The organism is Nesterenkonia sp. NBAIMH1 (assembly GCF_007922635.1).
GTDB lineage: Bacteria > Actinomycetota > Actinomycetes > Actinomycetales > Micrococcaceae > Nesterenkonia > Nesterenkonia pannonica.
This window is the reverse complement of record NZ_CP042335.1, coordinates 1,758,443-1,986,259: the sequence shown is the minus strand read 5'-3', so window position 1 is coordinate 1,986,259 and position 227,817 is coordinate 1,758,443. Positions and strand designations below refer to the sequence as shown.

Annotated in this window: 219 protein-coding genes, 3 tRNA genes, 1 pseudogene and 1 riboswitch (2 of these 224 only partly in view); of the genes and pseudogenes, 51 read left to right on the top strand and 172 right to left on the bottom strand. The window is 66.1% G+C overall.

The window, feature by feature from the left end:
* Window positions 1–35, top strand: partial view of an Rv3235 family protein gene (locus FS388_RS09485; RefSeq protein ID WP_146341196.1) — the 3' portion only. Its footprint begins 502 nt before the window's first position; only the last 35 of its 537 coding nucleotides appear in the window; the start codon falls outside the window, past its left edge; it ends in the stop codon at window positions 33–35.
* A gap of 1 nt (window position 36) precedes the next feature.
* Here the strand turns inward: FS388_RS09485 and secA are convergent, their stop codons facing one another.
* From secA to FS388_RS09465, 4 genes are all read right to left on the bottom strand, one after another.
* Window positions 37–2,646 (bottom strand): preprotein translocase subunit SecA, encoded by a 2,610-nt coding sequence (secA, locus tag FS388_RS09480; protein WP_146341195.1) that lies wholly within the window; start codon window positions 2,644–2,646, stop codon window positions 37–39.
* 82 nt (window positions 2,647–2,728) lie between these two features.
* Window positions 2,729–3,535 (bottom strand): hypothetical protein, encoded by an 807-nt coding sequence (locus tag FS388_RS09475; protein ID WP_146341194.1) that lies wholly within the window; start codon window positions 3,533–3,535, stop codon window positions 2,729–2,731.
* A gap of 162 nt (window positions 3,536–3,697) precedes the next feature.
* Entirely contained in the window at window positions 3,698–4,285 is a 588-nt protein-coding gene (locus FS388_RS09470; protein ID WP_246836365.1) for an OmpA family protein, read from the bottom strand.
* Between the two features lie 5 nt (window positions 4,286–4,290).
* Entirely contained in the window at window positions 4,291–4,770 is a 480-nt protein-coding gene (locus FS388_RS09465) for a hypothetical protein (RefSeq protein ID WP_146341192.1), read from the bottom strand.
* 480 nt (window positions 4,771–5,250) lie between these two features.
* Here FS388_RS09465 and FS388_RS09460 point away from each other — a divergent pair, with 480 nt between their 5' ends.
* Window positions 5,251–5,937 (top strand): PepSY domain-containing protein, encoded by a 687-nt coding sequence (locus tag FS388_RS09460; RefSeq protein ID WP_146341191.1) that lies wholly within the window; start codon window positions 5,251–5,253, stop codon window positions 5,935–5,937.
* Window positions 5,938–5,967: 30 nt separating this feature from the next.
* Here FS388_RS09460 and FS388_RS09455 read toward each other — a convergent pair whose 3' ends face one another.
* The 11 genes from FS388_RS09455 to FS388_RS09405 form a co-directional block, all read right to left on the bottom strand.
* The gene (locus tag FS388_RS09455; RefSeq protein WP_146341190.1) at window positions 5,968–7,194 is read right to left on the bottom strand and encodes a serine/threonine-protein kinase; all 1,227 of its coding nucleotides are present in this window, start codon (window positions 7,192–7,194) and stop codon (window positions 5,968–5,970) included.
* A complete protein-coding gene (locus tag FS388_RS09450; protein WP_146341189.1) occupies window positions 7,187–7,801 on the bottom strand; it encodes an RNA polymerase sigma factor in 615 nt (204 codons plus the stop codon). The genes FS388_RS09455 and FS388_RS09450 overlap by 8 nt, the downstream gene beginning before the upstream one ends.
* A 9-nt stretch (window positions 7,802–7,810) precedes the next feature.
* Window positions 7,811–8,704: a DUF4081 domain-containing GNAT family N-acetyltransferase gene (locus FS388_RS09445; RefSeq protein WP_146341188.1), complete on the bottom strand. Its 894-nt coding sequence runs from the start codon at window positions 8,702–8,704 to the stop codon at window positions 7,811–7,813.
* Window positions 8,679–9,848, bottom strand: a complete 1,170-nt coding sequence (gene ispG / locus FS388_RS09440) for a flavodoxin-dependent (E)-4-hydroxy-3-methylbut-2-enyl-diphosphate synthase (RefSeq protein WP_146341187.1) — start codon at window positions 9,846–9,848, stop codon at window positions 8,679–8,681. The genes FS388_RS09445 and ispG overlap by 26 nt, the downstream gene beginning before the upstream one ends.
* Before the next feature lie 29 nt (window positions 9,849–9,877).
* Complete coding sequence (locus tag FS388_RS09435) at window positions 9,878–11,317, bottom strand: RIP metalloprotease (RefSeq protein WP_371708777.1); 1,440 nt, start codon at window positions 11,315–11,317, stop codon at window positions 9,878–9,880.
* 35 nt (window positions 11,318–11,352) lie between these two features.
* On the bottom strand, window positions 11,353–12,582 hold the full coding sequence (dxr, locus tag FS388_RS09430) for a 1-deoxy-D-xylulose-5-phosphate reductoisomerase (RefSeq protein WP_146341185.1): 1,230 nt from the start codon (window positions 12,580–12,582) through the stop codon (window positions 11,353–11,355).
* A gap of 120 nt (window positions 12,583–12,702) precedes the next feature.
* Complete coding sequence (locus FS388_RS09425; RefSeq protein WP_146341184.1) at window positions 12,703–13,251, bottom strand: endonuclease domain-containing protein; 549 nt, start codon at window positions 13,249–13,251, stop codon at window positions 12,703–12,705.
* Window positions 13,252–13,985: 734 nt separating this feature from the next.
* Window positions 13,986–15,446, bottom strand: a complete 1,461-nt coding sequence (locus FS388_RS09420; protein WP_146341965.1) for a cation acetate symporter — start codon at window positions 15,444–15,446, stop codon at window positions 13,986–13,988.
* Window positions 15,447–15,453: 7 nt separating this feature from the next.
* Window positions 15,454–15,846, bottom strand: coding sequence for a hypothetical protein (locus FS388_RS09415; protein ID WP_146341183.1), 393 nt, complete (start codon window positions 15,844–15,846; stop codon window positions 15,454–15,456).
* Window positions 15,843–16,571 carry a LytTR family DNA-binding domain-containing protein gene (locus FS388_RS09410; protein ID WP_146341182.1) on the bottom strand — a complete coding sequence of 243 codons (729 nt, stop codon included), beginning with the start codon at window positions 16,569–16,571 and terminating at the stop codon, window positions 15,843–15,845. Before FS388_RS09410 ends, FS388_RS09415 begins: the two co-directional genes overlap by 4 nt.
* Complete coding sequence (locus FS388_RS09405) at window positions 16,568–17,383, bottom strand: histidine kinase (RefSeq protein WP_146341181.1); 816 nt, start codon at window positions 17,381–17,383, stop codon at window positions 16,568–16,570. The genes FS388_RS09410 and FS388_RS09405 overlap by 4 nt, the downstream gene beginning before the upstream one ends.
* Before the next feature lie 177 nt (window positions 17,384–17,560).
* Between FS388_RS09405 and FS388_RS09400 the strand changes: the two genes are divergently transcribed.
* Window positions 17,561–19,351, top strand: a complete 1,791-nt coding sequence (locus FS388_RS09400) for an OFA family MFS transporter (protein ID WP_146341180.1) — start codon at window positions 17,561–17,563, stop codon at window positions 19,349–19,351.
* Window positions 19,352–19,383: 32 nt separating this feature from the next.
* Here the strand turns inward: FS388_RS09400 and FS388_RS09395 are convergent, their stop codons facing one another.
* Entirely contained in the window at window positions 19,384–19,869 is a 486-nt protein-coding gene (locus tag FS388_RS09395; RefSeq protein WP_146341179.1) for an Lrp/AsnC family transcriptional regulator, read from the bottom strand.
* Between the two features lie 135 nt (window positions 19,870–20,004).
* Between FS388_RS09395 and ald the strand changes: the two genes are divergently transcribed.
* Window positions 20,005–21,093 carry an alanine dehydrogenase gene (gene ald, locus FS388_RS09390; RefSeq protein ID WP_146341178.1) on the top strand — a complete coding sequence of 363 codons (1,089 nt, stop codon included), beginning with the start codon at window positions 20,005–20,007 and terminating at the stop codon, window positions 21,091–21,093.
* Between the two features lie 18 nt (window positions 21,094–21,111).
* On the opposite strand, the gene FS388_RS09385 is transcribed toward ald, so the two are convergent.
* From FS388_RS09385 to rpsB, 7 genes are all read right to left on the bottom strand, one after another.
* Window positions 21,112–21,582, bottom strand: coding sequence for a GNAT family N-acetyltransferase (locus tag FS388_RS09385; RefSeq protein ID WP_146341177.1), 471 nt, complete (start codon window positions 21,580–21,582; stop codon window positions 21,112–21,114).
* 5 nt (window positions 21,583–21,587) lie between these two features.
* A complete protein-coding gene (locus FS388_RS09380; RefSeq protein WP_146341176.1) occupies window positions 21,588–22,136 on the bottom strand; it encodes a DivIVA domain-containing protein in 549 nt (182 codons plus the stop codon).
* 20 nt (window positions 22,137–22,156) lie between these two features.
* Window positions 22,157–23,029, bottom strand: a complete 873-nt coding sequence (locus FS388_RS09375) for a phosphatidate cytidylyltransferase (protein ID WP_146341175.1) — start codon at window positions 23,027–23,029, stop codon at window positions 22,157–22,159.
* Window positions 23,030–23,043: 14 nt separating this feature from the next.
* The gene (gene frr / locus FS388_RS09370; RefSeq protein ID WP_146341174.1) at window positions 23,044–23,601 is read right to left on the bottom strand and encodes a ribosome recycling factor; all 558 of its coding nucleotides are present in this window, start codon (window positions 23,599–23,601) and stop codon (window positions 23,044–23,046) included.
* A gap of 68 nt (window positions 23,602–23,669) precedes the next feature.
* Entirely contained in the window at window positions 23,670–24,419 is a 750-nt protein-coding gene (gene pyrH, locus FS388_RS09365; protein ID WP_146341173.1) for a UMP kinase, read from the bottom strand.
* 120 nt (window positions 24,420–24,539) lie between these two features.
* Window positions 24,540–25,376, bottom strand: a complete 837-nt coding sequence (gene tsf, locus FS388_RS09360) for a translation elongation factor Ts (RefSeq protein WP_146341172.1) — start codon at window positions 25,374–25,376, stop codon at window positions 24,540–24,542.
* Between the two features lie 31 nt (window positions 25,377–25,407).
* Complete coding sequence (gene rpsB / locus FS388_RS09355; protein ID WP_146341171.1) at window positions 25,408–26,316, bottom strand: 30S ribosomal protein S2; 909 nt, start codon at window positions 26,314–26,316, stop codon at window positions 25,408–25,410.
* 358 nt (window positions 26,317–26,674) lie between these two features.
* Here rpsB and FS388_RS09350 point away from each other — a divergent pair, with 358 nt between their 5' ends.
* Both FS388_RS09350 and FS388_RS09345 read left to right on the top strand, forming a co-directional pair.
* Window positions 26,675–27,205 (top strand): M23 family metallopeptidase, encoded by a 531-nt coding sequence (locus FS388_RS09350; protein ID WP_146341170.1) that lies wholly within the window; start codon window positions 26,675–26,677, stop codon window positions 27,203–27,205.
* A gap of 156 nt (window positions 27,206–27,361) precedes the next feature.
* Window positions 27,362–28,174 (top strand): alpha/beta hydrolase, encoded by an 813-nt coding sequence (locus tag FS388_RS09345; protein ID WP_146341169.1) that lies wholly within the window; start codon window positions 27,362–27,364, stop codon window positions 28,172–28,174.
* Between the two features lie 122 nt (window positions 28,175–28,296).
* Here FS388_RS09345 and FS388_RS09340 read toward each other — a convergent pair whose 3' ends face one another.
* From FS388_RS09340 to FS388_RS09330, 3 genes are all read right to left on the bottom strand, one after another.
* Window positions 28,297–28,602 carry a P-II family nitrogen regulator gene (locus tag FS388_RS09340; RefSeq protein ID WP_146341168.1) on the bottom strand — a complete coding sequence of 102 codons (306 nt, stop codon included), beginning with the start codon at window positions 28,600–28,602 and terminating at the stop codon, window positions 28,297–28,299.
* A gap of 14 nt (window positions 28,603–28,616) precedes the next feature.
* Complete coding sequence (locus tag FS388_RS09335) at window positions 28,617–30,050, bottom strand: DUF1538 domain-containing protein (protein WP_246836173.1); 1,434 nt, start codon at window positions 30,048–30,050, stop codon at window positions 28,617–28,619.
* Window positions 30,051–30,492: 442 nt separating this feature from the next.
* The gene (locus tag FS388_RS09330; RefSeq protein WP_146341167.1) at window positions 30,493–32,379 is read right to left on the bottom strand and encodes an alkyl/aryl-sulfatase; all 1,887 of its coding nucleotides are present in this window, start codon (window positions 32,377–32,379) and stop codon (window positions 30,493–30,495) included.
* A 239-nt stretch (window positions 32,380–32,618) separates the two neighbouring features.
* Here FS388_RS09330 and FS388_RS09325 point away from each other — a divergent pair, with 239 nt between their 5' ends.
* On the top strand, window positions 32,619–33,737 hold the full coding sequence (locus tag FS388_RS09325) for an NAD(P)-dependent alcohol dehydrogenase (RefSeq protein ID WP_146341166.1): 1,119 nt from the start codon (window positions 32,619–32,621) through the stop codon (window positions 33,735–33,737).
* Between the two features lie 11 nt (window positions 33,738–33,748).
* On the opposite strand, the gene FS388_RS09320 is transcribed toward FS388_RS09325, so the two are convergent.
* Window positions 33,749–34,993 carry an MFS transporter gene (locus FS388_RS09320; RefSeq protein ID WP_146341165.1) on the bottom strand — a complete coding sequence of 415 codons (1,245 nt, stop codon included), beginning with the start codon at window positions 34,991–34,993 and terminating at the stop codon, window positions 33,749–33,751.
* 238 nt (window positions 34,994–35,231) lie between these two features.
* On the opposite strand from FS388_RS09320, the gene FS388_RS09315 reads away from it, so the two are divergent.
* The 3 genes from FS388_RS09315 (at window position 35,232) to FS388_RS09305 (ending at window position 38,672) form a co-directional block, all read left to right on the top strand.
* Window positions 35,232–37,289 (top strand): acetoacetate--CoA ligase, encoded by a 2,058-nt coding sequence (locus tag FS388_RS09315; RefSeq protein WP_210410179.1) that lies wholly within the window; start codon window positions 35,232–35,234, stop codon window positions 37,287–37,289.
* A 63-nt stretch (window positions 37,290–37,352) separates the two neighbouring features.
* Window positions 37,353–38,135, top strand: a complete 783-nt coding sequence (locus FS388_RS09310) for an alpha/beta fold hydrolase (RefSeq protein ID WP_146341163.1) — start codon at window positions 37,353–37,355, stop codon at window positions 38,133–38,135.
* A 93-nt stretch (window positions 38,136–38,228) separates the two neighbouring features.
* Complete coding sequence (locus tag FS388_RS09305; RefSeq protein WP_246836172.1) at window positions 38,229–38,672, top strand: DUF3237 domain-containing protein; 444 nt, start codon at window positions 38,229–38,231, stop codon at window positions 38,670–38,672.
* A gap of 18 nt (window positions 38,673–38,690) precedes the next feature.
* Here the strand turns inward: FS388_RS09305 and FS388_RS09300 are convergent, their stop codons facing one another.
* The 17 genes and pseudogenes from FS388_RS09300 to FS388_RS09220 all read right to left on the bottom strand — a co-directional run bounded on the left by FS388_RS09300 (window position 38,691) and on the right by FS388_RS09220 (window position 53,653).
* Window positions 38,691–40,049, bottom strand: a complete 1,359-nt coding sequence (locus tag FS388_RS09300; protein WP_146341161.1) for a TRAP transporter large permease — start codon at window positions 40,047–40,049, stop codon at window positions 38,691–38,693.
* Between the two features lie 46 nt (window positions 40,050–40,095).
* Window positions 40,096–40,674 carry a TRAP transporter small permease gene (locus tag FS388_RS09295; RefSeq protein ID WP_146341160.1) on the bottom strand — a complete coding sequence of 193 codons (579 nt, stop codon included), beginning with the start codon at window positions 40,672–40,674 and terminating at the stop codon, window positions 40,096–40,098.
* A gap of 73 nt (window positions 40,675–40,747) precedes the next feature.
* Window positions 40,748–41,863, bottom strand: a complete 1,116-nt coding sequence (gene dctP / locus FS388_RS09290) for a TRAP transporter substrate-binding protein DctP (RefSeq protein ID WP_146341159.1) — start codon at window positions 41,861–41,863, stop codon at window positions 40,748–40,750.
* A gap of 455 nt (window positions 41,864–42,318) precedes the next feature.
* Window positions 42,319–42,789, bottom strand: a pseudogene (locus FS388_RS09285) (ABC transporter substrate-binding protein); the annotation flags it as partial.
* 88 nt (window positions 42,790–42,877) lie between these two features.
* A complete protein-coding gene (locus tag FS388_RS09280; protein WP_146341157.1) occupies window positions 42,878–44,284 on the bottom strand; it encodes an aminomethyltransferase family protein in 1,407 nt (468 codons plus the stop codon).
* Between the two features lie 49 nt (window positions 44,285–44,333).
* A complete protein-coding gene (locus FS388_RS09275) occupies window positions 44,334–45,179 on the bottom strand; it encodes a bifunctional 5,10-methylenetetrahydrofolate dehydrogenase/5,10-methenyltetrahydrofolate cyclohydrolase (RefSeq protein WP_146341156.1) in 846 nt (281 codons plus the stop codon).
* Between the two features lie 25 nt (window positions 45,180–45,204).
* The gene (gene purU / locus FS388_RS09270) at window positions 45,205–46,083 is read right to left on the bottom strand and encodes a formyltetrahydrofolate deformylase (protein ID WP_146341963.1); all 879 of its coding nucleotides are present in this window, start codon (window positions 46,081–46,083) and stop codon (window positions 45,205–45,207) included.
* Window positions 46,084–46,176: 93 nt separating this feature from the next.
* Window positions 46,177–47,037 carry a methylenetetrahydrofolate reductase gene (locus FS388_RS09265; RefSeq protein WP_210410178.1) on the bottom strand — a complete coding sequence of 287 codons (861 nt, stop codon included), beginning with the start codon at window positions 47,035–47,037 and terminating at the stop codon, window positions 46,177–46,179.
* A 172-nt stretch (window positions 47,038–47,209) separates the two neighbouring features.
* Window positions 47,210–47,869, bottom strand: coding sequence for a response regulator transcription factor (locus FS388_RS09260; RefSeq protein WP_146341155.1), 660 nt, complete (start codon window positions 47,867–47,869; stop codon window positions 47,210–47,212).
* Window positions 47,862–49,148, bottom strand: a complete 1,287-nt coding sequence (locus FS388_RS09255) for a GAF domain-containing sensor histidine kinase (RefSeq protein WP_146341154.1) — start codon at window positions 49,146–49,148, stop codon at window positions 47,862–47,864. The genes FS388_RS09260 and FS388_RS09255 overlap by 8 nt, the downstream gene beginning before the upstream one ends.
* Window positions 49,149–49,165: 17 nt before the next feature.
* The gene (locus FS388_RS09250; protein WP_146341153.1) at window positions 49,166–49,861 is read right to left on the bottom strand and encodes a 4-carboxy-4-hydroxy-2-oxoadipate aldolase/oxaloacetate decarboxylase; all 696 of its coding nucleotides are present in this window, start codon (window positions 49,859–49,861) and stop codon (window positions 49,166–49,168) included.
* On the bottom strand, window positions 49,858–50,583 hold the full coding sequence (locus tag FS388_RS09245; RefSeq protein WP_146341152.1) for a PIG-L deacetylase family protein: 726 nt from the start codon (window positions 50,581–50,583) through the stop codon (window positions 49,858–49,860). The genes FS388_RS09250 and FS388_RS09245 overlap by 4 nt, the downstream gene beginning before the upstream one ends.
* A 36-nt stretch (window positions 50,584–50,619) precedes the next feature.
* A complete protein-coding gene (locus FS388_RS09240) occupies window positions 50,620–51,402 on the bottom strand; it encodes an SDR family NAD(P)-dependent oxidoreductase (protein ID WP_246836170.1) in 783 nt (260 codons plus the stop codon).
* Window positions 51,403–51,405: 3 nt separating this feature from the next.
* Window positions 51,406–51,681 carry a muconolactone Delta-isomerase gene (locus FS388_RS09235; RefSeq protein WP_146341151.1) on the bottom strand — a complete coding sequence of 92 codons (276 nt, stop codon included), beginning with the start codon at window positions 51,679–51,681 and terminating at the stop codon, window positions 51,406–51,408.
* Window positions 51,682–51,693: 12 nt separating this feature from the next.
* Window positions 51,694–52,407, bottom strand: coding sequence for an alpha/beta fold hydrolase (locus FS388_RS09230; protein ID WP_146341150.1), 714 nt, complete (start codon window positions 52,405–52,407; stop codon window positions 51,694–51,696).
* A 45-nt stretch (window positions 52,408–52,452) separates the two neighbouring features.
* Window positions 52,453–53,304 (bottom strand): class III extradiol dioxygenase subunit beta, encoded by an 852-nt coding sequence (locus FS388_RS09225; RefSeq protein ID WP_146341149.1) that lies wholly within the window; start codon window positions 53,302–53,304, stop codon window positions 52,453–52,455.
* Window positions 53,297–53,653 (bottom strand): protocatechuate 3,4-dioxygenase, encoded by a 357-nt coding sequence (locus FS388_RS09220; RefSeq protein ID WP_210410177.1) that lies wholly within the window; start codon window positions 53,651–53,653, stop codon window positions 53,297–53,299. Before FS388_RS09220 ends, FS388_RS09225 begins: the two co-directional genes overlap by 8 nt.
* Before the next feature lie 215 nt (window positions 53,654–53,868).
* Between FS388_RS09220 and FS388_RS09215 the strand changes: the two genes are divergently transcribed.
* Window positions 53,869–55,242 (top strand): MFS transporter, encoded by a 1,374-nt coding sequence (locus FS388_RS09215; protein ID WP_146341147.1) that lies wholly within the window; start codon window positions 53,869–53,871, stop codon window positions 55,240–55,242.
* Between the two features lie 31 nt (window positions 55,243–55,273).
* On the opposite strand, the gene FS388_RS09210 is transcribed toward FS388_RS09215, so the two are convergent.
* From FS388_RS09210 to FS388_RS09170, 9 genes are all read right to left on the bottom strand, one after another.
* Complete coding sequence (locus tag FS388_RS09210) at window positions 55,274–55,813, bottom strand: NUDIX hydrolase (protein ID WP_168198673.1); 540 nt, start codon at window positions 55,811–55,813, stop codon at window positions 55,274–55,276.
* Window positions 55,814–56,021: 208 nt separating this feature from the next.
* A complete protein-coding gene (locus FS388_RS09205; protein WP_168198672.1) occupies window positions 56,022–56,894 on the bottom strand; it encodes a sugar phosphate isomerase/epimerase in 873 nt (290 codons plus the stop codon).
* Between the two features lie 10 nt (window positions 56,895–56,904).
* Entirely contained in the window at window positions 56,905–57,684 is a 780-nt protein-coding gene (locus tag FS388_RS09200) for an SDR family NAD(P)-dependent oxidoreductase (RefSeq protein ID WP_146341144.1), read from the bottom strand.
* A gap of 219 nt (window positions 57,685–57,903) precedes the next feature.
* Complete coding sequence (locus tag FS388_RS09195) at window positions 57,904–58,896, bottom strand: sugar ABC transporter substrate-binding protein (protein WP_146341143.1); 993 nt, start codon at window positions 58,894–58,896, stop codon at window positions 57,904–57,906.
* Window positions 58,897–58,973: 77 nt separating this feature from the next.
* The gene (locus tag FS388_RS09190) at window positions 58,974–59,957 is read right to left on the bottom strand and encodes an ABC transporter permease (RefSeq protein WP_146341142.1); all 984 of its coding nucleotides are present in this window, start codon (window positions 59,955–59,957) and stop codon (window positions 58,974–58,976) included.
* A 1-nt stretch (window position 59,958) separates the two neighbouring features.
* Window positions 59,959–61,485: a sugar ABC transporter ATP-binding protein gene (locus FS388_RS09185; RefSeq protein ID WP_246836169.1), complete on the bottom strand. Its 1,527-nt coding sequence runs from the start codon at window positions 61,483–61,485 to the stop codon at window positions 59,959–59,961.
* A complete protein-coding gene (locus FS388_RS09180) occupies window positions 61,482–62,609 on the bottom strand; it encodes a zinc-binding dehydrogenase (RefSeq protein WP_210410176.1) in 1,128 nt (375 codons plus the stop codon). Before FS388_RS09180 ends, FS388_RS09185 begins: the two co-directional genes overlap by 4 nt.
* Window positions 62,606–63,589 carry a transketolase family protein gene (locus FS388_RS09175; protein WP_146341141.1) on the bottom strand — a complete coding sequence of 328 codons (984 nt, stop codon included), beginning with the start codon at window positions 63,587–63,589 and terminating at the stop codon, window positions 62,606–62,608. Before FS388_RS09175 ends, FS388_RS09180 begins: the two co-directional genes overlap by 4 nt.
* Window positions 63,586–64,455 (bottom strand): transketolase, encoded by an 870-nt coding sequence (locus tag FS388_RS09170; RefSeq protein ID WP_146341140.1) that lies wholly within the window; start codon window positions 64,453–64,455, stop codon window positions 63,586–63,588. The genes FS388_RS09175 and FS388_RS09170 overlap by 4 nt, the downstream gene beginning before the upstream one ends.
* A 449-nt stretch (window positions 64,456–64,904) precedes the next feature.
* Here FS388_RS09170 and FS388_RS09165 point away from each other — a divergent pair, with 449 nt between their 5' ends.
* On the top strand, window positions 64,905–66,389 hold the full coding sequence (locus tag FS388_RS09165) for an aldehyde dehydrogenase family protein (RefSeq protein WP_146341139.1): 1,485 nt from the start codon (window positions 64,905–64,907) through the stop codon (window positions 66,387–66,389).
* A 126-nt stretch (window positions 66,390–66,515) separates the two neighbouring features.
* Here the strand turns inward: FS388_RS09165 and FS388_RS09160 are convergent, their stop codons facing one another.
* From FS388_RS09160 to FS388_RS09140, 5 genes are read right to left on the bottom strand one after another with little or no spacing between them, the layout of a single operon-like run.
* Entirely contained in the window at window positions 66,516–67,310 is a 795-nt protein-coding gene (locus tag FS388_RS09160; RefSeq protein WP_146341138.1) for an ABC transporter permease, read from the bottom strand.
* A complete protein-coding gene (locus FS388_RS09155) occupies window positions 67,307–68,086 on the bottom strand; it encodes an ABC transporter permease (RefSeq protein WP_168198671.1) in 780 nt (259 codons plus the stop codon). Before FS388_RS09155 ends, FS388_RS09160 begins: the two co-directional genes overlap by 4 nt.
* A gap of 2 nt (window positions 68,087–68,088) precedes the next feature.
* On the bottom strand, window positions 68,089–68,841 hold the full coding sequence (locus tag FS388_RS09150; RefSeq protein WP_246836168.1) for an ABC transporter ATP-binding protein: 753 nt from the start codon (window positions 68,839–68,841) through the stop codon (window positions 68,089–68,091).
* Between the two features lie 47 nt (window positions 68,842–68,888).
* The gene (locus FS388_RS09145; protein ID WP_146341135.1) at window positions 68,889–69,986 is read right to left on the bottom strand and encodes an ABC transporter substrate-binding protein; all 1,098 of its coding nucleotides are present in this window, start codon (window positions 69,984–69,986) and stop codon (window positions 68,889–68,891) included.
* Window positions 69,987–70,034: 48 nt separating this feature from the next.
* The gene (locus FS388_RS09140; RefSeq protein ID WP_210410175.1) at window positions 70,035–71,696 is read right to left on the bottom strand and encodes a thiamine pyrophosphate-binding protein; all 1,662 of its coding nucleotides are present in this window, start codon (window positions 71,694–71,696) and stop codon (window positions 70,035–70,037) included.
* Between the two features lie 116 nt (window positions 71,697–71,812).
* On the opposite strand from FS388_RS09140, the gene FS388_RS09135 reads away from it, so the two are divergent.
* Entirely contained in the window at window positions 71,813–72,721 is a 909-nt protein-coding gene (locus FS388_RS09135; protein ID WP_146341134.1) for a LysR family transcriptional regulator, read from the top strand.
* A 70-nt stretch (window positions 72,722–72,791) separates the two neighbouring features.
* On the opposite strand, the gene FS388_RS09130 is transcribed toward FS388_RS09135, so the two are convergent.
* Window positions 72,792–74,057 (bottom strand): MFS transporter, encoded by a 1,266-nt coding sequence (locus tag FS388_RS09130; protein ID WP_146341133.1) that lies wholly within the window; start codon window positions 74,055–74,057, stop codon window positions 72,792–72,794.
* 366 nt (window positions 74,058–74,423) lie between these two features.
* Here FS388_RS09130 and FS388_RS09125 point away from each other — a divergent pair, with 366 nt between their 5' ends.
* Both FS388_RS09125 and FS388_RS09120 read left to right on the top strand, forming a co-directional pair.
* Window positions 74,424–74,804: a DUF2267 domain-containing protein gene (locus FS388_RS09125; RefSeq protein ID WP_146341132.1), complete on the top strand. Its 381-nt coding sequence runs from the start codon at window positions 74,424–74,426 to the stop codon at window positions 74,802–74,804.
* A gap of 141 nt (window positions 74,805–74,945) precedes the next feature.
* Window positions 74,946–76,145: an aromatic acid exporter family protein gene (locus FS388_RS09120; RefSeq protein WP_246836167.1), complete on the top strand. Its 1,200-nt coding sequence runs from the start codon at window positions 74,946–74,948 to the stop codon at window positions 76,143–76,145.
* 16 nt (window positions 76,146–76,161) lie between these two features.
* Here the strand turns inward: FS388_RS09120 and FS388_RS09115 are convergent, their stop codons facing one another.
* From FS388_RS09115 to FS388_RS09105, 3 genes are all read right to left on the bottom strand, one after another.
* Window positions 76,162–77,220, bottom strand: a complete 1,059-nt coding sequence (locus FS388_RS09115; protein WP_146341131.1) for an ABC transporter ATP-binding protein — start codon at window positions 77,218–77,220, stop codon at window positions 76,162–76,164.
* Window positions 77,217–78,746: an iron ABC transporter permease gene (locus FS388_RS09110; protein WP_246836166.1), complete on the bottom strand. Its 1,530-nt coding sequence runs from the start codon at window positions 78,744–78,746 to the stop codon at window positions 77,217–77,219. Before FS388_RS09110 ends, FS388_RS09115 begins: the two co-directional genes overlap by 4 nt.
* Before the next feature lie 111 nt (window positions 78,747–78,857).
* Window positions 78,858–79,907 (bottom strand): iron ABC transporter substrate-binding protein, encoded by a 1,050-nt coding sequence (locus FS388_RS09105; RefSeq protein ID WP_146341130.1) that lies wholly within the window; start codon window positions 79,905–79,907, stop codon window positions 78,858–78,860.
* Window positions 79,908–80,170: 263 nt separating this feature from the next.
* Here FS388_RS09105 and FS388_RS09100 point away from each other — a divergent pair, with 263 nt between their 5' ends.
* Window positions 80,171–81,406, top strand: coding sequence for an ATP-grasp fold amidoligase family protein (locus FS388_RS09100; RefSeq protein WP_168198670.1), 1,236 nt, complete (start codon window positions 80,171–80,173; stop codon window positions 81,404–81,406).
* A 22-nt stretch (window positions 81,407–81,428) separates the two neighbouring features.
* Here the strand turns inward: FS388_RS09100 and FS388_RS09095 are convergent, their stop codons facing one another.
* The 4 genes from FS388_RS09095 to FS388_RS13140 all read right to left on the bottom strand — a co-directional run bounded on the left by FS388_RS09095 (window position 81,429) and on the right by FS388_RS13140 (window position 85,248).
* A complete protein-coding gene (locus FS388_RS09095; protein WP_146341128.1) occupies window positions 81,429–82,964 on the bottom strand; it encodes an MDR family MFS transporter in 1,536 nt (511 codons plus the stop codon).
* Window positions 82,961–83,578 (bottom strand): TetR/AcrR family transcriptional regulator, encoded by a 618-nt coding sequence (locus FS388_RS09090; RefSeq protein WP_146341127.1) that lies wholly within the window; start codon window positions 83,576–83,578, stop codon window positions 82,961–82,963. The genes FS388_RS09095 and FS388_RS09090 overlap by 4 nt, the downstream gene beginning before the upstream one ends.
* Before the next feature lie 493 nt (window positions 83,579–84,071).
* Window positions 84,072–84,323, bottom strand: coding sequence for a hypothetical protein (locus tag FS388_RS09085; RefSeq protein ID WP_146341126.1), 252 nt, complete (start codon window positions 84,321–84,323; stop codon window positions 84,072–84,074).
* A complete protein-coding gene (locus tag FS388_RS13140) occupies window positions 84,316–85,248 on the bottom strand; it encodes a ParB/RepB/Spo0J family partition protein (RefSeq protein ID WP_210410174.1) in 933 nt (310 codons plus the stop codon). The genes FS388_RS09085 and FS388_RS13140 overlap by 8 nt, the downstream gene beginning before the upstream one ends.
* A 327-nt stretch (window positions 85,249–85,575) precedes the next feature.
* On the opposite strand from FS388_RS13140, the gene FS388_RS09070 reads away from it, so the two are divergent.
* Window positions 85,576–86,253, top strand: a complete 678-nt coding sequence (locus FS388_RS09070) for a hypothetical protein (protein ID WP_210410173.1) — start codon at window positions 85,576–85,578, stop codon at window positions 86,251–86,253.
* 141 nt (window positions 86,254–86,394) lie between these two features.
* Here the strand turns inward: FS388_RS09070 and FS388_RS13465 are convergent, their stop codons facing one another.
* From FS388_RS13465 to FS388_RS09030, 8 genes are all read right to left on the bottom strand, one after another.
* Window positions 86,395–86,583: an HNH endonuclease gene (locus FS388_RS13465; protein WP_371708776.1), complete on the bottom strand. Its 189-nt coding sequence runs from the start codon at window positions 86,581–86,583 to the stop codon at window positions 86,395–86,397.
* A gap of 489 nt (window positions 86,584–87,072) precedes the next feature.
* Window positions 87,073–87,786, bottom strand: coding sequence for a DUF3800 domain-containing protein (locus FS388_RS09060; protein ID WP_146341124.1), 714 nt, complete (start codon window positions 87,784–87,786; stop codon window positions 87,073–87,075).
* A gap of 103 nt (window positions 87,787–87,889) precedes the next feature.
* On the bottom strand, window positions 87,890–88,753 hold the full coding sequence (locus FS388_RS09055; RefSeq protein ID WP_146341123.1) for a hypothetical protein: 864 nt from the start codon (window positions 88,751–88,753) through the stop codon (window positions 87,890–87,892).
* Window positions 88,754–88,775: 22 nt separating this feature from the next.
* Window positions 88,776–89,492: a hypothetical protein gene (locus FS388_RS09050; RefSeq protein ID WP_146341122.1), complete on the bottom strand. Its 717-nt coding sequence runs from the start codon at window positions 89,490–89,492 to the stop codon at window positions 88,776–88,778.
* Complete coding sequence (locus FS388_RS09045; RefSeq protein WP_146341121.1) at window positions 89,489–89,674, bottom strand: RusA family crossover junction endodeoxyribonuclease; 186 nt, start codon at window positions 89,672–89,674, stop codon at window positions 89,489–89,491. Before FS388_RS09045 ends, FS388_RS09050 begins: the two co-directional genes overlap by 4 nt.
* A 541-nt stretch (window positions 89,675–90,215) precedes the next feature.
* Window positions 90,216–90,289, bottom strand: a tRNA-Ile gene (locus FS388_RS09040).
* A 78-nt stretch (window positions 90,290–90,367) separates the two neighbouring features.
* Complete coding sequence (locus FS388_RS09035; protein WP_246836165.1) at window positions 90,368–90,781, bottom strand: 6-carboxytetrahydropterin synthase; 414 nt, start codon at window positions 90,779–90,781, stop codon at window positions 90,368–90,370.
* Window positions 90,782–90,791: 10 nt separating this feature from the next.
* Window positions 90,792–91,775 (bottom strand): zinc-binding alcohol dehydrogenase, encoded by a 984-nt coding sequence (locus FS388_RS09030; RefSeq protein ID WP_146341120.1) that lies wholly within the window; start codon window positions 91,773–91,775, stop codon window positions 90,792–90,794.
* 58 nt (window positions 91,776–91,833) lie between these two features.
* Between FS388_RS09030 and FS388_RS09025 the strand changes: the two genes are divergently transcribed.
* Window positions 91,834–92,931 carry a glycosyltransferase family 1 protein gene (locus tag FS388_RS09025; protein ID WP_146341119.1) on the top strand — a complete coding sequence of 366 codons (1,098 nt, stop codon included), beginning with the start codon at window positions 91,834–91,836 and terminating at the stop codon, window positions 92,929–92,931.
* Window positions 92,932–92,971: 40 nt separating this feature from the next.
* Here the strand turns inward: FS388_RS09025 and FS388_RS09020 are convergent, their stop codons facing one another.
* From FS388_RS09020 to FS388_RS09005, 4 genes are all read right to left on the bottom strand, one after another.
* The gene (locus FS388_RS09020) at window positions 92,972–94,204 is read right to left on the bottom strand and encodes a glycosyltransferase (protein WP_168198531.1); all 1,233 of its coding nucleotides are present in this window, start codon (window positions 94,202–94,204) and stop codon (window positions 92,972–92,974) included.
* Window positions 94,201–94,992: a CDP-alcohol phosphatidyltransferase family protein gene (locus FS388_RS09015; RefSeq protein WP_146341117.1), complete on the bottom strand. Its 792-nt coding sequence runs from the start codon at window positions 94,990–94,992 to the stop codon at window positions 94,201–94,203. The genes FS388_RS09020 and FS388_RS09015 overlap by 4 nt, the downstream gene beginning before the upstream one ends.
* A 42-nt stretch (window positions 94,993–95,034) precedes the next feature.
* Window positions 95,035–95,829, bottom strand: coding sequence for a phage holin family protein (locus FS388_RS09010; protein ID WP_168198669.1), 795 nt, complete (start codon window positions 95,827–95,829; stop codon window positions 95,035–95,037).
* 113 nt (window positions 95,830–95,942) lie between these two features.
* Window positions 95,943–97,241 (bottom strand): YeeE/YedE family protein, encoded by a 1,299-nt coding sequence (locus FS388_RS09005; protein WP_146341115.1) that lies wholly within the window; start codon window positions 97,239–97,241, stop codon window positions 95,943–95,945.
* A gap of 230 nt (window positions 97,242–97,471) precedes the next feature.
* On the opposite strand from FS388_RS09005, the gene FS388_RS09000 reads away from it, so the two are divergent.
* Entirely contained in the window at window positions 97,472–97,921 is a 450-nt protein-coding gene (locus FS388_RS09000; RefSeq protein WP_146341114.1) for a TM2 domain-containing protein, read from the top strand.
* Window positions 97,922–97,965: 44 nt separating this feature from the next.
* Here the strand turns inward: FS388_RS09000 and FS388_RS08995 are convergent, their stop codons facing one another.
* A complete protein-coding gene (locus FS388_RS08995) occupies window positions 97,966–98,796 on the bottom strand; it encodes a siderophore-interacting protein (RefSeq protein ID WP_146341113.1) in 831 nt (276 codons plus the stop codon).
* Between the two features lie 121 nt (window positions 98,797–98,917).
* Between FS388_RS08995 and FS388_RS08990 the strand changes: the two genes are divergently transcribed.
* Window positions 98,918–99,352, top strand: a complete 435-nt coding sequence (locus FS388_RS08990; protein WP_168198668.1) for an Hsp20/alpha crystallin family protein — start codon at window positions 98,918–98,920, stop codon at window positions 99,350–99,352.
* Window positions 99,353–99,406: 54 nt separating this feature from the next.
* Here the strand turns inward: FS388_RS08990 and purU (FS388_RS08985) are convergent, their stop codons facing one another.
* Both purU (FS388_RS08985) and FS388_RS08980 read right to left on the bottom strand, forming a co-directional pair.
* Entirely contained in the window at window positions 99,407–100,270 is an 864-nt protein-coding gene (gene purU, locus FS388_RS08985) for a formyltetrahydrofolate deformylase (RefSeq protein WP_210410172.1), read from the bottom strand.
* Window positions 100,271–100,385: 115 nt separating this feature from the next.
* Window positions 100,386–100,457, bottom strand: a tRNA-Asn gene (locus FS388_RS08980).
* Between the two features lie 85 nt (window positions 100,458–100,542).
* On the opposite strand from FS388_RS08980, the gene FS388_RS08975 reads away from it, so the two are divergent.
* A complete protein-coding gene (locus FS388_RS08975; protein WP_246836164.1) occupies window positions 100,543–101,118 on the top strand; it encodes a TIGR00730 family Rossman fold protein in 576 nt (191 codons plus the stop codon).
* A 17-nt stretch (window positions 101,119–101,135) separates the two neighbouring features.
* Here FS388_RS08975 and FS388_RS08970 read toward each other — a convergent pair whose 3' ends face one another.
* Genes FS388_RS08970 through FS388_RS08960 form a run of 3 tightly spaced genes read right to left on the bottom strand, consistent with a single transcriptional unit; the run spans window position 101,136 to window position 105,153 of the window.
* A complete protein-coding gene (locus tag FS388_RS08970; protein WP_146341111.1) occupies window positions 101,136–101,846 on the bottom strand; it encodes an SDR family oxidoreductase in 711 nt (236 codons plus the stop codon).
* A 26-nt stretch (window positions 101,847–101,872) separates the two neighbouring features.
* The gene (locus FS388_RS08965; RefSeq protein ID WP_146341110.1) at window positions 101,873–104,035 is read right to left on the bottom strand and encodes a TRAP transporter permease; all 2,163 of its coding nucleotides are present in this window, start codon (window positions 104,033–104,035) and stop codon (window positions 101,873–101,875) included.
* 35 nt (window positions 104,036–104,070) lie between these two features.
* Window positions 104,071–105,153, bottom strand: coding sequence for a TAXI family TRAP transporter solute-binding subunit (locus tag FS388_RS08960; RefSeq protein WP_146341109.1), 1,083 nt, complete (start codon window positions 105,151–105,153; stop codon window positions 104,071–104,073).
* Between the two features lie 178 nt (window positions 105,154–105,331).
* Between FS388_RS08960 and dapD the strand changes: the two genes are divergently transcribed.
* Complete coding sequence (dapD, locus tag FS388_RS08955; protein ID WP_246836163.1) at window positions 105,332–106,279, top strand: 2,3,4,5-tetrahydropyridine-2,6-dicarboxylate N-succinyltransferase; 948 nt, start codon at window positions 105,332–105,334, stop codon at window positions 106,277–106,279.
* Window positions 106,279–107,370 carry a hypothetical protein gene (locus tag FS388_RS08950; protein ID WP_146341107.1) on the top strand — a complete coding sequence of 364 codons (1,092 nt, stop codon included), beginning with the start codon at window positions 106,279–106,281 and terminating at the stop codon, window positions 107,368–107,370. The genes dapD and FS388_RS08950 overlap by 1 nt, the downstream gene beginning before the upstream one ends.
* A gap of 70 nt (window positions 107,371–107,440) precedes the next feature.
* Here the strand turns inward: FS388_RS08950 and FS388_RS08945 are convergent, their stop codons facing one another.
* The 4 genes from FS388_RS08945 to typA form a co-directional block, all read right to left on the bottom strand.
* A complete protein-coding gene (locus FS388_RS08945) occupies window positions 107,441–108,721 on the bottom strand; it encodes a citrate synthase (protein ID WP_146341106.1) in 1,281 nt (426 codons plus the stop codon).
* 91 nt (window positions 108,722–108,812) lie between these two features.
* Window positions 108,813–109,139, bottom strand: a complete 327-nt coding sequence (gene fdxA / locus FS388_RS08940; RefSeq protein ID WP_146341105.1) for a ferredoxin — start codon at window positions 109,137–109,139, stop codon at window positions 108,813–108,815.
* Window positions 109,140–109,184: 45 nt separating this feature from the next.
* The gene (locus FS388_RS08935; RefSeq protein ID WP_146341104.1) at window positions 109,185–109,637 is read right to left on the bottom strand and encodes a hypothetical protein; all 453 of its coding nucleotides are present in this window, start codon (window positions 109,635–109,637) and stop codon (window positions 109,185–109,187) included.
* An 8-nt stretch (window positions 109,638–109,645) separates the two neighbouring features.
* A complete protein-coding gene (gene typA, locus FS388_RS08930; RefSeq protein ID WP_246836363.1) occupies window positions 109,646–111,577 on the bottom strand; it encodes a translational GTPase TypA in 1,932 nt (643 codons plus the stop codon).
* A 125-nt stretch (window positions 111,578–111,702) separates the two neighbouring features.
* Between typA and FS388_RS08925 the strand changes: the two genes are divergently transcribed.
* Complete coding sequence (locus FS388_RS08925) at window positions 111,703–113,208, top strand: DASS family sodium-coupled anion symporter (RefSeq protein WP_146341102.1); 1,506 nt, start codon at window positions 111,703–111,705, stop codon at window positions 113,206–113,208.
* On the opposite strand, the gene FS388_RS08920 is transcribed toward FS388_RS08925, so the two are convergent.
* The 22 genes from FS388_RS08920 to FS388_RS08815 form a co-directional block, all read right to left on the bottom strand.
* A complete protein-coding gene (locus FS388_RS08920; RefSeq protein WP_146341101.1) occupies window positions 113,205–114,239 on the bottom strand; it encodes an ABC transporter ATP-binding protein in 1,035 nt (344 codons plus the stop codon). The two genes, FS388_RS08925 and FS388_RS08920, sit on opposite strands and share 4 nt — an antisense overlap.
* Window positions 114,226–115,266, bottom strand: coding sequence for an ABC transporter ATP-binding protein (locus tag FS388_RS08915; RefSeq protein ID WP_146341100.1), 1,041 nt, complete (start codon window positions 115,264–115,266; stop codon window positions 114,226–114,228). The genes FS388_RS08920 and FS388_RS08915 overlap by 14 nt, the downstream gene beginning before the upstream one ends.
* An 8-nt stretch (window positions 115,267–115,274) precedes the next feature.
* Window positions 115,275–116,198 (bottom strand): ABC transporter permease, encoded by a 924-nt coding sequence (locus FS388_RS08910; RefSeq protein WP_146341099.1) that lies wholly within the window; start codon window positions 116,196–116,198, stop codon window positions 115,275–115,277.
* Window positions 116,191–117,117: an ABC transporter permease gene (locus FS388_RS08905; protein WP_146341098.1), complete on the bottom strand. Its 927-nt coding sequence runs from the start codon at window positions 117,115–117,117 to the stop codon at window positions 116,191–116,193. Before FS388_RS08905 ends, FS388_RS08910 begins: the two co-directional genes overlap by 8 nt.
* Window positions 117,118–117,202: 85 nt before the next feature.
* On the bottom strand, window positions 117,203–118,831 hold the full coding sequence (locus FS388_RS08900) for an ABC transporter substrate-binding protein (RefSeq protein WP_146341097.1): 1,629 nt from the start codon (window positions 118,829–118,831) through the stop codon (window positions 117,203–117,205).
* Window positions 118,832–119,050: 219 nt separating this feature from the next.
* Window positions 119,051–120,307 (bottom strand): YihY/virulence factor BrkB family protein, encoded by a 1,257-nt coding sequence (locus FS388_RS08895; protein WP_246836162.1) that lies wholly within the window; start codon window positions 120,305–120,307, stop codon window positions 119,051–119,053.
* Between the two features lie 53 nt (window positions 120,308–120,360).
* A complete protein-coding gene (gene mnhG, locus FS388_RS08890; RefSeq protein WP_246836161.1) occupies window positions 120,361–120,735 on the bottom strand; it encodes a monovalent cation/H(+) antiporter subunit G in 375 nt (124 codons plus the stop codon).
* On the bottom strand, window positions 120,735–121,001 hold the full coding sequence (locus FS388_RS08885) for a monovalent cation/H+ antiporter complex subunit F (RefSeq protein ID WP_146341096.1): 267 nt from the start codon (window positions 120,999–121,001) through the stop codon (window positions 120,735–120,737). The genes mnhG and FS388_RS08885 overlap by 1 nt, the downstream gene beginning before the upstream one ends.
* The gene (locus FS388_RS08880) at window positions 120,998–121,399 is read right to left on the bottom strand and encodes a Na+/H+ antiporter subunit E (RefSeq protein WP_146341095.1); all 402 of its coding nucleotides are present in this window, start codon (window positions 121,397–121,399) and stop codon (window positions 120,998–121,000) included. The genes FS388_RS08885 and FS388_RS08880 overlap by 4 nt, the downstream gene beginning before the upstream one ends.
* Complete coding sequence (locus FS388_RS08875) at window positions 121,399–123,000, bottom strand: monovalent cation/H+ antiporter subunit D family protein (protein ID WP_146341094.1); 1,602 nt, start codon at window positions 122,998–123,000, stop codon at window positions 121,399–121,401. The genes FS388_RS08880 and FS388_RS08875 overlap by 1 nt, the downstream gene beginning before the upstream one ends.
* Window positions 122,997–123,572, bottom strand: coding sequence for a sodium:proton antiporter (locus FS388_RS08870; RefSeq protein WP_146341093.1), 576 nt, complete (start codon window positions 123,570–123,572; stop codon window positions 122,997–122,999). The genes FS388_RS08875 and FS388_RS08870 overlap by 4 nt, the downstream gene beginning before the upstream one ends.
* Window positions 123,569–126,550 carry a DUF4040 family protein gene (locus FS388_RS08865; protein ID WP_146341092.1) on the bottom strand — a complete coding sequence of 994 codons (2,982 nt, stop codon included), beginning with the start codon at window positions 126,548–126,550 and terminating at the stop codon, window positions 123,569–123,571. Before FS388_RS08865 ends, FS388_RS08870 begins: the two co-directional genes overlap by 4 nt.
* Window positions 126,551–126,710: 160 nt before the next feature.
* Window positions 126,711–127,658 carry a superoxide dismutase family protein gene (locus tag FS388_RS08860; RefSeq protein ID WP_146341091.1) on the bottom strand — a complete coding sequence of 316 codons (948 nt, stop codon included), beginning with the start codon at window positions 127,656–127,658 and terminating at the stop codon, window positions 126,711–126,713.
* A gap of 11 nt (window positions 127,659–127,669) precedes the next feature.
* A complete protein-coding gene (locus tag FS388_RS08855; RefSeq protein WP_146341090.1) occupies window positions 127,670–127,951 on the bottom strand; it encodes an acylphosphatase in 282 nt (93 codons plus the stop codon).
* A gap of 6 nt (window positions 127,952–127,957) precedes the next feature.
* Window positions 127,958–128,332 (bottom strand): DUF4870 domain-containing protein, encoded by a 375-nt coding sequence (locus tag FS388_RS08850; protein ID WP_168198666.1) that lies wholly within the window; start codon window positions 128,330–128,332, stop codon window positions 127,958–127,960.
* Window positions 128,333–128,488: 156 nt separating this feature from the next.
* Window positions 128,489–128,662 carry an acylphosphatase gene (locus FS388_RS13460; protein WP_146341949.1) on the bottom strand — a complete coding sequence of 58 codons (174 nt, stop codon included), beginning with the start codon at window positions 128,660–128,662 and terminating at the stop codon, window positions 128,489–128,491.
* Window positions 128,663–128,752: 90 nt separating this feature from the next.
* Window positions 128,753–129,682 carry a hypothetical protein gene (locus FS388_RS08840; protein WP_146341088.1) on the bottom strand — a complete coding sequence of 310 codons (930 nt, stop codon included), beginning with the start codon at window positions 129,680–129,682 and terminating at the stop codon, window positions 128,753–128,755.
* 3 nt (window positions 129,683–129,685) lie between these two features.
* Window positions 129,686–130,204, bottom strand: a complete 519-nt coding sequence (locus FS388_RS08835; protein WP_146341087.1) for a DUF4870 domain-containing protein — start codon at window positions 130,202–130,204, stop codon at window positions 129,686–129,688.
* A gap of 74 nt (window positions 130,205–130,278) precedes the next feature.
* A complete protein-coding gene (locus FS388_RS08830; protein WP_146341086.1) occupies window positions 130,279–131,055 on the bottom strand; it encodes an NAD-dependent deacylase in 777 nt (258 codons plus the stop codon).
* A gap of 29 nt (window positions 131,056–131,084) precedes the next feature.
* Entirely contained in the window at window positions 131,085–131,951 is an 867-nt protein-coding gene (locus FS388_RS08825; RefSeq protein WP_146341085.1) for an ABC transporter permease, read from the bottom strand.
* A complete protein-coding gene (locus FS388_RS08820; protein ID WP_146341084.1) occupies window positions 131,948–132,934 on the bottom strand; it encodes an ATP-binding cassette domain-containing protein in 987 nt (328 codons plus the stop codon). The genes FS388_RS08825 and FS388_RS08820 overlap by 4 nt, the downstream gene beginning before the upstream one ends.
* Window positions 132,935–132,984: 50 nt before the next feature.
* A complete protein-coding gene (locus tag FS388_RS08815) occupies window positions 132,985–134,565 on the bottom strand; it encodes an amidohydrolase family protein (RefSeq protein ID WP_210410170.1) in 1,581 nt (526 codons plus the stop codon).
* A 116-nt stretch (window positions 134,566–134,681) separates the two neighbouring features.
* On the opposite strand from FS388_RS08815, the gene FS388_RS08810 reads away from it, so the two are divergent.
* Window positions 134,682–135,140 (top strand): MarR family winged helix-turn-helix transcriptional regulator, encoded by a 459-nt coding sequence (locus FS388_RS08810; protein ID WP_168198665.1) that lies wholly within the window; start codon window positions 134,682–134,684, stop codon window positions 135,138–135,140.
* 36 nt (window positions 135,141–135,176) lie between these two features.
* Here the strand turns inward: FS388_RS08810 and FS388_RS08805 are convergent, their stop codons facing one another.
* Both FS388_RS08805 and dnaG read right to left on the bottom strand, forming a co-directional pair.
* Entirely contained in the window at window positions 135,177–137,855 is a 2,679-nt protein-coding gene (locus tag FS388_RS08805; protein WP_146341082.1) for a phosphoenolpyruvate carboxylase, read from the bottom strand.
* A gap of 77 nt (window positions 137,856–137,932) precedes the next feature.
* On the bottom strand, window positions 137,933–139,831 hold the full coding sequence (gene dnaG / locus FS388_RS08800; protein WP_146341081.1) for a DNA primase: 1,899 nt from the start codon (window positions 139,829–139,831) through the stop codon (window positions 137,933–137,935).
* A 59-nt stretch (window positions 139,832–139,890) separates the two neighbouring features.
* On the opposite strand from dnaG, the gene FS388_RS08795 reads away from it, so the two are divergent.
* Window positions 139,891–140,388, top strand: coding sequence for an aminoacyl-tRNA deacylase (locus FS388_RS08795; protein WP_146341080.1), 498 nt, complete (start codon window positions 139,891–139,893; stop codon window positions 140,386–140,388).
* A 10-nt stretch (window positions 140,389–140,398) separates the two neighbouring features.
* Here the strand turns inward: FS388_RS08795 and FS388_RS08790 are convergent, their stop codons facing one another.
* From FS388_RS08790 to FS388_RS08740, 11 genes are all read right to left on the bottom strand, one after another.
* The gene (locus FS388_RS08790) at window positions 140,399–141,079 is read right to left on the bottom strand and encodes an energy-coupling factor transporter transmembrane protein EcfT (protein ID WP_246836160.1); all 681 of its coding nucleotides are present in this window, start codon (window positions 141,077–141,079) and stop codon (window positions 140,399–140,401) included.
* Window positions 141,076–141,786: an energy-coupling factor ABC transporter ATP-binding protein gene (locus FS388_RS08785; RefSeq protein WP_246836159.1), complete on the bottom strand. Its 711-nt coding sequence runs from the start codon at window positions 141,784–141,786 to the stop codon at window positions 141,076–141,078. The genes FS388_RS08790 and FS388_RS08785 overlap by 4 nt, the downstream gene beginning before the upstream one ends.
* Window positions 141,783–142,427, bottom strand: coding sequence for a biotin transporter BioY (locus FS388_RS08780; protein ID WP_146341079.1), 645 nt, complete (start codon window positions 142,425–142,427; stop codon window positions 141,783–141,785). Before FS388_RS08780 ends, FS388_RS08785 begins: the two co-directional genes overlap by 4 nt.
* Complete coding sequence (locus tag FS388_RS08775) at window positions 142,421–142,975, bottom strand: TetR/AcrR family transcriptional regulator (protein WP_146341078.1); 555 nt, start codon at window positions 142,973–142,975, stop codon at window positions 142,421–142,423. The genes FS388_RS08780 and FS388_RS08775 overlap by 7 nt, the downstream gene beginning before the upstream one ends.
* Window positions 142,976–142,980: 5 nt before the next feature.
* Complete coding sequence (locus FS388_RS08770) at window positions 142,981–144,303, bottom strand: deoxyguanosinetriphosphate triphosphohydrolase (RefSeq protein ID WP_146341077.1); 1,323 nt, start codon at window positions 144,301–144,303, stop codon at window positions 142,981–142,983.
* 48 nt (window positions 144,304–144,351) lie between these two features.
* Window positions 144,352–145,515 (bottom strand): tRNA dihydrouridine synthase DusB, encoded by a 1,164-nt coding sequence (gene dusB / locus FS388_RS08765; RefSeq protein ID WP_146341076.1) that lies wholly within the window; start codon window positions 145,513–145,515, stop codon window positions 144,352–144,354.
* Window positions 145,499–146,440 (bottom strand): GNAT family N-acetyltransferase, encoded by a 942-nt coding sequence (locus FS388_RS08760; RefSeq protein ID WP_246836158.1) that lies wholly within the window; start codon window positions 146,438–146,440, stop codon window positions 145,499–145,501. The genes dusB and FS388_RS08760 overlap by 17 nt, the downstream gene beginning before the upstream one ends.
* Window positions 146,441–146,485: 45 nt before the next feature.
* The gene (locus FS388_RS08755) at window positions 146,486–147,871 is read right to left on the bottom strand and encodes a glycine--tRNA ligase (RefSeq protein WP_146341075.1); all 1,386 of its coding nucleotides are present in this window, start codon (window positions 147,869–147,871) and stop codon (window positions 146,486–146,488) included.
* A gap of 73 nt (window positions 147,872–147,944) precedes the next feature.
* Window positions 147,945–148,907, bottom strand: a complete 963-nt coding sequence (locus FS388_RS08750; RefSeq protein ID WP_146341074.1) for a DMT family transporter — start codon at window positions 148,905–148,907, stop codon at window positions 147,945–147,947.
* A 29-nt stretch (window positions 148,908–148,936) separates the two neighbouring features.
* Window positions 148,937–149,803 carry a MurR/RpiR family transcriptional regulator gene (locus FS388_RS08745; RefSeq protein ID WP_146341073.1) on the bottom strand — a complete coding sequence of 289 codons (867 nt, stop codon included), beginning with the start codon at window positions 149,801–149,803 and terminating at the stop codon, window positions 148,937–148,939.
* 49 nt (window positions 149,804–149,852) lie between these two features.
* On the bottom strand, window positions 149,853–150,833 hold the full coding sequence (locus tag FS388_RS08740) for a DMT family transporter (RefSeq protein WP_146341072.1): 981 nt from the start codon (window positions 150,831–150,833) through the stop codon (window positions 149,853–149,855).
* Window positions 150,834–150,899: 66 nt separating this feature from the next.
* Here FS388_RS08740 and FS388_RS08735 point away from each other — a divergent pair, with 66 nt between their 5' ends.
* Complete coding sequence (locus FS388_RS08735; RefSeq protein ID WP_146341071.1) at window positions 150,900–151,145, top strand: RNA-binding S4 domain-containing protein; 246 nt, start codon at window positions 150,900–150,902, stop codon at window positions 151,143–151,145.
* A 4-nt stretch (window positions 151,146–151,149) separates the two neighbouring features.
* On the opposite strand, the gene FS388_RS08730 is transcribed toward FS388_RS08735, so the two are convergent.
* The 9 genes from FS388_RS08730 to FS388_RS08690 all read right to left on the bottom strand — a co-directional run bounded on the left by FS388_RS08730 (window position 151,150) and on the right by FS388_RS08690 (window position 160,097).
* Window positions 151,150–151,995 carry an SGNH/GDSL hydrolase family protein gene (locus tag FS388_RS08730; protein ID WP_146341944.1) on the bottom strand — a complete coding sequence of 282 codons (846 nt, stop codon included), beginning with the start codon at window positions 151,993–151,995 and terminating at the stop codon, window positions 151,150–151,152.
* A gap of 174 nt (window positions 151,996–152,169) precedes the next feature.
* A complete protein-coding gene (locus FS388_RS08725) occupies window positions 152,170–152,832 on the bottom strand; it encodes an alpha/beta hydrolase (RefSeq protein WP_146341070.1) in 663 nt (220 codons plus the stop codon).
* A gap of 29 nt (window positions 152,833–152,861) precedes the next feature.
* Complete coding sequence (locus FS388_RS08720) at window positions 152,862–153,677, bottom strand: bifunctional allantoicase/(S)-ureidoglycine aminohydrolase (protein ID WP_146341069.1); 816 nt, start codon at window positions 153,675–153,677, stop codon at window positions 152,862–152,864.
* On the bottom strand, window positions 153,674–154,975 hold the full coding sequence (locus FS388_RS08715) for an aldolase (protein WP_146341068.1): 1,302 nt from the start codon (window positions 154,973–154,975) through the stop codon (window positions 153,674–153,676). Before FS388_RS08715 ends, FS388_RS08720 begins: the two co-directional genes overlap by 4 nt.
* Before the next feature lie 117 nt (window positions 154,976–155,092).
* A complete protein-coding gene (locus tag FS388_RS08710; protein ID WP_146341067.1) occupies window positions 155,093–155,890 on the bottom strand; it encodes an ABC transporter permease in 798 nt (265 codons plus the stop codon).
* Window positions 155,891–155,894: 4 nt separating this feature from the next.
* The gene (locus FS388_RS08705) at window positions 155,895–156,737 is read right to left on the bottom strand and encodes an ABC transporter permease (protein ID WP_146341066.1); all 843 of its coding nucleotides are present in this window, start codon (window positions 156,735–156,737) and stop codon (window positions 155,895–155,897) included.
* 9 nt (window positions 156,738–156,746) lie between these two features.
* Complete coding sequence (locus tag FS388_RS08700; RefSeq protein ID WP_146341065.1) at window positions 156,747–157,559, bottom strand: ABC transporter ATP-binding protein; 813 nt, start codon at window positions 157,557–157,559, stop codon at window positions 156,747–156,749.
* Window positions 157,556–158,638, bottom strand: coding sequence for an ABC transporter substrate-binding protein (locus FS388_RS08695; RefSeq protein WP_146341064.1), 1,083 nt, complete (start codon window positions 158,636–158,638; stop codon window positions 157,556–157,558). The genes FS388_RS08700 and FS388_RS08695 overlap by 4 nt, the downstream gene beginning before the upstream one ends.
* Window positions 158,639–158,678: 40 nt before the next feature.
* On the bottom strand, window positions 158,679–160,097 hold the full coding sequence (locus FS388_RS08690) for an amidohydrolase family protein (protein WP_146341063.1): 1,419 nt from the start codon (window positions 160,095–160,097) through the stop codon (window positions 158,679–158,681).
* A 196-nt stretch (window positions 160,098–160,293) separates the two neighbouring features.
* Between FS388_RS08690 and FS388_RS08685 the strand changes: the two genes are divergently transcribed.
* Window positions 160,294–164,037: a molybdopterin cofactor-binding domain-containing protein gene (locus FS388_RS08685; protein ID WP_371708775.1), complete on the top strand. Its 3,744-nt coding sequence runs from the start codon at window positions 160,294–160,296 to the stop codon at window positions 164,035–164,037.
* On the opposite strand, the gene FS388_RS08680 is transcribed toward FS388_RS08685, so the two are convergent.
* From FS388_RS08680 to FS388_RS08645, 9 genes are all read right to left on the bottom strand, one after another.
* Window positions 164,034–164,300, bottom strand: a complete 267-nt coding sequence (locus tag FS388_RS08680) for a helix-turn-helix domain-containing protein (RefSeq protein WP_146341061.1) — start codon at window positions 164,298–164,300, stop codon at window positions 164,034–164,036. The genes FS388_RS08685 and FS388_RS08680 overlap by 4 nt on opposite strands.
* A complete protein-coding gene (gene allB / locus FS388_RS08675; RefSeq protein ID WP_146341060.1) occupies window positions 164,297–165,784 on the bottom strand; it encodes an allantoinase AllB in 1,488 nt (495 codons plus the stop codon). Before allB ends, FS388_RS08680 begins: the two co-directional genes overlap by 4 nt.
* A 58-nt stretch (window positions 165,785–165,842) precedes the next feature.
* Entirely contained in the window at window positions 165,843–166,766 is a 924-nt protein-coding gene (gene pucL, locus FS388_RS08670) for a factor-independent urate hydroxylase (RefSeq protein ID WP_146341059.1), read from the bottom strand.
* Window positions 166,767–166,806: 40 nt separating this feature from the next.
* Window positions 166,807–167,130, bottom strand: a complete 324-nt coding sequence (gene uraH / locus FS388_RS08665; protein WP_146341058.1) for a hydroxyisourate hydrolase — start codon at window positions 167,128–167,130, stop codon at window positions 166,807–166,809.
* A 90-nt stretch (window positions 167,131–167,220) separates the two neighbouring features.
* Window positions 167,221–167,715 carry a 2-oxo-4-hydroxy-4-carboxy-5-ureidoimidazoline decarboxylase gene (gene uraD, locus FS388_RS08660; RefSeq protein ID WP_146341057.1) on the bottom strand — a complete coding sequence of 165 codons (495 nt, stop codon included), beginning with the start codon at window positions 167,713–167,715 and terminating at the stop codon, window positions 167,221–167,223.
* 27 nt (window positions 167,716–167,742) lie between these two features.
* A complete protein-coding gene (locus tag FS388_RS13070) occupies window positions 167,743–167,889 on the bottom strand; it encodes a hypothetical protein (protein WP_168198664.1) in 147 nt (48 codons plus the stop codon).
* A 60-nt stretch (window positions 167,890–167,949) separates the two neighbouring features.
* A complete protein-coding gene (locus tag FS388_RS08655) occupies window positions 167,950–169,062 on the bottom strand; it encodes a homoserine O-acetyltransferase (RefSeq protein WP_146341943.1) in 1,113 nt (370 codons plus the stop codon).
* 72 nt (window positions 169,063–169,134) lie between these two features.
* The gene (locus tag FS388_RS08650) at window positions 169,135–170,262 is read right to left on the bottom strand and encodes a PLP-dependent transferase (protein WP_146341056.1); all 1,128 of its coding nucleotides are present in this window, start codon (window positions 170,260–170,262) and stop codon (window positions 169,135–169,137) included.
* Between the two features lie 70 nt (window positions 170,263–170,332).
* Window positions 170,333–170,449: riboswitch (SAM riboswitch) on the bottom strand.
* 34 nt (window positions 170,450–170,483) lie between these two features.
* A complete protein-coding gene (locus FS388_RS08645; protein ID WP_168198663.1) occupies window positions 170,484–172,256 on the bottom strand; it encodes an FAD/NAD(P)-binding domain-containing protein in 1,773 nt (590 codons plus the stop codon).
* Between the two features lie 103 nt (window positions 172,257–172,359).
* On the opposite strand from FS388_RS08645, the gene FS388_RS08640 reads away from it, so the two are divergent.
* The 15 genes from FS388_RS08640 (at window position 172,360) to purL (ending at window position 188,216) form a co-directional block, all read left to right on the top strand.
* A tRNA-Ser gene (locus FS388_RS08640) sits at window positions 172,360–172,448 on the top strand.
* 119 nt (window positions 172,449–172,567) lie between these two features.
* Window positions 172,568–173,566: a hypothetical protein gene (locus FS388_RS08635; RefSeq protein ID WP_146341054.1), complete on the top strand. Its 999-nt coding sequence runs from the start codon at window positions 172,568–172,570 to the stop codon at window positions 173,564–173,566.
* Window positions 173,567–173,600: 34 nt separating this feature from the next.
* Window positions 173,601–174,695: an acyltransferase gene (locus FS388_RS08630; protein WP_146341053.1), complete on the top strand. Its 1,095-nt coding sequence runs from the start codon at window positions 173,601–173,603 to the stop codon at window positions 174,693–174,695.
* Window positions 174,692–175,693 carry an acyltransferase family protein gene (locus FS388_RS08625; protein WP_168198662.1) on the top strand — a complete coding sequence of 334 codons (1,002 nt, stop codon included), beginning with the start codon at window positions 174,692–174,694 and terminating at the stop codon, window positions 175,691–175,693. Before FS388_RS08630 ends, FS388_RS08625 begins: the two co-directional genes overlap by 4 nt.
* A 10-nt stretch (window positions 175,694–175,703) precedes the next feature.
* On the top strand, window positions 175,704–178,163 hold the full coding sequence (locus tag FS388_RS08620) for a DNA polymerase III subunit gamma and tau (protein WP_146341051.1): 2,460 nt from the start codon (window positions 175,704–175,706) through the stop codon (window positions 178,161–178,163).
* A gap of 11 nt (window positions 178,164–178,174) precedes the next feature.
* On the top strand, window positions 178,175–178,771 hold the full coding sequence (gene recR / locus FS388_RS08615) for a recombination mediator RecR (RefSeq protein WP_146341050.1): 597 nt from the start codon (window positions 178,175–178,177) through the stop codon (window positions 178,769–178,771).
* A 332-nt stretch (window positions 178,772–179,103) separates the two neighbouring features.
* Window positions 179,104–180,081, top strand: coding sequence for a transporter substrate-binding domain-containing protein (locus FS388_RS08610; protein ID WP_146341049.1), 978 nt, complete (start codon window positions 179,104–179,106; stop codon window positions 180,079–180,081).
* 106 nt (window positions 180,082–180,187) lie between these two features.
* Window positions 180,188–180,952 carry an amino acid ABC transporter permease gene (locus tag FS388_RS08605; RefSeq protein WP_146341048.1) on the top strand — a complete coding sequence of 255 codons (765 nt, stop codon included), beginning with the start codon at window positions 180,188–180,190 and terminating at the stop codon, window positions 180,950–180,952.
* A gap of 41 nt (window positions 180,953–180,993) precedes the next feature.
* Entirely contained in the window at window positions 180,994–181,674 is a 681-nt protein-coding gene (gene ehuD / locus FS388_RS08600; protein ID WP_168198729.1) for an ectoine/hydroxyectoine ABC transporter permease subunit EhuD, read from the top strand.
* Complete coding sequence (ehuA, locus tag FS388_RS08595) at window positions 181,658–182,479, top strand: ectoine/hydroxyectoine ABC transporter ATP-binding protein EhuA (protein ID WP_146341046.1); 822 nt, start codon at window positions 181,658–181,660, stop codon at window positions 182,477–182,479. The genes ehuD and ehuA overlap by 17 nt, the downstream gene beginning before the upstream one ends.
* A gap of 79 nt (window positions 182,480–182,558) precedes the next feature.
* Window positions 182,559–183,842 (top strand): aspartate kinase, encoded by a 1,284-nt coding sequence (locus FS388_RS08590; RefSeq protein ID WP_146341045.1) that lies wholly within the window; start codon window positions 182,559–182,561, stop codon window positions 183,840–183,842.
* 257 nt (window positions 183,843–184,099) lie between these two features.
* Window positions 184,100–184,768 carry an NADPH-dependent F420 reductase gene (locus tag FS388_RS08585; protein WP_146341044.1) on the top strand — a complete coding sequence of 223 codons (669 nt, stop codon included), beginning with the start codon at window positions 184,100–184,102 and terminating at the stop codon, window positions 184,766–184,768.
* Window positions 184,769–184,807: 39 nt separating this feature from the next.
* Window positions 184,808–185,065 carry a phosphoribosylformylglycinamidine synthase subunit PurS gene (gene purS, locus FS388_RS08580; RefSeq protein WP_146341043.1) on the top strand — a complete coding sequence of 86 codons (258 nt, stop codon included), beginning with the start codon at window positions 184,808–184,810 and terminating at the stop codon, window positions 185,063–185,065.
* On the top strand, window positions 185,062–185,844 hold the full coding sequence (purQ, locus tag FS388_RS08575; protein ID WP_146341042.1) for a phosphoribosylformylglycinamidine synthase subunit PurQ: 783 nt from the start codon (window positions 185,062–185,064) through the stop codon (window positions 185,842–185,844). The genes purS and purQ overlap by 4 nt, the downstream gene beginning before the upstream one ends.
* Window positions 185,841–188,216 carry a phosphoribosylformylglycinamidine synthase subunit PurL gene (purL, locus tag FS388_RS08570; protein ID WP_168198661.1) on the top strand — a complete coding sequence of 792 codons (2,376 nt, stop codon included), beginning with the start codon at window positions 185,841–185,843 and terminating at the stop codon, window positions 188,214–188,216. The genes purQ and purL overlap by 4 nt, the downstream gene beginning before the upstream one ends.
* Window positions 188,217–188,222: 6 nt before the next feature.
* On the opposite strand, the gene FS388_RS08565 is transcribed toward purL, so the two are convergent.
* The 9 genes from FS388_RS08565 to FS388_RS08525 form a co-directional block, all read right to left on the bottom strand.
* Window positions 188,223–189,176, bottom strand: a complete 954-nt coding sequence (locus tag FS388_RS08565; RefSeq protein ID WP_146341041.1) for an L-lactate dehydrogenase — start codon at window positions 189,174–189,176, stop codon at window positions 188,223–188,225.
* Window positions 189,177–189,337: 161 nt separating this feature from the next.
* On the bottom strand, window positions 189,338–190,963 hold the full coding sequence (locus FS388_RS08560; RefSeq protein ID WP_146341040.1) for a sodium:alanine symporter family protein: 1,626 nt from the start codon (window positions 190,961–190,963) through the stop codon (window positions 189,338–189,340).
* A 177-nt stretch (window positions 190,964–191,140) separates the two neighbouring features.
* Window positions 191,141–192,685, bottom strand: a complete 1,545-nt coding sequence (gatB, locus tag FS388_RS08555; protein WP_146341039.1) for an Asp-tRNA(Asn)/Glu-tRNA(Gln) amidotransferase subunit GatB — start codon at window positions 192,683–192,685, stop codon at window positions 191,141–191,143.
* A complete protein-coding gene (gatA, locus tag FS388_RS08550; RefSeq protein ID WP_146341038.1) occupies window positions 192,685–194,211 on the bottom strand; it encodes an Asp-tRNA(Asn)/Glu-tRNA(Gln) amidotransferase subunit GatA in 1,527 nt (508 codons plus the stop codon). The genes gatB and gatA overlap by 1 nt, the downstream gene beginning before the upstream one ends.
* A 10-nt stretch (window positions 194,212–194,221) precedes the next feature.
* Window positions 194,222–194,521: an Asp-tRNA(Asn)/Glu-tRNA(Gln) amidotransferase subunit GatC gene (gatC, locus tag FS388_RS08545; protein ID WP_146341037.1), complete on the bottom strand. Its 300-nt coding sequence runs from the start codon at window positions 194,519–194,521 to the stop codon at window positions 194,222–194,224.
* On the bottom strand, window positions 194,522–195,292 hold the full coding sequence (locus FS388_RS08540) for a PP2C family serine/threonine-protein phosphatase (RefSeq protein WP_246836157.1): 771 nt from the start codon (window positions 195,290–195,292) through the stop codon (window positions 194,522–194,524).
* A 53-nt stretch (window positions 195,293–195,345) separates the two neighbouring features.
* Window positions 195,346–196,731 (bottom strand): adenylate/guanylate cyclase domain-containing protein, encoded by a 1,386-nt coding sequence (locus FS388_RS08535; RefSeq protein ID WP_371708171.1) that lies wholly within the window; start codon window positions 196,729–196,731, stop codon window positions 195,346–195,348.
* Window positions 196,721–197,365: a PH domain-containing protein gene (locus FS388_RS08530; RefSeq protein ID WP_146341036.1), complete on the bottom strand. Its 645-nt coding sequence runs from the start codon at window positions 197,363–197,365 to the stop codon at window positions 196,721–196,723. Before FS388_RS08530 ends, FS388_RS08535 begins: the two co-directional genes overlap by 11 nt.
* Before the next feature lie 41 nt (window positions 197,366–197,406).
* Window positions 197,407–198,264, bottom strand: a complete 858-nt coding sequence (locus FS388_RS08525; protein ID WP_146341035.1) for a biotin--[acetyl-CoA-carboxylase] ligase — start codon at window positions 198,262–198,264, stop codon at window positions 197,407–197,409.
* Window positions 198,265–198,378: 114 nt separating this feature from the next.
* Between FS388_RS08525 and FS388_RS08520 the strand changes: the two genes are divergently transcribed.
* From FS388_RS08520 to FS388_RS08505, 4 genes are read left to right on the top strand one after another with little or no spacing between them, the layout of a single operon-like run.
* Window positions 198,379–199,983: an acyl-CoA carboxylase subunit beta gene (locus FS388_RS08520; protein ID WP_146341034.1), complete on the top strand. Its 1,605-nt coding sequence runs from the start codon at window positions 198,379–198,381 to the stop codon at window positions 199,981–199,983.
* A complete protein-coding gene (locus tag FS388_RS08515) occupies window positions 199,980–200,309 on the top strand; it encodes a hypothetical protein (RefSeq protein ID WP_146341033.1) in 330 nt (109 codons plus the stop codon). Before FS388_RS08520 ends, FS388_RS08515 begins: the two co-directional genes overlap by 4 nt.
* Window positions 200,306–201,037 (top strand): nucleoside triphosphate pyrophosphatase, encoded by a 732-nt coding sequence (locus FS388_RS08510; RefSeq protein WP_146341032.1) that lies wholly within the window; start codon window positions 200,306–200,308, stop codon window positions 201,035–201,037. Before FS388_RS08515 ends, FS388_RS08510 begins: the two co-directional genes overlap by 4 nt.
* Before the next feature lies 1 nt (window position 201,038).
* On the top strand, window positions 201,039–202,826 hold the full coding sequence (locus FS388_RS08505) for a biotin carboxylase N-terminal domain-containing protein (protein WP_146341031.1): 1,788 nt from the start codon (window positions 201,039–201,041) through the stop codon (window positions 202,824–202,826).
* Between the two features lie 12 nt (window positions 202,827–202,838).
* Here FS388_RS08505 and FS388_RS08500 read toward each other — a convergent pair whose 3' ends face one another.
* Window positions 202,839–203,144 carry an MTH1187 family thiamine-binding protein gene (locus FS388_RS08500; protein WP_146341030.1) on the bottom strand — a complete coding sequence of 102 codons (306 nt, stop codon included), beginning with the start codon at window positions 203,142–203,144 and terminating at the stop codon, window positions 202,839–202,841.
* A 93-nt stretch (window positions 203,145–203,237) separates the two neighbouring features.
* On the bottom strand, window positions 203,238–204,686 hold the full coding sequence (locus FS388_RS08495; protein ID WP_146341029.1) for an MFS transporter: 1,449 nt from the start codon (window positions 204,684–204,686) through the stop codon (window positions 203,238–203,240).
* A 136-nt stretch (window positions 204,687–204,822) separates the two neighbouring features.
* Between FS388_RS08495 and FS388_RS08490 the strand changes: the two genes are divergently transcribed.
* Window positions 204,823–206,052, top strand: coding sequence for a phosphatidylserine/phosphatidylglycerophosphate/cardiolipin synthase family protein (locus FS388_RS08490; protein WP_146341028.1), 1,230 nt, complete (start codon window positions 204,823–204,825; stop codon window positions 206,050–206,052).
* A 7-nt stretch (window positions 206,053–206,059) separates the two neighbouring features.
* On the opposite strand, the gene FS388_RS08485 is transcribed toward FS388_RS08490, so the two are convergent.
* From FS388_RS08485 to FS388_RS08470, 4 genes are read right to left on the bottom strand one after another with little or no spacing between them, the layout of a single operon-like run.
* Window positions 206,060–206,818 carry an ABC transporter ATP-binding protein gene (locus FS388_RS08485; protein ID WP_371708167.1) on the bottom strand — a complete coding sequence of 253 codons (759 nt, stop codon included), beginning with the start codon at window positions 206,816–206,818 and terminating at the stop codon, window positions 206,060–206,062.
* Window positions 206,815–207,876 (bottom strand): iron chelate uptake ABC transporter family permease subunit, encoded by a 1,062-nt coding sequence (locus tag FS388_RS08480; RefSeq protein WP_146341938.1) that lies wholly within the window; start codon window positions 207,874–207,876, stop codon window positions 206,815–206,817. The genes FS388_RS08485 and FS388_RS08480 overlap by 4 nt, the downstream gene beginning before the upstream one ends.
* Entirely contained in the window at window positions 207,876–208,919 is a 1,044-nt protein-coding gene (locus FS388_RS08475) for an ABC transporter permease (RefSeq protein WP_146341027.1), read from the bottom strand. The genes FS388_RS08480 and FS388_RS08475 overlap by 1 nt, the downstream gene beginning before the upstream one ends.
* A 17-nt stretch (window positions 208,920–208,936) precedes the next feature.
* Entirely contained in the window at window positions 208,937–210,046 is a 1,110-nt protein-coding gene (locus FS388_RS08470; protein ID WP_146341026.1) for a siderophore ABC transporter substrate-binding protein, read from the bottom strand.
* A gap of 162 nt (window positions 210,047–210,208) precedes the next feature.
* Between FS388_RS08470 and FS388_RS08465 the strand changes: the two genes are divergently transcribed.
* Window positions 210,209–211,465 carry an SAM-dependent methyltransferase gene (locus FS388_RS08465; protein WP_146341025.1) on the top strand — a complete coding sequence of 419 codons (1,257 nt, stop codon included), beginning with the start codon at window positions 210,209–210,211 and terminating at the stop codon, window positions 211,463–211,465.
* A 36-nt stretch (window positions 211,466–211,501) separates the two neighbouring features.
* Here the strand turns inward: FS388_RS08465 and FS388_RS08460 are convergent, their stop codons facing one another.
* The 4 genes from FS388_RS08460 to FS388_RS08445 all read right to left on the bottom strand — a co-directional run bounded on the left by FS388_RS08460 (window position 211,502) and on the right by FS388_RS08445 (window position 215,680).
* Window positions 211,502–212,155: a copper resistance CopC family protein gene (locus FS388_RS08460; RefSeq protein ID WP_146341024.1), complete on the bottom strand. Its 654-nt coding sequence runs from the start codon at window positions 212,153–212,155 to the stop codon at window positions 211,502–211,504.
* 72 nt (window positions 212,156–212,227) lie between these two features.
* A complete protein-coding gene (locus tag FS388_RS08455) occupies window positions 212,228–212,851 on the bottom strand; it encodes a hypothetical protein (RefSeq protein ID WP_146341023.1) in 624 nt (207 codons plus the stop codon).
* Window positions 212,852–212,887: 36 nt separating this feature from the next.
* Entirely contained in the window at window positions 212,888–214,450 is a 1,563-nt protein-coding gene (locus FS388_RS08450; RefSeq protein ID WP_146341022.1) for an MFS transporter, read from the bottom strand.
* A gap of 168 nt (window positions 214,451–214,618) precedes the next feature.
* Entirely contained in the window at window positions 214,619–215,680 is a 1,062-nt protein-coding gene (locus tag FS388_RS08445) for a GTP-binding protein (protein WP_146341021.1), read from the bottom strand.
* A 49-nt stretch (window positions 215,681–215,729) separates the two neighbouring features.
* Here FS388_RS08445 and ykgO point away from each other — a divergent pair, with 49 nt between their 5' ends.
* Window positions 215,730–215,852, top strand: coding sequence for a type B 50S ribosomal protein L36 (ykgO, locus tag FS388_RS08440; protein WP_146341020.1), 123 nt, complete (start codon window positions 215,730–215,732; stop codon window positions 215,850–215,852).
* 72 nt (window positions 215,853–215,924) lie between these two features.
* Here ykgO and FS388_RS08435 read toward each other — a convergent pair whose 3' ends face one another.
* The 12 genes from FS388_RS08435 to glmS all read right to left on the bottom strand — a co-directional run bounded on the left by FS388_RS08435 (window position 215,925) and on the right by glmS (window position 226,936).
* Window positions 215,925–216,077 carry a zinc transporter permease gene (locus tag FS388_RS08435; protein WP_146341019.1) on the bottom strand — a complete coding sequence of 51 codons (153 nt, stop codon included), beginning with the start codon at window positions 216,075–216,077 and terminating at the stop codon, window positions 215,925–215,927.
* Between the two features lie 34 nt (window positions 216,078–216,111).
* On the bottom strand, window positions 216,112–216,402 hold the full coding sequence (locus FS388_RS08430; RefSeq protein ID WP_146341018.1) for a helix-turn-helix transcriptional regulator: 291 nt from the start codon (window positions 216,400–216,402) through the stop codon (window positions 216,112–216,114).
* Between the two features lie 90 nt (window positions 216,403–216,492).
* Complete coding sequence (locus FS388_RS08425) at window positions 216,493–218,265, bottom strand: glycoside hydrolase family 3 N-terminal domain-containing protein (RefSeq protein WP_305778813.1); 1,773 nt, start codon at window positions 218,263–218,265, stop codon at window positions 216,493–216,495.
* A gap of 48 nt (window positions 218,266–218,313) precedes the next feature.
* On the bottom strand, window positions 218,314–219,474 hold the full coding sequence (locus FS388_RS08420) for a glutamate--cysteine ligase (RefSeq protein WP_146341017.1): 1,161 nt from the start codon (window positions 219,472–219,474) through the stop codon (window positions 218,314–218,316).
* Between the two features lie 264 nt (window positions 219,475–219,738).
* Window positions 219,739–220,812, bottom strand: coding sequence for a tRNA (adenosine(37)-N6)-threonylcarbamoyltransferase complex transferase subunit TsaD (tsaD, locus tag FS388_RS08415; RefSeq protein WP_146341016.1), 1,074 nt, complete (start codon window positions 220,810–220,812; stop codon window positions 219,739–219,741).
* Window positions 220,809–221,351: a ribosomal protein S18-alanine N-acetyltransferase gene (gene rimI / locus FS388_RS08410; protein WP_146341015.1), complete on the bottom strand. Its 543-nt coding sequence runs from the start codon at window positions 221,349–221,351 to the stop codon at window positions 220,809–220,811. Before rimI ends, tsaD begins: the two co-directional genes overlap by 4 nt.
* On the bottom strand, window positions 221,348–222,019 hold the full coding sequence (gene tsaB / locus FS388_RS08405) for a tRNA (adenosine(37)-N6)-threonylcarbamoyltransferase complex dimerization subunit type 1 TsaB (protein WP_146341014.1): 672 nt from the start codon (window positions 222,017–222,019) through the stop codon (window positions 221,348–221,350). The genes rimI and tsaB overlap by 4 nt, the downstream gene beginning before the upstream one ends.
* Before the next feature lie 64 nt (window positions 222,020–222,083).
* Entirely contained in the window at window positions 222,084–222,695 is a 612-nt protein-coding gene (tsaE, locus tag FS388_RS08400; RefSeq protein ID WP_146341013.1) for a tRNA (adenosine(37)-N6)-threonylcarbamoyltransferase complex ATPase subunit type 1 TsaE, read from the bottom strand.
* The gene (alr, locus tag FS388_RS08395) at window positions 222,695–223,870 is read right to left on the bottom strand and encodes an alanine racemase (protein ID WP_146341012.1); all 1,176 of its coding nucleotides are present in this window, start codon (window positions 223,868–223,870) and stop codon (window positions 222,695–222,697) included. The genes tsaE and alr overlap by 1 nt, the downstream gene beginning before the upstream one ends.
* A 21-nt stretch (window positions 223,871–223,891) precedes the next feature.
* Entirely contained in the window at window positions 223,892–224,701 is an 810-nt protein-coding gene (locus FS388_RS08390; protein ID WP_146341011.1) for an NAD(P)H-hydrate dehydratase, read from the bottom strand.
* On the bottom strand, window positions 224,701–225,057 hold the full coding sequence (locus FS388_RS08385) for a holo-ACP synthase (protein ID WP_146341010.1): 357 nt from the start codon (window positions 225,055–225,057) through the stop codon (window positions 224,701–224,703). Before FS388_RS08385 ends, FS388_RS08390 begins: the two co-directional genes overlap by 1 nt.
* 7 nt (window positions 225,058–225,064) lie before the next feature.
* Window positions 225,065–226,936: a glutamine--fructose-6-phosphate transaminase (isomerizing) gene (gene glmS / locus FS388_RS08380; RefSeq protein ID WP_146341009.1), complete on the bottom strand. Its 1,872-nt coding sequence runs from the start codon at window positions 226,934–226,936 to the stop codon at window positions 225,065–225,067.
* Window positions 226,937–227,092: 156 nt separating this feature from the next.
* Here glmS and coaA point away from each other — a divergent pair, with 156 nt between their 5' ends.
* Window positions 227,093–227,817, top strand: partial view of a type I pantothenate kinase gene (coaA, locus tag FS388_RS08375; protein WP_246836356.1) — the 5' portion only. Its footprint extends 259 nt past the window's final position; only the first 725 of its 984 coding nucleotides appear in the window; its start codon is at window positions 227,093–227,095; the stop codon falls past the right edge of the window.

Genomic DNA, 227,817 nt, shown 5'->3' with positions numbered 1-227,817 from the left:
GCCGCTGGCAGGTGACCGCTATGGAGATGGGGTGACTCAGGCCTGACCTCTGGCGTCACGAGCGCCGGGAAGCCGGATCTGAGTGCCGGCGGCAGCACCGCGGCCGTCCTTGATTCCCGGGAGCGAGACCTTCTGGGCGGGTGGTGCCACAGCGGTGACCTCTGCGGCGAAGAGCTTGCGGACAGCCTCTTCGCGAATCTGGTCGGCCATTCCCTGGAACAGCAGGTACCCCTCACGCTGGTACTCCACCAGCGGGTCGCGCTGGGCCATGGACCGCAGGCCGATGCCTGACTTCAGGTAGTCCATCTCGTAGAGGTGCTCCTGCCACTTCTCATCGATCACTGAGAGCATCACTCGGCGCTCCAGCGCGCGGAGCGGGTCCGACCCGATCTCCTCCTCCTTCTGCTCGTAGGCGATCTTTGCGTCCGAGGTGATCTCACGCTTGAGCTTCTTCGCACTGATCTGGTCCAGCCCGCCGGCGTCCTCAACGAGGTCTTCGATCTCCAGAGAGATCGGGTAGAGGTTGGCCACCTCCTCCCAGAGTCCTTCGAGGTCCCAGTCCTCAGGGGATGAGGAGACAGTCTTCTCGTCGACCACCAGAGCGACAGCGTCCTCGATGAAATGCTGCACCTTCTCGTGGACGTCGTCGCCCTCGAGGATTCTCCGGCGATCGGAGTAGATCGCCTCACGCTGACGATTCATGACGTCGTCGTACTTCAGCACGTTCTTGCGCTGCTCCGTGTTCTGCGACTCACGCTGCTGCTGAGCATTGGCGATGGCTGAGGACACCATCTTGTGCTCCACGGGCGTCTCCTCGTCCATTGCTGAGGAGTTCATGATCCGCTGTGCGGCCGCCTGGTTGAACAGGCGCATCAGATCGTCCGTCAATGAGATGTAGAACCGCGACTCGCCCGGGTCGCCCTGACGCCCTGAGCGTCCGCGCAGCTGGTTGTCGATCCGCCGGGACTGGTGGCGCTCCGTGCCCAGCACGTAGAGGCCGCCCAGAGCACGCACTTCCTCCGCCTCGACCTTGGTCGCGGCCTTGGCGGCGTCGAAGACCTCGTTCCACGTGGCCTCGTACTCTTCGGCGTGCTCCTCCGGGTCCAGACCGCGGCTCTGCATCTCCTGGACTGCATTGAACTCGGCGTTTCCGCCGAGGATGATGTCGGTGCCTCGGCCGGCCATGTTGGTGGCGACCGTGACCGCTCCGCGGCGACCCGCCTGCGCCACGATCGCAGCTTCCCGTTCGTGATTCTTCGCGTTGAGCACCTCGTGGCGAATGCCGAGCTTGGCCAGCTGCTTGGACAGGTACTCGGACTTCTCCACCGACTCGGTGCCGACCAGGATGGGCTGACCCTTGCCGTGACGCTCGACGATGTCTTTGACGACAGCTTCAAACTTCACGATCTCGTTCTTGTAGACGAGGTCGTTGTGGTCCAGCCGCTGACGGGGGCGGTTCGGCGGGATAGGCACCACGCCGAGCTTGTAGGTCGACATAAACTCGCCGGCCTCGGTCTCGGCCGTGCCGGTCATGCCCGCGATCTTCTCGTACCCACGGAAGTAGTTCTGGAGGGTGACAGTGGCCCGCGTCTGGTTCTCAGGCTTGATCTTGACGCTCTCTTTGGCCTCGATCGCCTGGTGGAGGCCTTCGTTGTAGCGGCGGCCCTTCAGGATGCGCCCGGTGTGCTCATCAACGATGTGCACTTCGTTGCCGACAACCACGTAGTCGGTGTCCTTCTTGTAGAGCTCTTTGGCCCGGATCGCGTTGTTGAGGTACTGGATGAGCGTCGTGTTCTGGGTTTCGTAGAGGTTCTCGATGCCCAGGTAGTCCTCGACCTTGTCGATGCCGGACTCCATCACGCCGACGGTCCGCTTCTTCTCGTCAACCTCGTAGTCCTCATCAAGGGTGAGGTGCTGCACGAGCTTCGCGAAGTCCGTGTACCAGCGGGAAATGTCCCCAGTCGCTGCACCGGAGATGATCAGCGGGGTGCGGGCCTCATCGATCAGGATGGAGTCGATCTCGTCGATGATGGCGTAGTGGTGCTCGCGCTGGACGAGGTCGTCCAGCGACTGCGCCATGTTGTCGCGCAGGAAGTCGAAGCCGAACTCGTTGTTGGTGCCGTAGGTGATGTCGGCGGCGTAGGCCTCCCGGCGGGCGGCCGGCTTCATCGTGTTGGTGATCGTGCCGGTGCTCATCCCCAGGAACCGGAAGACGCGTCCCATCAGGTCTGCCTGGTACTTGGCGAGGTAGTCGTTGACGGTGATGACGTGGACGCCTTTGCCGGTCAGCGCATTGAGATAGGCCGGGGCTGTGGCCACCAGCGTCTTGCCCTCACCGGTCCCCATCTCTGCAATGCTGCCCAGGTGAAGGGCGGCGCCGCCCATGATCTGAACGTCGAAGTGGCGCAGCCCCAGCGTGCGATCGGCCGCCTCTCTCACCGCGGCGAAGGCTTCAGGCACCAGGGAGTCAAGCGTCTCGCCCTGCGCCACGCGCTCACGGAAGCGGTCGGTCTCTTCGCGCAGTTCGGCGTCAGACAGCTCGCGGAACTCGTCCTCCAGCAGGTTCACGGCATCGGCATAACCGTGCAGCCGCTTGAGGATCTTCTTCTCCCCAGTCTTGAGGACTTTCTCGAGCAGAGTCGGCACAGCTGGTTTCTCCAGTCAGGTCAGGTCAGGCGTCAACATTCCAGTGTAAGCACCAGCGCGCTGGTGTGCTAATGCCAGGGGCTCATTCCGCGTCATCCTCATCGTCCTCCGGCTGGGGCTCCGGGGGGTCCAGATCGGCGCCGGTGAGGTCTTCGAGGATGGTCGCAGCCGCCGCTTCGAGCTCCACGACGACCTCCTCGGCCTCGTTCTCACCCAGCGGCGCCTCCACAGGGCGGCTGACCGCCGTCACCTGAGCCTCGTGCCTCAGGACGACTCCGATGAGGTGCTCGCTGCTGCCGTCCTGGCTGATCTCCTGCTGCAGGGCAAGATGCGAGTCGGCGCCGGAGAGGATCTCGAGCTCGGAGATCTCGGTGGTCACCTCGATGTCGCCGCCCTCGAGCTCGCGGGTGACAGTGTGCTCGCCGCATTGGCCCGCGGCGCGCTGCTCATTGTCCACATAGGTCTGGGCCGCATCGGTGTCCGGGAATGTGTAGACGGCGGTGTGCTCGTCCTCGTCCTCAGCGAAGGCGGCGAGCGCCGCTGAGGGCACCGGGAGCGCGGAGGCTGTCACGTAGGGCTTGCATTCGTTGGGATCGACGGAGAGGCGCTGCAGCTCGGTGCTGAGATCGCGCATGTGCTCCCAGTAGTCATCGGTGTCCGTGATGCTGCCGGAGGCATGCGTGTCGAGTGCTTCGCGCATTTCATCGTGGTCGAGCTGCTCGCCTGTGGGTTCGGGCGCTGTCAGAGTCGGTTCGGACTGCCCGGCAGCGACGTCGCCCGGCTGAGCGCCCTCACCTCCTGCTCCGGGGACATCTCCACCCTCGCCGAGGCAGGAGGTGAGCAGCAGCGCGCAGGTCAGCGCGGGGGTCAGCAGGGCCAAGGGTCGCATTCGTTCCAGTATCCCGCCGCTGCCGTCCGTCGTCACAGTGCACGCGCCGAGGACTCCGACGCGCCAGCATCCCCGGGGCCCATCAGCCGCCGCTCTGCGCGTCGTCGAGTCAGCCCGGTCCATAGCCGCCCATCCTCGTTGACGCCACCTGTCGAAGGACCCTCAGCCCCCGTAGCGGATCTCGACGCGGCGGTTGGCGGCATAGGTGGAGGGGTCATCCGGATCTTCGGCCTCCACCGGATCATCGTCGCCGAAGCCCTCGACGGTCAGCTGCAGGTCGGGCCGCTCCTCCTCAAGGGCATCCGCCACCGCCTGGGCCCGGTTCTCGGAGAGCCCCTGGTTGTCAAAGTCGTACTCATCAGGCACGGGGTTCGAGTCAGTGTGCCCGTGCACCTGCACCTCGACCCCATTGGGGACCTCTTCGACCAGGTCTGCGATGCGGGATCCTGCCCGCTCTGGCAGCTCCCACTCCATGGGTGAGAAGAGAATGTCGGTCTCGAGCGAGATGACGTCCTCCTCACCACCCTCGCTCTCGCCCAAGTACTCGATCGAGTCGCGCGGGTCATAGACGATCAGGGAGTCGGCGGGGTCGTACCGAATGACCGAATCAGCGAACTCGCTGCTGCTGAGGTCCACCTCCTCCGGGCGCTCGTACAGTTCCTCATCGGCCGCTGCTGTGGCTGGGGCGACCCCGCTGCTGAGCAGACCTGCTGAGGAGATGACCGCCAGTGCTGCACGCGCCCGACCCATGCTGATCACGCCTCGTCCTCGATCTCGATGTCGCCTTCCTCGTCAGCCTCGGGGTCGGAGCCGTCGCCGCCGAGGTCGCTCGGCTCAGCCTCGCCCCAATCGATGTCGACGTCCTCGATCTCAGGAGCGTTCTCGTGCACCGAGATGCTCACGACATCGATATCGTCCTCAGGGATCGGATAGTTCGCCCAGTAGGCAAGCGTCTCACCGTCGTGGATCTCGACTTCGCCGGGCGTTCCGGGCGTAGCCCATCCCGGCGATCCGTGCTGAGCGCCCAAGATGGTGTACTGCTTGAGATTCTGCCTATCGCTCAGGCGAGCGGCGAAGCGCCCGTCGTGAAGGGTGAACAGGTTGTAGGCCCCATGCTCGCCGAACTCCGGGGTGACGGTCAGCAGCAGCTCCATCGTCTCGTCGCGAGCGCGCAGATGGTGAAATCCAACCGTGATGTCCCCGTCGATGTCGGGATTCGGGATGCTGTAGGTCACGGTCTGAGCGGCGTCTTCGGGGTCGACGAGACCGGATGATTCGCCGGGCGCAGCAGCGTCGCTCCCCTCATCCGAGTCGTCCTCCCCGTCGGATGCCTCCTCATCCGGGAGCTCATCGTGCTCACTGTCCGCCTCATCGGCACTGCCGGAGGTCTCTTCATTCTCGGAGGTCTGCTCGGCGTTGTCCTCATCTTCAAATTCGGCGTCCTCATCCGGGCCGCAGGCGCTGAGGGGACAGGACAGCAGCAGCGGCGATCGCCGTCACCGACTGGGGAGAGTGCTGGAGGGCCTCATAGAATTCTCCTTCATCATTCTGTTGTGCAGTGACACCTGTCAGTCGCATGGGGCGAGCAGAAAGTTGCAGCCACTTTAGAGGACGTCCCGGTCGTCCATCAGAAAAGCTCTGAAAATGATGCAACTTCTCACTGATCCGCTGCGACTCACCGTACGTCAACACATTCCGATGAGAAGGAGAAACTCATGAGCGACCGAGCTATGAACCCCCGCAAGGCTGCAGCTGCCCTGCTCGTCAGCGGTGCACTGCTCGCGACGGCGTGCGCACCAGGTGACGCAGAGTTCGAGGAGGACACGGAAGCATCTGACAACGGTGAGGCACAGACGGACACGTCCGAGGACACTGCTGCTGACGGGACAGAGTCCGACCAAGCGGAGGAGAGCCCCGAAGCCGAGCCGGAGTCAGGCTCCGACGATGACGAGGCGGCGTCTGATCAGAATGATGAGGAGACGCCTGAGGAGAACGGTGCGCAGACGGAGGAAGACGTCCGCGCCGTCGCCCAGTTCCTGACGGAAGAGTACCCAGAAGGGGTGATCGGCCAGCTGGAGAATGAGGGCGGCTATTTCGAGGTGGAGATCTTCGACCTTGCCAGCAGCATGGAGTACGAGTTCGACCTCGACCCCGAGTCGTTCGACATGTGGGACTACGACGAGGAGACCCTCGACGGCGACGACCAGCAGAAGGCTGAGTCCGCAGAGATCAGCTTCCTCGACGCCCTCGAGACCGCCGAGAACGAGGCCGGCGAGGACCCGACCTTCGACCAGGCCGACTTGGACACTGAGAACGGCGCGGTCGTCTGGGAGATCGAGTTCGTCAATGACGTGGAGGTGTACGTGGACGTCGCATCAGGCGACGTCGTGAAGGTCGACTGAACTACCCTGCTGAGCTGAACCGGAGGCTCGTCACTCCACCACGCGTATGGGGTGACGGGCCTCCAGCTCTGTGCCGTCCTGCGCTCGGCCGCGCACAACAATCTCCGCACGGCCGGGCGCGGTGGGGGTCAGGGAGATCTCCTCGTCGGAGGTCTCGTATGAGCCTGTGGGGAGCAGCCAGACCCAGTCGGACAGGCCCTCCCCCTCGACCTCGAAGCTCACGGTTCGGCCCACCTGCGCCTCCTCGGGCCCTTCGATCTCAAGGGACGAGCCGGCAGCGGACTGCGGAAGCTCGCCCGTGCCTCTCATGAGCCAGCCCACGGCCAGTCCCAGCACCATCGCCGCCAGAGCCGCAGCGCACACGGCGAGCGCACCACGACGCAGGCCGATCCGGGCGCCGGCAGGCCGAGGACCTTCGTCGGGTGCCGGCGCGGGCTCTTGAGCGGGAGCTTGCAGCTCAGGGGCCGGTGGTGCCAGACCTGCTTCGATCTCAGCGAGCCACTCAGCTGCGTCGTCCGGCCGCTGCGAGGGATCTGAACTCATGCTGCGACGCAGCACCTCATGGAAGCTCTCAGGCAGGTCGGCCTGCTGGGTCAGCCAGTTGAGCAGGGCGGACATGGACCAGATATCGGCCCGCGCATCCACCAGACCTGGCCTGTTCTGCTCCGGCGGTCGGAACCCAGCGGTGCCGCCAGAGACGGTCAGACCTGAATTGACCGCGAGATCTTTGCACATTCCGAGGTCGGCAAGGAGCAGCCGCTCATCAGAGCGAAGAAGCTCCGACGTGCCTGTCACGGAGACGCCGTCGGCGCTGGGGGCCGTGGCCAAGAGCAGGTTTCCGGGGCTGAGATCGCGGTGCACGAGCTGAGCCCGGTGCACTGCCTCCAGCGCCTCCGCCAGAGGGCGCGCGAAGGCGAGCACATCGTGGGGCGATGCTCGCCACCCGTCGGACCAGAGCCGTCTGACTCGTTCGGCGAGGGTGCCCCGATCGGCATATTCCAGCACCAGATATGGCTGCTGCCGCGCTGACTCCCCGATGTCGTGCACAGTGACGACCGCGGCACTGCGTATCTTCCGCAGGTAGCGGCCCTCGCCGATGAAGCGTTCCCGAATCTCAGGGTTCAGGCTGTGGTTCTCAGCGAGCAGCTTCACCACCACCGTGTCCCCGAGGAGATCGTCTGAGGCACGGTGCACCGTGGCGAAGGACCCCACCCCGATCACTTCTTCAAGGCGATAGCGTCCCACCTGCTCACTCATCCGTGAGGCCTTCCTTCAGCTGGGCCGCCACCATTGCGCGGCCCCGGCTGATCTGAGCCTTCACGGTGCCCTCGGCTCGTCCGAGGCGCTGTGCGATCTCCTTGTAGCTGAGCCCTTCAAGGTCTCGGTGGACCACCGGCCGCCGATACAGCTCGGGAAGCGCCTCCAGAGCCTCGCGGACGGTGGCGCGTGTGGCGATCATGGAGCTGATCCGCGCTGCGGGCCCTGCGTCCTCGTCCAAGGGTGCATCCTGACGCTGCCGCCGCAGGTGATCAACCACCCGCCGCCGCACGATGCTGTGCACCCACGTGGTCACTTTTCCGCGACCGTCGTAGCTCTCGATGGAGCCGGCCACGCTGATCAGCGCCTCCTGCGCCACATCGTCGACGGCGGTGCTGTCCAGCAGGGCCGCCCCGGCGAATCGTCGCATCACTCCCGACGAGTCCAGCGCCTCGATCAGCAGCTCTGCCGCCGACCCTTCGGTGCGCGCTTCGGCGGCGAGGACGGCCAGCGCATCGTCGAACGCCGGTGTTCCGACAGACTCCTGGGTGAGGCGGCGCGCAGAGCGCCAGTCGCGGGCCTCGAGTGCCGCTCGCAGCTCATCCATGTGGTCACTCTAGAACAGGACGGTGGCGTAGGTGCCGACCTGATCGAAGCCCACGCGCCGGTAGGTGCTCAGGGCAGGCGCGTTGTAGTCGTTGACGTAGAGGCTCACGGTGGGCGCCAGCCTCAGGCCTGCTTCGACCACGGCCGCCATGCCTGGGCCGGCAAGCCCTTCCCCGCGGCGGGACGGAGGCACCCAGACCCCTTGGACCTGGACCGCAAGGTCAGTCACAGCACCGAACTCCGCCTTGAAGACGATGCTGCGGGACTGAGGATCCACGGCGATCAGCGAGTGCCCGGACCGGATGAGCCCCCTGATCCGTTCGCGGTACTGGGAGACGCCTTGGGTGTAGGGGCTGAAGCCCAGCTCCTCGGTGAACATCGCCGCACAGGCCTTCTCCACTGCACGGAACTCTTCGATCCGTGAGGGGCGCACCTCGTGCAGCGGCTCCACCGAGGGGGGTCCTGAGATCGCCATGAGCGGCTGGTCCGCGCGGATCTCCCGCTCGTGGGACCACCCGGTCGCTTCGAACAGGGCGAGCACAGCGTCGGCGTGGCCGTAGATCGATGAGACGCGACGTCTGAGGGAGGCGGCGGCCTGCCCGAACAGCCGGCCGCCGGCGGCGTCAGCGCCGATGGGAATGATGTTGGATCCCAACCAGCACGCTGCGCGGAGCCCGCCCTCGGCGTCGTCGATGCCGAGGAGCATCGCCCCCATGCGGTTCGACGACGGTCCGGCGCTGCCCCGCTGCCGCACAGCCGCGGCGGCGGAGACGTTCCCGACAGGATCCTGATCCAGCAGCCTGAGGAGCGCAGAGGTGTCTTCGGGACGAAGGATGCGCACCGCACCATCGGTGGCGCGGGCGATCTTCGCCTGCGGGTCAGCTGACGGAGACCACAGGGGCACCTGCGCCGGCGTCCTCTCCCTCACTGTCCAGACCCATCTGTTCGGCCAGTCGGTTGGCCTCCTCAATGAGGGTCTCGACGATCTGATCCTCGGGGACGGTCTTGATGACTTCGCCCTTGACGAAGATCTGCCCCTTGCCGTTGCCGGAGGCGACGCCGAGGTCGGCGTCGCGGGCTTCACCCGGACCGTTGACCACGCATCCCATGACGGCGACGCGCAGAGGCACCTCCATACCTTCGAGCCCGGCGGTCACATCATCGGCGAGCGTGTACACGTCCACCTGGGCGCGGCCGCAGGAGGGGCAGGACACGATTTCAAGCTTGCGAGGCCGCAGGTTCAGGGACTCAAGGATCTGGTTGCCCACCTTCACCTCTTCCGCCGGCGGAGCCGACAGGGAGACCCGGATCGTGTCTCCGATGCCCTGAGCAAGCAGGGCGCCGAATGCGGTGGAGGACTTGATGGTGCCCTGGAAGGCAGGGCCGGCCTCGGTCACACCGAGGTGCAGAGGCCAGTCTCCCCGTTCGGCGAGCAGCTGGTACGCCTGGGTCATGATGACCGGGTCCGAGTGCTTCACACTGATCTTGAAATCGTAGAAGCCGTGCTCCTCGAACAGGCTGGCCTCCCATACGGCCGACTCCACCAGAGCCTCAGGAGTGGCCTTGCCGTACTTCTGCATGAGCCGCTTGTCCAAGGAGCCGGCGTTCACACCGATGCGCAGACTGACTCCGTGGTCGGAAGCCATCTTGGAGATCTCTTTGACCTGGTCGTCGAACTGCCGGATGTTGCCGGGGTTCACACGCACCGCGCCGCAGCCGGCCTCGATGGCCGCGTAGACATACTTGGGCTGGAAGTGAATGTCTGCGATCACAGGGATCTGCGACTTCTTGGCGATGATGGGCAGCGCCTGCGCATCCTTATCGGTGGGACACGCCACCCGGACGATGTCGCAGCCGGAGGCGGTGAGCTCCGCGATCTGCTGAAGCGTCGCGTTGATGTCGTGCGTCTTGGTGGTCGTCATCGACTGCACCGAGATGGGGTGGTCGCTGCCCACGCCGACGTCTCCGACCTGGAAGTTGCGGGTCTTCCGTCGGGGGGCCAGGACCGGAGGGGGCGCGGAGGGCATGCCGAGATTGATAGCAGTCATCGGATCCAGTCTACTGCCGGTCGGCGCTATCACTCATTCGGAAACAGACGTATGGGATCGATGATGTCGGCAAAGATGAGCATGGCGCCCATCGCGATGATGAACACAGCGACCACATAGGTCAGCGGCAGCAGCTTGGAGATGTCGAAGGGCCCCGGGTCCGGGCGCCCGAAGAGCTTCGCGAGGCGACGGCGGAGCGCCTCATAGAGCGCCCCGGCGACATGCCCGCCGTCCAGAGGCAGCAGAGGAATGAGGTTGAAGATCATCAGGGCCACATTTACGCCTGCCACCAGGGACATCAGGGTGGCAAACCGCGACTCCCACGGGATCTGCTCCTGAGCAGAGATCTCACCCGCGATCCTGCCCACTCCCACCACAGACATCGGCCCGTCCGGGTCGCGCTCGGCATCAGTGAAGGTCGTCACCGCGACGTCGTACATTCGCACGGGAAGAGTCATCACTACCTGGGCGATGGCCTGGCTCTGCTCCCAGACGATCGGACCGGCCTCCCAGGGCGGGTGCCTCACGATCTCCTGATCCGCGCCCATGCCGATGAAGCCTGCCCGCTCGGTCAGCACCTCGCCGTCATCGTCGCGCTGGACACGGTTGAACTGGTCGTAGACAGGACGCTCAGTCTCGATGGGAGTCAGCGTGGTGCTCACCCGCTCACCGTCGCGCTCGTACACCAGCGCCGTCTCCTGACCTGCGGCATCGCGGATCCTGCCGCTGAGATGATCCCAGTCCTCGACCGGATCGTCAGCGAACTCCACGATCTCGTCGCCGGGGCGCAGTCCGGCCTCGTAGGCCGGTCCCGCCGGAGCATCGGAGGCGCACTCGCCGTCCTGCTGCTCTGCGACCTCCTGCGTGGTGGCCACGCATTCGTACACCTCGACGACGCGCGGCACAGCCTCGTTCATGCCGTGCAGCGAGACGGTGCCCGCCGTCAGGAACAGTGCGAGCAGACCGTTCATCGCCGGGCCGCCGAGCATCACGATGATCTTCTTCCAGGTGGCCTGGTTGTAGAACATGCGGGACTCGTCGCCGGGCTGCAGCTCCTCCGCAGCGACCTCCCGCGCCTCCGCGGACATCTGCTGAAAGATTCCGGTGGAATGGGACGTGACGGTGCTGTGGTCGGGCCCGGCCGATGCGCTGGGCGCCGGCGGGGTCCCGTACTGCGAGCTCAGCTCCCGCAGGTAGGGATCCTCCGGACCGGCGGTCCCCTCGGCTGAGCTCGAGGGACCCTCGGCTGGGTCCTGATCCTGAGCCGGCGGCGGATACATGCCGATCATGGCGATGTAGCCGCCCAGGGGCAACGCCTTGATCCCATACTCCGTCTCGCCCTTCTTCGAGGACCAGAGGGTCCTGCCGAAGCCGATCATGTATTGGGTGACGCGCACTTTGAAGAGCTTGGCGGGGAGCAGATGCCCCACCTCATGCAGAGCGATGGAGATGATGATTCCCACCACCATGATGAGGACCCCGACGAGGGTCAGCAGCGCGACAGTCACCGGATCCCGGCCCCGGCGGCCCTGGTCGCCATCGCTGCGAGAAGCTCGTCTGCGCGGGCCCGCGCCCATGCCTCCGCGCCGATCACCGCATCCAGGTTCGCGGCGGACGCGGGCACGCCGTCATGGTCGGCGAGGACGTCGGTCACCGTGGTGAGGATTCCTTGGAAGGGGATCTCGCCGCGGTGGAACGCCTCCACCGCCTGCTCGTTGGCTGCGTTGTAGACCGCCATGTGGGTGGCGCTGCTCTTCGCGGCAGTCTTGGCCATCTCCACCGCTGGAAAGGCCGAGTGATCAAGCGGCTCGAACTCCCAGCTCATCGCCTGAGTCCAGTCGATGGGCGTATCCACCCGCCCCAGCCGGTCCGGGTGGGACAGCGCCCACCCGATCGGAACGAGCATCCGTGGCGGCCCCGCCTGAGCGATGGTGGAGCCGTCCTGGAACTCCACCAGCGAATGGATGTACTGCTGCGGATGAACGACCGCCTCGATGCTGTCCAGCGGCACGTCGAAGAGCAGATGCGCCTCGATGACCTCCAAGGCTTTGTTGACCATTGTGGCCGAGTTGGTGGTGACCATCCGGCCCATGTCGAAGTTCGGGTGGTTCAGCGCCATCTTCGGTGTGACCTCGGCCAGCTGCACGCTGTCCCATCCGCGGAAGGGCCCCCCGGAAGCGGTGACCACCAGTCGTGACACCTCACTGTGCCCCTCGTCTTCGGCGTCGGCGGAGCACAGCCCCCTGCGGTGGCGACCCGATGCGAGGGCCTGAGCCAATGCCGAGTGCTCCGAGTCCACCGGGACAACCTGGCCGGCACGCGTGCAGGCCTGGGCGATGAGAGCCCCGCCCACCACGAGCGACTCCTTGTTCGCCAGGGCCAGCTGAGCTCCTGCCTTCAGCGCGGCCAGCGTGGGCTTCAGCCCGATCGAACCGGTCATCGCGTTGAGCACCACGTCGGCGCCGGATTCGGCGGCGATCGTCTCAGCAGCGTCCGAACCGGCGAGCACCTCGGACGCGCGGCCGCTGAGCTGGTCTCGCAGGCGGGCCGCCGCGTCAGCATCGCGCAGCCCCACCAGCGCCGGCCCGAACCGGCGCGCCTGCTCAGCCAGCAGGGCGGAGTTGCTGCCTGCGGCGAGCGCAACGACCTCAAACTCATGCGGGTGCTGGGCTATCACGTCGAGCGCTTGGGTTCCGATGGAGCCGGTGGACCCCAGAATTGCGACCTTCTTCATCACCGCTCCATTATCCATCCTCATCCGCCTCACCCCGTTCGGTGCTGGAATGTGGGCCCGCTTCAGCCCGAAATGCCCCCCACCAGCCCCAAAGTCCAGCACCGTACCGCGGGTTTTCCGTCACGATGGGTAACCCCGCTCCCGAAGCTTGCCCAGCACCTTCTGCACCGCGCCTGCGCCATTGCTGCGCATGTGGTCCTTGGTGATGCGAACCTCAGTCCACCCGAGCAGCTCAGCTGTCTCCTGCCTCCGCACGTCGAGCAGAACCCTCTCAGCCGTCGAATGCACCTCTGCTCCGTCGTACTGAATCGCGAGCCTCCATTTCCGCAGTGCCAGATCGGGTCGAAAACAGCGTCGTCCGCGCTCGTCGCAGATCAAGGGGTTCACCTCGGGGAGCGGCAGGCCCGCTCGGTGAAGCGCATACCGCAGACGAGTCTCCGGCTGCGAATCCGCAGCATCTGTGGCGAGCTTCGCAGCTGAGCGGGCTGTTCGAATGCCGTTCGCGCGGCCTCTCAGCCGCAGGGCTTCACCCAGTTCGTCCGGCCTGGCCAAGGGCGACGGCAGACCGGGCCGCCGTATGCGGGTGCTGAGGACCTGATCAGCGAGCACCAGAGCCTCCTCCTCTGAGCTGCGGAGGGCCACATCGAGCCACGCCCAAGCAGGAGACACCACTCTGACCCCGTTGCGCCACCGAAGGAACTGCGCAGGAACGGACCCTCTGTGAGAGGCCACCAGGCCGGGTCGCTGAACCTGCGGTGCCCCTGAGAGGCCTCGTCAGATGCAGAGGACGCACCATCAAGCCGCCTGAGAAGTCCCACAGGAGGCGGCGGTCTCGTGGGAGGCAGCTCGTCGCCCGTCAGCGGTGAGTGCTTGGAGCAGGCCCACTCGATGTGCGGGGATCGTCCTGGTTCGACACCGGCGTAGATTCCCCAGGCTGCTCGCGCGGCAGCTCCGTTGAGCTCGGCATGCCTGAGGTCTCGGCGGGTCATCCCCTGATCCAGGAGCAGCCCTGCCAGAGTTCCGGAGGCGGGGAGGGACTTGGCAGCTCGTCGGCGCTGATCCGGCTTCTCTTCGTTCATACCCTCAAGTCACGGTCACTGCCGCTCACAGCGTTGCGCCTCAGCGTCAGCTGTTCGCGCACTCCGCGGTGCGTCGGGCGTTCCGGTCGAATGTGGAACAGCGAGCCGCCCACCCTGCTGTTCGCTGCTGGAATCCTGCGGCGAATTCGCTCCTCAGAGCGAGGAATGGGCCCAATATCCAGCAGCGAACGGGTGTTTGGGCGGGCGAGGAAGAGAGCCCCCAGGGAGCCCGGCCGGGAACGGGCGGCGGGCGGCGGGCGGCGCCACAGGGCGGCCGGCCGGCGGGATCGCCCTGGGACGGGTGCCCCGCGGTGCGCGGGTTCGTCAGCCTTCGGGGAGATGGAGCCGGGCGAGCACGTGAGCCGTGTTGCGGGGCGGGCGAGCGCCGCCGTACCGGCTGACGAGCACGGCGACGGCGAAGGCCAGCGGCACACACCACAGCGCCGGATAGTTCAGGAGCACTGCGTCCGTTCCCCAGCCCAGCTCAAGCCCCCGCCCCAGTGCGAAGGATCCCAGCGACGCTGCGGCACCGGTGACCATCCCTGCGATGGCCCCCTGGGCGGTCACTCCCGACCACCAGATCCCCAGCAGCAGCAGAGGGGTCAGCGACGACGCGGCGAAGGTGAACACCATCGCCACAGCCCCGGCCAGCGCCATGTGCGCGGTGGCGACGGCCATAGCCAGGGGCAGCGCGCAGGCGAGAACCGCCCCGATCCGGAAGCCGAGCACCGACCCGCCGAAGAACTCCTGGGACAGCACCCCGGAGACCGATACCACCAGCCCGGATGACGTTGAGAGGAACGCCGCGAACGCGCCGCCGGCGATCACCGCGGTCAGCAGGTCTCCGCCCGCACCGTCGAAGACGGCGCTCGGGAGTCGCAGCAGAGCCGTATCCGGAGAACTCAGCTCCCCCTCGGCGAAGACCGCCCGGGAGATCACGCCCAGAGCGACCGGCAGGATGTAGAAGCCGGACAGAAGCCCCAGCAGCAGGAACGTGGTGCGACGGGCGGCGTCGCCGTCGGGGTTGGTGTAGAACCGCACCAGCACGTGCGGCAGTCCGATGGTCCCCAGCATCAGCGCCAGCAGCAGGGAGACGATCCGGTAGAAGTCCGCTGGCGAGGTGCCTGTTCCGTCGTGCCAGACGGACGCGTCCCATCCCGGCAGCCCGGGACCGCCGAGCGTGTTGGTCTGCAGCAGGATGAAGATCAGGGGAATCAGGAGCGCGCAGAGTTTGATCCAGTACTGGATGGCCTGGGCAATCGTCACCGACCTCATGCCGCCGGGCAGCACGGTGGCGAGCACCACCACAATCACAGCGGCAGGCCCGGTCCACGCAGGCAGCCCCGTGGTGGTGGTCAGCGCGAGCGCCGCACCGTGGAGCTGAGGGACGATGTACATCCACCCCGTCAGCACCACGATGATGACTGTCGCCACCCGCAGCCGGGAGGAGGAGAAGCGCAGGCTCACGAAGTCGGGGACGGTGTACGCGCCTGAACGGCGCAGCGGCCCTGTCATGAACAGCAGCATCGTCAGACAGCCGGCCGTGTAGCCCAGCGGAAACCACAGGCCGTAGGTGCCCTCGGCGACGATCAGCCCGGCCACGCCCAGGAAGCTGGCCGCAGATATGTACTCGCCGGCCAGCGCGGACGCGTTCATCCGCGGTGAGACGCGGCGCGAGGCGACGTAGAAGTCGCTCGTGGAGCGGACGACGCGCAGTCCGAAGAGGCTCACCAGCATGGTGGCCGCGAAGACGAGGATGATAGCCGCGATGGCGTACTCCCGCATGGGTCCCTCAGGCACTCGGCTCCGTCCCGGCGCGTGCGCTGCGGCGGCGTCGGTATGCGCGGTCGTACCGGAGGATCCTCAGGAGGTAGAACCGTCCTGCCGCGAGGATGATCGGATACAGGACCACCCCTGGGATGATCCACATCAGCGGGCCCTGGTACGTGGACAGCGCCAAGGCCGCGCACACCGTCACCAGCAGGACGAAGAATCCCACTCCGATGGCTACCGCAATCCGCAGCTTGGCCGAGATCAGCGCGAGGACTTCAGCGTCCGCCTCCGACCCGTGCGAGCCGCCGCGCAGATGCCCGCGACGGGGATCCAGCAGGGCCTCCTCCGCAGTGGGCGGGATCTGGGGGCCCACCACCTTCTGGCGCGACGACGGGGCAAGATGCTGGCTCATCGGCCCACCGCGGAGAGCCGGTCCCGAACATGCGGCATGAGCCGGCGGCTCACCTCCAGGTCCTCACCCGCCACACGGATGCTCATGCGACCGGCGCGCTGCTGGACCCGCTCCACATGGTTCAGGCTGATGAGGTGAGAGCGATGGATGCGCACGAACCCGTGCGGACCCCACTGCTCCTCCAGCTCAGCAAGGGCGGCACGCAGCAGGAAGGAGCCGCGGTCGGTGTGGAGCCGGGCATAGTCGCCCTGGGCCTCAGCACGGCGTATGGAGGGCAGCTCGAGGAGAACGATGGAGTCGCCGCGGCTGACGGAGATCCGCGGGGGCGCTGGAGCTGCGCTGCCGGGGTGGGAGCTCAGCGCCTCGGAGGCGCGGCGCAGGGCTTCGCGGAGCCGCGAGGCTCTGACCGGCTTGAGCAGGTAGTCGCGGGCGGCGAGCTCGAAGGCCTCCACGGCGGGCTGGGCGTCCGCAGTGATGAAGATGATCTGCGGGACGGGCTCCCCGTCGGCGACCCTTTCTGTGAGCTGCCGCGCCAGCTGCATGCCGTTCTGCCCGGGCATGTGGATGTCCAGGAGCAGCACGTCGATGGGCTGGGTGCTGAGGATGTGTTTGGCCTGGGCCGCGTTGTATGCGGTGTGGACGGTCTCTGCCAACGGTTCGGAGTCCAGCATCCACTGCATCTGGGTGACGGCGGGCTTCTCGTCATCGACGACCAGAATCTTCATACGGTCTCCTCCGCACCCGGCTGGAACTTCGGCACGCGCATCCACACGCGCATCCCGGCGCCCTCTGCGGTCTCGATCTGCAGACCGTCGGCCCCGCCGTAGGCCTGCCGCAGGCGCAGGTCGACGTTGCGCAGCCCGATGTGGGTGCTGCCCTCTTCGCCCACGAGCACCCTGCGGATCTGCTCGGGGTCTGCGCCCGGGCCGTCGTCCTCCACGCTGATGACGGCATGCGTCCCCTCGTCCTGCCCGGTGAGCCGGACCTTCGCGTGCCCGGTGACGGAGTCCATCCCGTGGCGGACGGCGTTCTCAACCAGCGGCTGGACAGCAAGGAACGGGATCTTGAGGCTCAGGACCTCCGGGGCGATCTTCAGACGCACCTGCACCCGGTCCTCGAATCGGGCCTGCTCGAGCAGCACGTACCGCTCCACGGCGGCCAGCTCCTCCTCAAGGGTGGTGAAGTCACCCGCACCGCGCAGGCTGTACCGGGTGAAGTCTGCGAAGTCGATGACGAGCTCTCGCGCTTTGACCGGGTCCGCGGGAATGGTCGCGGCGATGGCGTTGAGGCTGTTGTAGATGAAGTGCGGAGAGATCTGGCTGCGCAGGGTTCTCAGCTCTGCCTCGACAAGCTGCCGCCGTGTGGCCTCGGCCAGAGCGCGGTAGTCCACAGCATCATCGGGCGTCGGCTCGACCGCCGCGGCATCATCCGCCGAAGGGGCAGCCCCGCGGCCTCGGGCGGCGACATAGAGCACCAGCGCGGTGAGCACAGCGATGATGACCACCAGGATTACTGTCGTCGCGCTCGCCTGCTCCATCCCGCCAGTCTAGGGACTCGCCGACCGTTCTGAGCGCGGACTGACCGCTTGCCGCAGGAGCGATGCCGCTCGTCGTACCTCGGAGGCCGCTGGCGCGAGCATCATGAAAATGTGTGCCGAGTCACAACGGGTGACCACCTGCTCTGTGCCCCTACACGTTTCCTAGAAAGGCAGCTGATGACTGACTCAGCCACCGCTTCCGCGGTCGACGAGCGGCAGACGAAGGCAGCCCCTGCCTCTGCCGAGCTGCGCGCCCCCTCGTACCACCGAATCAAGGCGGGTCCTCGATTCAACCGGTGGCTGATCCCGCCTGCGGCCCTGGCGCTCCACATGTGCATCGGCCAGGTCTACGGGACGTCCGTCTACCAGTCGAGACTTGCGGGCCACTTCGCTGAGGACCCCCTGGTCGGGATCTTCGGCCAGGTCCTGGGCCCCATCTTCGGCGGGGAGCACCCGGCTCAGACTGCCGTGGCATTCTTCGCCTTCTCCCTCTCGATCTTCCTGATGGGCCTCTCCGCGGCCCTGTTCGGCAAGTGGGTCGACTACCGCGGCCCACGGATGGCCATGCTCGCCTCCACCACCTTCTGGATCACCGGATTCGTCGTCGGCTCGGTCGGCATCTTCACCCAGCAGCTGTGGCTCGTGGGTCTCGGGTACGGAGTGCTCGGCGGCATCGGCCTGGGCATCGGCTACATCGCGCCGGTCTCCACGCTGATGAAGTGGTTCCCGGACCGTCCCGGCTTGGGCACCGGCATGGCCATCATGGGCTTCGGCGTCGGCGCGATGATCGCCGCACCCTTCTCCAACCTGATGCTGGGCGTCTTCGACACCATGGGCGCCGACGCCGGCAATTCGGTCGGATACCTCTTCCTGACCCTCGCGGTCATCTACGCCCCGATGATGCTCTTCGCCGCCTGGATCATCCGTGTTCCCGCCGACGGATGGAAGCCCGAGGGCTTCGACCCGAGCGTGCGGAAGACCTCCAAGATGGTCTCCGCGGGCAACGTCACGGCCAACAACGCTCTGCGCACACCTCAGTTCTGGCTGCTGTGGGTGGTGCTGTTCGTCAATGTCACCGCCGCAGTGGGCCTGCTTCCGCAGGCAGCCAACTTCGTTCAGGACTTCTTCCGCGACGACACCGGCGAGACCTTCGCCCACCCGGAGGTCGCAGCGGTCGCCGCGGCCGGCTTCGTCGGCTACCTGTCGCTGACCAACACCCTGGGACGGTTCATCTGGGCCTCGACTTCGGACAAAATCGGCCGCAAGCCGATCTACATGATGTACCTGGGCCTGGGTGCTGCGCTCTACGTATCGCTGGGAACATTCGGCGACACGAACATGGCCGCGTTCATCGTCCTGGCCGGCATCATCCTGTCCTTCTACGGCGGCGGGTTCGCCACCATTCCGGCCTACCTGCGTGACCTCTTCGGCACACTGCAGGTGGGAGCCATCCACGGCCGACTGCTGACGGCATGGTCAGTAGCCGGGATCGCAGGTCCCGCCATCGTCAACATCACCCTTGACTCGGCCGAGGGCACCGCAGGGACGGATCTCACGGCGGCGGACTACCGCCCGGCCCTGTTCATCATGGCTGGCCTGCTGCTGGTGGGATTCATCGCCAACCTGCTGGTCCGACCGGTCCACTCGAAGTGGCACGAGGAGTCCAAGGACTCCGATGCTCTTGAGGGCGCGGCTCCGTCGGGTGCTCCCGCGGAGCAGAGGGCGCAGCAGGAAGCCGCTGCGGTGAAGCCCGCGGCCGCACCGATTGTTCCGATCCCCGTCGCCTGGATGATCGTGTCCATTCCGATGCTCTTCGGCCTGATCTACACCCTCATCAACGCTGTGCAGCTGTTCTTCCCGCCCGAGCCCGACGAGGTCGCCGGCGGAGACGAGCAGGCCGGCGGACTGCTCACCGCAGCACGTGCGGCAGCAGCTGCGGTGCGGGTTGTGCACTCCATGATCAGCTGACCCCGTACGCCCCGTCGCAGCCCGGGCAGCGCCTAGTCCATGACGGGCAGGCCTGCCCGGGCTGTGTGGTGCTCAAACACCAGGTTGGTCTGCGTGAGTGCGACGGCAGGGTTGGAGGACAGGTGCTCGAGCACGAACCGTCGCACATGCTCAGCGTCCCTGACCTGAACGTGGATGAGAAAGTCCTCGGTGCCGCCCAGGATGAACAGCTGCGTCACTTCGGGATGCTCGCGAAGGTCCTGCGCCATCTGCTCCATGAGATGCCGCGCACCGGGTCGGATGCGGACGCTGACGAGCGCCTGCAGGTGGTAGCCGAGGACGCGGGGGTCCACCTCCACGGTGAACCGAGAGATGACGCCTCTGTCCACCAGGGAACGCACGCGTGCCAGGCAGGCGCTAGGCGAGAGCCCCACTTCGCGGGCGAGCTCGGCATTCGCTGCTCGCGCGTTGACGTTGAGCCGATGCAGAATCGCACGATCAGCTGAGTCCAGCAGCGGAGCATAATCTTTGGCCGGCATGCCCTGACCACCCCTTTCGCAGAATATTCGAACCGAATTGTGCCATGTGACCGCCGTTCGTTCGACAGTTCATGATTGTCGGTGAATATCCGTGCATACTCTGAGTGCTGTCCCATCAACTCCACGGAGGATCTTATGCGCGTAGGCGTTCCCGCAGAAGTGAAGAATCACGAGTACCGAGTGGCCCTCACCCCAGCAGGCGTCGATGCGCTGGTCCGCGATGGGCACGAGGTTCTCATCCAGACTCAGGCGGGATCTGCCTCCGGGTACAGCGATGCTGACTACACCGATGTCGGTGCTGAAATCGTCGCCGCTGCGCAGCAGGCGTGGGCGGCGGATATGGTCCTGAAGGTCAAGGAGCCCGTTGAGGAGGAGTACGGGTTCCTTCGTCCGGGGCTCCTGCTCTTCACCTACCTGCACCTCGCCGCCGATAAGGCGCTGACTGAGGCGCTGGTCGCCTCGGAGACCACATCCATCGCCTATGAGACGGTGCGGGCCAAGGACGGAAGCCTGCCGCTTCTGACGCCGATGAGCGAAGTGGCGGGCCGGCTCGCCACGCTTGAGGGTGCTGCTCACCTGAAGGCTGCCGCCGGAGGGCGCGGTGTGCTGCTCTCCGGCGTCCCCGGAGCCTCCCCGGGGAAGGTCGTGGTGATCGGCGGCGGCGTAGCGGGAGAGAATGCTGCACGAGTGGCCCTGGGGCTGGGAGCACGCGTGGAGGTGCTGGACATTTCTCCGGCGCGCCTGCGTGAGCTCGACGCCCGGTACCGCGGCGCTATCGGAACCCGGGTCTCGAACCCGTACGAGATCGCTCAGCAGGTCGCTGACGCTGACCTGGTCATCGGCTCGGTGCTGGTGCCCGGCGCTGCGGCCCCCAAGCTGGTCAGCGAGGAGATGATTCGCAGCTCGCAGCCGGGCACGGTGTTCGTCGACGTGGCGATCGACCAGGGCGGGTGCTTCGAGGGCTCAGCGGGCACCACTCATGCTGAGCCGACGTTCCGGCTCGGCGATGCGGTGATGTACTGCGTCACGAATATGCCTGGCGCGGTCCCTGCCACCTCGACGAAGGCGCTGACCAACGTGACGCTCCCCTACGTGCTTCAGCTCGCGGGGCAGGGCTGGCAGAGCGCACTGGACAGTGATCCGGGCTTGGCCAGCGGGCTGAGCACGGCAGAAGGTGCGCTGCGCAGCAGCGAGGTAGCTGAGGCTCACGGCATGGAGGCCTGAGCGAGCAGCGCGTGCGGGTCAGTCGAGCTGCAGGATCTTCTCGGTGACGACGCTCGCGCGGGCGTTGGAGAAGACCTGCTCCTCCCCCACTTCGCGGAAGCCCCGCGTGGTGAGGATCTTCAGCGATCCGCCGTTGTCCGCCACGACTCTCGCCCTGAGGGGACGCGAGGCAAACTCCTGGAGGAACTGGTCGACCGCGGACGTGGTGATGCCCTGGGACCAGAACTGCTTGTCGGTCCAGAACATGATCTCGTGGGCGTCCTCCTCCTGGAACACGGCGATCGAACCGGCGGGAACCCCGTCGACGTCGATGGTGCGGACCAGCGAGGACTCATCTCCCAGCAGCTGGCCCCAGTGGTGGTCGAAGACGCTGCGGTCCCGGGGGTTGGTGGGCGCGAATCCGGCCATGTGGGCGGCGTCGGCGTCCTGCTGGAATTGGAAGAACTGGTTCAGGTCGGCCTCGTTGACGTCCCGCAGTGTGATGTTCATTCTGCTCAGCCTACCGAAGCCATGATCTCAGTCATACGATCGAGGAAGGCGTCCACCTGGGCTTCGTCATATGCGGAGCTGCCGGACGCGGTCTCGAAGGCGACCGTGCGGATCTCATCGACGCTCATGGGGTTCTCCCCGTCGAGGTACTGCTCCAGCCGGTGCGCGAGCTGGTCAACGTCTGCCCGGCGGTAGCCGGTGCCGTCGCCTGAGGGCTCGCGGAATCGTTGGCCCTCCGGGCGTTCGAGACGGCGGCGCAGGGGCTCGGCGCGCTCAGCGAGCAGCTCGTACCACGCGTCCTCGCCGTGCGCTGCGATGTAGCGGTCGCGCTCGGCGGAGGCGAACGCGTCTTCGAGACGATCCAGAGCTGCGTCGACTTCAGCGGGGCTGTATCCCCCGGCACCGAGGGAGAAGCTTGCCTCGCGAATCTCAGCGAGCGGCATGCTCCGTCCGGAGTCGTAGGCAGTCCTGGCGCGCGCCATGAACTGATCGACTTCCTCCCGGCTGTAGCCGTGCTCGTTCTCGGAGAGCAGGGTGAACAGTGGTTGCGACATGGTCTTTAGCCTAAGTCTGGTCAGGCGAGGCCCAGTGCCACCACGCCGAGGTATGCGGCCGGCATTGCCCAGACGACGGAGTCGAGGCGGTCCATGACTCCGCCGTGGCCGGGCAGTGCGTTGGACATGTCCTTGATGCCGGCTTCTCTTTTGACCATCGATTCGGCGAAGTCGCCGGCCGTTGCCGCCACGACCACGATGACTGCCAGGAGCACGCCGGCGTACAGGGGCTCATCGAAGACGACCCAGGAGAAGAGCGCGCTGACGGCTGCGGCACCGAGGAGCGATCCGGCGAACCCTTCCCAGGACTTCTTCGGGCTGACCTTGGGCGCCATGGGACGGCGGCCGAACAGTCGGCCGGCGATGTAGCCGAAGGTGTCGTTGCAGACCACCAGCAGAACGACGACGGTCAGCCGCCATGCTCCGTCGTCCATCTGCACCAGCAGCACAGCGAAGGAGACGAGGAAGGGCACCCAGCATCCGATGAAGACTGCGGCGGCGGCGGACTGGATCGGGGGCTTCTCCGCACCGATGGGCGTGGCCCGGACGGCCGAGCTCGCCCAGACCCAGACCAGAATGAGCGCGCTTGTTAAGGCGAAGCTCAGGACGAGGCCTTCCTCTGCTGCGAAGTAGGCAGCGACCAGCATCCCCACGGATCCGACGCACAGCGGCACAACGGGCACGTTGTAGCCCTGGCCTTTGAGGGCGCGCGCGACTTCCCACACTCCCAGGCAGAGAAGGACCGAGAAGAGGAGTATGAGAACTTCGACGAAGAAGAGGATACCGATGACTGCCGGCACCAGCAGCGCAGCGCCTGTGGCTATTGCGGCAGGCAGGTCACGGCCGCCCCGAGGCTCGTTGCGTGCGGGTTCGGGCAGCGTCGGGGAGGGCATGCGGTGTAGGAGGCTCAGACCTCGAGCAGCTCGGCTTCCTTGCGCTTGGCCATGTCGTCGATGCGGTCGACATGCTTCTTGGTCAGGCTCTCGAGCTCTTTGGTGCCGCGTTCGGCGTCATCCTCACCGACTTCGCCGTCCTTGGCGGCCTTCTCCATGGCTTCTTTGGCTTTGCGTCGGGCGTTTCGCACGGACACTTTGTGGTCTTCGGCTTTGCCTTTGACGAGCTTCACGTATTCCCTGCGCCGCTCTTCGGTGAGGTCGGGCATGGTGATGCGAATCTGTTTGCCGTCGTTGGACGGGTTGGCTCCGATCTCGGAGTCGGAGAGGGCCTTTTCGATCTCACGCATCGCGGAGATGTCGTAGGGGGTGATGAGGATGGTGCGGGCGTCGGGGGTGTTGAAGGACGCCAGCTGCTGCAGCGGGGTGGCGCTGCCGTAGTAGTTCACGAGCACCTTGGAGTACAGGGCGGGGTTGGCCCGACCGGTGCGAACGGTGGCGAAGTCTTCGCTGGTGGCTTCGACTGTCCGCTCCATGGCCTCTTCGGCCTCGAGCAGGGTCTCGTCAATCACGGGTCTCTCCTTGGGTGTCCGGTTGTGCCAGGTGGCAGTCTACTGAAGTGTGGTCGCGCGCGGCATGATCAGGGGTTGACGGCGGTGCCGAGCGGCTCTCCGAGGAGGGCGCGGGTGATGTTCCCTTCCCCTTCCATGCCGAAGACGCGCATGGGGAGCCCGTTGTCGTTGCACATGGTCATGGCGGTCTGGTCCATCACTCGGATGTTCCTGCGCAGGGCCTCATCATAGGTGAGGGTGTCGAGCTTCTCGGCGGTGGGGTCGGTGCGGGGGTCGGCGGTGTAGACGCCGTCGACGCCTGACTTCGCCATGAGCACCTGCTGCGCTCCGACTTCCAGGGCACGCTGGGCGCACACGGTGTCAGTGGAGAAGAAGGGCATTCCGGCGCCGGCGCCGAAGACGACGACCCTGCCTTTTTCCATGTGCCTCACTGCGCGCAGGGGTATGTATGGTTCGGCGACCTGTGCCATGGAGATTGCGGTCTGCACACGGGTGGGCTGGCCGGACTGTTCGAGGAAGTCTTGGAGCGACAGCGCGTTCATCACGGTGCCGAGCATGCCCATGTAGTCGGCGCGTGCTCGGTCCATGCCGGCTTTGGAGAGTTCGGCTCCGCGGAAGAAGTTGCCGCCTCCGACGACGACGCTGACTTCGACTTGGTCGCGTACGGCGGCGATCTGTTCAGCGATGGCGCGCACGGTGGCGGGGTCCACGCCCACTGATCCGCCTCCGAACACTTCGCCGGAGAGCTTGAGGAGCACGCGTCGGCGGCCTGCTGCGGCGGGGTCTTCAGTGGTGCGTGTGGTCAGGGGCTCTGTCATGGGGTCCTCCGCGGCACGTGGCTTCTCGAACAGGGTGGGCATAGGAAAAGGGGGCGGCCACCTGGAAGATGGCCACCCCCTTTCCTGTGAAGACGTTCAGCTCAGTCTAGCGTCTTTCGTTCAGGATCCGACGCGGAAGCGGACGAAGCCCACAGCTTTGGTCCCGGCAGCGTCGAGGATCTGGCTGACGCTCTGCTTGGGGTCCTTGGCGAAGGGCTGGTCCACCAGGACGTGCTCCTTGAAGTACGCGTTGGTGCGACCCTCGATGATCTTCGAGATGGCCTGTTCGGGTTTGTTCTCGGCGCGGGCAGTCTCCTCGGCGATGCGGCGCTCATCGGCCACCTTCTCCTCGGGAACTTCGTCGCGGACGAGGTAGCTCGGCGACATCGCGGCGGCGTGCACTGCGACGTCGTGAGCGGCGGCCTTGGCCTCTTCGGAGTCGTCTGCCACTGCAACGAGCACGCCGACCTGCGCGGGCAGGTCCTTGGCGGTCTTGTGCAGGTAGGCGTCGACGTATCCGCCGGTGATTTTGGTCAGACGGCGGACCACGACCTTCTCGCCCAGGATGGCTGCCTCTTCGGTGACGTAGTCGGACAGCTTCTTGCCGTCGACTTCGTCCTCGAGCAGAGCTTCGACGCCGTTGTGGCCGCCGGCCACAGCCACTTCGAGAACCTTGTCTGCGAGGGCAATGAACTTGTCGGACTTGGCGACGAAGTCGGTCTCTGCGTTGACCTCGAGCAGGTAGCCGGCCTGGTCAGTCACCTTCGCGGTGATGAGGCCTTCGGCGGCCGACCGGCCTTCGCGCTTGGCCGCACCCTTCAGGCCCTTGATGCGGATGGCCTCGATGGCCTTGTCGACGTCGCCGTCGGACTCGTCAAGGGCCTTCTTGACGTCCATCATGCCTGCGCCGGTGCGCTCGCGCAGGGCCTTGATGTCGGCAGCGGTGTAGTTCGCCATGGGTTGCGTTCCTCCCGGAGGGTTTAAAGGATCAGGCTTCGGTCTTCTCGGCAGCTTCGCCGGCGTCCGCGTTGGTGGGAACGGCGGCTTCGCCGGTCTCCTCCTCTGCGACAGCGTCTCCCTCGTTGGAGGGGGAAGCCTGGTCAGGCTGCTCGGCGCCCTTCTCGGCCGCGTGCTGCTCGAGCAGCTCGCGCTCCCACTCAGCCATCGGCTCTGCGGCTGCCTGGCTGGAGCCGCCGCCGCGCTTCTCGTCGCGGGCGATGAGGCCGTCAGCAGCCGCGTCTGCGATCACGCGGGTGAGCAGGTCGACGGAGCGGATGGCGTCGTCGTTGCCGGGGATGGGGTAGTGGACCTCGTCGGGGTCGCAGTTGGTGTCGAGGATGCCGACCACGGGGATGCCCAGCTTGTGAGCCTCGTCGACGGCCAGGTGCTCCTTGTTGGTGTCCACGACCCAGATGGCGGACGGAGTCTTGGTGAGGTTCCGGATGCCGCCCAGGTTGGAGCGCAGCTTCTCCAGCTCGCGGGAGAGCAGCAGCAGCTCCTTCTTGGTGTACTGGGAGCCTGCGACGTCGTCGAAGTCGATCTCCTCGAGCTCCTTCATCCGCTGCACTCGCTTGGAGACGGTGGCGAAGTTGGTGAGCATGCCTCCGAGCCAACGGTGGTTCACGTAGGGCTGGCCGACGCGGGTCGCCTGTTCGGCGATGGCTTCCTGGGCCTGCTTCTTGGTGCCGACGAAGAGGACGGTGCCGCCGTGGGCGACCGTCTGCTTGACGAACTCGTAGGCGCGGTCGATGTAGGACAGCGACTGCTGCAGGTCGACGATGTAGATGCCGTTGCGCTCGGTGAAGATGTAGCGCTTCATTTTCGGGTTCCAGCGGCGGGTCTGGTGACCGAAGTGAACGCCGGAGTCCAGCAGTTGGCGCATAGTGACGACAGACATGAAAAGTCCTTTCGGTGCCGGGCTTACAACATGGGCGGACCCATGCAGCGCCGGCTCGTTTTATCGGTTGCGAATATCTCCGGCTTTCCCGGATTCCTAGCTGCGAAGCAAGCCGAAGCTCGCGGCCCCAGCACCTGCCTTGCCCAGATGTCTGGTCGTCGGAAGTGGACCGAAGGGGACGACCCGCGCAGAACGCGGGGAATCACAGCGCGTAGTCAGTTGGGCGCGCGGAAGAACCACGCACACCAGCTGCTGGGCAAAGTCTAGCGGCACAGGGAAGGAATGCCCAACCACAGGGTGCGTCCTCGCTCTTGCACAGGTGTACCCGGCCGCTGGGCCTCAGGGCAGAGTGGCATTCATGCCTTCGAAGACGACTGCCCGCCCCCTTGCCGGGGCGATGCTGTGCCTGATGATGCTGGCACTGCCCCTGACGACGGCGAGCGCGGCGGATCATCCCGACGATTGGAGGAGTCCGTCTGCAGGCGCGTCCGTGGTGCGCGCGTTTGCGGCACCCCCTGCCCCGTGGGCTTCCGGCCATCGAGGGGTGAAGCTAGGCGCCTCGCCGTCCTCTGCTGTGCGTGCACCCGAGCGCGGAACTGTTCTGTTCTCCGGCAAGGTCGTGAACCGATATGTGCTGACGATCGCTCACGGAGCCGGCTATGTCAGCTCCTTCGAACCCGTGGAGACGGAGCTCGAAGTCGGCGACACGGTCACCCAGGGGCAGCAGATCGCTTCACTTGCGACCTACGACGACGGAACCTACGCCTGCGAGGCCGCCTGCCTGCACTGGGGTGTCCGACACCACGGCGAATACATCAACCCGATGCTCCTCTTAGGCCCAGTCGAACCCTCCGTGCTGCTGCCCCTCGACGAACGCTCCGATGCGTGACCTCTGGCTCCCCGAGCGAGATTCGTGATCCACCCCCACCTGCGGTTATACGCTCACCTGCCGGGGAGTCGGATAGTTGCTCGGCAGATCAGCGATCATGGTCTTATGGAACGTGATGACCAGTTGCCGAGGAGCCGCCGGCGCGGCCGGAAACTCATGGCCGGGACTCTCACGATCCTGGTGGCAGTCGGGGTTGTGATGGCACTTGTGTGGGCCTTCCAGCGCTCCCTGATCTACTTCCCGGATACCACGGAGGTACCGCCGGCAGCTGAGGCCCTTTCGGGCGGTGAAGACCTGACTCTCCGAACCTCTGACGGCCTCCACCTGGGCGCGTGGTTCGCACCGGCATCAGCAGAGGCAGAGGACCGGGACTTAGCAGTGCTCATGACCCCCGGAAACGGCAGAAACCGTGCCTCTCGGACCGGTCTGGCCAGTGAGCTGCAGAATGAGGGTTTCGCAGTGCTCCTCCTGGACTATCGCGGCTACAGCACAAATCCGGGGGATCCGAGCGAGGAAGGGCTCGTCCGTGATGGGATGGCCGCCGTTGTCGCCCTCGAGGCCCAGGGGTTTCCGCCCGAGCGCACCATCTATTTCGGAGAATCCATCGGCGGCGGCGTGATCGCCGCACTGCTGACCGAACGTCCCCCAGCCGCAGCGGCGTTCCGCTCTCCGTTCACTGAACTGGCCGACGTGGGCCGGGAGCACTACCCGTGGCTTCCCGTGCGTACGATCCTTCGCGACGAGTTCCCCGTGGCGGCACACGTGGGCCAGACCCAGGTGCCGATATCTGTCATCCGGGCGGAGCACGACTCGGTGGTGCCGACTGAGCTGAGTGCGCAAGTTGCCGCTGCGGCTCCGAATCTCGTCGAGGAGCGGATTGTCGAGAATGCCGACCACAACGACCCGATCATGTTCGGCCCGGAGGTCGCAGAGGTGGTTGCCCGTCTCGCCGAGAACGTCGACCCCTGAGCCACGCATCTCCTCATTGCTGCGACCTCACTGAGCCGCAGGGGCGCATGAATCCGCGGGAGCGGCGACGTCCCTATGCGCAGGCGCAGCGCGCAGGGTCATAGCGATCAGCAGGGGGCATCTCAGTCGGATTCGGGGCTCAGCAGAGGAACGGAGCTTGCCTCCACCGGCACGACGAAACTGATTCCGTGTGGGTCTCCGTCTTCGAAGAGGACTCCTTCGAGGCATGACAAGATCGGCTCGACTTTCTCTTCGGTCACCAAAATAATGAGCGCAGTCTGAGCTCCGACGAACCTGGCGCCGAAGAAAGTCCGCCGCGACTTCTGGCCCACCCCCCGAGCGGAGAGAGCGGTCACGCCGGTGGCCCCGGCTTCCTCAACGAGCGAGATGGCCTTTTCCTCCCGGTCATCGGGGATGATGACGAACACGGCCTTATGAGACATCACGCCTCCGTAGATTCGACGTCGGTGCGGCTGGAATCAGCTCTGACGGAACTGAACCGGATGAGAAGAGCGTAGCTCAGGACGGCGATCACTGGTCCGACTGAAGCGAAAGCGATAAGGCCGAAGCCGTCGACGAGCATGTCGCGCCCAGGCACCGCGGCGGCCAGCCCGATACCCAATGCGGTGATCAGCGGGACCGTAATCTCGCTGGTTGTCACGCCTCCAAGGTCGAAGGCCAGCGGAACGTGCTGTTTGGGTGCCAGAAGCAGCAGGACCATCGCCAGCAGATAGAGGCCGGCAATGACCAACCCAAACGGTGCGCCAGTGAGGATCCGCAGCACTCCTATCCCGATGCCCGCAGCTACCCCGCAGGCCACCAGGAGCCGAAGCGTGCCAGCCCGCAAGCGCTTCTCTGAGATCTCTTCAGCCTCTTCAGCAATCGCGATCAGCGCAGGCTCAGCCATGGTCGCAGCGAAGCCGATCAGCACTCCGAAGGCGACGACGAGGAACATCCGGTCAGTCTCTATGAGCTGTTCCGCCATCTGCCGGCCCATAGGGATCAGCCCGAGTTCAAGACCAACGATGAACCCGTAGAGACCCAGAACCACCATGCCGAACCCCACTGTGGCCTGAATTGGGTTGCCCAGTCGCCGTCGCAGGATCACGAACTGGAAGAACAGCACGACCAGGATGACTGGCAGTACATCTCGGCCCACATAGACCAGCCCAACCATCAGGTCCAGCCACCACGGGAGCACATCCTCTGTCCCATTGGCGACCACGGCCTCGCCCGGTGACCCAAATTGATAAACCACGAGGCCGTAGAGCTGCACCCCGACAATGGGGACCATCACACACAGGGCGACAAGCCCGAAGCCGTCACGGAGCCGACTGCGTCCGGTGATCGAGGACGCCATGCCTATGCCGATGGCAGCTATCAGGGGAACTGTCACGATGTTGGTGGTGACCCCGCCGGAGTCGTAGGCGAGGCTGGCGATCTCCGGCGGTGAGGAGACGGTAAGGATCAGCACGACCCCGTAGCCGATGAGGAGCATGCGGTGCAGCGGCCAGCCTAAGAACACGCGGAGTGCCCCCAGCACCATCACTGCGCCCACACTGACTGCGATCACCAGCCGGAAGACGAAGCCGTCCACCTGGCCTTCACTGACTACCTCGGCCTGGTCTGCCACCGACAGCAGTGCGGGTTCCGCGATCACTGCGGCAAAGCCGATCAGGAAGCAGAAGGGGAGGATTTTCCACAGCGACGCCGACCGGATGAGCTTATTGGTGATGGACTTCCCGACTGGAAAGACGCTGCGTTCCAGACCCTCCAAGAAGAGGGCGATGCCGACAGCCACGATCACCAGACCGCCCAGAATCGCGTACCAGTCGTCAGGCACTTGGCGGAATACCACCAGCTGAAACAGGGCCACCACGCAGAGAATCGGCACCAGAGCGCGCAGTGCGTGAATAAGTCTCCGTGTCAGCGCCTGAGCTAGTTTCACGAGGACCCTTTCGGTAGCCGTCCCACTACTGCCTCCGACCCCGGCCCGGGGCGCAGTGGCTGCCGACGGCACCCCCGCCGGCAGGGAGTGCGGGACTTCAATCCGCGATCAACGGACTATAACAACCAGAAGCCTCGAATCCTGGCTGGAAGTTGCTTTTCTCCAGTTCAGGACGACACTTTCAGCTCCAACAGCTCACAGCAGGCTAATCCAGAGGTCAGTGCAATGAGCCCTGCTCACTGCAAGGTCCTCCCGGTACGGGGTGCCGCCACCAGAGAATGGGTGACGGCAGGTCGCCTCGCTTTCGACCTAAGACGATGGAACCTACGCCTGCATGCACCGGGGCGTCCGGCACCGCGGCGAATGGAGGTCAGGGAAGGACGATCTCGAAAGCCGGATCGGGCTTGTCCAGCAGAGCCACGAGATCCTGCCAGCGGCCGATCGCTCCGGAATGCTGCAGCCGACCGGCTTCGGCCAAATCCGAAGGATCGGCCAAGCCGGTGACCAATAGCCGGAGCGTGGTGATGTCGCTGGTCAGTTCAAGCTCCAGGTCAGCCCCTGGGGTCGACGTGGGGTGGTGAGTCAGCACACCGTTGGCCAGAACGATCCGGATGCGACGGGCAGAATCGTTCAGTGCCCATTCGATGACGATGCGTTCGTCCCATGACCGAGGGCCATCAACGCGTATCGCGAGGGAGTCCAACAGCTGCTCCACACTGAGTGCCTGCAGAAAGTCGGGGGACGCTGTGCTCGTCGGCGTACCGACGTTGCCGTGGCGCAGCTCGTGGGCACCGGTGAGGAAGAAGTTTCGCCAGGTTCCGTTCTCTGACCCGTAGGCCAACTGTTCAAATGTTGAAGCCTGCAGTTCGCGTGCTGCCATGTTTTGCGGATCGGCAAAGATGACATGGTTCAGTACGGTGGCCGCCCAGCGAAAATCACCGGAGGAGTGTGCTTCCTGCGCGTGGTGGAGAGCCGCCTGAGCGCCGCCCATGGCTGTGACGTATCGGATGGCCTGCTCCTCCGGGGGGTGTTCCCACAGATGGGCTGGGTTGCCATCGAACCACCCGAGATACCGCTGGTAGATGGCCTTCACGTTGTGGCTGACCGAACCGTAGTAGCCCCGCGCGTGCCAAGCCTGCTCTATGGCCGGCGGCAGTTCGATCAGATCAGCGATCTCCGCTCCAACATATCCCCTGTTCAGGAGCCGCAATGTCTGATCATGCAGGTAGGCATACACATCCCGATGCAGGCTCAGGTACTTCACGATACGTTCATTGCCCCATGTCGGCCAGTGGTGGGAGGCGAACGCCACCGTGATGTCATCGGTGAGAAGCGTGATGCTCTCGGTGAGATACCTAGCCCACTCGTGCGCGTCTCGAACCACCGCTCCCCGCAGGGTCAGCAGGTTGTGCAGCGTGTGGGAGGCGTTCTCTGCCAGGCAGACAGCACCGAGGTCCGGAAAGGTGAAGTTCATCTCGGCGGGCGCCTCGGTGTCGGGCGTCAGTTGGAATACGATCCTGACTCCGTCGACAATCTCCTGCTGACCGGTGGAGATGATCTCGGTCGTCGGCGCGATCAGACTCACTGTTCCGGTGCTGGTCGTCGCCCCCAGGCCAGCGCCGACCTGACCTTCGGGCCCTTTGGACAATGCCGCCCCGTACATGTAGCCCGCACGTCTGGTCATCGCACCACCAGCGAATACGTTCTCAGCGACGGCCTCCTTGAGGAAACCGGCTGGGGCGATCACCCTGCACCTCCCAGCATCTACCTCATCCTGCGAGATCACTCCCTTCACTCCACCGAAGTGGTCCGCGTGGGAGTGAGTGTAGATGACTGCAATCACGGGCCTATCGCCCCGATGCTGCCGATACAGGGCCAAGGCCGCAGCAGCGGTTTCGGTTGAGATCAACGGGTCGATCACAATGACCCCGGACCCACCTTCGACGAACGTGATGTTCGACAGGTCCAACCCTCGAACCTGGTAAATCCCCTCAATCACCTCGTACAGGCCGTGCATCGCCACAAGTCCGCTCTGTCGCCATAAGCTCGGGTTGACGCACGGAGGCGCTGGACCTTCCAAGAAGGTGTAGGCCTCGTTGTCCCACACCACTCGACCATCCTCGGCCCGCACTGCCGCCGGGTTCAGTCCCCCGACCCACCCACGGCGGGCGTCCGCGTAGTCCTGCTGGTCCTCGAACGGCAGACTGTTGATCAGGTCGGCGTTCTGCTGGGCGATGAATTCACTCACCTCAGGCATCAGGCACTCCAGTCGTTGCACAAGCCCCTATTCTGTGCATTTCAGTGAACCAACAGAACAGCTCTTGGCACAACCCCCTCTAGGCGCAATTCGATCAGGTTTCGCACCTTGTTCGTCGGCTCTCTAGGGCCGGGGTGCACTGCGGCTGAGGTCGCTCAACGGCCCCCTGTCCCAGCCACATCTGTTTCGCAGCACGCCATGCCTTGAAATGTGATATGAATCACATCCAAGGAGGATCAATGAAAATCCAAGCAGCAGTCGCGGAGTCCACGGGAGCACGAATCACCGTGGAGGAGCTCGAGCTCGAAGATCCAGGCCCCGGCGAAGTGCGCGTTCGCCTGGTCGCCACAGGCGTCTGCCACACGGACACCATCACGCGGGACGGCGACCTGCCGCTCCCGCTGCCCGGGGTGCTCGGACACGAGGGCGCGGGCGTCGTCGATGCCTTGGGAGCAGGGGTCGAGGGTCTCTCAGTGGGCGACCATGTCGTCATGGGATGGCCTCACTGCGGAAAATGTCGCAACTGCCTGCGTGGGGAGCCGCGCTACTGCGCCCTGCTGGGACCGGCAGTGGCGTCGGGCGCCCGGTACCGGGGTCCGCTCGAAGGCAGCAGCGGCTACCGCCGCGCCGACGGATCCCCGATCTCCGGGCACTTCTTCGGCCAATCCTCTTTCGCCACCTACTCGATCGCCGATGCGACCTCTCTCGTCCTCGTCGACAAGGACCTGGATCTGAAGCTTCTGGGTCCCCTGGCCTGCGGTTTTGCGACTGGCGCCGGGGCCGTGCTCAACACTGCTCGACCGCAGCCTGGGGAGAGCATCGTCGTCTTCGGCGCCGGGGCTGTGGGGCTTGCCGCCATCATGGCTGCACGGACGACATCGGCCGCGATTGTCATCGCTGTGGACCTGCACGACTCGCGCCTGGATCTCGCTCGCCGGTACGGTGCCACCCACGTGATCAATGCGCGTACAGAAGACGTGCTGGAGAAGATCGCGGAGCACAGCGGCGGCACCCCGGACTACGCCATCGAATGCACCGGTGTGGTCTCAGTCATCGAGCAGGCGGTGAGATGCATCGGCATGCTGGGTACGTGCATCCTGGTCGGCGGAGCTCCGGCAGGAGCCCAGTTCTCCGTCGAGCATCAGCCGGCACTCTGGGGAAAGCGGATAGTCGGCACGCTCGGGGGCAGCGGAACGAGTTCTGAGCTGATTCCGGCGCTGATCTCACTGCACCGCCTCGGACGGTTTCCCTTTGATGAGCTTCTCAGGTTCTACCCCCTTGAAGACGTCGAGACGGCCATCCAAGACAGCCTGAGCGGAGATGTCATCAAACCCGTCCTGGACATATCGCCAGCGTGATCCTCAGGCCCTCACCAGCGCTGATCGCCCTCGGGGCTGCGTGAGCGCAGGATAAGCAGGATCGGAACAGTGCAGAGGTACATAGCCGCAGCGACCGTCCAACTGAGTGTGAAATCGGTGCCCAGGTCTCGCAGCCACCCCACAGTCAGCGGGCCGAGCGCGAACCCGGCGTACATCCCCATCGACGTGACTCCAGAGGCTCGACCGACCCTGCCGGGCGGTGCGGCACGCATCACGGCCGCGTTGATGATGACGTTCGCTCCCAGGGCGGTGGCTCCGTGGACGATCGCAGCTGCCCACACGAGCGCGGCGAAGCCGCCCAGCTGTGCCGCGAGCAGGAATCCCATACTGACCAGGGACCCGCCGACGATCCCCAGCAGCAGGGACGAGGGCCGGTGCCCCGCACCGATCCTGCGGGCCCACCAGACGCGGGCGAACATCCCGATCGCACCGCTTACCGTGATGGTCAGCCCGCCGGCCACCAGCGAGAACTCCAGCTGCTCCACGGCGAAGAGGGGAATGTAGACATTCAGCGCCTGCAGGCTGAAGGCGAAGAGGACAGAGAACAGGGTCAGCAGCGCGACCACTGAAGACTTCTCTGCCGCAGGAGCGGGGCCGTCCGAGGCCTGACTGACAGGCTCCCGGACTGATGGTGCCGATGTCTCCGAATCCACTTCGCGCGGGTGATAGTGCCGACGCAGCACCCAGAAGCCGTAGATGTTCAGCGTCACCACCAGCGCCACCCCACCCAGAGCGGCTCCGGTCCACCCCAGCCAGACAGCCATCACGGGGAAGAAGGCACCGGCGGAGAGCTGCGCTATGGGCACGCCGGACTGCTTCATCCCTATCCAGCTGGCCCGCTGCGCCGGAGGAACCGCTTCGAGCAGCATCCGGTTGGTGGTGGAATTGGAAATTGCTTGGCTGGCCCCCGCCAACACCGCCACCACACAGATCAGCAGGTAGCTGGTGGTCAGCGCGGCGACCAGCAGCGAAAGCGCCACCCCGCCGAAGTTGAGCAGCAGCTGCCACCTCAGTGAGACCACATCGGTCCAGCGGCCCAGCGGCCGCGCCGCCACGGCTGCCGACCCGAAGACGAGGGTCGCCACCAGACCCAGCTGACCGGCTGTGATCTCGAAGCGCTCGACCACTGCCGCCGAGGTGGAGGACAGCGTCAGCATGAAGAGCGGGCCGGCTCCCATGAGACCCGCCAGCACACCCAGCAGATGCAATGAGGGTTTGGACGTGGGACTGCTCACCGGGTGAGCCTATCCCCGTCACAGCCGAGGCGGGCACGGAACCTCCTGCACCCTCAGGCGTGTACGGCTGCGTCCCCGCCCACTGCCCGACCTCTTCCGCCGCGTGAAATGGATAGGGAGAACAGCGTCGCCATGTGCCACCGTTGGAGAAGGTGAAGACCCACGAGCCCACCACATGGATCGGGGCGTGCACACAGTGCGGCAGAAACCGCCGCTTCAAGCCCGATGGGAGCAGTCATTGACGTCTGAGAGGAACAGGTCAGCAGACGGGTTCTCGACCGCCGGCTCCCCCCGACCGCCTGTCATGTGGGCGCCGACGGAGGAGTTTCGCACCAGCACCCGCATGTGGGACTTCATGCGATGGGTCGGCCGCACCCGAGGCGTCGCTCTCACCGACTACCGGGACCTGTGGCGATGGTCTGTCACCGAGCTGTCAGATTTCTGGGCAGCCGTCGCTGAGTACTTCGAGCTGATAGGTGACGGCCTCCACGGACCGGCACTGGCAGAGGAGCGCATGCCAGGAGCCCTCTGGTACCCCGGGGCGCGCCTGAACTACGCCGAAAACGTCCTGCGTCACGCCGCCGACCCCGCCATGGCGGACACCACGGCAGTGCTCCGCATAGAGGAGGACAACGCCACGCAGACACTCACGTGGCGGGAACTGGAGGCGAAAGTTGCTTCCTTCGCCGCCCAACTGCGCGAACAGGGCGTGCGCCCCGGAGATCGAGTGGCCGCCGTGCTGCCCAACGTCCCGGAGGCCCTCATCGGGCTGCTGGCGACCGCTTCCATCGGGGCGATGTGGACCATCAGCTCACCAGACCTCTCCCCAGCCGCGACGCTGGACCGAGTCCGGCAGCTTGAGCCCACCGTCTTCATCGGAAGCGACGGCTACCGCTTCAACGGCAAAGAGTTCGACCAGCTGGAACACATGGAAGACGTCCTCGCAGGGCTGCCCACCGTCGAGCACGTGATCATCGTTCGCACCCTTGATCCCAGTGCGAATCTGACAGCCGGCCGCCTGGCGTTCGACGAGATGACGGCCCGTACCGTGGCGCCCTCCTACGAGCGGCTGCCCTTCGACCACCCCCTGTGGGTGCTCTTCTCCTCTGGCACGACCGGCCAGCCCAAGGGCATCATCCACGGCCACGGGGGCATGCTCCTCGAGGCGTGCAAAGGTACGGGTCTGAACCAGAACATGGGCCCAGGCGACCTCTACTATGTGGCTGCCAACACCTCGTGGATGGTGTGGAACACCTTGGTCAACAACATGGCCTCCGGCGCGGCGGTGGTCACCTACGCCGGGTCTCCCACCTACGGCCGCAAGGACCGGCAGTTCGAGGTGCTGGCAGCAACCGGCGCCACAATGTTCGGCGTGGGCGCCGCCTACCTCACCCTCGTCGAGCAGACAGGGCTGGAACCAGGCAGGGACTGGGATCTGTCCCAGCTGACGTCGATACTCTCCACCGGCTCCCCTCTCCCGAACTCCACCTGGGCATGGGTTCACCGCTCGGTCAAGGCCGATGTCCATCTGGGCTCAGACACCGGCGGAACTGATATCTGCAGCGGATTCATCGGCTCGAACCCGCTGGAACCGGTCCACCTCGGAGAGCTTCAGGGCCCCTTGCTCGGCGTGGCAGTGCAGGCCTGGGACGACGACGGCGGACGAGTCATCGGCGATGTGGGTGAGATGGTGATCACTCGCCCCATGCCGTCCATGCCGGTCCGGTTCTGGGACGACCCGGACGCTTCGAAGTACATGGCGGCCTATTTCGAGAAATACCACGGAGTGTGGTGCCAGGGCGACTGGATTTCGGAGAAGCCCGAGGGCACTTTCGTCGTTCACGGCCGCTCCGACGCGACCCTGAACCGTCAGGGGGTCCGGCTGGGGTCCGCTGACATCTACGGAGCGTTGGAAGGCATCGACGAGATTGAAGATGCACTGGTGGTGGGAGCGGAGCAGCCCGACGGTGGGTACTACATGCCGATGTTCGTGGTGCTCCGCGGGGAGGCGCAACTCACCGAGGACCTCATCGAGCGGATGAAGCGACAGATCAGGAGCCGCACGTCCGCGCGTCACGTTCCGGACGAGATCATCAGCGCTCCCGCGATTCCCAAGACCCACTCCAACAAGCGTGTGGAAGTCCCGATCAAGAAGCTGTTCGCGGGCACAGCGCCCGAGCGCGCCGTGAACCCAGCGTCGCTGGCCAATCCTGAGTCAATGCAGTGGTTCATTGACTTCGCTGAACGGTTCCATCGCGCCAGAGAGGCGCACACTCAGCCCGCACCCCCGTCCTAGACGGGGAAGCTCGCCCCGACTTTGACGGGCCGTACGTGCGGAGCCCGGCCGTACGATGGTCTGATGAGTCTTCACCACGTAAGGCGAGGCGCCGGAAGCCCATTGCTGCTGGTGCACGGCCTCGGCGCAGGCCTGCAGTCCTGGGATCCCATCATCGACGAGCTGGCAGCGAAGCGGGAGGTCATCGCGGTCGACCTGCCCGGATTCGGGCAGACGCCGCCCCTGTCCGGCGACGTGTCCATCGCCGCGCTCACCGATTCCGTCGCGCAGTTCATCAGTGAGCAGGGTCTGGAGGGCGTTGCCACTGCGGGACAGTCGATGGGTGGACGAATCGTCCTTGAGCTCGCCAGACGCGGGGGCGGCGGTGACACGGTGTCGCTCGCCCCCGGAGGGTTCTGGAGCGACCGCGAACTCGCGGTCTTCGGCTACACCCTTCGTCCCTCCATCGCCCTCGTTCGCGCCTTGCGCACTCGCCTACCGGCACTGTTGGGAAACCCTGTGAGTCGCAGCGCACTGCTCGCGCAGCTTTCGGCCCGGCCGTGGTCCCTGACACCGCAGACTGTGCTTCCCGACCTGCTCGGGTTGGCTGACAGTCCAGCGACAGACCCGGCCATGGACGCACTCACGAAGGGGCCCAAGCAGCAGGGCGCACCGTTGGGATCAGTTCCCGGTCGCGTCACTATCGGGTGGGGGCGTCGGGACCTCGTCACCGTTCCCCGGCAGGCTCACCGGGCCGCAGATGCGTTCCCCGACGCGGCCCTGCACTGGTTCCCCCGGTGCGGGCACTTCCCGCAGTGGGACGCGCCTCATGAGGCAGCAGAGCTCATCCTCACGGGTACTCACTGATAGGCGCTCGAATGCCCTCCGCCCCCGCGACATCCACACAGAAGGAGAATCATGAAACCAGCATCTCGTCATGACCTGCCCAGCTCGTTGGAGATGGAGTACCTGACCTGCCTCGAAATCAACGTTGACCACCCCATTGAGGTCGGCAATACACACGCGGGTAGGCGAAGAGTGGTTCCCATCCTCGGCGGCACGGCACAAGGACCAGCACTGAACGGGACGGTTCTGCCTGCCGGCGCGGACTTTCAAGTCATTCGATCGCCGACGGTTTCAGACCTCGATGCCCGCTACATCATTGAGGCCGACAGCGGCGAGCGAATCTTCGTGTCCAACCTGGCGTATCGCACCGGTTCGGCTGAAGACATCGCAGCCTTGGCACAAGGCACTCCCGTGCCTCCGGAAAGAATCTACTTCCGCTGCTCTCCCAGGTTCGAAGTCGCGGGCGAGGATCTCAAGTGGCTTGAGTCGACAGTAGTTGTGGGGGCCGGCGTGCGAACACCGACCGCGGTCCTGATCAACCTCTGGTCGGTTCTCTAGCACCGCATCTCATGCCCACTAATTCACGAGCGAGGGCAGCCATAGAACGAGGTCTGGAAAAGCGAAGAATACGACGATGAGCGCTATTTCTATAGCGACGAAGGGCCATACACCCTTAAACACCTCAGACGTCTTTATATCTGCGGCACCCGAGACTACAAAGCAGTTGATGCCTATTGGGGGTGTGACCATGCCGATCTCGATGAGCTTAACGATCAGAATCCCAAGCCAGATCCCGTCGAACCCCATGGTCGTCGCCACCGGATAGATGAGCGGCACGGTGATGACCAGAATCGAAATGGACTCGAGAGCCATGCCCAGGGGAATGAGAAGCGCCAGCAGAAGGGCAAGGATGAGCCAGTCAGGAAGGTCCAGTGAGGTGAGCGAACCGGCAACCGACTGCGGGACGCCTGCCACCACGAAGAAGAGCGAGAGGATGGCGGATCCGACAATGATGGCGAATACCATGCTTGTCGTCTTAGCCGTCTCTTTCAGCGCCTCTGTGATCTGAACTCCGATGGCGCGAAGGCCGTCGCGACGGTACTCGAGCGCCACCATGAGAAGCGCGAACAGCGCACCAATGGCGGCTGACTCGGTGGCGGTGAAGATGCCCGAATAGATGCCGCCCATAATGATGGCGAAGATGATGGCAAGCCGAAAGATGCCTCGCAGCGGCAGCCGGTCTGACGCTGCACGAGCTTTCGCATCGGACACCGCGCCGTCCAGGCCAGCGTGGAGGTCATCGCCCGAGGCGCTCACCGGCACGAGCTTCATCTTTCGAGTTCTCACCAGAATGTACGCCGCATAGGCGACCGCCGAGAGCACACCGGGCACGATTCCTGCCGCAAGCATTCTGCCGATCGATTCGCCGGTGAGAATCGCATACAGGACCAGGAACAGACTCGGGGGGATCATGGCCCCCAACGTTCCAGCGACGGCTACGAGCGCGCCCGCCAGACTGACGGGGTAGCCAGCCCGTCGCATCTCCCCAATGGAGAGCTTCGACATGGTCGCAGCGGTGCCTATGCTCGACCCGGAGACGGCTGCGAACCCGGCGCAAGCCGCCACCGTGGAGATGCCCAAGCCGCCTGGCAGGACACGGAACGCGCGTCGAGCAACCGCAAAGACCTGCTCCGCGATCCTCGCTCTGACCGCAAAGACCCCGAGAAGGATGAACATGGGGATGATCGTCAGGGAGAAGGTCGAGGTCTGCTCGAACGCACTGGATGCCAGCGTGCTGGTCACGAAGTCTGAGTCGCGCAGCAGAAGGAGGCCGGCACCTCCAGATATGGCCAGCGCGATCCAGACGGGCATACGGGACAGCAGCAGGGCTATGAGCAGAACGATGACCAGGAGGACGACTAGGTTGTCGCTCATTGGCTCGCCTCCCCATGGCCAGTCGCTGCGGCTGCACTGAAACGCGTCATGAGCCCGCTTCCTCCCTCGTGGAGAGTTCGTCGTCTTCCCGGAAGTCCTCAGCCTCGCCGAGGAGCGGTTCGTTGCGGAAGGATAGGTAGGTATTGACCAGTGAGATCATCAGGAAGGCCACAAAGCCGACCACGAGAAGCCAGCGGGACGGCCAGACAGGCCACTCCATCAAACCATGGGTCACTTCGCTCGCTGCGGTGCTTGCCGACGCGCGCTCGAAGCTTGCATAGATGAACCACACGACCATCGCGGAGACCGCCAACCACACTGTCCCAGCGAGCCTGCGCGCGACGGGCAGCGGGAGCTTGTCCGTCATGAGGTCCACGGCGACGTGCGCGTTGGTGGCTCCGGTGTAGGCGAGTCCCAAGAAGACTGTGGCGACAAGTGCACTCTCACTCATTTCCAGCAGGCCTGGAACCGACCTGCCCGCCACGTTCCTCGACACGACGTCCACTGTGACTGCGACCATGATCGCGATCGTGGAGAGAGACGCCAACGCACCGAGCGGTGCCGCGAGCCTCAACGCCAGCCGCCGCAGAAGACCTGAGAGCTTATTGGGAGGCACGTGAGACATATCTGACCTTCTTCGCTCCTCGGTGCAGAGCGTTCACGACGCCCTGCACCGATTTGGGCAATGGAATTTCGGCTCAGCGGTCAGCGCATGCGGCCGTCGGGTCCTCGCTCACTTCGCCTTCGTAGGAATCGAGCTTGTCCTTATACGCCGACAGATACTCGTCGGCGTTGCTGAGACCGTTGCCTTCGGCATCCTCAACCCACCGCTCCTCGAGGCTGTCGCCCAGCTCGTCGCTCCACGTTTGGGTGTCGGCCTCGTCCCACTGCCGGAGGTCACCGATAGTGTCCAGGAGCATGTCGCACTGCTCCAGAGTGACCTCGTTGAAGATCGCGGACGCCTGCTCGCGGTTGAACTCCTCCGTCACCTCGTCCACCACCTCACGAAGGTCCTCGGGCAGGTCGGTATAGACGTCGTGATTCATCCACATGCCGATGGTCGTGTAGGCGCCGATGCCGGGATCGCTCCAGTCTGAGAGCACGTCTTTGAGCTGGAAGGCGATCGTTCCGTCGAGGGGGGACCCCGATGCGTCCGCCACCCCACGCTCGAGCGCTTCGTAGGTCTCCGGCGCCGTGAGCGACACTGAACTCGCTCCCGCAGCGTCTACCGCCTGCTCGGCATACTGCCCAGCCATGCGCAGACGCAGTCCCTCCAGATCCTCGATCGACGACAGCTCCTCCTGCCCGCCGAGGAGAAGCCGGCCGGGGGAAACGTGCGCGATGGGATGCAGCCCGTTCTCTTCCCAAAGCTGCTGTGACCCTTCGTGCTCGGTGCTGAGCTCATAGATCACCCGAGTGATCGCTTCGCCGTTGAGGCTCAGGAAAGGGATGCTCGTGATCGACGCCTGGGGGAAGAGCTGCGGACTGTAGTCCGTCACCGTCTGTCCCACGTCAGCGCGCCCGTCGCGCACGCACTCAGCAATCTCGGCTGCGCTGCAGAGCGAACCCGCGGCATCAATGTTGAAGGTGAGACGCCCCTCGCTGCGCTCTTCGATCTCCTCGTACCACCAGTTGCCCATCTCCTCCGAGACGGAATCGGGCGTCGCCCACGAGGCCACGTTCAGCTGAACCGACTCAGCTTCGGCATCACCTTCTCCCCCGCAGGCTGCAAGTCCCAGCAACATCCCAGTGAGCCCGATGGCCGCTGCACTTCTGCGGGCCGCGACGCTTGGCTTCTTAACGTTCTTGAACACGTTTTCCCCTTTTTGTCACTCTTCCTTGAATGACCGGTCTGGAACACAGATTCCCTAAGCCCTAAAATGAGTCACTGGTGCCGTATGAGCCGCTTATAAGTTCTAGGTATAAAGATATACATCACTTTGATAAGAATAAAATTCTACCCACAGTGTGTCAAGGATCACACCCAATGAATGGCACCGTACGCTGACAGGAACGTGGGTACGCCTCGGAAGCCAGGAATAAGGGGCCGGGAAGAGCGTCTGGATCGAACCGTTCAAAGGGACTGCCTGACCTGAACCCTTCGGAACCATCCTCGGCAGACTGCCGCCACGCACCCCGATAGCGCACCGCATGGGCCCGTCCCCTTCAAGTCGGCCCCATCGCGGCCACGGAGCTGCGTCACTTTGAAAGGGCTTCGGCCGGTGCTCGCCCCACTCTGCTCTGCCCAGCGTGCCGCCTGAGCCCTCGCTTACTCCACGTCCTCCCGGTCGACTATGACAGTGTCCAGATCAGGCATCTCGTCAATGAAGCCGTAATCGACCATCAGCTCACCCATGTCTTCGAGAGGCTCCCGACGGATCGCACCATCGAACTCCTCCATGTTCACCTGAGCAGCTGCTTCTTCGTCCATATCCAAGAAGTTGGAGAGAGCCTCTGCGGTGCCCTCGGGGTCGCTCTGAGCGGCCTCAATAATCGTGAGATCGCCCTGCCCGCTCAGAACATTCACCGCAACGGACTGACCCTCAAGGTCACTCCACGTTTCCAGTTCAGAGTCCTCACGCACCACCACGGCATTGATGTCTTGACCTTCGGTCAGGGAGTGGGACCGCCCCGAAACGATGCGCATGTCCAACCCCTGCTCGACTGCCACGAGCAGGGACAGCGGATGGCCTGTCGCGAAGTCCATGTCCCCGGTTTGGACTGCAGGCAGCATTGCTGCGCCGCCCTCACCGGGGACCGGTGTTCACATCCAGGCCGCGCTCTCCGGTGGCCCGGTGGTAGTCGGCTCGGCGCCTCGCGGCTTAGGCCTACACAGCCTTCTTGCGCCATCCGCCGTCGGTGTAGGTCTGGCGCACCACCTCGGAGTAGGGCACCGGGCTCACATCGGCGTTGGCGGCGTACTGGCGGTGCGGCTCGACGGAGGACTTGGCTGTGCCGCCGTCGGGCTCGCCCCAGAGCACCTGGACCTGGGAGCCGATCTCCACCGAGGGGTCGACGATGGCCAGTGAGAGCGCACGCTTCTCATTCCAGCTGTACCCGGTGAACATGGACAGTCCCACCGTTGCACCTGACTCATCGAGAACTGCGTCGAAGTTCGATGCGCCGTAGTTCGCGTTCGGCAGGTCGAAGAACTTATACGGTGGCAGGTCCTTCTGATACATGGAGGCGTTGATGGTGGCGACATCGTCGCCGTCCCATGCGAGGGTCACCTTCTTGCGCTGGGCCTCCGGGTCCATCTTCTTCAGCGCGTCAGCGCCGATGAAGTCGTGGTCGTGCTTGATGAAGGCCCCGTAGCCCAGCTCCCAAGGAGTGGTGTAGTAGCCCTCGATGGAGTCCGGCACGTAGGACCCTGCCACCGCCGAGTTGGCCTCGTAGCTGTCAGCGCCCAGCCACTTGCGGTAGTCCGCGAGCTCGTCCCCCGAGTAGATGCCCGGAAGCGGGGAGGGGATCCAGCCGGACTCCAGTGTGTTGCAGGAGTATGCCCGGGCCCCAGCCGGCTCAAGTCCGAACTCAGCGCCGGCTTCGAGGATGGTCTCGCGGATGAAGTCGTAGTCCTCGTACGGTCCCCAGAGCTCCAGCCCGGGGGCGCCCGCCATACCGTGGCGCAGCGTCCGGACCTGCTTTCCGCCTACGTTCATCGATGACATGTTGAAGAACTTCAGCTTCTCCAGGGGCCCGCCGTGCAGCTTCTCGATGACGCTCCAGGCGTTGGGGCCCTGAATCTGCAGGCGCCATTCCTCGCGGGTGACCTTCTTGCCCATCGGACGGGATGGCGAACGACGATCGATCGTCAGCTCGACGTTGTAGTCGCCTGTCTCGGCGTGGAACATCAGCCAGTTGGCGGCAGGGCTGCGGCCGACGTACACGAACCTCTCCTCCGCCTCACGGAACAGAATGCCGTCGCCGATGACGTGGCCGTAGGGGGTCACTGGCACGTACTGCTTCGCCTTGTTGACGGGGAAGTTCGCCACCGAGTTGATCGCAGTGTCAGAGATCAGCTTCAGCGCATCGGGCCCCTCGATGTAGAGGTTGTCCATGTGGTGGGTCTGGTCGAAGAGCACAGCGCTCTCTCGCCACGCCTGGACCTCGTTGCGCCAGTTGGTGAACTCGGCCGCCACCACCGGGTAGACGTAGGCGCCCACCTGGACGTTGCGCAGGTGGTTGACGACGTCGCCGGATGCGTCCAGGACGTCCTGCAGGGACTTGGTCGACATGTTCATGTTCCTCTCGTTGAGACAGATTCATCGGGTTCGGCAGAAGGCGTCAGGTCAGGCCATGACGATGCCGATGGGCTTGGACGGTCTGCTCCAGCAGACAGGCGATGGTCATCGGACCCACCCCGCCCGGGACCGGGGTGATCCAGCTGGCGCGTTCGGAGGCGGCCTCGAACTCGACATCGCCGGTGTTGTCCGCATATCCGGCATCAGCCACGACCGCCCCCTCCTTGATCCATTCGCCTCTGATCAGATGGGGGCGGCCCGCTGCGGCGACGACGATGTCGGCCCGTGAGACGGCCGCCTGCAGGTCTGGGGTCTTTGAGTGGCAGTACGTGACGGTGGCATCGTCTGCCAGCAGCAGCAGTCCCATCGGAATGCCGAGGATCCTGCTGCGCCCCACGACCACCGCCTCCTTGCCGGCACGTTCGATCCCGTAGTGATCGAAGAGGCGCATGATTCCGCCCGGTGTGGCAGAGCGGAAGCCCTGCTCAGCGAACGCCATCGACGCCAGCGATCCGGGGGTCACGCCGTCGACGTCCTTCGCCGGATCGATCGCGCCGAACACCTGGGCCTCGTCGACCTGGGACGGAGCCGGGTGCTGGACCAGGATTCCGTCGACATCGTCGTCCTCGGACAGGGCCCTGACCTCTGCGACGACCTGCTCGGTGGTCGACGCTGCGTCCAGAGTGATCTGCCGCGGCTCGATGCCTGCCTTGCGGCTGCGGTCGACCTTCATGCGCACGTAGGTGTGCGAGGCCGGATCATCGCCGACGATGACGGTGGCCAGAACCGGAGCCTTGCCGGTCTCTGCCTTGAGCTGCTGGACCTGGTCACCGAGGTCTTCGACGATGGCACGTGCCGTCGCGCGGCCGTCGAGGATCTGAGCGGACATATATTGCCTCCTTCGAACTCGTGGGTCAGAAGACGATCGTGGCGTTGCCGTCTCGCAGCACCCGATCCTCACAGTGAGCTTCGACCGCCGTGGACAGGACGCGGCGCTCCACATCGGCGCCGCGGCGCTGCAGGTCATCCGCAGTCTCCTGATGAGTGACGCTGATGACGTCCTGGGCGATGATCGGACCCTCGTCGAGGTCCTTGGTGACGTAGTGCGCCGTCGCCCCGATGAGCTTCACGCCGCGCTCCTTGGCTTTGCGGTACGGGCCCGCACCGATGAAGGCGGGGAGGAAGGAATGGTGGATATTGATGATCGGCACGCCCACTCGGTTGATGAAGTCCTCGGTGAGGACCTGCATATAGCGCGCCAGCACCACCAGGTCCACGTTGTCCTGCAGAAGCTCCAAGTGCCGGGCCTCAGCCTCTTCGCGCCTGCCCTTCTCCACCGGCACATAGAAGTAGGGGATTCCGAACGCGCGGACGTCATCGCTGAGGTCAGGGTGGTTGGAGACCACCATGGTGATGATGACCGGAAGCTCCCCGCGCCGCTGACGCCACAGCAGGTCCAGCAGGCAGTGATCCGACTTGGAGGCGAAGACGGCCACCCGTTTGAGCCTCTTGGCTTCGACCAGCTGCCACTCCATCCCGAATTCGCTGAGCACCTCTCCGAGCCTGGTGCGGAGATCCTCGACAACGGCGGAGAGGTTCGGCAGTGAGAACAGGGTGCGCTGGAAGAACCTCCCACCCTCCGGGTCGGAGGTGTGCTGGTCCAGGGACGCGATATTGGCGCCGAAATCGGCCAGCGTGCCGGTGATCGCTCTGACGATGCCCGGACGGTCAGTGCCCTGCACGATCAGCCGCGCCGTGTTCTCCTGCTGGGGGTCGGCGACGGTGCTGTCCATCGATGCGGGGGCTGAGCTGCTCTCGGGTCTGGAAGTGAGTGTCTCCACTGGAACTCCTGTCACGTGGGGGGTCAGTCGTCAATAGGGGTGGGGCTACCGTGTTTGGGCGATCAGATCTCGTCGCCACTGCTCCGCCGCCGCGAGGTCGTTGAAGGTGAAGATGTGCAGGCCGGCAATGTTGGCCTCAGAACCTGCCAGGTTCTGGACCAGGCCGCGGAGAAGTTTGGTGGGCTTGTATCCGCTGGGGCTGAAGAACTTCCAAAGCATGTTCTGCTGCTTCTTCAGGAAGCTCGCCGACTGGCCGAGTCCGAGGCTCGCGGAGATGCGCATCAGCTTCTGACGACTGACCGGTCCGGGCATGCCTGCGTAGATGGGGAGGTCCACGCCTTCGCTGCGAACACGTTCGCCCCACGTGAGGAACGTGTCGGCGCTGAAGCAGATCTGGGTGAGGATCCGGTCGGCATAGGGGGCCTTGTCCCGCAGGGCCTGGTCGATGTCCTCGGTCGGGAAGAAGGCATGACCTTCGGGATACCCGCCGATGCCGATGTTCTCGAAGTGGTGCCCGCGCCGCTCGAGGGCCTTCAGCAGGTCGAGAGCTCCATGGAACTCGCCTGCGGACTCCTCGGCGTCTCCAGCAATGATGAAGACCCGCCTGATCTCAGCGGACTCCAGACGGGTGACGATCCGATCGAGCTCCTCCGCCCCTGTGACCAGCCGAGCCGGGAGGTGCGGGGCCACCGTGTACCCCTGCTGATGGAGGAGGATCGCGAGCTCAAGAGTCGGCTCCAGTCCCTTGCCCCCTGTCGCCGTGACGGTGAGGGGGACGTCGGTGGGCACTTCGGCGAGAACCTTGTCCTTCGCCGACTTGAACGGCATGATCTCGTAGCCGATGTGACTCAGAAGCTTGGCGAGAGCCTGCTTCTCCGCGTCAGTGGCTGCTATGGGTTTGGCCATGGGCGATCTCCTAGAGTTCGAGCTTTAGCGGCGATCACTGCTGCCCGTCGGGTCCGTGACCTGCTTCACAGCAACTCTAAGATGTGACGCAGCTAACTCCGTAGGGTATTAGGCCTGACTTCTTCCGAGACGTATGTCTCGCACTGCGCCTTCGGCGTCGGCCTCGGCGCGCTCAGGCTGGAGGCGCGACCAGCCCGGCGTTGACCGCTACCAGGGCCGCCTGGGTCCGGGAGCTCAGGTTCAGCTTGCCGAGCATGTTGGACACATGCGTGCGCGCCGTACGCTCAGAGATGTACAGCTCCTTGGCGATCTCCCTGTTGGAGCGCCCCTCCCCCACGAGGGTCAGCACAGTCCTCTCCCGCTGAGTCAGCGAGGAGATGCCGCTGGCAGGAGAGCCCATGATCTGGGTGAGCTTCTTCGCCATGGCCGTGTCGATGAAGACCTCGTTCCGAGCCGCAGCGCGGATCGCCGAGGCGACCTCCAGCGGCCCAGCGTCCTTGAGCAGGTAGCCGACCGCGCCGAGCTGCATCACGGTGTTCAGCCGCTCCGTCTCGCCGAAGCTGGTCAGCACCACCACCTTGACAGAGGGGAACTGCTGGCGCATCGCCTTCATGGCGGTCACGCCGTCCATGCGCGGCATGACCAGGTCCAGCAGCACGACGTCCGGCAGCCGTCCGCTCCGCTCCAGCTGGGCGAGCTGGTCCAGCGCATCCTGACCGTCCGCAGCCTCCCCCCGAGACTCGATGTCATCGAGCACATCAACATAGGCGGAGATCCCGCGCCGGGCGACGGCATGATCATCCACGATGAGAACGGTCAGCGGCTCAGTCATAGAGGTCTTCGTCCTGTCTCTCTGAGGTGCGGGGCGCCTCATCATCGGTGAAGCTGAGAGTCCGGAAGGGAATCTCAGCACGCACTGCGGTGCCGGCACCCCCTCGGCCTGACTCTATAGTCAGCTCACCCCGCCAGCGCGTCACTCGCTGGCGCATAAAGCTCAGCCCATGGCCCTCCTGCGGATCCGCAGGCACCACGGAGCTCCCGGGCTGACTGCCGTTGTCGCGGACGCACAGCTGCACTGTGCCGGCCTCGTCCAGCTCCAGGGTCACGGTGATGAGATCCGCCGAGGAGTGCTTGACCGCATTGTGCACCGCCTCTGCGATGACGTGATAGAGGTCCTCGGCAAAATCCCCCTCGACGTCATCTGCGATCCCCCCGATGCTGGTGCGGAAACGGACTCCGGTCTGGCGGTGAGTGGCTGCTTCGAGCTCCCTCAGCGCGTGGCGCAGTCCGGTCCCGGATGTCGCGGAAGGACGAAGCTGGGCAACCAGACCCCGCAGGTCCTTGAGCACTGATCCGGTGATGTCCTGCAGGTCAGCGGTGATCTCGCGGATCCGGTCCAGGCTCTCCGGGCGGCCGTCCTCGCCGAGCACCTTGAGGGTCTGCGTCAGCATCCCCATGGAGAACACCTGCTGAACCACAGAATCATGAAGGTCTTGGGCGAGGCGCTGCCGCTCTTCGCGCTGGGCTGCGGATCTCTCCTGCTCCAGGAGCGAGGCGTAGTCGATGGCCAGGCCGGCCTGCTCAGCCATCGCGGTGAGAAACTCGAGGCCCTCCTCATCAATCTCCTTGCCCGGGGAGACGAACGCGTTGAGCACGCCGATGGTGGACTGGCGGACTTTGATGGGCACCGAAGCGAAGGCGTCCCACTCGGGGTGGCGGTGATACTCGTGAAGCGGCCCCCAGGCCGGGTTGCTCATCACCGCCTGATATCGATGGGGGATCACCACCCGCTCGCCGCTGTGGAACACATCCAGCATGCGCAGGTCGGCGCCCAGGCGCTGGCACTCCATCAGTCGGGAGAAGAAGTCGCTGCTCTGGGAGGCGGGGAAGCCGGCGATGCCCAGCATGTGGAGCTTCTCCCCCGGGTGGAGATTCGTGAGAACCTGCACCCCGGCCAGCCCGTCGGTCTGCAGGATCTCGTGGGCCAGTGCGCGCAGAGTCGCGGGCAGGGAACGCTCTGAGGCCACCCGTGCAGCAGTGCGGGCGACGGCCGAGGCGCGCCGCTCTCGGCGCCGCACCGCTTCGGAATCACCATGCGGGTCGGGCGACATCAGCTCACCCCCCTTGGTCAGTCTTCCTCGGCGTCGACGTACTCGATGCCCAATTCTTCCAGCTTCGGGCGCAGGCCGTAGAGGTCTAGCCCGAGAACGCCGCCGATGAACTGCTCACGCTTCTCCGCCTCGTTGTCCGCGCGGCTCTGGGCCTTCGCCGCAACGGCGCCGGCCTCATCGCGGGGCACGACGACGACGCCGTCGTCATCGGCGACGACAGCATCCCCCGGGCGGACCGTGACGCCGGGCAGCTGCACCGGAACGTTCACCGAACCGGGGTTGAGCTTATTGGTGCCTTGGGAGTGCACGGCCTTGGACCATGCGGGGAAGCCCATCTCTGTGAGATCTGCGACGTCACGGACTCCGGCGTCGATGATCAGGCCCCGCGTGCCGCGAGCCTTGAGCGCAGCGGCGAAGAGATCTCCGAACATTCCGTCGGTGGACCCTGAGCTGAGAGCGACCACCAAGACATCGCCCTCCCCGCACTGCTCCACAGCCGCGTGGATCATCAGATTGTCCCCCGGGTGACTCAGGACGGTCACGGCACGACCAGCGATGCGTGCCCCGGGGTAGATCGGACGCAGCACCGGATCCGCCAGACCTCGCTTGCCCATCGCCTCGTGGACAGTGGCGACGCCGAGCCTGCCGAACGTCTCAAGCGCAGCGGGGTCAGGGGGCCGTATGGAGCGGGTCCGGACGATCCTGTGATTCATACGAGCTCTCCTCCCACTACGGGGAAGAGGCGGGCGTGCGCCTCGGCGTGAGTGATGGACTTCGACCCACCGTTGCGCACCGCCTGAACTCCCCGGCGCACCGCCAGGTCTGTGTAGTACTCGATCAGATGGCTCTGGGCCCCCATGCACTCCATCGCCCGGCGCTTGAGGTCGAAGACGTCCGTGATGTCCAGCAGCAGATCCACCGAGAAGCCGCACATCTCGGGCTGGTGGGGCTCGAACATCAGAACCTGCGGCGCCCCGATGGGCGGGTTCTCGGTCTGATGGCCCATCGCCTGCGCCACCATGCGGGCACGCAGCAGAACCTCGTGAGCCATGTTGTGATCACGGTTGTACGGGTCCTGCGCCACGTGCGTCAGGATGGTGTTCGGCTGGTACTGACGCAGCAGGTCGACCACAGTGTCGAATGCTGACTCGTCAACGGACAGGGGGTAGTCGCCGAGGTCCAGGAAGTCTGTGCTGGCACCGAGGATCTCAGCCGCAGAGGAGGCTTCCTCACGACGCACCCGACGCACTGTGTCCATGGTCATGCCCTCTTGGCGCCACAGCCCCTGCGATTCGCCGCGCTCGCCGAAGCTCAGACAGATGACGTGCACGTCGTCCCCTCTGGCCGCCGATTTCGCGATGGCTCCTCCTGCGCGCCAGACAAAATCGCCGGAATGGGCGCTGAAGACTACGACTGAGTTCTTCTCCTGTGCCATGGATCGGTTACCGCCTTTGCAGTTCGGATAGTTGGGTCATCTCATCAGGCCGCCGCCGTCGCAGACCATGGTCTGGCCGGTCACCAGCATGCCGTCCGGCGAGGCGAGGTAGGCGACCATCCCGGCAAAGTGGGAGGGCGTGACGAACTCCCTGATCGCCTGCCTCTCCATGGTCTTCGCGAAGACCTCTTCCCCGGAGTGCTCCCTGGTTCCGGGGGTCGCCACCTGCGCGGGCATGACAGCGTTGACGGTGATCCTGTCCTCGCCCAACTCATGGGCCAGGACCCGGGTCATGCCCATGAGCGCGCCTTTGGAGGCTATGTATGCCAGCTGACCGGGGTTGCCGGTGAAGAATGTTCGGGAGGCTACGTTGATGATGCGGCCGCGCCATTCGCTGTCTCGCAGGTGCGGGCAGCAGGCCTGCGACATGAGCAGCGGGCCGACAGCGTTGACGTCGAAGTACCGGTGCATCTCTTCGGGTGTCGCCTCAAGAAAGCTCCGGCGCCCAGAGAGCAGCCCGGCGTTGTTGACGAGGATGTCGATCCCCCCGAACCGCTCAGCCACCTCGGAGACAGTCCTGCTGACCTGGCCCTCATCGGTGATGTCGCAGTCGAAGAGATGCTCGTTCTCTCCCGGCGAATCGTCGGCCGAGTCCGGGACAGGCTCGGTGACATCGAGGCAGGCGACCGTGCTTCCCTCAGCGGCGAGCCTTGCCGCCAGGCTGCGGCCGAGTCCTCCGGAAGCTCCGGTGACGATGGACACTGTCCCTTCCAGCCGCTGCGGTACGGCCGAGGGCGCACCGACGGACGGCATCGGCATCGCTCACCTCTCCTGCGGGTGGACTGCCAACGGCTCGACGTCGACATCCATCCACGGGAACTGAGGCAGGGAGGACAGCGCCTCGTGGAGCGCAGTCGCATCCGAGGCCTCCCACAGCCCCACGACGGCTCTGCGTCCGGGCACCCGCCAGAGCCTCTTCAGGATTCCTGCTTCGCGCAGCTCTGCGGCGCGGCTTCGCTCTGCGCTCTTGAGCTCCGCCTTCTCAGCGCTGCTCAGCGAGTCGGGGAGGTCGGTTTCGAATCGTACGAGAAATTCCATGGGCGTCTGCTCCTAGGCGCGTGTCTGTTCGGCTAGATCGTGCAGGACCTCCGCGAGCTCGTCAGGGGCTGTGACCATAGCCTCGTGGCCCGTGGCGATCTCCCGGACCTCCCACCCTGCCTCCTTGGCCTGTTCGCGGAAGGGCCGGAATACCCGCATCCAGTCGGTGCACTCCACATAGGCCGGCTGCACCGCGTCTGCACTGCCGCGCAGCGTGAGCGGATCCGTGTAGGTCTTCCACGGGTGCGGCGTGAGCCGCGGCGTGAGCCAGTTCAGGTCCCGCTCCTCAGTGACTCCGAGCTTCTCCAATGGTCGCGGCGGGATCAGCCATCCGAACCCGGAATCCTGCACCGACTCGCGGTAGTGGTGCGCCACCTGCTCCGGCAGCAGCTCGATGGCCGGGCGGCCGTCTCCTATGAAGGCGTCCAGATAGACGCGACGGGCGAGACGCTCCGGCAGCTGGTCTGCCACTCCCGTGATGACCTGTCCGGCATAGCTGTGCCCCACCAGGACCACCTCGGTGAGGTCATAGGCCTGGATGTAGTTCACGACATCGTCGATGTGGGTGTCGAGCCCCACCGACGGTGCGACCAGGTGGGCCCGGTCCGAAAGGCCGGTCAGGGTGGGGGTGTGGACCTCGTGCCCCGACTTCTGGAGCCTCGGGACCACACGCTGCCAGCACCAGCCTCCGTGCCACGCACCGGATATCAGAACGAATGTGCTCATCGAAGGAGCCTCCTCAGCTCAGACGGCCGCCCGGACGGCACCGTCCTACTCGGCAGCATCGGTGGCGAAGAGCGCCATCGCGGCCGCAGTGTTGGATGCCGGCACGTGGTAGGTGTCATGGACCCGGCGAACTTTCTCGCCCAGTGCTCCTCGCATGATGAGCCACATGATCATCTCAATGCCCTCGGCACCTGCTTCCTCCACGTACTCAGCGCGGGAGATCTCTGCCAGGGACTGCGGGTCAGTCTCGATCTTGTCCAGGAAGTTCCGGTCGAACTCCTGGTTGATGAGCCCGGCCCGCTCGCCGGAGAGCTGGTGAGACATGCCCCCGGTGCCGAACACCGCCACTTTGATGTCCTCGGGGTAGGAGCGGATCGCCCTGCCCAGAGCTTCGCCCAGCTGGAGGCAGCGCTTCGCGGTCGGCTGCGGGTAGTGGAGCACGTTGACGAGCATCGGCACCACCCGGCAGGGCCACGAGTCCCCCGGATCCGGTGTGTAGACGGAGAGCGGAACGGTCAGCCCGTGGTCCACGTCGATTTCGTGGAAGACGGTCATATCGAAGCCCTCGTCCACCAGATTGACCAGCAGGTGCTCCGAGAGCTCAGCATCCCCGACCACCTGCGGCACCTGGCGCGGGCCGTACCCCTCATCCGCGACGTCGTACTCCTCAGCGGCTCCGATGGCGAATGTGGGGATGAAGGACATGTCCAGAGCATTCGCATGGTCGTTGTAGACGACGATCGCCACATCGGGAGTGTGCTCAGCCATCCATTCCCGGGCGGGGGCGTACCCGTCGAAGAGCGGCTTCCAGAGGTCGTCCTCTGTCTTCTCGTTGTCCATGGCTGCGCCGATCGACGGCACATGCGACGTCGCCAGTCCCCAGATGATCTCAGCCAAACTTCCGCCCTCCTGCTCGTAGTTCTGCGGTGAATTCCTCTGTGCTCATGCCCGTGAAGACGCCCCCGAGGTCCTGCATCGACTTTTTGTCGATCGCGGCCAGCTTGATGACGTAGAAGATGGACGCCCCGATTTCGGTCATCCCCTTCCAATCCCTCTCGAGGACTGCCCGCTTCTGCTCCTCATTGAGCCGGTGCTTGTCACAGTAGGCAGCCTCATCGGCGGTGAACTCTTCCCGGTTCTCCGGGTGCTTGAGCGAAAACAGCATCTTGTTGAGAGCCCGAGCCTGCCGGCTCTTGCGGGCGTCGAAGATGTGGGTCCCCTCCACCTCTGGGGTATAGGACGACACGACCGCCTCCATTTCTCTGCGTACAGTGTGATGTTGCTCACTCATGAGTCTAGGGGGACTCCAGCGCGAGCGACATAGGCGCCTCGACCTAAGCGGAACGGGACATTTGTCCCCCTTCTTCGCAAGGCGGCCACCATCGCTTGACCCCTCACACCCCCCGGCTTAGCGTGATCCAGGTCTCAGCACTGAGATGCGTATCACACTTAGGGAGCCGTATGGACCTGCGCGAAAAGATCGAATCCTCGCCGATGAGGATGTACCAGTTCGTCATCATCGGCGTCGTCGCGTTCCTCAACGCCCTGGACGGCTACGACGTCCTGGCGATCTCCTTCACCGCACCGTCGATCCGGGGCGAGTTCGAACTCTCCGGCACAGCTCTGGGGCTGCTGATGAGCGCCGCACTGATCGGCATGGCGATCGGCGCAGTGACGATGGGCCCGGTCGCCGACCGGATCGGACGGCGAAACATGACGGTGGCGGCTCTCATCGTCAATGCTGCGGGCCTCTTCCTCTCGGCCACCGCTCAGAGTCCGGCCGAGCTGAGCCTGTGGCGCTTCATCACGGGCCTGGGAGTCGGAGGGATCCTCGTCGGCACCAACGTGATCGCCTCGGAGTACTCCTCCCGCAAGCGGCGCGGACTGATGGTCAGCATCTATGCAGCCGGCTTCGGACTCGGCGGCGCGGTGGGAGGCACCATCATGATGGCTCTCATCGATGCCTTCGGGTGGCGCTCGGTCTATGTGTTCGGCGGCGTGATGACGATTCTCGCCCTGGCCCTCGTGCTCAGCATCCTTCCCGAGTCGCCGCAGTACCTCTACCAGCGGCAGCCGCGAGGAGCCCAGCGGAAGCTCGACTCCATTGCTCGGCGACTCGGCTACACCGAGCCGGTGGACCTGCAGGCCAAGCCTGCCTCCCTCTCGGCGCAGGAGCCTGAGACGTCCGGAGGAAATGAGATCGCTGGCCTGTTCGCTCCCGGGCAGCGGAGAGTGACCATCGTGATCTGGGTGAGCTTCTTTGTGGTGATGTTCGGCTACTACTTCGTCAACTCGTGGACCCCGACGCTCATGCACGACAGCGGACTCACCGAATCCTTGGCCATGTTCGTGACCGTGATGCTCACCCTGGGCGGGGCGATCGGCTGCGTGGTCTTCGGGCTCTTCACCGCTCGGTGGTCGACGAGGCAGACCCTCACCTGGTTCACCCTCCTGGCCGGCACACTGATGGCAGTCTTCGTCTTCACCGCCAACTGGATGGCGCTGGTGCTGGTGGTCGGCATCCTCGTCGGCTTCTTCGCGAACGGCTGCATCGCCGGGCTCTACACGCTGACCCCGCAGTCGTATCCCACGAGGCTGCGCTCCACAGGCGTCGGATGGGGACTGGGAGTCGGCCGCCTAGGCGCCATCATCGCCCCGACGGTCACCGGCGTGCTGACCGATGCGGGCTGGACGCCTCAGACGATCTATATGGGAGTGGGCCTCATCATTCTCATCGCCACTGCGGCGCTGCTCTCCATGCGGCGGCTCGACGTGGAGGCCAACCGCTCACCGCGGGAGGACCTGCAGGCCGCGGAGCCGCAGCGAGCCTCGTAGGCTGCTCCAGCCGCTCAGCGGGGCACGCTGGTCACACCTGCGCCATGATCGATCCGACCCGATCGCCCTCCGAACGCTTCCGGTAGATCCGCGCCGGGCGCCCCAAGCCGTTGCTTCCAGGCGGTGTGGCCCGCTGCTCCAGAGCATCCAATTGAGGCTCCATTCGTCGGCGGAACGTGTCCTTCTTGTGAGGCTGACCCAGGACCGCGTCGTGAAGCTCGCGCAGCTGAGTCACGGTGAAGCGACTCCCGAGGAGGTCCCACGGATCGGGCTCCTGGCTGTACTTCTCCCGCACGACATCCACTGCCCACGCGATGATGGCATCGTGACCGAACGGCAGACCCGGAATGCCCGTCACAGGCGACAGCTTCGCGTGTCCGTGTCGCAGCCCCAGCTCGAGCTCGGCGAGCGGGAGCACGTCCAAATGGGTCACCGTGAGCACCCAGCCCCGCTCGTCACGGTTCGGGTCGTCGAAGACGTGCAGCTGCCGAGGAGATCGGCCCTGAATGTGCATACGAGTCTCCAAGCACCGAAGCACGGCGTCGCCGAGCCGCTCACGATGACGCAGCATGGTCCCTGGCAACATCCAATTATCCGATTCACTATCGTTCTTACGCTGACGCAGAACGACTTTCAACTCTCCATCAGCCACAGTTAGCAGAACGACGTCGACAGCGACAGAGGGCCGCGGATATGCAAGCAGGTCAGTGCGTTCTGGGGGCATACTCGCCAGTATATCGGGTTGGATTAGGGGCCTCTCCGCATGGGAGTGCAGATTCTCAGGCGAAGAGATTCGCTGCGTCACGGACGAATTCCTCACCCGTGGCGAAGGTCGCGGACCAGATCTTGAGGGCATCGGCCACCGGTTCCTCCATGAGAGGCCGACTGAATCCCTCTGTGCCCCAGCGTCCCTCATAGCCCATCGCTCGAACATCTGCCAGCAGCTCACTCAAGTTCAGATTTCCTTCAGAAAGCAAACCGCGGGAGGACTGCCCGAACTCCATATACCCCAAATGCGGAAGTGCTGTCTCTATGGCACGCCTGATGTCAATTTCTTCGATCGACATATGGAACGTATCCAAATGAATCTTGAGGTTCCCCGAACCCGACATCTCCACAAACCGCACGGCTTCCGCCGCAGTGTTGATCATTGACGTTTCGTAGCGGTTGACCACTTCGAACGTCATCGTGATCCCCGACCGGCCGGCCTCCTCCGCCACATCGCCGACAAGCTGGGCCGTGTCAGCCAGTCGCCCTTCGGAGGGGCGGGAGCCGGTGTCGCCGTGGACCCCGTAGGGAATCCCGTTGAGCTGGTCCCCTCCCATCTTTGCGGTGAGCTCAATGAACTGTCGCAGCTGCTGAAAGCCTAGCGAGCGCACGTACGGATCATCGGAGGCGACGTTCGCCTCCGGGGACTGTGCTGCCATGGTGATGGGGGCCAGGCCCGAGTTGCGGATGCGCTCACCGAGCTGCTCCACACCTCGGGCGTTGGGAGCTATCGGGGGCAGCACCACGCGCCGATACCCCGCGTCCCTCATGATCAGAAGCGAACGGGCGAAGGTGCTGCTGAACGGGTCAGTGGTGAATGCTGCGCTCTGGCACGCCAGGTCCGCTGCCAGCGCCGTCCGGTCCGACGTCTCTGTCGCTGCCATCGCGGACATCTCAGAACTCCGGGAGATCGAAGCGGTGCTTGAACACCGAGTAGCCGTCATCGACGTTCACCACGGTTCCATTCATCGCGTTCGACTCCTCTGAGAAGAGGAAGGCCACCACATTGGCGATCTCCTCCGGTTCGGTCATTCTGTTCCGCAGCTGCTCTGATGCGAACAGTTCCTTAAGGTGCTGCGGGAACTGCTGAATGATGGCGGTATTGGCCCGCCCTGGCGTGATGGCGAGGACCCGAGTCCCATGCTGGGCGAGTTCGTAGGCCGCTGACCGGGTGAACGAGATGACGGCGGCCTTCGCGGCGCTGTACGTGAAGGACAGCTCAGCAGCCTGCTCGCCGTAGATCGAGGACGTATTGACGATCACTCCCCCGCCCCCCTGCTTCACGAATTGGCGCGCGGCAGCCAGGATGCCGTAGTAGACGCCGTCCTGATCGATCCGGATCATCGGGTGATAGTCGCGTTCAGGCTCGTGGGAGAGCAGAGGCTTGCCGCCGGCGATGCCCGCGTTGTTGAAGATCCCGTCAAGACGCCCGCAGGCATCCACAGCAGACTGCACCGCCTTCTCGACGGCGCTGAAGTCTGAGACATCCACGGCGACCGCGTGGGCCTTGCCTCCTGCGGCCTCAATCTCATCGGCAACCGCCTCTGCTCCTTCACGGTTCAGGTCGGCGACGACTACCTCAGCGCCCTTCTCAGCGCAGCGCAGGGCGGTCGCGCGACCGATGCCGCTGGCTCCCCCCGTGATCATCAGAACTTTGTTCTGCAAAGTGCCCATAGATTCTCCTTAGAAATGAGCGGAACTCCGATGCCAGCCGCCGCAGCAGAGCGGGGCCCGAGGTGAGGCCCGGTGAGGACGGATGGGGGCTTAATCGCCCCCACCCGTCCTCACCGGGTCAGGCTCACGCAGGCGCGGCAGCTGTTCGTCTCCCGCCGTCTGGCCTGAGAGCGAATGCCCCCAGGCTTCGTGCTGGGTTATGCGGCGCGTCGCACGACGTCACATGCTCGGCGTGAAGTCATCCGCATTGCTTCGATCGATCAGCTCACCTTCGACCTCGACGAAGCTCTCCTCAGGCAGGGAGCCGTCCTCGTGATACTCCTCAATGTCTGCGAGCACGAGGTCGACGACGCTGAACCAGTCCTGCTGAACCGATGCGTAGAACGGCCCCTCGTCCCTGATCTCCTCGACCGCCACGCCGAGTGCGTCGATGCCGGTCACGAAGACGTCGTCCCGTCCTGCCTCATCGATCGCCTGAGCGGCACCGAGGGCAGCGTGGTCCCAGCCGACCCACACCCCATCAAGTCCGTCCGGGTTCGCCTGAAGGTGGTCCGTGACGACCTTCAGCGCCTCCTCCTGCGAGGTCCCCGGGTTCAGAACCTGTCTCATCTGTCCACCTGCGATGTCCGCACCGGCCTCTTCGAGCATGTCCACCGCGATGTTGCTCCGAGTCATGATGCCGACATGCGGGTCGTGGCCGATGACCATGACGTCCTTGCCCTCCAGGCCGCCCATCGCCTCTTCGAGGGCACCCACTGTGAGCTCCGCGAGCTGGGTCTGGTCGAAGGTCACGTCCACCACGAAGTCTTCGTTGGGCTCCACTCCCCCGTCGATGGAGAAGATCGGGATGTCTGCCTGCTCAGCTGCTGTGACCAGCGGGGCGATCTGTCGGGGGTCGGGGAACCCGGCGAGAATCACATCCGCCCCCTGGGTGATGGCGGACTGGATGTCGGAGTTGATCTTGTCGTAGTCGAAGTCGCTGGTGTAGAGAGTGACGTCCCAGCCCCGCTCCTCGCCCTCGTCGACGAAGTGGTCGAGGGTGAGCTTGCCTGCCGGCGTTCCATAGCCGGCGGTGAAGGCAGCGACCTTGAGCTCCTCGCCCTCGCCTCCGCCGTCGGCGCTGCCTTCGGCATCGGCCCCGGCTGAGCATCCGCTCAGCGCCAGCATCCCCACAGCGGTGAAACCGACAATGGCTTTGAAATCAGCACGCATTTTTTTCTCCTTAGATTGGTGCCACGACGCTGTGGCCTTGGAACTGCTGTTTATAGGTTCTTCGTGCGGTGTGCGGTCTAACGGTTTCGTGATTTGAAGGACGACATCAGGACGGCGCCGACGATGATCACTCCAGTGAGGACCTGCTGCGCGTAGGTGTTGACGCCTTCGATGTTCAGCCCGTTCTGAAGCACTCCGATGATTCCTACGCCCACGAGAGTGCCGCCGATGTTCGCTTGGCCTGATTTCAGGACGGTCATGCCGAGGAACGCCGCTGCGATGGCGAACATCATGTAATCGTTGGCGCTGGTGGCGCTCGCGCTGGACAGCCGGCTGACGAGGATGATGCCGCCTATGGCAGAGACGAGACCTGACACGGAGAAGGCAAGCAGCGTGTTCAGGCGCACGTTCACGCCGGAGAGGCGCGCCACCTCACCATTGCCTCCGACGGCGTACCACTGGCGGCCGATCGTGGTGAATCGCAGTACGACCCAGATGATGAGCGCCACGGCAGCCGCGAAGAGCACCGGCATCGGAAGACCCATGACTCGTGCCTGTCCGATGACGTGGAACGAGTCGGGCATCCCGTAGAGGGTCGTACCGTCCGTCACGATGAAGGCGAGCCCTCCGACGGTCGTCATCGTCGCCAACGTGGCGACAATCGCGGAGATCTTCAGGTAGGCGACGAGGATCCCGTTGACGATTCCCACCAGCGCGCCCACGATGAGGCCGGCGACGATGGCTGCCGGTATGGGTGTGCCGCCGATCATCAGCGCTGAGGAGGTCGCGCCTGCCAGCGTCGCGGTGGTCCCCACTGACAGGTCGATGTACCCAGTGACCATGACCACGGTCTGCGCCGCAGCAATGATCGTCAGAATGGCCACCTGGGCGAGCACATTCGTGAGGTTTCCGACGCTCAGGAATGCACCGGGGTTCAGGGTGCCGAAGACGACGATCAGACCGAGGAAGGCGATCACGGTCCCTCCCTGCCACAGCATCTGGGTCACAGGAGTCTTGTGCTCGATGTCGACTTTCTTGGGTGCGGTTTCCGTCTGAGTCATCTCAGGCGTCCCTTCCGTAGCAGTAGGAGAGAAGCATTTCTTCGTCGGCACCCGTGGCAGACACTTCCCCGGATACACGTCCCTCATGCATGATGAGGATCCGATCGGACAGGCCGATGAGTTCGGGCAGCTCGGAGCTGACAGTGATGATCGTCGTGCCGTTCGCTGCGAGGGCCCGGATGAGCCGATAGATCTCGGCCTTGGTGCCGACGTCGATGCCGCGCGTCGGCTCGTCGAGCAGCAGAACCTTCGGACTGCGGGCGAGCATCTTGGCCAGCACGACCTTCTGCTGATTCCCTCCGGAGAGCAGACCGACCTCCTGCCGGGGGCCGCGCGCCTTGATCCGCAGGTCGGCGATGCTCTTGCGTGCCAGCTCAGTGATGGCTTTGGCCGAGACCCAGCCCCCTGCGCTGACCTTGGAGAGGTTCGCCATCGCGACGTTGTTCTCGATCGTGTCGCCCAGCGAGACCCCCTGGGAGCGTCGCTCCTCGGGAACCAGAGCGATGCCGGCGCGCAGCGAGCGGTCGACGCCGCCGCCCCCGGCGAGTGTGGACCCATCGACGGTGATGGTGCCGGCCGTTCGCTTCTGGTCTCCGGCCAGGAGTCGCATCACTTCGCTGCGCCCGGAGCCGGCGAGGCCCCCGATGCCCACCACTTCGCCTGCATGCGCGGAGAAGCTCAGGTCCCGGACCTTGTTCCCGGACAGCGCCTCAACGCTGAGAACCACTCTGTCCGTCGCGGTGCCTCGATCGGGGAACATGCTGTCGGGGGATCCCCCCACCATCGTGCTGATGACTTCGTCGATGGTGACGTCTTCGACGTCTTTGGTCATGATGGTTTGGCCGTTGCGCATGATCGTGACCCGATCGCACAGCTGGAACACCTCTTCGAGGCGGTGCGAGACGTAGACGATCCCGACCCCTTCGTCGCGGAGTCCGCGCAGCACTGCGAAGAGGTCCTGGATCTCCGTGTCGGTCAGCGCCGCAGTCGGCTCATCAAGAATGAGCACCCGCGCGTTGGAGGCCAGGGCGCGTGCCACCGAGACCATGGTCTGCTGAACGGGAGAGAGGCTCCCGGCCAGCCGGCGGAGCGGAATATTCCCCTGGTTCAGGCGATCCAGGTAGTGGCGGGCTTGGCGATGCATGGCGCGCCAGCTCACAATCCCTCCTGAGCTGGGGGTGCGCTCGCCGAGCAGAATGTTCTCCGCCACGCTGATCGTGGGGATGATGGAGGTCTCCTGGTAGAGAGCCACCACGCCTGCACGCTGCGCGTCGCGAACTGTGCGGATCTCCAGGGGCTCTGCGTCGCGCTCCAGAGAACCCTGATCCGGCTGGTGGACTCCCGTCAGAACTTTGATGAGCGTGGATTTTCCAGCCCCGTTCTCTCCCAGAAGGGCATGGATCTCACCCTCTCGGACATCGAGCCTGGCGCCGCTGAGGGCCGCCACGCCGTCGAAGTGCTTGTGAATGTCGTGAGCTCGCAGGGCAAGCCGGCTGTCCCGGTCCTCCTGGACCATCACGGCGCTCATGCTTCGTCCGCCGCTCGGCTGCAGCGGATGACGACCTTGGGGTGGCGTCCGCTGAGGTGTGTTTCGAAGGCAGCAGCCGCGTCCTCCAGATCGAAGACCGACTGCAGGAAGGGTTCGAGATCCAGCTCATCGAGAAGCCGCAGCGCACGGGGAAACGTATAGGGGCTCACAAATACGCCCGTGAGCGTCAGCTCCTTCCGATAGAGATAGGTCGAGAGGTTCAGCGGCAGGTCGTAGTCCTCCGGGTACATGGCGCCGTAGACGATGGTCCCGCCGGGAACTGCGATGTCCAGCAGTCCCGCCGCCGCGTGCCGAGACCCGGAGGCGTCGACGACGATGTCGAAGCCCTCTCCGTCGGTGATCTCATGGGCTCGTTCAGCCAGAGACTCCGTGGTCGGGTCGACGACATGCCGCGCCCCGAACTCTTGGGCGAGCAGGCGGCGCTCCGCGATCGGCTCGATCATGGTCAGTGACGTCGCCCCGAAGCGCTCCATCACCTGCAGCGTCAGCTGGCCGATGGGTCCGCCCCCGCAGATGGCGACGCGGTCTCCCGCGCGAACTCGGGTCTTGTCGGCGATGCGCACAGCGACGGAGGTGGGCTCCAGCAGACAGCCTTTGAGGAGTGAGACGCTCTCCGGCAGACGATGGACCTGAGACTCGTGCCAGACGATGGACCGGGCCATGCCGGGCCGGTTGGAGTCGAAGAGCCGCTCGCAGAACTGCTGGCGTCCGTCTCGGCAGGGGGAGCATGCCCCGCAGAAGCGGACGAAGTTTCCTGAGACGCGGTCTCCGACGTCTATGTCGGAACGGCTGACGTGGGGGCCGACCTCTGCGACCACGCCGGAGATCTCATGCCCCAGGCCGATGGGCACGTCGGTGCCGAAGAAACCCTCGGCAAGGTGCGGGTCGGAGCCGCAGATCGCCGCGTATGCCACATCGATGCGGACGTCCTCAGGGCCTAGGGCGTCTGCGGGCAGCTCGACGACCCCGATCTCACCGCGGTCCTCCGGGTGGAGTGCCGTCAGGCTGCCGATCTTGGTGACCGCCACGGTCGGCACTCCGCCGGACGCACTGGTCTCAGGTGAAGCGGAGTCGGTGCTCGTCATGGAGTTCACGCCGCTCATCCCTTCTCTCCCACGATCGCAGCAGCAGCCTCAACGGTGGCCCTGAGCCCGTATCCGTGCTTGTCCCGCAGCTCGTCGGCTTCGCCGAATCCTGCGAAGACCTGGGGGATGCCCAATCGCCGGAAGCCGTCCAGGCGGATCTGCCGGTCGGCAAGGACCTCCGAGATCTGGGAGGCCAGCCCGCCGTAGGCGAGGTGATCCTCCACGACGACGAAGCGGCCCGTCTCCTCCGCGCAGCGGACGATCAGATCCTCATCGACAGGCTTGAGGGTGAACATGTCCACCACACGGGCGCTGATGCCGTGGTCTGCGGCGAGCACGTCGGCAGCTTCGAGAGCCTGCGCGACGGTCTCCCCGTGGGCGAAGATGGTCAGATCCTCACCCTCACGAGCCGTGATGCCCTTCCCGATCTCGACGTCGACGGACCCGGGCTCATAGATGACCTTGTCCTTCTTGCCCACAGCAAGACGAATGTAGAGGGGCCCCGACATGGACATCGACTGTCGCAGAACCTCGCCGACCATCAGAGGGTCGCCGATCGAGGTGACGGTCATGTTGACGAGGCTCGTCATGAGTCCAAGGTCTTCGACGGCGTAGTGGGTGGATCCCCCGTTGCCGACGAGTCCGCCGTGGGTGCCCACGATTTTGACGGGAAGATTGGGGTAGCAGATGTCTGAGCGCACCTGCTCGAGGGCCCGCATGCTCAGAAAGGGCAGCATGCCGGAGACCACGGGGATGTTGCTCTCGTTGGCGAGGCCTGCTGCGATGCCGACGCACGCCTGCTCTGACAGTCCGACATCCACAAAACGGTCAGGGTGTGCGTCACGGAACTCTTTGAGGGTGGCCCCGATGTCCGGCGTCAGGACCCACAGGTTGTCGTTCGCGTCGCCGATCTCTTTCAGGGTCTGACCGATCACGGTGCGAGAGGACAGCATCTCGCCGAATGTGAATGATGCTTCCTGCTGTGTTGTGACACTCATGATCGAGCCGCCTTTCGACCTTCAGCCAGTGAGGACAATGCACGCTGCAAATCTTTCTCGTTGAGTGATCCCGCGTGCCACCCCAGATTTCTTTCCATAAAATCAACGCCTTTTCCTTTGACGGTGTCACAAATAACAACGGTCGGCACCGACGAATTGGGATCTGGCAGTGAGTCGAATGCCGTCACCAATTCGGCCATATTGTGGCCATCCACTTCGATCACGTTCCAACCGAATGCTCGCCATTTGTCGGGATAGGGCTCCAATCGGACGCGCTCCTCGGAGAAGCTGGTCATGAGCTGACGGTTCCGATCGATGAAGGCGACGAGATTGCCCAGGTCGTTGCTGTGCGCCGCCAGGGCGGACTCCCACACTGACCCCTCGCCGGTCTCTCCGTCCCCCATCAGGGTGAAGACTCGGTGGTCCATGCCGTTGCGCCGTGCATGCAGCGCCATCCCAGTAGCCAGCGGCAGACCATGGCCGAGCGAACCGGTGGAGACCTCGACGCCCGGCAGCTGAACCTTGCACGGGTGCATTCCGTAGGCCGAGTCAAGGCGTCCGTAGGTGCGGACGATGTCGTCATACTCGAAGAATCCGCGCATGGCCATTGCGATGTACATGCACACCGCCGCGTGACCCTTGCTGAGCACAAAGCGATCCCGCTCCGGATTCCAGAGATCATCGGGATCCACATGCATTCCGTATTCGAAAAGCAGGGTGAAGATATCGGCGGAGGAGAGATCCCCACCTATGTGCACGGCGCCGTCGTATTCACCACATAGAAGAAGGAGCTTTTCGCGCAGTTCGTACGAAAGGTCCTCCAACTCGGCGACACTGGCCTCCGGCCGCGTGATCGTTTTAGGCATCTGATCCTCCAGTGAACTTGCGTCATTTCGGCTACTTTGACGAAATGTGATCTATGTCACCTGGAACTATAGGCTCGCCCCCCAGGGCTGTAAAGAGCTGTTTGCTCAATCTTGCGATAAGTGGTCGCGTCAGGGCCGCGACCGGCAGCTGCGGCTTGCTTCGGCCGTTCGCACGGCCCGCGAGCGGCCAGCCCCCCGGACAGCCGTAAGGCTTAGGGGCACGGGAGCGGAGCGGCACGCAACAGCGCCCACGGCCCGGATCCCTGCATGGCCCCGCACAAACCCTTGACACGCCCACAAAGTGTTGCTTCACTTTGCCACAGTGACCTAGCTCACATTTGAGCATTATGCTCGAGGAGCGAGGTCATCGGCTGCTCAGAGCAACTCTCTGACGTTCGAGAGACTTCACGGCACGCCCACAAACCGCACGCATTCACTGGGGAGAGATCATGACGGACACCACCACGCCGTTGCAGCACACGGATCAGCAGACGCCGACGAGGACACCGCTGTTCTACGGAGGCCGAGAGCACCACACCGATCAGACGCTGCGCATCACAAACCCTGCCAACCCATCCCAGGTGGTGGGTGAGGCGGCCGCGGCCAGCCGTGACCAGGCGCTGGAAGCCGTAGGCGCTGCCAAGAAAGCCTTCCCTGCCTGGGCCGCTCTGACCGGTGCGGAGCGCGCTCAGCAGCTGACGCAGGCTGCTGGCGCCATTATGGAGAACTCAGAGCAGGAAGCCGGGATCCTGTCCCGCGAGAATGGGAAGGTCGTCGGCGAGTCAACATTCGACCTCATGGGACTCGCGAAGCGCTTCGAGCTCGCCTGCGGATTGGCCGAGGAGGTCGATGCGGTCGAGGTCCTGCCGGGACCGCCCACCGAGGTGCACGTCTCTCACAAGCCCATGGGAGTCGTGACCATCATCGTGCCCTTCAACTGGCCGGCTGCCATTCTCGGCGCGTCACTGCCATACGCTCTGATGGCGGGAAACACCGTTGTGGTCAAGCCGCCGCCGTCCTGCCCGTTGGCGACCACGCGGGCGGTGCAGCGCATCGCTGAGCAGCTTCCACCGGGTGTTCTCAACGTCGTCACCGGCGAAGATGCGGAGATTGGTGAGGCCCTGGTGTCCCACGAAGACGTCGCCAAGGTCTGCTTCACCGGTTCGGTCAATGGCGGGAAGCGCATCATGACCATGGCCGCGCAGACCCTCACGAACGTGACCCTGGAGCTCGGCGGCAACGATGGAGTGCTGATCCTCGAGGACGCACAGTTCAACGAGCAGAACATGGACCTGCTCTTCATGGGCATCTTCGGCACGACCGGCCAGGTGTGCATGAACGCCAAACGAATCTACGTCCACTCCTCCAAGAAGGAGGAGCTCGTCGCAGAGCTCACCAAGCGGCTCGAGCAGGTGCAGCTCGGACCCGCATCAGACTCTTCCACCACGATGGGCCCGTTCCACCAGAAGGCCCAGCTGGAGTTCGTCCAAGCACTGGTGAAGGAGGCCAAGGACTCCGGCGCTGACGTCCGGGAGTTCGGGGAGCTGCCCGGCGGCGAATGGGCGGACGGGAACTTCATGCGTCCTTCCCTCGTTCTGGACCCCGATCCGAATCTGCGCGTCGTCACCGAGGAGCAGTTCGGTCCGACTATCCCCATCATCACGTTCGAGGATGTCGAGGACGGCATCCGCATGATCAACGACACCGAGTACGGACTCTGCAATTCGGTATGGACGGCCGACGAGGCGACCGCCCACTCCGTGGGGACCCGGCTGCAGTCCGGCTACGTCTTCCACAATACGCACGGGCCGGCCCTGCTCGATCAGCGTGCCCCGTTCGGCGGCATCAAGCAGTCCGGCATCGGGCGTGAGATGGGAACCATCGGGCTCCGCGAGTTCCAGGAGCCTCATGCACTGGGCGTCCTGAAGGGCTGACCGTCGTCCCCGTGTCCTGCGGACTCGTGGACGCTTTCCCATCAGCATGATTCGGCCCCCAAGCGAGGATGTCCTCGCTTGGGGGCCGATCTGATGCCGTGCATCCGGAGAGCTCAGCTGGTGCAGCTAAGCGCCCGCAGCGACTGGTCGCCCGTCGCGGGAAGCGCCGCGCTGCCATGGGAGCAGCACAGGCTCGAGCACCCGGAAGAGCAGATTGATCAGCAGCCCGAGCAGGCCCGTCAGCACAAGACCGGCGTACATCTCATCGACCGCGAACTGCTGGCCGGCCCGGCGAATCATCGCCCCGATGCCCGTCTCGGCGCCTACGAACTCCGCAGCGATCAAGGTGATCAGGCACGTCGCCATTCCGAGCCGCAGTCCGTTGAACAGCGGTCCCGATATGGCTGGGAACAGGAGCTTGGTGACGTACTTCCATCCGGTCGCTCCGAAGTTGCGTCCTGCTTCGATGATCTCGCTGTCGATGCTCCGCACACTGCTGCGCGTACTGATGATGATCTGGAAGAACGCGGTGGCGAACGCAGTCATGATGTACGCGATCTCGCCGCGGCCGACGATGATGATGAAGAGCGGCAGCAGGGCAATCTTCGGCAGCGGGTAGAGCGTGTCGGTGACAGGTCGGATGAGCAGCTCGAAAGTGCGCCACACGCCCGACGCGATGCCGATCGCAACGCCCAGCACCGCAGCAATCGCAAACGAGATCAGCAGACGCTGGATCGTAATGGCGATGTCTCCGCCCAAGCGGCCGTCGGTCAGCTGCGCGATGATCGTCATGACGACCTCACTCAGCGGAACGAAGAAGCGCTGGTCGAGTACGCCCAGCCTGGTCAGGACCTCCCAGAGCAGGACAATGGCAACGGGAGTCGTCCACGTATGCAGCCCTCGCAGAACTGTGGGACTCATGATGCGCTCCTCTCCTCGGCCCGCCACGGCAGGATCTTGTTGGCGATCTCATCGAACCCGACCGTCGCCAGCAGACCGAGCACAGCGATGCAGGCCAGGGCGACGTACATATCGGTGACGCGCAGAATCTGCCAGTTCTCCCATAGGAAGTTGCCCAGCCCCGACGACGCACCGATCATCTCGATCGCAATCACGGCGATGAGCCCGAAGCCCAGTGAGATGCGGATGCCCGTGACGATCGACGGCAGCGCACCCGGAACGAAGACCCAGAAGAAGCGCTTGGCTCCGCGGCAGTCGTAGTTGTCGGCCACTTCGATCAGCGTCCTGCTGATGCTGTGCACCCCTGCGACGGTGTACAGCATCATCACGATGAGCGGTGTCACGAGCGCGGTCAGCAGGACCGCTGTCTCGGTACGGCCCAGTATGAATGTGAGAAACGGGAAGAACAGCACACCCGGAATCGGATAGACGAAGGCGAGCACGGTGCTGATTCCGCGCTCCGTCCACTGTGAAGCCGTGATCGCGATGCCGAGACTGACGCCGATCAGCACAGCCAGCACGATCGTCACAATGAGACGGAAGACCGTCATCAGGAGATCGCCGCCCAGGCCGCTTTCCATGTCGACGATGATCGACGCACCCGCAGCGATCTGCGTCGGCGGCGGGAAGAACGTCACCGGGATCACTCCAGCGCGGGACAGGAGCTCCCAGGCTGTCAGCAGAGCCAGTGGTCCTACGATGAGTGCCCACCGCTCGCGGAGAAAGCGTCCGATCACGCTCATTGGTCCCCGCCAGCCATCGCTGCCTGCACCTCGTCGCGCAGGTGATTCCAGATGTCCTGGGACAGCTTCGCAAACTCCTGTGTGCCGCGAAGCTCGGGCCCGCGATCGAGAGGGAAGTCGAGGTCGATGACTTCGCTGATCCGGCCTGGGCGCGCAGACATCAGCATCACCCGGTCGGACAGGAACACGGCCTCATCGATGGCATGGGTGATGTACATCACCGTAGGCCGGGACTCCTGCCGCAGTTCCAGTATCTGCTCCTGCAGAAGTGTGCGCGTCTGCGCGTCGAGCGCCCCGAGGGGCTCATCCATCAGCAGGATCTCGGCATCCTGCGCAAGTGCGCGAGCGATGCCCACGCGCTGCTTCATGCCGCCCGAGAGCTGGTGCGGGTAGAAGTCGCCGAAACGGGCGAGCCCCATTCTCGCCAGCTGCGTCTGAGCGATCTCTGCCGCCTCCTTCTTCGGCACGTCACGGTTGCGCGGCCCGAAGGCCACATTGTCCCGCACCGACAGCCACGGGAACAGCGCGTGCTCCTGGAACACCATGGCCGTCTTCGGGCGGCCCGGCTTCGACTGTCGAATATCCACCGTTCCGGACGTCGGATGATGGAGGCCCGCGACGAGCCTCAGCAGCGTCGACTTGCCGCACCCTGACGGTCCGACGACTGCGACGAACTCCGACTCGCCGATGTCCAGCGACACGTCCTCGAGGGCAGTCACCTCCTCCGCACTCGAAAACCGCTTCGTCACGTCTCTGAGTCTTACTTTCGGGTCGCTCATCTGCTTCAGCCCTTCCGTCAGTTCTCGAGCGCGGCATCACGCCAGGTGAAGTCCCAGATCTCTTCCTCCGGGATGATCTCGTCGTAGTTCAGCGATCCCTGCTCCATGTAGAACTCCTGCAGCTCGAGCACGAGGTCGAGGTCCACGCTGAGATCCTCATTGATGTGGTGCTGCCGAGATGCCGCCACAAGCTCGGGGTCTGTGCCTGTGTACTGCTCCACGAGGTCGAGCATCTCTGGCGTATCCCAGCCGTTGGTGTCGAGGTCTTCGGCCGCCATAGCGTAGGCACGCATGAAGTCGGTCGCTGCCTCCTCGTTGGCTTCGGCCCAATCTGTGTTGAAGATGATCCCGGTGAAGGGAATCGGCTCTTCTTCGGGCGTATCCCAGGGCCGGTAGCCGGAGTCATTGCTCTCGGCTTGGGTCGGGAACGGCTCCGACAGGACGCCGCCGACGATCCCTCCGTTGGCCAGGGCGGGAACCTGGTCAGGGAAGGGAATGTACTCGAGGTCTATCTCGTCGATGGACAGTCCCCCACGCTCTAGGACGAACCCGAGCACCGCTTCGGTGACCACACCGGGCGCGTTCACAGCGAACGTCTCACCCGCGTACTCCGACATGTCCTCTGCGACCGACTCGGCCTCCTCGGAGGACCCCGCGACCTCGGATGACAGGATGAAGTAGTCCTCGACGTACCCGGTGTGCATGGGTGCCACGTAGCGCACCGGCAGATCATCTGCGAAGGCGTTGTAGGAGGCAGAGCCGATGCCTGCAAAGCCGGTCTCATACTGGCCCGTTGCGACTCCCGTGATGGCATCGTTGCCGCTGCTCACCTCGACCATCTCGACGTCGACGCCGACTTCCTCGGCGTACTTCTCTGCCATGAGGAAAAGGGGGAGAGACGAGCCGGTGGCGAGATACGCGATCTGGATCGCGTCGCTGTCACTCTCAGCCCCGCCCCCGTTGGCGTCTGCTCCTTCACCGCCATTTCCGAGTCCGTCTCCTTCTGCGCATCCGACAGCGAGGACGAGAGCGGCCAATGCGCCCACTGCCACGGGGACGCGACGGCGTCGCGATGAGGTCGGCGTGAGTTCTGGGACTGCTGGTGTGCTGTTCATGCGGAAACTCCTTTGTCTCTGCGTAGCTGGAGGGCTCCGTTGCCCTTTTTATTTGTGATCTGGACTGTGGCCGGCGGCCATGAGCCATGAGGGTCGGCCAGTGATCTTCGCGTCGACCACCAGGGGCCGCTCGCGCGGCGACTCAAGCCATGCTCGCACCGGCTCGATGTCATCCATCGAGCGCACCGTCACAGCATCGCAGCCGTAGCCGCGAGCGACGCTGGCGATGTCTGTGTCGGGGAAGCGCACGATCTCCTGCTCCTCCGCCGTCGAGTCGGGAAACAGGTGAATCTCGGCACCGTAGGCTGCGTCGTTGTAGACGACGATGAGCATGCCCAGGCCCAGCCGCGCGGCCGTCTCGAGCTCCGCCGCCGCCATCAGCAGCGAACCGTCGCCGACGCCGAGCACTGTCATCCGATCGCGTCGGGCGATCGCAGCTCCCACAGCGCTCGCAAGCCCCATGCCGATCGCCTGGAACGACAGTGGGAGAACGAAGCCGGCATCGTCAGGCACTCTCAGGTGCGCGCCGGGATAGCAGTTGACGTTGCCTCCATCGACGACCACCGTCCGCTCCATCGGCACGAGTGCGTCGAGCTCGTTGGTCAGCTGGGCAGGGTCGACATACCCGGGCTCCTCGATGCGCTCAACGGGCTGGTCCTTCCAGTAGCGCGAGGATCTGACACGCTCAGCGACTTCAGGTGAGCGATATCCTCTGCGTGCTGGCCCCATGGCCGCCAAGGCATCGCGTGCTGCTCGTGAGACCGCAGCCGCATCGCCGACGATTCCCAGGTCAACGCCCCTGTGCATACCGATCGCCTCGGCACGGTCGTCGATCTGCACCAGCTGCGTCCCGTCGGTCAGCGATCCCCCGCGGGTCGTCCATGTGTTGAGCGAAGCGCCGAAGGCGACGATGAGGTCGCTCTCACGGACCAGGGCGGCGGCCCCCTCCGTGGCGAACCCGCCCATGATGTCCAGAGCCCATTCATCTCCTTCGAAGACTCCGCGGCCGCCTCCGGACGCGATCAGCAGGGCACCGGCCGTCTCCGCCAGCTCTCGGATGTCGTGCTTCGCCGCACGCGCACCGCGTCCGCCGACGATGACGGGCCGCTCGGCTGCGTCGAGCAGGTCCACAAGGGTCTGCACTTCCGCGTGCGACACGGCAGGCTGCGGCCGGCTCAGCGCCGTCGTGGGACGCGCCGCAGGGTACTGAGTCTGCTCCTCCTGTATGTCGATGGGCATCGAGAGCACGACTGTTCGCCGCTCGACCTGCGCGACGTGGTAGGCCCGGGCCGCGTCGGTCACGGCTGACTCTGCGGAATGAATGCGCATGGGCGTCGCTCCCACTGAGGCGACAAGCGCATCCTGGTCGACGTAGAAGTTCGATGTGACGTCGCCCTGGGCGGTGTCGGCGGCGAGGACCAGAACCGGGGTGTGGCATTTCGCAGCCTCGGCAACACCTGTCAGCGCATTGGTGAGGCCGCAGCCCTGGTGCAGCGAGACCGCCGACACATCACCTGTGACGCGCGCATATGCGTCGGCCATCGTCGCCGCGCCCATCTCGTGTCGGGCTGCCGTGAACTCTGCTCCCTCTCGAAGCAATGCGTTCGTGACCCGAAAGTTTCCGCTGCCGACCACACCGAAGATCTGCAGCAGTCCCAGGTCGCCCAGAACGCGGCCCACCGCGTCGGCGACTCTCATCGTCTGTGCCATGCCACCAAGCCTCCCCATCGTTGTTTGTGACCTCTGTCACAGACGCTATGGTCCCGGATGATGTGTGTCCAATAGATATTCGGCATCTTCAACATGCATGGGACTAATATCTAACGATGGAACTCACCATTGATCTCAACCTGATGAGAACCTTTGTGGTCGTCTACCGCGCCCGGAGCATCACCCGCGCTGCGAAGATGCTGCATCTGTCTCAGCCCGCTGTCAGCCACGCGCTGAGGCGACTTCGCCACCACTTCGAAGACCCTCTGTTTGTGCGCACTCGCACGGGAGTCGCTCCCACCCGACTGGCAGCCAGCATCTACGCCGAGGTCAACGGACCGCTGTCGCAGGTCGCCGCCAGTACGGAGGATCGGACGCGCTTCGATCCCGCGACCTCGACGAGACGCTTCCGGCTGGCACTCACCGACCTCGGTGAAGCGGGCCTCCTCCCCCGTATCCTTCAGGCGACCGGAAGCGCAGGCTCGGGGATTCAGGTGGAGACGGTCCCACTCGACATCGAGACCGTGGCGCAGGATGTGCTCTCCCGACATGTGGATGCAGCGATCGGCAGCTCCCCTGTGCACGGACCCGTGGCGCAGGAGGTGCTCTTCCATGACAGGTACGGCTGCCTTGTGCCTGAGGACTTGGAGGCGCAGGACGGCATCGTGAGCCTGGACACCCTGCGGGCCCTCCCCGAGGTGCGCGTGGGAACCTCGGCCGGGCACCGCATCATCACCGAAGCGGTCACGACTCTCGGCGCGGGAGTCCTGTCGGATGTGCCTCACGTCGAGGTGAACCGGTTTACGTCGCTGCCACGCATCGTTGCGCAGTGCGGCTTCTTCGCGATCGTTCCGGTGGATGCCTTCTCGAGGCTCATCCCCGGGCTCGAGGGAACCAAGCTGCTCGAGCTTCCGTTCGCATCGCCGCACACCGGCGTCCACCTCATCTCCCACCGTGACGCCGAAGCATCCTCAGCTCACGCGTGGTTCCTCGGAGCGGTCCGGGAGGCGCTCTCAGGTCCGTGATGCACACACGCGCACGCGTGCACAGCACCGGACTGTGACACCGCCTCGGCGCACCGAGTGCCCTGCACGCCTACTGCCGGCCGCGGGCCGCACGCACAGACTTCTCGGCGCCGGAGACGAAGAGCAGAAAGCACCCAGCCCAGATCGCGCCCGCGGAGCCCAGCGGAGCTGCGAGTGCGCCTGCGGCGATGGGCACGGCCACCTGGCCCACCCGGTTGCCCATGAGGCGCAGCGCCAAAGCATTGGAACGCCAGGAGACCGGAACCGCCTGCGTCACCAGACTCATCGTGAGCGGCTGCCCCAGCCCGAGGAAGAACCCTGCAAGGACCAGCAGCACGAACAGGGCCCACAGCCAGCCCGTGACCATCGGCAGGACCGCCAGCGTCAGACTCGACATCCACAGAGCTGCGAGCACCAGCACCCCTCGGCTCCACACTCTCCTGAGGAGCGGCAGCGACAGCCGCGAGGCGACGGAGGCCGCAGCACGAACAGACAGCAGAATGCCCACCATCAGGGGGGAGATGCCCGCCTCTTCGCCCAGCAGAGGCAGAAACGCCGAGAGGATGTCCAGGATCGAGATCATGGCGATCGACGCGAGCATGTGGGAGGGCACGTTAGGCACCGTGAGGATCCCCAGGATCGAGGGCTTCTCCGCCTCTGACTGAGGCTCCCCCACACCGCCGCTGTGAATCCCGCTCGAGGAGGGGGCGTCGTCGGTGCTGCCCGTCGCCCGCTCCTCGCCTCGAAAGGCGCCCCGGGCGAACTGCAGCAGCGCGATGACCATCAGGGAGAGCGCCCCACCGATCCACAGGGCGAGGTTGATGAGGGACAGATTCCCGCTTCCGGCCCCGTCGCTCGGGGCGTTGAGAATGAGACCTCCCAGCAGCGGTCCTATGAGCTGTCCCGCAGAGAACCCCGCAGTGAACCACCCGAAGGCGGTATCCATCTGCGCGTTGGAGGCGAACCGGGCGATCGCCGACTGTCCTGCGACGGTGAAGATCAGCTGCCCCAAGCCAAGCACCGCACTGCCCGCTGCGACCGCCCACAGATCGTTCACGGCGGCGACGAAGGCCACTCCCAGCACGCTCAGAGCGGTGCCGCCTATCAGCAGCGGCCTGAGGCTCACCGCTCGCTGGGCCCTGGCTCCTATCTGCATGGCCATCACCAGCGGCAGGACCGCATAGACACCGGTGACCAACCCGATGGTCATCTCGCTGGCGTCCAGCGCCAGAAGCTTGTACGTGGTCGCCGGGCGAACCATGTGGACTGTCGCCTGGCTCAGCACCGCTGCGAGCACCAGCACCCACAGCCATCCGCGCATGGGCCGCTCAGTCATATCTGGAGCCCTGGTGCAGCTCGGCATCGGCGCGAATAGCCAGCATGCGACACAGAGGAAGCTGCCGGTGAAGGCCATTCATCGCGCGTGGACTCCCTTCCGGGCATCGCACCGTCGTGCGGTTGGATCAGCGACCATGAATCTACACCTATCCCACAGGGCCGGTTCTGGAGAAGACGCCGGCTCCTGTGCCCGGCGCCTGTTCAGCTGGTCCTGTGCTCCTGCATGACTCCGTGTGCAACCGTGATCGAAGTCGGGAGCTGAACCTCTCGCCATACGGGGGCCAGTTCAGCGGCAAGACCGCCTGCCCCCAGGAATGACGCATCGAAGCAAGACGGCATTGCCGGTGAGAAGGAGACACACATCATGCAGTACGACGAGTTCATCAAAGCAGTCGGCGAGCGCGGCGGCCACAGCGACCGCGAGGCTGCCCTCCGCACAACCCAGGTCGTCCTGGCAGACCTGGGGCAGCGCCTCAAGGGCGGAGAGGCGGAGAACCTGGCAGCCCAGCTTCCCGCCGAGCTCAAGGGCCCAGTGACTGAGCACGTGGCAGCGGACCCCGTCGTCGACGATGTCGACGACTTCCTGCGGCGCGTCGCCGACCACTTGGGCGAAGGAACCGACCCAGCTGAGGCGCGCACCCAGGTCGCAGCGGTTCTCACCACGCTTTCCCACGCCGTGTCAGACGGCGAGATCTCGGACCTCCGCTCGCAGCTGCCCGCGGGCTTCGGGCCTCTCTTCGAGTAGAGGGTCGAAGGCCACACGCCAGGGGGCGGGGCATACCCACGTTGGGGCGAAAGACCTATTCTGGTCACGAGCCGCCGTCGGAGGGCATCCTCTGCGGCGAATCATGACTCATTCCCTGCTCCCTGACATCGAGGAGAACGCGTGGCCGAGCAAGCGAAGGAAGACCTGGAGGACCGCGTCGACGACGGGAGCAGCTCCAAGCCCAAGCGTGTGCCGTCTCTGCGAACCGTCGCCGGCTCGGCGCGGAGCAGGATGCAGAAGCCTGAGTTCCTGACCGATGTCATTCAGGTCCTCAAGACTGTGATCGCTGGCACGGCGGCGTGGTGGTTCTCCACCGCCGTGCTGGGATCGGAGCTGGCATTCCTCTCTCCCTGGACGGCGCTGCTCACCGTCCACGCGACGGTCCACCGCTCGCTGTCGCGAGGGGTGCAGACCACCGTCGCCTCAAGCATCGGCGTCGGGCTCTCGTTCCTCATCGGCTACTTCCTGGGCGTCGGAATCCTCACCTTCGCCCTCGCGCTTCTGGTCGGCGTCGCGGCGGCCCGCATCTCATGGATCCGCGATGAGGGCGTCGCTATCGCCACCACCGCCATCTTCATCTTCGGAAGCGGTTTCGACGAGCAGGCGCCGCTGCTGGACGACCGCATCCTCGAAGTCGCCGTCGGAGTGGCGGCCGGCGTCGCAGTGAACCTGCTGATCGTGCCGCCGCTGGGCGACAAGCAGGCTGCACGGTACGTGGACAGCCTCAACGAGCGCATGGGCGGGGTCCTGGCGAGCATCTCGGAGGAGTTCTCCGACGATTGGGACACCGACAAGGCAGAAGCATGGTTCAAAGAGACCGAATCGATGAGCCAGGAGCTCGACTCTGCCTGGGCGGTGGTGCGCTTCGCCCGCGAGTCTCACCGGGCGAATCCGCGCGGCCGCCACGGCAGGAGCAGACTGGACCAAAGCACCTGGGACACCCGCGAGGCCAGCTACGAGGAGATCCTGGAGCGCACCGATGAAGGCATCTCCCATCTGCGCCACCTCGCCCGCTCCCTCAGGGAGGCCTCATACTCCGATGGCCAGTGGGATGACCAGTTCCGCGAGCGCTGGACACAGATCGTCGCAAAGGTAGGACGAGCCATTGCGGACCCGGACAGGGAAGTCGCTCCTCTCCATGATGAGCTGACGTCCCTCTCCGTCGACATGGCCGAGGACAAGGGGCTCCCCACCGATTCGTGGCCCACCTACGGGTCACTCATCTCGAGCCTGCGCCACATCGTCGTGGTCGTGGACGATGTGGCCTCGGCCCGCCAGGCGCGCGACAGTCGGGGCGAGAACCCCAAGGTGACCCACTAAGGGCTTCGCTGCCCTGTCATTGGGCCGAGGCGACCGCGTAGGCCATCCCCGGGCCTTCAACGTCCAGCCCGATCGTCTCGCCCGGCGCCGGCGGCGGCGTATTCAGCTGCCGCACTCGCAGCACCTCGTCCTGTCCATGAACACGCACCGTCACGGTGGTGTCATGTCCGAAGTAGTCCGAGTCGAGCACCACGCCCAGCACACCTCGGCCTGCAGGAGCCAGGGTGAGCTGCTCCGGCCGGAGCATGACTCGCGCCGGACCCGCTGCGGCGGGAAAGCGCAGCGGAATCTCACCGAGGACGCACGAGGCCCAACCATCCGAGATGACTGCGTCCAGCACGACCGCCTCACCGAGGAACTGCGCGGTCTCCAGATCCGAGGGAGAGGCGTATACGTCCTGGGGCGCCCCCGCCTGCCGGATGCGGCCCTCGGTGAGGACGGCCACCTGATCGGCGAAGGAGAGAGCCTCGTCCTGATCGTGGGTGACGAGCAGAGCCGTGGTCCCCGTGGCGCGCAGCACCTTCTGCACCGCCTTGCGGGTGCGCTCACGCAGCCCGGCATCCAACGCGGAGAACGGCTCATCCAGCAGGATCACCTGGGGTGCGCGGGCAAGCGCTCGGGCCAGGGCCACACGTTGGCGCTGTCCACCGGACAGCTCATCGGGCCTCCGCTCGCCGTAGCTCTGCGGCAGGCTGACCAGGTCGAGGAGCTCCCCCACTTTGGCGCGCCGCTGGCTCCTGCTGAGGGCAGAGGAATCGAGGCCGAACGCGACATTGCGCTCGACGCTCATATGCGGGAACAGTGCGCCGTCCTGCGACACCAGCCCGATCGGGCGGCGGTGAACGGGCTGCTTGGTGATCGCCGACCCGTCCAGCAGAATCTCGCCGCTGGAGGGCTGGAGGAAGCCCGCGATGCTGCGCAGCAGCGTCGTCTTCCCCGACCCCGAGGGGCCCACGACCGCCGTGGTGGTGCGGGCCGGCAGACTCAGGGCAACATCCGTCAGCACCTCATGACCGGCCAGGCTGACATTCAGCGACGTCACGTCGAGAGTTCGTCCTACGGCACTGACGCTCATCGGACCTCCTTGAGCAGTTTGGAAATGATGATCCCGGTCGGAATCGCGGCGAGCAGAATGAGCAGCACCGCAAAGGGCGCGGCGGCGGCGAAGGATTCATTCCCTGTGTAGGTCCACAGCCGTGTTGCCAGGGTGTCGAAGCCGGTGGGCCGCAGCATCAGCGTTGCGGGCAGCTCCTTGATCACGGTCAGCATCACCATGAGAGCGCCGGCTCCGATGCCCGGCGCCATCATCGGCAGCGTCACCCGCAGGTACGCGAGCCCGGATGAGGAGCCCAGGGACTGGGCGGCCTCCTCGAGCTCCGGCGGGGAGTTCAGCGCTGAGGCGAGCGCCGGGCCCATCGCCAGAGGGAGCATCAGCGAGCAGTAGGCCACGATCAGCATGGGGATCGTCTGATACAGCGCGGGGACCGCCGAGATGCCCAGCATGACCATGGACAGCCCAACCACCACGCCGGGCAGTGAGTGCGCGAAGTATGCCGCCCGCTCCAGACCGCGCGCGATCAGCGAGGGACGACGGGCGAGGTAGAGAGCCAGCGGGACGGCAAGCACTGTGGTGGCCGCAGCGGCCAGGGCCGCCACCCACAGAGAGCCGACGAAGGCGCTGCCCACTTCCTCCAGGGACCCGGGAGTCGAGACGCCTCGGTAGGACCAGTAGGACACCGCGGCCACGGGGACGCCGAGGCAGCCGAGCACCGTCACCCACGCAGCGCCAGAGGCGGGCGCGCCCCATCGTCCGAGCTCGAGGCGGATAGGAGTCGTCGCTCCTCCCGATCCCAGGGCGGCGTAGCGGGTGGAGCGGCGGCGGATGCGCCCCTCGATCACCAGCACCAGGGCGGTGAGCACCAGCAGGATGGAGGAGAGCGCGATCCCTCCGAGCCGGTCGAAGCCCATGGAGAAGCTGGTGAAGATGGCGCGGGTGAAGGTATCGACCCGAAGGATCGCCGGCGCCCCGAAATCGGCGATGACGTAGATGGCGCAGAGGAGGCTGCCGGCTGTGATCGCAGGGGTCACCTGTCTCATGGTGACGGAGAAGAGCGTCTGCGCCGGTCCCCTGCCGAGCGACCGGGCCGCCTCCTCCTGGGCTGGGTCGACGCTCATCAGGGCTGCCACGGCGGGAAGGTAGACGTAGGGGTAGGTCACCGATGTCATGACCACCACCGCTGCCGCCAGTCCTTCGAAGCTGGTTCCCGGGCTGACCAGGCCGTTCATGGCCTGCCACCCGAACGCCGCCACATAGCTCGGGACGGCGAGCGGAAGAGCCGCGAACACTGCGAGGGTTCGCCGGAAGGGTATGGACGTGCGGGTCACCAGCACGGCGAGCGCCACACCGATGATGGCGCAGCAGGCGGTGACGGCTCCGGTCAGTGTCAGGGATGTGAGAGTGAGCCGTGCGGTGCGAGCGCTGAAGACGGTTCCGAAGAACTCCTCGGCAGGGTACTCCGTGGCACGTATGCCCAAGTAGAGCAGCGGGACCAGGACGACGACTGCGCAGAGGACCGACAGAGGGGGCAGCCAGCTGGGCACGCGACCCAGTTCTGCTCCTGATCTGCCTCGGCGCCGGGCACGCTGAAGGAGGCCACCGGGCTCCTGGGCCCGGGTGGCCTCCTGTGCAGCGTCGGCAACGGCTGAGATGGGCTAGCCCACCAGCCCCGCGTCAGTGATCATTTCCACGGTGGTGTCCAAGTCTTCCAGCTGGTTCAGGTCGATGTCGGGAACGTCGAGCTCGTCCAGCGGCGGAAGGCCGTCGGGTGCTTCGAACCCATCGATGAGTGCGTACTCAGAGGTCTCCTCGACGAAGTACCCCTGGCCCTCCTCACTGAGGAAGTACTCCAGCATCTCTACGCTGCTCTCGTTCTCCCCGTCGAAGACACCGGCGCCGGCAACGTTCATCAGTGAACCGATGTCACCGTCGCCGAAGAGGTGATTGGCAGCAGGCAGCTCCTCGGGCTCGACGCCGCGCTCGGCTGCCTGCGCGTAGAGGTAGTAGTGGTTGACCAGGCCCATCTCCAGGGTGCCGTCGAGCACGTCCGAGACGATCGGGCCGTTGCGCTCCCGGTACTGGGGGTCGTTGTCTGCGAGATCTTCGAGCCACTGCTGGGCAGTCTCTTCACCCTCAGTCACACGCAGGGCGGTGACGAAGGACTGGAAGGAGGCGTTGGTCGGGGCGACGCCGACCCGGCCTTCGTACTCGGGACCGGTCAGCTCCGCGACGGTGTCGGGCAGGTCAGCCTCGTCGACCTCGTCGGTGTTGTAGATCAGTGTCCGGAGCCTGCCGGAGAGCCCGACCCATTGGTCGCTGTCGTCCCGGAATGTCTCGGGAACCTCGTTGAGCAGCTCCTCAGGCAGCTCGTCGAAGAGTCCATCCTGAGCAACGGCGCCCAGAGCGCCGGCGTCCTGGGCCAAGAAGACGTCGGCGGGCGAGTTCTCCCCCTCTTCGATGATCTGAGCAGCAAGTTCGGCTGTGTCGCCGTAGCGGACGTCGACATCGATGCCGGTCTCTTCGGCGAAGTCGTCCACGAGGGGCTGGATGAGGACTTCGTCGCGGCCCGAGTAGAGGACCAGAGCTTCCTGGTCCTCGGCGCCCTCGGCACTGTCGGCGCCCTCGTCGTTGTCGGCGCACGCACTGGCGCTCAGAGCCAGGACGAGCATGGCCGACAGGCCTGCGCGGTGTCGCTGATGGAGCATGGTTGAGATTTCCTTTCACAGGAGCGAGCAGCGGCGGTGCTTGGGTGCCACACCCGCACAGGGGGCCTCGATCACCCTCTAAGCCCCGTCGGGATGAATAGAACACTACCATGTGAGCTAATGAGTGAAGTACACCGTAGCCTCACCCAAGCCCCGTTCCCAGCGTCAGCCCTGCGCCGCAGAAGCGTCTGAGAACGGAGGGCTCTGCGGTCTCCCGTGACATGATGGCCGAGGTCGACGGCACGAAGAGAACTGGGAGCCAGATGCAATTCGACAAGACTCCGGAGAACTCTCCGTACCTCCGCTTCCTTGCCCGTGAGTTCGGCAGGCGAGGCACGGATCTGCGCCGCGAGCTGTCGAACAAGACGCAGGTGCACGGAAGGCTGGAGAAGCTGAAGCTCAACGGGGCCGGCCTCGGTCTCCCCCAGCAGCACCACTTCCTCAAGAATGCGGAAGACATCACGCCGGAGGTGCTCGGCGACAAAGCCGCCCTGAAGTTCGCCCACGGATGGTCCGCCCGGGGCGTCATGCTCCTGGAGCGCACAGGCCCGGAGAGCTACTTCGACCATCTGTCGCTTCGCGAGATGACGGTCGAGGAGATCCGCGAAGCCCAGAAGAACGCGGCCGCCAGCTTTCGGCGCAAGAAGACCACCTGGATCGTCGAGGAGCTCCTCGCGGGCCCCCAGCCCGGCACGCTGCCGTTCGACTACAAGTTCTATATGTTCCAGGGCCAGATCGGGATGGTCTCTCAGATCGACCGAAACTCAGGGCCCATTAGGAATGCCTTCTTCGACGGGAACTTCCGCCCGCTGACCAACGAACGAGACTTCAGGCTCTCCCCCTCGAAGGTGCAGCCGGCAGCGCCTCTGGTCCCTCGGTCGGCTGCGATGCTCTCGCGCTGGGCGATCGAGCTCTCCAAGCTGACGGATGCTCCATTCGTCAGGGTCGACCTCTACGACACCTTTGCGGGGCCCCATTTCGGCGAGTTCACCTTCTCCTCGGGAGCCGAGTTCAAGGGGACCATCAGGTTCAGCAATGCGCTGATCGAGACATTCGACGACCTGTTCCTCGATGCGGAGAGGCGTCTGAGCGGTGAGCACGTCGCGCGTCCCGACAATTGGAGCACTCTCATCGAGTCCGCGGATGAGGCAGCCCTGACTCAGCAGCCGATGGTGGGGGCGCAGGAGTACGAGCGGCTCGCCCATTATCTCTACAACTTCGGTGAGCTGGGCGGCTTCAGGCTCGCAGAGGCACAGACCCAGTTGGCCGAGGAGGGCGCTGATCCTGCGATCAATGAACGTCTCGCCCGGGCGCACAGCGCGGCCGCCCATTGGGTCCGAGCGAATCGCGGCCCAGCCAAGGCCCCGGAGCCTGCGACGTTCGGCGGCGCGCTCCGCCAAGCCCGCAAGGACCATCCCCCGCTCGACCGGCTCGTCCGCACAGCGCGCAGGCCCGTGCGCCTGCTGAGACGCGCCGCAGCGAAGGCCAGCAGCCGCTGAGGCGGACCCCGCAGGGGCAGCCTCACCGCTCGAGAGTGGTCGACAGCGGCTTCTCCTGGATGAACAGCAGCAGCACAGCCGAAATCAGAACCAGCGGCGCCACCCACAGAAACAGCGGCACCAGGGCGTCGTTGTAGGCCTCGACCACGATCGAGTGCACCGGAGCAGACAGTTGGCGCACCAGTTCCGGAGTCAGCGAGTCCGCACGTGTGCCCTCGAGCCCTCCGGCGGGCAGCCGCTCATCCAGCATGGTCGACAGGCGAGCTGCGAACAGCGCCCCGATCACGCCCGAGCCCAACGTCGCGCCGACCTGCCGGAAGTAGTTCTGACCGGCCGTCGCGGTGCCCACCAGACGTGCCGCGAAGGAATCCTGAGCGACGAGAGTGAGCAGCTGCATATTGAAGCCCAGCCCCAGTCCCAGGACCCCCAGGTACAGGCACTCCAGAATGACGTGCGAGCTCGCCTCGAGCGTTGACAGCAGGACCAGTCCGGCCGCGGTGATGAGACTGCCGACCACCATGACCGCCTTGTATCGACCGGTGACGCTGACACGTCGTCCCACCAGCACCGAGGACACCAGCAGCATGCCCATCATCGGCACCATCAGCAGTCCCGCCTGAGCCGGGCTGTAGCCGGTGACCATCTGCAGATATGTGGGCATGTACGCCAGCGCTCCGAACATGGCAGCACCGGTGATCATTCCGGCGATCATCGTGATGACGAAATTCCGGCTGCGGAAGAGCAGCAGCGGCATAATCGGCTCCCTCACCCTTCGCTCCACCAGAACGAAGAGCAGTCCAGTCACCACCGCAGCGGCTCCGAGTCCGAGGATCAGAGGCGAATCCCAGGCATATTCGGTGCCGCCCCACGTGGCCAGCAGCACGATGCAGGTTGTGACCGTGCCCAGCAGCGCCATGCCCCAGAAGTCGATGCGTCCGGACTGCGGCCTCGAGGTGGGGGGCAGCTTCAGCAGCACAGCAACGGCCACCAGTGACAGCAGGCCGAGCGGCACATTCATCCACATCGTCCATCGCCAGCCCGGCCCGTCGGTGAGCCAGCCGCCGAGCAGCGGCCCTGCCACCGAGGAGAAGGCGAAGACTCCGCCCATCACGCCCATGTAGCGTCCGCGCTCGCGGGCGGGAACGACATCGGCGATCGTGGCCTGCGAGAGGATCATGAGACCTCCGCCGCCCAATCCCTGAACAACTCGCGCCGCGATCAGCTGATTCATGTCCTGGGCCGCGCCGCCCCCTGCGGAGCCAAGGACGAAGAGCAGAATGGCGGCCAGAAAGAGGGGCTTGCGCCCGAACATGTCCCCGAGCTTGCCGTAGACGGGCATCGTAATGGTGGAGGCCAGGATGAAGGCCGTCATCACCCAGGCCATGTGCTCCACACCCTGCAGGTCGCCGACGATGGTCGGCAGCGCCGTGGCGAGAACCGTCTGGCTCAAAGCGGCCAGCAGCATGGTCAGGATCAGCGCGGAGAAGATGAGCCTCAGCCGGGTGCCTTCACCGTCGGCCGTGTCGGTCGAAGCGGCCTGTTCGGAAGGAGATGTCATCGCGTCTCGTCGACCACCTTTCGGAACAGCGCAATGGAGTCCTCCAGGCAGGTTTCAAGAGGCTGGGCCTCGTCCTCGTGGTGCCGGGAGAACGCGTGCTTGGTGATGGCGCCTGAGAGCATCAGCAGCGTCTGCAGGGTGCCGCTGTCCCCGGCAGTGGGAGCCAAGTGGTCGCCGCTGCCGGGACCTGAACGCTCACGCAACACGTTCCCGACGGCCTGCTCCACCTCCGTCAGCAGCTGACCGATGCGGCTGCGCAGCCCGGGGTGGTGCTTGAGGATCTCGCGACGCCGAAGAGACTGCTCCTCCGGAAGCGAGGTTCGCAGCACGGCGACCAGCAGTCGGACCACGCGGGTCAGATCGTCGGCATGGGAGTTCACAAAGGTCTCGACGGTCTCATCGGGCACGGTGGGGAGCCGGGAGCCGAGGATCGCATCCTCTTTGGTGGGGAAGTAGTTGAACAGCGTCCTTCGAGAGACGCCGGCACGGGCAGCGATGGCATCCGCTGTGGCAGCGGCGAGCCCCTCGCGGCGCGCCAGATCATAGGCGACCTCGTGAATGGCATTCCAGGTGTCGCGCTGATTCCGCTCTCGCTGACTCAAGTCATTTTGCACGAGTGCATTTTATGCACTCGTCACTAAATTGCACAAGTGCACTGTTTTCCAGGCACACTGCGCCGTACGTAGCCAGCGTCCTTGGCTGCACCCAAAGCTCCGGTCGCAGCGGCTACCCCGCCAGCGCACCTTGGGAGTGCCGCAGGTAACTCCATCGTTCGGGTCAAGGGGCAGCTTGCCCCAGCTCGCAGCGCACGGCCGGCTGGTCATACGCGGACGGGTGGGGCACTACCTCCACACGCTGCTGCCAGCCCGGCGCCTCCCAGTCCAGGTAGTCGTGGGAGCCCTACCCGCGCCCGCGGCCAGTACCGGCAGGTCTTTCCCGCCGGCAGCCTCCAGCCATCGCGCAGCCGGCAGTGTCCACCCCCTCAGCAACGGCGCGGAAGCTGGCCTTCATCGTGGACAGTCGGGCCGGCTTGTGCTGCAGCACATCGGCGTCAGCACGCCGAGCCGACGCACTCTCGGGAGGATCTTCCCCGAAGCCGATGTGAACTCAGCAGGGCATACCCAACGCATGGGTTACCAGCGCAGCGCGCTCGATCTGGGCGCTGTTGCGCGACCCCGCGGTCACGATGCCGACGCCCTGCTCAGCCTCCACCACGGAGAACATGGCGCGGGACTTTGCGCCGCTGACACCGCCCCGGCTCCACGCATCCTCCCGCTTCACCAGCACACCGCCGTGCTCTTCCACGGGGGCGAGCTCGGGGGCGAGGCCCTCGGCGGGCGCAGCGGGCTGGTCAGCCATACCAGGCGCAGCGGCCAGCATCACCGGAGCGGCCCATTCGCCAGCCCGGCCTGGTCCTCATGCGCAGCCACCTGCTCGCCGCGCAGCTCCACGCCGGTGTACTCCCTGCCCAGCCGGGCAGCCACCAGCCCACGGACGCTGTCGCCGGCCCACGGTCCAGCACCCGGCCGTAGGGCGGGCAGAACCACCGGTACATGAGTTCAGTCAGTACCGGGTCGAAGATGCTGGTGCCCCAATCGGCAGCTGCCACCAGCTCACCGGAGCACTCGTCCAGCACCTCACGGTCAGACAGCCGACGGCCAGCCCGCATATCCGCAGCGTTCCGCACCTCATACCAGTTCGTGTACTTCGTCTGCGGGGATCCGTAGACCATATCCGCGGTCCGGCCCACCTCGGAGTGAATGCCCACGTCTTTCCACGCGGCCTTACGCGCCGCCCACGCCCCACCACGGGCGTGGAGAACGCTGAACGGGGGAACGCCGAAGCGCTCCACGAGGCTGCTGTTCTCCGCCGCTTCCTCGGCGCCGTCCGCCATGTCGTTGAGGTCGTCGTCGGTGAACCCCGTGCCGGCCAGGTCCGGCAGCTCTTCGAGCAGCTCCTGCAGCGCCGCGTCGTCATACCCGGCCAAGTCATTGCTCTGGTTATGGACCAGCACGATGCGGGCGGCCTCGTCATCGTCTACGTCCACGAACGTGGCGGCCATCTGGTCCCAGCCCATCTCGCGGGCAGCCTTCAGCGTGTGGTTTCCCGCGAGAACTTCATTAGTTCCTGCGCGAACCACGATCGGCTTGTACTGCCCGTTGTGCTTAAGGCTCTCGACGATCACTGGCACGTCACCTCGGCGCGGATTCCGGCCGTAGTGGACCAGTCCGTCGGTCGGGACCGCGAGCTTCTCGATCGGGCGATGAATGATGGGGACCGTCATCGTCAGTATGCAACTTTCTAATCGGCTGTAATTGAGGCCTAATCGACAGGTAATCGCGGAATGTGGCTATCCATCACCATGTACGGGCTGGCAAGTAAGCTTCTATCAAGCGGATTGCCACCGTTCGTATATGTCTGAGGAGTGACCGCTGTGCAACCACACGATTTCTTTCTCGAGGAAGAGATAACCGATGCGTTTGGATGGCCCGTAAGAACCGAAACAACTCTTCGTGAGGACTTTCTTAGACAAGTCCGTCAACGCCCGTCTAGTGACCATGCAGATTTAGAGGTCGCGGTTGGTCTGAATCGTCTGGTTCATGGTGAATGGATGAAGGCCGGAACCGGTGGAGGGATGCAACTGTCAGAGGATCAGATCGAGTTATCTCAGAAGACACTGAAGTCGGTGCTTCAACGTCTGGGTATAGTTCTCGATCTTCCTTGGAGGAATTACTCCGATTTCAAGACTTACTGGGTTCAGAAGGGTTGCCATGGAAGCTGGCAAGCACGACGAGAGCTACTGAGCCAGTACTTCGACCCGGTTTTCAGGGAATTGGACCGACTCGAAGAGACTCGGGACTCGGGCAATTTAGCGGAGGCGGTGTCGCCACTCGAGACTTTTGGCTGGCCAATGGTTGACGAGGAGATGCGAGCCTTACGGTCGCATTTCCGGCGCGCGAAAGACGCCGCCGACTACATGGACGTCGGAAATAGGAGCGTGGCCCTGCTGGAAGCGCTTAGTCGGACCCTCTACTCAGAAGAAAAACACCGACGCCCAGATGAACCTGTTCCATCGGTGGATAAGACTGAAGCGCGAATCGGCCGTTACGTCGAGGATTCTCTCGCGGGCAAGGACCACGTCGAAATCCGCGGAGTCGTGAAGAAGGTATCCGTCCTAGCCCACAAGGTGAAGCATCGGCCAGAGGCTACTAGGCGTGACGCGGGGATAGCGGCAGACAGCGCACTCCTGCTCGCGAATATTCTCAGACGAGTGGACCAGGATCTTTGATATACCAGTCTTGCGCTGCGCCACCCTAAGGGGGGTTTCAGATTCTGCGATGTTGTGCGCGTTTCTACCGCGGCGCGGCTCATCGGCTCAGCTCCAGCGATTTGGACTCCCCTACCCCTCTGCAGGTGGGAGGGGGTGGGGCTATTGGCGCCGGGCGGCGCGTGCTTCCAGCGTCTTTACTCTGTGGCAGTCGTCGCAGAATATTTGCAGGTTTCCTGGATCGGTGAGCGCTCCGTCGTCGGCGATTTCAATGATGTGATCGGCTTGGAGGTTCTGTGTTGAGCTGCAGCGTCGACCGCTTGGCTCACGTTCTAGTTGCTGGTCTCTTATCTGCTGGCGCTGGTGTCGGGTCAGCTGCTCGCTGTTCCGGCTGGGGTTTTCCCAGGGCTTGCGTTGGTGGTCGTTGCAGCGGCCGGCGCTGGTGGCTCGGGCTCCGCAGTGGCACCGGGTGGGGTGCGCATGGCATGGGGTGGGCCCTGCTCGGGGTGGGGGCCCCCACGGGCGCCTGGTGGGGTGCGGGCGTTGGCATAGGAAAGGCCCCTGCCTGCTGGTGCGCTGGCGGGGCCTTGATCGCTAGGGGGGGGTACTTTCGTATCGGGTGGGGGGCTGTTTTTGGGTGTCGTGTACTTGCCCATAGATTGACTTATCCACAGGCCTGGGGCCAGCTGTGCGCCCCGCGCGGTGCCCTGAATACTGGCACCTGTGCGTATTTCGCGCGGGACGGTTCGGTGCTACATTGGGAATGCGGGACAGTTGACCACTTGGTCAGCTTTCTGCAATGCCGGAGCCTCACCCTATTGGGTGAGGCTTTCCGTGCATCTAGGGCCAAACCCGGTGATTACCCCTGTCCCCTGACATCGCGGGCCGGATCGCCTTCCAGAACTTGGCCCTCCATTTCGCCGCGTCCTCGTTGCGCTCTTCCATCGTCATCCTTCGGTTGTAGAGCCAGGTCACCAGGTCTGCGGCCTGGAGCCCCAGCTCATATTTGGAGTCTTCGAAAAGAATGTCTGGCATCAGGCAGTCCAGCGTCGTGGACTTCCACCCGAACGTTCCCTCCCGCTGGTACCGGGCGAAGTTGCTGCGGCTCTGTTCAGCTGTGTGGTGGTCATCGGCGTGGACCTGCACTCGCTCGTGGGGTTTCGAGCACGACTGAATCTTTTCCAGCAGGTAGTTGAGAGCGACTTCCCGAGCTGGGAAGTGCGTCTTATACGGCCGCGCACGATGCTCATTGATGTCGATTCCCTCGATGTAGATCCTCACTTTGGACCGTTCGATAGCCACGAGCGCATCGAGCATAATCGCCCATCGCAACCTGGGCATCAATCCTTGCCAAGGCTTCTCGGATGCACTTATCAGGTCGCTGCCGTGCAGCTCGTCGGTGTACTTGAGCTGCGGGATACCCTTCGCGTGCTTCCTCATGACGGCCTTGAGCGCCTCGCCCATATCGAAGATCTGTTCTCTATATCCTATGACGGCACCGAGGAAGTAGTAGTCCTCGTCGCGTTCGGATTCATCGATGTAAGCGTGGAGCATTCCTCAATGGTTCCAGATGTGGCACCCGTCAGAGTGTGAACACACCATGCGCGACATGACGTACATGTGAACAGCTAGCGGTGGGCGTCGTCGCGATCCTCCGCTAAGGCGATTGAGAGTCGTCTGCTCTCTCGAAGTGCTCCATGGTGAACCATCCCACTAATGTCGTAGCCATGAGGACCGCTGCCTGGGCCGATTGCTCGCTGATCTCTGCGTGACCGACCTGACCAGGGTGTCGGTCAGTCTGGGCGTTAATGAAGAGATCGAGCATGTCATGCACCACCTGGACCCCCGATCGGTGCGGGCTGTCTGCCATTGCAAATGACCACTTGCCTTTACCCTCCCGAATCTCCTTGGCACAGCTGGCGAGATTAGCCTTACCGTTTCGGGGGGCGACTAGCTCTCTCGCGACGGACTCAACAGCTTTTATCGCCGCCTGGTACGCATTGCTTGGATCTGGCGAGGCCATGAATGCGTAATCCCAGGCTTCCTTGAGGTACCGGCTAGACCGCTGATCGTGATTGACGACAGACTCGGCTATGTCGGTAATACCTTCGGGCAGGCGCCGAACAAGGGAATAGCGTTCGCTTCTCACGCCGACTCTCCACCCTGAACCGCCTTGCACCAGAATCGAATCTATTTCTTCTACGTGGTCCCTGGTGGCACTGTCAGTCTGTGACAGTAGGTAGGAGACGAGGTCGATGAGATCGTTCTCCGGCAGGACACTTATGGCGTTTTGGACAGATTCGGCGCTTCGGGTGAGGTTCGGGTCACTAAACACAACACGGCGACATGCGTTATTGAAGTGCATGAGCCAATGCACATCGAGCTCTCGGTGGTTCCGCCAGAAGCTAAAGCACCACATAGCGATCAGAGGACGAGCTGCGTGGGAGATTCCAAGCGAAAGTTTGTGGAACTCCTCAGCTTGATGTTCATCCAGCGATGGCGGCACCCAGAGTTCTGTCATTCCCCTATTCTGCCCGACGTCCCTATTTATAGTCCGAATTCACCCCGTCGATCCTTTTGGCTAGCCACTCCCATTCGTGGAAGGGCCAGCAGGGCATGCCCCGGTGCCAGGTGCCACAGTCTGCTGCGCTGGGCTCGCACTGTTGGGACTCGCAGCGCACTACGACCTCGGGCCGGTCATCCGGTCCTATGGTGCGGATCTTTAGGTGCTCGCCCCTGCACCATGGGCATTCCGTTTTCCGTCGCTGTCCTTCGGTTACTTCGGTGAGGTGGCGGGCGGTGGCTGCCTTCATCTGCTGCAGCGTCGCAGCAGTGGCCTCGAGCGTCTCGGGGTGGCCCGCTGCGTCCAACTCGACAGCTGTGTTGCTTATGTAGCGCAGCAGCTCACGGGTGGGCATGCTGGGGTCACGGGCTAGGAGCACCCGCCAGCGGTCGTGCTGCAGCGACTTGGCTATCCGGCGGGCCACCTTATGGGCTGTCTGCTGCTGCCCTTCCAGATCGTCCAGCACGTCTAGGTGTACCGGTGCAGGCGCTGGGGGAAGCACCCCGGTGCTGCCGGGCTGCCGGTCTCTGCGGTCGGCGCGCGCCTCAGCGTCCTGCTCGGCCCGCTGCTCCACTGTCGGGTCGGGCTGTTTCCATGGCCGTGGGGTGCCCTTGTAGCGCAACTCGGCCATGGGCTCGTGGGCTTCCAGCAGCCACCGGGCGACGGCCTGTATGGGTTGCAGGGTGATGGTGTTCACTGGTCGTCGTCCTCCATGGCCTCTAGGTCTTGCAGGGTCACTACCGCACCGGCGGGCCGTCCGTCCGCGTACGCCTTCCAGGTGCTGCCGCCCACAATGCGGCTGTCGTCGTGGACCACTCCGGCGTTGGTCAGGGCGTCTAGGGTGGCCCGCTCTAGCTTGTCTTTGTCGGGCTTGGTCACGTGGTGGGTGGGGCACTATCTTTCAGCAGGTGGGCATGGCGGCCGGTCCGGTAGTGCCCCTTCGGCCGGTCTATGTAGAACTCGATGTTTGCGGCTACTGCCCCGGCGGGGGCCACCCACCCGGCCTGCTCGGCGGTCTCCATCGCCGCGGCGCGGATATCTTCGCGCTAGGTCCTTGGGCGACTTTGCCGGTGTACTTACCTTCGGCCTTTATCGCTATCCCCATCTTGCTCCCCTGGGGCGCGGGCTTGCCCGTGATGTGGATTTCTAGATCAGTAGGGCGGCTCATTGTCTGCTCCCGGTGATGGTGGTGGGGTGTATCGAAGTCATGGGGCAGGCGCTCTGGTACCCGCCTTCACAATCCGATCCCGACCCGACACCCTCGGCGTCCTCCGACACGGTGGTGGAGCTGGATGCCTTCCGCCGTCGCCGCGCAGGCTAGATAGAAAACTGCCGTCAGAATTGCCGTCGGACAGCAAAAAGGCCCCCAATGGAATCATCCAATGGGGGCCTTCCCGCATCATGGCAGGGATGCAATCTGTAGGGAGTGCGGGACTTGAACCCGCGACCAAAGGATTATGAGTCCTCTGCTCTAACCAACTGAGCTAACTCCCCGTGCCCCCACGTGGGGGCCGTTCCATCCTAACTGAGGGGCGGTCCGCCCGGAGGCGTCCGTCTCTCGCCGAGAGGGAGCTATGCCGAGAGTTCGAGGCGCACGCTGGCCCTCGCAGTGGGGTTCTCCTCGGCCTCGATCGTGAGCGCCCGCAGGCCGTGGCCCTCCCGGAGGCGCTCTGCCAGCTGCAGGGCGACGTAGTGCACGATGACCTCAGTGGTGGAGAACTTCTCCGCAAAGTCGGGGTGCTCGTCCAGGTTCTGGTACCGCAGGGGCTCCAGAACCTGCCCCAGCAGCTGTGACGCTTCGCCGATGTCCATGACGACGCCGTGCTCATCCAGTCCCTGACGCTCGAAGCTGGCGTGAATGGTCAGCGTGGCGCCGTGGAGCCGCTGTGCCGGCCCGAAGAAGTCGTGCTGCAGGGAGTGCGCGATCATCAGGTGATCATCCACCTGCAGGGAGAATATGGGGGCGGCGGTGCCGGTATCAGTCATGCGGGGCTCCTCAGCGGTTTGAGCGTCTGTGTCTGGGGTGGTCAACAACATGAAGAATCGTCTCAGACTCATCGAGCAGCGACCCCATGCGCTGCGGCAGCTCATGCAGAGCCGTGTGCCCGGTGATGAGACGGTCGAACCGGTCATCATCCAGCAGGGTCAGCGCCGCACCCAGCCTCTCTCGACGAGTCCGACGCAGGCGCTTCGGCGCTGCCACTTCGCCCACCTGCACTCCGACGATGCTCAGCCGACGCGCGTGGAAATCGGCTCCCAATGGAACCTCAGGCGAGCGGGTGCCGTACCAAGAGAGTTCGATGACGGACCCGTCGTCGCCGGCGATCCGAAGCGCAGTCTCCAGACCGGCGGCCGCGGCAGACGTGTGGACTGTGACGTCGTGGTCGCCCGGCGCGTCCTCGGGAGAGACGGCATTCAGGCCCAGCTGGCGGCACAGGTGACGCCGCTCCTCCTGGGGCTCCACCATCAGCACCTCGGCGCCCGCCCGCTGGGCGAGCAGTCCGGCGCACAGGCCGACCAGGCCGGCCCCGACGACCGCAGCACGGTCCGTCAGCGTGAGCTGCGCCTCCCACACGGCGTTCAGGGCCACCTCGGCGATGCCCGCCAGGAGAGCCCGTTCGGTCGGCATCTCCTGCGGGACGACGTGGCAGTCCTCGGCGTCCATGAGGACGTGCTGGCGATGCCCGGACAGGGTGAATACCCTCTGCCCCATGAGGCGGTCAGGCCCTTCGAGGACGACACCCACGTTGAGGTACCCGTGGGAGACCGGAAAGGGCAGCTCCCCGAGCTGGTTGGGAGCCCGCATGAGATGGGCGATCTCAGAGGGCACCTGTCCTCGAGCGACCAGCCCCTCGGTGCCTCGTGAGATCCCGGAGACCAACGTCTCGATCAGCACCTGCCCCTCACCCGGTGTCGGCGCATCGGCCTCACGGATCTCGGAGGCTCCTGGGCCGGTGGTCCAATACTGCAGGCTGCGCATCAGGCAGAAGCCTGCCAGCTCAGACCGTATGGAACCTGAATGCGGCATGATGGCGGGCATGCGACTCTTCGTGGACTGCCGGTATGTGCGCACCCGGGTGCACGACGGGATCTCCCGCTACACCGCCTCCCTGGTTCAGGCGCTGACCTCACCGCAGCTCTCCGGCAGAGCAGACGTCACCATGCTGATCAGCGACCCCGCGCAGCTGGACATGCTCCCAGACCTGCCGCACCTAAGGATCAGCTCGCCCACCTCGCCCCTGGAGCCGTTCGTTCCGCGACAGATCAGCCCGCACTCCCCCGATGTCGTCTTCTCCCCCATGCAGACCATGGGCAGCGCCGGACGCACCTACCCGCTGATCCTCACGCTGCACGACCTCATCTACTACCAGCACAGCGCGCCCCCTCAGAACCTGCCTGCGCCCATCCGGCTCGGGTGGCGCCTCTACCACCTGAGCTACGCGCCCCAACGGTGGACGCTGAACCGTGCCGACGCCGTGGCCACCGTCTCCGACACCACCGCACAGCTCATCGCGGAGCACCGGCTGACCCGGCGCCCGGTGCACCTGGTGCCCAACGCGCCCCAGCCTGTGGCGCAGCCGCGGGACCCTGAGGCCGCCCCGCAGCGGGAACTCATCTACATGGGCTCGTTCATGGCGTACAAGAACGTCGAAGCCATCATCGACGGCCTGAATATGCTGCCCGAGCACCGCCTCCATCTCTGCTCCCCCATCGACCCCGCACGTCGGCAGGAGCTGATGGGAGCTGCGCACCGCCCCAGCCAGCTGGTCTTCCACAACGGCATATCTGAGGAGGACTACAGCAGGCTGCTGAGCTCCGCAGCGGCCCTCGTAACGCTCTCCCAGGCGGAGGGATACGGGCTGCCTGTCATCGAGGCGATGAGCCACGGCACCCCCGTCATCGTCTCCGACCTGCCCATCTTCCGCGAAGTCGTCGGTGAGGCAGCAGACACCCCCGCGGCGCAGGTCGCCGCGACTCCTGAGGATCTTGCCTTCGCCGTACGCCGGCTCGAGGACCCTGCGGTCTTCGAGGCTGCCAGCCGCAGCGCCTTCGAACGGTCGCGCGCCTACTCGTGGACGGACTCCGCGGAACGGCTTCTTGCTGCAGCAGAATCCGTACGAGGCGCCTACGCCTGAGTCTCAGAGCCCCTGGCGGCAGCCTCCCGGTGCGGGACGCTCACCGACGACGCGGCGGCTCTTCGAAGAACTGGCCTGTCTCCCACCAGTCAGCGCCGCAGTACAGGCCTTCGTACGCCGTCATAGTCCTGCCGATGGCGTGCTGGTTGGCCTTGTCGCGGCTTGCCTCCCCCATCGCGCGTCGCTGAGCTTCCGGCAGGCTGAACACTGCGTCGAGCTTCCTGGCGAGGTCGTCTGCGTCGTGGGGAGCGAAGAGCATGCCGTTCTGATCGTCGGAGACCAGATGAGGCAGGGCCAGCGCGTCGGCCAGCACCACCGGCTTCCCCGCGCTCATCGCCTCCAGGGACACCAGCGACTGCAGCTCCGCCGTGCCGGGCTGGCAGAACACATCCGCCGCCAAGTACGCCTCCCGCAGCTCCCCCTCACTAACATGTCCGCGCATCTCGACGCGGTCGGACAGGCCCAGCTCCTCCACCTGCGCGCGCAGATGATCGCGCTGCTCACCGTCCCCGACGATCTCCAGGCGGATGCCGAGGCGAGGATCCGTTCGCGACAGCGCGTCGATGAGAATGTCGACGTTCTTCTCCACCGCAAGGCGCCCGACGAAGAGCACCGTCGGATGGTCGCGTGCAGGCCTGTCCTCTCCCGGGCGGAGGGCGTAGTAGTCCACGTCTATCCCGTTGGACAGGGGAAGCACGTTCTCGAAGCCGGCCTTCTCGCGCATAGTCTGCGCAGCAAGCGGTGTGGGCGTGGTGACCACGCTGGCGAGGCCCATGAGCCTGCTCATGTCCTTCCACGAGTTGCGCGAGACCACGTTCTTGAACCATTGGGGGAAGGGGAGGAAAGGATCCAGGTTCTCCGGCATGAAGTGGTTGGTGGCGATGAGCCGGATGCGACGTCTCTGTGCGGCCAGAATGGCGGCCTTGCCGATCATGTAGTGGCACTGCACGTGGATGACGTCGGGCTGCAGCTCGTCGACCAGCCTCTCCATGCCCGGTTCGACCGTCCACGGCAGGCATAGCCGAAAGTACTCGTGCGTCGGGGCTTTGAAGGAGCGGAACCGGTGGATGGTCGCCTCGGGCCGGCGCTCCACCATGTCCGGTCCGGGCCCCGGACGCGCGGCCGCGACGTGGACCTCGTGGCCCCTCGCCGTCATGTGCTTGGCCAAGCGGTGCCCGAAGACTGCGGCACCATTGACATCGGGAGGGTACGTATCAGCAACGATGAGGACTCGAAGCGGTGATCGGGTGGACGGTGACGAAGCGTCGCTCACTTGGTGCGGGCCCTCCGTGGCGGGGTCGGGTCTGTCTGGTCGGGTTCGGACACCGGCCTCTTCGGCAGCCGGGAAGGGTCCACCGGCTCCAAGTCGGCCGGGTCGATGTACTGGTCCGGGTCCACGATGTGCACCGGTGCGGTCTCCGGGTGGGCCCAGGCGCTGCGGTCCCAGCTGCTGATGCCGAGGCGCCGCAGGCGCCAGAATTTGGCCCACAGCTGCCAGAGGTAGTCGAGGCATGTGATTCCATGCAGAACGCACGCTGCGACGAGTGCGGACTCTGCGACCACGGGCAGGATCTGACCCTCGAACACTTCAGCCGGCACCAGGAGGCTGAGCGGGAAGGCCAGCATCAGGAACGCGGTGCGCACCTTGCCCAGGGGCGACACCTTCAGCTGAGGCGACCCCCGGAAGAGTGCGAGCCCGACGACGAGCAGGACTGCGTCTGAGATCACGATGGTCCACAGGACCCACGACGGAACAACCCCGTACACCACGAGCGTGACGGCGATGATGATCATCGCCACCCGATCCGCCAGGGGGTCCAGCCACAGACCGATCACGCTGACCTGATCCAGGATCCTGGCGAGGAAGCCGTCGACCCAGTCCGTGATCCCCAGGACGATCAGCGTCCAGAACGCCGCCATGAACGCGTCGTTGTGCACGAAAATGACGAAGACGGGGACCAGGAGGAAGCGCAGACACGTGATGATGTTCGGCGCAGTCCAGAACGTCTCATGCACGGTGCTCTCGAAGCCGCTCCTGGCCCCCACCCCGATGCGTCTCACGGATTCAATTCTACTCGGAGTCGACGCGGCCGCTCCGGGCGGTCAGCGCTTGACCAGTTCGCGCAGAAACACTGCACCAGCGGCCGTAGCCCCCGCGGCCACGGAGAGCGGCTTCCACCGACCGGCCACAAATTCGCGGGCCTGATCGGATCGCGCCGAGCGGGGCTCCGCGCGAGGGTCGGGCTCCACGGGACTCGAGGCAAGCTCGTCGTCAGCCTGCTTGCCCTTGGGCAGACGGGCCATGAACTGATCCTGCAGCCCGGCGATGTGGTCACGACGCAGGGAGGTGCGACGCAGCAGCTCCGTGTAGTTCGGCTTCTCGGGCTCGCCTGTGCCGGGAGTCTTCCGCTGCTCAGCGGCCTGGCGCTTCGCCTCAGCCTTGGCCTGGCGCTTCTGCTCATCCGCACGGTCCAGGCTCGCCGGGTCGAAGCTGGTGCCCTCACGCGCCACCCCCAGATCGAGGCGGAATCCGCGGATGGCGTCCTCAGGCTTCAGGGGCATCGCGGCCTTCAGCTTGGCAAGTCCCACCAGCACGAAGATCAGTGCGATCAGCAGGAAGGCTCCGCCGACGATCAGCGCAGCAGCCCACATCTGGAAGATGAGGGACAGTCCGGCGATAGCGGCGACGATCAGCGCCACCACCAGGAAGGCGACGAAGACCAGCCCGATGACCATCAGCGCAGCAGCCACACCGGCGGCGACGCCTTTGGCCTTCATCTGCGCAAGGGCCAGTCCGATCTCGTCATTGATCTGCTTGGGGCCTAGGCGCAGCAGAAGCTTCGCGACGTCGAGCGTCGAGGTCTTGGACTTGCGCGGCGGCGCGACGTTCTCTGCCACGGTGGGTGCCTCCATCCGGTGAGGGGCCAGCTGATCTTCTGCCCCAAACTATCACCACCCTCCCGCCGAAGCCTGGGCATCAGGGGGAGGGCGGCAGCTACCACACGCGGCTGTCAGCAGACCGAATCAGTCGGGCGGGGGTTGGCCAGCCCCACCAGCGAGCGCGCCTTCAGCCCGGCCCAGGTGCCGGCCAGCGCTGCGAGCGCCCACAGCCACCCGGAGACGGACCCCGAAGCGATGCCGCCCAAGTAGGCGCCGATATTGCAGCCCTCGGCCATGCGCGCGCCGATTCCCATGAGAATCCCGCCGAAGAAGGCAACCCCTACGTGCCCCCAGCTGATGCTCTTGTTCAGAACCCAGGATCCGCCGGCAGCTGCGGCAATCGCAGCCCCGATCATGATGCCGAAGTTCGTCAGTGAGTTCTGGTGGGACAGCACCGGATTCGCAAGCATCTCGGACCATCCGTCCTGCTGCCAGAAGTCCCACGTCTCCGGCTGCATGCCGAACAGCTGAAGGAACTTGGCTCCCCAGAGCGCCAGGGCATTGGTGATGCCCCAGATGCCGCCGGACACCCACATCACCGCACCCCCGAGACCGGCCAGCGTCAGAGCCCCGACCCACATGGGCCACGAGCCGCGCAGGGCGCGGGCCCAGCCGCGCGTCGTCGGAGGAACCCCCGCCGGGGGCGGATTGCGGCGCGCCTGAACCGCCTTCGAGACAGCGACGATCACCAGCAGAGCTGCGATGGTCACGACCCATCCGCCCACATGGCCTACATGGTCGGACAGCAGCACGGGGTCCATGCCCGGAAGATCCCGCATCAGGGGGAAGAACCATGGTGCCGTGAAGATCACCGAGCCGGCGATGAACCCCAGCAGCGTCGGCACCACGGTGGACTGGCCGGAGCCGACCGCGAAAAGCGTGCCGGAGGCGCATCCGCCGCCGAGCTGCATCCCTATGCCGAAGATGAACGCGCCGATGAGCAGTCCCACTCCGATCGTTCCGCTGTAGGGAGTCGGCTCGTTGCCGAACGCCGACCAGCCGGTCACGAACAGCAGCATGAAGATCGTCGCCGTCGTGCCCAGGAGCAGCGCATGGTTGCGGACGCCCTGGCCGTTGCCCACGGCCACCAGCTGCCTCCACGCAGAGGTGAAGCCGAAGCGGGAGTGGAAGAGCGCAATTCCGAGACCGAGCCCCAGCACCAGAAGCACGGCGAAGTACACGCCCCGCTCAGCGCCTTCGCGCAGTGCGTTGGAGAAGAAGACCCAGGCCAGCAGGCCGGCAGCAAGCAGAAGGAACACTGAGATTCTGCGGGCCTGGGGCGACTGTGCGGGGTCGGGGACGGGAGGCGCCGCACATGTGGGGGCCGGTTGGAAGATCGAGGAGTCGATCCGGGTTCTGTTGGTCGGCATAGCGGGGAGGAAGCTCCTTCGTGGAACGAGCGGTGAGGGAGGGGGGTCGCGGCGCAGCGCTGCGGCAGGCCACAGAACAGTAGGGCACTGCGCTCTCCGCGTCGAGAGCCGCCGTCATACGCATTCACATGCCTACGCCTCACGGGAGAGCCGCATCCCCGAGTACCATGGATTTCAGGAGTCGGAAGGCCGACTCAGCCGATCAGCGATGCGACAGGAAGCGAGCGCCCGTGGGCCCGGACTACGACCTCGACGAGCTGTACGCGAACACCTACACCGAAGAGGATCGGCTCGCTCACCGGAACCGCCCGATCAGCGGCAAGCGATTCGTCATCGCGTGGGCAGCGGCCGTGGTGGGCGGCTTGGTCGGTGCCCAGCGCTGGTACCTGGGGCTGTTCGCCACGGCTGCCGTGAAGACTCTGCTCTTCGGCCTGGCACTGATGCTCTTCGCAGTGGACCAGATAGGGCCAGCGCTCGCCGCGATGTCGATCACCGGCGCCTGGACCATCATTGACCTGTTCCTTCTCCTGTCAGGCACCATGAGAGACAGAAGAGATCATGAGCTGGCCGGCTATGAGAGGTGGGCCGGGCCGTGCGCAGCCGTCACCGTCCTGCTCTTCGCGGGAATGCTGGTGGTGGCACTGGTCATGGGCACAAGTTCAGGCGTCGCCGGGAGTTAGCCCAGCGCTTCCCACCCCCTCCGCGCGAAGACTCCGCTCAGCGGCTAGTCGTCGTCGATCTGGCCAGCGGGCGTCTTCTTCTCGGCTTGGAAGTCCTGCTCCTTGCGCCCATAGGCCCAGTAGGCAGAGATCGAGAGCTCCTTGCGGTTGAGGCCCCGCTCCTTCACCAGATGGCGACGGATCTCCTTCATCTGGGCCCGTTCGCCGTGCACGAAGGCCTGCACGTCTCCCGGCGGCAGCTCGGTGCGACGGATCTCATCGGCCAGGACCGTCGTCTCCGGCGTGAAGTCAGCACCACGGTACAGCCACCTGACCTCGACTCCGGCCGGCGCGTCGATCTGCTGACGCTCCTCCTCGCTTCGCACTTCGACCAGTACGAGGCCTGAGGCATCCAGCGACATCGACTCGACGGATCGTGCGATCGCCGGCAGTGCGGCCTCATCGCCGGCGAGCAGATGCCAGTCCGCGTCCGGCCTCGGAGAATATCCGGATCCGGGGCCGAAGAAGCTGATCGGGTCGCCCGGCTGAGCACGCTCAGCCCATGGGCCCGCGAGGCCTTCGTCGCCGTGGGTGACGAAGTCCACCCAGATCTGCTCCGCCTCGCGGTCGATGTGGCGGATGGTGTACGTGCGCGTCGTCGGCATCTGATGCTTGGGCAGCCGGTCCCGCAGGGCCTCCATGTCGAACGGGGGCTCCAGGCCGAGCGAGGGGTCGGCGAAGAGGAGCTTGATGTATTGGTCGGTGTCCTCTTTGAACTCGATGGCGCGGAAATCCTGCCCGCCGAGGACAAGGCGGACCATATGAGGGCTGAGCTGCTCGCGGCTGACCACGTGGAGCAGAGTCTGGCGGCGAATCTTGCGCGGCTTGTCCGACATAAGGTCACCCTAACCGCGATCGCTCGAACCAGCACGGTGCGAACCTGTCTGCGACCCCAAAGAAGTTGAGCGGAACCTGCTTATGTTTGGAATAGTCGGGGACCCGATTCAGTTTTCTACAGTGACCGTCGAAGATGACGGCCCACTGAGCCAGGAGGTCCAGCGCACCTCCGGGTTCGTCCCGGCCCTCGATGCCCGCCGCGAGGAGGACGACCTCGTCCTCGCCGCAGACCTGCCGGGCATGGACGCTGAGTCCGACGTGACCGTCGAGCTCTCCGGCCGGAACCTCACGATCTCCGGGGAACGTCGCTCCGCCCATGAGGCGGACGGTCTGCGCGAGATTCGCTACGGCACCTTCTCACGCACGGTGAGCCTTCCGTCCGACGTCGACCAGGACTCCATCAGCGCCGGCTATGAGAACGGAGTGCTGACGGTCCGGGTGCCGGGCGTATACGCCGAGGACAGGCCCCGCAGGATCCGGATCAGCACCGGCGGCTCAGGCGCCGACGGCGTCGAGCCGAACCAGGAGAAGGACCACACGCGGATCGACGCCTGACAGGTCCCTCCCCCGACTGACGGGCCGCTCCTCACGGGGCGGCCCGTCAGCTCATCAGAACACGACGGTGGTCCTCCCGTGGCGCAGGACCCTGTCCTGGCAGTGCCACTTCACCGCACGGGAGAGCACTGCACGCTCGACATCGGCGCCGTACCGGGTCAGCTGGGCTACGTCGTCCGCGTGGGAGACGCGAATGACGTCCTGCTCGATGATGGGACCCTCGTCGAGGTCTTCGGTGACGTAGTGGGCCGTGGCGCCGATGAGCTTCACGCCGCGGTCCTTCGCCTTCTGATACGGGCCCGCGCCGATGAAGGCCGGCAGGAAGCTGTGGTGGATGTTGATGACGGGCGCGCCCACCGCATCCAAGAACTCCGGGGACAGAATCTGCATATAGCGGGCCAGAACCACGAGGTCCACGTTTCCTCCGAGCAGCTCCAGGTGCTTCGACTCTGCCTCGGCCTTGGACGCCGGAGTGGCGGGGACGTGGAAGAACGGGATCCCGAAGGTGCGCACGTCCTCGGCGAGATCCGGGTGATTGGAGACGACCATGGCGATGTCCATGGGCAGCTCACCCCGCCGATGCCGCCACAGCAGGTCAAGAAGGCAGTGGTCGGTCTTGGAGGCGAAGATCGCCACTCGCTTGCGGCGCGCAGTGTCGTGAAGCGACCACTTCATGCCGAACCGGTTCGCAAGCCGCTCCTGGATCGCCTGCTCCAGCTGCGGGCGCACCGCAGCGAGGCCGGGGAGACGGAAGACTGTCCGCTGGAAGAAACGTCCCCCCTCGGGGTCAGTTGAGTACTGGTCCAAGGTGATGATGTTCCCGCCCAGATCGGCGATGGTCTGCGAGACCGCGGCGACGATGCCGGGCTGGTCCGGGCAGGAGATGATGAGGCGTGCGATGTCGGCGGAGTCTGTCACAGCGCTCCATCCTAGTATTCGGGCCCGGGCCGGCGCCCCTGCAGTGAGCCGACGATTCCCCACCAGACGACAAGAGGCCCCCGCCGATCACGACGGAGGCCTCCTAGAGAACTCGCTCCCCCAGCTGGATTCGAACCAGCAACCGCTCGATTAACAGTCGAGTGCTCTGCCGTTGAGCTATGGAGGAATGGGACTTAGAAATCTTAGCAGGAACGACGCATCGGCGCGAAATCGATCGATCCATCGCGAAGTCCCCTCATAGGATGAGCGGCGTGGCTGAACTGAACCGTCTCACCGTATTCACCGGCAGCGCCTCCGGAGCCGATCTGGCCTACCAGCGCGAGACCCGTCGGCTGGGCGCGGCGCTGGCCGAGGCCGACGTCGAGGTCGTCTACGGCGGGGGCAAGGTGGGACTGATGGGCCAGATCGCCGACTCGACCCTGGAGGCCGGCGGACGTGTCACCGGTGTGATCCCGGAGGTGCTGGTGAGCCGAGAGGTCGCACACCGAGGGCTCACCGAGCTGGAGATCGTCGAGGACATGCACGCCCGCAAGGCCCGCATGGCGGAGCTCGGAGACGCGTTCGTCACCCTTCCCGGCGGGATGGGAACCCTGGAGGAGCTCTTCGAAGCCTGGACCTGGCAGTACCTGGGGCTGCACACCAAACCTGTGGCCCTCTACGGCACCAAGAGGTTCTGGGACCCGCTGGTGGAGATGATCGACCACCAGGTCGCCGAGGGCTTCATCGCCGAATGGCGGCGCGACGCCCTCGTCGTCGCCGACACCCCAGACGAGCTCATCTCCACGCTGCGGGCGTGGACCCTCAGCGACTATGAGCCGCGCTCATGAGTGAGCAGGCCTGAGCCTCAGCGCTTCTGGGCGACGGGCCGGATGACCAGCTCCTCAACCGTCGACGCCGGATCGAGCTCCACCGCGGTGCGGACTGTCTCAGCGATCGACTGCGGCGAGACATAGATGCTGCCGTCGTAGTCGGTGCTGCCCGACTGCTGCTGCAGAGCCACCTGCATGTCCGTGTCCACCCGGCCGGGGTGGATGGAGGTGACCCTCACCTGGCCGCGCTCCTCCTCCCGCAGCGAATCGGTGAAGGCCCGCAGGGCGAACTTGCTGCCAGAGTACATCGCACTGTTGACCCGAGCCACAAAGCCTGAGCCCGAATTGATCGACACCACCTGACCGCGTGAGGCCCTCAGCAGCGGCAGAGCTGCGCGCGTGAGCTCCGCCACGGCAAACAGGTTCACGCTGAACATGCGCTGCCACTCCTCTGCCGATGCTTCGGCCACCGGCTGCAGCCAGGCCACACCGGCGCTGTGGACCAGGACATCCAGGCGAGTCAGATTCAGCTGCGCGAACGCATCCGCGATCGAACCGACGTCGCTCAGATCCGCCGTCCAGCCGGAGGCATCGAACCCTGCCCGAGTCAGCTCCTCCGCGGCGCTCCGCACCCGCTCTGCATCGGAGCCTCCGACGATGATGCGGTGATCACGGCCCAGATCCGCCGCGATAGCACCGCCGATTCCGCGTGTTCCGCCGGTGATGAGAGCAACCTTGTCAGCCATAGGCCCACCCTAGACGACCGGTCGGGTCATGCGGGAGCGGCAGCGGCACGTGCGGGAGACTCCTCATCAGACTCACCGGGTCCGCCGCCCCGACGACGACGCACCGCCTGCGAGGCGACTGCCAGCCCGAAGAGGACCATGCCGGCAACGGAGATCAGCATGTCCGGATACACGAGCAGGGCACCGCCGACCATCAGCAGCACACGCTCGATCACCACAGCACGCATCAGGAGGTACCCGCCCAGGCCTGACGCGAGACCGACGAGCCCGAGGATCGTCATGGCCAGGTACCTCAGCGTCTCATCCCACGTTCCCTGGAGAAGCAGCGCCGGCTGAAGAATGAAGGCATACGGGATGATGAACCCCGCAAATGCGATCTTCAGCGCCGTCACGCCGGCGGCCATCGGATTCGCGTGAGCGATGCCCGCGCCGGCGTAGGCGGCCAGACAGACGGGCGGCGTGATGTCAGCCAGAATTCCGAAGAAGAAGACGAACATGTGCGCAGCGATCATCGGCACATCGAAGTTCGAGTACAGGATGGGTGCGGCCACCGTGGCGGTCACCACGTAGTTCGCTGTGGTCGGAAGGCCCATGCCCAGCACGATGCAGGCGATCATCACGAAGAACAGCACGAGCAGGAAGTTCCCGCCGGCGATCTGGATCAGCCCCGATCCAAGCTGGCTGCCCAACCCTGTCGACGTCACGGTTCCGGCCACAATGCCGGCCGTAGCACATGCTGCGATGACCGGCAGGGCCGTCCGGGCGCCGGCGATGAACATCTCGATCACTGCGTGAAGCAGAGCCAGGAGCAGCTTGCCCGTCTCCACGACGGGGCTCCGGCCCTCCTGAGATGCCTGCGCGATCACCGGGATGAAGTTCTGGAATGTGGCCCGGATCAGGCCGATCGCCAGCGCTGTGCCGATGCCGAAGAGCGCGGCACGCATGGCGCTCATTCCTGAGAGCAGGGTTGCGATGATCACCACCAGCGGCAGCAGCATATCCATGCGCAGCAGCAGGGAGCGCCAGGCCGGCAGCTCGGAGGGATCCATGCCCTTGAGCCCGTTGCGCTTGGCCTCGAAGTGGATGGAGAGCAGGGCGCCGAGGAAGTACAGGCCTGCGGGGATGATGGCTATGACGATGAGCTCGTTGTACTCCACCTCGGCCACGTTCTGAGCCATGATGAAGGCTGCGGCTCCCATGATCGGCGGCATCAGCTGACCGCCGGTGGACGCGGTGGCTTCCGTCGCGGCCGCCACATGCGGCTTGAAGCCGGCCTTCTTCATGATGGGGATGGTGAAGGAGCCCGAGGCGACCGTGTTCGCCACGGAGGAACCGGAGATCATGCCCTGCAGCCCCGAGGCGCCCACCGCAGCCTTGGCGGGTCCTCCCGAATATTTGCCGGCCGCTCGGAAGGCCAGGTCGTTGAAGAACTGCCCGATGTTGGTGCGCATCAGCACCACAGCGAAGAACAGGAACAGGAAGATGAAGTTGGCTGAGACTTGGATCGGGGTGCCGAAGATTCCCTGGCCGGAGCTGAGGAAGAGATTGGTGCCCACCTCCGTCCAGTCCTGCCCTCGGTGGGAGAACATCGGAAGGTTCTCCCCGTAGACGGCGTAGGCCAGTGCCAGGCCCGCGATGATCACGATCGGCAGACCGACGCAGCGGCGTGTGGCTTCGAGGACCAGGGCAACGCCGAAGAGCGCCACCATGATGTCCTGGTCTTCGAAGCCGACCAGCTGAACTCGGTTGGAGACCAGGTGGTCATAGTTGAAGAAGATGTAGGTGCTGCAGTAGACCGAGGCGCCCGCCAGGATGATGTCGTACCAGGGCACCCCGCGGTGGCGCCCCACAACCAGGCTCAGCGCTGGGCTGCTGCTCTCCGGGGTGTGCAGAAGCCGCTTAGAGGCTGGGTAGAGCAGGAAGATCAGAGCAAGGGCCCCTGCCACATGCAGGGACCCATGCATCCATGTGTTGTACGGGCGGTAGAACGCCGAGAAGAGGTGGTACGCGGTGAAGACCACCGCGATTCCCCCGACGAGCCACCCCCACCAGCCGAGCTCCGTACGGAACCGGCTGGAAATGTCATGCTCGCGCAGGATGTCTTCGGCGCTCTCCTCAGCAGCAGCCCCGGGCTTGACGTCCTCAGGGAACGCTCCAGCCCGGGGCTGCTCTGCCGCAGTTCTATTCACAGCGGTGCCGCTCAGTCAGAGATGGGGAGGTCGACTCACGCATCCTCGTCAGCTTCAGCCTCGTCGTCGGCATCCTCAGGGGATTCGTCGCCGTCCTCCGCCTCGATGCCCTGCTCCTCGAAGTAGCGCTCAGCGCCGGGGTGCAGCGGAATGTCGCCGATGCCGAGAAGAGCCTCGTCAATGTCGATGCTCTCACCCTGTGCCACGGACACGTCGTCGACGTTGTCGAACAGCGCAGCCGTGATGTCGTAGGCGAGATCCTCACTGACCTGCGTGGTGGAGGCCACCAGCGCCGCGAAGACGGAGAGGGTTGTGACGTCTTCCTCAAGGAAGTCGTACGCGTCGGAGTCGATGGTGTAGGCCTCGTACAGGCCGCCTTCGGCGATCTCCTCGGCGTCATCCTGCGGCAGGGAGAGCAGGCTGGTGTCGGTGGACTGCGCCAGCTCGGTCAGTGATCCGACGGGCACGCCGACCACGAACATGGATGCGTCGATCTGACCGTCGGCCAGCATCTCGGTGGAGTCGCCGAACTCGGTCTCCTCAGGGGTGTAGTCGATGTCGTAGTGCTCAAGGATCGCGTCGGAGATGTCACGCGTTCCGGATCCGACATCGCCCACAGCGATCGTGGCGCCGTCGAGGTCCTCGATGGAGTCGATTCCGGCGTCGTCGCGGACCACAATGTGCATGGCCTCGGGGTAGAGGTTGGCGATCCAGCCGACATTGTCGACGGTCACGAACTCTTCGTCCTCGTCATCCTCGCTGATGTCCAGCTCTCCGTTGACGGCGTTGGCCGCAGTGTCGTTCTGCGACAGCCCGAGCTGAGACGCCTCCTGCAGGATGCGGCCCAGGTTCTCCACCGAACCGCCGGACTCCACGTAGTTCACCGTGGCGTCGGTTTCGTTCTCGAAGATGGTGGAAAGGTCGCCGCCGAGGGGGTAGTAGGCACCGCCGGTGCCGCCGGTGGTGAACTCGAGGTCGTCGATGAAGTCACCCTCGTCGCCCGTCTCAACCTCGCCGTCTCCGTTGTCTCCGTTGTCTTCGGCGTCATCGCCGTTGCCGCAGGCTGCCAGGGCAGTCATGGCGGCGATGGCGGTCATTCCGGCGGTGAGTCGAGTCATTCGACGGACGCTCATACGGGTTCCTCCTGCAAGTGATGGTGCGCTCCCAGCTGAACATCAGCCGAGACTAGGGTTCACACAGGCTATGCGACCAGACCCGTCCGCGACCAGCTGGGAAGTGATCCGAAACACAACCGTTACACAGGAGCTGCTCCACCCCCTGGATAGGATGGGCGGCATGACTTCACGCATTGCTTCCGGACATGGCCTGGCCACCGTCACCGACGAGGGGACCGTTCTCGACACGTGGTTCCCCGAGCCCTCGCTGACGACGCTGGCTGAGAACACCGATGAGGCGCTGCTCGCATCCCTGCAGGACGCGGAGAGCACCGACCCCGCACGAGGCGTGCGAACCCAGGCTGTTTCCGTGGAGGCCGACCTCGACTCCCCCGCCGCCTCCACCGAAGACGTGTGGCTGCGGCTGCACCTGCTCTCCACCCGGCGCGCCCGCCCCAACACCATCAACCTCGACGGAATCTTCGGATACCTGACGAACGTGGTGTGGACGAACTTCGGTCCCTGCGCGGTGGAAGGGTTTGAGAGCACCCGGCTGAAGCTGCGGGCGCGCGGACACGTCACCGTGCACTCGATCGACAAGTTCCCCCGGCTGGTGGACTACGTGACTCCCACCGGCGTTCGCATCGCCGACGCCGATCGAGTCCGACTCGGCGCGCACTTGGCCGAAGGCACCACGGTCATGCATGAGGGCTTCGTGAACTTCAACGCCGGGACCCTCGGCGCCTCCATGGTGGAGGGACGGATCAGCGCAGGCGTCATCATCGGGGACGGCACCGATGTGGGCGGCGGTGCCAGCATCATGGGCACCCTCTCCGGCGGAGGGAAGGAAAAAATCACTCTCGGTGAGCGGGTCCTCCTGGGAGCGAACTCTGGTGTGGGCATCAGCCTGGGCGACGACTGCGTCGTCGAGGCCGGGCTCTACGTCACCGCAGGCACCAAAGTCTCTGTCCTGGACCAGGGCCGCAGCGTCACCGACGTGGTCAAGGCCTCACAGCTCTCCGGTGTGCCGGGGCTGCTCTTCGTGCGCAACTCCACCAGCGGCACAGTGGAGGCTTCGCCGCGGCAGGGCCAGAAGGTGGAGCTCAACGAAGCGCTGCACAAGAACTGATGGCACCGCGCTCCCGGCCGCCTCGTGACGCGGCGGCGACCCGCTCCATGGCCCGGCGACGACGGCGCCGCCGGGCGCTGGCCGCGCTGGCGCTGACAGGCGCCCTTATCGCGGGAACGGCCTACGGCGCCTGGCGCTACATCGATGAGAACGAGTACCTCCTGGACGAGCACTGTGAAGCAGTGGTCGCGGGGGAGACTCAGCGCCTGAGTCCCGCCCAGGCCTACAGTGCGGCCTTCCTCAGCGCCTCAGCGGCAGAACGAGGCCTGCCTCCGGAGGCAGCCCTCCACGCCATCGCCATCTCCCTGCAGGAGACGGATCTCGAGCTGCGGGAGGATGAGGGCGAACTGGGCGAGCGCGTGCTGTTCGCCCGAGGAGTGGGCAGCTGGGCCGGCGAGGGATCGGCCGAGGGCACGCCTATCGACTCAGCGGGCTTCTACGATCTGCTGGAGGAGCGCGCCGCAGCTGAGGACGTCGATGAGGACGAAGACAGCGAGGACGAGGACGCGGTCGTCTGGGAGCCCGACATGCCTCTCGATGAGGCGTCTGAGGCGCTACTCAGGCCGCACAACCCTCAGTTCTACCCTGAGCACAGGTCCCGAGCTGAGACGTTCCTCTCACCCCTGGCCGGACAGTCGGAAGCGAGCCTGACGTGCACCCTCTCCCAGCTGGAGGATGAGATCCCCTCCCCCGACCCTCAGGGGGTCTCCGAAGAGCTCGTGGCCCTCCTTCCTGCGGCCCTCGAGATCCCAAGCACCGAGTACGAGGGCGACGAGGAGGACGAGGAGGCAGAGGACTTCGATCCCGAGCCGATTCCGGAAGGCATCGTCGACCTTGAGGGATCCTCCGAGAGCGGCATCGTGACGGTGACGCCCCCCGAGAATTCGGAGCTGCTGGATGAGGGCTACAGCATGGACTGGATGCTGGCCCACTGGGCGGTGGCGTCCGCACGGGAGTACGGCATCCAGACGGTGGAGCTCGATTCCCGCATGTGGGATCGCGACGCTGCCGGGTGGACCGATTCATCCCGCGAGGACGTGGCTGAGAATACGGTCCGCATCGGCTTCGACCGTGACTGGGATGAGGAGTGACGAGGAGCTCCTGACCATGAGAGATGCCCCGGCCGATCGGCCGGGGCATCTCTCATGGTGCGGACTGTGCTCAGGAGGGGTACTCGCGCTCCTCGTAGCCTGTGTAGAGCTGACGAGGGCGACCGATCTTGGTGCCGCGGTCACTCATCATCTCTCGCCACTGCGCGATCCATCCGGGGAGGCGACCCAGCGCGAAGAGGGGCGTGAACATCTTCTCGGGGAAGCCCATGGCCTTGTAGATGAGGCCGGTGTAGAAGTCGACGTTCGGGTACAGCTTGCGCTCCACGAAGTAGTCGTCCTCCAGTGCCACTGCCTCGAGGCGCTGGGCAATCTCGAAGAGCTCGTTGTCGCCGCCCAGCTTGCCGAGCAGCTCGTCTGCGAGGCCCTTCACGATGCGCGCACGGGGATCGTAGTTCTTGTAGACCCGGTGGCCGAAGCCCATCAGCCGGATGCCGGCCTCTTTGTTCTTGACCTTTGTCATGTACTCTTCGGGGCTCATGTCGGAGGCCTGAAGCTCCTTGAGCATGTGGAGCACGGCCTCGTTGGCGCCGCCGTGGGCTGGGCCGAAGAGAGCGTTGATGCCTGCCGAGACGGACGCGAACATGTTCGCCTGAGCAGACCCGACGAGCCTGACAGTGGATGTGGAGCAGTTCTGCTCGTGGTCCGCGTGCAGGATCAGCAGGGTGTCCAGGGCCTTCGTCATGTCCGGGTCGACCTCGTAGCCCTCTGCGGGCACGGCGAAGCAGCCGCGGATGAAGTTCTCGACGAGGTTCAGGCTGTTGTCGGGGTACAGCATGGCCTGGCCGATGGACTTCTTGTAGGCATAGGACGCGATGGTGGGCAGCTTGGCCAGAAGCCGGTAGGTGGAGCGCTCTACGTGGTCCGTGTCGAACGGGTCCAGCGAGTCCTGGTAGAAGGTCGACAGAGCCGAGACGGCCGAGGACAGCACCGGCATGGGGTGCGCATCCCGGGGGAATCCGGAGAAGAAGTCCTTCAGGTCTTCGTGGAGCAGCGTGTGCCGCCGGGTGACGTGGTCAAAGTCGGCCAGCTGGTCCTGGGTGGGCAGTTCGCCGTGGATCAGCAGGTACGAGACCTCGAGGAAGTTGGACTTCTCTGCGAGCTGCTCGATCGGGTATCCGCGGTAGCGCAGGATGCCGGCTTCGCCGTCGATGTAGGTGATCGCCGACTTCGTGCTGGCGGTGTTCATGAATCCCGGGTCGTATGTGACGGCACCGGTGGTTTTCAGCAGCGGACCGATGTCGAGGCCATCGTTGCCCTCAACGGCGCTCTCGACGGGGAGCTCAAGCTCGTGGTCCTGGTACGCCAGCTTCGCGGCAGCCTGCTCAGTCATAGGTTCTCCTTCAAGCTAGGGCAAGACAGCCCTAACTTATCGTGTTCCAGGCCACACGCGCCAATGGGTGCGGCGGTGCGCGGCGCGCTGTCTATGAGCCCTCAGCCTGCGGCGGCAGGGCGGCGATGACTTCGTGATCTTTGTCGATCTTGCCCATCTTTGCGGCCCCGCCCGGGGAGCCGATGTCGTCGAAGAAGTCGACGTTGGCACGGTAATACTCGTCCCACTCCTCGGGCAGGTCATCCTCGTAGTAGATGGCCTCAACGGGGCACACGGGCTCGCAGGCACCGCAGTCCACGCATTCGTCCGGGTGGATGTAGAGGGCGCGCTCGCCCTCATAGATGCAGTCGACGGGGCATTCGTCGATGCATGCTTTGTCCTTCACGTCCACACAGGGAAGCGCAATGATGTAGGTCATAGGTCCTCACGGGCTCGCGGAGTGCATGGTCTTCTGCTGAACATTCTACGGGTGGCGATCAAGGGCGACGTCCGCTCGACGACGCGAGAGGTCATCTTGTGCGAGCACCCATTGGGTCAGGAGCATGGACGCAGCAGTGACCGCCGCGGTGCCGCCCCACCACAGCAATGAGACCAGCACGGGCCCGGGCATCGCCTCCCAGGTGAGCTCGTTGTAGGGAATGACGAGCTGGTCCGGTCCGGGCCATATGTAGGCTGCTGTGGCCACGGTGAAGGCGGAGGCGCCCATCACCATCGGCTCCAGTGCGGCGCGGGCTGTGGTCCCGGCCCAGAGCTGGGCAGCCAGCAGCAGTCCGAGGGCCACGAGCACGCCCCACGGCACCAGGGCGAGCGAACCCGCCTCGCCCACCATCCATATGTTGCCGTGGAGGGCCGTGCCGATGATTCCGAGGACGACGCCGATGGTGACACAGGCGCCGAGAAGTCCAGCTCGAGGCATCCTTCAGCTCAGGCGGCCGCGTCGGCCTGCTTCTTCCGACGTGATGCCTTCATGCGCTCGGATGAGTCGAGGATGACCTTGCGGATTCGGATGGCCTCGGGAGTGACCTCTACGCACTCGTCCTCATTGGCGAACTCGAGGGACTCCTCCAGGGTCAGCTTCGCCGGTGGAGTGAGGCCCTCGAAGGAGTCTGCCGAGGCTGCACGCATGTTCGTGAGCTTCTTCTCCTTGGTGATGTTGATCTCCATGTCGTCGGCCCGGGAGTTCTCGCCGACGACCTGGCCCGCGTACACCTCGGAGGTGGGCTCCACGAAGAACATGCCGCGATCCTGGAGGTTGATCATCGCGAACGGGGTGGCAGTGCCGGACCGGTCTGAGATCAGAGAGCCTGCGAGGCGGTATTCGATCTCGCCCTTCCACGGCTCGTAGCCGGCCGCGTAGGAGGAGGCGATGCCGGCGCCGCGGGTCTCGGTGAGGAACTTGGTGCGGAATCCGATGAGGCCGCGGGCGGGCACCATGAACTCCATGCGGATCCAGCCGGTGCCGTTGTTGGTCATGGTGTTCATGGTGCCCTTGCGGCCCGCCATCAGCTGAGTGATGGCCCCCATGAACTCTTCGGGCGCGTCGATGGTCATGTTCTCCATCGGCTCGTGGAGCTTGCCGTCGACCTCCTTGGTGACCACCTGCGGCTTGCCGACGGTGAGCTCGAAGCCCTCCCGGCGCATCTGCTCCACCAGGATGGCCAGGGCGAGCTCACCACGGCCCTGCACCTCCCACATGTCAGGGCGCTCGGTGGGCAGAACCTTGATGGACACGTTGCCGATGAGCTCCTGGTCGAGCCGGTCCTTGACCTGGCGCGCCGTGACCTTGGCTCCCTTGACCCGACCAGCAGTGGGAGCGGTGTTGATGCCGATGGTCATGCTGATGGCCGGGTCGTCGACGACGATGTTCGGCAGCGGCTTGGGGTTCTCAAGGTCGGTGAGGGTCTCGCCGATCATGATGTCGGAGATGCCTGCCACGGCGACGATCTCGCCGGGGCCGGCGGACTCAGCTGATACGCGCTCAAGACCCTTGGTGGCGAGCAGCTCGGTGATCTTCACCGTCTTGTGCGTGCCGTCCTTGCGGGCCCATGCGACCTGCTGGTTCTTCTTCAGCGTGCCGTTGCGGACGCGCAGCAGGGCAAGACGGCCGAGGAAGGGGCTGGCGTCGAGGTTGGTGACGTGCGCCTGCAGGACCTCTTCGTTGTCGTAGGTCGGTGCGGGGACGTGCTCAAGAATCGTGGAGAAGAGAGGCTCGAGGTCCTCGTTCGCGGGGAGGCCGCCGTCCTCGGGCTGCTCCGTGGACGCGCGGCCCGCCTTGCCCGACGCGTAGACGACCGGCACGTCGAGGACGGAGTCCAGGTCCAGGTCGGGGTTCTCCTCCGCGACGTCGGAGGCCAGGCCGAGGAGCAGGTCCATAGTGTCGGAGACGACGCCGTCGATGCGGGCGTCGGGGCGGTCCGTCTTGTTGACCACGAGAATGACCGGCAGGTTCGCGTTGAGCGCCTTGCGCAGCACGAAGCGGGTCTGGGGCAGGGGGCCCTCGGAGGCATCCACCAGAAGGACGACGCCGTCGACCATGGACAGGCCGCGCTCGACCTCGCCGCCGAAGTCGGCGTGGCCGGGGGTGTCGATCACGTTGATGGTGACCTGCTCGGCGTCGGCCTTCTCCTGGGCAGCAGGGCCCGAGTAGAACACAGTGGTGTTCTTGGCCAGGATGGTGATGCCCTTCTCCTTCTCGAGCTCACCGGAGTCCATCACCCGCTCCTGATTCTCACCGTGGCCGCCGTAGGCCTTGGTCTGGGTGAGCATGGCGTCCACCAGGGTGGTCTTGCCGTGGTCGACGTGGGCGACGATCGCGACATTGCGCAGATCATTGCGGGTGGTGATAGTCACGCGGATGGTGCCTTCCGGAAGAGATGCGAGTCCAACCTGTCTAGTGTACGGGTCAGCGCCAAACCGTCCCGCCGCGGGGAGACGCATCCCGCCCTGCGTTCGGTCGCAGGTGATGTGGAACACTTGGCGCCATGAGCTCCGGGGAAGTCCATGGCAACAACGTCCAGTCCAAGGGCGAGCACCGCTCTGAGAACGTCGTCCGAGCCCGGATCGGCTTGGCGCTCGGGCCATTCCTGTTCGCGCTCATCCTCTTCGTTCCGGCCATCACGGGACTGGAGCATGCGCCTCGCGCCACCCTTGCGGTCACCCTGTGGGTCTCGACGTGGTGGATCACTCAGGCCCTGCCGATCCCCGCCACCTCTCTGATTCCTCTGGTGCTCCTGCCCCTTGCCGGTGCCACCGACGAATCGACCGCCGCCACCGCGTACGCGAACCCCATCGTGTTCATGTACATGGGCGGCTTCACCATCGCTCTGGCCATCCAGAAGTGGAACCTTCACCGCAGAATCGCGATGAGCATCATCCGCATGGTCGGAACCAAGGGGCAGCGGCTGACCCTTGGAATCATCATGGCCACCGCCGGACTCTCCATGTGGATCTCGAATGCGGCCACCGCCCTGATGATGCTTCCGATCGGCCTGGCCCTCATCGAAGAGGTCCGGGAGAGGAACTTCTACGACGATCGGGACTTCAGCAGGTTCGCCAAGGGCCTGCTGCTCTCCATCGCGTACGCCGCCTCCATCGGCGGCCTCGCCACCATCATCGGCTCGGTGCCCAACGCCGTGTTCGTCGCGCAGGCGGATGTGCTCCTGGACGAGACCGTCACCTTCGCCCAGTGGTTCGCCTTCGCCTTCCCCCTCACCGTGCTGCTGCTGGGCTTCCTCTACCTCTACATGACCCGTGTGGCCTTCCGAGTGAACGGCAGCCCCGACATCGGCTCCGAGTTCGCCCGCGAGCAGCTGCGCAAGCTGGGCCCAATGTCCTACGAGGAGAAAGCCGTGCTGGCGATCTTCGCCGCCGTCGGCACCCTCTGGATGGTGGTGGGCTTCATACCGGACGCCGTCCTTGAGGTCTTCCCGCTCTCGGACGCCACCATTTCGATGACGGGCGCGGTCCTGATGTTCCTGATCCCCGCCCGGCAGGAGAGGGGCGGCCTGCTCGTCTGGAACGACATGATGGAGCTTCCCTGGGGGATCCTCCTGCTCTTCGGAGGAGGCCTCTCGCTGGCGGCGGCATTCGAAGATTCGGAGCTGACGCCCTGGTTCGGCGAGCTGCTGGGCGGCCTTGAGGTGCTGCCCTATGCGGCCATCGTGATTGCCCTGGCCGCCATCGTGCTGTTCATGACCGAGATCATGTCCAACACGGCCGTCTCCAACATGCTCATCCCTGTGTCGGTCGGCCTCGGGCTGGGAATGGGCGTGGACCCGTTCGCGATCATGGCGATCGTAGCCCTCACCTCGACCTGCGCGTTCATGCTGCCCATCTCCACTCCCCCAAATGCGGCGGTCTTCAGCTCCGAGCACATCACCATGGATGACATGGTCAAGGCGGGGTTCTGGATGAACATCGCCGCGATCATCATGATCAGCCTGTTCGTGCTGCTCTGGCAGCCGGTGATGCTCAGCTCAGGGGGCTAATCAATCGCTGCGACGCTTTCGTTCTGCTCGGCGTGGTGGCAGGCCGCCTGCTGCGAGATGCCCGGGCGGACGATGAGCTCCGGCTCCACCTCCGCACAGATGTCGGTGGCCTTCCAGCAGCGGGTGCGGAAGCGGCATCCCGACGGCGGATCGGCCGGGTTCGGCGGGTCGCCCTTCAGCACGATCTGCTCGCGCCTGCCGCGCAGGGTGGGGTCAGGAACCGGAACAGCGGAGAGCAGCGCTTGGGTGTAGGGGTGCGCCGGGCCTGAGTAGACGTCCTCATGGCGGCCCAGCTCAGCCATCTTCCCGAGATACATCACACCGACGCGGTCAGAGATGTGCCGCACCACCGAAAGATCATGGGCGATGAAGATGTAGCTCAGCCCGAACTCCTTCTGCAGATCCTCGAGGAGGTTCATGACCTGCGCCTGAACGGATACGTCCAACGCGGACACCGGCTCGTCACAGATGATGACGTCCGGCTTCAGCGCCAGACCGCGGGCGATGCCGATTCGCTGCCTCTGACCGCCGGAGAACTGGTGCGGATACCGGTTGATGTGGTCAGGGTTCAGCCCCACCACATCGAGGAGCTCCTTGACCCGGTTGCGCACGCCCTCCGCCGGCTTCGCGTCAGGGTGGAGCTTGAACGGCTCGGCAATGATGTCCCCCACGGACATACGGGGATTCAGCGAGGTGTACGGGTCCTGGAAGATGATCTGGATCTTTCGGCGCATCCGGCGCAGCTCCTCGCCCCGCAGGGAGAGAAAATCCTCCCCCCTGAACGTCACGGCGCCGGAGTCCGGCTGCTCCAGACGCATCAGGAGCTTGGCCAGCGTCGACTTGCCGCAGCCTGACTCCCCCACAATGCCGAGGGTCTCTCCCCGCCGAAGGCTGAAGCTCACGTCATCGACGGCTCGGACCGCCCCAGCCTTGCGGGGCATGAAGAGCCCCTTCGTCTGCGGGAAGTGCTTGACGAGGTTCTGCACGTCGAGCACGGTCTCCGCGCGCTCAAACGGATCACGCTGGCTCATTCTGACCCTCCTCGCTCAAAGCGTAGATGTCTTCTGCGTAGTGGCAGGCGGAGCGATGCCCGGGGACGATCTCCCGCAGCTCTGGTCGGTCCGTGCTGCAGCGGCTGGTCGCGAACTCGCACCGGGGGCTGAAGGGGCAGCCGGGCGGCATGTCCGTCAGGATAGGCGGCAGCCCAGGAATGGCCTTGAGTCGATCACCCTCATGGTCGATGCGCGGGATGGAGTCCAGCAGCCCTTTCGTGTAGGGGTTCGCGGTGCGTGCATAGGTCTCGTACACGTCAGCAGTCTCCATGACCCGACCGGCGTACATGACCGCGATCTTGTCCGCGAAGTCCGCCACCACACCCAAGTCGTGGGTGATGAGGATCAGGCCCATGCTGAACTCCTCCTGCAGCTCCTTCAGCAGCGCCATCACCTGCGCCTGCACTGTCACGTCGAGCGCTGTGGTGGGCTCGTCTGCGATCAGCACGTCCGGGTCCAGGGCGATGGCCATCGCAATCATGATGCGCTGCCGCATCCCCCCGGAGAACTGATGAGGGAAATCCCCGACTCGCTTCTCCGGAGCGGGGATCCCCACCCGGCGCATCATCTCGATGGCCCGCTCCCGGGCCTCACGACGCTTCATCCCCTGGTGGACGCGGAACGTCTCGGCGATCTGCCAGCCCACGGGAAGTACAGGATTCAGGCTCGAGAGAGCATCCTGGAAGATCATCGAGATGCTCGCCCCGCGCAGCCTGCGGCGCTTCTCCTCCGGCATCTGGAGGAGATCCTCACCGCGGTATCGGATCTGACCGCCGGCGATGTGCCCTGGGGGCATGTCCAGAATACCCATGATGGTCTGGGCCGTGACCGACTTGCCGGACCCGGATTCGCCGAGGATGGCCAGGGTCTCGCCGGCATGAAGGGTGAAGTTCAGCCCGTTGATGGCTTGGGCCGTACCTTTGCGGGTCCGGAACTCCACCTGAAGGTCCTCGACCTCCAGCAGAGGCGGGCCCTGCTGAGCCCCAGTGCTGTGCTGCTGTGTCACTGCTGGCCTCACTTCTTCTTCGACTTGGGGTCGATGGCGTCCCGGACGGCGTCTCCCATGGCCATGAAGGCGAAGACAGTGACGCCGACGAAGATCATCGGGAAGACCACCAGGTAGGTCTGCTGCTGAATGTAGCCCTGCGCCTGCTGCAGCTGCAGACCCCATGAGATCGCGGGAAGCTCCAGTCCCACCCCGAGGAAGGTCAGCGCTGCCTCTGCGGCAATCATGATGCCGACGTAGAGCCCGGAGTAGCCGAGCACGGGACCGAGGGCATTGGGCAGAATATGCCGTCTCATGATCGCCATGTGCCCAGCACCAAGCGCACGTGCTGCCATCACATAGTCGGAGTTCACCACGGCCAGCACCGATGAGCGCATCAGCCGCATCTGCGTAGGCCAGGTGAACACGATGAGCACCAGCGCCACCTCCCAGACGCCTCGCGATTCGATGACGTTGAGGAAGACGATGGCGCCGAGGATGTAGGGCACGGCGAAGATCATGTCACCGGCGCGGGAGATGAAGGTGTCGACCAGCCGTCCGAAGTAGCCGGCGAGCAGGCCCAGCACAATGCCGATCACCAGCGTTCCGAGCACGACGACGACGCCGATCGCCATGGAGTTCCGTGCGCCGTAGACCACACGGGTGTAGTAGTCGCAGCCCTGCACATCCGTGCCGAACCAGTGCTCCGCGGAAGGACTCTCACGAGCTCTGCCCAGCAGGCACTCACGAGGATCGGTGGTGGTGAAGAGCTGAGGGAAGAGCGCCATGGCGATCATGACCACCAGCAGGGCCCCGGCGATGATGAACCAGGGATTGCGTCGCAGCTGGCGCCATGCATCCGCCCACAGGCTGGCCTCGTGGGATGAGGAAGCGGCTTCCCCGCTGCTCTGCGCGGCAGGCACGTGCGCCTTGTCGGGTGCGGTGTCACTCATAGCGGATCCTTGGGTCGAGCAGGCCATAGATGATGTCGACGATGAGGTTGATCACCACGAAGAAGAGGACGAACAGGGTGACGATTCCCACGACGACCGTGCCCTCCTGCTGCTGGATGGAGCGGAAGACCTGCTCCCCCAGCCCGGGCAGGTTGAAGATGGTCTCCACGAGAATGGTGCCGCTCATCATGGTGGCCAGGTCGGCACCCATGAACGTCACGATCGGAATCATAGAGTTGCGCATGCCGTGCCGGGTGACCACGCGGCTGCGCTTCATGCCCTTGGCAGTGGCGGTGCGCACGTAGTCAGAATGCAGTGCATCCAAGAGCTCGCTGCGGAGCAGGCGGGCGATCATCGCCATGGAGACCGCGCCCAAGGCGATCGCGGGGAGGATGAAGCTGCGCAGGCCCTCCTGGGCGCCTGCGATCGGGAACCACCCGAGGTTCAGACCGAAGATCAGCTGCAGCAGGAATGCAATCACCAGCACCGGCATAGCGACCACGATCACGGTGGAGACCTGAACCAGCCGGTCGATGAACCGGTCCCGGAAGATCGCAGCGAGCGCACCGGCTGCGATGCCGATGATGGCCTGCACCACGAACGTCACTGCAGCAAGCTGCAGTGTCACCGGCAGGCGCTGGGCGATGATGTCCATCACCGGCCGGCCGTTGAAGGTGGTGCCGAAGTCCCCGGCGGTGAACACGCCCCAGATGTACTTGGCGTACTGGACGAAGAACGGGTCGTTGAGGTTGTACTGCTCGCGCAGAACCTCCTGGGCCGCCTCGCTCATAGGCCGGTCGCCGGCCAGGGCGCGGATGGGATCACCCGGCAGAGCAAAGACCATCGCGTAGACGATGAGCGTCGAGATGATCACCACGGGGATGAACTGGATCAGACGCCTGATGATGTAACGGGTCATGGTGTCCTCGGATCAGCTGGAGCCGGCATGGCCGAGGGCACGGCCGACGCTGACGCGCGCCGACCGTGCCCTCGCCTCACGGGCGTCAGTCCTGGTTGACCTCGATCTGCCACAGGTGAGTGAAGGTGTTGCCCTCGCCCATCTGGACAGTGTCGCCGTTGATGTGGTCGGAGTAGACCACGTGGTACGTGGTGAACCACATGGGGATGACCGGCATCTCCTCAAGGAGGATCTCCTCGGCCTCCTGGTACAGCTCGGAGGCCTCGTCCTCATCGGTGGCCGCGTTGGCCTCGCTGATCAGGCTGTCGAACTCCTCGTTGGAGAAGTCTGCGTAGTTGGAGGACTCACCGGTGGTGTAAATGGGCTCCATGGCGTACTGAGCGTTGGGATAGGAGATCGTCCAGCCCAAGCGGAACGGTCCGGTGATGGACTGCTCGTCGTGCAGGTCCAGGTACTGCGCGAAGTCCAGGGACTCGAAGGTGATGTCCTCGATGCCCAGGTTCTGCTCCCACTGGTTGGAGACGGCCTCGACCCAGTCTTCGTGCCCGGCGCCGGAGTTGAAGTAGACGGTCAGCTCGCTGGGACCGTCCGCCTCCTCGTAGAGGTCAGCTGCGGCATCCGGGTCGAACTCGCAGTACTCGCAGATCCCGTCGCGGCCCTCAGGCAGGAAGGGCGGGATGATGCTCATGGCAGGCGTCTGCGCTCCGTCGAAGATCGCATCAATGATCGCCTCGCGGTCGATCGCCATGGAGAGCGCGTGCCGCACGTCGGCGTCCTGGAACTCCTCCTGGTAGAGCGGGAAACCGAGGTAGGTGAAGGCTCCGGTGTCGAAGGAGGTGTGGTTGCCCTCAAAGTCGCCCTCGAGCTGTGTGAGGCGGTTCGGGGGAACTTGGTCCAGAATGTCGAGGCTTCCGGACTGCACATCCAGGTATGCCGTGTCGATGTCCGAGTAGATGCGCCACTCGATGCGGTCCGGTAGGCCCGGCTCATCGCCGGCGTAGTCCTCGAAGCGGTCTGCGGCGATCTGCACGTCGTGCTCCCACTCGCCGTCGATCTGGTACCGACCGTTGCCGATCGGCGCCTGCTCGTAGGCGTCGATGTCTTCGAAGGCTTCCTCAGGCATCGGGTAGAACGCCGTGTAGGTGAGCATGTCGGGAAGCGGGGAGAACGGCTCGGTGAGCTCGATCTCCAGGGTGTAGTCGTCCACTGCGCGGACGCCCTCAAGCTCGTCGGCCTCGCCGTCGATGACCTCGTCATAGCCGGCGAAGAGCTCGAAGAAGTTGGCGCTCTGCTGTGCGTTCTCCGGGTCCACCACCCAGTTGAAGGTGTCGACGAAGCTCTGCGCGGTGACCTGCTCTCCGTTGTGGAAGGTCCAGTCCTCGCCCAGCTCGAAGGTCCAGGTCTCGTTGTCCTCGGTGTCCCAGGACTCTGCCACGCCGGGAATGGGCTCGTAGTTCTCCGTGTCGGCCTGGATGAGGCCGGTGAAGAGGTGCTCCAGGACCCAGGATCCGCAGACCTCGGTGGAGTTGCCCGGCACAAGGTGCTGGGGCTCGCAGTTGTACGCGGAAATGGTGCCGCCGCTCTCGCCCTCGCCGGCCCCCTCGGCGTCGTCAGCGTCGCCGTCGCCGTTGCCGCCGCCGCAGGCGGTCAGCACGAGAGCTCCGAGCGCGGCTGTGGCCAGCGCGGACCTGCGCCAAGTAGATGTCTCAGCCATTTAGTTCTCTCTCCTCATGGTGCGTGCCTGGCCGCGAATCCTCGGTCAGCACGCCCATAACATGGGCACCTGCCGAAACCCTGGCCAAGAGATGTGCGTCTCACCGTAGCCCATGTGACGGGCCGGTAATGACGACACCACGCCTCCATTCACAAGGAGATGCGGGCTTTTTTCACATGCTGGGAGAAAAAGGGTGATTTATGACACGATGTTACGGACTTAGCGTCGCCAGAGGTCGTCCACGCTGGACGTTTCGCCCTTGGATATGCGTAGAGCATAGCCGGAGGCGACGATCGCTTCGTACTTCCTCTCCTTCTTGTCCGACCCTTTGGTCTCGCGAGCGGGAAGCATGATGGTCCGCTCCGCCTCGATGCCTGCCTGAAGCTGCCGACCGCGCTCGAGCTCGGCGTCCACCTCCGCGCCCAGCAGCAGGACCATGTTCATGATGTAGAGCCAGAACAGCAGGATGATGACACCGGCCAGGGATCCGTAGGTGGCGTCGTAGTTTCCGAAGAACATCACGTAGATCACCACGCCGATCGTGGCGATCGCCATCACTACGATCGCGATCAGTGCACCCACGCTGACGAATTTGAAGTTGGGCTGCCGAATGTTGGGCGTGGTCCAGTAGAGCAGGCCGATGGCCGCCGCTGCGACGAGGACGAGCAGTACGGGCGTAGCCCAGTTCCAGACGGCCACAGCCGTCTCTCCGAGGCCGACCGTGTTGCCGACGGACTCTGCGATGGGCCCGGAGATCACCAGGGTCAGGCCGGCGACAGCGACCAGAAGGATCATGACGGCCGTGAGCGCGTAGAGAATGGGACGAAGCGTGTAGACGGGACGGCCCTCGGTGACCTCCCAGATTCGGTTCATGGAGCGGGAGAATGCATTGACGTAGTTCGAGGCCGTCCACATCGCAGCGAGGATGCCGATCGCAAGACCGATGCCTGCGCCTTCGGCGGTGCTGATATTGCCGACCACTGTCTCCACGGCACCCATGACGTCCTCGTCGCCGTTCGACAGATCATCCACCGTGTCGACGAAGAAACCGGTCACCCGATCGGCCTCCCCCACCAGACTGAGGATGGACACCAGTGCGATGAGGGCGGGGAAGATGGCCAGCACCGTGTAGTAGGTCAGGGCGGCCGCCAGGTCTGTGCACTGATCCCGCCCGAATTCGGTGAGGGAGCGCTTGAGGCTGTACTTCCACGTGTCACCGGTGAGCTTCGCCGGCGAGGGGGCTTTGCGGTCATGATGGCTCGGCGTGCTCCGCTCAGCCACCTTCTCGCGCTGACGGACCTTCACCAGATGGGGCTGGTCAGCCGCAGCGGCGACAGACCCCGGCCGCAGAGCATCCTCGTAGGTTGCGGTCTCCGCGAAGACGTCATTGCCGCCGTCCCGCTCGGGCATCTGGTGCGGAGCCAGGCCTTGCGGAGTCTCCCTGGTAGTGCCATCCTCTGGCCGATCAGCGCTCATAGAACGACACTATGGGAGGCTCGGCTGGACGAGCGCTGAACGATGACTGGGGACTAGTTGCCCTCGGGCTTGGTCAGCTGAAGCTCATCTGTGTGGGTCACGGAGGCCGGCGGCGAGCCGTTGAGGTACCCGGAGCGCGCGATGGCCATGGATCCTACGGCGGACGTCAGCAGCTGAGCCACAACCGCCAGGGCTGCCTTGATGAGGTTCGGGGTGCTGAAGTCGATGAACAGCACTCCCACGACGATGCTCGCCACGCCCAGGCCGGCCGATGTGCCGACGGCTGAAGCGCGCAGGTACAGATCGGGGAGGCGAAATAGACCTATGCCTGCCACGAGGATGGTCGCGATGCCGATCAGAATGAACAGCAGGCCGATGCTGTCCATCACCAGCTCACCGGTGCTGGTGTCGGTGAAGATCTCGTTCATCAGCGCTTTCCTCCCAGTCCCAGGCGAGCCATTGAGATCGCGGACATGAAGCCGAGCAGCGTGGCGATGAGGATGATGTCGAACAGGGCCTCGATCTCCACCCGCAGCCCGATCAGCGCGATGAAGCCGATGAACGCGAAGAAGATGAGGTCAGCCGCCACGGCCCTGTCGGTGATGCGCGGCCCGAGGTAGGCGCGTATGCCGGCCAGGAGCATTCCGATGCCCAGCAGGATCAGCAGCACTTCGAGTGCGACTTCAGTGATCATGGTGCCTCCCCTGCCTCGGGCGCCAAGGGCCGGCTGAGATCTCCTGGGGTGCGCCGCATGGCACGAAGCATCCGGTTCTCCATGTCCTGGATCTCTTCGGCGAGGGCGTCGCGCGTCTCCGCGAACATGCCGTGGACGTAGAGAAGCCCCTCATCCCGCGAGACGGTCATGGTCATGGTTCCTGGGGTCAGGGTGATGAGCACGCTGATCATGGTCCACTCAGCCTCGGAGCGGGATGCTGCTGGTATGGCAGCGATGGCGGGACTCATACGCTGGTGGCGGCGCAGGACGTCCGCAGTGACCTGGAGGTTGGCCAGGAAGAACTCCTTGGCATACCAGAGGAGGAAGGAGAGGATGCGCAGCGGCCACGCCGCAGACGATGGGTTCTTGGGACTCATCAGGCTCCGCTCACCGCCTCCACGTAGTTCTCAGGGTTCAGCAGGTTCTCCGCCGCCACCTCGGAGATGCTCATCAGCACCTCGGCACCCACACCGAAGAACAGGGTCACGGCCGCCAGGATCATTCCGGGAATGATGAGCCTGATGGGCACCTTCACCCGCCCGTGCTGGGTGGTGGGGTCTTCGGGCGGGATGATGGTCAGCGTGGGCGTCTCGGCCTGCGCCTCGCTGCGCAGGTATCGCTTGCCGTGCATCCGCTCCTGGTAGGCCAGAGCCCTGTCCTCCATGCCTTCGGGCTCTTTGGCCATGAATACGCCCGTCCAGATCTTCAGCATGGACAGCATCGTGAAGATGGAGACCAGCACGGCGACGGCGGCCACCCAGTAGTGGGATTCCGCGAGAGTGGCCTGGATGATCGAGAACTTGGCCACGAACCCGGAGAAGGGCGGCAGTCCGGCCAGCGACAGCGCCGCAATCATGAAGGTCACGGCAATCAGGGGCTCGCGGCGGAGCATGCCGCCGAGCCGATCGATCTGCGAGGACCCGTAGGTCTCTTCGATGGCCCCGGTGGAGAGGAAGAGGCTTGCCTTCACCACCATGTGATGGAGGAGGTAGAAGATTCCGGCCGTCAGGCCCAGGCCGGTGAACAGGCCGATGCCGATGAGGATGTAGCCGATCTGGCTGATCATGTGGAAGACGAGGATGGAGCGCGTGGACTTCTCCCCGATCGCTCCGAGCACACCGATCAGCATGGTCATCGAGGTGACCAGCAGCGCCACCCACAGGAAGCGGTCATCCCCGTCGTAGATCACGGAGTAGAACCGGTACAGCGCGTAGATGGCCACTTTGGTGTGAATGCCGCTGAAGAGCGTGGTGACCGCCGGGGAGGTCATGGGGTATGTCCGGGTGAGCCATCCGTGGACCGGCACGACGGCGGCCTTGATGCTGATCGCGACGAGAACGACAGCCCCGGCAGCCGCGACGGCCGGGTCCTCGTTGGCCGCGCCGTGCAGCTCTGCCAGGTTCACGGTGCCGGCGGTCGCGTAGATCAGGGCGATGCCGGCCAGCAGCAGCGTGGACGCCATCAGGTTCACTGAGACGTACACCCTGGCGCCGTGGGCTCCCAGCTTCGCGCCCATCATGGCGAGCAGGCCGTAGCTGGGCAGCAGCATGACCTCGATGAAGACGAAGAAGTTGAAGATGTCCCCGGTCATCAGAGCGCCGGCCACGCCTGCCATGAGGATGAGGACGAAGGGGTGGAAGAACCTGGCCCGGGCCTCGTGCGTGGCCATGGCGAAGAGGGAGGAGGTGAGTCCCAGCAGGCTGATGATCATCAGGACGGCAGCGGAGAGCTGGTCGACCACGAACGGTATGGAGATGCCGTAGTCCCAGCCTCCCACCTGGTGGGCCAGCACCGTGCCGTCGTGGGTGGCGATCAGCAGCAGAATGGACGCCGCCAGCATCAGGCTCATGGTGGTGAGGCTGATGGCATGCCTCAGTCCCACGTTCCTGCGCAGGACCGCCCCCAGGCCGCCCAGGATGAGGGGCCCTGCCACCAGGAGGGGCAGAAGGGGAGGGAGGATCTCAGTGAGCTCTGTCATCTGTTCTCCTCCTTGCGCACGGTGCGTGAATTCGGGTCAGCGTCGATATCGCCCTCAAAGTCGTGGACGGGGCTGGCCGGAGAGGCATCCGCACCGCCTGTCGCGGCGCCGGCTGCACCGGTGGTGATGGTGTCCAGCTTGGATCCAGCAGCGTCGTGCTCGTCCCCGCGGTCGGGCAGCTCCTCGCCCGAATAGTCGATGTTGCGCTCCGCTGCGGCGGAGGGGGCGGAGCCGGCGGGCCCGAGGATCTTGACCGCCGACTGCTCGTCGTCCTCCGTGTCATCGTCGCGGATCGTCGTGATGGCCAGTGCGAGCATGTACATCGTGATGGCGAAGGCGATCACGATCGCGGTCAGGACGAAGGCCTGCGGGAGGGGGTCTGCGCCCTCGCCGAATTCGGAGGTGCCGATGTAGGGCACGCCTCGGAATGCGGTGTTGCCTGCGGCGAAGAACATGAGGTTGGCCGCGTGGGAGAGCAGGATGAAGCCCAGGATGATGCGCACCATGCCGCGCTGCATGATCATGTAGACCCCTGCTGCCGCGAGCAGTCCGATAGCGATGGAGATGCTCATGCGCGATCACCTGGCTTGGGCTCGTGCCTGTATTCGGCCTGCACTTCCAGCGGGGGGTCTCCCGGGTCGGCGCCCGCGTGCATTTCGATCTCCTCGCGCTGGCTTTGGATGTGCATGTGCTTGCGCAGCAGGTCGGCGGGGTACCGCTGGGCCTGCCCGAGCCGGTCCAGGGCCACGAGGACTGTGCCCACCACGGCCAAGTAGATTCCGACGTCGAACACCAGGGCCGTGGTCAGCGCAAATCCGGCATCGGTGCCCCATGGAACCCATGTCAGCCCCTCAGCGATGACGATGGGACGCAGGTAGGAGCCTTCGATGAAGCCGAACAGGCCGGTGGCCGCGCCGACGAGGATTCCGCCGATGATGATCATCGCGTAGTCGAAGCGCAGCTTCACCGACGTGGTCGTGGGGGCCACCAGGTAGCGCAGCGCGAAGAAGCCGCCCAGCACCAGCGCAGAGATGAAGCCGCCGCCGGATTCATAGTGCCCTCGCAGCAGCAGGATGAGGGAGAGCAGGATGATGAACGGAGTCATCCATGTGAAGACGGTCCGCATCGCCACAGTGTTGTCGGTCGGATCGTCCAGGGCCGTGCCCTGCCACCGCTGAGCAGCATTGGGCTGGGTGTCCGTGGTGGAGAAGGCGGAGTTGAGCACAGCGAGGATCGCGAACCCGGCCACACCGAGCACCACCAGCTCCCCGAAGGTGTCCAGGGCGCGGAAGTCGACCAGGATGGAGTTCACGGTGTTCAGTGCTCCCACCACCTCGTAGGTCTCCGTCAGGTACCACTCCCCCGCGTCCGACTGCCCATTGCGCCCTGTCAGTGCGAACGCTGCGATGAAGGCCATCAGACCGAAGACGAGCGCGATGACCGCGGAGACGGCGGTGCGGCCCCGGGAGACTCTGTGGAACTTGCGGGGCAGCTTCTGCAGGACGAGCACGAGGACCACGACGGTCAGAATCTCGACAAGGAGCTGGGTCATGCCCACGTCCACAGCGCCGAGGGCGAAGTACCATGCGCCGACGACGAAGCCTGCGCCGCCGACGAGCACCGCAGCGGCCGTCCGGGAGGCACTCGTGACGGAGCCGATGAGGAAGATGATGAGCAGAGCGATCAGCACCCAGTCCGTCATCACCGTGTGCCCCGGATCGAAGCTGCCCACGTCTCCGACGTGGAGCAGACCAGCCACGAAGATGCCGGCGAGGAGGATGCCGGGAACCGTCAGGTGCAGGGCGTGCATGTCCGTGCGGGTGAGGTCCCCGACCCTGCGGCCGAGCGTGATGGAGCCGGTCCGCATCTTCTCGGCGACGGCCACGCCGGTCCACGGAAGGATGGTGCGTGGGATGAAGCTGTCGATGCGCGTCCGCCCGAGGACGACCGCAGCGCCGACCCCCATGATCACCACAGACAGCATCAGGTCGGTGCTGAGGCCGCCCCACAGGTAGAAGTACGGCTCATAGCCGGAGGTGCTCGCCGCCTGCGTCGCCTGGGTGATGAGGTCGTCGAAGATGAACGGGATGAACCCCAGGACGGCTCCGGCGAAGGCCGGGATCAGTGCCGGCAGGTAGAAGGCCGGGGATGCCTCGTGGGCGCCGTCCCTGTCCATGGGCGGGTGTTCGCCGTCGTCGTAGCCCGCGTCCTTCCTGCTGACGCCCCGGTAGCTGCCGAACGCCCCCAGGACGATGCGGCCGCAGTACGCGAAGGTGCCGACCGCGGCGAGCACACCGAGCACAGTGATGGTCCAGGTGAGGCCTGCCCCGAAGCCTGCCGGGTCCTCGCCCGCGGAGAGGAAGCCCTTCAGGAGATTCTCCTTCGAGACGAACCCGAACAGCGGCGGGATGCCTGCCATGGACAGGCAGCCGACGAGGGTGATGGCGAAGCTGACCGGCATGGTGCGGTGCAGGCCGTTCAGCACACGGATGTCACGGGTGTGCGACTCGTGCTCGATGATCCCGACCATCATGAACAGAGCCGATTTGAACAGCGCGTGGGCGATGACGTGGATGATCGCTGCGGCGATCGCGGTGGGCGTCCCCACTCCGATGATCGCCACGAGGAAGCCCAGCTGGGAGACCGTGGAGTACGCCATGATCTCTTTGATGTCGTGGCGCTGAAGAGCGAAGAGCGCCCCGATCAGAGCGGTGATGAGGCCGCAGACGATGAGCAGTGTCTGCCAGACGACCACGCCTTCGAAGACGGGGGAGAAACGAAGCAGCAGATAGATGCCGGCCTTCACCATGGCGGCCGCGTGGAGATAGGCCGAGACCGGCGCGGGGGCCACCATCGCATCCGGCAGCCAGAGGTGGAACGGGAACTGGGCCGACTTGGTGAACGCGGCGAACGCAATGAGGACTGCAACCACGGAGGTGAAGGTGGCGTTCTCCGCCCACACATCCGAGGCCAGCGCCTCAGACAGGCTTGTGGTGCCTGTCTCCACAATGATCCAGAGCACTGCGGTGAGGAGGCCGAGCCCGCCGGCCATGGTGATCAGCAGGGTGCGCTGAGCCGGCGCGGGGGCTTTGTCGCCGCTGCGGTTGATCAGGAAGAACGAGCAGAGAGTCGTGAACTCCCAGAAGACGAAGAGCAGGATCATGTCGTCGGCCAGCACCATGCCGGACATGGCGAAGACGAACAGCAGCATCCACATGTAGAAGTCGCTGGTCTTCTTCTTGGGGCTGAAGTAACGAGTGGAGTAGGCCATCACCAGGGCCCCGATGAACAGCACCAGCAGCAGGAAGACCATGCCGAGGCCGTCGAGCCGAAGGGAGATGCTCACATCGACCGCCGTGGGGATCCAGGGCACCTGCTCGGAGACGTTCTCTCCGTCGAGCAGCCCGGGGAGCCACGTGAGCGAGAGTGCCCCCAGCACGGTGAGGGCCGCCGCCGCGAACCATCCGGTGTTGCGTCGCAGAACAATGTGCACGGCAGAGGCCGCCGGCACCAGAAGAAGAGTGAGAAGGACCAATAGTATGAGGCTCACCAGGGGTCCTCCTCTTCAGTGGGGCGTACTCGGGCAACGACTCTCGGCAGCGATGGGCACGCGCTTCTGCGCAGGACTGAAGCGTCCTTACATCTGCCGACCCGTCTTCCCGGCGCACCAGGACAAGATCGTATGCGGCTCAGCGGCCTGGGCGCAAAACCTACTCAATGACCCCGCAGGCCGTCCGCTCCCCCAGATCCCCGGTGATCTGCGAGGTCTCGTCCGGCCCATAGGGGGCGTAGCGCTGGGGAAGGGAGCCATGGTGTGTGGGCTCGCCGCGCAGAATGACCGAGGTGCCCTCCGTCTCTGTGAGGAGGCTCTCAGACAGTCGGTCCGAGACGAAGCTCATCTGCCCCTCCCCGCTCTCCATGACGAAGACGTTCGGCAGGTCTCCGGCGCGGTCAGGGTGCATGATGTCCTCATCCTCATCGCCGGCCTCCCCCGGGTCGGTGACCTGCGCGGCTGTGTGACCTTCGACGGAGCCCTCGGGGTAGCCCTCCAGACTGGTGCTCACCCCGTCGGCCTCTGCGCCGTCCTCAGCCTCACCGAGTCCCTCCTCCTGCTCCTCGCCGTCGGTCTCCGCGTCGGGGTCCTCAGTCTCGAGCTCGTCCTCACCCTCGACGACTCCAGCCTCCCCGGAGCCCGTGCCCGGCAGCACATCGCCGGAGGAGAAGTAGTCGCCCACCTCCCCGGCTTCGTTGGAGGACTGCGGCTCGCAGACCCCCTCCTCGTGAAGGGTGACGGCTCGGAATCCAGGGTTGATGTCCCACAGCTCGATGTCGACCATGACGCCGGCATCGTCTGCGTCGCTGAAGCGGACCTCTCCTACGCTGTTTCCTGCCACATCGGAGAGCTCCGCCGATGCGAAGGCGTCGTCGTCGGAGTCTGCGTCCGCACCCGTGCCCTCGGCTGAATCCTCGGACCCGTCGTCGTCCTGCCCGCCAGTTTCAGCGCCGCCGTCACCCTGGGGCTCCGTCCCAGCACCGTTCTGCTCATCCCCGGCAGACTCCTGCTCCCCGCCCGGCATGAGGTCGCAGGAGGTGACCAGCAGCACGCTCAGCGCTGCCGCAGCGGTCAGGGTTCGACCACGGGTATTCCAAAAGCTCATAGCGGCACACTCTACCGCCGAATGTCGAAGCTCTCCGGGAGCTCGACGAGCTCTTCGGGCGATGCGTCACGGGTGTGCACCTGCTCCACCTCGGCGCCGCTCGGCCCCCGGCGGCACCACTCGATCAGGCTCTCCACCGCATCATCGGGGCCCGATGCGAGGAGCTCCACGGATCCGTCCGGCAGGTTGCGGACCCAGCCGGTGACCCCGAGGCCTTGGGCCTTCTTTCGCGCGGCGGCCCGGTAGGAGACCCCCTGGACCTTGCCGGTGACGCGAGCCAGCACCTCAGACATGGGGGATCAGGACAGCTTCAGGAAGGGGATCGAGAGCGGGTACTTGTAGATGACCCGGTCGCTGGCCTTCACCGCGGCGAGGATGGAGAAGATGATGTGCAGGACGTAGATGACCAGCATCGTCAGGAAGCCGATGAGGATGAACGCCAGGATGAACGAGACGACGTAGTAGATCATGGCGCTGATGTTCCAGTTGAGCGCCGTCCGACCCTGCTGGTCCAGCACGTAGCTGCGGTCCTTGAAGATCAGCCAGAAAATCAGCGGCGACAGGAATCCGAAGAAGATGGCAAGCACGTGCATCAAGATGCCCATCGTCTTCTCGTCGTTGGGGCTGACCGGCGGCTGTGCCGGATCTGGGTGCTGCGGCGGATAGTCAGTCATGATCATTTCTCCCTCAGGGCGTGTGTCGTATGCTCAACACCCTAGCGTGTGGGAACCAGCTTCGGGAGGACTTCGCCGCTGGGTCCGCGCACGCAGTGGTCCATCAGCTCGGAGAGCTCGGTCTCCTCCGCGGGATGGATCTCGACGCCCTCTACTTCAGCCCGGGACGGGCGCGGAAGCCAGCAGCTCCAGGGCACCGTCGGAGGTGTCCCGCACCCAGCCGCTCAGCCGTGTTCGTTGGGCCTGTTTCTGGGCGGAGTCCCGGTACGAGACCCCTGAACTGTGCCGGTGCCGCGCGCGACGACTGCAACCAACATGGCCCTTGCTCAGTAGTCTTCCCGAGGTTCAGTTCTACGGGGCTGAGGGACCAGCTGGTCGGGGCCCATCGCCTCTGTGTTCAGACCGTTGGGCTCCGAAAAGTCATACTCTGCGATGGGCTCCAGATCCTCGCTTGTGGGCAACCCAGTCATTGACCGCAGGAAGGAGCATGATGATCATGCCCATGATCCCCAAGACCGCAGCAAGGACGAGGAAGCCACGAGCGTTGAAGGCCACCAGGAACCGCAGGGGTGTGGATAGGAATACGAATGTCACCACCGCTCCAGCGACTGCAAGCACAAACGACAGGGTGCGAGCTCTGGGTCTGCGGTACCACATCCCGAAGATCGCCAAGGCATAGAGGGTCAGTATGGGAGTCGCTACGAGCAGCGGGACGAGGGCCAGTCCATCCGCTGCAGCGACTGCCCCTTCCTGGATCCGTTGGGCATTCTGCTCTATGCCCTCGTCCATGGCACCCACGAATGAGGTCTCCTGGCTCTGGATCCACGACATCCAACGGCGCGGCGTCGCGAGGAACCGTCCGGCGAAGTTCATCGTTCCCACGAACGCCGCCAGCGCCGCCACCGCCAGCATGGCCTGGGCGATCACCACGGCCATGGGACGACCAAGCACCTCTCGGCGAGTGAACTCGTGCGCGGAGCCGAGTCTCTCCTTGGTGCTTGCACTCACTTCTAGTGCCTGCTGTGCGCTGCGCTGGGTGAAGTCATCCCCGTACTTGCGAGCTTGCTCCGCCCATTCGGGCCCTCTTTCCGAGACTTTCTGGGAGAGCTTCTGACTGAGCTGCCCCGTACGATCGCGCACCGACTGCAGGTGCGCGTTCCATACCAGCGGACCTGGCGCCGAGGCAGCCCGCTGCTGCGGGGGCAAAACCTGCGTGTCCGGATAGTCGCCCTCCGGGTCCGGGTAGTCGCCCAATGAGGAGAACCAGGGGGCGTGTCGTTGCTGCAGAGCCGGGTCAGGTTCCGGATAGATCTCCGGGTCCGGGTATTCGTCCGGATGCTGCGGGGTCACGGGTTATCCCACTCGGAGGAAGGGAATAGTCATAGGGTGCTTAAACTTGCGCCGTTGACCCGCTTTGACTGCCGCAATGATGCAGAGGATCACGTGCGCGAGAAAGCCCAGGGGCAGAAGCAGCGCTCCGATGTAGACGGCGGTGAGTGCACCGAAGACTGTCATCATGATGATGTAGGTGATGGACCAGTTGAGGGCCGAACGTCCGTGGTCGTTCAACATCCGGCTTCGATCCTTATTGATGAGCCACACGATCAGCGGAACAATAAAGCTGAGGATGGGAAAGATTCCCAGAATGAGAGAGCCCAGGTGCATAACAACGCCCCAGGTCTTCTCATCACTCTTGGACATGCCGGCCGGAGCCAGCTGCGGTGCAGCTTGACCACCGGGGTCCGTAGCCGGCGGACCCTGACGCTCTACCGTCGTTGTCGGCGGAGGTCCAGACTGCACCTCAGGCGAAGCCTGCTCCTGATGAGCAGCCTTCTGCTCGACGATGTCATCGCTACGCGGCTGGTCAGTCACAGGATGGACCCCTCTTCAAGAATCTGACGTTTATCTGATGACCTTATCGCTATGCGCGACACGCCACGTGAATATTAACCGCGCAGCAGCTTCGGGAGGACTTCGCCGCTGGGTCCGCGCACGCAGTGGTCCATCAGCTCAGAGAGCTCGGTCTCCTCCGGATTGACTTCGATCAGCGGCGTTCCCCGCTCCAGGGCAAGGAGCGGCAGAGAGGCGGCCGGCTGGACAATGCCTGAGGTCCCTGCAACCAGCACCAGGTCTGCGGCCCGGACGGCGGCTGCCGTCTGCTCGAAGGCCTCCGTCGGCAGCATCTCGCCGAACCACACCACACCGGGACGCACCGGCCCGTCGCACGCACCGCACGTGGGCGGCGGCTGCGCTGCGGGAGGGGATTGGAATCCGTCGTAGTCAGCGTCCGGGAGCTCAACAGGCTCATCGCAGGAGAAGCACCGGTGGGCGAAGATGCTCCCGTGCAGGTGGGCCAGGACGGAAGCCCCGGCACGCTCATGGAGATCGTCGACGTTCTGCGTCGAGAGAGTGAGCCCCACACCGGGAAGCTGCTGCCACTCTGCGATGGCGATATGCCCCGGGTTGGGCTCCACCGCGCGGATCAGCGACTGGCGCCACCGGTACCAGGTCCAGACAAGGGCAGGGTCTGCTTCGAAGGCCTCCACGCTCGCCAGATCCTGGGCGGAGAATCGCTCCCACAGCCCCGTTTGGACCTCCCGGAACGTCGGCACGCCTGACTCGGCCGAGATGCCGGCCCCCGTCAGCACCACCGGCCTGCGCGCTTGGGCGACAAGCTGGACGACATCGTCGGGAATCCGGTCGGGAGGGTGGGCGGCAGACATGGCACCAATGTACCGCTGTGAGCCAGGTCTCAGCTCTTGCGGTTGTACAGCACCATGCAGATCGGCGAGAAGACGGCGACGAGCACTGCACAGCACAGCGCCACCAGGGCCAGGCTGCCCTGGTCGGTGCCGAGCATCAGGTCACGGATGCTGGCGACCACGATCGAGACCGGATTGGCATCCACCACCGGCTGCAGCCAGTCCGGCATGGTCTCCGTGGGCACAAAGATGTTCGAGGCGAAGGTCAGCGGCATCATGATCGTCATCGACACCCCCATCACCGCCTCCTCATTGGGGAGCAGCAGGGCGATGGTGGTCCACACCCATGACAGGCAGAAGCAGAACACCAGCAGAAGCACGAAGGACCCGAGGATCCCGGTCAGCCCGCCCGTGGGCCGGAACCCGACCGCGAAGCCCACACCCAGGATGATGATGCCGGCCAGCGTGTAGCGCACCTGATCGCCCAGCAGCGCTCCCACCAGCTGAGAGGGGCGCCACGTCGGCAGGGAGCGGAACCGGTCGAAGATGCCCTTCGACACGTCCTTGTTCAGGGTCATGCCGGTGTACATCGTCACCATGATCAGGGTCTGCACAAAGATCCCGGGAATGAAGAACTGCACGTAGTCGCCGACGGCCGCCCCGCCTGTCTCCCCTCCCTCCGAGACTGTGGCGCCGATCGCTCCGCCGAAGATGAACGTGAACATCACCGTCATCATCAGAGGGAAGACCGTCACGTCGAACAGCTGCATGGGGATGTGCTTGATCTTCAGCATCGCCCGCCAGCCGAAGGCCAGCGACGAGCTGACCGCGTTCGCAGGGGCCGGCCGCTGGTCAGCGGGCAGCAGCACGGAATGGATGGCCTGGGCTTCGCCCCGGGCAGGTGCGTCGACGCTCATGCGGGAATCTCCTCATTCTCCTCGGTCTGCCCCTCTGTGGGCTGCCCGGTCAGTGCCAGAAACACCTCATCGAGGCTGGGCTGCCCCAGCGCGAACGTCTCCAGTCCGATCTGCTCCTCCTCCAGTGCGCTCAGCCCCGGTGCGGCCGACTGGCCGTCAGCCAGGCTTGCGCTCAACGCCGCCGAGTCGGCTTCGCGGACGACCTCCACGCCCAGCGCGCCTCCCAGAGCGGACGCGGCTCGCTCACGCTCCGCGGGGTCGGTGAGCCTGACCTTCAGGGCACCGGCGCCGACCTGGGCCTTGAGCTGCCCCGGAGTGCCTTCGGCGATCACGGTGCCGTGGTCGATCACCGCCAGACGGTCCGCCAGGTGGTCGGCCTCCTCCAGGTACTGGGTGGTGAGCACGATGGTCGCCCCGCCCGCCACCAGGGTGCGGATGATCTCCCAGACCTGGTTCCTGGAGCGAGGGTCGATGCCGGTGGTGGGCTCGTCCAGGAAGATGAGCTCCGGAGTCACAATGAGCGAACCGGCGATGTCCAGGCGGCGCCGCATGCCTCCGGAGTAGTTCTTCACCTGACGCGCTGACGCATCCGCGAGCCCGAAGGCGCTCAGGAGGTCCAGTCCGCGAGCTCTGGCAGCCGGTTTCGAGAAGCCGAGCAGCCAGCCGAGCAGGGTGAGGTTCTCGATGCCGGTGAGGTCCTCGTCCAGTGAGGCGAACTGGCCGGTCAGTGCGATCTTCTCGCGGACCGACCGCGCCTCCGCGTAGACGTCATGGCCGAGCACGGTCGCCTCGCCGGCGTCCGGGCGCAGCAGGGTCGCAAGCATGCGGATCACCGTCGTCTTGCCAGCCCCGTTGGGGCCCAGGACGCCGTAGATCCCTCCCCGCGGGATGTCCAGGTCGACGCCGTCGACCGCGGTCTTCTTGCCGAAGCGCTTGACCAGCCCGCGGGTCTGGACAGCGAAGTCGGAGGAAACTGAAAGCATAGCCTCAAGAGTAGGTCATGACGCGCTGCGGCGGGAGAGTGCGAGGGCTCCTATTCGACGCTGTGGTCAGCGGGCTGAGTCTCGAACTCGGGCGGGTGCAGCGCCTCCTCCCACGCATCCTCGCCGATCTCTTCGCGGAGGTGGTCCTGAGACTCCTGCGCAAGTCGGCGAGCGCGCTCCAGGGATTCGCTGCGGAGCAGCCGGCCGGCACGCTTCATCACTGTCCCTCCGACCATCACGGTGTCCACTTCGGACCGCTGCGCCTGGAAGACGACCTGGTGCGTGGGGTCGCTCAGCGGAGACATGGACGCTGTGTCGGTGCGGAGCATGACGAGGTCCGCGGCTTTGCCGGGGGTGATAGACCCGAGACGAGCTCCCATGTGCAGCGCATCGGCTCCTCCCTGGGTCGCGTAGCCGAGGACGTCCTGGGTGCGCAGGTCATTGTTGATGACGGTCTCGTCGCGCTCGTGGGCCTGCATGTGGTCCAGGCCGCGGTCGGCGTTGAGGGTGGCACGCATGGCGGCGAACATGTCCGCGCTCCACCACACCGAGGTGTCCATCGACAGGGAGATGGGGATGCCGTGGTCGCGCACCTCACCCGTCGGCGGATACCCCTGGCCGGCGTTGAGCTCGGACTCTGCGGAGATCGACACGGTGCCGCCGGACTCGGCCAGCAGCTCGTAGGACGAGGACTGCAGGGATGCGGCGTGGACATAGGTGTTGGTGGGCAGCAGAAATCCGCTGCTGCTGAGGTTCTCGATCGCGATGTCCAGCGGGTACCCCCAGACTCCGGCGTGAAGCGTGACGGGAAGGTCTCGGTCGACGGCGAACTCCCAGGCGGGCCGCTCGGGGAAGTCGGGGTCCTCTCCGCCGCCGTCCCATGCCAGCTGCATCGTGACCAGCTGGTCGGTGCTGGTGTGCGAGGAGGGGAAGCGTTCGTTGAGCAGCCGGTCCGGATCACCGCCGGGCACCCAGTTCTGCGGGACGTCGAAGATGTTTCCGTAGGCCAGCCGAGCCCGGCCCCCGGAGTCGAAGAGCGCGTCGGCGGCGGCATCCGCGTGATCCGGGGTGCGGAGGCCGTGGGACCAGTCGAGGCTGGTGGTCACACCGGCGTCGATCGCTTCGACCATGGAGAGCAGGTTCCCGGCGTAGACATCCTCGGGCCTCCACAGCGGACCCCACTCCTCGTAGATCCGCTGGAAGTAGTTGGTGATGGTCCAGTCGGCGCCGACTCCGCGGAGGACGGACTGCCACATGTGGCGGTGGGTGTCGATCATGCCGGGCATCAGAATGGCACCTGCGGCGTCGATGACGGCCGCGTCCTCCGGGCTGGAGAGGTCGTAGCCGACCGCCTGGACCTCACCGTCGGCGACGAGCACGTCTGCCTCGCGCAGGGTCCCCAGGTCCGAATCCTGCGTGACGACGGTGGCGCTGCGGAAGAGCACGGGCCGCCCGTCCTGAAACTCTTCGGCGGGGTCCGCCTCAAGGGTGCGCGCGGTGAGCTGATATCCGCCGGCGCCGAGGGCGGCCAGTCCCAGGCCTGCCGCTCCCCCGACGAGGAATGACCGCCTGTTCACCCCTCCCTGGGGGCTGGACTCGTTCGACTGGGGGCTCTGACCTTCGTCCGTCACGCGTGCTCCTGATGGCTCGGGGCGCTTTCACTGCACTGCTCGTATGTGCAGATACTGTACATACAGATATTGTAGATGCAGCTATGCGGCATGGCCAGGGCGCTACGATGGCCCGCATGACCTCAGCGCAGAGCGGTCCCGAAAGGATCGACGAGCAGCGGCTCCATGCATGGACCCAGCTGCTGGAGGGACACACCCGCGTCATGCACGAGCTGGAGAGGGAACTCCGCGACGCACACGGCCTCAGCCTCTCCGAGTACGACGTGCTCCATCGTCTTCAGGACGCGGACGAGCACTGTCTGCGCATGTCGGAGCTTGCCCGTGCGCTGCTCTACTCCACCGGGGGCCTCACCCGCCTGATCGACCGGATGGAGAAGCGCGCACTGGTGGAGCGCCGGACCTTCTCCGAAGACCGCCGCGTCACGCGGGTTTCTATCACCCCTGAGGGCGAACAGTCCCTCAGGCGCGCGTCAGGCACGCACCTTCGCGGCCTGCAGCGACACTTCGGCCACTTGCTGCACGACGACGAGCTTCCCGCAGTGGGCGCATTCCTCGGCCGCTTCGCGAAGGGCTGAGCACATCAGAGGGGACGCCCCTCGACTGAGAGGGACTCAGCCGGTGTTCTGCAGGCCAGCCGCCACGCCCTTGAGGCTGAGCAGCAGCAGGTTGCGCGGATCCTGGATCTCGTCCTCCTGCAGGTCCTTGGAACGCAGGCTCTTCAGCGCACGGAGCTGAATGAGGCTCAGCGCGTCCACGTAGGGGTTGCGCAGCTGGACGGCGCGCCCCAGCACACGGTGCTTCTGCAGGAGCCGATCCTGATCGGTGATGGCCAGCACCCACTTGACCGTCAGCCTCAGCTCATCGAGCACCGCCTGGGAGAGGTCCTCGCGGTCGCCCAGCGCCAGGTAGCGGTGGGCGATGCGCTCATCCGTCTTCGCCAGCGACATCTCCACGTTGTCGATCATGGCCCGGAACAGGGGCCAGTCAGCGTAGGCCTCCCGCAGCTGGTCAAGATCGCCCACAGCCTCCAGCGCCGTCCCCAGGCCGTACCACCCGGTGAGGTTGATGCGCGCCTGCGACCAGGCGAAGTTCCACGGGATCGCCCGCAGATCCTCCAGGGACTCCACCGAGAGGCCGCGCTTGGCAGGACGGGATCCGATGGCCAGCAGGCCGATCTCGTCCTGCGGGGTCACCTGAGCAAACCACGGGGCGAAGCCGTCCGCTCGGATCAGTGCGTGGAACCGGGTGCGCGAGGCCTCATCGAGCTGCTCGGCCAGGTCCGCGTAACGTCGTGCGGCCTCAGCGTTTCGCCTCTCCGTCGACGGGGCCGAGGCCATCAGTGCGGCGGCTGCGACCTGCTCGATGTGGCGAAGGGCGATCTCCGGGTTGCCGTACCGCGCAGAGATCACCTCGCCCTGCTCCGTGACTTTGAACCTCAGGTCGACGGAGTGGGGCGGCTGGGCAAGGATCGCTCGGTTGGCGGGCCCGCCGCCGCGCCCCAGCGCACCTCCGCGACCATGGAACTGAGTGAGTGTGATGTCGTTCTCGACCGCCCAGGCTGCGATCTTCTCCTGGGCTTCGTACAGGGCCAGGGTCGCTGCCACCGGGCCCACGTCCTTGGAGGAGTCCGAGTAGCCGAGCATGACCTCCATGCGACGTCCGGTCTCGTCCAGGCGCTGCTGCAGCTTGGGGTGGGCCAGAGCCTCCTCCAGAATGCGGGGAGCGTTCTGAAGGTCCTCATAGGTTTCGAAGAGCGGGATGACGTCGATGACGGGTGCGTTCTCCTCCCCGCCCAGAGCTTGGGCGGCGAGATCATAGACATCTGCGAGGTTCTGCGCCGACTGGGTGAAGGAGACGATGTAGCGACGCGCTGCGTCGGGGCCGTACCGGCCCTGCACGGATGCCACCGCACGGAAGGTCTCAAGGACCTCCTCGCCCGGCACCGCCATGCGCTCCTCCGAGTCCGGATCCTCGAGCCACCGGAGGGTCTGGCTGTGGACTGCCGAGTGCTGACGGACCTCCAGCTCGGCCAGGTGGAAGCCGAACGTCTCGACCTGCCAGATGAGCTCCTGGAGGTCGCCGTAGGCGGCCCGCTTCGCCCCCGCCTCCACCAGTGACTCCTGCACGCAGCGGAGGTCCTCGATGAGCCGAGCCGGGACGTCGTAGGCAAGATCCGCGTTCCGATCACGCGTGGCGGCAATGCGGCCGGCCACCGCGAGCATGACCTGGCGGTGGGGCTCCCGCGGCGAGTGCTCGGCGGCGGTCGAGGTCAGCTCCTCGGAGAGCTGCTTCTGCCGGTTCCACAGGGCGAGGAGGCCTTTGCTCGGCGGGGTGTAGCGCTCGTCCAGCGTCATGGACAGCGCCAGGCGCTGGGCCCGCTGGGTCAGGTCCTCGAGCACGCGGTCAGCCATCTGGGCCACCGCCCTGCGAGTGATGGTCGCGGTGACGTTCGGGTTGCCGTCACGGTCTCCGGCGATCCATGAGCCGAGCCTGATGAACGCGGGGGCCTTGGGAGCGGCCGCACCGGCCCGCTCCTCCTGGAGCCAGTCGTCCATCCGCCGATAGGCCTCCGTGAAGACGCTGGAGAACGAGTTGTCGAAGACCCCGAGGGCGGTGCGGACCTCATCCAGCGGCGAGGGGTTGGAGACGCGCAGCTGCGCGGTGCGCCACAGGTTGTCCACCTCTTCGAAGAGCTCGCGGGTGTTGCGCGCCGCGGCGGCGGGCCCGGTGCGCGGGTCATCGCGGATGTCGAGCAGCTGGCCGATGCGACGGATGGAGGCGGTCACCGCGTTGCGCCGGGCCTCTGTGGGGTGTGCGGTGAGCACCGGGTGGAAGCGCAGCTCCTTGAGCCGACGCTCGGCCTCCCGCTGACCCACCTCGTCGGAGAGATGCCGGAAGGCCGCAGCGACCGAGTCGGCAGCCGACTGCTCCTCGAGAGAGGTCTCCCCGTCCCGGGTGCGCAGGGTGCGGATCCGCTGCTGCTCCTCGGCGAGGTTCGCCAGCAGGAAGTAGCAGGTGAAAGCGCGGGCGACCTCCTTGGCACGCTCAGGGTCCAGCGACTCGACGAAGCTCTCGGCCTCTGCGAGCTTCTCCTCGGTGTCGTCCTCCACGGCGCCGATGCACAGTCCGCGCAGCCGCTCGACGTCGTCGTAGAGGCTGGCAGGGCTGGAGCTCTCGGTGCCGTACTCCTGGAGCACCTCTCCGAGCAGCCCGCCCAGCAGGCCGACATCTCGGCGCATACCCTCCGGCACTTCATGGCGGGCGGCAGTACGGGAAGGATCCTGAGTCATGAATCACACACTAACAGCGGGGGGCGGTGGTGCAGGTCACAACGTGGAAGGTCCTCCCGCCCCGGCGGACCGAGGACTCAGTCGACCGTGCGCAGGGCCCGGCGCCGGCGCTCCAGGAGCATCAGCTCCTCGTTGAGACGGCGATACTCCTGGGACTGCTGAGAGTGGTCCATCCGCTGGAGCTGACCGAGCAGGTTGGCCTTCTCGTGCTGGATCTTGAGCTCGACGAGCCGGTTGAGGATCTCACGGCAGTACCGCTCCATGTTCTCCTCGGTGCTGGCCGGAAGCTCAGTGACGGCCAGCTCCCCCACCAGTCCGCGCAGAGGCTCCGGGACCTCCTGACGCACTGTGGCCACCCACGAGCGAGGATCCGTCGCCTTGGCCGCTGCGATGCGGATGCCGTCGTGCAGCGCCTGGTGCGCCGCGGCGGTGAAGCGGACGCTGAAGACCTCCTCCCACTGCTCGGCAGTGAGCCGTGCCGGGTGCTGCAGGATCACCTCCAGCGCCTGCCGCTCCATCAGCACCGCAGGATCCCGCGTGTCAGGGCGCTGGTAGCGCGGCTGCGGAGGCTGCCCGGATGCACCCTCGGATCGCTGCTGGCCGCGCGCGGCAGCATCGGGGCCCGACGCGGCGTTCGCCTTGGCCTGGCCCGCTTTGGCCGCTGACCGGACTGCTGAGTCCACCTCGCCCACGTCGGTGCCCAGCCAGCCGGCCAGCTCCCGCGTGTACGCCGAGCGCAGGGCCGCATCCCGAATGCCGGCCACCACCGCAGCCGTGACCCGCAGGGCTCCGACCCGCCCCTCGATCGTGGCGAGGTCCCAGTCCGCCAGACGACGCCGCAGCACGAACTCCACCAGTGGGGCCTTGGACTCGATCACCTGCGCCACGGCGTCATCTCCGCGGTGCTGCCGAACATCGCAGGGGTCCATGCCGTCGGGGCCGACAGCGATGTAGGTCTGGGCGTTGAACTGGCTGGCCTCATTGAATGCCCGGATCGCGGCCTGCTGACCGGCCTCGTCGCCGTCGAAGGTGAAGATCACCTCCGCCGGGGAGCCGTCGTCGGAGAGGAGCCGGCGCGCGATCTTGATGTGCCCGTCGCCGAAGGCGGTGCCGCAGGTGGCCACGGCGGTGTCCACCCCGGCGATGTGGCAGGCCATCACGTCCGTATAACCCTCCACGACGACCAGCTGGCGCTTCTTGGCGATGCTGCGCTTGGCGTGCTCCATGCCGTAGAGGACCTGAGACTTCTTGTATATCGGAGTCTCGGGGGAATTCAGGTACTTCGGGCCCTGATCGTCGTCATAGAGGCGGCGGCCGCCGAAGCCCACGGTGTTCGTCGCCATGTCTTTGATCGGCCACAGCAGCCGGCCCCTGAACCTGTCGTAGAGGCCTCGGCCGCCCTCTGAGAAGAGGCCGGTGTGCTTGAGCTCCTCATCGCTGAACCCTTTGCCGCGCAGGTGTCCCAGCAGGTTGTTCCAGCCTCGGGGCGCGTAGCCCACTCCGAAGCGCAGGGCATGCTCCCGCGTGAACCCTCGGGAGGTGAGCTCGTCGCGGGCGATCTGCGCCTCCGGCGAGTTCAGGTGGTGCGCGAAGAACTCCTCAGCGATCTTGTGGGCGTCGAGGAGACGCTGCCGCCGGCCGGCCTCCTGCTTGTCCGGGCCTGAGCCGCCGTCCTCGTAGCGAAGCTCAACGCCGTACCTGTTGGCCAGGCGCTCGACGGTCTCGGCGAAGCTGGTGTGCTCCATGCCTTGGATGAAGGCGAAGACGTCCCCCGACTCCTCGCACCCGAAGCAGTGGTAGGTGCCCACCTGGGGACGGATGTGGAACGAGGGCGTGCGCTCGTCATGGAAGGGGCAGAGTCCTTTGTAGGAGTCGACCCCCGCCTTCTTGAGGGTGACGTACTGCTCAACGATCTCGCGCAGATCGGCACGCTCGCGGACCGCATCGATGTCTTCGCGCCTGATCAGTCCTGCCACAGCACCCATGGTCCCACGTCCCCCGTCCCTCAGTGCTCTGCTGTGAAAAACTGAGCATCATGACTGAATCTTCCGGACGCGATCGCGTGCAGCACGACGCCGACCAGCGCGGGGTCCCCGTTGAATTCGCCGGACGAGGACCGGCCCGCTCCGTCGAGGAGGCGGCGGCCTCACTCGGCGTCGAGGTCAGCAGGATCGTGAAGACCCTGGTGGTCCGCGCCAGACGCACCCAGACGGCCTCCGAGTCCGAGTTCGTCCTCGCACTCATTCCCGGGGACCGAGCGGTCGACTGGGCCAAGCTGCGCAGATTGGCCGGCTTCAAGAAGATGTCGATGGCCACCCCCGAGGAAGGACTCAGTGCCACCGGATACCACCCCGGGACAATCACTCCCTTCGGCACCCGCTCGGCCCTTCCGGTCTACGCGGATGAGAGCATCAGCGGGCGGATCGCGATGGGCGCAGGCGAGCCTGACCTGAACCTCTACGTGGAAGCCTCCGAGCTGTTCGGCAGCTTCGGCGTGACCACAGGAGACATCGGCAGGGCCAACGGGTCATAGCCCGTCTGCATCACTCGACGTCGTCGATCCCGCGGGCGGCAAGAGCCTTGCCGGTGTCTCTGGCATAGGCGACCGCGGCCAGCAGCACAGGGACCGTCCTGGCCCGCAGATCCCTCTCCAGGCCCCTGGCCCGCGCCTGCTGCTCGGCCACGCGAAACTGATCCGCCAGGTACGGCACGGCACGAAGCATCACCATCGCCGCCAGCACGATCCTGCCGGGCCTCAGCCCGATGAGCCGAAGCGGACGCAGCAGGGCTGAGAAGACCCGCAGGAGCTCCGGGACGGAAGTTGTCAGAATCATCAGCTGAGCGGCCAGGACCCCCGCCAGGACGCGGGTGATGACCTCCAGCCCCGTGGCGACGTCGTTGAAGATCAGCTGGGCCAGCAGCACAGCGGCGATCAGCAGCCAGATCCTCCTGAGCAGCACCAGCAGCATGCGCAGCGGGACTCGGGCGCCCACCGCCAGCACGATGATGCCGGCCACCACGGCTGCGCTCACGGCAGGATCCCGCACTGCCATGACGAGGATCGCCGTGGCCGCCATGCCTGCGACCTTCGCCCCCGCCGGCGTCCGGTGCAGGAAGCCCACGGTGGGAGACCGCTGGCCGAAGACCTGATCGCGGGGACGTATGGGCCGCGGTCGTCTGCGGGTGCGCCGCCTCCCTTCGGGGCGCCGAGTCTCTGTGCTCATGCATCGACCCGTCGGATGTACTCGGCGACGACCGCCTCGGGGGTTCCGTCAGCGGCAATCTGCCCATCCTGCACCAGGATCGTCCTCTCGGCCTGCGCTGCGAGCTGGAGGTCGTGCGTGGCGGTGATGACCTGAATGCCCTGTCGGGACTGGATGCGATCCACCACCGCGGTGAAGCGCCGGGCGTTGACCCGGTCGAGGAGGGTGGTCGGCTCATCGAGGAGCAGAACCTCAGGCTGCAGCACCAGAACGGTCGCCAGCGCGACGAGCTGCTGCTGGCCCGCAGAGATCTCATGGGAGCTGCGCTCGGCGAGCTCGGCGATGCCCAGCTCCTCCAGGCACGCCATCGCCTCCTCGCGGCGCAGCGACCGTGACTTCGTGCGGCGCCGCAGCGACAGCTCCACGTCCTCGAGCGGGGTGGGCATCACCAGCTGGGCAGCCGGATTCGCGAAGACGAACCCTGCCCGTCGACGCACATGGGTGCCGCTGTCGACGGTGTCGGCGCCATGGACCGACACGTATCCGTGGGTGGGCTCGACCAGGCCGTTGATGAGCTGAAGCAGCGTGGACTTTCCGCCGCCGTTGGGGCCGATCACACTGATGCGCTGCTCGGTGAGCGACAGGTCGGGAACGCGCAGCAGCTCTCGCTCACCGACGAGCACGCGTACGCGGTCGAAGGCGATCAGCCTCTCGGCAGCAGGGGTCACCGCGGCCGGACCAGCAGAGCGGGGAATGCTCGATGGATCAGGGCTGCGGCAAGGGCTGCGACGAACGACTTCACGAGATCGCCCGGCCAGAAGACGACGTCGGCCAGGAACGCCTGCTGCAGCGAGAGGTCCAGGTTGAGCATCATGCCTGCGATGCCCAGCGGATGGACGGCGAGGATGCTTCCGCTCAGCGCCGCGGCGAAGAGCAGCGGAATCCACCAGCGGGGGGCCGTTCGCCTCAGCGCGGCTCGCGCGACGAGGCCCACGATGAGTGCTGATACGGGAAAGGCCAGCAGGTAGCCGGCCGAGGGACCCACGAGCGCGCCCAGCCCTCCGGTGAATCCGGCAAGGATGGGAAGGCCCAGCAGGCCCAGGCATACATAGAGGCCTGCTGCGGCGGCGCCGCGCCACGGGCCCAGGACAAGCCCCGCCAGAGCGACCCCCAGGCTCTGCAGGGTGATCGGAACACCAGCATTGCCCGCCGGTATGGGCGGGGCGAAGGTCAGCACCGCGATCAGCGCCGCGAAGACGCCGATGAGGGCGACGTTCATGACCGTCTCCGGGCTTCGGGAGCGCTGCGCAGCTCGTCCTGCGGAGTCGTCTGCGGCGGCCTCAGTATTTGAACGCTGTTCAGCTAACATGGGTCGAGACTATCCGGCCGTTGAACGGTGTACAAAACGGGGTCCGAGCTGCCGCTCAGCACCGAGCGCATCGCATGCTCATACAGCCTCGCGCTGCGCTCCTCATCAGATGTTCCGAAGAGGCTGGCATTCTGCTCCACTGCGACAGCGCCCAGGGCGCAGCGCATCAGCACTGCAGCCACCTCTTCAGCCCAGCCTGCGTCAGTCCCTTCGGCCTCAAGGGCCGCCGTCAGGCCTGGCACAGGCGGAAGCTCCGCATCCAGGGCGTAGGCGATCAGGACCAGATCAGCGCCGTCACGCAGCGAGAGCAGCGTCCGGCGCAGGCGCAGCAGCAGATCGAACGGGGCCTCCTGAGCATCCTCCAGGGGCACGAGTGCGTAACGGGCGACCAGCCGCAGCAGCTCCTGCTTGTTCGGCACGTGGTAGTACAGGGCCCCCGGCCGCACCTCCAGGGCTGAGGAGATGCGACGCATCGAGACGTCCTGAAGGCCGTAGTCGCGAAGCAGCTCATAGGCCGCCTCGACGATCCGCTCTCTGGACAGCGCCATGGGGGTCAGGCGAAGAGCCGGTTCACCACAGGCTTGCCGTGGACCAGGGTGGCGTACCACTCCAGGGCGGCGCCGTCGGTGAGCGAAGCGATCTGATCGATCACGGCCCGGTGCCGCGCAGCATCGTCGTCCGCAGCCCGGTAGTCCGCCTGGAACTGAGGGTCCAGGAACCGATCCTTGGTGTCCATCAGGAGGCTGTGCAGGTCCGTGAGCACGTCCTTCTGCCTGGTGTAGACGGGCATCTGCTCCCGGGAGGCCATGATGTAGTTCGCCGCGATCCCCTTCATCACCTGGATCTCCTCCAGGGTCTCGGTGGGCACCACCAGGTCCGCCTCGTGCCGGACCAGCGGCTGCCCGCCGTGGGCCCTGCGTGTGGCGTCGTAGATGTCGCCGCAGAACCGGCCGATCAGGTCGGAGGTCATGTTCTTCAGCGCCGCCAGGGATCGTCGGGAGCCGTCCGACTCCCGCACCCATGAGTCCGCCGCGGACAGTCGTGCGATCGCCTCGTCCAGACGTCCCTCCGAGGTCTGCGGAAGGTACCACTCCTGGGTGGTCTGGATGACTCGGGCCCGCTGCAGATCGTTGTCCAGGAAGCCGAGCTGGAATCGCCCTGAGACGATCCCGTCCTCCACATCGTGCACCGAGTAGGCGATGTCGTCGGCGGCGTCCATCACCTGCCCCTCCATGGGGGTGCGGAGTCCTTCGATCCCCTCGCGCATCCAGTCGAAGACGCCGAGGTCATCCTCGTAGGCGCCGAACTTGGGGCTTCTGGCCCCGTCCTGCCTCAGCGGCGCCTGGTGCGCCTGCCACGGGTACTTCACCGCGGCGTCGATGGACGCGCGGGTGAGATTCAGCCCGGCCGAGCGCCCATCAGCGTGGAAGCGCTTGGTCTCGAGACGTGTGAGGATGCGCAGCGTCTGCGCATTGCCTTCGAATCCTCCGATGCCTGCGGCGAGCTCGTTGAGGACCTTCTCGCCGTTGTGTCCGAACGGCGGGTGCCCCAGGTCATGGCTGAGGCAGGCGCCGTCCACCACGTCCGGGTCGCAGCCCAGCTGACGGCCGAGCTCCCTGCCGACCTGGGCCACTTCCAGAGTGTGCGTCAGGCGCGTGCGGGAGAAATCGTCGACATCCGGGGAGACGACCTGCGTCTTGGCGCCCAGGCGGCGAAGGCTCGAGGAGTGCAGGAGCCTGGCACGGTCCCGTTCGAAGCTGGAGCGGTAGACGGACTTGCCGTGCTCGGGAACCCACCGATCCTCGTCGGATTCCGCGTAGCCCGGGGGCAGGGCCGAGTAGTCACCCTCGATGCGCTCCACATTCCTGACATTCACGGGCTTCAGCCTACCGGGGGCGCTGCTCGGGCCGCAGGGCTGGGGCCGCTAGCCGCCCGAGATGTCCACTTCGGCGGCCTGGATCATGCGCTGCTGATCCTCGTTGAGCTCCTGGGAGCTCAGCCACTCCTCCGGGAGGTGCACCTTCTTGGCCGAGCCCGCACGGCCCCGGGGCCCTTCGGCAGGCTCCCCCGGGTAGCCGATCGACTGGTCGAGCCTGCCGAGCAGGTCCTCCAGCTGGGCGAGCGTCTCGACGGTGACCAGCTGCGAGCGCAGCTCGCCGCCGATCGGGTAGCCCTTGAAGTACCAGGCCACGTGCTTGCGGATGTCCTGCATGGCTTTGCGCTCATCCCCGTCGAAGTAGGGGATCAGCATCTGGGCGTGCCGCAGGAGGGTGTCGATGACCATGGGCAGTCCCGGCCGGTGCCGGTCCTCCCTGCCCTCGAAGGCGGCCTGCAGGTCTCCGAACAGCCACGGGCGTCCCTGGCAGCCGCGGCCGACCACGACCCCGTCGACACCGGTCTGCTCGACCATCCGCACAGCATCCTCAGCGGACCAGATGTCGCCGTTGCCGAGCACCGGAATGTCGGTCAGCGCGTCTCGAAGGCGCTTGATGGCGTCCCAGTCGGCCTGGCCTGAGTAGTGCTGGCGGGCGGTGCGTCCGTGCAGCGCGACCGCGGCCACTCCGGCATCGCGGGCTGCACGGCCTGCCTCGAGGAAGGTGAGGTGGTCCTCGTCGATGCCCTTGCGCATCTTCACCGTGACGGGGATGTTCGCCCGGGAGGCCTCGCGCACCGCAGTGCTGATGATGGATTCGAACAGGCGGATCTTCCACGGCAGCGCGGAGCCGCCGCCCTTGCGGGTGACCTTGGGCACCGGGCAGCCGAAGTTCAGGTCGATGTGGTCGGCGTGGTCCTCCTCCACCAGCATCCGGACGGCGTGGCCGGTGGTGACAGGGTCCACGGAGTACAGCTGGACCGATCGCGGGACCTCGTCCGGCTCATGCCTGATGATGCGCAGGGATTCTGGGCGGCGCTCCACCAGCGCCCGTGCCGTGACCATCTCGTTGACGTAGAGGCCCCCGCCGTGCTCACGGCAGAGACGACGGAAGGCGGTGTTGGTGATGCCGGCCATCGGCGCCAGGACCACGGGTGTGTCGACCGTGATGGGCCCCAGCTTCAGGGGCGGGAGGAGCTTATTCAGCGTCTGCATCGCGGGCGTAGATCAGGGCTTCGAAGTCGACCTGTGCGTCGCTGCGGTCCACCAGGGCGTCGGTGAGACGTTTGAGGGGGACCATGGAACTGTCCACCTCCAGACGCACCGGGAAGCGGGCGGCGACCATGGCGAGCAGGTCGCGGACGGCGGTCTCGATCTCTTCGTCGCTCAGGGAGGGGTTCCAGCCGAGCAGCACATCGGCGGGGTCCTCGCTCTGCTCGGCGGTGTAGCTGACGGCGAAGGCGAGGATGCGGCTCTGCTCGGTGTCGCGCAGGACGACCGCGCCGGATGCGCCGGTCTCCGGGGAGAGCAGCATCTGCTGCGCCTTCCCAATGGTCATCTCCGCCCGGTCCCATTCGTGGACAGCGTTGTAGAACTCGGCGACCAGTTCGCTCAGCTCGACGGAGCCTGTGGCGAGGTCTTCGATCTCCAGGGGTGAGGATTCGAGATCCGGCAGGGCGAGGGAGCCCGGCGTGACGACCACGCTCTGGGAGCACTGGATCTTGGTGAAGCCGCTGTCCTTCAGGAAGCACTGGGCGGCGGAGCCTTTGGCGCAGCGGGCCTTCAGCGACTTCACGCCGCAGGAGGGCGCCTCGGCCTGCAGCAGCTCGAGCAGCTGAGCGGCCGCGCCGGACCGGCGGTGCTCGGGCGCCACCTCCGCATAGAAGGAGAGCCGATCGGGGTGCAGCGTTGATTTGAAGAGCGTCGCCGCCGCCACGGGAAGGCCGCCGAATTCGGCGACCACGCAGCGCGCCCACGGCGAGTTGGAGCTGGGGCGCAGCAACGCACGGTCGGCATGGTGCATCGGGTTTTCGGGGTCGCCCCAGACCTCCAGGAGCGCAAGGTCATCTCCGTCGCGCCAGGGGCGGACGGTGAAGCCGTTCTCCAGGGTCAGGCGAGGTTCCACAGGGGTCTCGGACACACCGCGGGATTCTACGCCTGTTCTCGTCCCTATAAAACCCGAGGCTCAGGCTCCCATGAGCCGGGAGGCCAGATAGCTCTGCACCTGGTCGAGCGACACGCGCTCCTGCGTCATCTCGTCACGGTCACGGATGGTCACCGCCTGGTCCTCGAGAGTGTCGAAGTCGACGGTGATGCAGAAGGGCGTGCCGATCTCGTCCTGCCGGCGGTAGCGGCGCCCGATGGCCCCGGCATCGTCGTAGTCGATGTTCCAGTGCCGGCGCAGCTGGGCGGCAAGCTCCGCGGAAGGTCCGGCAAGCTCGGGCTTCTTGGACAGGGGCAGCACGGCCGCCTTGACCGGAGCGAGCTTGGGGTGGAGCTTCAGCACCGTGCGGACGTCAACGCCGCCCTTGGTGTTGGGGGCCTCATCCTCCACATACGAGTCCACCAGGAACGCCATCATGGAGCGCGTCAGGCCGAAGCTCGGCTCGATGACGTACGGGACGTAGCGCTCCTCCGTGCCCTGGTCGTAGTAGGACAGCTCCTTGCCGGAGTGCTCGATGTGCTGGGAGAGGTCGTAGTCGGTGCGGTTGGCGATGCCCATGAGCTCGCCCCACTCCGAGCCGGGGAAGCCGAACTTGTACTCCAGGTCGATGGTGCGGTCCGAGTAGTGGGCGCGCTCGCCGTCGGGAACGTCGAACTGGCGCAGGTTCTGCGGGTTCAGCCCAAGGTCTGTGAACCAGCCGACGCAGTCCTCGACCCACTGGTCGAAGGAGGAGACGGCATGCTCCGGGTGGATGAAGTACTCGATCTCCATCTGTTCGAACTCGCGGGTGCGGAAGATGAAGTTGCCCGGCGTGATCTCGTTGCGGAATGCCTTGCCGATCTGGCCGATGCCGAAGGGCGGCTTCTTCCGGGCGGTGGTGACCACGTTGGCGAAGTTCACGAAGATGCCCTGAGCCGTCTCAGGCCGCAGGTAGTGCAGGCCGGACTCGTCGTCGACGACGCCCAGGTAGGACTTCACCAGGCCCGAGAATGCACGAGGCTCGGTGAACCTGCCCTTGGTGCCGCAGTCGGGGCAGGGGATCTCAGACAGGCCGTCCTGAGGATCGCGGCCCTTCTTCTCCTGGAACGCTTCGATGAGCTTGTCCTCGCGGTGCCGCTTGTGGCACTGCAGGCACTCCACCAGGGGGTCGGTGAAGGTGTCGACGTGTCCCGACGCCTTCCAGACCGCACTGGGAAGGATGATGCTGGAGTCCAGGCCGACCATGTCACCGCGCCCGCGGACGAAGGTCTGCCACCACTCGGCCTTGATGTTCTCCTTCAGCTCGGTGCCCAAGGGTCCGTAGTCCCAGGCCGACCTGGAGCCGCCGTAGATCTCACCGGCCTGATAGACGAAGCCGCGGCGCTTGGCCAGGTTGATGACTTTGTCCAGCGTGGTTTCGGTGGCCATATGGCGTGAACTCTCCTGAAAAGCTGAGGTGCGGGGTGCCCGAGGGCGGCAGTCCCGCAGGTCGCAGGCCAGCTTACCTCTGCCGCACCGGACGTCGAGGACCGGACAGGCCGATCAGGCAGGACGCTCCCAGTGCGATCACGATTCCGCCCAGAGTCCACCCGGTGACGACGACGCCTTCGGCCGGTGCGACCAGGTCCACCGCCACGGCTCCCAGAAGATGGCCCGCTGTGATTCCGATGCCGGCCGCCAATGCGCCCACTCGCCCGATCAGCACTGCCGAGACGGCGATCAGCAGGCAGCCGAGGGGACCTCCGGCGTAGTACCACCAGTTCGTGGGCTCAGTCAGCTCCGGCAGGGACCCGAGGGCAGATTCGGTGCCGCGCACCAGGCCGGCCACGACCAGTGCGAGGAGCCCAGCGGTGAAGTTGATGAGAGTCACCGGCGCAGGACTGACGTAGGCCGCCGACTGCCGGGCGTTGATCACCTGCTGGCCGGCGTTGAGCATGCCCGCCAGAAGAGCAAGCCCGGCGCTGAGGATCCACGCTGCGCCGAAGCCGTCGCCGGAGATTCCCGGGACCAGGATGAGCATGATGGCAACCACTGTCAGGGCCGCCGCAGTGCCGCGCATGAGCGTCAGCGGCTTGCGCCCGGCGGGGCTCAGGCCCACAGCGTCAAGAGTGATGTTCCCCAGGAGCTGCCCCACGATGAGAGCCACGATGAAGACGGCTGCGCCCACCAGCCCGATCGTCAGCGCCTGCGTGAAGACGACCAGTCCTCCGACGGCGCCCGCTCCGAGGTGCCACCAGCGCACCTGCCCCGACCGCAGGGCTGCCGGCACCCGCGCGGTCGCCCTGCGGCTTCCGGGGTGCAGCGCGCAGATGAGAATCATAAGGAGCAGTCCTCCGGCGAAGGAGGCCGCAGCGGCCAGAATCGGGTCGCCTGCTTCCGCGCTCAGTGCGGCATTGATGCGCCCCTGGACCGGAAAGACCACTCCCGCCAGCAGCGCCAGGAGGACGAGGAGCAGCTTCTTCACGCCGATCAGCCTGCCACAGGGGGCGGCGATCAGAGATCTTCGAGCTCGCCCATCTCCTCGTACGCCGCGGAGATGTGCGAGATGCGCCGGTGGCCGCTGGTGCGGCGGGCGTCGAGGACGCCGCTGGAGAGGATGCTGATCAGCGACATTGCCGCCGCATAGGAGTCGAAGGCGCCGTCAGCATGGTGTGAGCACTCGATCCACGCATCCGCTCGGCCGGCATAGGGACGCGCCGTGGAATCCCCGATGAGGAGCAGCCCAGCCTCGGCCGCATCGACTCTCTCCACCACGCGCCCGAAGAGAGCCGGCCTGCGGCGGAACCCCAGAACGATCACGAGATCCTCAGCCCCCAGAGCGGCCAGCTCCTCCCCCAGGGACTGTCCGGGCAGAGGCGCCAGCGTCACATCGCCGCGGATCTGGGTGAGCTGCTGGCGCAGATGAAGCGCGAGCGGGAACCCGTTGCGCAGCCCCACCACCACCACGCGCCGCGCGTCCGAGATCAGCTGCACGGCCTGCTGCAGGCGTCCGCCCTCCAAGGCGGCCATGACCCTGCTGAGGTTCTCCCGCTCCTGCGCCTCGTGCCGCTCCAGGACGGTGAGCCCCTCGGTGTCCTCGGAGCTGGCCGGAGCAGTCGTGGGGATGCCCCGGTGCCGCAGCTCCCGCACGTGGTCGCGGACCTCGCTGAACGATTCGAACCCCAGCTTGCGGAAGATGCGGGAGACGGTCGCCTTCGACACGCCCGCTTCGCGGCTGATGTCGGCGGCGGAGAAGATGGCGAGGTCCCCGAGATGCTCCAGCAGGAAGTCCGCCACCCGTCGCTCCTGGGGCGGAAGCTCCCCGTATGCGGCGTCGATGCGTGCGTCGATCCGCCTGCTGGCGGGAGTGCTGACCTCCATGGCGTCAGGATACCGAAACGAATGTTTCAGCAGATGAGCTGGGTGCGTCTCAGCGGGGACGAGAGCGACGGATGTCCGGCAGCGACGCCACCAGCACAGCGACGAGGGTCAGCACCGTTCCGGCCACCGTGGCGAAGGCGATCACGGATCCGGGCGCAGGGAAGATGATGTCCAGCACCAGGGAGCCCACCAGCTGCCCGGCGATCATCCCCATGGCGGTGACCAGCACCCCCACTTGGGTGATGAGGTAGGCGCCCAGCCCCACAAAGATCAGCCCGAGGGCGCCGCCCAGATAGTTCCACCACACCGTCGGCAGCGCCTCCCCCGTCCCGGCGATGAGCACCTTGCCCCCGTACACCGCAGCCATGAGCAGCGCTCCGGTGAGGAAGTTGAAGAGAGTGGCCGGAAGCAGGGTCCCGTAGGCAGCCGTCTGCCGACCATTGATGGCCTGCTGGGCCGACTGCACGAACCCGCCGGTGAAGGGAAGCACCACCATCAGGGCCCAAGCGAGCCCGCCGTTGGAGCCCAGCTGCGGGGAGACGGCCCAGAGCACCGAGACGATGGTCAGCGCCGCACCGATCAGCCGAAAGCCGTTGAGCTGCTTGGGCCCCCCGGAGCCCAGCCCGATCTTGTCCCACAGCAGGCCTCCGATCGTCTGTCCGGTCACCACCGCCACGGAGAACACCGCGACCCCGACGACGGCCATGGCCACGCCTTGGGTAAAGATGAAGTAGGTGCCCAGACAGCCTGCGAGAAGATGCCACCACGACACCTCGCCGCTGCGCAGCGCCGGTCCGACCGCAGCGAGCCCCCACCTGCCGCGGCGGGTGAGGAGCGTGACCGGGGCGATGATTGCCAGCCCCACGAGATAGGTGAAGAGCGTGGAGACGAGAGGGTCATTCGCCGCCGCAGCGAGCTCCGCATTCACACGGCCCTGGGCCGGGATGGCCGCCCCTGCCGCGAGCATCACTCCGAGGAGCCACAGCCACTTCACCGCCGGCCGTGCGCGCTCCTCGGGGTCCTCGCTCATCGGCTCACTCTAACCACACGTACGTGCCGGACGCGGCAGCCCGGACGCGCTGACATACTCGTAGGCATGAGTGATGTGGAGCAGGTGCCGATCCGCGATGAGTCGATCCGTCTGGGACAGCTGCTGAAGCTTGCCGGCGTGGTGGAGAACGGGGCGGTCGCCCGGGAGCTGATCGCTGAGGGCGCGGTCACCGTCGACGGTGCGGCGGAGGACCGCCGGGGAGCGCAGATCCGGGCGGGCCAGACGGTGCACTTCCGCGGTGAGGACTTCGGCCTGCCCACGGTGACGCTGACTCCCGTGCGCGAGGACTAGCCCGTCAGGCGTCGGAGGCGGCGCCGGTTCCTGGGGGCATCGACCCGCCGAACAGGGGCTCGATGTTGGGGCGCTTGGCGGTGATGTTGTCTCCGGATGACTGGCCGCGAAGCCGGCGGATCACCCACGGGAAGAGATGATGGCGCGCCCACACGGCGTCGTCGACCCGGGCCTCCCTCCAGGTGCGCTCCCCCACCGGGCGAGCCTCCGCTGGGCTGAGGTCATGCGGCACGTTGAGGGTGTCGAGCACCCGGCGAGCAATGATGTGGTGGCCCAGGGGCGAGAAGTGCAGACGGTCCTCATCCCAGGTCTCCTTGGCCGTCAGCTCCCGCAGGCTCCACATGTCCGCGACGACGGCGTCGTGGCGGAAGGCCACAGTGCGGATGTTCTCGTTGTAGATGGCCACCCTGCCTCGGATGGAGCCCACGACGGGAGTCTCGCGAAGGTCCGGCCCGGTGAAGAGCACGATGGTGGCGCCCGTGGTCGCAAGGATCTGCACCATGGTGTCGAGGATGCGGGCCGTTTCGTCCGGATCGGAGCCCGGCCGAATGACGTCATTGCCGCCGGCGCACAGCGTGATCAGGTCAGGTTTGAGCTCCAGGGCGGGTGCGAGCTGGTCGTCCCGGATCTGTTCGATGAGCTTCCCGCGCACCGCGAGGTTCGCATACGAGAAGCGGGCTGTTCCCCGGGCGAGCTCCTCGGCGACCCGATCAGCCCATCCCCGGTGGTAGCCGGGCCGTGACTCGTCGGGGTCGCCGATGCCCTCAGTGAACGAATCTCCGAGGGCCACAAATCGCTGCCACGGGTGCTTGGCACGCGCAGCAGAAGGGCCGCCCTCCGATACCTTCAGATCGCCCCCGGCCGCTTCCACGGCCTCAGGCGCAGCTGACCGGCCCTCCTGGGCACCGGGGACCGGTTCCGGGCCGATGCTCTCCTCGCGGCTGTTCGATGCTGGCTCTGATCCGCTCACCCCTCTGTTCTATCGCAGCCGCACAGGAAGATCCATCCTCCCCAGGGCTGATGCTCAGCGGGGCTTCAGCACCGCATGGGTCAGGAACTCGCCCACATGCGCCAGCTCCTGAGGCACGATGCCGTGGCCGGCGCCCGCGTAGAGCACCTTCGTCAGCTTCACCGTGGAGGTGGCCCACCGATGGGTGTACTCCACATGGTCAGCCGGAATGATCGGGTCCTCCTGGTCGCGCCCCCAGAAGAGCGGAACGCCGCTTGAGGCGACCTCGTCGTCCTTGAAGTACCCCTCCGGGATGCCCTCGCCGCGTTCGGGGTCGACGGCGAACCCGGAGAGGCCTACCACGGCGGCGAACTCATCCGGCCTGGAGCGCAGCAGCGACGTCGCCATCGCCATACCCATCGAGAAGCCCAGCAGGGTCACCGAGGAGTGGTTCGGCTTCACCGAGGCCACCCAGCTCCAGAGGTCCTCCACCGCATCGTGGGCAGCCATCGACGAGTAGGCCAGTCGCTGCACGTCGAGCTCGAACCAGGTGTACGCCCCGCCTCCCAAGCTCACGGGCGCCTGCACGGAGGCATAGGTGAAGTCTGCGGGGAGGTGCGGAACGAGCCCGGCAAGGTCCTGCGCGTTGGCGCCGTAGCCGTGCAGCAGCACCACCAGCGGCGTACCCTGCCGCTCGGACTCGTCACGCGACCACAGGACGTCATAGGGGGAAGGCATGGCCCCCACCCTAGCGGCCTGAGCACCCCTCAGAGCATCACCTGACGGTTGACGTCCTTGTAGAGCAGGTAGCGGAACGGCTCGTCTCCGCCGGCGTAGCAGGCCTGGGGGCAGAACGCCCGCAGAGACATATAGTCGCCCGCCTCGACCTCCACCCAGTCCTGGTTCAGGCGGTACACGCCCTTGCCCTGGAGCACGTAGAGGCCGTGCTCCATCTCGTGGGTCTCCATGAAGGGGATAGAGGCTCCAGGCTGGAAGGTCACGATGTTGACGTGCATGTCGAAGGCCAGGTCGGAGGGGTCGAGAAGGCGGGTGGTCGCCCACCGGCCTTCCGTGTCGGGCATCGGGCTGGGCTCCACGTCCTGCTCGCGGCCGACGACGATGCGCGGAGTCAGCCCGGGCACGTCCTGGTAGCGCTTGCGGAACCAGTGAAGCCGCGACGGGCCCGCTCCCTGTCCTGTCAGGGACCATTCGGTGCCGGGCGGTAGGAATGCGTATCCCCCGGGCGTCAGCGTGTGGGTCTGGCCAGCAGCAGTGAGGCTGACCTCGCCCTCCATGACGAAGAGGAAGCCTTCGACCTCGGCCTGGGGCTCGGGCGCCTCGGACCCCCCGCCGGGCGAGACTTCGAGGATGGTCTGGGAAAACGTCACCGCTCCTCCGGCGACCGGCCTGCTGAGAACCCAGCTGCGGGTCCCCTGCCATTCCGGGAGCACTGTGGTGACGATGTCCCGCAGGACGCCCCTGGGGATCACCGTGTAGGCCTCGGTGACCACAGCGCGGCTGGTCATGAGCTCCTTCTGCCCGGGCATGCCGCCGTGGGGAGCGAAGTAGGTGGGGGTGATCATGGGGTTCCTTCCTCATCGGCGGGCATGAGCCCCGTACGTGTCAGGCTCGAAATCTGCGCGGCTGTGAGCCCGGTGGCTTCGGTGACGTCCTGGCGGCTGAGCGCGCCGCAGGCGACGCCGCGCTGCAGGTAGCCGGCGAGCGCCTTGGCGGTGGCCGGCTCGTCGAGGACTGTGCCGCTGGTTCCGTGCGCATAGGTGCGCAGACGCGCCGCGCAGGGGGCGAACTCCTGCCGGTAGAAGCGGAATGTGGCGGCGTACCGGGTGATGAGCTGGTGGGGATGGAGGTCCCAGCCCTGGTATATGCCGTGGCCGAGGTGCCGGGCGACGAGCCGTGCGTGCAGGCGCCAGCCGTGGAGCGCCTCGTCGTCGGAGCCGAGGGGCAGGATGTTGGTGGACCCCTCTGAGATCTGCACGCCGGTCTGGGCGGCGGCGGCCTGCATGTGGGCTTTGGCGAAGTCGGCCACCGGGTGCTCCATGGACTGGAAGCCGGCGGCGACGCCGAGGGCTGCGGAGTAGTCGTAGGTGCCGTAGTGGAGGCCGGTCATTCGACCCTCCGCAGCGTGGATCGCCTCCGCGACGGGGATGCGGCCGTCCGGCCCGAGGATGATCTGGGGCGTTTCGACCTGCACTTCGAACTGCAGCTGCCCCTCCGGCAGAGAGTGCGCGCGCTCCAGCTGTGCGGCCACATCGACCATCACCCTCACCTGATCCACGGTGGTGACTTTGGGCAGGGTCAGCCGCAGCCCCTCGGGCAGCTGCCCGGCCTCGTCAAGGATCGTCGCGAGGAAGAGGTCCAGAGTGCGCAGGCCGCGCCGACGCACGGGGGCTTCCATGCTCTTGAATCGGAGTCCGATGAACGGAGGCAGCGTCCCGTCGTCCATCCCTTCGGCGACGTGATGAGCCGCCGTGGTCGCCCAGTGGTCCTCCTCGGCGTCATCCCGTATTCCGAAGCCGTCCTCGAAATCGATCCGAAGATCTTCCAGCGGCTCCGCGGTGAGCTTGTGCCGGACGGCGGAGACCAGCGCCTCGCACTCAGCCTCCTCGTCGTTCAGCTCCGGAAGAGCGTGACGCAGGAGCGCGCCGAGGCCCCCGGCAGCCTCTGCGGCGTCCAGCGCCTGACGTCCCCACTGGTCAGCCAGACCGGGAAGGAACTGGTCTGCGGGCACGTAGGCGGTGTGCACCGGCTGACGTCCTGCCGCCTCCCCGGGGTAGCTGCGGGCCAGCAGCTGATCCGTGGCGCTGAGACGCAGGTCGGCGGCCGAGAGCGTCTCCTCACCGAGTACCGGCGATCCCACCATGCGGCTCCTCCTTCATCGACCTGTGGAACATACGTTTCTCTGCGTGCAGCTGAGTGCAACATACGTTGCTCTGCTGGACCATACATGTGCGCCTGCGGAGGCCGTCGCTCGGCGGCCTCAGGCGGCGTTGAGCCCGATGCCGGTCCTGCGGGCGACGAGCCGCTCCACGACGCCGACGAACGAGTAGATCAGCAGGCTCGCCAGCGTCACCACCACCACTGACGCCCAGAGACGGTCGTAGTCGGTGTGCGCGATCGCCTGGAAGACTCCGTATCCGACGCCGTCTCCGGTGGCCAGCCACTCCGCGAGCAGCGCCCCGGTCAGCGCACCGGGGATGGAGACCCGCGTGGCGGTGAAGAAGCTGGGCAGGGAGGCCGGTATGGCGACCTTCCTCAGGATGGTGGCGTTGGAGCCCCCATACACCTGGACGACCTCAGTCATCGCCCCGGAGGAGGATCGCAGGCCTTCGACGATGGTGACCAGCGCCGGGAAGATCACCACGATGGTGCCCATAGCCGCCACGGAGACCCAGTCGCGGCCGAAGATCAGCACGATGATGGGGGCCATCGCCACCAGCGGCACCGAGCGGCAGATCATCGCCAGCGGCATGACCGCCGCCTCGAAGCCTTTGAACAGCTGGAACATCATCGCGGTGGTCGCGGCCACCACCAGCCCGGCGGTGAATCCGATGAAGGTGTCCGCCATCGTCACCCGGAAGTCGCCGAAGACCACATCGCGGTTCGCGGCAGAGCCCTCCTCGGCGAAGAGATACTCATAGACGTCCAGGGGTCCTTTGCCGATGATCCCCGAGACGTCGAAGATCTCCAGCAGGGCTACCCACACCACGGTGATCACCGTCAGGGAGAGGACCAGGTTCAGAATCGGGCGCATCGCTGCGCGCAGCACGTTGCTCATGGCCTCACACCTTCCTCGCCCAGGGGGCGGCGAATCGGGACACCAGCGCGATCACCGCGTACGCCGCACCCGCCACCAGAACTCCGACCAGGGCCAGCGCCCACAGCCGCTCCACATTCAGCGTCTCCTGGGCCGACACCATCGCCGGACCCAGACCCGTGGTGACGCCGCCGACGTACTCGCCGAGGATCGCACCCAGCACCGCAGCCGGGGCAGCGATCTTCAGGGCGGTGAAGATGTACGGGATGGCCGTGATGAGCTGCACTTTGAGCAGCTGGTGCACCCGGTTTCCGCCGGCCACCCGGACGACGTCCAGGCCCGCCTTGTCCGCCGCCTTCAGCCCTTGGATGGTCGTGACCACCGTGACGAAGTAGACCGACAGGCCGGCCAGCACGTTGGCCGTCATCGACGGATCGCCCGGCGAGGGCGGCCCGGCCACCGCAAAGACCACAGGGCCGATCGCCACCAGCGGCAGGCAGTAGGTGATCACTGCGAGCTGCGTGGCGATCCGCTCCATCCACGGCGCGATCAGCACCAGCGCCGCGGTCATGACCGCCAGCAGGTTGCCGACGCCGAATCCGATCGCGGCCTCGGTGAGCGTCACTGAGGAGTTCCTCCAGTAGAAGGCGAAGCCGTCCTCGGCCAGCTGGCCGATCACCTCAGGCGGGGAGGGGATCGCCGAGCGGTCGCGGCCGGCGCCGACGGCGCCGCTTGCGCCGAGGATCCACCACAGCGCCAGCACGACGCCGAGACCGATCAGACCGGGAGCCCAGCGCGGCAGGCTCACGGTCCGGCGAGCGCCGCCCTTGCCGGCCGCCTTATCGTCTGCAGAGACCAGTGTGCTCATCAGCGCCCCTCAGTGCTCGCCGTCCGCGGAGTCGCCGAAGAGCAGGTCCGACGCGTGGTCGACCAGAGCGTGGAACTCGGGGGTGCGCTGCATCTCCGGGGTCCGGGGACGCGGCAGGTTCACTTCGAAGACCTCTTTGATCTCACCGGGCCGGGCGCTCATGACGGCGACCACGTCTGAGAGGAATATCGCCTCGGAGATTCCGTGGGTGACCATCAGCGTGGTGGCCGGCTTCTCCGTCCAGATGCGCAGCAGCTCCAGGTTCAGGCGCTGACGCGTCATGTCGTCCAGCGCGCCGAACGGCTCGTCGAGCAGCAGCACCGATGGTTTGACGACCAGCGCCCGGGCGATGGAGACGCGCTGACGCATGCCGCCGGAGAGCTCTGCGGGGCGGGACTTCTCGAACCCTTTGAGCCCCACCAGCTCAATGAGGTCCTCGATCAGCCCCGGCTCGGGCCTGATGCCGGCCACCTCCAGCGGCAGCCGGATGTTGGAGTGCACCGAACGCCAGGGCAGCAGGGCCGAGTCCTGGAACGCGATCCCCAGGTGATTGGAGGAGCGCAGCTCCTCCGGGGTGTGGCCGTCCACCAGGAGCTCACCGCTGGTGGGCTCCTCCAGTCCTGCGAGCATCCGCAGGATGGTGGACTTGCCGCACCCGGAGGGTCCCAGGAGGGAGAGGAACGTGCCTCGTCCGGTAGCGAGGTCCACGTCCTTCAGCGCCTGGACCTGCTTCTTTCCGGAGCCGAAGATCTTGTTCAGCCCCTTGAGGCTGACGCCGTCCCCGGTCAGATGCGGGCTTGTCTCAGCGGTCGCTGCGATCACGGCTGCCCCACCAGGTCAGGGTTCTCCTCGTAGACCTCCTCCAGCAGGGAGAGGTCGAAGAGGTCGTCGGGGACCTCGTAGCCGACCATCTCGATGGCGGTGTGGGTGTCCTCGATGAGCTCGTCGGACATCGTCAGCAGGCCGTTCTCCTCGGTCCATTCGTCGGCGATGAGGGACGACTGGCGCTCTGCGGTCAGGAGCTGGTGCTCGTAGTCGAGACCCTGGTCCTCGCCCCACTCCTCCACCGTGGTCTCGGCAGCGGCATCGTCGTCGGCGAGCGCGTCCTGCCACCCGCGGATGGTTCCGGCGAGCAGGGCCTTCAGCGCCTCCCGCTCCTCTTCGATCATCTCTTCGCTGGCGATGATCGATCCGGCGGCGAACGGCAGGTTGTGCTCGTGGAACCACAGGTAGTCGACCTCGTAGTCCTCCAGCTCGACGGAGAGCGCCTGGTTGGTGGCGTAGCCGATGTAGGCGTCGACCTCGCCGTTGATGAGCGGCTGGGCGTCCCCGCCGGTCGAGACCACATCGACGTCGTCGTGGTCGATGTCGTTGGCGTCGAGGAACGCGTAGAAGACGCCCTCGTTGTTGGGCGCCACACCCACGCTCATCTCGGTGAGGTCCTCAGGGTCCTCCATGGGGTTCTCGTCGGCGAGGCTGAAGATCGCGAAGGCATTCTGCTGGAACACGCTGCCGATGATCTTCAGCGGCGCGTCCTCGCCCTCCTGGTCGATGAAGCTGCCGGTGTCGATGGGGTTGGAGAGCCCGGCGAGTCCGGTGCCGGTCGCGATCTGGGTGGCTGACGGTGTGGCGGAGGGGCCTCCGGTGACCAGGGTGACCTCTTCGAAGCCCTCCTCCTGGTAGTAGCCCTCATCCACGGCGAAGTACATGCCGGCGAACTCGGCGGTCATGATCCAGGACAGCGGCACCTCTGCGGAGCCGAAGTCCTGCTCGCCGCCGTCTCCGTTCTCCTCGGCTGCGGCGTCGTCTCCGCCGTCGCCGCAGGCGGTCAGGGCGAGCAGGCCGGCGAGTGCGGCGGCGCTCAGCTGGGTCTTCAGGGTCAGGCGAGGGGTGCTCATCATGTGCTCCTTCAATGCGGGTGAATGGGGTGGGGTGACGGTCTCAGGAGAGGCCCTGCATGGCTCGCGCTGCGCGGCTGTGGCCGACGATGTTCTCCTCCAGCGCTGCCAGCTGCAGCTCTCCGGAGTCGAGGACGTGCCGTCCGCCGATGAACGTGTGCCAGGCTCTGGCGGGGCCTGAGCGCAGCCAGCCTTCGACCGGGTCGGTGAAGGAGCCCAGCTGTGTGAGCGGCGCGGACTCCCACACGACCAGGTCGGCGCAGTCGCCGGGCCGCAGCCGGCCCAGCTCGTCGTCCCAGCCGAGGTTGGCAGCGCTGCCGCGGGTCGCCATGTTCAGCGCATCCCGTGCTGAGAAGAGCGCCGGGCCGTGCTTGAGCCGGCCCAGCAGCATCGCGCCGCGGGTCTCCTGCCACAGGTCTGCGGAGTCGGCCGAGGCGGACCCGTCGCAGCCGATGCCGATGCTCATGCCCATGCTGCGCAGCGTCTTGGCATCCGCGGCGTCGCCGCACAGGATCATGTTCGAGCTGGGGCACTGGGTCGCGCTCACGCCTGCGGCAGCCAGACGGCGCGACTCCTCCTGGGAGCCGTACACGTAGTGGGCCACCCAGGTGCGGTCGGTGGCCCATCCGACGTCCTCCAGGTACTCCACGGGGCGGCGGCCGTAGACCTCGAGAGCGTAGGTGTCCTCATCCCGGTCCTCGGCCAGGTGGGTGTGCAGCCTCACGTCGTGCTTCTCGGCCAGCAGGGCGGTCTCGCGCATGATGTCCTCTGTCACGGAGAACATCGAGCAGGGCGCCAGCGCCACCCGCGTCATCGCTCCCGGGGAGGGGTCGTGCCACGCCGCAATCAGCCGCTCCGAGTCCTCGAGGATGGTCTCCTCGTCCTGGACCACAGAGGCCGGGGGCAGGCCGCCGTCCTCCACGGAGCGGGTCATGGAGCCCCGGTTGGCCATGAACCGGAATCCGATCTCTTCGACGGCCCTGATCTGCGCGTCGATGAGCCGCGGCTGCGGGTGCACATACATGTGGTCGGAGCTGGTGGTGCATCCGCCCCGGATCAGCTCAGCGGCAGCGATGTAGGTGGAGAGGTACACCGATTCCTGGTCCAGAGCAGCCCATTTGGGGTACAGCGTGGTGAGCCACTGGAAGAGGCTGCCGTTGACCGCAGGCGCATAGGCCCGGGTGAGGTTCTGGTACATGTGGTGATGGGTGTTGATCAGGCCTGGAGTGATCAGCCTGCCCTGCGCATCGACTGTGCGCTGCGCCTGCGGCTGCGGGTCCGCAGCGGCACCGACGCTGTGCACGCGTCCCTGGTCGAGCGCGATCCACCCGCCGTCGATCTCACGGCCAGCATCGTGGGCAGCCTGGACCTGCGTCATCTCGGGGCCTGCGTCTGGGGGCACCTCGCTCGATGCTTCAAGCACCAGGTAGGCGTTGGTGATCAGTGTTTCAACGGCGAACATGACGGCCACGCTATGAAACGCTTGTTTCAGAACACTCTCCTCGCTGTTACATCCGCGTTAAGCCTGAGATTCCGCCCCCGCCGCAGCCGGCGCGTGTAACCGCGCCGTAACGGCAGGCCCCTATGCTGAATGCGCAACGATACGAACGTTTCATTCGCCCCTGCTCCCCCGTCCTGAGGAGGCCGCCGCTGTGGATATGACCAGTGTGAGAGAGCTGCTGCGCACCTCAGAGCCGGACCTCTTCGCCCCCGGAGACGCATGGCTGGCCGGCGGCACGAACCTCTACTCGTACGGATACGACGGGAGGACCGGCCCCCACTACGCCCACGGCCCCCAGCGCCTTCTGGATCTGCACGGGTGCGGGTGGGACGCGCTGCGGTGGCATGCCGGAGACGACGAGCACGCATTCCGCGGCCTCGAGATCGGGGCGACCTGCACTGTCGCCGAGTTCTTCTCCGGCCGCGACGCGGCGGCCCGTCAGGGGGCGCACGTCGATTCTCTGCCCGGTCTGGACCTCATGCGTCCCGCAGCGGAGGCCTTCGTGGCCTCCTGGAAGGTGTGGACGCTCTCGACTGTCGGCGGCAACGTCGCCTCCGCCCTGCCCGCAGGACCCATGACCTCCTGGTTGGCCGGTATGGATGCCGACGCGCTGATCCTCTCCCCCGGGGGCGCACAGCGGACCGTGAAGGTCGCGGATCTCGTCACCGGGGACGGCCGAACGGATCTTGCCGACGCCGACCTGATCCGGGCGTTCTTCATCCACGAGCATGCACTCGTCCGGCCCAGTGCGATGGCCCGGGAGTCCCTGACCCGCTACGGACGCTCCGCGGCTCTGCTGATCGCCTCCCGGACCGCGCAGGGCGTGCGGCTGACGATCACCGCGTCCACACTCCGCCCGGTGACTCTGACGCTCTCCGATCCGGCGAGCGTCTCCGGCGCGATCGAGGCCGCCGTCCCAGACCATATGTGGCTCGACGACGTGCACGGAGCTCCTCAGTGGCGGCGCCAGGCCACCCACCGGCTGGCAGAGGACCTCGTCGCGGATGCGCTCGCCAGGCGCGAGCCCGCTGACGAGCCGCACCCGGGAGCGCTGCCCGCCCCGTCGGGTGCGGCCGCTGCCGCAGCACCCCCCGCCAGCATCACCGTGGATGGGCATGAGCACAGCTTCGACCCCTCCGCCGGCCAGTGCCTGCGCACCTGGCTGCGCGATGTCGGCGCTCACGCGGTCAAGCGCGGCTGCGACGCCGGCGACTGCGGAGCATGCACCGTGCACCTGGACGGCAGGGCGGTTCACTCCTGCATCACGCCGGCCCAGCGCGCAGCCGGCCGCACCGTGACCACCCTGCGCGGCCTCGCGCCCGAGGCCTCCCATCATGCCGCCGCTCACCACGGAACAGCGGAGTTCGCGGCGCTGCGCGAGAAGCTGCACCCCACCCAGCGCGACTTTCTGGAATCGCACGGCTTTCAGTGCGGCTACTGCACAGCAGGGTTCGTGATGACCGCCGCGGCCGAGGACTCCCCCTACGGAGATGACAGCCAGGAGCAGCAGGACCGCAGGTTCAAAGGCAACCTGTGCCGGTGCACCGGATACTGCTCCATCAAGGACGCCCTCGCGGGCAGGCCTCGCGCCACCGAGGACCAGAGCCCCGGGCAGAGCCCAGTCCCCCCAGCCGGGCCTCGGGTGGTGACAGGGACACAGGACTATTCGATGGACGCACCAGCGTCGGATGACGGCGCCGAAGACTTCCCCACGGAGGCGCCGCTCCACGCGGTTCTGGTCCGGTCGCCCCACGCCCATGCTCGAATCCGCGGGATCGACGCTGAGCAGGCGCTCGCCCAGCCCGGGGTCGTCGCTGTGCTGACCCATGAGGACGCCCCGGACTCCTTCTACTCATCCGCGCAGCACGAGCTGGTCTCGGACGACCCGGCCGACACACGAGTGCTGGATCGGACGGTTCGTCATATCGGCCAGCGAGTGGCCGCCGTGGTGGCGGAATCGCGCGCCGAGGCGGAGCGAGCCGCACGGCTGATCGACGTGGACTATGAGCCGCTTCCAGCAGTGTTCGACCCGGCCGACGCGCTCACGCCGGAAGCGCCGACGCTTCATCCTGATCCGGGCTCGGAGCGCACCGATGCCGTCGGCAGCGGCTATTTCCCCATCACTGACCCTGATCGCAATCTCATCGCCGAGATGGAGGCTGCCGAGGGCAACGCCGAGGGTGCGCTGGCATCCGCGGCGCATGCGGTCAGCTTGGACTTTCGCACCCACCGCACCAGCCACGTGGCCCTCGAGACGCACGGAACCCTGGGGTGGATCGACGAGGACGGCCGACTCCTGCTTCGCTCATCGACGCAGGTGCCCTTCCTGGCACGTCGTTCCCTCTGCCGGATCTTCGGGCTGCAGCCGGACCAGCTGAGAGTCTTCGCGCCGCGGGTGGGAGGCGGGTTCGGCTCCAAGCAGGAGGTGCTCACCGAAGACATCGTCGTGCTCATCCTCCAGCGGCTGGCCGCGCGAGGCATCCGCAGGCCGGTGTCGCTCGAGCTCACTCGCACGGAGGCGCTGACGGCCACCACCACCCGCCACCCCTACCGGATGACCTCAGCCGCAGCCGCAGACTCCTCAGGCCGGCTGACCGCCCAGACGCTGCAGGTGCTCTCCGACACCGGCGCATACGGCAACCACGGGCCGGGAGTCATGTTCCACTCCGTGCACGAGTCGATGCAGATCTACTCGACGGCGAACAAGCACGTCAGCGCGCAGGTCGTCTACACCAACAACCCGCCCTCCGGCGCATTCCGCGGGTACGGGCTGAGCCAGACGCTGTTCGCGGTGGACTGCACCATGGATGAGCTGGCCCGCCGGGCCGGGATCGACCCGCTGAGCTTCAAGGCCGCCAACATCATTCAGCACGGGGAGAAGCTCTTCGGCTCGGGAGAGGGAGAGGGAGAGCTCGAGGACGACGTGGAGGTCGACGCCCGCGGTCTGCACCAGTGCGTGGAGATCCTCTGCGCCCGCCTGCGCACAGGGACGCTGACCGAGGCGGAGATCGCACAGTGCGAACAGCGCCTCACCGAGGAGAGGCAGGCCTTGACCGCCGGCGAAGCGTGGGGCGACTGGGCTCTGGGAACCGGCACTGCGGTGTCGATGATCGACACCGCGCCCCCCAACGGGCACCACTCCTCCGCCCAGGTGCGCGCGACCGGCCCGGACGCCTACGAGCTGCACGTCGGGACCGCGGAGTTCGGCAACGGCACCTCGACGGTGCACCGGCAGGTGGTGGCCCAGGCCCTGGGCACCTCGGCTGATCGTGTGCGGCTGCGACAGTCGGACACTGACCTGCTCGGCCATGACACCGGCGCCTTCGCCTCGACGGGCATCACCGTCGGGGTCAAAGCGGCCCACGCCGCGGCCCTGGATCTGCGTGCGAAGCTCGACTCCGGCGAGGACCCGTCCACAGCCGTCGGAACGGGGTCATGGGACGGGACGCCCCGCACCGCAGCGTTCAATGTGCACGGCTTCCGCGTGGCCGTCGACCGGCGCTCCGGAACTTTGGTCATCCTTCAGTCGGTGCAGGCCGCTGACGCCGGCGTGGTCCTCAACGAAGCTCAGGCGCGCGGCCAGGTCGAAGGAGGCGCGGCGCAGGCCATCGGGGCAGCCCTCTTCGAGGAGGTCCGTGTGGACAGCGCCGGCCGCATCGAGACCGACATCCTGCGCAGCTACCACGTGCCCCAGATGGCTGACCTGCCGGCCACCGAGGTGCACTTCGCCGTCTCCGAGGATGCGGTGGGGCCCCTGGGCGCGAAGTCCATGTCGGAGTCTCCCTTCAACCCCGTGGCCCCGGCGCTGGGCAACGCGATCCGCGACGCGGTCGGCATCCGGCTGACCGAGACGCCTTTCTCGAAGGACCGGATCGCCCTGGCCTTGAGCGAAAAGGCCTAGCGGCCCCTGCGCCGGGCCGCCGCCTCTCCGAGCGGCACCAGCTTCTCACCCAGGCCGTAGCTTCGATTGCGCAGCTGGACCGCATAGCCCTTCGCCGTCATCGTCTTCAGCAGCCGATGCGTCGTGGCGGCCGGCAGAGAAGTTCTGGTCGCCAGCTCCGACAGCGTCGCTGAGCCGCCCTGAGACGCGATGACCTCCAGGATCTGAAGCGCTCTGTCAACTGACTGCACCGAGGACCGGCGCGGCACGGGCTCCACGCTCACGAGACCTCCGCCGTTCTCACGCTGGGCGTGTCCGCGTCCGCGGCGCCGGTCCCACCGGCTGCCCCTGCGCTGAGGAGGAACTGGCCCGCACGAGCCAGGGCCGTGGAGGTGTTCTGGGGGCTGAGGACCTCCCGACCGCGGAGGATGGTGCCCACCACGGCTCCTCGGATCTCTCGGCCGGCGTACGCGGTGATCGGGTTCTTGTGCGCCAGCTCGGACGCTGCGACCACGTGGGTCTGCTCGGGGTCATAGATCAGGAAGTCAGCATCCTTGCCCACCGCGATGCTGCCCTTGCGGTCCAGACCCACCAGCTCTGCGGTGCTGGAGGACATCCACCGGCTGACCTGCTCGATCCCGATGCCGCGACGACGCGCCTCATCGGCCACCGCCGCGAAGCCGACCTGCAGGCCCGAGATCCCTCCCCAGGCCTGTGTGAGGTCAGGGGCTCCGCGATACTTCTCCTCACGGGTGGCGGGCGAGTGGTCGGAGACGACCATGTCGATCAGGCCCTCCTGCAGCCCCTGCCACAGGGCGTCCCGGTTGCCGGCATCGCGGATCGGCGGGCAGCACTTGAATTCAGCAGCACCGTCAGGAATCGCCTCGGCCTCGAAGCAGAGGTAGTGGGGGCACGTCTCCACCGTCAGGGGCAGACCTTCGTCCCGGGCGGCCTTGATCACATCGAGAGCCGCTGCCGAGGCCAGGTGGAGGATGTGCGTGCGGCAGCCGGTCTCGCGGACCGCATCGATCAGCCCCTCGACGGCGGTGGTCTCTGCCTCGTGGGGGCGGGTGCTGGCCCAGTCGGCGTACCCGGTCATCCTGCGGACCGGCGAAGGACGCCGGCTCATGACGGCTTCGGTCGCGGTCTTGATCGTCTTGGCATCCTCCGCGTGGACGATCACCAGCCCGCCGAACGAGCGGACCTCCGTCATCGCCTCGCGCAGCTGCCCCGGAGATACAGGAGGGAACTCTTCGACGCCGGAATCCAGCAGGAAGCACTTGAACCCGAAGGCCCCCGCCTCGTGCAGCGGCTTCAGCTCGGCAGTGTTTCCGGGGACGATGCCGCCCCAGAACCCGGTGTCCACGTAGATCTGCGAGGCCGCCGCCTCCTGCTTGATCCTCAGGGATTCGACGTCGACCGTGGGCGGGATCGCGTTGAGCGGCATGTCCACCAGCGCTGTGACTCCGCCCAGAGCGGCTGCCATGGTTCCTGTGGCGAAGCCTTCCCAGTGGGTGCGTCCGGGCTCGTTGATGTGGACGTGGGTGTCCACGTTGCCGGGGAGCACCTGCACCCGCTCCCTGAGGCTGATCAGCCCCTCGGCAGCCTCAGGGCCGCCTTCGCGAACGCGCGCCGCGCGTGAGGCGGCGTCGCCGGGCTGCAGACGGGTGATCCGGGCAGCGGTGCCGTCGGGTGCGATCTCAATGTGGGCCGGGACCAGCTCTCCGTCGAGGAGGACCTGTTCGGCGACCAGGTGGCGGACAGTCATGAGCGGAGCCTAATGAGAATAGGTTTCGGACATGTTGACGGCGTGTTCACGTCCCATGTCAGCAGAACCCGCCGATCCACTCCCAGGCCGCGGGCCGGTGAGGCGCTGAGGCCCGCGTCACCGAGGCGTTCATCAGCCCGTAGGGGAGAACACCGGCCTCGAACACCTCATTGGGATTCTCGAGGCCGAAAGGTTCGAGGTTCACGGCGTAGTGGTGGTTGTTGGGCATCTCGAACCGAATGTCCTCGATCTCCGGAACTGCCTCGAGCACCGCCTTCCCCGCCGCGTAGAGCGTCTGCTGAAGAGACAGGGAGTGAACCAGGGCGAACTGCTCGAGCACCTGCTGCTTGGCCCTCTCATATGCGTCGTCGAAGTCGAAGCTGCTGAGGCTGATGTCGGATGCGTAGAGCCACCGGGCGGTGATGTCGGTGGCCATGATCCGATCGGTGACCTCCGGCAGAGTGGTGTACTCGTCGCGGGGGAACCCGTGGAACTCACTGCCTGTGGACTTCAGCACGGTGAGGTCCTTGAACCCGGCCAGAATGTGGGCGTCGCCGTCCTGGATGGTGACGGCCGCGGTGCGCACCTCCTGCTTGGAGCGTACGAAGCTGTGCGGATGGGGCTCGCCCCGAACGCTGATCCGCTCCCACGGGTAGGAGTCCGCCGTCCAGCGGCCCCCTTCGACCTGGGGCGCGTCCAAGAAGTGCTCGCCCAGAGTGTGGAGGAACTGCTCCGGCGTCGTGATGCCGTGCTTCTTCGCGAAGGCGTACACCGTGTTCTTCTGCGTATCGGTGGCGATGACGCTGGTGTTGTCGCCCTCGGTGTAGCAGCGCTGGTAGTCGCCGCGGAGGAAGCTGGTGACGTTGAGGTCCTGGAGGGTGTGGGTGTCGGCCTCTCGGCTGACCCGGACCACCCGCACCTCGGCTTTGCCGTACTGGTTGGGGCCCAGCACTATGTCGCTGCGGCTGACGAAATCTGACATCGAGGCTCCTGGTGGCTGGGAGGGAGGTGGACGGGCGGGGTCAGCTGCCGCGATACGTCGAATAGGCGAAGGGGCTCAGCAGCAGGGGCACGTGATAGTGCGCGGCATCGCTGACCTGGAAGGCGAGGAGAACTTCGGGAAAGAAGGTCTCCTGATTCCGGGACGCGAAGTACTCCCCTGTGATGAAGCGCAGCCGGTACGTGCCGGGATCCAGTGCCTCTGGCCCCAGCTGGCTGACGCGTCCGTCGGCGTCGGTGACGCCCGCGCCGAGCTGTTCGCCTGCCGCATCCGTCAGGGACACGGCGATTCCGCGGGCCGGGGATCCGGTGGAGCTGTCCAATACGTGAGTCGTGATGAGGCTCATGGGCTCACTCTATGAAACGTGTGTTTCAGCTATGCAACGCAGGCGCTCAGCGTGCCGCTGGGCGGCACGTGCTCTGCCGGGGTGGGCTCTCTAGCTGCGGAGCGACTCTTCGAGCCGCAGCAGCGCGATCTCAGCGAGCTGCTGACGCCTGACCTCGTTCTCCGTCTCGGCGTCGTGCGAGAGCCGACGCTGCAGATGTTCGAGCATCTCCTCTGAGCTGCGGCCCTTGGCGCGGATCAGGAAGATGCGGTCGAACCGTGCTTCGTACTGCCGGTTGGCTTCGATCCAGTCGATGCGGGCCTGCTCATCCGCAGTGAGCTCGCCCTGCTCCCGCCGTGAGGCGGCAGCCTCGGCGTCATCTCCTGAGACCTTCTCACCGATGCGGGGGTGATGCGCCAGGGCGGCGTCCACCTCCTGGTCCGTCCAACCCTCTGCAAGGTCGGCGGCGGTACGGCTGAGCTCGTCGAACGATGCGTAGGGCCGGCGGGCCAGCAGGCCCGCTCTCCACGATGCGACAGGCGCGCACGTGCTCAGCACCTCACCGGCCTGATCGGCCGACGCGTCGTTGAATTCGCTGAGCCTCACGCCACCTCCTGCGGCCGCAAGGCCGGTTCAGTCCTGCTTGTCGTCAGCGGAATCGGGTGTGCCGGCGCTGCTCTTCTTTCGGGGCACCACCGGAATCGCGCCGGTTGCCATGCCGCCCATCGCGACGGGGGCTGATGCCTTGCCGCGCTCGGGCTTCGAGCTCTTGTCAGTCATGTGGGCCACCTTACTTCACAGGGACGAGGGTCTCAGACCGCGCTCCGGATGGTCTCCGGGTCAGAGGGCGAGAGCCTCACGCAGCTCTGCGCCCAGCTGCTCGGGGCTGGTGAGGAAGCCGTCGTGGCCGATGGGCGATGAGATGACGTGGGCCCCGTCTGCGCCGGGCAGCATATCGGCCAGCTCGTGGGACTCGCTGGGGTAGTAGAGCCGGTCAGAGTCGACGGCGACGACGAAGGCGCGGGCCCGGACTCCCGCCAGTGCGGCGCGTGCGCCTCCCCGGCCTCGGCCCACGTCGTGGCTGATGAGCGCCTCGGCCAGCGTCAGGTAGGCGTTGGGGTCGAAGCGGTCGGAGAGCTTCCGACCGTGATAGTCCATATAGGACTCCACCTGGTAGCGGCCCGCCCGCGAGAGGCTCCGAGGGGAGCCGAACGGGTCCTCCGCGCCCTGGCGGGTGCGCCCGAAGCGTTCATGCAGGTCAGCGCCGGTGCGGTAGGTGATGTGCGCGATGCGGCGTGCCAGCTGCAGCCCTGCCTCCGGACGGGGCCCGGCGTAGTAGTCGCCTCCGTGGAAGTGCCGGTCGTTGCGGATGGCAAGGACCTGCGTCTGCCCGAAGGCGATCTGCTCCGCCGTCGAGGCTGCGCCGCACGCGAAGACCCCCACCCCGTCGACCAGGTCGGGGCAGGTCGCAGCCCATTCGAGCGCCCGGGCGCCTCCCATTGACCCCCCGATGACCGCATGCAGCCGCGACACTCCGAGCTGCTCCAGCAGGCGGCGCTCGAGATGCACAGAGTCGCGGATCGTCACAAAGGGAAATCTGGAGCCCCACGGCACCCCGGTGCTGTCCGGTGAGCCGGGGCCGGTCGAGCCGTAGCACCCGCCGACCATCGCCGGGGCGACCACGAACCATGTGCGCGTATCGATCGGCCGACCGGGTCCCACGAGCGACTGCCACCAGCCTGCTTCCGGGTCCTGGCGCGTCGACGCCACATGGGAGTCCCCCGTGAGGGCGTGAGCGACGAGCACAGCATTGTCGCCTGCCGCGTTGAGGGTGCCCCAGGTCTCGTAGGCCAGGGTCACCTCGGGCAGGTGCCCGCCGGTCTCGAAGTCGTAGGCGCCGACCTCGGCGGCGCTCAGCGCGCCGGGCCGGTGGTGGCCGTAGTCGTTGGCCAGAGGGGCAGCCGGCGATCCCGCGCCGCGGCCGGGCGCACCGCCGGCAGAGTTCTGGGTCAGCACATCAACACCTTAGGCCAGGGCTCCCGACGCGGCGTACGCGTCATCGGCGACTGCACACGCTTCCAGCGATGCGTCGAGGTCCGCGATCAGGTCATCAGCATGCTCCAGGCCCACGAACAGCCGCACCATGCCCGGCCGAATGCCGGCAGCATCCCGCTCATGGTCGGCGAGGCGGGCATGGGTGGACCCTGCGGGGTGGTCGGCCAGGGCACGGATGCCGCCGGTGCTCCCGCGCCGGGAAAACACCCGCAGCGCTCGCACAAGCTCTTGAGCGGCCTCGTGCTGCGCCTGCGCGCTTCGGCCTGCCCTGACCTCGAAGGCCAGCGCCGCGCCGACGCCGGCAGGCAGGTAGTCCCGGGCGCGCTCCGCGCATGGGCTGGTCTCCAGTCCGGCGTAGTAGGCACGGTGCACCCCGGGGCGGCCCTGAAGGTGCTCGGCGATCCGCTGGGCGGTCTCGTTCTGCTGGCGGACTCGCGCTGCCAGGGACTCGAGCCCTCGGATCACCTGCTCGGCGACCACGTCGGGCAGCCGCACCTGCTGCGGGTAGCCGGCCGGTGCGCGTGTGAGCTGCTCCCGCGCAGCGGGCTCCACTGTGCCGGCGTCGACGATCACGCCTCCGGCCTGACCGCCGCGTCCGGCGAGCAGATCGAGGCTGGTGTGCACCACAAGATCCGCGCCCTGCTCCACCGGTCTGGCCAGGAAGGGGGTGGCGAGGGTGTTGTCGATGATCAGTGCCGCGTCGGCCTGACGGGCGAGCTCCGAGATCTCGGCGAAGGCGAAGACGTCGCCCCGCGGGTCGGCGATGGTCTCTCCGAGCAGCGCAGCTGTGCTGGGACTCAGGTGGGCGGCCCAGGAGGCGGCGTCGTCGGGATCTTCGACCACCTCGGCGTCGACGCCGTAGCGGGGCAGGAGCGCGACGAAGGTCTCCCGGTTCCCGGCGAACATCGATGGGGTCACCAGGACGCTGGTGCCGGGCTCGGCGACGTGCAGCACGGCAAGTGCCAGGGCGTCGGGCCCGTGCGCGACGGCGCGCGCCTGGTGGCCGGATTCCAGCGAGGCGAGCGTCTGCTCGAGTGCGGGAGTGGGGGCGTCGGTGTCAGCGGCAGCCTGCAGCAGCCGTGTTTCGAATTCGGTCATGAAGGTTCCTCGTGTGTCCTTTAGACCTGCTCCTGCGCAGTCTGCCGATCGAGGCAGAGCGCGCTGGAAAGGTCCGCGCTTGCCGGCCCCGGCCTAGGGGTCGGCCAGGTCATCACCCGGGGCACCCCACCGCGAACTGGAGGGTTGCCGGCCAGCAAACCGGGGTTTGACGCTGGCACTCTTGACCTTGTCCCAAGTGTGCCGGAACCAGGCGGCGACATTCAAGTGCGGTGCGCGAGGTCCATCACGTGAGCAGCCGCAGCCTCTGCGTCGGCCAGAGTGCTCGCCGTGGTGCGCGGGTCGCCTCCGGTCTCGGCAGCGATGGCCGTGCCCCACTGGGCGGAGGACAGCTGCAGGCCGAGGACGTGGATCGGCTGGACCTCGCCGGCGGTGCTCAGAAGGCGATGGGGGCTGGGGCTGACGTCGAAGCCCTTGTGCTCGGCACCTGCCAGCACGGCGGGCCGCGCTTCTCCGCTGCGCAGCAGCGTCCGGATCAGGGGCTCATCCGCCTGTCCCACACGGTTGGGCGGCATCATCGCTTCGATCAGGTGCGAGGCGGTGTGCTGCACGTCGGGCACCTGCGGGGATCGGGCTGCGAACAGCCCGGCGGAGGAGTCCACGGCGAAGATCGGGCTGGGACCGAGCACCTCGATGAGGCCTGCCCGTACCAGGGCCGCCATCTCCTCGGTCCGCTGGACGGGGGCGCCGGACGCGAGGCCTTCGGAGAGGGGCTCGAACCACGGCTCGATCTGCGCGGTCCGGCTGGCTTCGTCGACGAGGCCCTCCGTGAGCACCGCCTTGAGCGCGAACCGCGCAGCGTGGAGCGTCTTCACAGCAAGCTTCTCGGGGGATCCCTCGGCGGCCGCCGAGGAGGCGGCGTCCTGCTCCAGCCAGTCGAGCACGGCGGCGCGGTGCTCGTCCCGGTCGGAGAATCGACGACCGTGGAAGGGGGCTGCGTAGGCCCTGGGGTCGAAGGTGCCCGCCCCGCCGAAGGAGCTGTAGGTGGCCTGGACGTCGGCCATGATCAGCGGAAGCAGGTGCTCTTCGAAGTCGAGTGGTCCGTGCTGCTGGGCCAGTCCGCGCACGGCCTCTGGGCTGAAATGGGTCAGCGCCGTGCCCTCAGGCAGAAATCCCGGGGCCGTGGTCTTGGACCGGTATGGGGTTCCTCGCCGCGCACCGGCGATGAGGCGCGGCTCCTCCCCGGAGGCGATGTACTCCAGCTGCTGGCCCGGAGCGGCGCCCGGGCGGGTGCGGAACCGGCCTCCCCGCCCGACGGTGACGGCGATCATGAGGTCGAAGAAGTTCAGCCCCATGCCTCGCACCAGAATGGGGGCGGCGGCTGGGAGCGCGTCCAGATCCACGTCGGTGGGGATCGCCGGCGGCTGATAGTGGAGCCCATGGCCGGACGCGGAATCGGCGAGCGCGGCCCGCATCGGGTCTGCGCTGAGGTCGGCGGGCACGTGGCCGAGGCTGAGAACGGCTGCGTCCACCGTGTCGAGGCGGTCCTGCAGCTGGAGGGTGACGGCGCGTGCTGGGGCTTCGCAGGCGAGGCTGAGGATGCGCTGGTGCACGCGGTCGACGGTGACGCCGGCTCCTTCGAGAGCTTCGACGACGCGGTGGTGCAGCCACGTCAGGTACTGCCCGTATTCGCTGCGGGAGGGAAACCATGTGCCGGCTGCGTCTCTGACGTCGCGGTCTGCCCCGTGCTGGGTCCACCACTGCAGAAAGCTGGCCGAGCATGAGGAGGCGGCCAGCCTCTCCTGGGTTCCTGCGACGGGCGCCGCGGTGGGAAAGGCTGCCGGGGTGTTCATGAGGTAGAGGGGGGACTGAGCGGGATCCCACACTCTGCCTGCCCCGTGGGGCGCAGGATCCGCCACGACGACGCGCAGGCCGCGGGCGGGCAGCCCTGTGCTCTCGACGCGGGCGAGGAGGCGCTCCAGGAAGGAGGTCCCGCGGGGTCCTGCCCCGACGACGGCGATCGCGTACTCAGTCACAGGGCACCACCTTAGTGCGGGGAAGGGGCGTGCTTTGCTCCATGGAGTCACGACCGCTACCCTGGATAGGCACGGATGCCGGGAGACCGGCGCCTGATGCGAAGGAGGCGTGCCGGAGCGGCCGAACGGACTTCACTGCTAATGAAGGATCCCCTTAACCGGGGATCGGGGGTTCAAATCCCCCCGCCTCCGCTCTTCACCCCGTCTGTCTGCGGCCAGCGCCCAGCCAGGCGGGGTTTTCATCATGGACCGTCTCCAGTGATGGTCCTCCCGCTAGCCCCACACCGATCACCTCGTACGACTGGAGCCCTGTGCCCCCTCTGAAGACTCAGGAAGACCTCGACCAGGTCAAAGGCTTTCTGCGCGCAGAAGGGATCAAGCCGGGAACGGGCAACGCGCTCATCGTCCATGAGGCCCTGAGCAGGGGGCTGAGGGTGACGGGATCACCACGGGGCAGAGCTGTCATCTCGGAGGGTGCGGGCGCCTCATTCCACTGGCGCAACGGCGTCTCGAACATCAACCATCGGCTGGCCCGGCAGATCGTTCCGCAGAAGGAGGTGGTCAGCCGCATTCTGCGCGCATCCGGCGTCAGCGCCGGCGAGAACGCCGTGTTCAGCCCCTCGGATGCGGAGCGCGCGTGGGCGTGGGCCCGCTTCGCCTCCCCCTTGGTCGTCAAGCCCTTCAACGCCTCCCAGGGACGCGGTGTCCACATAGGGATAGAGACGCGGGAGAGGTTCATCGAGGCGTTCACCTCGGTCGGCGAGCAGTACGGCGAGGTTCTCGTGGAGAACTTCCTGCCCGGCACCGAGCATCGCGCCCTGGTGGTCGACAATTTGCTGGTGGCCGTGACACGCCGCGTGCCCGCCCACGTGGTCGGAGACGGCGCATCCACCGTCGAGGAGCTGATCGCTGCGAAGAACCGCCGCCGAGGCCTCATCCACAAGCCCCTCAGGACGGATGACTCCGCCCGCGCGAATCTTCAGCAGGATGGTCTCAGTCCGGCATCAGTCCCCTCCGAGGGCCAGACTGCTCATCTTCGCAGGACGAGCAACCTGCACACGGGCGGAGACGCGATCGACGCCACCGATGAGCTCCACGACGGCGAGCGCGAGTTCATCGAGAAAGCAGCACGAGCCATACCGGGTCTGCGGGTGGCCGGCTTCGACGTGCTCCTTCCCCGAGGCGAGGACGACGGGGAGCCGGCGATCCTCGAGGTGAACCCGTTTCCCATGATTTCGATGCACCACTTTCCCGCCGAGGGGCAGTCGCGGGACGCCGCCGGGTCGATCGTCCGGGCGATGTTCCCGTGAGGCGCTCCTTCCAGGTCGCGCTAAGCTTGGCCTGATGCGAGAGGGAGCTTCCGCCGCGACGGCGCGCGCGGGCACGGACGCGCCGGCCGGCCCCCGGATGGACTGGATGGATGCGCTGCGCGGCGTCGCAGTGCTGCTCGTCGTTGTTCTCCATGCCGCGGGGATTCCACGGGCCAACGGCGCAGGCATCGAGGCCTGGACCGAGCTAAACATGTACCTCGAGCCCTTCCGGATGCCGCTGCTGATGTTCCTCTCCGGCATGCTGCTGCCCCGCTCGCTGTCGAAACCCGTATCCCACTACCTGTGGGGCAAATTCGCGGCCATCGTGTGGCCCCTGGCGCTGTGGCTGGTCAGCTTCGGCGTGCTGATCTACCACGGGGGCCCCGGTGATCTCAGCTACTGGCTCAACGGCGACTACCTCTGGTTCCTGATGGCCCTGGTGCTCTGCTACGCCGCCGCGCTGGCGCTGAGACCAGGCACCACCGCCTTAGCAGCGTGGATGCTGCCCGCCTGCGCAGCGCTCATCGGTGGCCTCATGCTCGTCGTGCGGCATGCTGAGCTGACCGATCTTCTCCTGCTCAACCGCACCCTGTACTACGGGGCGTTCTTCTTCCTCGGCGCAGCGGCAGTGCGCCTGGTGAACCGCTGGGTGAAGGCCCCGGTCGCCGTCGTGATGGTGCTTGCCGTCTATGCGGGGACCATGTCGCATCTGGCCGTCGACGACCGCGCCCTCAGGCTCGGCTCCCTCTACGCTGCCCCCACCGCCCTGGCCGGGATCGCCGTTGCCCTGTGGGTCGCCCCGCGCATCTGCCGCCTTCGGATGATGCCCGACGCGCTCCTTGACTTCCTCACGTGGTGCGGACGGAATTCGATCGTCATCTACGTGGCCCACTTTCCCGTCATCATTCTGATCCACCGGCTCATGCGCGAGCTGGGCGCCTCCCCTCTGGCCTACGTGACCGCATGCACCGTCGGCGGACTCATCATCACTCTGCTCATCGCCGCCGCCAGGCCGTGGACCCCGTGGCTCTACGTCTTCCCCCGCGCCGCGGTCGTCAGCGCACGGCTCTCCGCACGCTCCGCGGCGCGGGCCTCCGAGACCCCCGCGCCCACGCTCCCCCCTCGATGACGCGTCCGGCAGCCGACGCGCAGGCCGCTCGGGGCACCGACACCCGGATGCGCTGGATGGACATGCTGCGCGGGCTCGCCGTCCTTCTGGTGGTCGTCCTGCACGCCGCAGACATCCCGATGTCCAACGACAGCGGGAGCCGGGAATGGTCGCACATCAACCGGTACTTCGAACCGTTCCGCATGCCGCTGCTGATGCTGCTCTCCGGCATGCTGCTTCCCCGGGCGCTGTCCAAGCCCGTCTCCCACTACGCGACGGGGAAGCTCGCGGCAGTCGTGTGGCCCTGGGCCCTGTGGATGGTCGGGTACGGGGTCCTGGTGCACCACGCGGGGCCCGGCAATCCCGACTACTGGCTCACCGGGGGCAGCTACCTGTGGTTCTTGGGCGTGCTGACCATGTGCTACGCCGTGGGCCTCCTCTTCAAGCGGGGCGTCTCCCACCCTCACGTGCTGCTCATCGGCGCGCCGATGCTGGGGGTGACGATGCTGACGCTGCGTCACGTCACTGACTGGGACCTCACCCTCATCAACCGATTCCTCTACTACGGAGCCTTCTTCTTCCTGGGCGCGGCCCTGACTCATCTCGTCATCAGATGGGCTCGGGCGCCGTGGCCTGTGATCCTCCTGCTCGCCGCACCGGCGGCCGCACTCTCCCATCTGGGGGTCTCCGAGGTGCAGCTGAGGTTCGGCACGCTGTACTCGGCCGCCACGGCCGTCCTGGGCCTGGCCGTGCTGCTCTGGGCCGCACCCCGGCTCTACCGCTATCGCCTCCTCCCCCAGCCGCTGCTGAGGCTGCTGGAGTGGTCGGGGCGGAACTCCATCGTCATCTACGTGGTGCACATGCCTGCGGTGGTCCTCACCCACCGCCTGCTGAGCGCCTCTGATCTGGAGCCCTTCGCCCACGTCGGGCTGGTCACGGCGGCAGGCTTGGGAATCTCTCTGCTGGCAGCGCGGCTGCGCCCGTGGACGGGATGGCTCTATATGTTCCCGCGCAGGTAAGGTCTTCGTCGTGACCACTGCCCTGTACCGCCGCTACCGGCCCGACACCTTCGCCGACGTCATCGGGCAGGAGCACGTCACCGCTCCGCTGGTCACCGCACTGGACAAAGACTCCGTCTCTCACGCCTACCTCTTCTCAGGGCCGCGCGGCTGCGGAAAGACCACCTCGGCCCGCATCCTGGCACGGTGCCTGAACTGCGCCCAGGGCCCCACCGGGACACCGTGCGGCGAATGCGACTCGTGCCGCGAACTGGCCACCGGCGGTGCAGGGGCCCTCGACGTCATCGAGATCGACGCGGCCTCGCACGGCGGCGTCGACGATGCCCGGGACCTGCGCGAGCGGGCCACCTTCGCCCCGGTGCGCGACCGCTACAAGATCTTCATCATCGATGAGGCGCATATGGTCACCGCAGCAGGGTTCAACGCGCTGCTGAAGATCGTCGAAGAGCCTCCGGAGCACATCAAATTCATCTTCGCGACCACCGAGCCTGACAAGGTCATCGGCACGATCCGTTCGCGCACCCACCACTACCCGTTCCGCCTCGTTCCGCCGGAGCCGCTGCTCACCTACCTGGAGCGCCTGTGCTCCTCGGAGGGCGTCGCCGCAGCGCCCGGTGTGCTGCAGCTGGTGCTGCGCGCTGGAGGCGGCTCAGTGCGGGACACCCTGTCCGTCCTGGACCAGCTCATCGCCGGCTCCGGGCCAGAGGGCATCGCCTACGACCGGGCCGCCGCACTGCTGGGCTTCACCCATGCTGCGCTGCTGGACCAGGTGATCGACTCCGTGGCCGATCTCAACGGCGCCCGCGCCTTCGAGGTCGTGGACCAGGTGGTGCAGTCCGGGCAGGACCCCCGACGGTTCGTCGAAGACCTCCTGGAGCGCATCCGCGATCTCATCGTGGTGAAGTCCATGCCGGAGAGCCCCGGGGCGATCCTTCGGGGCACACCGGAGGATCAGATTCGTGTGATGGTGGCACAGGCGGCGAAGGTCGGACCCGGTGAGCTCTCACGGGCCGCCGACACCACTGCCGCGGCCCTGACGGAGATGGTGGGCGCCACGTCTCCGCGCCTGCACCTGGAGCTGCTGATGGCTCGGCTGCTCCTGCCCCACGCCGAGTCCGGCCATGCGTCCCTGGCAGCACGGCTGGAGCGCCTGGAGCGCCGCATGGACTTCACCTCAGGGGCAGGCTCCACTCCGCCGGCCGAGGCGCCGCCCGCAGACGCCGAGGCGTCGCCGGCTGCGGCCGTCGAATCGCAGACTCCCCCCGAACCGGCGACGCCCGCCCCCGCAGAGCCGGCACCCGCACCGACCCCGCGCGCAGACGACGGCTGGGCCGCGCCCGGCGTCACCTGGGGCACTCCCTCCGAACCGGAGCCCGCATCAGCGCAGCCTGAGCCCGCCCCTGAGAAGCCCGAGCGAGCACAGTCCGGGCCAGCGCAGCCCGGTCCGCCGGCGTCGGCACCCTCACCGGAGCCTGCGGCACCTGCGCCCCCGACACCCGCTCCGGCCTCAGCCCCGGGGCAGACCCCGTCCCACCCCGAGAGCCAGTCGGGGACGAATTCCAGCCAGATGATGCAGCGCGCCTGGCCGGACATCGTCGAGGCCATGAAGTCGAGATCCCGGATGCTGTGGATGCTGGTCAAGGGCAATGTGACCGTCGGCGGATTCGACGGCCAGACCCTCACGCTCAGCTTCGCCAACGACGGAGCCCGCAATACGTTCGCCAACCGAGGCGGCAAGGACACACTCACCGAGGCCATCCATCAGGTCCTGGGCATGCAGGTCACGCTGGATCTCGCCACAGGCGGTGGGGCGCCCCCAAAAGCTGAGGGCCGGCGCCCTCAGCAGCCGGCCGATCCCGCACCGCAGGCCAGCGACGACGATCACGCTCCCGCTTCCAGCGCGACGCATCCGCCCAGCCCTGCACCCTCTGATGAGTCCCCGCAGTGGGCTCCGCCCCAAGAGCCGCCGCCTGATGAGGAACCGCCCCATGATGCCTGGCAGCCGGGGCCCGAGGAGCAGAGCTGGCAGACGCAGCCTGAGCACGCGCCGCAGGAGGCCGCACGACCCCGCGTTCCGGAGAAGCCCGTCATACCGGCCTTCGCCCGGCGATCCCAGGCCGCACCGGCCTCCCAGCCGCGGACGGACGGACTGGAGGACGTCGACGATACGCCGCCCCCGGAGCCGCCGGCCCCTGCCCCCCATCCGGAGGAGCCTGAGGATCCCGCCGCACCCCCGCCGGACTGGGCAGAGGCCGCACCCCCTCCCCTCGAGCCCGTCGCACTGACCTCCCGGCCTGTGTCGCCGCAGCGCGCGTCACGGTGGGCCGGTCCTGAGGACCCTGAGGAGGACGTCCCCAGCGAGGATGATGAAGAGATCATGCATTCGGGCGTCTTCGGCCGGCGTGCCATCGAGCGGCTCCTCGGCGGCACGCTCATCGAGGAGCGGCGCCTCGGCGCCGAGGGGCACTAAGGTGACTAGCTGTGTATGAAGGCGCGGTCCAGGACCTGATCGATGAGCTCGGCCGGCTGCCCGGCATCGGTCCCAAGTCTGCCCAGCGGGTGGCATTCCACATTCTCGAGGCCGACGCCGAGGACATGAAGCGCCTGGCGGCCGCGATCAGCACCGTCAAGGACAAGGTGAAGTTCTGCGAAATCTGCTTCAACGTCTCCGAGGAGACGAGATGCCGAATCTGCCAGGACGAACGGCGCGACGGCTCCGTGCTCTGCGTGGTCGAGGAGTCCAAAGACGTCATGGCGATCGAGCGCACCCGCAGCTTCCGAGGGCTCTATCACGTGCTCGGCGGCTCGATTAACCCGATCGCCGGCGTAGGCCCTGATCAGCTGCATATCCGCGAGCTTCTCACCCGACTGTCGGACGAGAGGGTCCAGGAAGTCATCATCGCCACAGACCCCAACCTTGAGGGTGAGGCCACCGCCACCTATTTGGTGCGCATGCTGGGGGCAGTGGGCATCAGGATCACCCGTCTGGCCTCCGGACTGCCGGTCGGCGGGGATCTCGAATATGCCGACGACGTCACCCTGGGACGGGCTTTCGAAGGCCGCCGAAGCGTCATCTGAGCGGCCGTCCCAGCGTCCGTTCGTCACCCGCACGGGGCCGCTCAGAAGAATTAATTCAAACGTAATTGTCATATTCGGCCTGAAAAAGCTTCTTCATTTTCTTCTGCGGCGGATCGCGCTTCTGACTAAGGCAGCGGAGATCAGCGTCGATATTCTCCCTCTTTTTCCAAGAGGTTACGGCGAACACAAACTGAGGCTCTCACCAGGCCATCACAGTTTTTCCGCGCATTCTTTGGACGTAGTGTGATCTGCATCCCAAGCCGAGCCGCGGATGCCGCGCTCGGCACGGACACTTGCACCGGCACCAACAGAAGAGAACTGAGGTACTACCGATGGACTCCAACACACCCCTGCTGCGCGTCACCGCCTTCAGCGCTGCGGCGCTCCTGGTCCTGACCGCATGCGGCGACAACGGTGACGATGACACAGACGTCGACGAGGGCAACGGCGCCGACGTTGAGACAGACGAGACAGAGGACGACGCCGAGGCCGGTGACGATGCCGAAGCCGGCGACGACGGCGATGCTGAAGCCGGGGAGGGCGACGGTGAAGAGCTGACGGTCGCACTCTTCGGCGAAGAGCCCTACTCGTGGCTCGACGAGGAGAGCGGCGAGCCCACCGGCGCCACCATTGCAGTTGCCGAAGAGATCTTCGGCGAGCGCATGGGCTATGACCTGAACATCGTGGAGGAGCCCGAATGGGGCAACCTCATCCCCGGACTGGCCGCCGGCCAGTGGGACGTCGTCTCTGCGGGGATGTCCATCAACGAGGAGCGCTGCGCAGAAGCCGCCTTCGGCGAGCCGGAGCTTGTGTACACCACCGCGTTCCTCGTGGAGGAGGGAAATTCGGAAGGGCTGGAGACCTTCGAGGACCTGGAAGGGTCTGACCTCGACGTCATCGCCCTCTCGGGAGCAGTCGAGTCCGGCTGGATGGATGAGATGGACATCGACCACGACACGGTCGACAACGCCCAGGACGGCATCGACTTCGTCGAGGGCGGCGCCGCAGATGTGTTCGCACTCACCGCCGCATCGCTTGAGGCTATGGCAGGAGACATCGACGGCCTGGAGGTGACCGAATCCTTCGAACACGAGCTCTCCGTCGGTGCGCACACCTTCCGCCTTGAGGATGAGGAGATGGTCGAGGAGTTCAACGAGAACCTCGACGAGCTCATGGACTCCGGGGAGTACCTGGACCTCGTCTCTGAGTTCGGCTTCTCTGAGGACCAGATGCCGCCCAGCGGCCTCACCGCCCAGGAGCTCTGCGAGGAAGACCCAGAAGAGCTCGCTGACGAGTACCTGGAGGACTGAGCCTCCCTCTCATGCTGCATGCGGCCAGCCCCACGTGGGGCTGGCCGCACCGGCGTCGCATCACGCCATCACATCGCACCGCCGAAGAATCTGAGGGGAGCAGACGGTGGAATTCTTCGAAGACTGGCCCGACTACTTCCAAGTCGGGCTCAACTGGTCCGAGCGTCTGCTCGAAGGCCTCTGGACCACCGTGCAGCTCACCATCTACGGGGGGCTGCTCGCATTCATCATCGCCGTAGTCCTGGGGCTCATGGCAGGCAGCCCGAGCCTGCCGCTGCGCGCTCCGGCGCGCGTGCTCATCGAGTTCTTCCGCGGCATCTCTCTGGTGGTGCTGCTGTTCCTGCTGATGTACGTGCTCCCGCAGTTCTGGATGCGCAGCCCTGACCTGCCCTTCCGCGACCTGGTCTACAACACCTTCCTGCTCGGAGTGGTTGCGCTGGGCCTCAACTACGGTGCCTACGGCGCTGAGGCTGTCCGCGCCTCGCTGACCAGTGTGGCCGCAGGCCAGTGGGAGGCGACCACCGCGCTGTCGATGTCCTGGGCGCACAAGATGCGCCGCATCATCTTTCCGCAGGCGTGGGCGCTGATGCTCCCCTCACTGACCAACCTGTGGGTGCACCTGCTCAAGGGCAGCGCGATCGCATACATCATCCCCCATGTCAGCGACTTCACCGCTGCCCTGAACCAGCTCCGGCGACCCACCGACATCTGGTTCTCACACGCCTTCATCGGCCTGGTGGTCTACTTCGTCCTCGCGCTGATCATCACCCTCTTCATGCAGATGCTCGAGGCCCGAGCCAAGCATCGCCTGGGCCGCGGCCCCTCCATCCGGGAGATCCTCTCCCCCGCACCGAAGGCGGCGGTTCGATGATTCTCAGTAGCATCCGCGCCGCCGAAGTCGACGACCCCACCATGGTTGACGAGGAGGAGGTCCGCCAAAGCCCCATATGGGACTGGGACTTCGCGCTGAGCGCCCTTCCCGACATGCTCATGGCGTTCCTCCAGGTCACTCTCGTCGTCACCGTTCTGGGCACACTCATCGCCGCAGTCCTGGGGCTTGTCATCGCCATCCTCATCAGGGTCCTGCCGAGGCCGTTCGCCTGGATAGTGCGCTGGGCCGCCAACTTCATCCGCATGACGCCCATCGTGGTGCAGCTGATCTTCGTGTTCTGGGCCTTCCTGGGGATGATCGACAACCTGTGGATCGGTGTCATCGTCTTCGGCGTCCACTACGCCACGTACATGTCCGAGGTCTACCGGGCCGGGATCGAGTCCGTCCCCAAGGGGCAGTGGGAGGCGACGACCGCGCTGTCCATGTCGGCAGTGCGGACCTGGCGCAGAGTCGTCATCCCGCAGGCGCTGCGCTCCACCGTCCCCTCGCTCGGCAACTACGCGATCTCTATGTTCAAGGACACCCCGTTCCTGCTGGTCATAATGGTGGCCGAGATGGTGACGGTCGCCGGGGAGATCGGAGCGCCGGTCTTCCGCTACACCGAGGTGTACGTCATCGCCGGGCTGATCTTCCTGGCCGCCAGCTATCCGACCGCCGTCCTGGTCAATCGATTGGAGAAGCGTCTTGCCTACGCCCACTGAGACCCCATCCCCCACTCCGGGGAGCCTCAGCACGAATCCGGTGATCGAGTTCGTCGACGTCGAGAAGCGATTCGGCGACAACATCGTCCTCAAGGACCTGAACTTCTCGGTGGCCCGCGGGGAGCGGGTGACCCTCATCGGCCCCTCCGGCTCCGGCAAGACCACCATCCTGCGTCTGGTGATGACGCTGGAGGAGCTCACCGGCGGCTACATCTACATCGACGGGGATCCGCTCACCCACGAGAGCCGCGGCGGCAAGCGGGTGCCGGTGACGAAGAAGCAGCAGAAGAGGCTCCGCACCCGCATCGGCATGGTGTTCCAGCAGTTCAACCTGTTCCCGAACATGACGGTGATGGAGAACATCATTGAAGCGCCCGTCCACGTACTCGGCCGCTCCAAGAAGGAAGCCACGGAGAAGGCCCACAGCCTGCTCGAGCAGGTCGGACTGCCCGACAAGGCCGACGCCCACCCCACCTCGCTCTCCGGAGGGCAGCAGCAGCGCGTGGCCATTGCGCGGGCGCTGGCGATGGACCCCGAGATACTCCTGCTGGACGAGGTCACCTCGGCGCTGGACCCCGAGGTGGTCGGCGATGTGCTCAACATTCTGCGCGACGTCGCAGATGCCACGGACGTGACCATGCTGATCGTCACCCACGAGATGAGCTTCGCCCGCGACGTATCCCACAAAGTGATGATGTTCGACGGAGGGCGCGTCGTGGAGGAGGGGCACCCGGAGAAGATCTTCACCAGCCCGGAGCACGAGCGCACGCAGCGGTTCCTCTCCGCAGTGCTCGGGGACAGATGATCCCGCCCATTATCACGTTCGGCGTCACGACGCACAGCTCCCAGTCAGCTTTCCCGCAGAGTCAGTACACTGCGGTCCCATGAGTCTTATCGTTCAGAAGTACGGCGGCTCCTCAGTCCAGGACGCCGAGTCCATCAAGCGGGTGGCCCGGCGGATCGTAGACACCAAGAACGCGGGCAACCGCGTCGTGGTGGTGGTGTCAGCCATGGGCGACACCACCGACGACCTGCTCGACCTGGCCGCAGACATCTCCGAACAGCCTCCCTTGCGTGAGATGGACATCCTCCTCTCCTCGGGCGAGCGCATGTCTATGGCGCTGCTCGCCATGGCCATCCACGAGCTCGGCGAGCCGGCGCAGTCCTTCACCGGCTCGCAGGCCGGAATGATCACCGAGCCGCACCACGGCAAGGCACGGATCATCGAGGTCTCCCCCGCCCGCGTCAAGGAGTCTGTGGACTCCGGTCACGTCAGCATCGTGGCGGGCTTTCAGGGGATGTCCCGCGAGTCCAAGGACATCACCACCATGGGACGCGGCGGCTCCGACACCACAGCGGTGGCCCTTGCGGCAGCCCTGGACGCCGACGTGTGCGAGATCTACTCGGACGTCGACGGCGTCTTCACCGCCGACCCGCGAGTGGTGAAGTCCGCCCGCAAGCTCGATGTGGTCACCAGCGAGGACATGCTCGAAATGGCCGCGGCCGGGACCAAGGTGCTTCACCTGCGCAGCGTCGAGTACGCACGCCGCTTCGGCGTGAAGCTGCACGTCCGCTCCTCCTTCTCCGACAAGGAGGGCACCTGGGTCATCCCGGATGAGAAAGACAAAGTCACCCTCAAGGAAGGCGATCCCTTGGAACAGCCCATCATCACCGGCGTCTCCCACGACGCAACCGAAGGCAAGCTCACCATCACCGGCGTCCCGGACGTGCCCGGAAAGGCTGCCGAGATCTTCAACCACATCGCCGGTGCGGGCATCAACATCGACATGATCGTCCAGGACGTCTCGGTGGAGCAGCAGACCACCAACATCTCCTTCACCCTCCCGGGCTCCGACGGCGACAAGGCTCAGCGGATCCTTCTGGAGCACAAGGACGTCATCGGCTTCAAGGAGCTGAGCTTCGTGCCGCAGGTCGGCAAGGTGTCCCTGGTGGGCGGCGGCATGCGCAACCACCCCGGCGTCTCGGCGCGGTTCTTCACCGCGCTGCGCGATGCCGGCATCAACATCGGCCTGATCTCGACCTCAGAGATCCGCGTCTCAGTGATCACCGACATTGAGCTGCTCGACAAGGCGGTCGCCGCGATCCACACCGCCTTCGGGCTCGACTCCGATGAGGAAGCGACCGTCTACGCCGGCACCGGGCGCTGAGACCCTCAGCTCACGACGACGAAGGGCCGGGAGGATGTCCTCCCGGCCCTTCGTGCTCAGCGCGATGCGATTCAGCTCCATCCTAGCTGCCGCTCAGCCTCCTGTCAGCCGCCGCCTCCGCCCTGAGCAGTGCCTGAATCCTCCTCGACGCGTATTCTTCTGCCCATCGACCGCTTGCGGGAACAGGATGCGGCGCCTCCGCGTTGTGCTGCGACAGACCATTTCAAATTTTGAATAATCACCGTCGAGGGGATCACATGGGAGAAGGACTGAGCATCGGCATCCTGGGCGCAGGGCGCGTCGGCACCGCGGTGGCGCGGCAGGCCATTCGAGGCGGCCACAGCGTGAGGATCGCAACATCCAAGCCTGCGGACGAGATCCGGCTGCTGACCGAGGTCATCGTCCCCGGCGCCCAGGCCGTCGACAGAGAGGCGCTGCGCGGGTCCGACATCATCGTCGCCGCCGTGCCGCTGCACAAGTACCGCAGCATCGCCGCCGACGTGCTCCAGGGCCACATCGTCATCGACACCATGAACTACTGGGCGCCGGTGGACGGGGTGATGGACGAGTTCGAGGGAGAGACATCGACCTCTGAGGTCATCGCCGAGTTCCTCGGGGACGTTCGCCTGGTCAAGACGCTCAATCACATCGGATACGGGGACCTCGAAGTCGACTCCCACGCCGCAGGGGACCCGAACCGCAGGGCCCTGGCCCTCGCGGGCGACGACCACCAGGCCAAGAGCCTGGTCACCGAGTTCATCGACTCGCTCGGCTACGACGCCATCGACGCTGGACCGCTGGCAGCCGGCAGAGCCTTCGAGAACGGCACCGAGATCTTCAACGGCAGGCACACTCAGGACCAGATGGCGGCGCTGCTGGACCGTCGGGTCTCCGCGACTCCCGAAGCGAGCCTGGATCACCGCTAGACTTGTGCGGTAATCCTTGAGCTACCGCAGGAGACACCAGTGCCGAGAATCGTCGTCGAGGTCATGCCCAAGCCTGAGATCCTGGATCCGCAGGGCAAAGCCATCGTCAGCGCCATGCCCCACCTGGGCTTCACCAGCTTCAGCTCGGTGCGCCAGGGAAAGCGGTTCGAACTGACGGTGGAGGGCGAGGTGACCGAAGAAGTCCTCGAGTCAGCCCGAAGCGCCGCAGCAGACATGCTGTCGAACCCGGTCATCGAAGACGTCGTCTCCGTGCACGTCGAGGAGGATGCCTCTTGAGCTCGGCCGCCCCGCTGATCGGCAGCGTCAGCGCCCAGCCTGCGGAGGCGCTGGACGGAGCCCGCATCGGGGTCGTCACGTTCCCCGGCACCCTGGACGACGGAGATGCCGCTCGCGCCGTCCGCCTGGGAGGCGGCACTGCGGTCCCGCTGTGGCACGCGGACCAGTCCCTGCACGGCGTGGACGCGGTCGTCCTGCCCGGAGGGTTCTCCTACGGCGACTACCTGCGCGCCGGAGCCATCGCCCGCTTCGCACCCGTCATGGAGACCCTGGTGAAGGAGGCGGGCGCTGCCTCGACGTCCTCTGCCCCCCTCCCGGTGCTCGGCATCTGCAACGGGTTCCAGATCCTCACCGAGGCGCACCTGCTGCCGGGATCCATGATCAAGAACGACCACCTGAAGTTCATCTGCTCCGAGCAGGCCCTGCGCGTGGAGAGCACCCGGACGGCGTGGACCAGCCAGTTCACCCAGGATGAGATCATCGCGATCCCGCTGAAGAACCAGGACGGCCAGTACGTCGCCTCATCCGAGGAGCTCGAGCGCCTCGAGGGCGAGGGGCTCGTCACCTTCCGCTACGTGGGCGGAAACCCCAACGGCTCGCGCAACGACATCGCGGGCATCAGCAACGCAGCCGGAAATGTGGTGGGGCTGATGCCCCACCCCGAGCACGCCATTGAGGCCGGATACGGCCCCGACGACGCCACAGGGATGCGCAGCGGAACGGACGGGCTGACCCTGTTCACGTCCGTGCTCTCGTCCCTCGCAGGAGGATCCCAGTGACTGAGCAGAGCGTGAGCGAGCAGACCTTCAACATCGACACGGTCGACCATGCCGCCTCCACCCCGGATGACGAGCTCCCGTGGGCCGATCTGGGCCTGAAGGACAACGAGTACACACGCATCGTCGAGATCCTCGGCCGGCGCCCCACCGCGGCAGAGCTGGCCATGTACTCCGTCATGTGGTCGGAGCACTGCAGCTACAAGTCGTCCAAGGTGCACCTGCGCCAGTTCGGCGAGAAGGTCACCGAGGAGATGAAGCGCGACCTGATGGTCGGCATCGGCGAGAACGCCGGCGTCACCGACCTCGGCGACGGCTGGGCCGTGACCTTCAAGATCGAGTCGCACAACCACCCCAGCTACGTGGAGCCCTACCAGGGCGCCGCGACCGGCATCGGCGGCATCGTCCGCGACATCATCTCCATGGGCGCCAGACCCGTAGGAGTCATGGACCCCCTCCGGTTCGGAGCGATCGACCACCCCGACACCCAGCGGGTGCTGCCCGGCGTGGTCTCCGGGATCGGCGGCTACGGCAACTCGCTGGGCCTGCCCAACATCGGCGGCGAGGTCGTCTTCGACGAGATCTACCAGCAGAACCCGCTGGTGAACGCCCTGGCCGTGGGCGTCATGCGGCACGAGGACCTGCGTCTGGCGAATGCTTCCGGCGTCGGCAACCGTGTGGTGCTCTTCGGCGCGCGCACCGGCGGCGACGGCATCGGCGGCGCTTCCGTGCTCGCCTCCGAATCCTTCGACGACTCCAAGCCCTCCAAGCGCCCGGCTGTGCAGGTGGGCGACCCCTTCGCTGAGAAGGTCCTCATCGAGTGCTGCCTGGAGCTGTTCAAAGGCGAGCTGGTGGAAGGCATCCAGGACCTGGGCGCGGCGGGCATCTCCTGCGCCACCAGCGAGCTGGCCTCCAACGGCGACGGCGGCATGCGCGTGGAACTCACCAACGTGCTCCTGCGGGACCCCACGCTCACGCCCGGAGAGATCCTCATGTCGGAGTCTCAGGAGCGGATGATGGCCGTCGTCACCCCTGAGAACGCCGAAGCGTTCGAGTCGGTCCTGGGCACCTGGGGCGTGGAGTACTCGTGGCTGGGCGAAGTCACCGACACCGGTCGGCTCGTCATCGACTGGAACGGGGAGACCATCGTGGACGTGGACCCCCGCACGGTGGCTCACGACGGACCCGTCTACGAGCGCCCGTACCACCGTCCCGAGTGGCAGGACGAGCTGCAGGCCGACACCTTCCGGTCCTCCGAAGCCTCCGCCGACCTGCCCTCCTCCGCCGAGCAGCTGGGCGAGACGGTGGTGGAGCTGATGTCCCAGCCGAACATGGCTGACGTCTCCTGGATCACCGACCAGTTCGACCGCTTCGTGCGCGGCAACACGGCCCTCTCGCAGCCCGACGACGCCGGTGTCATCCGCGTCGACGATGAGACGGGGCTGGGCGTCGCCCTGGCCACGGACTGCAACGGCCGCTACGCCTACCTGGACCCCTACGAGGGCGCCCGCGCCGCCTTGGCCGAGGCCTACCGGAACGTGGCCACCTCGGGAGCCGTGCCGATGGCCGTCTCGGACTGCCTGAACTTCGGCTCTCCGGAGGACCCGGCGATCATGTGGCAGTTCGCTGAGGCGGTCCGCGGCCTGGCGGACGGCTGCATGGAGCTGGGCGTCCCCGTCACCGGAGGAAACGTCAGCCTGTACAACCAGACCGCCGGCCGGGCCATCCACCCCACCCCCGTGGTGGGCGTGATGGGCAGGTTCGACGACGTCAGCCGTCGCACCCCCTCAGGGCACCAGCGCTGGGCCGACGGTCAGGCCGTCTATCTGCTGGGCGTGACCCGGGATGAGCTGGACGGCTCAGAGTTCGCACGGATGCGCGGACACCTGGGCGGCACTCCCCCGCGGGTGGACCTCGCAGCGGAGAAGACCCTGGGCGAGCTCCTCATCAACGCGTCCCGCGACGGCATGGTCGACGCTGCCCACGACCTCTCCGAAGGGGGCTTGGCGGCCGCGCTTGCGGAGATGAGCCTGCGCTTCGGCGTCGGCGCCCGAGTGGCCATCGACGACCTCTGCGAACGCGACGGCGTAGACGCCTTCACGGCGCTGTTCAGCGAATCGCAGGGCCGTGCGCTCGTCGCCCTGCCGCGCTCGGAGGAGCTGCGCTTCACCGATATGACCAGCGCCCGCGGGTTTCCCGCCCTGCGCATGGGAGTGGTCGATGCGGAGTCAGGCGGCCTGGAGATCTCCGGGCCCTTCGAAGGCGGCAGCTTCGGCATCGCCCTCGACGAGCTGAAGGATGCCTGGAGCAGCGTGCTCCCCCAGCACTTCGACACTCTTCAGCAGGCCACGGAGGCCGTGCGCCAGGAGCCCTGAGTCGTCTCAGACGCCCAGGGACGCCTGCACTGACTTCAGCGCCGCAGCGGAGGCCTGCAGCTGCTCCGCCTCCTCCGAGGAGAACGGGGTGCTGCGGACCGGCTCTGCGCCCCCGGCAGACACCACGGAGGGTATCGACAGGGCCGTGCCTTCGATGCCCAGGAACCCGTCGAGCACGCTGCTGACCGGCAGGATCGCATGCTGGTCCTGGAGGATGGCCTCCACGATCCGCACGGCGGAGAGCCCGATCGCGTAGTTCGTCGCGCCCTTGCCGGCGATCACCTGGTAGGCGGCGCTGCGGACCTGTTCGGTGAGCCCATCGAGCTCGTCGCGGCTGAACACGGGCGCACCGTCACGCTCCCAGTCCAGCAGCGGGGTGGCCCCGATGCTCGCCGCTGACCAGAGGGGAAACTCCGTGTCCCCATGCTCGCCGACGATGTGCGCGTGCACGCTGGACTGCGCGACTCCGGCCCTCTGCGCCAGCTTCCATCGCAGACGCGCCGTATCGAGGACCGTTCCGGAGGAGAAGACCCTCTGGGGAGGCAGCCCGGACAGAGACTGAGCTGCCACGGTGAGCACATCACAGGGATTGGTCACGAGCAGGTAGATCGCATCCGGGGCCCGCTCCAGCAGCTGCGGCATCATCTGCCGCAGAATCTCCACATTCGTGCCCGCCAGGTCCAGCCGGGTCTGGCCGGAGTGCTGCTTCGCGCCTGCGGTGACGACTACGATGTCGGCTCCCTCGATGTGGGCCAGGTCAGCCCCGCCGGCGATGTCGGTGGCGCCGGTGAACTGGCTGCCGTGAGCCAGGTCCAGCACCTCAGCCTCCACCTTGGCCGCGTCGATGTCGTAGAGCCGCACATGACGGGCAGCGCCTCGGATCATAGCGGCATAAGCCGTGGCGGTCCCGACGCTGCCGGCTCCGACGATCGCCAGGGTCGAGTTCTCAATCGCACTCATAGGCTCAGCTTGGCACACGCTCTGCCCGCTGAGGAAGACCTCAGGCTCGGCTCTGCCCCGTCCCCATCCGGAGGCGCACAAAGGGGCGGCGAGCCCCCTTCGTCTCCTCGCAGAGAGGAAGACGTAGGGAGCTCACCGCCCCTTCATGGCAGTGCTGAGGATCAGACGCGCGTGCTGTCCTCCAGCGGAGCCGGGTCCTCGAGCAGCCGGCCGGCCTTGCGGTCAGCCACGTACTGCTTGACCTCTGCCTTGACCTTCGGCGCCAGCACCACCAGGCCGACGACGTTGATGAAGATGCAGAGGAACAGGGCTGCGTCGGCGAACTCCAGGATGGATCCGAAGCTGGTCAGGCAGCCGAGCACCACGAACACCAGAACGATGGCGCGGAAGATGTTGTCCTTCACCGGCGACTTGCCGAAGACGTGGCGCCACGCCTGGGTGCCGTAGTAGGCCCAGGTCACGATGGAGGAGAACGCGAACAGTGCCACACACAGCAGAAGCACGATCGGGAACCAGCCCATCACAGTGGCGAACGCAGCGGAGGTGTCCGCCACAGAGCCGACCTGCTCACCCTCGGAGTGCATCTCGTTGAAGGCAGGGTTCTGCATGCCGATGATGATGACCAGAGCGGTCATGGTGCAGACCACCACAGTGTCGATGAACGGCTCCAGCGAAGCGACGAAGCCCTCCGAGGCGGGCCGACGGGTCTTCGCCGCAGAGTGCGCGATCGGCGCCGAGCCGATGCCCGCCTCGTTGGAGAACGCGGCGCGCTGGGCACCCATGATGATCACGCCGAGGATGCCGCCCGCGATGCCCTCAGGGTTGAAGGCTCCGCCGATGATGGTGCCGATTGCAGTGGGCACTTCGGTGATGTTCACCAGGATGACGATCAGGGCACCGACGACATAGACGATGGCCATGGCGGGGACCAGCCGAGAGGTGACCTTGCCGATGGACCTGATGCCGCCGATGATGACCAGGCCGACCAAGAAGGCGAAGATGATGCCGAAGATCAGTGCGCCTGCGGTGGACGTGAAGAAGTCCTCCAGCGCAGTGCCGCTGAAGTACTGTGTCGAGACCGCCTGAGCCTGCGTCATGGTCTGGTTGGTCTGGTACATGCCGCCGCCGCCGATGCCGAAGGCGATGATGGCGAAGGCGAAGATGCCCGTGATGACCGCAACCACCGGCTGCGGCAGCTTGCCGAATGCGACCTTCAGATACTGGAAGGGACCGCCGTGGACGATTCCGTCCTCATCGATGTAGCGGTACTTCACACCCAGCGTAGCTTCGACGAACTTGGTGGCCATGCCGCACAGGCCGATCAGAATCATCCAGAAGGTGGCGCCGGGGCCGCCCAATGAGATGGCTGCGGCCACACCCGCGATATTTCCGAGTCCGACCGTGGCCGAGAGCGCGGAGGTCAGGGCCTGGAAGTGGGGGACCTCGCCAGGGTCGTCATCCCGGGAGTACTTGCCGCGGACTACCTCAAGCGCGGTCTTGAACCCGGTGAACTGGACACCCTTGAAGTAGATGGTGAATCCGATGGCCGCCAGGACGGACCATACGACCACCAGCAGAATGCCCTGACCGTCGTACTCAGGCCCCCAGAAGATGATGCTGCCGAACCAGTCGGCGACGACGCCGAAGTTGCTGTCGATCTGACATGCGACGTCATCGAGGAAGGTTTCTCTGACGGCCGGGTCGCAGGACGCCGGGTCAGTCTCGGGGTCGAAGCCTGCGCCGGTGTCGGCGTCGGCTCCTTCAGCCAGGAGAGTTCCTGTGCTCATATCGTTCTCATCCCCTCGGATGGTGGTGGGCGAGTGGTGCAGCTGGGAGGGTTTTCACAGCGTTGCGCCAAAGAGTACCGAAAGAGCTGTTTCAAATGCGTTACTAAATGAAAGAGATCCAGGTCACACCCTACAGGCGGTCCTGGATCTCCTCCGAGCGGCAGTGCCGAGCACCGTTCAGCCTTCTATGCCGAGCCTCTCCAGCACGATGGCACGCACCTTCCCCGCGTCGGCCTGGCCCTTCGTCTCCTTCATGACTGGGCCGATGAGCGCGCCGACGGCTTTGAGCTTTCCGCCCCTGACCTTCTCCACGACGTCAGGATTCTCATCCATAGCCTTCTCCACAGCGGCTGTCAGGGCCCCGTCGTCCGACACCACCTCCAGACCGCGGTGCGAGACGATCTCTGCCGGAGTGCCCTCACCGTCGACGTGATGCTCCAGCACCTGCCGGGCAAGCTTGTCGTTGATCCGCCCCTCCTCGATGAGCCGGTGCAGCTCCACGATCGTCGCAGGCGTGACGCCCAGCTCGACGGGCTCCACACCTCGGGCGTTCGCCAGGCGGGAGATCTCGCCCATCCACCACTTGCGGGCTGTGGCCGGGCTTGCCCCATGGGCCACAGTCTCCTCGATCTCGTCGAGGAGGTCGGCGGCGACGACGTCCCGGAACTCCTTGTCGGCATAGCCCCATGCCTCTCGCAGCCGCCTCCGGCGAGCTGCGGGAGGCTCAGGGAGCTGCGCGCGGAGCTCTTCGACCCATGCTGACGTGGTCACGATCGGAACCAGATCAGGCTCCGGGAAGTAGCGGTAGTCATCCGCATCAGACTTGGGCCGCCCGGACGAGGTGGTCCGGGACGTCTCCAGCCAATGGCGCGTCTCCTGAACGATGCTGCCTCCGGCCTCAAGGATGCCGGCGTGGCGCCGGATCTCATAGTGGACCGTGTGCTCGACGGCGCGCATGGAGTTCACGTTCTTGGTCTCAGAGCGCGTGCCGAACGTCTCTGCACCCCGGGGCATCAGGGAGACGTTGGCGTCGCATCGGACGTTTCCGTGCTCCATCTTGGCGTCGGAGATGTTGAGCGACCTGACGATGTCGCGCACGGCGGCCACGTAGGCGCGTGCGATCTCGGGGGCCCTCCTGCCGGCTCCGGTGATCGGCTTGGTGACGATCTCGATCAGCGGCACGCCGGTGCGGTTGTAGTCGACGAGCGAGTAGTCGGCCCCCTGGATGCGGCCCGAGGTGCCCGCGTGGGTCAGCTTGCCGGCGTCCTCCTCCATGTGCGCGCGCTCGATCTCCACGCGGAAGATCTCACCGTCGTCGAGCTCGACGTCGAGCCATCCCTCGTAGGCGATGGGCTCGTCGTACTGGGAGGTCTGCCAGTTCTTGGGCAGGTCCGGGTAGAAGTACTGCTTCCGTGCGAAGCGGCAGTATTCGGCGATGGAGCAGTTCAGGGCGAGCCCCAGCCGGATGGCCGACTCCACGGCCTTGCCGTTGACCACCGGCAGAGTGCCGGGGAGGCCGAGGTCGACCTCGTTGACGTTGGTGTTGGCCTCGTCGCCGAATGCGTTCGGAGCCGAGGAGAACATCTTGGACTTGGTGTTCAGCTCAACGTGCACTTCGAAGCCGAGCACCGGCTCGTACTTCTCGAGCGCCTCATCGAAGCTCAGGGGAGCGGCGTCGACGCGTGCTGCGGCGTCGGCCTGCACAGTGGGTGTCTCGGTCATCACTTGACCTCCTCGAGGTCGGGGATCTGCTGCCAGATGGCTTCGCCCTTCTCGCCCAGCAGGTGCTCCAGGGCGCCCGCTGCGTGATAGGCACGGATGTCCTGGCGCGCGGGGGCGAGGAACTGGATTCCGACGGGCAGGCCCTCGGCCAGTCCCGCGGGAATGGAGATGCCGGGGATGCCGGCGAGGTTCGCCGGGATCGTCGCGACGTCGTTGAGATACATCGCCAGCGGGTCGTCCATCTTCTCCCCCAGCTTGAAAGGCACCGTGGGCGCCGTGGGGCAGATGAGCACGTCAGCCTGGTCGAAGGAACGGTCGAAGTCCCTCTGGATGAGCGTCCTGATCTTCTGGGCCGAACCGTAGTAGGCGTCGTAGTAGCCCGCCGAGAGGGCATAGGTTCCGAGCACGATCCGGCGCTTCACCTCTTCGCCGAAGCCGGCAGCACGGCTCGCAGCCATCACACGCTCGATGGTGACGGGCCCCTCCTCGGGCAGCGCACGGCTGCCGTACCGGACGCCGTCGTACCGGGCCAGGTTGGAGGATGCCTCCGACGGCATGATCAGGTAGTACGCGCCCAGGGCGTAGTCGAAGCTCGGGCAGTCCACCTCGACGATCTCCGCTCCGGCTTCGCGCAGCGAGTCCAAGGACGACTGGAACGCATCGAGCACGCCCTGCTCGTAGCCCTCGCCGTGAGACAGCTGCTTGATGACCCCGATGCGCATTCCGGTGATGTCGTGGGTGCTTGCGGCCTTCGCGAACTCCGGGACGTCATCCGGCAGTGAGGTGGAGTCCTTCGGGTCGTGTCCGCCGATCAGTTCGTGGAGCAGAGCGGCGTCCTGCACGGTGCGGGCGCACGGACCGATCTGGTCCAGCGAGGAGGCCATGGCAATGGCCCCGTACCGGGACACGCCACCGTATGTGGGCTTGGTCCCCACCGTTCCGGTGAACGCGGCCGGCTCCCTGATGGAGCCGCCGGTGTCGGTGCCCAGCGCCAGAGGAGCCTCGAAGGCGGCGACCGCTGCGGCCGAACCGCCTCCCGAGCCTCCCGGGATTCGGCTGACGTCCCACGGGTTGCGCGTGATTCCGTAGGCCGAGTGCTCGGTGGAGGATCCCATGGCGAACTCGTCGAGGTTGGTCTTTCCCAGGATGGGAAGCTTCGCCTCGCGGATCTTCTCGATGACGGTGGCGTCGTAGGGGCTCATCCATCCTTCGAGCATCTTGGACGCCGCGGTGGTGGGCTGGCCCTTGGTCACGATGAGGTCCTTCACCGCGATCGGCACGCCGGCCAGCGGGTGCAGCGCCTCGGCCTCCGGGCCTCCGGCCTCACGGATGCGGTCCACCTCTGCCGCGACCTCGAGGGCCTCCTCGGAGTTGACGTGCAGGAACGCATTCACAGTGGGCTCCACCTCTGCGATGCGGTCCAGGTGGGACTGCGTGAGCTCCACCGACGTGATCTCGCGGGAGAGGAGCTTCGAAGCCATCTCGACGGCGGTGAGCCTGACGAGCGGGTGTGCTTGAACGGTCATGTGTAGAGGATCACTCCTGATCGAGAATGGCAGGAACCTTGAAGCGGCCGTCTTCGGCGTCGGGGGCGTTGGCCAGAGACTGCTCCGGGGTGAACGTGTGCCCGATGACGTCGTCGCGGAAGACGTTGGTGAGCGGAATGGGGTGGCTGGTGGCGGGGATGTCCTCACCAGCGGCCTCCTGGACCGTCTTCACCGCATCCACAATCTCAGCCAGCTCAGCGACCGTGCGGTCAAGCTCACCCTCAGTCATCGCGATGTGGGCAAGCTTGGCAAGATGCTCGACGTCGGCGCGCGAGATCTCCTCTGACATTCAGTTCCCTTCTTTGACGTCTACGAGTACGACCGTGACATTATCCCTGCCGCCCGAGCGCAGGGATCGGTGTATGAGCCAGTCCACGGTCTCCTGGGCGCTGTGATCGGCGTTGAGGATCGCTGCGATCTGCTGATCCGTCAGCTCTCCGGTGAGCCCGTCGGAGCAGATGAGGAGCCGCTGGCCCGGAGTCACGGTGGCGGTGGAGAAGTCGGCGCCCCAGACGTCGCCGGCCCCCAGGGCACGAGTGATGACGTTGCGCTGCGGGTGGCTGTGCATCTCCTCCGCGGTGATCATCCCGGAGTCTACGAGGTCCTGGACCTGCGAGTGGTCCCTGGTCAGGCGGATGAGCGCCCCGTCGTTGAGCAGGTAGGTGCGGGAGTCCCCGATGTTGAAGACCAGCCACTGCCACTGGGAGGAGCTTCCTCCGGTGGGGGCCTCCACCACGGCAGCCCCGGAGAGGGTGGTGCCCGCCTTGGAGTCGGTCGCCTGCCGGATCCGGCGGTCTGCCTCGTCGAGGAACTCCTGGATCTCCGACTCGCTCACCTCGCCGCGCGCACGCTCCCAGCCTTCGGCCAGCGCCTGGACGGCGAGGGAGGAGGCGACTTCGCCGGCCTCATGGCCGCCCATGCCGTCGGCGACGGCGAAGAGGCCGTCGGTCACCACGTACGAGTCTTCGTTGAGCTCACGGCGCAGCCCGACGTGCGAGCCGTAACCGTAGTCGACGTACGGCCCTTGGAGGGCTTCGGTGCTGTCGTCGCTCAGAGTCACTCTCCCATCTTGTCACGGATCGTTGCCGGTCTGTGATGCTCCGGCACCTCCTGTTACCAGGCTGTGATGTCCGCCTCATCGAGCATGATTCCGCCGCCTTCGGAGCGGAGCAGCATCGATGGCACGACCTCTCCGAAGCCGCGCACCACGCGTGGGTGCTGCGGCACCAGCAGGTATGAATCATTCTCCTCCAGGGCATCGGCAGTGGCGGTGTCCACCAGCACCGTGCCTGGATCGGCGAGCGCAGTGAGCCGTGCCGCCAGGTTCACGGCCGGCCCATAGATATCCCCCATGCGCGAGAGCACCCGGCCCCACACCACCGAGACCCTGGCCTGGGGCAGAACGTCGTCGGCTGCGATCGCCTCCGCCAGGGCCAGGGCAATCTCAGCCCCCGCCTCGGGGGTCTCGGCGTTGTAGAAGACCTCGTCCCCCACGGTCTTGACCAGCCGTCCGCCGCCGATGCTGATGATCTCGGCGCACTTGGACTCGAACCGCTGGACCATCTGGGCCAACGTGCGCTCGCTCATCTGCCGCGACAGCGAGGTGTAGGAGACCAGGTCGGCGAAGCCCACGGCGCGGGCCAGAGGGAGGGATGCGTCGGTGGCCTGCTGCGCCCCCCGACCCCGCTGAACGGCTGCCAGCCCGGACTCCACGCGGACCGTCAGACGCTGGAGGCCTGCTGAGAGCTGGCGGCGCCAGGCGTAGGACATCAGCCGCTGCAGCGGCTCGATCAGCTCGGGCAGCGTCTCGACCACGTGCGTGCGCGCTTCGGCGTCGTCGTAGTCCTCGTTGGCGATCTTGTCCTCGACCAGCGCTTCGATCTGCCAGACCACCATGCGGTCAGTGGTCTGCCCCACCGATCGGGTGAGGCTGATGGCCGTCTCCTCGTTGAGCAGCCCCCGTCGCACGAGATCGACCATGGTGGTCAGCGCCTCTGCGTCCGCCGCGGTGAAGGCTCTCACCTCGTCCTCGAGGTTGGGGAATCCCAGGGCCCGCCACAGCTTCCGCGCCGACCGGGTGGAGACCCCCATGTGCTCCGCCATCTCGCGGTACGTGAGGGTGCGCTCGGCGCCGAGGAGGCGAGTCTCGAGATCCCGGATGCGCCGATGCCATGTCCGACTCACGGTGTCGGCCTCGACCTGCATAGGAGTGGGCACCGGGATGGCGGCGGTCTCCGGATGGCGCGCGTAGTCATCCTCGGGCTCGTCAGCGAGTCCTGCGCCGGAGAAGGCTCCAGCCTCCGACGTCTGGGACAGCCCCGGATTCGCGGAGGCTGCTGCGGCCGCAATCTCGGCCGTCCCCCTCTGCTTGGGGGCGGGAAAGTCCGACCAGTCGGCCCGAGCCGCCTCGAGCTCCTTGTCGGTGAAGGAGCGCCGGCCCACTGCATCCATGACACCGGTCTCCCCGGCCATGTAGTCCGGGCCGGGCTCAGTAGCCATGACCGGCCGCGTAGGGGTGCGCCCGCATCTGAGCAGGCGAGAGCTGTCCGGGCTGGGGGCGGCCCGGCGGAGGGCCCCCGTAGCCGCCGAACTGCGGCTGGGCACCCATGTGCTGGCGAGCCGCCTGGCGGCGGTAGTCCTGAAGCTGCTGAGCCACCAGGCCGTGGAGGCGGGCGGCGTCGGGCATGTCCTTCAGCTTGGTGCGCTGGTACTGGTCATACGCGCCGTGGGTGAGGACGATGTCGCCCGCGTCGAACATCTCCTGGGCCTTCGACTGCCGCCAGTCAGCGCCGGTCACCAGCCCCAGGGGAACCACGACGGCGTTGGCCCCGCCGACGATGTTCTTCTGCACCACCCGATGGGTGGTCAGGTATGTGAAGCGATTGAGCCAGCTGAGCACCGGCTTGATCGCGCCGAAGAGAAGAAGGAGTCCCCCGACCGCCCACACGATGAAGATCCCGATGTGGCTGTAGTGCTGCACGAAGGCAGGCTGCGACGGCCGCCCCAAGTAGCCGATGAGGAACATCATGACCGCGATGGTCGCCAGCATGCTCACCAGCGGCGGGATCAGGGCCCGGAAGTGGGCGCGCGCGCGGACCACCACCTGCTCGTCATCAACAAGCTTCAGCAGCACCGAAGGCACCTCCTTCACGGGTCTTTGGGTCTGAGAGCAGTCTACGTGTCGCGTCTGAGATGCACGACGTCTCCGGCGTAGAAGCTCCGGGGCCCCTGCGCCGTCTCCACGGTCAGGGCCCCGTCCTCCTCCACGCGCACGGCTGTGCCCATCACCCGCTCTTCGCCGGGGAGATGGACTCTCACCTGCTGGCCGATCGTGCTGATCCTCTCCACGATCATCGGCCGGACCGGCGCGATGTCACCGGCGCGCTCCGACAGAGCGCTGAGGCGCTGGAAACGACTAAGCCACGCAATGAGGAGGTCGGTCCTCACGTCGTCGGACAGAGGAGCCCGACTCTCGAGCAGCAGGGATGCGGCGGTCTCGGTGGGCAGGTCCTCCTCGCCCAGCAGGACGTTGATGCCGCAGCCGACGATGACAGCGTCCCGCGCACCGGGGGGAGCAACCGCCGCACTCCCCGCGATCTTGCGGCCCGGCTCATCGCGTGCCGCCCCTATCAGCACATCATTGGGCCATTTGAGCGACGCATCGAGACCGTAGTCCTCGTCGAGGGTCTGCACGAGCGCGAGTCCCGAGACCAGGCTCAGCCAATGCCGCTGCGACGCAGGAAGAGAGGGCCGGAGCACCACAGATGTGGAGAGGCTTGCGCCCCTCGGCGATGCCCAGGCACGTCCCGTGCGACCGGCACCCGCTGTCTGCTCCTCCGAGGTCAGCACCGACGCGTGAGGCCACTGCTGGGCGAAGTCCTCCCGACGAGCCGCCTCAACAAGGTCCGCGGTGGTGGAGCCCGTCGAGTCCACCCGCACCACGCGGCTGCAGACCCCGGAGCCGACCAGCTCTCGCTGCAGCCGCCCCTCATCAAGCGGCGCCCACGCCCGCACCGACTCCCTGCTCTCCATGACGATCACATTAGACGGTCCGCAAGATTTGTAGGGGGTCCACAACGGAGCACTGTGATGCGGTGCATAGACTGACGTCAGTTTTGTGGATTTCCGACGAAAGCGCGTGCTGATATGACCTCTGAGCCCGACTTGAAGACGACCGCCGGCAAGCTGGCCGAGTTCCGCCGTCGTCGCGACGAGTCCCTGGCCCCCGCGGGTCAGGCCGCCGTGGAGAAGCAGCACAACCGCGGCAAGCACACCGCCCGGGAACGGGTGGAGATGCTCCTCGACGAGGGCAGCTTCGTGGAGTTCGATGCGCTCGCTGTGCACCGCTCAACATCGTTCGGCATGGACGCCAAGCACCCCATCGGCGACGGCCTGGTCTCCGGATACGGAACCGTCGACGGGCGCCTGACGGCGGTCTACTCGCAGGACTTCACCGTCTTCGGCGGATCTCTCTCGAAGGTCAACGGCGAGAAGATCGTCAAGGTTCAGGAGTTCGCAGCCCGCAACGGCTGTCCCGTCATCGGCATCAACGACGGCGGCGGAGCGCGCATCCAGGAGGGCGTGGCGTCGCTGGCGATGTTCGCCGACATCTTCCGCAACAACGTGCACTCCTCCGGCGTGGTCCCGCAGATCACCCTGATCATGGGGCCATCGGCCGGGGGTGCGGCCTACTCGCCGGCGCTGAACGACTTCATCATCATGGTCGACAAGACCAGCCACATGTTCATCACCGGCCCAGACGTGATCAAGTCCGTCACCGGCGAAGACGTCGACATGGAGTCCCTCGGCGGGGCCCGCTCCCACAGCACCACCACCGGCACGGCCAGCTACATGGCCCAGGACGAAGAGGACGCCATCGAGTTCGCCAAGGAGCTCCTCGAGTTCCTTCCGCTGAACAACCTGGCCGAGGCCCCCGTGGACCAGGAGGCTCTCGACGCCTATGAGACCCGCCCCAAGGTGGAGCCTGAGGATGAGGCCCTCAACGAACTCGTCCCCGACTCAGCGTCTGCCCCCTATGACATGACGGAGCTGGTCGAGCAGATACTCGACGACGGCCACTTCCTGCAGCTGCAGCCGATGTACGCGCCCAATGTGATGATCGGGTTCGGCCGCGTCGAAGGACGCAGCGTCGGCGTGGTCGCCAATCAGCCGTCCCAGTTCGCCGGCACCCTGGACATCTCCGCCTCGGAGAAGGCTGCCCGCTTCGTCCGCTTCTGCGACGCCTTCAACATCCCCGTGCTGACCCTCGTGGACGTCCCCGGCTTCCTGCCCGGCACCGACCAGGAGTGGAACGGCATCATCCGCCGCGGCGCGAAGCTGCTCTACGCCTACGCTGAGGCGACCGTTCCCAAGATCACCGTCATCACGCGCAAGGCATTCGGCGGCGCATACATCGTCATGGGCTCCAAGAAGCTGGGCGCCGACGTGAACCTGGCGTGGCCCACCGCCCAGATCGGCGTGATGGGAGCCCAGGGAGCGGTCAACATTCTCCACCGCCGCGACCTGGCGCAGACCGAGAAGAGCGGCGGCGACGTCGAGGCGCGGCGCACCGAGCTGATCGACGACTACGAGGCCGAGCTGCTCAACCCCTACCAGGCCGCCGAGCTGGGCTACATCGATGCGGTCATCGAACCTGCGGAGACCCGCTGGCAGGTGGCCAAGGCGCTGCGAGCCACCTTCCACAAGCGTGAGACCCTCCCCGCCAAGAAGCACGGGAACATTCCGCTGTGAGCGCCCTGGATTCCGGAAGCGGGCTTGCCGCAGAGACTCTCACCGGCGAGGCAGCGGCTGACGCCGGCCCCGAGGAGGCCGGCGCGGGTCCCGACGAGCCCCAGCTGAGCATCACCGGGGCGCAGCTGTCGTACGAGGAGACGGCCGCCGTCGTCAGCGTGATCGCCTCACTCGCCGGGGCGGACAGCGACGAGAACGGAGATGCCGGCCAGACCGGACCCCGGGACCGCCGTCTGCAGCGTCGTCGCAGCCTGACCTTCAGCCGCATCGGACTGTGGGGGCGCCCGGGCCCAGAGTCCTGGAGAAGCGCAGGGGTCCCCCGATGAGCGCCCGAGCGAACCGCCCGCGGCTCATCCTCGCCTCCGCGTCCCCCAGCCGACGGCAGATCCTGTCCGATGCGGGCATCGACTTCGACGTGGTGGTCTCAGACATCGACGAACGCATCCTGGTCGAGCAGGCGGTGGAGGCGGGCGGACCGGTCTCGCCGGCCGAAGAGGCCCTGATGCTCGCCCAGGCCAAGGCCGAGGACGTCGCCTCCCGGCCCGAGGCGCGCGGAGCCTTCGTCCTGGGCTGCGACTCGGTCTTCGAGCTGGAGGGCGTCGCCTACGGCAAGCCCTACGACGTGGAGACCGCAGTGGCACGCTGGCACCGGATGCGCGGAACCACCGGCACCCTGCACACCGGCCACTGGCTGGTGGAGGCGACGCCCCACGGCTCCAAGGCCCGCCACTGGGCCGGGGCCGGGATGGAGGTCCTGCTGGGATCGACCCCGGGCGACACCGGCCAGCTCGAGGCGGCGGCGGAGACCGTCTCCTCAGACATCACCTTCGGCCGCCCCAGCGACGAGCAGGTCCGCGCCTACTGCTCCTCCGGAGAGCCTCTGCACTGCGCAGGAGCCTTCACCCTCGAAGGCGGAGCGGCCGCATTCATCGACCACGTCGACGGCGATCGGGACGCCGTCATCGGGGTCTCCCCCGCGGCTCTGGCACGACTGCTGGAACGGATGGGCCGCACCGTTCAAGACTTCCGCAACGACACGACGAAGGACGCCTGAGATGACCGAGTTCTCCAAAGTACTGATCGCCAACCGCGGGGAGATCGCGGTGCGCATCATCCGCGCCGCCCACGACGAAGGCCTCCTGGCCGCGGCGGTCTACGCAGAGCCCGACCGCGACGCGGTGCACGTGCACCTGGCCGACGAGGCCTACGCACTCGGCGGAGAGTCTGCGGCGGAGTCGTACCTCAGCATCGAGAAGATCATCGACGCCGCCCGCGCCACCGGCGCCGACGCCGTGCACCCCGGCTACGGATTCCTCTCCGAGAACGCCGACTTCGCCCAGGCCGTCATCGAGGCCGGGCTGGTGTGGATCGGGCCCTCCCCCGCGGCGATCAGCAAGCTCGGCGACAAGGTCACCGCCCGCCAGATCGCCGAGAAGGTCGGCGCCCCCCTCGCGCCCGGCACCAAGCAGCCCGTCAAGGACGTCCAGGAAGTGCTGAAGTTCGCCGACAAGCAGGGCCTGCCGATCGCCATCAAGGCAGCCCACGGCGGCGGCGGCCGGGGCATCAAGGTGGTCCGGGAGCGCGACGAGATCGTGGAGCTCTACGAGTCCGCGGTCCGCGAGGCCACCGCCGCCTTCGGCCGGGGCGACTGCTTCATCGAGAAGTTCCTCGACCGGCCCCGCCACGTGGAGACCCAGTGCCTGGCCGACGCCCACGGAGATGTCGTGGTCGTCTCCACCCGCGACTGCTCGCTGCAGCGGCGCAACCAGAAGCTGGTCGAGGAGGCGCCTGCTCCGTACCTGTCGCGGCAGCAGACCAGGCAGCTCTACCGAGCCTCGAAATCCATCCTCAAGGAGGCTGGATACACCGGCGCCGGGACCTGCGAGTTCCTCATCGGACAGGACGGCACTCTGAGCTTCCTCGAGGTGAACACCCGGCTGCAGGTGGAGCACCCCGTGACCGAAGAGGTCACCGGAATCGACCTGGTCCGCGAGCAGTTCCGCATCGCACGCGGAGAGAGGCTCGGCTACGACGACCCCGCTTCACGGGGCCACAGCATCGAGTTCCGGATCAACGGCGAGGATGCTGGACGAAACTTCATGCCCGCCCCCGGAAGCCTGGACCGCTTCGACGTCCCGTCCGGACCTGGCGTGCGCGTGGACTCGGGCGTGCGGGCCGGAGAGACGATCTCCGGGAGCTTCGACTCCATGGTGGCCAAGCTGATCGTCACCGGCTCCGACCGCAGGCAGGCCCTGCAGAGGGCGTCGCGCGCGCTGCAGGAGATGCAGGTGGAAGGCATGCCCACGGTGCTTCCCTTCCATCGCCTGGTAGTCAGGGACGAAGCCTTCGCTCCTGAGCTGAGCGAGGAGTCCCCTGCCTCCTTCAGCGTGCACACCCGCTGGATCGAGACCGAGTTCGACGGTGAGATCACGCCGTTCAACGCCCTGGCCGCCCACGCCGGAGGATCGGAGTCCGAGTCCCGCGAAGACGTCGTCGTCGAGGTCAACGGCAAACGAGTCAGCGTCTCAGTCCCCAGCAGCCTCGCCAACGGCAGACTCGGGGGCGGCGCGTCCGTGAGCTCCAAGAAGGCACGCCGCAAGCGCACAGCCGCGACGACGGCGGCAAGCGGAGACGCTCTCACCTCTCCCATGCAGGGCACTGTGGTGAAGGTGGCCGCATCCGACGGCGACATGGTCGCCGAGGGCGACCTCGTCGTGGTGCTCGAGGCCATGAAGATGGAGCAGCCGATCTGCGCCCACAAGTCCGGAAAGCTCAAAGGCCTGAAGATCAAGCCGGGCACCGGAGTCAAGGGCGGCGACACCATCGCCACCATCGCCGACTGATGCCGGACGGGGCTATTCGCTCAGCTTCTGCTCCACACGCTCGACCTTGTCCCTGAGCTGGTTGGTGTAGCCGGGACGGATGTCTGCCTTCACGACCAGGCTCACCCTGGGCGAGACCGCCACTACGGCATCGGTGGCCTGCCTGATCACGGAGAACACCTCGTCCCACTCGCCCTCGATCGTGGTGAACATGGACGTCAGCTCGTAGGGCAGGCCCGACTGCTTCACCACCTTCACTGCTGCCGAGACGGCGTCGCTGACTGAGCCGTCGTCGGAGGCCGAGGCGGAATCTGGGGCAACGGAGAATGCAGCTAACATGCCTGCCAGGCTACTCGGGAGTCCAGGCATGAGGAAGGCCCCCGCCCCGCTGGGGGTGGAGGCCTTCCTCATAGCCGATGCGCCGCTCGCCGATCAGGCCGAGAGCTTCTCCTCGGTGTAGAGCGAACGGTGGTTCGTCTCCGGCGAGAAGAGCAGGCTGATCATCGTCAGGCTCGCCAGGAACACCAGGTAGAAGCCCACAGCGTGCACCCCGTAGCTCTGGACCAGGTAGCTGGCCACCGGCGGGGTCGCCGCTGCACCGAGGATGGACGAGAGGTTGTAGGCCACCCCCGAGCCGGTGTACCGGGTGTTCGTCGGGAACAGCTCCGGAAGATATGCCGACATCGGCCCGAAGGTGAGCCCCATGAGCGCCATGCCGACGCTGAGGAAGGCGAACATCTGCCAGACGTTCATGTCCGCGCCGGTGCCCAGGACCTCCGGTCCGATGAACAGGCCGAAGCTGAGGCCGAAGACGATGATTCCGGACGTGGTGGTGATCAGCATCCGGCGTCGGCCGAAGCGGTCCGCGAGCCGGCCGGCGATGGGGATGAAGATCGCGAAGAGCACTATGGAGACGATCTGCAGTCCCAGGAACGACTGGTAGTCGTACCCCAGAGAGCCCACGGTCTCAGGCTGGACCGCGTAGGTCACGATCCATGTGGTCATGATGTAGAAGAGCCCATAGGTGGCCAGCATGATGAAGGTGCCGAGGATGATCTCCCGCCAGTTCTTGCTGAACACTTCGCCGATGGGCGCTTTGACCTTCTCGTTGTTCTTCAGCGCCTTCGCGAAGACGGGGGTCTCCTCGATCCGCAGCCGGATGTAGAGCCCCACGGCGACCATGATCAGGGAGAGGATGAACGGCACACGCCATCCCCACACCAGGAACGGGTCGTCCAGGGCACTGGTGCCTGCCGCGGCAGCATCGGCCAGGTTGAAGTCGAAGCCGACGGCCAGGGCCAGGAACAGTCCGTTGGCGAGGATGAAGCCGAAGGGTGCACCGAGCTGGGGCCACATGGCGGCCTGGGCACGCTTCCCCGGGCGGGCGGTCTCCGAGGCGAGCAGTGCCGCGCCGGACCACTCGCCGCCCAGGCCGAGGCCCTGGCAGAAGCGCAGCACCGTCAGCATCGCCGGAGCCCACAGCCCCACCTGGTGGACGGTGGGCAGCAGGCCGATCAGGAAGGTCGCGATGCCCATGATCAGCAGCGCGCCGACCAGGGTGACCTTGCGGCCGATCTTGTCGCCGTAGTGGCCGAAGATCACTGCGCCCAGCGGACGTGCCAGAAAGGCCACGCCGAAGGTGGTCAGCGACAGCAGCACAGCAGTGCCCTCATCGTCGCCGTAGAAGAACAGCAGCGGGAAGATCGAGGCGGCCGCCGTCGCGAAGATGTAGAAGTCGTAGAACTCAATCGTCGTGCCGATGAGAGAAGCGGCAATGATGCGTCGACGAGGCGTCCTCAGGTTCTCGTCGGCGATCAGGTCGTGCTGGTTGGGGTTCGCCTCAGGTTCTGCGCTGAGAGCGGTGTCGGCAGTGTTGGGCATAGCTGTGGTGACTCGTTCGTCTCGGGAATGGGAAAACTGAGAGATCCTAACTCTCGGCGCGCCCGTGTCACAGGATCCTGCCCAGAAGTCCGACTGCTGGACTCTCCGGTCTGCGGCACTCGGTAGGCTGGAGCGCATGGCAGGGAAGCTGATGAAGACAGCCGCGGCGGGAGCGGCGACGCTCGCGGGAGCTCAGGCTGCCGTTGTCGGGGGCCTGCTGCTCTGGGACAGGCATCGGCAGAAGGAGCGGGGATCGCGCCGCCCGCCGCAGCCCGGGCTCTTCGGCACCGAGGTCGAAGAGTCTCAGATGACGATCTACACCGCAGGCGGCCCCCTGTTCGACGACATGGTCGCTGCGATCGACAGCGCCCAGACGTCAGTGATGCTGCAGACCTATATCTGGCAGAACGACGCCGTCGGCCGACGGATCATGGATGCGCTGAATGCAGCCGCCGCACGCGGTGTCCAGGTGTACGTCATCTACGACCTCTACGGGAATCACACGGTGCCCCGCTCCTTCTTCGGGCAGCTGGATCCTCGGATCTCTTCCCACCGGATGCCGCCGCTTCAGTCCCAGATCTGGCGCGGCCCGATCCGCTACACCGGCCTCAGCCACTCGAAGATCCTGGTGGTGGACGACGAGACCGGCTTCGTCGGCGGATTCAACATCGGCGACGAGTTCGCCCGCGAATGGCGAGACACCCACGTTCGGGAGGTCGGCCCGGCTGTCTGGGACCTTCGACAGGCTTTCGCGAATGTCTGGAACGAGGGCCGAAGCGGAAGCACGCGCATCGGTTGGATTCCTCCCCAGTCTTGGAACCCCAGGGTGCGCGTCGCATCGAACCTGCCGGTGCAGCTGGTCTATCCGATCCGCCATATGTACCTGAAGGCCATCGAGCGTGCAGAGGACAGGATCTGGCTCACGACGCCTTACTTCGTCCCAGACCAGCAGGTGCTCAAACCGCTCATGCGAGCGGCCCGTCGCGGGGTCGATGTCCGGATCATGCTCCCGAAGGAGTCCAACCACGTGGTCGTCGACTGGGTCACGCGCGGCTTCTACACAGACATGCTGGAGGCGGGGGTGAAGGTGCTTCTCTACACGCCGGCCATGATCCACTCCAAGACCGCGACCATCGACGGCGTCTGGTCCACCATCGGCACCGCGAACATTGACCGGCTCTCACTGGGCCTGAACTACGAGACCAACCTCGAGGTCATCGATGAGGGCTTCGCGGCCGAGGTGGAGAAGGTGTTCGAGGCCGACGCCGAGCACTGCGAACTCCTGACAGCTGAGGAGTGGCAGCAGCGCCCGCAGGCGGTGCGCGCCGTGGAGCTCGCCCTCCTCCCGCTGCGCGGCATCCTCTGAGCCCAGCTCAGTAGTAGACCGCCAGCGGACCGTGGGGTCCTTCGATGACGCTCACCTCCGTGTTGAAGATGTCCGAGAGCACCTCATCGCGCATGATCTCAGCAGGGGTGCCGTGCCGGACCACCTGGCCGTCCTTCATGGCAAGGATCCTGTCCGAGTAGTGCGCGGCGAAGTTGATGTCGTGCAGCACGATGACGATGGTCCTGCCGAGCTCGTCAGCGGCCCGCCGCAGCTGCTTCATCATCGCTGCCGCATGCTGCATATCGAGGTTGTTCAGAGGCTCGTCCAGGAGCACGTAGTCGGTGTTCTGCGCCAGAACCATCGCCACGTAGGCCCTCTGGCGCTGGCCTCCTGAGAGCTGGTCCAAGTACCGGTTCTCCAGGTCCGTCAGGTCGAGGAAGTCGATCGCTTCGGAGATGTATCGCTCATCGCCGAGCGTCAGCCGGCCCCGGGAGTGCGGGAATCGGCCGAACCCGACGAGCTGGCGCACGGTCAGCCGGGTGACGAAATGATTCTCCTGCCGCAGGACGGAGAGGATCGTGGCGATCGTCCTGGACGGGGTGCTCGCCACATCCTGCCCGCCGACCGTGATCCGGCCGGTGTCGATGTCGAGCAGCCGGCCGATCATGGTGAGGATGGTGGACTTGCCGGCACCGTTCGGGCCGACCAGGGCGGTCACTCCTCCGGCTTCGATCTCCGCGGAGACCGGGCCGATCCTCACGGTGTCGGAGTAGCTCTTGGCGACCTCGGTCAGTGTGATGCTCACAGGCGCCCCTTTCTCATGAGGACGACGAGGAAGACCGCGCCGCCGATCAGCTCAACAATGATGGTGACGGCTCCGCCGGCGTCCCAGATGTGACGCAGGACGAAGTAGCTCCCCGCCAGAATGGTGTACGCAAAGAGCACCGCCATGGGGAAGAGCATGCGGTGCGAATAGGTGTCCCCGAACTGATAGGCCAGGATCGCACCCAGAAAGCCCAAGAACATCATGGGACCGGTGAGCGCTGTGGCCGCAGCCACCAGCAGGGACACCAGCGCCATGATGACGATCAGCTCCCGCTTGTAGCTGATGCCGAGGTTCAGTGCGCTGGTTCTGCCCAGGGCCATCACGTTGAGCGTGTTGGCTCGGATCCACAGCAGAGCCGCCACGGCGAGCACGATGGGGATGGCGTACGGCAGGTAGTCCGATCGCGCGTTGGAGATGCTGCCGAAGAGGCGTGCCTGAAGAACGTCGAACTCGCTCGGGGTGAGCATCCGCTGCATGAAGCCGGACAACGAGCCGAGGACGCCTCCCAGGACGACTCCGACGAGCAGCATGATGTGGACATTCGAGAACTTCCCGCCCAGCAGCCAGGTGTAGAGGACCGTGGCGAGCAGCACCATGGCGGCCATCTGAAGAAGAAACGGGACCACACCCACCAGCGCACTGGCCCCGCTGACGCCGAGCAGGAAGACTGCCGAGGTCTGGATCACCGTGTACAGGGAGCCGAATCCCATGATGCCCGGCGTCAGGATCCGGTTGTTCACAGCCGTCTGGAAGGCGACCGTAGCCACGGAATGGCAGATGGCCACCACGGCGATGGTGATCAGGGAGTCCCGCCTCATGTCCACGATGAGCCACCACGGCCGCGAGCCGGCCTCAGCAGGGTTGTTCCAGGTCATGATGCCGAATGTGATGCCGACGGCGAGCACCACCAGCGCAGTCATCGTCATCGCATAGCGGCGCAGGTGGCGCCGGTCGGCGACCGGGCCCGAGCGCCGCTGAGGACCTGCGGCTCCGGTGCTCGCCTCGGCGCGCGCTCGGCTGTCGGCTGTCTTGAGCATCACGCGGCCAGACCGCCCTTCCGCCGTTGGCGCAGCAGCAGTCCGAGGAACACGGCACCGCCCACCAGCCCGAGCACCATGCCCACTGGGATCTCGAAGGGCGCGATGATGACTCGGCCGATGAGATCGCAGACGGTGACGGTGCAGATGCCCACGAGCACCACCCACGGCAGGTTGGTGCGGAGGTCGTCGCCCCGGAAGAGGGCCACCATGTTGGGCACCACCAGGCCGAGGAAGGGCAGCACGCCGACCACGGTCGCGGTCACACCCGTTGCGACCGCGACCATGGACGTGCCCATGAAGAGGACCATTCCGTAGTTCAGCCCGACGTTGGTCGCCATGTCCCTCCCCAGTCCGGCAACGGTGAACTGATCAGCGACGATGAAGACCAGGACCGTGACGCCGAGGACGATCCACAGCAGCTCGTACCGGCCTTGGATCACCCCGGTGAAGGATCCTTGGAACCAGATGGCCAGTGTCTGCAGCCGGTCGGTCATCAGGGCGAGGTAGGTCGTCGCCGAGGAGACGACTGCTCCGAGCATGATGCCGATGATGGGCACGATAAGACTGGACTTCAGGGAGACTCGACGCAGGAACGCGAAGAACACCATCGTCCCGATGAAGGACATGACGACGGCGCCGATCATCCGCTCGAAGAGGGTCGCACTGGGCACCAGCCACATCATCAGCACCAAGCCCAGGCCTGCCCACTCGGTGGTGCCCATCGTGGACGGCTCGACGAAGCGGTTCTGCGTCAGCAGCTGCATGATGACCCCGCACATCGCCATGGCCGCACCGGTGAGCACCAGCGCGGCCGTGCGGGGCACGCGCGTGATGCCGAACATCCAGAGGTTCTCCCACTCGTCTCCGCCGAAGACGTCGAACTGCCCGGTCAGGAGGGAGAGAACCAGCAGTGCGACGGTCACCAGGATCGCCGCCAAGAACGCCGGGGTCCACAGCCGCTTGTGCCGCCGGGTCCGCACATCCTCCACCAGGATCTCCCGGCTGGTCTGCGAGACGTCTTGGCGCAGAGTGGTGGTCATCAGAGAGCTTCCGACCTCTACTGGGCGCCCTCGAGGGCGTCAGCGAAGTCGTTGAGGAAGTCGGTGTAGGCCTGGACGTCCTCAGTGAGGTACATGCCCTGCGGCATATAGACGATCTGGTCCTGCTCGATCGCGGAGGTCTCCTGCAGGGCGGGCGAGTCCGCGATGAGGTCCTCGGCCGGGGTGTACTCCGGGTCCTCGGGGTTCATGCCGTCGCGATCCAGCACGATGATCCAGTCCGGATCCGCGTCGGCAATGGCCTCCACCGAGATGTCATCCCCCTCGTGGTCGCTGGATTCGTCCTCCACCTCAAGGGCGGGCTCCAGGTCGAGCTCCTGGAAGATCTCGGCAACGGCGCGGCCTTCGTTGGGGCCTGCATAGTTGATGTCGCCGCCGGAGGTCAGCAGACCCATCACGGTGTCCTCACCGCTGTACGCCTCGGATGCACGCTCGATGGCGGCGTCGAGGTCGTCGATCAGCGCCTGGGCCTCATCCTCGGCGGCGAAGATCGTCCCGATGCTCTGTGCCTGCTCGCGCAGACCGTCAAAGAGGGTCTCGGGGTCTTCGAGCGCCTCGCTCCATTCCAGGATGACGCCGTCCTCGGGCATCAGGGCGGCCATGTCGTCGTAGTACTGGGAATACCGCTGACCGGTGATGACCAGGTCCGGCTCCGCAGCGGCGAAGACTTCGAAGTCGGGCTCCTGGTGGTTTCCGGTGTCGAGGATGTCCTCATCGTCGGCATAGACCTCGTGGATGTGGGACTGCATGAGCCCTCGGGCGGCGACGTCCAGCTCCACGCCCAGATCCTCCAGGAGGCGGAAGGTGCGGTTGTCGAACGCTCCGACGGAGTCGATCTCGTCGAGACTGATGTCGTGGGTTCCGTGATCGTCCTCGATCTCGACGGTGCCGCCGCCCTCCTGGGCACCATTCTCCCCCTCGGCCTCCTCCGCACCGTCGGAGTGGCCCGCGTCCTCTGCCGCGGTGTCCGCGCCGGCCTCAGCCTCTTCGGCTTCCTGCTCACCATTGTCGCCGCAGGCGGTGAGCGCCAGGAGAGCCACCGCCCCTGCGGAGAGCAGCTTGGCCAGTGTCGTCGTCTCGCCGGACGTCGCAGCGGGTGGAGTGATCATCGAAGGCATACCGTCCTCATCGTCAAATTTACTTAGCCTGTCCTAAGCAGAAAAGAGCATATGCGTGCGCGGCATCTTCGGCAACAAGGCGACCATTGCGTTACACAAATGTTGCGAAATGGCTCAGGGCGCTTCGGCGCCGACCTCCTATAGCGTGGCCCCGTGTCAGATACCGAACTCAAACCGGTCCTCAGCCCCGAGGGGTGGGAGCTGCTGAACTCCCTGCCGCCCTACGACGCCGCCAGCTCCGCAGCGCTGAACGCGCGCCTGCGCAAAGAGGGGTGGGACCCCAGCACCGTGGCCGCAGCGCTGACGCAGTCGCAGCTGAGGGCCGAAGCCCGGCCCAAGTTCGGGGATGCTGCGGCCCGCATGCTGCTCACCCGAGAAGGGCTTCAGCAGTCCACCAGGCGTTCTGCCGCAGCCCGCCACGCGGCTCGGGTTCGCGATGGGGCGGAGCACGTCATTGACCTCGGGTGCGGGCTCGGAGGCGATGCCATGGCCTTTGCCGGCGCAGGGCTGAAGGTGACCGCAGTGGACGCCGATGAGACCACGGCGGCGGCCGCCACGATGAACCTGCTGCCCTTTCCGGAAGCCAGCGTGCTGCATGCGGAGGCACAGGACGCCCTCCGCGAGGCCGATCCCGCGGCCGCGCTGTGGTTGGACCCTGCTCGCCGTGATGCACGATCGCGGCTGTGGGACCCCGAAGACTTCTCCCCACCCCTGAGCTTCGTCGCCGACCTGGCAGCCACCGGGGTGCCGATGGGCGTCAAACTGGGTCCCGGCATGCCCCACGACCTGATCCCAGCTGGCTGCGAGGCCGAATGGGTCAGCGTCGACGGCGAGCTGGTCGAGGTGGTCCTGTGGTTCAACGGCCTCGCTCGCACGGGGGTGCGACGAGCTGCGACCGCCCTCTCGGACAGGGACGCGGAGCGTTCGGTCACGGAGCTGACATCCTCGAGCGACTTCGGCGAGGGAGTGCACCCTGAGGCTGCCGGCAGAGACGGTCTCACGGGAGTTCTGTGGGAACCGGACCCTGCCGTGATCCGCGCAGGCCTGGTGGCCGAGCTCGCCGAATCGCTCGGGGCGGTCCTGCTGGATGAGCACATCGCCTACATCTGCGGACCGGTGGATCACGCTCCTTCGAACCTCGCACCGATGACCCACGGCTACCGAGTCCTTGAGGTGCGCCCGTTCAAGCCCAAGGCGCTGCGCCGGTGGGCGGCCGATGAGGGTGTCACGTCGCTGGAGATCAAGAAGCGCGGGGTCGACGTGGTGCCCGAGCAGCTTCGCTCCCAGCTTCTGGCCGGTCGGCACCGCTCCGCATCTCCCGTGCATCGAGTGCTGGTGATCACGCGCGTCGGGAACGAGCGGCTCGTCGCGATCGTCGAACCCCTCGGCCGAGGGGCCGGCCGGCGCTGACAGTGCAGCACCCGCCGGCCGCCTCAACGCCGCAGGTCAGCTGCGGTCGTCGCGCCTGAGCCTGCGGCGCAGAAGCACAGCTGCCGCAGCGACCGCTGCGAGCGCTCCCAGACCGATCAGGATGGGCCACCACTGGCCGCCCTCATCAGCGTCGTCCGCCGTGAGGTCCGCATCGTCATCGTCGTCTCCCGCAGCGGGCGCGTCGGCATCCGCCTCCTGATCCTCCTCCGCCGGCTCGTTCTGACTGTCCTCCTCGGCGGCCACTTCGCCCTCCGGCTCCTCCGCATCGACCTCGAACTCAAAGCTGAGCTCCTCATCGTGACCGTCCAAATAGACCACGCGATAGAGAACTTCGTACTCCCCGCTGGGCAGTTCCTCGGCAAGGTCGGTGCGCATCGTGGAGCCCTCGACCTCAGCCGGCTCTGCGGAGGCCCAGTTCTCCTCCTCCTCGTCCAGCACCCAGATGTCGTTGGTCACCGCATCACCCGTGGTCAGCCCGTCGCCGGAGAACTCGAGCACAACCTCCGACGGAGGGGCGTCAAGGATTTCGCCCGCTTCGGGGTTCGATCCGATCAGCGAGTCATGGGCGTGGGCGGGGACCACCGTCAGGCCGGCGAGGGTCAGCGCACCGGCGGCGGACAGGGCGACGACGGCGGGCAGGTGGGCAGAGCGATGCTCATAGGTTTTCATGTCATGTCCTTCTCTCAGCAGGCGCTGCGACTGCGCCCTGGGCGGGCGCAGGCAGCTTAAGGTCACAGTTCGTCAGTGCTGATGGGAGAGGGGTGGGCCACGCGTGGGGCATGGGCCCTGGACGTCAGAGCTGGGTCGGGGCAGCCGCGGAGACCGCGGCATCTGAGGCAGCCGCGCCTGTGCCGGCAGCGGGCCCGCACCCCAGAGATCCAAAGCGATCGGGGCTATGCCGAACATCCGGCTCAAGGCGGCCAGGACGCTCTCACCGCGGCGCAGCAGCAGGTACGTGACCAGCGCTGCCGCAGCATGGGACGCAGCCATCCACACGTCGGACGGATGCGAGGCCGACTCAAACCCGCCGGAGACCGTCACGAAAGCTGCATGATGAGCGTGGGGGCCCTCGGCCGATCCGTGCTGGAGGCTGCTCGCCTCTGCCGCCGGCAGAAGCACGAACAGCCCGTGCAGCGCCGCCTGACTGGCCAGCACGGCGAGCGCCAGCCGAAGCCGAGACAGTCTCGCGGCGGTCAGCGCGGTGCTGATGGGAGCCGCGACCGCCACGGCCAGAAGAATCACCACGGGGTGGGGCCCGTGATGGCCTCCGAGCACATGAGCCAGGGCGCCGACACCCACTGCGCTGGAGGCGATGAGCAGCCCGCGCAGAAGTCGCGCGGCGGGGCTCATCTCGGGCGCACTCATCAGCTTCATTCTAGCGGCGACCCCAAGGGTCAGGCGTCACTCCTCAGTGCCCTGCGGGCTGCGGTCTCGGCGGAGAATGATCCATACCAGGATTGCGGTGATCAGCACCAGGGCAGCAGTAAGGAATCCGGTGAGGCTCACAGCATCGGCGAACGCGCTCTGGGCGCTGGCCCACAGCTCCGACCCCACTGGGCCTCCGATGCGCTCAGCCACCACCGAAGCTCCGCTGATGGTCTCCGAGGCTGCGGAGACGTCTCCCGCAGCGGCCTCCTCAGGCGCAGCGCTCGTCAGCTGCGCCCGGTAGCCGGTGCTGAGCACACTCCCCAGCACTGCAATCCCGAGTGCGCCTCCGAGTTCGTAGGCTGTCTCCGAGATGGCGGACGCGGCGCCGGCACGGTGGGGCGGGGCCGCGCTGAGCACGGCGCTGTTGGTCACCGTTTCGGCCATTCCGCTGCCGAGGCCGACGGCGGCGAAGGCCAGCAGGGCCAGCAGCACGCCGTCCTGGGCCGGAAGCTGCGAGATCAGGGCCAGCCCCGAGGCCGACACGGTGAGGCCTCCGGCGATCACCGATCGCAGGGAGAAGCGGCGGGCGATGGGGATCACGATGAAGCTGGCCAGCACCGAGATGGCCAGGCCGGGCACAAGCACGAGGCTTGCTCGCAGAGGGCTCATCTCGTAGCCGGACTGCAGCAGCTGCGTGAGGAAGAACAGAGTTCCGACCAGCGAGAAGATCAGCATGAAGTTGGTGACGATGCCGGCGCGGAACCTCGGCACCGCGAAGAGCGAGAGGTCTACCAGGGGGTGGTCCAGCCTGCGCTGCCTGCGGATGAAGACGCCGACCGCCGCCGCGCCCATCAGCAGCGCGGCGACGCTGATGACGGTCACCTCACCGGCGGCAAGCCGCTTGAGCCCGTAGACCGCCATGAGCATTCCCGTCAGGGAGAGCAGGACAGAGGCCGCATCGATGCGCCCCGGGTTGGGGTCCTTTGACTCGACGACCAGCAGCGGCACGGCGATGAGGATCAGGGCGACGACGGGCAGGTTGATCAGAAATACCGAGCCCCAGAAGAAGTGCTCGAGCAGCACTCCCCCGAGGATGGGGCCGAAGGCCGCACCTGCCGAGAAGGCCGAGGCCCAGACCGCGATGGCGACCATGCGCTGACGCTCGTGGGGGAACAGGCTGCGGATCAGCGAGAGGGTGGAGGGCATCAGGGTCGCTCCGGCCACACCGAGAAGGGCCCGGGCTGCGATGAGCATGCCGGCGGTGGTGCTGAAGGCGGCCAGCGCTGAGGCGATCCCGAACGCGGCGGAGCCGATGAGCAGCAGGCGCCGGCGACCGATGCGGTCACCGATGGATCCCATAGTGATCAGAAAGCCGGCGATGAGGAACCCGTAGATGTCCACTATCCACAGCAGCTGCTCGCTGGTCGGAGCCAGGTCTGCGGAGAGATGGGGGACTGCGAAGCTGAGCACCGTCATGTCCACCGCGATGAGGATGACGGGGAGCACCAGCGTAGCCAGGCCCAGCCAGGCGCGCAGTCCGGCACGTTGGGCGGGCATGCTCTGGGGCTGCGGGTGGGCAGAAGTCTGCACAGTCATATGCACCGTTGCGACGGCCGCATGGGACGACAGATGCGGCGGCGCGAGATCAGGCTGCGAGCCGGCTGGGGCGGATCGCCGGCGTGAGGTGGTCGTCCTTGCGGGAATTCCCGCCGGAGCTCACCCTAGCAGAGGAACCGTACGTTTGTAATGTTTGGTCCCCGTCCCTCACCCGTCGGCCTCAGAGCTCGTCGCCCACCCCGGAAAGGGGTCGGCGAAGGAGGACCACCTGCTCGGCCCTGCGGCGAGCTCCTCATCCGTCAGGAGCGCCTCGTCGAGGGCCGATGTCAGACCCTCGTGGTCAAGGTCGATCCCTGTCAGGGCAAGGTCCTGCCCGAAGGCCAGAATCTCCTCAGGGTCGGTCATCTGGTGGTCGAACGTGAGGGGACTCATGGAGAAGAGCGTGCCCACATGCTCCCAGTGCGCTGTGATGTGCGGGCGCGTGGCCAGCCGGCAGAAGCCCGAGGAGCGAATGAGCTTCCCAAACTCTTCGTGCTCCACGGGCCCGTCCAGAAGCGCCTTCAGGCGCTTCGGGTGGAACGCCCGCGGAGTCTCGTACCTCAGCGACAGCACCCGCGGGTGATCGTGCGCCGGCCTGAAGTCGCTGTTGAGCAGGCAGACCCACCCTGGGCGGGTCTGGTCCTGAGTGTAGAGCTGGCCGCTGCGCCCGGCGGGCTCCTGCCGGGCTGTCACGATGGCGGCGTGCGGGCTGAGGTGGCTGATCAGCCCCTGCAGCAGGCCGATCTGCTGAGCGCTCAGCCCGTCGCTGCTGACGAGAACCACAGCGGAGGCGTATTCGATCTGCTGCACCATCAGCTGGGCACGCGCTGTGAAGCGCGCCTCGTCCCGGACGCCCCGGCGCGTCAGGTCGGTGACCACGTAGTCCTCACCGCGCAGGTCTGCAATCAGGTGCAGGGCGTCGACGACCGCGATGATGCCGCTGAGCTGAGTGCCCCCGCCCGGGTCTGCATACTCCCCGATGAGATGGGTCATATCGGCGTGCAGCGGCGCCTCCACGACCGCGTCGCGCGGGTCGGCGGACAGGGCTCGCCCGTGCAGCCATCGGACGACCGCATCGGGGTCTCCGGCGATGCGGCTGGCGTCGAAGAGCACGCGGCCCTCGCGCCTGGCCAGGCTGCGGGCGTACTGATGGCGCTCCGGACCGCATGCTCCAGCGACCACGGTCACATCGGCCTTGCACTGCGCGCGGGGGTTGCTTGCGTCATCCATCCGTCGTAGATTACATGCTATTGCATCTCATTCTCAACAGGAGGTCGACATGAAGGTCCGGAAATCACTGCGCTCCCTGAAGAATCAGCCGGGCTCACAGGTGGTGCGACGGCGCGGCAAGACGTACGTCATCAACAAGCGAAATCCACGCCTGAAGGCGCGCCAGGGCTGAGCTCCCTGGGCATGACTGTGCCCGAGCCCTTCAAGAAGCGGGCTCGGGCACAGTGCTGCTCAGCGACGGCGCTCAGTGCTCGTCGTAGTGGTCACCGTGCTCGTGGTGACGGTGACCGTCGTGGATGTAGTCAGTGTGTCCGTCGTGCACAACGGACTCGTGACCGCAGGAAGGACCGTGCTGGTGCTCGGTCACAGTGTGCTCGGCGATGGTGCATGCAGCCATGATGGCCTCCTTCTGCGGCGGGGCCGCGACGGAACTATTTCTCTTCCTGCGCGTGAGCCACGGCATCGTCGACCACGTGAGCCACATGCTGGTCGGCGAGATGGTACTCCACCTCACGACCATGGCGGCCCGCGGTGACGAGTCCGGCCTGCTTCAGAGTCCGCAGGTGCTGTGAGACGAGGGGCTGCGACATTCCTGTCGCCTCCACCAGCGCTCCCACAGTCCGCGCCCTCTGTCCGATCAGCCTCACCAGCCAGAGCCTCGACTCATTGCCGAGAACTTTGAAAAGCTCAGCCGCTTCAGCCAGACCCGGCTCATCGCGCACAGTCCTACCCTCCCAGACATATAAAGAGATTGCAATATATTTATTGCAACGCAGTCGCAGTATGCGCCCAATGTACGCACGGGCCCACGCTCAGCACGCGGAGTGTCCCAGCTCGAACTCCCCCACCTGCACGGGAAGCTGCCCGGGAGCCTCCGCCCCCTGGAGAATCTCGATCAGAGCATCGAAGCTCTCTTCGGACCGTCCGAAGAGTCCCACCTTCGTCGCAGCAGCGGAATCGGCGAGCGCCTCCGGACGGTCCACGGCGACTACGACATCCCCACTCCCTGCGGTCGTGCCGCCGAGCAGAGTCACCACAGTCCCCCATCCGATTTCCAGGCCGGCGCCCTCCGCAGCCCGCGAGAAGCGTGCGCGATCCTGTTCGGTGCCGCCGACGACCTGCACGGCGTCCTCCACCGCCGGGACACCGCACTCGCCCTCCACCAGAGTGACGGCCTCAGCGGCCACCCTCTCGGCCACGCCTGGCCCGTCAAGATCCCAGAGGCTCTCCCCCTCCGGGGCGATCTCATCGGCCAGCTCAGCACCGGGGCCGGCGGCCAGCGCACCGGCCGCCAGCCCCTGCTGCCACAGCGCCAGGGCTGCCACGCGCTCAGCCGCCTCGACGAGCCTCTCCTCAGGAACCTCCTCAGACCCCACTGCCTCCACAATGGCCGCGTGAGCACCCGCGGCGCTGGCCGGCATCAGCAGCAGATCGGCGCCGGCCGCGAGCGCATCGACCACGGCCTGGTCACCCCCATAGCCCTGGGCGATAGCCCCCATGTTCATCGCGTCGGTGACGATCACTCCCTCATGGCCCATCTGCCGGATCTCGTCGTACGCCGCTGAGGACAACGACGACGGCACCCCAGGATCCAGGTCGGGGACATCCAGGTGTCCCATCATCACCATGGGCACTCCCGCCTCCGCCGCTTCGGCGAAGGGGATCCAGTCCCGGCTGCGCAGCTCATCGACGCTCTGATCCTGCACGGGCAGCGTGTCATGGGAGTCCTCCGAGACGGACCCGTGGCCGGGGAAGTGCTTCACCGATCCTGCGAGCCCGCCCTCCGCCAGACCGCGGATGCCGCTGAGCGCCAGGTGACCGACCGCCTCCGGATCGCTGCCGAAGGATCGCGAGCCGATCGTCGGGTCCTCGACGCCCATCGTGACGTCGGCGTTCGGCGCGAAGCTGATGTGGAACCCGATGCCCTCCAGCTCCGCGGCCATCTGCCGGTGACCATGGTGGACCTCCGCCGCATCGGCCTCGACGACGGTGTCGGGATCCTCCTCCGCCTCGTCCGAGGGGATCGCCCCGTATGCCATCGGCGTGGGCCACTCAGTGAGCGGATCGCCCACCCTCGTCACCAGCCCGCCCTCCTGATCGACCGAGACCATCGGGGCGACGGCTCTCTCCCCCTCGCCTGCAGAACGGATGCGCTCCAGCTCGGCGGCGAGCCGCTCCACGTCGACCTCTCCGGCCTCGGCAGGCACGTTGTGGCCCATCACGATCACGCCGGCCAGATGGTGCTCCTCGATGAGCTCGGCGGCCTCCGCGCCGTCGACCCCCGAGTACTCACCCATCAGGACCTGCCCAGCCAGCTGGGGCAGAGACATCTCCGCCACCAGTTCGGCCGCCTGCTCGGCATGCTCCTCACCCGGCCCGGACAGGGCTGCCGCCCGCTCCTCCAGGGCCTGCTCCGCAGCCTCTCGCTGCCTGGCCTCCTCCTCGGCGGCCTCCTGCTCCGCGAGCTCCTCCTGGGAGGGCTCCTCCTCGCCTGTGCCGGCCTCCTGCGTCTGGTCATCCCCGCACGCGGAGAGAAAGAGGGCAGCGACCAGCGCGGTTCCCGTCACACGGAGTCTCAGAGTCATCCGGGCTAGGATACGGCCGAATCCGGAGGGCGCGGCGCGGGGTGCGGCTCAGAGCGGCGAGAGGCCGTTGATGCTGGTGCGGGTGCGGGCCGCAGAGTCCAGGACCACCTGACGGAGATCGCCGTCGTGGAGCTCCGCCACCTTCTTCTGCCGCTGATAGCCGGCCTGCTTGGCCATCTGGTCCACGTAGCGCAGCTCCTCCGCGCAGCCCAGCTGCTTCGCGATCGGCTCCAGGCGGTCCAGCTCCTTCGCCAGATGATCGCCGACGAGCTCCTCATCCCCCGCCTCGTTGAGGATGATGATGGCGTCCATCCCATACCGCGCGGCCCTCCACTTGTTCTCCTTGATGAACCAGGCGGGCATAGGCGTCACCGAACCGCCGGCCTCCAAGGTGCGAAGCGTCTCCTCCACGAGGCACTGTGTGAGCGCCGCAAGACCTGCTATCTCCTCCAGAGTGGCCACGCCGTCGCACACGCGGAGCTCCACAGTGCCGAGCCGCGGCACCGCGCGAACGTCCCAGCGGACCTCCGCCACACCGTCGACCACCCCGGTGTGCATGAGGTCGCTGACCGCACGCTCGTACCCTGACCACTCCTCGAACATGTACGACTGACCGGCGGTGGGCAGCTGCTGGAACATCAGGGCACGGTTGGAGGCATACCCGGTGTTCTCCCCGGACCAGAAGGGCGAGGACGCGGACAGGGCCTGGAAGTGGGCGTTGTAGTTGCACAGCGCATTGACGGCGGGCATCGCGTACTTCACATCGGGAAGCCCCACGTGCACATGGACGCCGTAGATGACCATCTGGCGTCCCCACCACTGCGTGCGCTCGATCAGCTCGTTGTACCGCTCCTTGTCCGTCACCGGCTGCTTGGTGGGGGGCGCGAAGGGATGCGAGCCCTGGCAGTAGAGCTCCACATCCAACGGCTCGCAGTGGCGCATGACGTTCCGTGCGGTCTCACGCAGCTGCTCGACGCCCTCGCCCACCGTGCCGCACACATCTGTGATCAGCTCCACGGTGTTCAGCAGCAGCTCCTGCTTGACGTAGGGGTGCTCGTCCTCGTCCGTCAGGTGGGGCATATCCGTGCGAACAGCCTCGAGGATCCGCTGCGCCACACTGCGCAGGTCGCCGGTCTGGCGATCGACCAGGGCCAGCTCCCACTCGATGCCGAGCGTGGCCCGCTCAGACTGGGCAAACGTCAGTTCCACAGTTCTCCTCACCGTCGATGCAGCAGGCTCCCACCCTATTCATCCAGCTGAAAGCCGCCTGACAAGCCTCTTGACGCCGTCTGCGGAACACGGGAATCGACGCAGGAGGCGGCACAGGGCCCCGCACGATGCGGAAGGCCCCGCACCCGGACCGCAGCTTCGCGGCGGCCCACCCTCCCCTCGTTCGGTGCTGGACTTCCGCGCCGTCTGACGCCGGATCCGCCCGAATTGCTGCGCGAATCCAGCAGCGAACGGGCGGGCGCTTCAGACCGTGATGCGCCGAGCCGGGAGGCTGGAGAGCGCGGGAATGTCCAGACCCGACGGTGCGGCGCCTGCGGCCACCAGCTCCGCACCCAGGGCAGCCACCATTGCCCCATTGTCCGTGCAGAGATTCACCGGTGGGATGGTCAGACTGATCCCGGCAGCCTCGCAGCGTTCGGCCAGCAGCGCGCGCAGCCGCCGGTTGGCCGCCACGCCTCCGCCGAGCAGCAGGTGCTCGATGCCGTGCTCCCCGCACGCCCGTACTGCTTTCGCGGTGATGACGTCCACCACCGCCTCCTGGAAGCTCGCGGCGATGTCCGCGACAGGAACCGGGAGCCCGGCCCGGTGGAACTGCTCAACAGCCCGCGCAACGGCCGTCTTCAGCCCTGAGAAGGACCAGTCGTGCCGGTGCTTCCCCGGAGCGGCAGCCGATCCCACGAACTTCGGGGCGGTCAGCCCGCGCGGGAAGGTGAATGCCTTCGGGTCGCCGTCGGCGGCCGCAGCGTCGATCTTGGGTCCGCCCGGGTACCCCAGTCCCAGCAGACGCGCTGTCTTGTCGTAGGCCTCTCCGGCGGCGTCATCGATGGTCGAGCCCAGCAGCTCGACGTCGCTGCTGAGCGAGCCGACCCGCAGCAGCTCCGTATGGCCGCCCGAGACCAGCAGAGCCCCCGTGTGAGGCGGAAGGGTGAAGCCGCTCTCGTCACTGCTCAGCGTGCCTGCAGCCACGTGGGCGACCAGGTGATTGACGCCGTAGAGCGGCGCGCCCAGGGCCAGCGCCAGCCCTTTGGCCGCGGAGACCCCCACCATGAGCGCCCCGGCCAGGCCCGGCCCTGCGGTGACCGCAACCGCGTCGATGTCCTCAAGCTCCACGCCTGCCGCGTCCAGGGCTGCGCGGAGAGTGGGGCCGAACGCCTCCACGTGGGCTCGGGCGGCGATCTCCGGGATCACTCCGCCGAACCGGACATGCTCCTGCATCGACGAGGCGACCTCGTGAGCAAGCAGCGTCCGGCCCCGCACGATCCCTATCCCTGTCTCGTCGCAGGAGGTCTCGATCCCCAGCACCAGCGGCTCCGTCATGATGTGCCTCCTACGGGGCCCAGCGGCGCTGGACGCTCTGCAAGTCGTTTGCGCATGATGAGGGCATCGCCTCCGTCGGCGTAGTAGGTGCGACGCAGGTGAATCTGTTCGAAGCCGTTCCGCAGGTAGAGCCGCTGCGCACCGGGGTTGTCCGCCCGGACTTCCAGGAGCAGATCCTCTGCGCCCCAGGTGCGCGACTCAGCCTCGATCAGTCCCAGCAGCTCACCCCCGAGTCCCTGGCCCTGCGCCTCGGCGGCGACGGCGAGCGTCTGCACGTCAGCCAGAGGCAGAACGCACATCATCCCGGCGTACGCGATGATCCGGTCCTGCTGCTCGGCGACCCAGTACTTCCGCGTCGCCCGCTCGACGGGGAGGGTCGGCGAAGCCTGCGCGAGCTCGTCGTAGAAGAAGGCCTCCGGCCAGGGGTCAGAAGGGAAGAGCTGGTGCTCCAGCGCCAGGACGGCAGGCACGTCGGCGGCGGTCATACGACGCAGCGTGAGGGGACGGTCCTCAGCGGCCCCCTGAGGAGGTGCGCTCATGCCGAATCCCGCTGAAGCTGGGCGGGGACCTTAGCGTCGGAATCGCGCAGGTAGAGCGGACGCGGGGCGCACAAGACCCCCATCAGCTCACCGGCGAGCGCGCCCTCTGCCAGCGCGGCCAGCTCTGCGGCGTGCGGCACCCACACGTCCGAGCCCTCACCCGAGGCGCGGAGATGCTGCGGGTAGAGGCTGACTCCTGCTCCGACTGCGGGAAGGTCCGGCAGGTCAGCCGCCGGTCCGACGAAGGGCCCCTCCAGGAGCCTTGATCCCTCGTCATCGTTCTCGTAGCGGCCCCAGTAGACCTCGCGGCGCCGCGCATCGGTGGCCACGAGGAACTCGCCCTCGACAGTGTCGCTCTCCACTGCGCGCAGAGCCAGGGAGTCCAGGCTGCAGACCCCATGGAGGGGCCTTCGCCATCCGATGGCCAGAGACTGCGCGAGCGCGAGGCCGACCCGCAGACCGGTGAACGGGCCGGGGCCCACCCCGACGACGATGCCGTCCAAGTCTGTGCCTGACAGGTGCTCCTGCTTGAGCAGCTGCTGCACCGCCGGTGCGAGGACCTCAGCGTGAGCGTTGGCCGCATCGGTGCTCCACGCGGCGAGCGTCTCGCCGTCGCGGGTGATGGCGGCGGAGGCGCCGGCGGAGGTGTCCAGGGCAAGCAGAAGCACCCACCAATTCTAAAGGGGGGCCGAGCCCCTCCCCTGCACACTGCTCTGAGCGTCGGTGCGGGGCTCAGAAGCCGGGCAGGTCGCCCCACCGGGCGCCGTAGGCGCGCACCGTGGCCGCGCGGGGCGTGCCCATGAGGTCGTCCGAAGTCTCGGTGAAGTCTGTCCGCAGACCGGGTGCAGCCGCAGACTCAGCAGCGCCCTCCGGGCCCGGCATTCTGGGCGAGGCCCCCTCAACATCTGTGGGACGCAGCTCGATATCGAGCCAGGAGCCCGCGGGGCCCAGCAGCGGTTCCTCAATGCGGCCGCGTCCCCACTCCACCACGGTCACGGAATGGGGCAGCGTGGCTCCCAGGTCCAGTGACTCCACCCCGTCTGCATCCGTCCTGTATGCGTCCACATGGACGAGGTCAGGCCCCTCGCCCTCATTGCGGTGGACGCGGGAGAGAACGAAGGTCGGCGAGGTGACCGGGCCCTCGACGCCCAGCGCGGCGGCCAGCGCCTGGGTGAAAGTCGTCTTCCCAGCGCCCAGGCCTCCGGAGAGCACGATGAGGTCTCCTGGTTCGAGGCGCTCAGCCAACCGATGGGCGAACGCGGACGTGTCCTCGAGATCGGCGAGGACCGCCTCCTGAGTCCATCGCGCTCCCCCCGGCGCCTGCGGCGGCTCGGAGCTCACCATCACAGCGCGCCCTGAGCGGAGGGGTCGTGCCCGTCCTCGGCGCTGTCGACGACCTCGCGGGGAACGCGCGGGCCGATGCGAGTGATGATCTCGTAGTTGATGGTCTGGGCCGCAGTGCCCCAATCCGCGGCGGTGATGCCGGACTCTCCGCCGAAGATGACGACGTCGTCGCCCACGGCCACGTCCGTCTCGTCGGCGCCGAGGTCGACGACGAACTGGTCCATCGCGACGCGTCCGGCGGAGCGGTACACCGTGCCGTTGATCCACACCGGGGCGTCGACGGCGATGCGCGGGATCCCGTCGGCATAGCCCAGCGGGATGAGAGCCAGGGTGGTGGGGCTCGAGGTGCGGTGGGTCAGCCCGTAGCTGATTCCCTGGCCGGCCGGGACCCTCTTGATATTGGCGACGCTCGTGCGCAGCTCCATCGCAGGACGAAGGCCGAGGTCATCCGGTGTCCGGTCGGCGAAGGGGCTCTGCCCGTAGACCCCCACTCCGACCCTGACCATGTCGAAGTGCGCATCGGGGCGGGACAGGGCCGCAGGAGTGTTCGCCGCGTGCCGCAGATCCGGCACCACACCCTGCGCCTCAGCGATGTCCACCGCAGCGCGGAACGCGTCGAGCTGCTCGTCGGTCTCCCTGCGGTCGGGCTCGTCCGCCACCGCAAGGTGGGTGAAAATGCCCTCGACACTGATGAGGCCCCGCTCCGCGTACTCCGCGGCTTGGGCCACCAGGGACGGCCATTGGTCTGCGGGGCAGCCGTTGCGGCCCAGACCGGTGTCGATCTTCAGGTGGACACGGGCGGGCATGTGCAGCCGCTCGGCGGCCTCAGCGATGAGGTCGAGCTCCCACCCGGACACGCCGAGATCGATCTGCTGGCGGATGCCTTGCGAGAAGTCGGTGGTGCGGGTGTGCAGCCAGGCGAGGATCGGCGCCTCAATCCCCGCCGCGCGCAAATCCGCAGCCTCGGTCACATGTGCGGTGCCGAGCCAGTCGGCACCTGCGTCGACGGCAGCCCGCGCAGCGGTGAGGGCACCGTGGCCGTAGCCGTCGGCCTTCACCGCCACCAGCACTTTGGCGGGACGGACGTAGTCGGCCAGGGTGCGCACGTTGTGCCTGAGGGCATCGGCATTGATGCGTGCGGCACGCTCGCGCCCGGCGCTGCCGGAGATATTCATGGCATAAACCCTAACGGGAGCTCACGCTGCGTGTCGGATCGCATCCACAAGATGGGAGGCTCCGAAGCGGCCCCGTCTGCGCGGATCGAGCCGCTGTGCTGCCGCCCCGTGCAGCCTGACGGCCAGCATGGCGACCACGTGGGGCTGCTCGGGCTGGGTGGCCAGCAGGGCACCCAGAATTCCTGCGAGCACGTCCCCTGTGCCGGCGGAGGCGAGCCCGGGTGCATGAGCGCGATGCGTGCGAACAGTGCCGTCGGGACGGGCGACAGCGGTCTGAGGACCTTTGAGCACCACCACACAGCCAGCGGCCTCCGCCAGGGCCGCAGCCGCGGCGGCGGGCTCCTTCCCCTTCAGGCGAGCCTGCGCCTTCTCGCTGCCCAGCCGCTGAGCCAGGCGGGCGGCCTCACCGGCGTGCGGGGTGAGCACGATGTGCTCCCCGAGCTCAGCGGCCGGAACCTGCTCGGGGATGAGATCGAGTCCGGTGGCGTCGACGACGCACCGTGTGCCTGCGCGGGCTCCCGCGCTGAGAGCCTGTGCGGCCTCTCCGGTCCTGCTCTGGTCGAGGCCTGGGCCGATCACGGCGGCCTGGGCAGAATTCATCCTGTCCCGGGCGGCCTGCGCCTCGACGGCGACCACTTCGGGGTAGGCGACGAGGACGAGGTCCGCGGAGCGCCGCGGCGTCTGGAGAGTCACCATGCCGACGCCGGTGCTGACCGATGCGCCTGCGCAGAGCACCGCCGCCCCGGGGTACTGCTCAGAGCCGGCCACCAGGTGAACGGTGCCCCTGCTGTATTTGTGGTCCTCCGTACGAGGCCCGCGGATCGAAGGCATCAGCTGTCTCCTTCGGCCACCACCATGGCGGTGGCGATATCGCCGTCGTGCGAGAGGCTCAGGTGCCAGCGGGCCACTCCCCGGGCCTGAGCGACGGCGGCCACGCTCTCGGTGATCTCCACGCGCGGAGCGCCGGAGGCGGCCGGCACGACCTGGCAGTGCTGCCAGTTCATCCCGGCCGGGGCGCCGAGCGCTTTGGCCACGGCCTCCTTCGCCGCGAAGCGCGCCGCCAGCGAACGGTCGCTCAGTCCCTGCTCCGCCGGGGTGAAGAGCCGCTCCCGGAGAGCAGGAGTGCGCCGCAGCTGCTCCCGGAACCGGGAGACCTGCACAACGTCAACACCGATGCCCAGAATCACCGACGGATCATTCGACGGTGACGGATTTGGCGAGGTTGCGGGGCTGGTCGACGTCGTAGCCCTTCTCCGCGGCCAGGGCGCAGGCGAAGATCTGTAAGGGCACGGTGGTCAGCAGCGGCATCAGCAGCGGCTGAGTCTCAGGCACGAAGAAGACCTCCTCGGAGAACTCAGTGACTGCCTCATCACCCTCTTCAGCCACCGTGATCGTCTTAGCACCCCGGGCCCTGACCTCCTGGATGTTCGAGACCACCTTGGAGTGGACGCTGTGGCGACCGTGCGGTGAGGGCACCACCACGAACACCGGCTGGCCCGGCTCGATCAGAGCGATCGGCCCATGCTTCAGCTCACCGGCAGCGAAGCCCTCAGCATGGATATAGGCCAGCTCTTTGAGCTTCAAAGCCCCCTCCAACGCCACCGGGTAGCCCACATGACGGCCCAGGAACAGCACACTGGGGGTGTCCTTCATCGCCCGGGCCAGCTCACGGATCGGATCAGCCTGATCCAAGATCTGCTGGATCTTCTGGGGGATCTGGCCCAGATCTGCCATCACATCCCCGATCTCCTCAGCGAACATCTGCCCCCGCAGCTGCGCCAAGTACAGGCCCAGCACATAGGAGGCAGCGATCATCGCCAAGAACGCCTTCGTCGAGGCCACCGCGATCTCCGGGCCGGCATGCAGATACAGCACCGCGTCCGACTCCCGCGGGATCGTGGACCCATTGGTGTTGCAGATCGCTAAGGTCTTCGCGCCCTGTTCCTTGGCGTAGCGGACCGCCATCAGCGTATCCATCGTCTCCCCGGACTGGGAGATCGAGACCACCAGAGTGTTGGAGTCGATGATCGGGTCCCGATACCGGAACTCATGAGCCAGCTCCACCTCCACCGGAATCCGGCACCAATGCTCAATCGCATACTTCGCCACATGCCCGGCGTAGGCAGCCGTCCCGCAGGCGATCACCATGATCTTGGTGACCTCCTTCAAATCCTGAGGATCAATGCGCAGCTCATCCAGACTCAGCCGACCCGCAGCATCACTCCGGCCCAGCAGCGTGTCCTCCACCGCCTTAGGCTGATCATGGATCTCCTTCTCCATGAACGTGTCGAACCCGCCCTTCTCAGCCGCGGCAGCATCCCAATCCACATAGAACCGCCTGCCTGTGGCCGGGACACCGTCGAACCCGATGATCGCCACATCATCGGCAGTGATGGTCACGATCTGATCCTGCTCCAGCTCCACCGCATCACGAGTGAAATCAATGAACCCCGAAACATCGCTGCCCAAAAAGTTCTCCCCCTCACCCAAGCCCACCACCAACGGGCTGTTGCGCCGGGCCGCGACCACCTGCTCCGGGGCATCAGCATGAACCGCCAACAAGGTGAACGCCCCCTGAAGCTCATTGACCGCCAAACGCATCGCCTCCGTGAGATCCCCCGCAGCCTCACCACGGTAGAACTGCCCGATCAGCTTCGCCGCGACCTCAGTATCCGTCTGAGACTCAAAGACCTCACCCGCCTCCACAAGCCGGGCCTTCAAAACCGTGAAATTCTCAATGATCCCGTTATGGATCACCGCCAACCGGGACCCATCACCAAGATGCGGGTGAGCGTTCTCATCCGTGGGGCCCCCATGAGTCGCCCACCGGGTATGCCCAATACCCACCCGCGCCGGGGCCATCGGAGCCTGGTCGATCTCATCCAAGAGATTCACCAGCTTCCCCGCCTTCTTCCGAGCAGCGACCTGCCCATCAGCGATCGTGGCCACACCAGCAGAGTCATAGCCCCGATACTCCAACCGGCGCAGACCCTCCAGAAGCACATCCAACGCCCGAGGCGCACCAACCCGATCAGCCGAAGCAACATAACCCACAATTCCACACATGCAAGCAAGAGTACCGGTGCCGCGCACCGGAGGCCGAGCCGCTATCGTGTCAGGGTGTCCGCACCTGATCACTCCGCCCGCGAGCGGCCCGAGGCCCACGCCGACCACCGGCTCCCGCCTCTGCGGCCCGCCCTGCACACCGCGCCCCTGCCGCGGCTGAGCGACGCCGCCCCGTGGGCACAGTCCCCTCCGGCGCTGCAGACCCGCAGCAGCTCGCCCTTCGTGGAGCTCGAGCGCGACACATGGGCTCATCTGGCCGACACCATTGAGCAGCCCCTCAACCAGGACGATGTCGACCGGCTGCGCGGCATCGGCGAGCATCTCAGCCTCAATGAGGTGGAGCAGATCTACCTTCCGCTGAGCAGGCTGCTGTCCATCTACGTGGAGTCCAACACGGAGCTGCGGCAGCGCACCAACGAGTTCCTCGGCGAGGACACGCGTCGCACCCCGTTCGTGATCGGCGTGGCCGGTTCCGTCGCGGTCGGCAAGTCCACCACGGCCCGCGTGCTGCAGGAGATGCTCTCGCGCTGGTCATCGACCCCGAGGGTGGAGCTGGTGACCACCGACGGATTCCTGCACTCCAACGCTGAGCTGGAGCGCCGGGGCCTCATGGACCGCAAGGGCTTCCCCGAAGCGTATGACCGCCGGGCCCTGCTGAGATTCGTCTCTGAAGTCAAGTCCGGCCGCCCCGAGGTGACGGCGCCCAAGTACTCGCACGTGAAGTACGACATCGTCCCCGAGGAGCGCGTCGTCGTGCGCCGCCCGGATGTGCTCATCGTGGAGGGGCTGAATGTGCTGCAGCCGGCTCGTCCGCGGTTCGACGGGACGACGGGGCTGGCTCTGAGCGACTTCTTCGACTTCAGCATCTACGTCGACGCACG

Coding starts and splice junctions, on each gene's coding strand:
- FS388_RS08525 (WP_146341035.1), bottom strand. CDS start 198,264: ATGGAGAGCAGGGAGTCGGTGCGGGCGTGGGCGCCGCTTGATGAGGGG.
- FS388_RS08805 (WP_146341082.1), bottom strand. CDS start 137,855: ATGACTCAGGATCCTTCCCGTACTGCCGCCCGCCATGAAGTGCCGGAG.
- FS388_RS08630 (WP_146341053.1), top strand. CDS start 173,601: ATGCGAGAGGGAGCTTCCGCCGCGACGGCGCGCGCGGGCACGGACGCG.
- FS388_RS08495 (WP_146341029.1), bottom strand. CDS start 204,686: ATGCCCAACACTGCCGACACCGCTCTCAGCGCAGAACCTGAGGCGAAC.
- FS388_RS09305 (WP_246836172.1), top strand. CDS start 38,229: ATGGAGTACCTGACCTGCCTCGAAATCAACGTTGACCACCCCATTGAG.
- FS388_RS08560 (WP_146341040.1), bottom strand. CDS start 190,963: ATGAGCACAGGAACTCTCCTGGCTGAAGGAGCCGACGCCGACACCGGC.
- FS388_RS09230 (WP_146341150.1), bottom strand. CDS start 52,407: ATGAGCACATTCGTTCTGATATCCGGTGCGTGGCACGGAGGCTGGTGC.
- FS388_RS09115 (WP_146341131.1), bottom strand. CDS start 77,220: ATGAGCGTCAGTGCCGTAGGACGAACTCTCGACGTGACGTCGCTGAAT.
- FS388_RS08795 (WP_146341080.1), top strand. CDS start 139,891: ATGACTGAATCTTCCGGACGCGATCGCGTGCAGCACGACGCCGACCAG.
- FS388_RS08455 (WP_146341023.1), bottom strand. CDS start 212,851: ATGAGTGCGCCCGAGATGAGCCCCGCCGCGCGACTTCTGCGCGGGCTG.
- FS388_RS08860 (WP_146341091.1), bottom strand. CDS start 127,658: ATGAGCTTTTGGAATACCCGTGGTCGAACCCTGACCGCTGCGGCAGCG.
- FS388_RS08520 (WP_146341034.1), top strand. CDS start 198,379: ATGACCTCTGAGCCCGACTTGAAGACGACCGCCGGCAAGCTGGCCGAG.
- FS388_RS09085 (WP_146341126.1), bottom strand. CDS start 84,323: ATGGCTGACCAGCCCGCTGCGCCCGCCGAGGGCCTCGCCCCCGAGCTC.
- FS388_RS09470 (WP_246836365.1), bottom strand. CDS start 4,285: ATGGGTCGGGCGCGTGCAGCACTGGCGGTCATCTCCTCAGCAGGTCTG.
- FS388_RS09165 (WP_146341139.1), top strand. CDS start 64,905: ATGACGGACACCACCACGCCGTTGCAGCACACGGATCAGCAGACGCCG.
- tsf (WP_146341172.1), bottom strand. CDS start 25,376: ATGGCGAACTACACCGCTGCCGACATCAAGGCCCTGCGCGAGCGCACC.
- FS388_RS08460 (WP_146341024.1), bottom strand. CDS start 212,155: ATGAAAACCTATGAGCATCGCTCTGCCCACCTGCCCGCCGTCGTCGCC.
- FS388_RS09185 (WP_246836169.1), bottom strand. CDS start 61,485: ATGAGCGCCGTGATGGTCCAGGAGGACCGGGACAGCCGGCTTGCCCTG.
- FS388_RS08780 (WP_146341079.1), bottom strand. CDS start 142,427: ATGTTAGCTGAACAGCGTTCAAATACTGAGGCCGCCGCAGACGACTCC.
- FS388_RS09210 (WP_168198673.1), bottom strand. CDS start 55,813: ATGCTGCGTCATCGTGAGCGGCTCGGCGACGCCGTGCTTCGGTGCTTG.
- FS388_RS09135 (WP_146341134.1), top strand. CDS start 71,813: ATGGAACTCACCATTGATCTCAACCTGATGAGAACCTTTGTGGTCGTC.
- FS388_RS08735 (WP_146341071.1), top strand. CDS start 150,900: ATGAGTGATGTGGAGCAGGTGCCGATCCGCGATGAGTCGATCCGTCTG.
- FS388_RS08480 (WP_146341938.1), bottom strand. CDS start 207,876: ATGCTCAAGACAGCCGACAGCCGAGCGCGCGCCGAGGCGAGCACCGGA.
- FS388_RS09175 (WP_146341141.1), bottom strand. CDS start 63,589: ATGAGTGTCACAACACAGCAGGAAGCATCATTCACATTCGGCGAGATG.
- FS388_RS09145 (WP_146341135.1), bottom strand. CDS start 69,986: ATGAACAGCACACCAGCAGTCCCAGAACTCACGCCGACCTCATCGCGA.
- ispG (WP_146341187.1), bottom strand. CDS start 9,848: ATGACTGCTATCAATCTCGGCATGCCCTCCGCGCCCCCTCCGGTCCTG.
- FS388_RS09100 (WP_168198670.1), top strand. CDS start 80,171: ATGCAATTCGACAAGACTCCGGAGAACTCTCCGTACCTCCGCTTCCTT.
- FS388_RS09460 (WP_146341191.1), top strand. CDS start 5,251: ATGAGCGACCGAGCTATGAACCCCCGCAAGGCTGCAGCTGCCCTGCTC.
- FS388_RS09405 (WP_146341181.1), bottom strand. CDS start 17,383: ATGGAGCAGGCGAGCGCGACGACAGTAATCCTGGTGGTCATCATCGCT.
- FS388_RS09400 (WP_146341180.1), top strand. CDS start 17,561: ATGACTGACTCAGCCACCGCTTCCGCGGTCGACGAGCGGCAGACGAAG.
- allB (WP_146341060.1), bottom strand. CDS start 165,784: ATGACTGTCCGCCACCTGGTCGCCGAACAGGTCCTCCTCGACGGAGAG.
- fdxA (WP_146341105.1), bottom strand. CDS start 109,139: ATGACCTACATCATTGCGCTTCCCTGTGTGGACGTGAAGGACAAAGCA.
- FS388_RS08895 (WP_246836162.1), bottom strand. CDS start 120,307: ATGAGCGCTGATCGGCCAGAGGATGGCACTACCAGGGAGACTCCGCAA.
- FS388_RS09265 (WP_210410178.1), bottom strand. CDS start 47,037: ATGGCCAAACCCATAGCAGCCACTGACGCGGAGAAGCAGGCTCTCGCC.
- FS388_RS09070 (WP_210410173.1), top strand. CDS start 85,576: ATGAAGGCCGGAACCGGTGGAGGGATGCAACTGTCAGAGGATCAGATC.
- FS388_RS08960 (WP_146341109.1), bottom strand. CDS start 105,153: ATGACTCGACTCACCGCCGGAATGACCGCCATCGCCGCCATGACTGCC.
- FS388_RS08450 (WP_146341022.1), bottom strand. CDS start 214,450: ATGACTGTGCAGACTTCTGCCCACCCGCAGCCCCAGAGCATGCCCGCC.
- FS388_RS08390 (WP_146341011.1), bottom strand. CDS start 224,701: ATGCCTTCGATCCGCGGGCCTCGTACGGAGGACCACAAATACAGCAGG.
- FS388_RS09235 (WP_146341151.1), bottom strand. CDS start 51,681: ATGGAATTTCTCGTACGATTCGAAACCGACCTCCCCGACTCGCTGAGC.
- FS388_RS08535 (WP_371708171.1), bottom strand. CDS start 196,731: ATGGCTACTGAGCCCGGCCCGGACTACATGGCCGGGGAGACCGGTGTC.
- FS388_RS08470 (WP_146341026.1), bottom strand. CDS start 210,046: ATGATCACTCCACCCGCTGCGACGTCCGGCGAGACGACGACACTGGCC.
- FS388_RS09130 (WP_146341133.1), bottom strand. CDS start 74,057: ATGACTGAGCGGCCCATGCGCGGATGGCTGTGGGTGCTGGTGCTCGCA.
- FS388_RS09260 (WP_146341155.1), bottom strand. CDS start 47,869: ATGACTGAGCCGCTGACCGTTCTCATCGTGGATGATCATGCCGTCGCC.
- FS388_RS09435 (WP_371708777.1), bottom strand. CDS start 11,317: ATGGTGGTGGGAATCATCATCTCCATCGCTCTGCATGAGGTGGGGCAT.
- FS388_RS09420 (WP_146341965.1), bottom strand. CDS start 15,446: ATGCGGGAGTACGCCATCGCGGCTATCATCCTCGTCTTCGCGGCCACC.
- FS388_RS13070 (WP_168198664.1), bottom strand. CDS start 167,889: ATGACTGACAAGAGCTCGAAGCCCGAGCGCGGCAAGGCATCAGCCCCC.
- FS388_RS09195 (WP_146341143.1), bottom strand. CDS start 58,896: ATGCGTGCTGATTTCAAAGCCATTGTCGGTTTCACCGCTGTGGGGATG.
- FS388_RS08880 (WP_146341095.1), bottom strand. CDS start 121,399: ATGAGTCCCAAGAACCCATCGTCTGCGGCGTGGCCGCTGCGCATCCTC.
- FS388_RS08695 (WP_146341064.1), bottom strand. CDS start 158,638: ATGATGAGCACCCCTCGCCTGACCCTGAAGACCCAGCTGAGCGCCGCC.
- FS388_RS08925 (WP_146341102.1), top strand. CDS start 111,703: ATGAGCTCCGGGGAAGTCCATGGCAACAACGTCCAGTCCAAGGGCGAG.
- FS388_RS08830 (WP_146341086.1), bottom strand. CDS start 131,055: ATGTCTGCCGCCCACCCTCCCGACCGGATTCCCGACGATGTCGTCCAG.
- FS388_RS08790 (WP_246836160.1), bottom strand. CDS start 141,079: ATGAGCACAGAGACTCGGCGCCCCGAAGGGAGGCGGCGCACCCGCAGA.
- FS388_RS09455 (WP_146341190.1), bottom strand. CDS start 7,194: ATGAGTGAGCAGGTGGGACGCTATCGCCTTGAAGAAGTGATCGGGGTG.
- FS388_RS08920 (WP_146341101.1), bottom strand. CDS start 114,239: ATGAGCCAGCGTGATCCGTTTGAGCGCGCGGAGACCGTGCTCGACGTG.
- FS388_RS09160 (WP_146341138.1), bottom strand. CDS start 67,310: ATGAGTCCCACAGTTCTGCGAGGGCTGCATACGTGGACGACTCCCGTT.
- FS388_RS09060 (WP_146341124.1), bottom strand. CDS start 87,786: ATGCTCCACGCTTACATCGATGAATCCGAACGCGACGAGGACTACTAC.
- FS388_RS08690 (WP_146341063.1), bottom strand. CDS start 160,097: ATGTTCGCCGTTGAAACACTGATCACCAACGCCTACCTGGTGCTTGAA.
- FS388_RS08775 (WP_146341078.1), bottom strand. CDS start 142,975: ATGGCGCTGTCCAGAGAGCGGATCGTCGAGGCGGCCTATGAGCTGCTT.
- FS388_RS09385 (WP_146341177.1), bottom strand. CDS start 21,582: ATGAACATCACACTGCGGGACGTCAACGAGGCCGACCTGAACCAGTTC.
- tsaE (WP_146341013.1), bottom strand. CDS start 222,695: ATGGTGAGCTCCGAGCCGCCGCAGGCGCCGGGGGGAGCGCGATGGACT.
- FS388_RS09035 (WP_246836165.1), bottom strand. CDS start 90,781: ATGACTGATACCGGCACCGCCGCCCCCATATTCTCCCTGCAGGTGGAT.
- FS388_RS09055 (WP_146341123.1), bottom strand. CDS start 88,753: ATGACAGAACTCTGGGTGCCGCCATCGCTGGATGAACATCAAGCTGAG.
- FS388_RS09410 (WP_146341182.1), bottom strand. CDS start 16,571: ATGAAGATTCTGGTCGTCGATGACGAGAAGCCCGCCGTCACCCAGATG.
- FS388_RS09330 (WP_146341167.1), bottom strand. CDS start 32,379: ATGCCTGAGGTGAGTGAATTCATCGCCCAGCAGAACGCCGACCTGATC.
- FS388_RS08435 (WP_146341019.1), bottom strand. CDS start 216,077: ATGGCTGCATGCACCATCGCCGAGCACACTGTGACCGAGCACCAGCAC.
- FS388_RS09350 (WP_146341170.1), top strand. CDS start 26,675: ATGCCTTCGAAGACGACTGCCCGCCCCCTTGCCGGGGCGATGCTGTGC.
- FS388_RS09170 (WP_146341140.1), bottom strand. CDS start 64,455: ATGCCTAAAACGATCACGCGGCCGGAGGCCAGTGTCGCCGAGTTGGAG.
- FS388_RS08970 (WP_146341111.1), bottom strand. CDS start 101,846: ATGGCTGACAAGGTTGCTCTCATCACCGGCGGAACACGCGGAATCGGC.
- FS388_RS09275 (WP_146341156.1), bottom strand. CDS start 45,179: ATGTCCGCTCAGATCCTCGACGGCCGCGCGACGGCACGTGCCATCGTC.
- purU (WP_146341963.1), bottom strand. CDS start 46,083: ATGGACAGCACCGTCGCCGACCCCCAGCAGGAGAACACGGCGCGGCTG.
- dusB (WP_146341076.1), bottom strand. CDS start 145,515: ATGCAGACGCTGAATAAGCTCCTCCCGCCCCTGAAGCTGGGGCCCATC.
- FS388_RS08650 (WP_146341056.1), bottom strand. CDS start 170,262: ATGACCGAATTCGAAACACGGCTGCTGCAGGCTGCCGCTGACACCGAC.
- rimI (WP_146341015.1), bottom strand. CDS start 221,351: ATGAGCGCACCTCCTCAGGGGGCCGCTGAGGACCGTCCCCTCACGCTG.
- FS388_RS08855 (WP_146341090.1), bottom strand. CDS start 127,951: ATGTCTGAGGTGCTGGCTCGCGTCACCGGCAAGGTCCAGGGGGTCTCC.
- FS388_RS08745 (WP_146341073.1), bottom strand. CDS start 149,803: ATGGAGGTCAGCACTCCCGCCAGCAGGCGGATCGACGCACGCATCGAC.
- FS388_RS08820 (WP_146341084.1), bottom strand. CDS start 132,934: ATGCTTTCAGTTTCCTCCGACTTCGCTGTCCAGACCCGCGGGCTGGTC.
- FS388_RS08585 (WP_146341044.1), top strand. CDS start 184,100: ATGGGAGAAGGACTGAGCATCGGCATCCTGGGCGCAGGGCGCGTCGGC.
- uraH (WP_146341058.1), bottom strand. CDS start 167,130: ATGAGCCTCATCACGACTCACGTATTGGACAGCTCCACCGGATCCCCG.
- FS388_RS09245 (WP_146341152.1), bottom strand. CDS start 50,583: ATGGCACAGGAGAAGAACTCAGTCGTAGTCTTCAGCGCCCATTCCGGC.
- FS388_RS09345 (WP_146341169.1), top strand. CDS start 27,362: ATGGCCGGGACTCTCACGATCCTGGTGGCAGTCGGGGTTGTGATGGCA.
- gatB (WP_146341039.1), bottom strand. CDS start 192,685: ATGACCGAGACACCCACTGTGCAGGCCGACGCCGCAGCACGCGTCGAC.
- FS388_RS09025 (WP_146341119.1), top strand. CDS start 91,834: ATGCGACTCTTCGTGGACTGCCGGTATGTGCGCACCCGGGTGCACGAC.
- dapD (WP_246836163.1), top strand. CDS start 105,332: ATGACTTCACGCATTGCTTCCGGACATGGCCTGGCCACCGTCACCGAC.
- FS388_RS08885 (WP_146341096.1), bottom strand. CDS start 121,001: ATGATCACTGAAGTCGCACTCGAAGTGCTGCTGATCCTGCTGGGCATC.
- FS388_RS08610 (WP_146341049.1), top strand. CDS start 179,104: ATGGACTCCAACACACCCCTGCTGCGCGTCACCGCCTTCAGCGCTGCG.
- FS388_RS08500 (WP_146341030.1), bottom strand. CDS start 203,144: ATGTTAGCTGCATTCTCCGTTGCCCCAGATTCCGCCTCGGCCTCCGAC.
- FS388_RS09375 (WP_146341175.1), bottom strand. CDS start 23,029: ATGCCCTCCCCGACGCTGCCCGAACCCGCACGCAACGAGCCTCGGGGC.
- FS388_RS08715 (WP_146341068.1), bottom strand. CDS start 154,975: ATGGTGGGATCGCCGGTACTCGGTGAGGAGACGCTCTCGGCCGCCGAC.
- FS388_RS08590 (WP_146341045.1), top strand. CDS start 182,559: ATGAGTCTTATCGTTCAGAAGTACGGCGGCTCCTCAGTCCAGGACGCC.
- mnhG (WP_246836161.1), bottom strand. CDS start 120,735: ATGAACGAGATCTTCACCGACACCAGCACCGGTGAGCTGGTGATGGAC.
- FS388_RS09310 (WP_146341163.1), top strand. CDS start 37,353: ATGAGTCTTCACCACGTAAGGCGAGGCGCCGGAAGCCCATTGCTGCTG.
- rpsB (WP_146341171.1), bottom strand. CDS start 26,316: ATGTCTGTCGTCACTATGCGCCAACTGCTGGACTCCGGCGTTCACTTC.
- FS388_RS08565 (WP_146341041.1), bottom strand. CDS start 189,176: ATGAGTGCGATTGAGAACTCGACCCTGGCGATCGTCGGAGCCGGCAGC.
- FS388_RS09180 (WP_210410176.1), bottom strand. CDS start 62,609: ATGAGCGGCGTGAACTCCATGACGAGCACCGACTCCGCTTCACCTGAG.
- FS388_RS09095 (WP_146341128.1), bottom strand. CDS start 82,964: ATGACATCTCCTTCCGAACAGGCCGCTTCGACCGACACGGCCGACGGT.
- FS388_RS08510 (WP_146341032.1), top strand. CDS start 200,306: ATGAGCGCCCGAGCGAACCGCCCGCGGCTCATCCTCGCCTCCGCGTCC.
- FS388_RS08475 (WP_146341027.1), bottom strand. CDS start 208,919: ATGACCACCACTCTGCGCCAAGACGTCTCGCAGACCAGCCGGGAGATC.
- gatA (WP_146341038.1), bottom strand. CDS start 194,211: ATGACCGTTCAAGCACACCCGCTCGTCAGGCTCACCGCCGTCGAGATG.
- FS388_RS09125 (WP_146341132.1), top strand. CDS start 74,424: ATGCAGTACGACGAGTTCATCAAAGCAGTCGGCGAGCGCGGCGGCCAC.
- FS388_RS08810 (WP_168198665.1), top strand. CDS start 134,682: ATGACCTCAGCGCAGAGCGGTCCCGAAAGGATCGACGAGCAGCGGCTC.
- FS388_RS08685 (WP_371708775.1), top strand. CDS start 160,294: ATGACCAGTGTGAGAGAGCTGCTGCGCACCTCAGAGCCGGACCTCTTC.
- FS388_RS09105 (WP_146341130.1), bottom strand. CDS start 79,907: ATGCTCCATCAGCGACACCGCGCAGGCCTGTCGGCCATGCTCGTCCTG.
- FS388_RS08505 (WP_146341031.1), top strand. CDS start 201,039: ATGACCGAGTTCTCCAAAGTACTGATCGCCAACCGCGGGGAGATCGCG.
- FS388_RS09190 (WP_146341142.1), bottom strand. CDS start 59,957: ATGACTCAGACGGAAACCGCACCCAAGAAAGTCGACATCGAGCACAAG.
- ykgO (WP_146341020.1), top strand. CDS start 215,730: ATGAAGGTCCGGAAATCACTGCGCTCCCTGAAGAATCAGCCGGGCTCA.
- FS388_RS09450 (WP_146341189.1), bottom strand. CDS start 7,801: ATGGATGAGCTGCGAGCGGCACTCGAGGCCCGCGACTGGCGCTCTGCG.
- FS388_RS08755 (WP_146341075.1), bottom strand. CDS start 147,871: ATGGCCACCGAAACCACGCTGGACAAAGTCATCAACCTGGCCAAGCGC.
- FS388_RS08625 (WP_168198662.1), top strand. CDS start 174,692: ATGACGCGTCCGGCAGCCGACGCGCAGGCCGCTCGGGGCACCGACACC.
- FS388_RS08825 (WP_146341085.1), bottom strand. CDS start 131,951: ATGAGCGTCGACGCACCTGCCCGGGGCGAAGCCCAGGCCATCCATTCC.
- FS388_RS09005 (WP_146341115.1), bottom strand. CDS start 97,241: ATGCCGACCAACAGAACCCGGATCGACTCCTCGATCTTCCAACCGGCC.
- FS388_RS09415 (WP_146341183.1), bottom strand. CDS start 15,846: ATGAGCCAGCATCTTGCCCCGTCGTCGCGCCAGAAGGTGGTGGGCCCC.
- FS388_RS08445 (WP_146341021.1), bottom strand. CDS start 215,680: ATGGATGACGCAAGCAACCCCCGCGCGCAGTGCAAGGCCGATGTGACC.
- FS388_RS08900 (WP_146341097.1), bottom strand. CDS start 118,831: ATGGCTGAGACATCTACTTGGCGCAGGTCCGCGCTGGCCACAGCCGCG.
- alr (WP_146341012.1), bottom strand. CDS start 223,870: ATGAATATCTCCGGCAGCGCCGGGCGCGAGCGTGCCGCACGCATCAAT.
- FS388_RS09030 (WP_146341120.1), bottom strand. CDS start 91,775: ATGCGCAGCCTGCAGTATTGGACCACCGGCCCAGGAGCCTCCGAGATC.
- FS388_RS08875 (WP_146341094.1), bottom strand. CDS start 123,000: ATGACAGAGCTCACTGAGATCCTCCCTCCCCTTCTGCCCCTCCTGGTG.
- FS388_RS09300 (WP_146341161.1), bottom strand. CDS start 40,049: ATGAGCGACAACCTAGTCGTCCTCCTGGTCATCGTTCTGCTCATAGCC.
- FS388_RS08935 (WP_146341104.1), bottom strand. CDS start 109,637: ATGCCTCGAGCTGGACTTCTCGGCGCCTGTGTCACCATCGGCGTCGTC.
- FS388_RS08995 (WP_146341113.1), bottom strand. CDS start 98,796: ATGTCGGACAAGCCGCGCAAGATTCGCCGCCAGACTCTGCTCCACGTG.
- FS388_RS09255 (WP_146341154.1), bottom strand. CDS start 49,148: ATGTCGCCCGACCCGCATGGTGATTCCGAAGCGGTGCGGCGCCGAGAG.
- FS388_RS08950 (WP_146341107.1), top strand. CDS start 106,279: ATGGCACCGCGCTCCCGGCCGCCTCGTGACGCGGCGGCGACCCGCTCC.
- FS388_RS09295 (WP_146341160.1), bottom strand. CDS start 40,674: ATGTCTCACGTGCCTCCCAATAAGCTCTCAGGTCTTCTGCGGCGGCTG.
- FS388_RS09380 (WP_146341176.1), bottom strand. CDS start 22,136: ATGTCGCAACCACTGTTCACCCTGCTCTCCGAGAACGAGCACGGCTAC.
- FS388_RS08725 (WP_146341070.1), bottom strand. CDS start 152,832: ATGCCTTCCCCCTATGACGTCCTGTGGTCGCGTGACGAGTCCGAGCGG.
- FS388_RS09215 (WP_146341147.1), top strand. CDS start 53,869: ATGGACCTGCGCGAAAAGATCGAATCCTCGCCGATGAGGATGTACCAG.
- gatC (WP_146341037.1), bottom strand. CDS start 194,521: ATGTCAGAGGAGATCTCGCGCGCCGACGTCGAGCATCTTGCCAAGCTT.
- FS388_RS09240 (WP_246836170.1), bottom strand. CDS start 51,402: ATGCCGATGCCGTCCGTCGGTGCGCCCTCGGCCGTACCGCAGCGGCTG.
- FS388_RS09280 (WP_146341157.1), bottom strand. CDS start 44,284: ATGTCGACCAAGTCCCTGCAGGACGTCCTGGACGCATCCGGCGACGTC.
- glmS (WP_146341009.1), bottom strand. CDS start 226,936: ATGTGTGGAATTGTGGGTTATGTTGCTTCGGCTGATCGGGTTGGTGCG.
- FS388_RS09325 (WP_146341166.1), top strand. CDS start 32,619: ATGAAAATCCAAGCAGCAGTCGCGGAGTCCACGGGAGCACGAATCACC.
- FS388_RS08740 (WP_146341072.1), bottom strand. CDS start 150,833: ATGAGCGAGGACCCCGAGGAGCGCGCACGGCCGGCGGTGAAGTGGCTG.
- ehuD (WP_168198729.1), top strand. CDS start 180,994: ATGGTTGACGAGGAGGAGGTCCGCCAAAGCCCCATATGGGACTGGGAC.
- FS388_RS08720 (WP_146341069.1), bottom strand. CDS start 153,677: ATGATCACCCCCACCTACTTCGCTCCCCACGGCGGCATGCCCGGGCAG.
- FS388_RS08705 (WP_146341066.1), bottom strand. CDS start 156,737: ATGAGCACACTGGTCTCTGCAGACGATAAGGCGGCCGGCAAGGGCGGC.
- ald (WP_146341178.1), top strand. CDS start 20,005: ATGCGCGTAGGCGTTCCCGCAGAAGTGAAGAATCACGAGTACCGAGTG.
- FS388_RS08910 (WP_146341099.1), bottom strand. CDS start 116,198: ATGAGTGACACCGCACCCGACAAGGCGCACGTGCCTGCCGCGCAGAGC.
- FS388_RS08710 (WP_146341067.1), bottom strand. CDS start 155,890: ATGAGCAACGTGCTGCGCGCAGCGATGCGCCCGATTCTGAACCTGGTC.
- FS388_RS08905 (WP_146341098.1), bottom strand. CDS start 117,117: ATGACCCGTTACATCATCAGGCGTCTGATCCAGTTCATCCCCGTGGTG.
- FS388_RS08850 (WP_168198666.1), bottom strand. CDS start 128,332: ATGACTGACTATCCGCCGCAGCACCCAGATCCGGCACAGCCGCCGGTC.
- FS388_RS09205 (WP_168198672.1), bottom strand. CDS start 56,894: ATGGCAGCGACAGAGACGTCGGACCGGACGGCGCTGGCAGCGGACCTG.
- FS388_RS09200 (WP_146341144.1), bottom strand. CDS start 57,684: ATGGGCACTTTGCAGAACAAAGTTCTGATGATCACGGGGGGAGCCAGC.
- FS388_RS08425 (WP_305778813.1), bottom strand. CDS start 218,265: ATGACTCTGAGACTCCGTGTGACGGGAACCGCGCTGGTCGCTGCCCTC.
- pucL (WP_146341059.1), bottom strand. CDS start 166,766: ATGTCAGATTTCGTCAGCCGCAGCGACATAGTGCTGGGCCCCAACCAG.
- FS388_RS08945 (WP_146341106.1), bottom strand. CDS start 108,721: ATGACTGAGCAGGCTGCCGCGAAGCTGGCGTACCAGGACCACGAGCTT.
- FS388_RS13140 (WP_210410174.1), bottom strand. CDS start 85,248: ATGACGGTCCCCATCATTCATCGCCCGATCGAGAAGCTCGCGGTCCCG.
- dxr (WP_146341185.1), bottom strand. CDS start 12,582: ATGAAGAAGGTCGCAATTCTGGGGTCCACCGGCTCCATCGGAACCCAA.
- FS388_RS08490 (WP_146341028.1), top strand. CDS start 204,823: ATGGCAGGGAAGCTGATGAAGACAGCCGCGGCGGGAGCGGCGACGCTC.
- FS388_RS09250 (WP_146341153.1), bottom strand. CDS start 49,861: ATGAATCACAGGATCGTCCGGACCCGCTCCATACGGCCCCCTGACCCC.
- FS388_RS09475 (WP_146341194.1), bottom strand. CDS start 3,535: ATGCGACCCTTGGCCCTGCTGACCCCCGCGCTGACCTGCGCGCTGCTG.
- pyrH (WP_146341173.1), bottom strand. CDS start 24,419: ATGACAGAGCCCCTGACCACACGCACCACTGAAGACCCCGCCGCAGCA.
- FS388_RS08870 (WP_146341093.1), bottom strand. CDS start 123,572: ATGAGCATCTCCATCGCTATCGGACTGCTCGCGGCAGCAGGGGTCTAC.
- tsaD (WP_146341016.1), bottom strand. CDS start 220,812: ATGACGGAGCCGCTGGTGCTGGGGATCGAGACCTCCTGCGACGAGACA.
- FS388_RS09140 (WP_210410175.1), bottom strand. CDS start 71,696: ATGGCACAGACGATGAGAGTCGCCGACGCGGTGGGCCGCGTTCTGGGC.
- FS388_RS09395 (WP_146341179.1), bottom strand. CDS start 19,869: ATGCCGGCCAAAGATTATGCTCCGCTGCTGGACTCAGCTGATCGTGCG.